The following is a 230,686-nucleotide window of genomic DNA, read 5'->3' as shown; positions in this document are numbered from 1 at the left end:
GATCGAGCAACGCCAGAAGCAGATGCTCCCCGTCGACCTCGTTCTGGCCGAGCCGCACCGCCACGCTCTGCGCTTCCTGCAGCGCTTCCTGGGACTTCTGCGTGAGGCGGTTCATGTCCATTGCGTTCGCTCCTCGGCGGCTCGTTGGCTGCGCCGCAGCGCCCTCTCCAGAAGATCGATACGGTCGAGCAGGTCCAGCACGACCCCGACGGCCGCGTAGTTGAGCGACAGACCGGCCCGCAGTCGCTGCACGCGGGCGATGGCCGTCGGAGCGGTGGTACGGAACCACAGTCGCCCGTGGGCGTCCCGCTCGGCGTCCAGCAGCCCGAGGGCCACGAAACGGCGGACCAGGTCGGGCGAGAGGCCGCTGCGTCGGGCGACACCGGACAGGGACAGCTCGTAGGGGGTGCTCCGGCAGATCCGGACCAGGGGATACTGGGCGAAGGCACGGCCGTGTGCGGCGTCTTCGCCGGGAGAACGCTGATCGTCACTCATGCCTGCTTCCTCGGGTCGAAGGTCGAGGCCCCGGCCAGTTCCCCGAACAACTCGCGTTCGCGCGGGCTCGGCGACGAGGGCACCATCACCTGGATCTCGGCGTAGAGGTCACCGGCGGATCCCTTGGGGTGGGGCATCCCCTCCCCTCGCAGCCGCAGCCGCCGGCCGGTGGAGGTCCCCGGGGGGACGTGGACCTTGGCGGTACCGCCGGGGCCGGTGACCGGCACGGTCGCCCCCAGGACGGCCTCCCAGGGTGTGACCGGCAGATCGACGTGGATGTCGCGGCCGGTGAGCCGGTACCGGGGGTGGGGGGCGATACGGACCAGGAGGTAGAGATCCCCCGCGGCGCCTTGGCCGCGGCCCCGGCCGCCCTCCCCCGCGAGCCGGATGCGCTGCCCGTCGACGACACCCGCGGGGATGTTCACGTCGTAGCTGCGCTCCCCGCCGGGGCCACCCAGGGTGATCTTCCGCCTGCCACCGCGGTAGGCCTCTTCCACGGTGAGGGTGAGCTCGGCCTCCTGGTCGGCGCCGGGTGCCGGCCCTGACCCGCGGCCCGCCCGGCCGCCGAACACACCCCCGAAGAGGTCCTCGAAGTCGAAGCCGGCGGTGTCGAAGTCCCCTTCCGTCCAGACCCGGGCGCCTCCGCGGCCCGCGCCCCGGCCCCCCTGGAAGGGGCCGCCGCGGTACGCTCCGGCCCCGCGGAAGCCCTGCGCCGCCGCGACCCTCTCGTCGTAGTCCTCCGGGATCTGCCGGAAGTCGGCGCCGAACCGGTCGTACCTGGCCCTGGTATCGGGGTCGGAGAGGACTCCGTACGCCTCGTTGATCTCCTTGAAGCGCTCCTCGGCGGCCGGATCCTTGTTGACATCCGGGTGGTGACGGCGGGCCAGGGTGCGGAATGCCTGCTGGATCTCGGCCGCGTCGGCCGTCCGGGGGACGCCCAGCACCTCGTAGTAGTCGCGTGCCATGGCGGCTTACTCCTGCTTCCGGCTGACCGCTACCGCCGCCGGTCGCAGTTGGCGGTCGGGGTCGCCGTAGCCGGGGCGCAGCACCTGGACGACGGTGCCCGGGGCGGCGTCCGGGTCCTCGACCACGGAAACCACCTCGTGCAGCACGGGATCGAAGGGGACACCGGTCTCGTCGTGGCGCGGATAGCCGAGGCTCCTCAGGACGTCCAGGGCCTGATCGCGCACCGCCTGCACACCGCGGACGATCGTCTCGGGGTCCGCGTCGGCGTGGGCGAGGGCCAGTTCGAGGTTGTCGACGACCGGCAGCCAGGCGGCCGTGGCCCTGGCTCGTTCCGCCTCCAACTCCCGGGGGCGGTCGCGGGCATACCGCTTGCGGAGGTTGTCCAGATCGGCGAGGGCTCGCCGCCACCGGTCCTCCAGCTCCTCGGCCTCGAGGGCGGACGGGCCCTGCGGTGCGGGTGCCTCTTCCTGCGGATGCTCCGTCCGAGCTGCGTCCCCGGCGGGAGGTGCCTGGTCATGTTCCGACATGACGTCACCTCAGCCCCGGTCGAACTCGGCGTCGATGACGTCGTCGTCACCGGACGGCCGGCCCGAGGCGGACGTTGCGCCCTGGTCCGCGGTCTGTGCCGCCGCGGCGGAGTGGGTGGCCAGTGCGGCGTAGATCTGCTGGAGTTCGGAGCCGACGGCGCGGGCGTGGTCCACGGGTGCCTCCTCCTTGACGGCGGTACGCGCCTCCTCGATGACCATTTCGGCGCGGGCGCGCTCGTGCTGTGGCGCGGCGTCACCGAGTTCTTCCAGCCGGCGCTCCACCTGGTACGCGGCGGCGTCGAGTTCGTTACGGGCGTCGATGGCCTGGCGCAGCGCCTGGTCGGCGGTGCGGTTGCGCTCGGCCTCCTCGATCATCCGATCGACCTCGGCCTGGTCGAGGTTGGATCCCTCGCTGATCGTGATCGACTGTTCGGCGCCGGTGTCCTTGTCCTTGGCGCTTACCTTGAGGATGCCGTTTGCGTCGATGTCGAAGGTGACTTCGATCCGGGTCTGCCCGCGGGGGGCGGGCCTGAGGTTCTCCAGCCTGAAGCGGCCCAGCACCCTGTTGTCGGCGGCCAGTTCGCGTTCCCCCTGCAGCACCACGATGTCGACGGCCGGCTGGTTGTCCTCGGCCGTGGAGAAGACCTCGGACCGCCGGGCGGGGATGGTGGTGTTCCGCTCGATGATCTTCGTCATGACACCGCCCGCGGTCTCCACGCCCAGTGAGAGCGGAGTGACGTCCAGCAGGAGGACGTCCTTGACCTCGCCCTTGAGCACCCCGGCCTGAACGGCGGCGCCCAGCGCCACCACCTCGTCCGGATTGACGCTCATGTTGGGGTCCTTGCCGCCGGTCAGGCGCCGTACCAGAGCCTGCACGGCCGGCATACGCGTCGACCCGCCGACCAGGATGACCTCGTCGATGTCGTTGTCACTGATCTTCGCGTCGCCCATCGCCTGCTTGACCGGGGCCAGGCAGCGCTCCACCAGATCCGCAGTGATCTGTTCGAAGGTGGAGCGGCGGAGGGTCTCGGTGAGGTGTTTGGGCCCGGAGGCATCCGCCGTGACGAACGGCAGACTGACCTGGGTCTGGGTGACCGAACTCAGTTCGGTCTTCGCCTTCTCGGCCGCCTCGAACAGGCGCTGCAGGGCCTGCGGGTCCTTGCGCAGATCGATGCCCTCGGTCTTCTGGAACGCATCCGCCAGATGGTCCACCAGCCGGCGGTCGAAGTCGTCGCCGCCCAGGTGGGAGTCGCCGGCCGTGGACCGGACCTCCACCACACCGTCGCCGACGTCGAGGATGCTGACATCGAAGGTGCCACCGCCGAGGTCGAAGACCAGGACTGTCTCATGGCCCTTCTTGTCCAGACCGTAGGCCAGGGCTGCGGCGGTCGGCTCGTTGATGATCCGCAGAACTTCCAGACCGGCGATCTTTCCCGCGTCCTTCGTGGCCTGTCGCTGAGCGTCGTTGAAGTAGGCGGGTACGGTGATGACAGCCTCCGTCACCCGCTCGCCGAGTGACCTCCCCGCGTCCTCGGCCAGCTTGCGCAGCACCTGCGCGCTGATCTCCTCCGGCGCGTACTGCTTGCCGTGCACCCCGAAGCGGGCCACCCCGCCCGGTCCCTCGACCACGTCGAAGGAGACCGCCTTGGCCTCCTCGGGGACCTCGTCGAAGCGACGTCCGATGAACCGCTTCGCGGAGGTGATGGTGCCCTTGGGGTTGAGGATCGACTGCCGGCGTGCCAGCTGTCCGACCAGGCGCTCGCCGGTGTCGGAGAAGGCGACCACCGAGGGGGTGGTCCTGGCTCCCTCGGCATTCGGAATCACGGTGGGCTCACCGCCCTCCCAGACCGCGATGACCGAGTTGGTGGTGCCGAGGTCGATGCCTACTGCCTTGGCCATGGGATTCTCCTCCGTCGCGGCACTGACCGAACGCCGCGGCTGCCGGGATCACGATCCCGCTCGCGGCCCCACATGGGGAAAGGGTGGCGCGGCGGCGCACCCGTTTCCCTGCCCCGGCAGGACCAATCCGGGCAGGCCCGCCCGCCCCGTGAGGTCAGGGCGTCCGCAGGGCCGGCTGAGGTGGCCCGACGCCGGACGGCGTAGCGTGAAAAGCGGAGAGCTGCTGTGTCGAGACACGAATGGATCTCCGATGGATGCTGTCCGCTCCGGATCATCGACGGTGTGTGGTGTGCGCCCGAACCCGCAGCGCTGGGCCGGCCGGCACACGTTCCTCCGTCTCACGACGGCGATGTTCGACGCGACCGACGGACGTGAGGTGGTGTGGGCGGCCATGGCGGCGATCGCCGTCACCGGGCCGTTCGCGGCAGAAGCGGCCTATGCAGCTCACCACGGCGTCGCGCAGCGGTGCCGCCGGTGTTCCACGGCCGGCTCCGGTCATTCCCCGCCGGGCATCGTGGCGGCGAACGCCACGGCGGCCGAGCCTGCCGTGACGGACGACGAACCGACGGCGGCCGACGGCGTCGACCGGTGGATCGCTGCGCTGGAGGGCGGCAGCGGGCGCTGGGACGACCAGGACGGCCACTGCCTGTGGGCATTGGCGCTGCGCCACCGCGGGCGTTGTCTTGGCTACCTCGTCGTTCGCATACTGGACACTCCCTCGGCCGAGGAGGCCGCCGACGCCGAGCTCCTCGCCCGGCAGGCCGCAGCCGCACTCGCGGGACTGGGCCGGCCATGGGAGAAGTCCACCCACGCCGAGAAGGAACAGTGGCCGACCGCGGAGGAGCCCGGACCGGGGGTCGATCTCAGCGCCACCGTGTCGGCCCTTTCGTACCAGAACGCCTTTCACCGAGCCCTCACCCGTGTCGGGGCGTCCGGCAAGGGTGAACAGGGGATGCTCCGGGCCCTGCACGATCACACGGGATTCTCCGCACTGACCGAGGATCCCTTCGGCAATCTGCGGGCATGGGCAGGTCCCGGCCGCGGCGGATCGCGCCCCGGGTCGGCGAACCGGTCCCGGGACGAGTTGCTGCGGCAGGTACGGCGCCGGCAGGGCGCCGTCCGCGACCGGGACCGACTGGTCGTCCCCATCGAGGCGTCGGGCGACCTGCTCGGACTGGTCGCCCTGGTGGATCCCGACCGACGGGCGGGGAAGCTGGACACCGCGGCGCTGGAGGAGACGGGCCTGGCCCTGGCCCCCGAGCTCGCCCACGAGCGCGCTCTCGCCGAGCTGGAGCCGAGGCTGCGCCACGACCTGGTCGAAAGGCTGATCTCCGGTGAGGCGACCGACGGCGTGTTCGTCCATGCGGCCGCCCTCGGTCACGACCTTCACGGGCCGCACCGCATCGCCGTGCTGCAGTGGGACGGAGCAGCGGCGGAGGTGACGCTGGACGATGCCGTCGCGCGGGCGGCCCAGCGCCTGGGACTGGATGTGCTCATCGGTGCCCGCGGGACCACCACCGTCGTCCTGGTGGCGGGTCCCGATCCCGGGGATTCCTTGTACCGAGCCGTGGCGCAGGACCTCGGCACGGCGACCGGGGCCGTCGGCATCGGCAGCCGCTGCGACCTCTTCACCGATCTGCCGCACTCCTACGACGGGGCCGTCCGTGCTCTCACCGTACGGCGCAGATCTCCGGAACCGCACGGCAGCACCAGCTTCGAGGACATCGGCATCTGCCGCATGATGGGCACCGGGGACGGCGAACGGGAGACCGACCGCTTCGTCAGGGAATGGCTCGGAGCTCTTCTGGAGTACGATGCACGGCACCACACCGACTTGGTCACCACGCTCTCGCGCTACCTGGAGAGCGGCGGCAGCTACGACACCACTGCCGACGTTCTCCAGATCCACCGAAGCACCGTGCGCTACCGCCTCCGGCGCATCCGCGAGATCACCGACCACGATCTCAGCGATGTCGAGACCCGGCTCAACCTGCACGTGGCCACTCGCATCCGCAACGTTCTCGGCAAACCAGGAACGGCACGAACATCGCCTCGGTCGACATCCCCTTGACTGCCCTCGGGTGCGAGGGGCACCAATCTGCCGTCGCTCGTCGGTGTGGTGCCATGTCGTATCCCCTCCGGAGCCCGCCCCCCGCGCTGTGCCGCACGACCGCCCACGGCCGTGCGGCGTCCAGCTGAAGTCCCTTACCCGGCAAGGCCGGTGTCGGCCAACATCGGTTCCCGAAATTCCGCAGCTCAACCCGCGGGCAGCTCCGAGGCAACGACGATCACGCCTCAGTATGATCGCCTGCTTATGGACATGAACGCAGGAATCGAGCTGATCGCCGTTCCGCCGGGGCGGGTGACGCTGTCGGACCGGCGCACGCAGCGGAGCTGGTCGACCGAGCTCGCTCCCTATCGGTTGGCGGCGTTCCCGATCACTCAGGCGCACTATGCGCAGGTCACCGGTCAGCGCCCGAGCAGCGCGCAAGGCGACCGGTTGCCCGTCGAAGGCGTGTCCTGGTGGGACGCGGTCCGATTCTGCAACACCCTTTCCCAGCAAGAGGGGTTGGCAGCCGCCTATCGCCTCCGCACTGACGCCGACGGCATCGAGTGGGACGCATCTGCTGACGGCTACCGGCTGCCTACCGAGGCCGAGTGGGAACACGCGTGTCGTGCCGGTACGGCCGAGGCGCGGTACGGGCACCTCGACGAGATCGCCTGGCACCGCGGCAACTCCCGCGAGCGGATTCACGACGTGGGTGGCAAGCAGCCCAACGCGTGGGGCGTGTACGACATGTTGGGCAACGTGTGGGAGTGGTGCTGGGACATCTACGACGCGGAGGTCTACGACAGCTACCGGGTCCTGCGTGGCGGTGGCTGGTTCGACGAGCACTGGAGCTGCCGGGCCTCGGTGCGGCGTCGCAGCCACCCGACCTTCCGGATCGACGACGTGGGATTCCGCATCGCGCGTTCCGTGCTGCGCTGACGTGCGTCAGGTGCGGCGAATGCTTCGCCCGCAGGACCGGCGCAGTGGTCCATCGGCGCCGGTCCATGCGGTGGGCCGCCTGCTGTGTCCGGCCGAGGAGGTGGGCGCGGCTGCGGCCGCCTGGACCGGGCCGCGCAGACCCGAGGACCGGCTCGACCGCACGGTCCTGACCTCCCCCGACATCTCCGCGGCGGTGAACCGGCTCGGGATGGCGACGCCGTCGCATGCGTCCCGTCAAGGGAGTACGTGCCACCCGGCGGAGGCTCAACTGCCCGAGTCGGCACCGACGGCGTTGCGCCAGACGGTCACGTCCAGAGTCATGTATGTGCTGGGCGAACCCTCGGCCGAGAAGCCCTGGACCGTCAACAGCCCCATGTGTCCCGTACCTGTGGTGACACAGACCTGCCGTCCCTTCGAGAGCTTGTTCAGATAGAGGTTCTTGGTGAACCGGGTGTCCGCGCGGCAGGCAGCAAGCGAACCCTCCTGCCCCGGATCGAGCAGCACCAGGTTCCCGTCCTGGGTCTCCGCGTCGAGGTATCCGCCGGTGTCGTAGGAGAGTTCGTACCCGCCGTCTTCGCCCTGCTGGGGCCGGACGTCGTCGTCCCCGAGCGTCAGGTGGTAGCCGGCTGTGAGGTTGATGCCCTTGTAGACGGCGGGCTTCGGTGCGGGCTTCGGTGCGGGCTTCGCATCCGGCTTCTGATCGGCCGTCCGGTCCCCGCTGTCCGTCTGCTCACCCTTCGACGGTCCGCTGCCCTGCGTCTGCTGTCCCTCTTCCTTGAGCAGGAAGTACGCAGTGCCGCCACCCCCGATGCCGAGGACCAGCGCGGCGGCGAGGGCGATGACCGCGCCCCGCTTGCCCGCCCGCTTCGGCTGCCGGGCCGCCGGATGCATGGAGGGTCCGGGGTACACCTGGGCGTGCGCCGGCACCTGGGTAGGGGCGTAGGCGTGGGCGTGGGCCTGCGCCCGGACAGGCGTGGGGTACTGCTGAGGGGCCGGCTGCGGGGCGGGCGGTCCGTAACCCGGGGGCGGGGTGGCCGGCGCCACCGGTGTGGTGGGCGAATAGGCGGCGGACGGCAGGGAGGCCGGCGGCGGCGGGGTCTGGACCGGGGCGGGGGCCGCCGTGCGCACGGTGATGTCGGCGGCGACCACGCCCGGCAGCCAGTCCTCGGGACGGCGCAGCACCGTCTCCGCGTTCGCGGACTGGCAGAGCCCGATGACCTCGGTGATCGACGGCCTGGCCTCGGGGTCCTTGGCGAGGCAGCGGGTGACCAGCTCGGTCAGTCGTTCCGGGACGGCGGTGAGGTCGGGCTCCTCGTGGACGATCCGGTAGAGCACACCGTGCGAGGTCCCCTCGCCGAAGGCGGGCGTTCCCGTCGCCGCATACGCCGCGACCTGGCCGAGCGCGAAGATGTCGGTGGCCGCGGTCACCCTGCGCCCCGCGGCCTGCTCGGGGGCCATGAACGACGGGGTGCCGATGGTCACGCCGCTGCCGGTGAGGGAGGTCGCGTCGGCGGCGTAGGCGATACCGAAGTCGATGACGCGCGGCCCGTCCGCGGCGAGCAACACATTGGACGGCTTGAGATCGCGGTGCACGATGCCCGCGCCGTGGATGACGTGCAGGGCCTCGGCCATGCCGGCGATCAGCAGCAGTACCGTCTCGACAGGCAGCGCCCCGTGCGCGACGACCGCATCGGCGAGCGACGGGCCCGGTACGTACGCGGTGGCCAGCCAGGGCTGCGCACCGTCGGTGTCGGCGTCGATGACGGGCGCGGTGAACAAGCCCTGCACCCGCTGCGCAGACTGGACCTCCTGGGCGAACCGTCGCCGGAACTCGGGGTCCTCCCCGAATTCGGGGCGGATCACCTTGATCGCCACCGGCCGCCCGCCGGGCGTGTACGACAGATACACCTTGCCCATGCCGCCCGCGCCGAGCTTGGCGGCCAGCCGGTATCCGGCGATGGTGGTCGGATCGTCTCCCCCGAGCGGCTGGAAAACCTGAGAGGAACTGCTCCGGTCCTGCTGCTGACCACTCATCAGCCTACGTCTCCCCCACGGATTGTCACTGTCGAGCGGCACCCTATCGAAGGACGAGCCGTCTCCGCCCGCCAGGATGAGGCCGGCCAGAATCCGGACCGCACGCCGACGGTGCAGGAGTCGCAGCGTGCCGGGCAACTTCGGCCCGCGCACGGTGGTGGCCGCCACGTACAGCACGGGCAGGTCCGCCCGGACGGGTCCCTGAGTCCACAGGACGATGAAAGCGGTAGAAAGCAGGCGTAGGCTGGCCGAAACGCCGATACACCGCAAGGGGCGACGGAGGCGGCGCATGACCGACCCTTTCGGCTTCCTCAAAGTTCCCCGCCGGCCCGCCCCGGCACGCCCCGTCGATGAACGGCTGAGCGACTGGGACGAGGTCTACGCGGGCCAGCCACGCCTTCCACTCGTGTCCGAGCAAGCAGGACGCTGCATGGACTGCGGCATACCGTTCTGCCACCACGGCTGCCCGCTGGGAAACCTCATCCCCGAGTGGAACGCTTACGCGGCACGGGCCGACTGGCGGGCCGCCGCCGAGCGCCTGCACGCAACGAACAACTTCCCGGAGTTCACCGGGCGGCTGTGCCCGGCGCCGTGCGAGGACGCGTGCGTGCTCACCATCAATGCCGATCCAGTGACGATCAAGAACGTCGAACAGGCGATCGCCGACCAGATCTGGGCGCGCGGGTACGCGACACCGCAACCGCCCGAGCGGCTCAGCGGGAAGACCGTCGCCGTCATCGGCTCCGGACCCGCCGGACTGGCGGCAGCGCAACAGCTCACCCGCACCGGTCACACCGTCGCCGTCTACGAGCGGGCGGACCGCATCGGCGGGCTGCTGCGCTACGGGATCCCCGCGTTCAAGATGGAGAAGCACCATCTGAACTGCCGCATCGAGCAGATGCGGGCCGAGGGAACCAAGTTCCGCACGGGTGTGGACGTCGGCAGCGATCTCGATGCCACCGAACTCAGAAGACGCCATGACGCGGTGGTCGTCGCCATAGGAGCCAGGGGACAACGTGAGCTGCCCGTCCCCGGTCGCGAGCTGGCCGGCATTCATCAGGCCATGGACTATCTGACCCTCGCGAACCGGGTGAGGGAGGGCGACTACGTCTCGCCTCCTGTCACCGCCGAGGGCAAGCACGTCGTGATCATCGGCGGCGGGGACACCGGGTCGGACTGTCTCGGCACCGCCCTGCGCCAGGGCGCGAGCTCCGTGGTGCAGCTGGATATCAATCCGGAGCCCGGCGAGACCCGGCGGGACACCGAGCCGTGGCCCACATATCCGAAGGTCTATCGGATCTCCCACGCCCATGAGGAGGCCCGGGGGCGGAAGGGCGCGGATCCGAGAGTCTTCGCCTCCGCCACCCTCCGTTTCGAAGGGGACGGGGCCGGCCACGTGCGCGGACTGCGCCTGGCGAAGGTGGAGCCCGTCGTCAGAAGGCCGCGACCGGGCACCGAGCATCTGATCCCGGCGGATCTGGTCCTGCTGGCCCTCGGCTTCTACGGTCCCGAACGGGGCACCGGCCTCATGAAGCAGCTCGGCCTCACCCTGGACGACCGGGGGAACTTCGCCCGGAATTCCGCCTTCACGGCCGAGACGGTCGAGCAGGCCGCGCGGACGGTCCCCACCAGGACGGACGGGGTCTTCATCGCCGGTGACGCAGGGCGTGGCCAGTCCCTGGTGGTGTGGGCCATCGCGGAGGGTCGGTCCGCCGCAGCCGCGACGGACCGGTACCTGAGTGGCTCCACCGTGCTGCCTGCCCCCATCGCGCCGGAGGACAGGCCTCTGGCGGCATGAGCGCCTCCGACGTGACCGTGCCGGTCGGGACGGAACGCGGCTCGGGGCCGGCCGGAACGCCTCGGTGTTCCGCCGATTCGGCACACGCATTCAGCCGGTCGTCGTCCGCCGTCCGACCGCTCCCGGCGCCGTTACGAGCCGCGGCGCACCCGTGCGGCTTTGCGGGCCTCGGCCATCTTGCGGGCCTCGCCTCCGCGGCGGGACCCGCCAGCGGCGCGCCCTGACTCACCCCGGGCCGTGCCCATGCCACGGAACGGGGCGTGGCCGCCGGCGGGACGCGCCGCGGCAGGACCACCGTCGAGAGGAAGGCCGGACGGAACTCGGGCACCGGTGATCCGGCTCAGTTCCGCCTCGCCCGAGCGCACCTTGGTGATCTTCGGCGTAATACCGGCGTCGGCCATCAGTCGGCTCATGTCGCGGCGCTGGTTCGAGAGGACCAGGGTGACGACGCTGCCGGATTCACCGGCACGGGCGGTGCGACCGGCCCGGTGCAGATAGTCCTTGTGGTCGCTGGGCGGATCGACGTTGACCACCAGGTCGAGGTCGTCCACATGCAGGCCCCGGGCGGCGACATTGGTGGCCACGAGCGCGGTGACCTGACCGTTCTTGAACTGTGCGAGGGTGCGCGTGCGCTGGGGCTGGGACTTGCCGCTGTGCAGCGCGGCAGCGCGCACACCGCTGGCCCGCAGGTGCTTGGTCAACTGGTCGACCGCGTGTTTGGTGTCCAGGAACAGGAGCACCCGTCCGTCCCGGGCCGCGATCTCGGTCGTGACGGCGTACCGGTCGGCGCCGTGGACGGTCAGTACATGGTGTTCCATCGTCGTGACCGCTCCTGCCGGCGGGTCGACCGAGTGGACCACCGGGTCGTGGAGGTAGCGGCGGACCAGGTGGTCGACGTCGCGGTCCAATGTGGCGGAGAACAGCATCCGCTGGCCGTCGGGGCGCACCTGGTCGAGAAGCTCGGTGACCTGGGGCAGGAAGCCCATGTCACACATCTGGTCGGCCTCGTCCAGGACGGTGATGCGCACCCGGTCGAGGCGACAGTCCTTGCGCTCGATGAGGTCGTGCAGGCGTCCGGGAGTCGCGACGACGACCTCGGCCCCGGCCCGCAGTTCGCCGGCCTGCCTGCCGATCGACATGCCGCCGACCACCGTGACCATCCGCAGCTTCAGCTCCCGGGCGTACGGGGTGAGCGCCTCGCCGACCTGCTGGGCCAGCTCCCGGGTCGGTACGAGGATCAGCCCGAGCGGCCGCTTCGGCTCCGCGCGCCGGCCCGCGATCCGCGTGAGCAGAGCCAGACCGAAAGCGAGGGTCTTGCCCGATCCGGTGCGGCCCCGGCCCAGGACGTCCCGGCCCGCGAGGGAATTGGGCAGCGTGACGGCCTGGATCGGGAACGGGTGGTGCACGCCGAGGCCGGTGAGCGTCTTCAGCAGGGCGGGCGGAAGATCCAGATCGGCGAACGACGCGACTGCCGGCAGGGCCGGGGAGATCGTCTCCGCCAGGGCGGACTCGTCCTGCGGGGTGTGCGTGCGAGCTGGGTGCTTCATGGCGAGCCTTCCTCGATGTGCGGCACGTATCGAGGAATTCCCGGCAGGCGCAGAAGCCGGCAAACCGCAAGAACGGGCAAATGGAGATGATGGGATCCGAGCAACGGTAGCAGCCCGGGCCCACCACGAGCGCGCCACCTCGATCAGCCGTCGGCGGACCGGCGCGGTGTGGGGAATGACGACGGATCCGGGCCGCTGCAAGGGCCGGGCGCACTCGCGCGCCCCGGCCGCCCGCTCGACGCCGCCGGGCCCACCCTTCGGGCGGACGGCCGGACTTCCGACACACGCCCTAGCGGGACACGCCGGTGCGCTGTTCCAGGGCGTGCAGGGCCTGCTCGGCCCATGTGACGTTCTCCTGCTCGAAGGCCCGGCCCCGCATGAGGGTGAGGTAGGGGCCGATGCGCTCGGCGTGGGCCAGGTGCTCCTGCTCCGTCCGCCCGTCGAGCAGGCGGTCGCGGAGCCGGTCGTAGCGGGCGAGCTTGGCCCTGGCCCACTCCAGCCGCTCGGTGATGGCCGCGCGCACGGCGTCGGGGTCGCCTTCGTCCATGGCATGCACCTTGACCATCAGTTCGTCGCGGATGGCCGTGGGCCTGGGCAGCTCGGCGGTGAAGTCGCGCAGGGCTTGGCGTCCGGCCTCCGTCAGGGAGAACAGCCGCTTGTTGGGACGCCGTACCTGCTGGACGAGCCGGGCCTCGATCAGGCCGTCGGACTCCATCCGGTCGAGCTCCCGGTACAGCTGCTGTGGGGTCGCCATCCAAAAATTGGCCACCGAGGCGTCGAATCCCTTGGCCAGGTCGTACCCGGAGGCCTCGCCGTCCAGAAGTGCCGCGAGTACCGCATTGCGCAATGCCATGACAGCAGCCTAACATCCGCACCTAATCAACTATTTGCCTATGAGAGGTGCGGGGATGCATCCCTTCCGCAAGGCGGTCGAGGCCGAGGACCACGCCGCGATAGAGGCTCTGCTGGCCGAGAATGTCGTGTTCACCAGCCCTGTGGCGTTCAAGCCGTACCCCGGGAAGGCGATCACCGCGTCGATCCTGCGTGGAGTCTCGCGAGTCTTCACCGACTTCCATTACGTACGGGAGATAGCGGGAGCCGACGGCCGCGACCACGCCCTCGTCTTCAAGGCGAAGGTTGGCGACCGGGAGATCAACGGCTGCGATTTCCTGCACTTCGACGAGGACGGCAAGATCGACGACTTCATGGTGATGGTTCGCCCCATGTCGGCCGCGCAGGCGCTGGCGGCGGCCATGGGCGCCGAGTTCGAGCGGATCACCCGGGAGGCGGCGGAGGCGATGGGCGCCTGAGGGGCGCACTCATGCGCTCGCCGTCGGACTCCCATCCACCAACTGCGCGCCCGTGTACGGGGCGTCGAAGTAGCCCGCCGGGGTGCTCACAGGAACACCACTTCGCGGGGGACACAGAGGGTGAACGAGCTCCTCGGGCGGCAGGGTGGCCGCCTCCGGGCGAAACAGCCACGGTGCGCTCACCGAAGGGTTCCGAGCATCCCGTGAGAATCATCCGTCAGCGCGAGTGGCGGAGCATTGGGTCGGACCTCACCCTCGCCTCTGCTCGGTCGGTGGCTCGGGAACGGGATCGCTGCCGTGCGGACCGACTGTGCGGAAAGTGCAGGGCGCATCCGGGGGATCCCCGGGCGCCTGCGCGGGCGCCCTCCCGCTGAGGATACAACACGCACCCGGCACCTATGAACTGGGCGCCGTCACCTGCCGATGAGGTCCTCCAAGGGTCCGGTTGACGGTGCCTCAGATCGATGTGAGAGATTGTCACTCCACTTATGAAGAACCGATTGACGGATCGGTGGCGAGAGAAGTGGCAGATGGCAGATGCGGGGTCGAAAGGTCATGTCAACCCGCTGCCGCGGCAGCTGTGTTGGGCGTATGCGGCGCCATGACAGGCGTCCGAGGAGGCGAAGATCCGGTGATAGCATCCCGGCATCTGTGATCTTGATCCATTTGACGCAGATGCTGATTTGTGATCGGCAGCATGCTCTCCGCGTAACAGCAGGTGAACCGTGCCGATCAGCTGTGTTGCGGGTCCTCGCGAGGTATATCCGCAGCCGTCCGCATGCCATGCGCCGGGAAAGGTTTCCATGAATCGAGACGCACTTGTGTGGTGCTTGGTTGCGGTGGCGGCGATAGCCGTGGTCGCGGTCGTGGCACTCGTCGCCCGCAACAGAGCACTGGGGGCGAAGAAGCAGCACACCGAGGCCGAACTGAGGCGCGAGCTCCTCGCGTCGGACAGCCACCTGCACTCAGCGCGCGCCGAGCTGCAGAGGTTCCGGAACGAGCAGGACGCCACGCTCCGCGAAGCCAAGGAGGCGGCGGAGGAGAACACCAAGGCCGTCCTCAAGGGTGCCGCCAGCTTCCTGCAGAGCCTCGCAGCCGAGCAGACGACACTTCTGGACGGCATCCAGCACAAGTACGGCGGACACGCCGTCCTCAGCGACCTGTTGGACGTCAACCACGCCAACGCCCAGATGGCGCGCAAGGCTCAGGGCATCGCCGTCATGTGCGGTGCGCCGCTCGGCCGTCGCAACAGGCCCGCCAGCGTCTACGACGTGGTGCGCAGTGCCCAGGGCCAGATCCGCAACTTCCACCGGGTCGCCATCATGCAGCAGGCCGGTCTCGCCCTGAAGGCGTCCGCGGTCGCGCCCGTCGCCCTCGCCGTGGCGGAGCTGCTTGACAACGCGGCCAGCTTCTCGCAGCACGACGCGCCGATCGAGGTGACGTTCCAGCGCGTCCAGAACAACCTGTGCATCGTCATCGACGACGCCGGTGTCAGCATGAACGACGAAGAGCGGCAGCGGGCGACCGCACTGCTCTCCGGAGAAGTCGCCCCCCGTCTGTCGCAGCTCGGGACTCAGCCGAAGTTCGGCTTCCCGGTCGTCGGCCTGATCGCGCGTCAGCACGGTTTCAAGGTGGACGTCACCGGAGTCTCCCGATACGGCGGCGTCAGGGCCGTCGTCCTCTTGCCCGAGGAGCTGTGGACCATGGAGGAGATGCCGCCCGCCCAGGAGGCTCCGGTCAGCAATATCCGGCGCGCCACCGAGAGCCGGCCCCAGAGCGCGACGTCGCGCACGCTGAACGGTCTGCCCAAGCGCGGCGCACGCCAGGCGGCCATCGCGAGCGTCCCCGATCCCGACACCACCTCGCCGGCGCCGCGGAACCCGGGGGAGACCGGCCGCGCTTCCGGGCGCAGCCTGGGGGCCTTCCAGCGCGGCACGCTCTCCGGCCGCAACCTTGACGCCACCTCGTTCGAAGGATCCGAAGACGCATGACCGCAGACCTGTCGTGGATGCTCGAGGACATCGTGCACAACGTGCCCCGTGCACGCCACGCCGTCCTGCTGTCCGCGGACGGCCTTCCACGCGGCGCGACCGAAGGCCTGGCCGAGAAGGATGTGCGCACCATCTCCGCCGCCATGGCCGGGATGCAGTCGCTCAGCCGGGCGGCGGCCCACTTCGCCGGACCGGAGGAGGACCGGCAGTGGAACCAGACAATCATCGAGTTCTCGCATGGCTGGAGCTTCCTGATCGGGGCAGGGCAGGGCGCCTACCTGGCCGCCGCAGCCGCGCCCGATGTGGACATGCAGCAGATTTCCTTCCGCATGCACCGCCTTGTCGCCCGGCTGGGCAACAACCTCACCTCGCCGCCGAGGGTGAGCGCCGGGGACGCAGGAGGTGCGCGGGAGAGCGCCCCCCGGCAGCAGAGCGCCGGTGACGCGGGATTCGTCCTGGTCGAGCTCGACCAGGTGATGTCCGAGGTCAAGGGTGCCCGCCACGCGGTGCTGCTGGGATCGGACGGCCTTCCCCGCGGGGCGACCAGCGGGATGAGCCGCGACCTCGCGGACACAATTTCCGCGGCCATGACGGGCATCCACGCCTACAGCCGGGTTACCTCCCAGTTTGCGGGGGTCCTTGAGGACGCGGAATGGCGTCAGACGGTCATCGAGTTCCAGCACGGCTGGATCTTCCTGATGGCGGCCGGCCCCGGTGCCTTCCTGGCCGCTGCCGCCGAACATGACGTCGACATAGAGGAGTTCACCACGCGTCTGCACGAGGTGGTTCCCAGACTGACCGCGGCGGCAACACCGGGGAAGGGGACAGACCATGCCTGATGGGCCCGAGCAGGATGAAGAGCTGGAACTGACGTCGCCGTTAGTCCCCCTCTTCGTGATCACGAACGGACGAGCGCTGCCCCCGGACCACGAGTACGAGCACACGACGCTCGTGACGGTGGCAGCAGAGGACGGAGCGGTCGCGGCGCGCACGCTGTCCCCGGAATCGGGGCAGGTCATGGACCTGGTCGCGAACGGCTTCCTGTCCGTGGCCGAGGTGGCAGGGCACACGCACCTGCCCTTGGGCATCGTCCGCATCCTGCTGGCGCAATTGGAAGAGGACAGTCTCATCCTCGTGAGGAGTCCGATTCCGCGCGCCGAACGTGTCGACAAGGAACTGGTCAGCGCCGTGCTTGAGGGCCTGAAGAATCGATTCGGAGCGTAACGCGTGTACCTGGGATCAGCTGTCTCCCACGCGGTGAAGATCCTCATAGTGGGGCACTTCGGGGTCGGCAAGACCACCTGCATCGGCAGTCTCTCCGAGATCGAGCCCCTACGGACCGAGGAAGAGATCACCGAGGCCAGCGTGGGCTTCGATGACCTGTCGGGCACACCCGACAAGAAGACCACCACCGTCGCCATGGACTTCGGCCGGCTCACCCTGAGCGACACCCTGGTGCTCTACCTCTTCGGGACGCCCGGCCAGGAGCGCTTCAAGGAGATGTGGGAGGAACTCTCCCGGGGCGCCCTGGGCGCGCTGGTCCTCGTCGACCCGGAGCGACTGCACGAGTCCTTCCCCGTCCTGGACCTCGTGGAGCGTTTCGGCCTGACGTACGCCATCGCCGTGAACCACTTCGACGGCACCACGAACTACCCGCTCGACGAGGTGCGCGAGGCCCTGAACCTCACCGCCGAGACCCCTGTCGTGGAGTGCGACGTACGGGACGAGAACTCCTCGGCACAGGCCCTCATCACCCTCGTGAAACACCTCATGTCCCAACTCGGCTAGGAGCGCAGGAATGCAACAGCCACTTGAGCCGCAGGAGATACCTCCCGGCTGCCCCGCGCACGGGAACGTCCAGATGTACGGCCCCGCGTTCGGAGCCGACCCCGACAGCCACTACGCACAGCTGCGTTCGTTCGGTCCCAGTGCGCCCGTGGACATCGCCCCCGAGGTCCAGGCCGAGCTCGTCACCAGCTACGACGCCGCTCTGTACGTCCTGCAGAACCCCGCCTCCTTCGTGCGCGACTCCCGCCGCTGGAACGCCCTCAACGAAGGGCGCGTCCCGGCCGACAGCCCGGCACTGCCCATGATGGGTTACCGCCCCAACGCGCTCTTCAGTGACGGTGCGGCACATGCCCGACTGCGTCAGGCCGTTACCGACAGTCTCGCCACGGTCAACGAGCACCAGCTCATCCGGCAGACACAGCAGTCCGCCGCCTACCTGATCAGCCAGTTCAGTACCGACATCCGCGGCCAGGCGGAGCTGATGGCCGAGTACGCCCAGCCGCTGCCTCTGCTGGTCTTCAGCAACCTGTTCGGCTGCCCGCCCGAGATCGGCGACCGCGTGATCGCCGGGATCAGTGGCATCTTCGAGGGCACACCCGGGGCCGACGAGGTGCTCGGCGGGGCGCTCACCGAGCTGATCGCCCTCAAGCGGCGGCGCCCGGCAGCCGACCTCACGACGCGTCTGATGGGGCACCCGGCCCAGCTGAGCGACGAAGAGGTGCTGCACCAGCTGGTCACCCTGCTCTCCGGTGGCACCGCGCCGCTGGCCGCGACCATCGGCACCAGTAGCGCCCTGTACCTCGGAGAGGAATGGCAGGCCGGCCTCCCGGTCGAGGACGCGGTCTCCCAGACCCTCTGGAACTACGCGCCGATCGCCAACTACGCGGCCCACTACCCGACTCAGGACGTCGAGCTCGGCGACAGGGTGATCCGGGCCAACGACCCGATCCTGATCTCGTTCGCCGCGGCCAACACCGACCCGAAGCTGACCGAACACCGCGAAAAGCTCAGCGCCAAGGCGCACTTGGCATTCGGAGCGGGCCCGCACGCCTGCCCCGCCAAGGACCCGGCTTTCATGATCGCCGTGACTGCCGTCGAAGCACTGCTCAACCGGCTTCCCGACGTCGAGATGCGTGTCCCGTTCAAGGCGCTCACCTGGACGCCGAGCCCGTGGAGCCGCTCGCTGGTCACCCTCCCGATCCGCTTCACCCCGAGGGCTGTTCCCCAGGCAGCCGAGTCGGCCGGATCGAACGCGGGCCAGATGCCCCAGCAGCAGGCAGCCGCCTCCTCGCCCTCCACCGCCGCACCCTCGCATACGAACGCCGGTGTCGCGTCGCAGCCCAAGGGCGGCCTGTTCAGCCGCTTCCTGGCGTGGACCAGGGGCGAGTGAAGCAGAGTGATTTTAGTAACCTTTTGAGTACTCAGGGGTAGTGGATGCTTTAACGATCTTGTGGGTATGCATGGCGGCGGTTCTCAGAAAGGAGCCGCCACCATGGGCGTTGCCACAACTCCGTCGTACGACCGCCGGGCGTCCGCCTCCCTCTTCTCCCGTCTGCGGACGGCCAGAGGGCAGGCCGACCCCTTCCCGATATACGCCGAGCTCCTCTCGCGGGGCGAGGTGGTGCCCGCCCCCTGGGGCGGCTCCGTCGTGACGGGCTTCGCCGCCTGCGACCAGGTTCTGCGCAGTCGGCAATGGCTGGAGCCCGACAAGAGATGGCGGGAGCGCCAGGGGCCCGGGACACGCTGGAACGCACCCTCCTCACGCGAGATGAGCAACACACTCGCCGCGCTCAACCCCCCGGACCACACCAAGGCGAGACGGGCGGCGGGCACCTTCGACCGAGCCACTGTGGAGCGCATCGGCCGCAATGTGAACCGGACCGCGGATCGGCTCCTCGACGCCTTCACGGAGCGAATACGCACCGGTGAGGCGGACTTCTCGGAGCTTGTCTGCGAGGAGCTGCCGGTGGCCACCATAGGCGACTGGCTCGGGCTGCCGCAGGCCGACTGGCCCAGACTCAGACAGTTGACACATGATCAGGTATTCACCCAGGAGCTGCTGCCGTCGGCCAGCCAACTGGCATTGTCCGACGCGGCCACGGCCGAACTCCGCACCTATTTCACGGACCTGGTGCGTGACCGGCGCGCCCACCCCGGTGATGACCCCGTCACCCGATGGATCCAGACGTGGGACGCGATCGAGCCCGACCAGGACAAGGCCGACGAGGCGGTCTACTTCCTGGTGCTGTTCGTCCTGCTTGCCGCCCTGGAGACCACCGCGACCCTCCTCTCGACGATGACACTCCGGCTCGTCGAAAGCCCGGAACGCTGGGACATGATCGCCGACAACCCGGGCCTCGTACCCGGGTTCGTGGAGGAGACGCTCCGCTACGACCCGCCCACCCACGTGATCAGCAGGGTCGCCTCGCAGGACTCCGTGCTGGGAGGCGTCGAAATCCGCCGCGGCGAGATGGTCCACCTCATGGTCGGAGCGGCGCACCGAGACCCGGCCAGACACAGCGACCCGGACCGGTTCGACCCCGAACGCACGCCCGGCCACCTCGCATTCAGTGGCGGCATCCACTACTGCCTCGGCGCGCCGCTGGCCCGCCTCGAAGCCCAGACCCTTCTCCGCCAACTGATCCGGCGCCTTCCCCGCCTCACCCTCGTACGCCCCCCGTCGATGGCGCCCCGTGTGGCGTTCCGACGCCTGCTGAACCTGGACGTAGCCCTCGCATGACCGAATCGATCCCCACTCCCGCACACGCCCGGACCGCTCCCAAGGCGATACGTGCTGAGCAGGACGGCCCCGTACTGCATGTCCGCCTCAACCCCTGGGGACAGGACGACACGTTGGACGCCGCAGTCCTCGACGACCTCGCCACCCTGCTCGACGACCTCCACGACAGACCCGACGTCCGGATCCTGACGCTGTCGTCACTGGGTACGGACTTCTGCCTGGGTGCCGACCGCAACGAGTACCAGGAGGCACTGGCCGCCGATCCGTCCGGAGCAAGTCTGCGGCGCATCGCCGACAAGGCGCACCGCCTGTGCCAGGCCCTGGAGAACACTCACGCGGTCACCATCGCCCGGTTGCACGGGCGGGTCATCGGCGCGGGTCTCGCCCTCGCCTCCTTCTGCGATCTGCGCGCCGGTGCCGACACCAGCCGCTTTCGCATGCCGGAGGTCGGCATAGGGCTACCGCCGGCGTGGGGCGGGGCGATGGGACGCCTGGTCTCCGAGGCCGGCACCTCCAGGATTCGCGAGCTCATGCTCACCTGCGACGTCTTCGACGCCGACACGGCCCACCGTATCGGTCTGCTCCATCGGACCGCCCCACTCGACCAGCTGGACAAGGTGATCGATTCCTGGACCAGGCCCCTCGTCCGGCGCTCGCCCGAAGCACTCGTCCTGACCAAACGGATGCTGGCCGGCTACGCACGGGCGGACAGGACGGCAGACGTCTCCCTGCTCGACTCCCATCTCCTGGCAGCCACTCTCCAACAGCACGCAAGGGGCTGATCCTCCCAGGCTGATGCGAGCGTCCGGCCCGCCACGGACCGCCGAGGCATGGGGACGGCCGGGTGCCTCGGCGCGGCGAGGTACCCGGCCACTCACGATCGGGGCGGGTACCTCGCGCTGCGCTCGCAGCCCCAGCGGCTGGTACTCCAGCTGGACTTCGGTGTATGTCGGCGAGCGTCCAGCGCTGCCGGGTGGGCTCGTCGCCGTCGAACTCCCGGACCGCCGGCAGGCGGGCGGCAGCCCCGTCGTAAAGCCGCGGTCCTTTGGCGTCGTCGCCGCAGGAGAGCCACTGCCGTGCCTCGTCGCCGGGGTTACGCGAACTCGACTCCGGGGACGCTTCCCTGGGGCGAGCACGCCGGCCGGGCGGGGGCCGTATGAAGCCGGCTGACCTTGATCCCGGCCTGCGGCCCGCGCTGCTCGGCTCTGGTCGAGCCGGAAGAGCGCGCGGACCCGATGTCGCCGCCCGCGTCAGCCGGTGGCGGGCGAGGTGCCCAGAAAGCCGGACAGGGCGTCCAGCAGCCTGTCGACGTCCTCGGCGCTGTTGTAGGGGGCCAGACCGATCCGCAGTCCGCCCTCGTCGCCCAGTCCGAGCCTGCGGGATGCTTCAAGCGCGTAGAACGAGCCGGCCGGAGCGTCGACACCTCGCCCCGCCAGATATCGCGAGGCGACCGCGGCGTTTCGGTCCGCCAGGGTGAGCAACAGGGTCGGCGTGCGGTGAGCGGCCCGGGAGTGCACGGTGACACTGCCGAGGGCGGCCAGTCCTTGCTCGATACGGGCCCGCAGGGCGTCCTCGTGGGTCTCGATCGCCTCGAAGGCGGCGAGCAGCCTTTCCCGTCGGGTGCCGTCGGTGCTGGGGGCCAGTTCGGCGAGGAAGTCCACCGCCGCGCGGGCACCGGCGAGCAACTCGTAGGGCAGCGTTCCCAGTTCGAAGCGCTCGGGAACCACGTCGGTGGAAGGCAGGAGCTTGTCCGGCCGCAGCGTCTCCAGCAGCTCGGGGCGGCTCGCCAGCACGCCGAGGTGCGGGCCGAGGAATTTGTACGGCGAGCAGACGAGGAAGTCCGCACCGAGGCCGGGCAGGTCGACGGCGGCGTGCGAGGCGTAGTGCACCGCGTCCACATGCAACAGCGCTCCGGCCCGGTGTACGAGGTCGGCGATGGCCGGGATGTCGGGGCGGGTACCGATCAGATTGGACGCTGCGGTGACGGCGACCAAGCGGGTGCGCGCGGAGAGCACCTGTGAGATGTCGTCCGTCGTCAGCTCACCGGTGGCCGGGTTGAAGTCCGCCCAGCGGACGGTGGCCCCCACCGTCTCGGCCGCCTGGATCCAGGGGCGGATATTGGAGTCGTGGTCGAGCCGGCTGACGACCACCTCGTCGCCGGGGCCCCAGTTCTTGGCGAGGGTGCGCGACAGGTCGTAGGCGAGCTGGGTGGAACTGCGGCCGAAGACGATGCCCCGCGGATCGGCGCCCAGCAGGTCGGCCAGCGCGCGGCGGGCGCCGGTCACGACAGCCTCCGCGTTGCGCTCGCCCTCGGTGGTGAGACCCCGGTTGGCCAGCGGGTTGGCCAGCGTGTCCGCGATGGCGTCGATCACCGGTTGAGGTGTCTGGGTGCCGCCGGGGGCGTCGAAACGGGCCGAACCCGACTTCAGGGCGGGGAACTGGGCGCGGACGGCGTCGACATCGAAGCTCATGCGTACTCCTGTAGGCGAGATGACGAGGTGAGCGCCACGGTACGGGGTGCGGGAGCACGGCTGCCGGTGCGGGGAGCCCTGCTTGCCCGGGACCGCTGCGGCGAGGGGTCGAGGAACGGGGCTCTCTCCCTTCCGCATGTCTGCCGCCGGTCCTTCGGGATCCCACAGCAACGCCCGGCAGGCCTCGCTCTTCGACGCGGAGCTGCTGACCGCCTCGGTGGCAACGGCGCAGACGGCGCGGGCGCGCTGAGCTGCCGGACCCCCGGGGCATGAGTGAGGCCCGGCACGCCTTGCGCTGCCGGGCCTCACTCATATGCACACGGATCAGAAGAAGACTCCGCAGCGCAGCAGGACGTTCGCGTAGGGCCGCGCCTCCCCGGTGCGTACGACCAACCGCGCCCCCGCCGACAGCGCCTTGAGCTCGTCGTGCGGCACCAGCTGCAGATCCGGCAGGCATCCGGCCAGCAGTCCGGCGGCCGCCGGATTCGCCTCGCGCACCTCGCACGCGGCTGTCGCGCCCTCGATCACCAGCTCGTCCAACAGCCCTTCGAGCACATCGGCGAACGAAGGTATTCCGGCGCGGAAGGCCAGATCGACGACCCGCGGACCGGCCGGGACGGGCATGCCCGCGTCGCAGACGAGGACCCCGTCGCCATGGCCCAGCTCGGCCAGTGCCCCCGCCAGATGACGGTTGAGAATTCCGGCCTTCTTCACAGCGCGGAAACCTCCTCGGCGGTCGGGAAGGACGCCTGCGCGCCTTCCCTGGTAACAGCTGCGGCGCCCACCCGCACGGCGAAGGCGGCAGCCGTCGCGATGTCCTCGCCCAGGCTGAGCCGCCAGGCAAGGGCGGCGGTGAAGGCGTCACCGGCACCGGTGGTGTCCACGGCGTCCACCCGGGGGCTCGGGATCCGTGCCACGGCGTCCGTACGGCCGTCGGCGACCAGCGCGCCGTCCGCGCCCAAGGTGATCACCACCGACTGCGGGCCGAGGGCGAGGAGTGCCCGGGCCCAGTCCTCGGGGCCGGGCCCGGCGGAAGCGCCGAGCACGAACCGGGCCTCGTGCTCGTTGACGACCAGCGGGTCGCAGGCGGCGAGTACATCGTCGGGCAGCGGCGCGGGTGGCGACGGGTTCAGAACGAACCGGGCGCCCGGCGGCCGGGTTCGTGCGACCTCGGCCACGGTCTCCAGGGGGATCTCCAGCTGTGCCGAGACGACCCGGGCGCCGGCGAGCAGGTCGGCGGCGGCGCGGATGTCGTCGGGAGTCAGCCGGGCGTTGGCCCCCGGCGAGACCACGATGCTGTTGTCACCCGACGGATCCACCGTGATCAGCGCAACCCCGGTGGGCGCCCCGCCGACGAGGACACCACCGGTGTCCACGCCGGCCTCGCGCTGCGATTCCAGCAGCAATCGACCATGGGCGTCGTCGCCCACCCGGGCCAGCAGAGCGGTCTTGGCTCCGAGTCGGGCCGCGGCGACGGCCTGGTTGCCTCCCTTGCCGCCCGGATGGACGGCAAGGTCGGAGCCGAGCACGGTCTCTCCCGGCGCGGGGCGCCGCTCGACGCCGATCACCAGGTCGGCGTTGGCCGACCCTACGACCAGCAGGTCGTAGTCGTGCATCGCTGTCCTTCTTTCACTGGGATCCAAAGGTGGGTGGTCAGGAGAAGTCGGCGACGTTCTTCTCCGTCACGACCTTCACGGGCACCTTGACCATGCTGTCGACCTTCTTGCCGCGCGCGGCCTCGACCGCGTTCTGCACGGCAATCTTCCCGAGCTCCTTCGGCTGCTGGGCCACCGAGGCGTACAGCGTGCCCGTCCCGACCGCCTTCAGTCCGTCGGGGGTGCCGTCGAATCCGACGACGTCGACGGATGTGCCGGCCTTGCTGCCGAGCGCCTTGACCGCGCCGAGCGCCATTTCGTCGTTCTCGGCGAAGACGCCGGTGACTCCCGGGTGGGACTGCAGCAGGTTGGTCATGACGTCCAGGCCCTTGGTGCGGTCGAAGTCCGCGGGCTGGGAGGCGACGACCTTGATGCCCGGGTACGCCTTGATTCCCTCGGTGAAGCCCTGCCCGCGCTCGCGGCTGGCGGAGGTACCCGCGGTGCCCTGCAGGACGACGATGTCGCCCTTGCCGCCGAGCTTCTCGGCCAGCGCCTTCGCGGCGAGCCTGCCGCCCGCGACGTTGTCGGAGGCGACGAGCGTCGCGGTGTCCGCCTTGTTGACGCCGCGGTCGGCGGCGATCACCGGGATGTCGGCCTTGTTGGCTGCCCGCACCGCGGGTCCCACCGCATCCGAGTCCACCGGATTGACAATGATCGACTTCACGCCCTCACCGGTGAAGTTCTGGAGCTGGTTGGCCTGCTGCGAGGCGTCGTTCTGCGCGTCCGTCACCGTGAGGTCGATGCCCGCGTGCTTGGCCTCCGCCTGCGCGCCCGCCTTCATCTGCACGAAGAAGGGGTTGTTGAGCGTGGAGAGCGACATCCCGACCTTGGTCGTCGTACCGGAGGAGCCGGGGTTGAGGAAGGACACGGCCGCGACCACAGCCGCCACGCACACCGCGGCGATCACGAGTTTCGCCGCTCCCTTGCCGCCCGAACCGGATGCACCGGGGGCTGCCGACGTCGGGGACCCGCCGCCGGCACGCCGACGCACCGTGTCCAGCAGGACGGCGAGCGCGATGACCACACCGATGACGACCTGCTGCCAGAAGGCCGAGACGGACAGCAGGTTGAGCCCGTTGCGGAGCACGGCGAGTATCAGCGCGCCGATCAGCGTTCCGGACGCCTTGCCGACGCCACCCGCGAGGCTGGCGCCGCCGATGACGACCGCGGCGATCGCGTCCAGCTCGTATCCCTGTGCGGCCTGCGGCTGCGCGGAGACCAGGCGGGAGGCGAGGACGATGCCCGCGACGGCGGCGAAAAGGCCGGACAGTGCGTAGATGACGAGCTTCTGCCGCTTGACGCGGAGCCCCGACAGCCTGGCCGCTTCCTCGTTGCCGCCGATCGCGTACATCGAGCGGCCGATGTAGGTGCGCCCGAGGACGAGTGCCGTGACCAGTCCCATCGCGACCATCACGAGGACCGGAACGGGCAGCCACCCGCCGAGCGTGTCGCCGAGCACCGAGACGGAGTCGGGGAAGGCGATCGGGCTGCCCTGAGAGATGACGAGGGACAGGCCACGGCCGATCGAGAGCATCGCCAGCGTGGCGATGAACGGCGGCAGTTTCCCGTACGAGACGAGGGCGCCGTTGACGAGGCCGCAGGCGATGCCGGTGGCCACGGCGAGAATCACCGCGATCCACACGGGGACGCCCTCGGACGTCGCCATCCAGGCGAGTACGGTCGCCGAGAGCGCGGCCACCGAGCCGACGGACAGGTCGATGCCCGCCGAGACGATGACGAAGGTGACACCGAACGCGAGGATCGCCGTCACGGAGGCCTGCACACCCACATTGAGCAGGTTCTGAGTGGTCAGGAAGTCGCCGGAGAGCAGCGACATCGCCACCACCAGGACCACCAGGGCGCTCAGTGCGCCATTGTCGAGCAGGATGCGGCGGAGCGCCGAGGCGCCACTCGCGCCCGTATTGCTCTTGAGCGTGTCAGTGGCCACGGGAGCCCTCCACTTCATCGTTCACATCTGGGGTGTTTGTCACGGACGGGGCGCTGACGGCGAGCGCCATCACCGCGTCCTGGGTTGCTTCGTGTGCGGGCAGCTCGCCGGCGATCCGGCCCTGCGCCATGACGAGCACCCGGTCGCTCATGCCGAGGACCTCGGGCAGATCGCTGGAGATCATCAGGACCGCGTGGCCGGAGGCCGTCAGTTCGTTGATGAGCTGGTAGATCTCGACCTTCGCGCCGACATCGATGCCGCGGGTCGGCTCGTCGAGGATCAGCACTCTGGTGTCGGCGAGCAGCCACTTCCCGATGACGACCTTCTGCTGGTTACCGCCGGAGAGAGTGCGGACGTGCTGACCGAGGCCCGCCATCCGTACGCCCAGCTGCTCGGCGATCCGGGCGGCGGCCGCGCGCTGCCCCTTGAGGTCCACGAGACCGCCGCGGCTGGCCGAACGCAGCGTGACCAGGCCGAGGTTCTCCTGCACCGAGGCGTCGAGCACCAGTCCCTGACCCTTGCGGTCCTCGGGTACGAGTCCGATCCCGGCGCCCATGGCGGCGTTCACGTCGCCCCTGCCCAGGCGCTCGCCCCGCACCTCGACGCTCCCGGCGTCGTAGGGGTCGGCGCCGAAGACCGCGCGGACGACTTCGGTGCGGCCGGCACCGACGAGTCCGGCGAGTCCGACGACCTCTCCTGCGTGGACGTCGAAGCTGACGTCGTGGAAGACGCCGCCGCGGGTCAGCCCCCGCACGGAGAGCAGCACATCGCCGGTCTCCGGGCGTTCACGCGGGTACTGCTGATCGATGCTGCGCCCGACCATGAGTCGTACGAGCTCGTCCTCGGGTGTCGAGGCGGGCACCTGGTCGATGCTGCGGCCGTCACGCAGAACGGTGACCCGGTCGCCGAGCGCCGCGATCTCCTCCAGGTGGTGGGTGATGAAGACGATCCCCACGCCGTCCTCGCGCAGCTGCCGGACGATGCGGAAGAGCTTGTCCACCTCCTCGCTGGTCAGTACGGCGGTCGGCTCGTCCATGATCAGGACGCGGGCGTCCAGGCTGAGCGCCTTGGCGATCTCCACCATCTGCAACCGGGCGATGCCGAGTTCGCGCACCTTGGCCTTCGGTGAGACGCGTACGCCGACCCGGCGCAGAAGCTCCTCGGCGTCCGCCTCCATCTTCTTGCGGTCGATCATCCCGAAGCGCCGCGGCTGGCGGCCGAGGAAGATGTTCTCGGCGACGGTCAGCTCGGGCACCAGGTTGAACTCCTGGTAGATGGTGGCGATCCCGAGCCGCTCGGCGTCCTGGGCGCCGTGGACACGCACCTCGTTGCCGTCGACCAGGATCCGTCCGCTGTCCGGGCGGTAGGCCCCGGAGAGCATCTTGATCAGCGTGCTCTTGCCTGCGCCGTTCTCACCGAGCAGGACATGCACCTCACCGCGGCGCAGGTCGAAGTCGACGGAGTCGAGCGCGACCACGCCGGGGAAGGTCTTGCGTATTCCCTCGATGCGCAGCAACTCGTCCTGGCTGCTCACAGGTTGCTCCTCTGGTACGAAGCGGGCTCGCCGCAGGACCTGCGTACGACGAGACGTGCGGGAAGGGTGACGGACTGCGGGGGCCGGCCCTCTATGACGTCGACCAGCGCCCGTACGGCGGCTCGGCCGAGGTCTCCGGTCGGCTGGGCGATCGCCGTGATCGGCGGATCGGTGTGGACGAACCACGGGATGTCGTCGAACGCCGCGAGCGCGATGTCCTGCGGAACCCGCAGACCGCGTGCGCGGATCGCGTCCAGTGCGCCGAGCGCCATCAGGTTGTCGGCGGCGAAAACCACGTCCGGCCGTTCGGGCAGGGCGAGGAAACGCTCGGTGGCGCGTCGTCCGCTGTCCGCCTGGAAGTCGCCCTGCCCGATGTAGGCGTCGGGCAGCCTGAGGCCGTGCTCGCCCAGGGCGTCCCGGAAGGCCTCGACTCGCTCGCTGCCGGTCGTGGTGGCGGCCGGGCCCGCGATGATGGCGAGCCTGCGGTGGCCGAGGCGGTAGAGGTGGGCGACGAGGTCTCGGACGGCGGGACAGCCGTCGGCACGTACGACGGGCACGTCCACACCGGGAATCCAGCGGTCCACGAAGACCATCGGGGTGCCACCGCGCGCGGCGTCGAGTATCTGCGGGGAGCCGCCGTCGGTGGGAGAGACGAGGAGTCCGTCGATCCGGCGGTCGAGGAGCGTGCGGATGTGGTGGTCCTGCAGCTCGGGCCGCTCGTCGGCGTTTCCGATGATGACGCTGTACCCGAGGGCGCGAGCCGCCTCCTCGACGGAGCGGGCCAGCGCGGTGAAGTACGGGTTGAGCACGTCGCTGATGATCAGGCCGAGCGTGCGTGTCTGGTCGGTGCGCAGCGACCGGGCGACGGCGTTGGGCCGGTAGCCGAGCGCGTCGACAGCGGCGAGGACGCGGGCCCGCGCATCGGGGCTGACGGACGGATGACTGTTGAGGACACGCGAGACCGTGGCAACGGACACGCCCGCCTCGGCTGCGACATCTTTGATGCTCGCCACTGCCGGACCACCTCCTTGTGGTTTCCGTGGGCCTCGAATCCAGGGACATCGCGGTCGGCGCCGAAGCCATGGAAACGATTACACGGACGATTGGAAACGATTACATGCCTCAAGAGCAACCCCCTACCCCTGCAGCGAGACCCAACCGTAACGAAAACTGCTCATATGAGCGCGCCTCGGGCGACGCCCCGGCGTGGTGGAACGGCCGCGCTCTGTAGCTGCACGTCTACGCCGCGTACGGGGGCGCGGCGCTCTTCGCCACCGAGCTGCGGGGCGGTTGCGCGACATCGGGCACGCGGACTCCCCTGTGGTCGCCCCGCAGGCGTGGATGTCCGCGCCGTTCGACTGTGGCGCCTCGATCGGCTGCGACCCGGAGCAGGTTCGCGCCGTCCGCATGCGGGCCGCCGCGCGACTCGCAAGGTGTTCCTCATCCGCCGCACAGGCCGGCAGCCGGACGACTGCTGTGGGCGGTCCGGTCGCCCCTTGCGGCGGGCACCGCCTCACCCCGCGCATCCGGGCGGGCGAAACGGTCACCCTCCGCACTCGTCGAGCGTCGCGACGCCGGGCGCGTTGCCGGCCGTGGTCGCCCGGAAGCTTCGGTGGCGCCTCCTCCGACGCCCAAGTCAGCAATTTCCGGCGACAGGTGAACCGGGGTCAGGAACCTCGGGGCATGGCGCCGCTTCGGGAGCTCCCTGCGGCAGCAGTTCCGCACAGCTGCACACGATGTCCTCGTCCGCCATGAATCCGACCCCGCCCACTGCACCCGATCGTCGCGGATCCGCACCACGACCGGCCTGCTCGCGTCCCCCATCCGGGCCCCGCCATGCGCGTCGTCCCCTCCCCCGTCTCCCCCTGCGGCATCGACATGCGCACGCAACTGGACCCAGCGGCTCCCTCAGGAGGAGGCTGTGCAACCTTGCCGCAACGTTGCGGGGAGTTGGCTGAGTTCACCGCACCGGCGCCGGACAGCGAAAGGTCGAACACGTGACCCCTTCGGACGCACCTCTCGTGGAGCTCACGCCCGCAGCCGCCAATCTGGTGCGACAACTGCGGGAGGCCCATGGACCGCTGATGTTCCATCAGTCCGGCGGCTGCTGCGACGGCAGTGCGCCCATGTGCTACCAGGACGGCGAATTCCGTACCGGAGACTCCGATGTGCTGCTGGCCTCGCTCGCCGTCGAAGGAGTGGCGGAGCGTGTTCCCTTCTGGATGTCGAGGAGTCAGTTCGAGGTATGGGCGCACACCCGGCTGATCGTCGATGTGGTGGCGGGGCGAGGCAGCGGGTTCTCGCTGGAGGCTCCGGAGGGCGTGCGGTTCCTGATCCGTTCGCGGCTCGTCGGTGGCTGATCCGCGGCGGGAGCGCGTCAGGGCTGGAGGCTGCTGACAACATTCGCCGTGGCCGTCAGTCCCTCCTGGATCGTCGGCCCCATGCTCGTACCCGCAAGGAAGAATCCGAGCATCGCGCAGACGATCGCATGCGAGGGTTTCAGTCCGCCGTTGCGGAGAAAAAGGACCGCAAGCATCAGCAGAAGCAGCACCAGTGAGATCGAAATGGCCATGGCCAACCTCCTCCGCCGCGCCGGAATGCGGCATTCGGCCGCCAGTGTGGCGCAGCGGAGGGGCCATCCGGCGGACTGGCGTGTCCGCCATCCGGGTGTTGACTGGCTGTCACCTTCTCCGGCCGTACGGCCCGTCAGATGCCGCCCCGGGCACCCTTCTCCTTCGTGCGGAGGAAGAGTTCCAGCCCCGTCAGATCGTCGGTGTTGAGGTGGTCGACCCCGGCGGCCAGCAACTCGTTCCAGACGGCGTCCCGCTGGGGGCCCGCCACGTCGGGCGTGGCCCAGAAGCGCACACGCCGGCCCTCGCGATGGGCGGTGGTGACGAGGGCGCGGAGCCTGTCCCGTTCGGCGAGGGGGAAGGGGCCCGCGCCCAGCCAGCTGAAGCTCTGGGTCCAGTTGCTGCTGATGAGCGGGATGAACGAGGCGGTTGCCGCAGTGCCGAGGTCGTCGAGCCGGCCGTCGTAGAAGGCGAGGCGGGTGCGCTGCGCCTCCATGGGGACGCGGGCGGCCCGGTCGCCCGATATGACAGGGGTGACCGCGCCTGCGCGGACCCGGCCGTCGTGGTACGAGGTCAGCATCCGGCGGTAGCGCTGAAGCTGCCGGTCGAGTTCGAGGTAGGCGGCGGCCCCGTCCGTCTTGATGTCGATGAGCAGCTGTACGGGCTCGCGGTGGCCCGGGTACACGGCGCCGTGGTTGGCCCTGACCCTGGCCAGCAGCGGGTCGAGGTAGAGCGACGCGAGAGTGCGGGCGGGGTCGAGATCGGAGGCCTCGTGGGCGACGAGGAGTTCCCCGTCCACGAGAAAAATGTCTGCTTCGACGCTGGTGAACCCGTGGGAGAGCGCATCGTGGAGGGGGTGCGTATGGAGGTAGTCGTTGTGCGCGTGGGCCTGCCGGAGGGGGCGCGGGTGGTGGCGGGCGACTGCAGCGGGCTGCGCAGCCGCGGCCGACTGAAGGGGTACGGCTGCGCCTGCGGCGACCGTGGCGAGAGCGGTGGTGACGACGCGGCGGCGGGTCGGGAACGCCATGGATTCTCCCGGGTTCAGGGTGCGGGCCGGACGGGCGGACCCGACCGAGTATGGGCCCGGGTGACCTCTGCCGGGCAGGTACCTGCCAAGAGTTGATCCGGACGTCGTCCGCCCGTCGGCTGGTGTTCCCCGGCCGGGCCGGGGTCGTCCAACCCGGGGTGGCGCCACCGCGGTTCTGGTTACCGCCGCTGCAGCTCCACAGGTTCAGCTGCGCCTCGGCGCTGCCATCGGGAATGGACGACCAGGAACCGCCCGCCCGGAACGACGAAGGGGCGGGGCTGCCACGCACCCCCGCCCCACGTCCCTTTGTTCGCAAGGCCGTTGCTCTACGGTGCGGGCAGCTCCATCAGCTCGGCGATGGCGTCGCGGTGACGCCCAGCCGTGCCGTACGCGATCGAGTCGGCCTTGGCCCGCTTCAGATACAGATGCGCGGGGTGCTCCCACGTCATGCCGATGCCTCCGTGCAACTGGATGCACTCCTCCGCCGCGCGGACCGCGACTCCGGAGCAGTACGCCTGCGCCACGGCCACCGCGAGCGGCGTGTCGGGGCTGCCGGACGCCAGAGCGTCGGCGGCGTTGCGCGCGGCGGCGCGGGCCGAGACGACCTGGAGCCAGAGCTGCGCCATCCGGTGCTTGAGCGCCTGGAACGAACCGACGGGCCGGTTGAACTGGTGCCGGTCGCGGGTGTACCGGACCGTCTCGGTCAGGCACCATTCGGCGAGACCGAGCTGCTCGGAGGCGAGCAGTCCGGCACCGGCGAGCAGCCCCCGGTGTACGGCGGGGCGCGCGGCCTCCGCGTCCGCGAGGCGGGTGCCGGTGGCCGCGGTGAGGGTGACGGTGGCCAGCGGGCGGGTCAGATCGAGCGCGACGAGCGGCTCGACGGTGACGCCCGTGGCACCGGCCTCGACCGCGTACAGGCCGTCGCTGGTCGGCACGAGCAGCAGATCGGCGGCGGCCGCGTCGGCGACCGCGGTGACGATCCCGTCAAGGGTGCCGGTCACCGTCACGGTCCCGACCGCTGCGGAGAACGGTACGGCGAGGACCGCGACCTTGCGGCCCGCCGCCAGCTCACCCAGGAGTTCGCCGACCGGTCCGTCCTCCGTCCCCAGTGCGAGGAGTGTCTCGGTGGCGACGACCGCGCTGGTCAGATAGGGGGCGGGGGCGACGCTGCGGCCCAGCTCCTCCAGGACCACCGCAGCCTCGCGATGGCTTGCACCCTGACCGCCCAGCTTCTCCGGCACGAGCAGCCCCGCGGCGCCGATGTCCGCGCCGAGTGCCTTCCAGAGCTGCGGGTCGTACGGCGTGTCGGACTCGATTCGGGCGATCACCGTCGGCGCGTCGGCCCGGTCGGCGAGCAACGACCGTACGGCGGCCCGCAGATCGTCCTCGGCCTCCGAGTACAGCAGATCGGGCGCCACGGTCTCTTCGGTCTGTGCTGTCATCGGGACAGGTCCTTCCAGGCGACGTCCTTGTCGTTGCGCGGCTCGGCTGGCAGCCCGAGGACGCGTTCGGCGACGATGTTCAGCAGTACCTCGCTCGTACCGCCCTCGATCGAGTTGCCCTTGGACCGCAGATAGCGGTAGCCCGCATCGCGTCCGGTGAAGTCGACCAGCTCCGGGCGACGCATGGTCCAGTCGTCGTACAACAGCCCCTCGTCGCCGCGGAGTTCTACCTCCAGGCCGCTGATCTCCTGGTTGAGACGGGCAAAGGCGAGCTTCATGCCGGAGCCCTCGGGGCCCGGCTGTCCGGCGACGAGTTGCTGGCGCAGCCGCTCACCGGCGAGCCGGGCGACCTCGGCCTCGACCCAGAGGGTGAGCAGGCGCTGGTGGAGATCGTGGGTGCGCAGTTCGGGATGTTCGCGCCAGGTCCTGGCAACGGGGCCGATCATGCCGCCCTCGCGCGGGATGCGGGATCCACCGATCGACACACGCTCGTTCATCAGGGTGGTCTGGGCGACCTTCCAGCCGTCGCCGACCGGTCCGAGCCGCCTGCTGTCGGGGATGCGTACGCCGGTGAGGAACACCTCGTTGAACTCGGCCTCGCCGGTGATCTGGCGCAGTGGCCGCACCTCGACGCCCGGGTCGGTCATGTCGCAGATGAAGTAGCTGATGCCACGGTGCTTGGGCAGGTCAGGGTCCGTGCGGGCGATGAGGATCGCCCAGCGGGCCACATGGGCGCTGGACGTCCAGACCTTCTGCCCGTCGACCACCCAGTCCTCGCCGTCCCGGACGGCGCGGGTGCCGAGCGCCGCCAGGTCGGATCCGGCGCCCGGCTCACTGAAGAGCTGGCACCACACCTCCTCGCCGACCCACAGGGGCCGCAGAAAACGCCGCTTCTGCTCGTCGGTGCCGAAACCCAGGATGGTGGGGGCCGCCATGCCCAGGCCGATGCCGATGCGGCGCGGGTCGTTGTCGGGGGCGCCCGCGGCAGCGAGTTCGGCATCGACGACGGGCTGCAGTGAGCGCGGCGCGTCGAGTCCACCGAGCCCGGCCGGGTAGTGGACCCAGGCGAGTCCGGCGTCGAAGCGGGCCTTCAGGAAGTCGGTCCGGTCGGTGGTGGCCGGGGGGTGGGCGGCGAGCAGTTCGCGGGTGAGGCGGCGGAGTTCGGCCGCGTCGACGGTCGTCATCGGGCACCTCCCGCAAGGACGACGATCCGGCCGGTGCTCGTGCCGTCGGCGACACGCTGAACGGCGGCCGCCGCCCCGTCGAGTGCGACACGCTCGCTGATCAGTGGCTTGACGACGCCCTGCGCCGCGAGCGCGGTGAGCTCCTCGTGGCAGGCGCGCACCGCGGCCGGGTCCTTGGTGTTGTACAGACCCCAGTGGAGTCCGACGATCGAGTAGTTCTTGACGAGAGCGTGGTTGAGCGCAGGGGTGGGAATGACGCCGCTCGCGAATCCGACGACGATCACCCGGCCCTCGAAGGCGACGCACTTGACGGACTTGACGTACGCGTCGCCGCCGACCGGGTCGTAGACGACATCCGCCCCGCGTCCGCCGGTGAACCCCTTGACCGCTGCGACGATGTCCTCGCTGCGTCGGTCCACGACCAGGTCGCAGCCGAGCTCATGGGCGGTCTTGGCCTTCTCGGGGCCGCCGACGACACCGATGACCTTGGCCCCGGCAGCCTTGCCGAGCTGGACGGCCGCGCTGCCGACTCCGCCCGCCGCGGCGTGCACGAGAAGAGTCTCGCCCGCCTGGAGGTGCGCCCTGCGGTGCAGTCCGAACCAGCCTGTCTGATAGCCGATGTGCAGGGCGGCCGCCTCGGCGTCGTCCAGGGCTTCCGGGGCCGGCAGGAGCGCCGCCTCGTCCGCGACGACGTACTCGGCGAATCCGCCGTTCGGCAGGGCGGGAGTGGCGAGGACCCGGCGCCCGTCCGGCGTCTCACCGCAGATCTCCACGCCCGGGGTGAACGGCAGCGGCGGCCGTACCTGGTACTGGCCGCGGCAGAGCAGCGCGTCGGGGAAATTGATGTTCGCCGCGAGCACCTTGAGGAGCACCTGCCCATCGCCTGGTGTGGGCCGGTCCGTCTCTTCGAGCCGCATCACCTCGTTCGGCTCACCGTTCCGGTGCACTCGCCATGCCTGCATGAGGGGCCTCCACAACACTGTCGGCATTTCCACTGCTCCGGGGCATACTAAGCGGTCGCTTGCCTCTCTGGGAACAACCTGCCCGGACCGTTTCGACCGGACCGGGACATGACTGCGCGCCCGGCATGCCCCGGGAGGTACGGGGATGCCGGGCGCGCGGTGGGCCGGAGCAGGACCGGCCGGCGTCATGGGCCTCCGGAACGGCCCCTCCTGGTTACGCGTTCAGCCGACCACCAGCTCGGCGATCTGCGGTGCAGCGGACCCGGCACGCCAGGCGAGACGTACCGCATCGGCCGTCCGCCCGGTCGCATTCACCCTGGTGTAGGGGCCGTCGAGCGCACCGACGGTCCTCCAGATCCCGTCGGTGCCCCGGAGCTGGATGTCGGCGAGGGCCTCCGACCCGGCCGACTGCAGAACGGTGACGGACCCGACGGAGCGCGCGGAGCCGAGCCCCAGCTCCAGCGCCTCACCGGCCTCGGGCGCGCGCGCCGCCCGGTAGACGGTGCCGAGGTCGCCGTCGGCCGCCGCACGCAGGGCGGATCCGGCGGCGGCGGGCGGTCCGCCGGCCACCGCACCGCCCTCCGTCTCGATGGCGAACTCGCGTACGACGAGCCAGTTCGTCTGGCCCGCGGTTGCCCGCGCCCGCACATAGCGGACCTTCGTCCCGGCGGGGGCGGTCGCGGTGACGTCCGGCTTTCCGGAGAAGGCGGTGAGCTGCTGCCAGGTCTGCCCGTCGGCGGAGTACTCCAGCACCCCGTCGTGGAGGTAGTCGCCAGTGCTTCCCGGCTTGGCCATGGCCAGGGTGATACCGCCGATCTCCCTTACGCGGCCCAGGTCGACGGTGACCTGATCGCCGGCGGCGGGCGCACCGTCGCTCCAGAAGTACGTGGAGTCGTCGCCGTCGAGCATCCGCGCGACGGTGTTGGTCTGATACGTGCCGAGGCTGGTCGATGCCGTGGGCCTGCCGCTCACACCGATGATCCGGTCGTGCTCGGCGGTGGCCTTGTCGAGGAATCCGTCCAGCACCCCGTTGCCGACGATGACCGGCACCTTGCGGCCGTCAAGTCCCGTGTAGGTGAAGGACTTCGCCTCGGCCACCAGCGCGGGCAGCTGCTGGCGGAGCTCCCACGCCTGCGCACCCTTTCCGGCGCGGGCCGCCTCGACCATGCGCAGTGCCGTCCGGGTGGCGGTCGCCCAGGACTCGGTGGCGTCCAGCCAGGGGCCCGAGTCGTCGATGAAGCCGCGGTCCGGGAGGCTGCTGCGCAGGCGGCCCGGCGCGTTGCCCAGGTCGCGGAGCACGGAGGTGAGCCGGTCCGCGTCGCCGGACTGCCAGTAGCGGGCGAACTCGCCCGCCAGGTCGGGTGCCTCCTGCTTGTTCAGCGCCGAGCTGTAGTTGATGTCGGCGAAGGCCCGCAGCGCCTTCTCGGTGCGGGCGTCGCCGCCCGCGTACTCCTTGAGCCCCCGCAGCCACGAGCCACGCTCGTCGTAGGCGGCGTCGTTCCAGGAGTAGTCCGCGACCGTGTAGAGCGAGAGCTTGGAGGCGTACGGCTGGATCATCGGGTTGGCGGTGATCCCGGCCAGCTCGCCCGGCAGCCCCTTCTCCCGGCCGTTGAACGGCCCGAGCAGCAGCCGGTTGGTCACGTAGTCGTTGACGGGATAGTTGTCCCAGGTCAGGATCGGGTGGTTGAAAACCGTGCGGGCGGCCTTGGCCTGGGCAACGGTCATCGTCGGTGCGATGACGCCGACGCCCGTCCACTCGACGAGGACATTCGGGTCGAGCTGCTCGGCGAGCGCCTTCTTGTAGGCCGTGGCCGAGACGTTGTAGTACTCGGTGGGCACCATCTGAAGCGGCTGGGCACCCGGGTGCGTGGCGATGAACTCCCTGTTCACCTTGTTCAGGAGATACGCCTGCGCGGCGCCCGCCGCACCGCCGCCGGTCCCCCATTTCGCCTTGTCCGCCGCACAGTTCCAGTCGGTGTAGCTGATGTCGTCGAGCGGGACCGCGAAGGTGCGAACGCCGATGTCCCAGATCGCCTGGAACTTGTCGACGAGCGCCTTGGCGTCGGTGTCGGAGCTGTAGCAGACGGAGAGTCCGGGCGAGAGGGCGTAGGTGAACTCGACGTGCCGTTGCACGGCCCGGTCGGTGAGTTCCTTGATCTGCGCCAACTGCTCCGCGGGGTACTGGTCGCGCCACTTCTCGCGGAGGTACGCGTCGTCCTTCGGCGAGTACACATAGATGTTCATCTTGTGCTCGCCGTAGTAGTCGAGCTGGTCGAGGCGGGCCTCGTGCGACCACGGGGTGCCGTAGAAGCCCTCGATGACGCCGCGCAGCGCGGTGCCCGGCCAGTCGCGTACCGCAAGCCCGTCGACCTCGGCGCCGGGGTGGCTCTGCCGGGGCAGGATCTGACGGAGGGTCTGGGCGGCGTAGTACGTTCCGGTGGTGTCCTTGCCAGCGAGGACGATGCGGTCGGCGCCGACGCCGAGGACATACCCGTCGGCGGGCAACGCGTCGGGGCCCTCGATGTGCTGGTCCGCGAGGGCGGCGGAGACACCGACGTGAACGGTGAGTCCGCTGCCGCCGGGTCTGTCGCTCCGTACGATCCGCTGCGCACCGGCGCGGCGCAGCGCGGCTTCGACAACCTTCACGGAGGGCTCGTCGGAGGTGTCGCCCGTCACCAGGGTGACGGTGGGGCTGATCGTGACCCGGTCGGACCGGGTCCTGACCGACTGCGGGGTCGGGGTGATGGCCGGAGTGCTCTGGCCGGTCACGGCGTTCCCCGGGGCATCCGGACGGCCGCCGTCGGCGGCCTGGGCGGCCGGCGTGGCGGTGAGCAGGCCGCCGACGAGCAGACTCGCGGCCGCGCCGAGCGCGGTGAGACGGGGTGGGCGAGGCGTCACATGTCCTCCATGGGTCACTCAAGTCACCAGAGTCGCGCAACACAACGAGACCGAATTCAACATCATGGCGCCAACATGTCAATGGTCTGGACAACATCAACGCCTGGACCTGGTGTTTTACCTCTCGACGGGGGGTATCGATACGGCACGACGGAGCACCGCTCCCCCGGACTGACCGCCCCGCCGCCGTCCGGCGCACCGCACTGCCGCCCGGCACGTACGACTCCACGGTGGTGCTGTGACCGGCGGGCTCGGGGGCCGGGAAGGCGACAGTGGCGGCGAGCCAGGACGTGGGGCCTTCTTGCCGATCGGCCTGGGCGGGCAGCGTTGCGTGTGAGGCGCCTGCGCTCGCGGACTCCTGCACTCACCACAGGCCGTTGGCTACTTTGTGCCCACCGTACGCAGTGCGGCCAGGACCAGCGTGCGGGTGACGGTGATGACCTCGGCGATGCGCACCTGCTCCTGCGGCCCGTGTGCCCACCGCACTTCGCCGGGCCCGTACTGGAGTGTGGGGATGCCCTGCGCTCCGTACAGCCGCAGGTCGCTGCCGTAGGGTGCGCCCTGCTCACGCGGTGGCCTGGCGCCGGTGATGTCGGCGTGAGCGCGACCGACCAGCGCCGCCAGCGGATGTCCGTCCGGCAGCCGGCCGCTGGCGAACTGGCCACCGGGCCAGGTCACCGTGGCCGGATGGGTGCGCAGCCAGGAATCGGCGGCGCAGACTTCGGCGATGCAGTTCTCCAGTTCCGTGCGGGCGTCGGCCGGATCCTCGTCCAGTCGGACGCCCAGTCGTCCCTCGGCTACGAGGAGGTCGGGGACACTGCTGGCCCAGTCACCGGCATGGACCGTACCGACGGACAGTGGATACGGGATGGCGTAGGCGGCCATCAGCGGGTGCGGGTCGGCGTTGCGGGCGGCCTCCAGACGGGCCAGTGCACGGTGGAGGGGGAGGTAGGCGTCGAGGGCGCTGACCCCTGCGTAGCGGGTGCTGCCGTGGGTTGCCTGGCCGGGGACCTCGATGCGGAAGGTCAGGGCTCCAGCGTTCGCTGTCATCAGCGTGCCGCTGGTCGGTTCGGTGATGATGCAGGCGTCTGCGGTGTGACCGCGCCGGAGCGTGCCGAAAGCGCCGAGCCCGCCGTCCTCCTCGCTGACCACGAAGTGGGCCGCGAGACGGCCTCGCAGTCTCACCCCGGCGGTGCGGATGGCTGTCAGGGCCGCGAGCACGGACGCCAGCCCGGCCTTCATGTCACAGGCACCGCGACCGTGAACGACGTCCCCGGCGACCCGGGGTACGAACGGGTCGCCCGCCCACCTGGCCCGGTCGCCGGGAGGTACGACGTCGACATGGCCCTGCAGGACGAGAGTCGGTCCGTCGCTGTCGTTGCGTGTGGTGCCCGCCAGTCCCCACGCCTCGTCCCTCGGGGCCTCGGCGCCCGGGTAGGCGGGGTCCGCGCGCAGTTCGGGCAGGTCCATGGACCACAGGTCGACGTCGAGGTCCAGCCGCTGAAGGTGCCGGGCCAGCAGGTGCTGCAGTTCGGATTCGGCGGCGCTGCCTGTCACGCTCGGCACGGCGAGCAGTTCCAGCAACGTCCGGGCGACTGCGGCTTCGTCCACTGCGGCAAGCGCGGCTGCTTCAGCATCGCTCAGGGGTGCGGTCATGGCAGTGCTGCTCCTCAGGGCTGTCCCGTAGCAGATCGACGTCAGGTCGATCCGGAGACTATGGCCGCACTTCCGGCGCAAACAATCCCCATCTACTGCTGTCCACCAGCGATTACTTGCAATATCAGAGGCATTCCGGTCAATCATTGCGCACTTATCGGTTTCGAATCCTCCGGAGGCGCCCGTGGACCCCATCGACGAAGCGATCATCCGCTGCGTGCAGCGGAACGCACGGTCCACGTACGCCGAGATCGGCAGAGCCGCCAACCTGTCGGCGCCGGCAGCCAAACGACGCCTGGACCGACTCGTCGCCACCGGCGCGATCCGCGGCTTCACGGCTGTTCTCGATCCGCAGGTGCTCGCGTGGCGGACCGAAGCCTTCATCGAGGTCTTCTGCCGGGGCAACCCCACGCCCGCGGAGCTGCGCCGAGCCTTGGAGGACGTCCCGGAGGTCGTCGAGGCATGCACCGTTTCGGGTGCCGCGGACGCCGTTCTCCACGTTCTCGCCGAGAGCAGCACGCACTTGGAACAGGCCATCCAGCGAGTGCGCGCGACCGAGCCGGTCGAGCGCACGGAGAGCGTCATCGTGCTGTCCCGGCTGATCAAACGGCCGCATCCGTGACGGCCGTCGACCGGAATCGCCCGGCCGGGTGGCCGTGCGGCTCAGGACGCGCGCCAGCCGCTCCAACGCAGGACTGAGATCTCGACCATCGGCCCGTCGGGAGGACGGTCGGCGTACTGCCAGTATTTCGCCGTGAGGAGGCCGACGCGCCGGGCGGCCTCGGGGAAATGGTCCGGTGGGGGGAGCACACGGGCCTCACCGTCGGCCCGCACCCACCACAGGCGCTCCCAGTCCTCCTCGTAGTGGTCGGCCAGCAGACAGACCATCGGATTGGCGGCGATGTTGGCCAGACGTTTCAGCTGCGTCGTCCGTTTCGGTTTGTGGTCCACGGCCAGCATCATCGTGTCGCCGTCCAGGGCGAACACCACCGGCACCAGGTGCGGGCGGCTGTCGGTGCCGGTGGTCGCGAGGTGGGCGATGCGCGCCGCGGCGAACCGCTCACGTGCCTCAGCGCTCGTCAGAGTGGGCATCGCACTCCTTGTTCCGGCATCTCAGCGGTACCGGGCAGCTACTTCGGCCAGCCGGTCGAGGTGCTCCAGCGTCTCCCGTTCGGGCATCGTCGGCACGTAGAACAGCAGCCGTTCGACGCCCAGACGGCCGTAGCCCTCGATCTGCTCGGGCTCGTCGGGAGCCGCGTACACCGTCACCGGCACCTCTCGTTCGGCACGGGCGTGCAGTCGCTCGATCTGTGGACCGAGCTCCTGCGGCGGCACGCTGTTGGCCAGCCACGCGTCCCCGAGCTGCGCCACCCTCGGGAACGCGCCCTCGCCGCCGCCGACGTAGATCGGCGGATGGGGACGCTGCACGGGTTTGGGCCACGCGAAGACCGGATCGAAGTTCACGAACTCGCCGTGGAACTCGGCCTTCTCCGTAGTCCACAGCTCTCGCATGGCGCGCAGCCGCTCGTCGGTGAGCCGACCACGGGTCGAGGGGTCCGTGCCGTGGTTCCTCATCTCCTCACGATTCCAGCCGACACCGATACCGAAGATCACCCGGCCACCGGAGATCAGATCGAGCGAAGCGACTTCCTTCGCGGTGATGATCGGGTCCCGCTGCGGAATCAGCGCGATGCCGGTGCCCAGCAGCAGCCGCTCGGTCACCACTCCGATCGCGGTCAGGGCCACGAAGGGGTCCAGGGTGCGGTAGTAGATCTCCGGCAGCTCACCACCGCCCGGGTAGGGCGTCCGGCGGTCGGCCGGGACATGGGAGTGCTCGGCGATGAACAACGAGTCGAAAGCACGTTCCTCAAGGGCGGTTCCGAGCGAGGTCGGGCTGATCCCCTGGTCGGTGATGAAGGTTGAGACTCCGAACTTCACGGCGGCTCCGTCGAGGCTTGAGTACGGGAACGAACGGGTGGCACAGATCTGTTGACTACCCGCCCCGGGCGATCCCGCTCCCATGACCACCCGGGAGAACCATCGCGGAGCACGATTCGGGCTTCGCGGTTCGCAAGAGAGCGTCGTGGGGCGTCCGGACGCGTCCGAGAGGCCCCGACCGCTCCGGAACCCCAGCGTGGCGTCGAGCGGATGCCACCCCTTCCCATGACTGACAGCCTGTCAGATCGTGGCGCGCGACCAAGCGTGCGGCCCTCCGCAGGGGACGGGAAGGGCCGCTCGCCCGTTGCGGAGCAAGCTCGAACACGTACGTGCGGCATGCCGGCGGCGACCGCACCGAACGCCCCGGGGGACGGCGCCCGCGAGGTGGCCGCGGCGATGTTCCGGCAGCGCCCGGTGCCGTGACGCACGCCCACCGCTCACGCTCACCCGGCGATGCCCTGCACCCCACCTCCGGGTCGAACGATGTCGGTACGCGCCTCACTGCGAGCGGCGAGCACCTCGGCGGCCTCGCGCCGCCGCCGGGCCGGGCAGGAAACAGCCGCCTGTCGTTCCCTCGGTCACACCGAGATCCAGAAATACCCCCTGGGGTATTTCTGCTAACCTCGGTGAGAGATACCCCCTGGGGTAAACCGTACGGAAGGAGTCATGCCGTGTTCTTCGTCGACCCCCTCGAGACCGCCGGCCTCGGCAACCGCAGCTATCTGGCGGGCGGCCGGCACTCCGCGCTCGTGGTGGACCCGCCGCGCGACATCGACCGGGTCATCGCCGCGGCAGCACGGCGCGGCGTGCGGATCGCCCTGGTCGTGGAGACACATCTGCACAACGACTACGTGACGGGCGGCCTGGACCTGGCGCGTGCCACCGGGGCCCAGTACCTGGTGCCCGCCGCCGCACCGGTCTCCTTCGACCGGGTGCCGGTCGCCGACGGGGACACCACCCCGGTGGACGAGGGACTGACGCTGCGCGCGATGGCCACCCCCGGGCACACCCCGCACCACACCTCGTACGTACTGGAGGAGGACGGTCGCGCAGTGGCCGCCTTCACCGGCGGTTCGCTGCTGATCGGCAGCGTGGGCCGGCCCGACCTGGTGGAACCCCGGCTGACCGCAGCGCTGGCCCGCGCCCAGCACGCCTCCGCGCACCGGCTCGCCGACGAGCTCGACGACGCCGTGCCCGTGCTGCCGACCCACGGCTTCGGCAGCTTCTGTTCATCCGCGCAGGCCGACGGGAACACCACGACGATCGGCGCCGAGCGGGCCCGTAACGACGCGCTCGTCAAGGACGTGGACACATTCGTCGCCGAGCTGCTCGCCGGGCTGGACGACGTCCCCGCCTACTACGCGCACATGGGCCCGGCCAACGCCGCGGGTCCGCGTCCGCTCGATCTGACCCCGCCTGCCCCGGCCGACGCCGAGCAGATCGCGCGGCGGCTGGCCGCAGGTGAGTGGGTGGTGGATCTGCGCAGCCGGGTGGCGTTCGCCGAGGGGCATGTAGCCGGTTCGTTCAACTTCGAGGGCGAGGGGCAGCTCGCCACCTATCTCGCCTGGCTGATTCCGTGGGGCAGGCCCGTCACGCTGCTGGCGAGCAGCGCCACCGACGTCGCGCACGCCCAGCGCGAGCTGGCCCGGGTGGGCATCGGCCGCCCGGTGGCCGCCGCGACCGGTGACCCGCGGTCCTGGGTCCGCACGGCGGAAGAGCTGCGCTCGTTCCGCAGGTCGGACTTCGCGGGCCTGGCCGCGGCACGCGAGCGCGACGACCGGCCGGTGGTTCTCGATGTCCGCAGGGACACCGAACGCCGCGCCGGCGCGATAGTCGGGTCGGTGCACATTCCGGTGCACGAGCTGCCCAAGCGGCTCGACGAGGTGCCGGACGGGGTCGTGTGGGTGCACTGCGCGGGCGGGATGCGGGCGGCCATTGCGGCGTCGCTGCTGGACGCCACCGGCCGGGAGGTCGTCGCGGTCGACGACGGGTTCGGCGCGGCGGAGGCCGCCGGCCTGACGCTCTCGGATCCGGCCGTCGATGCCCCCGACGGGGATACCGGCACCGCACCGGCCACCGCCTGACCATCGGACTCCCCGTCCCGCACTTCTGGAGCACTTCCCCATGTCTTCCCTGATGTCCTTCTTCAGGCGCGGCCCCGGCCGTGTCACCCCGGCCGAAGCCCTGCGCCGGACCGCCGATGGTGCGGCGGTCCTGCTCGACGTTCGCGAAACCTCCGAGTGGAATGCCGGACACGCCCCGGGCGCCGTCCATCTGCCGCTCTCCCGGCTGGCCGCCGGGCAGTCGCTGCCTGCTTCGGCGGCAGGCCGCCCGGTGGTGGTCATCTGCCGTTCCGGCAACCGGTCCCAGCAGGCCGCCCGCATTCTCGCCGGACGCGGCACCGAGGCCGTCGATGTCACCGGCGGCATGACCGCCTGGGCGGCCGAGGGACTGCCTGTCCGGAACCGTCACGGAGCGGCGGGCACCGTCGCATGAGCACCCTCATCCTGGCCCTGGCCGCCGGTGCCGTGGTCGGTCTGGCACTGGGCGGGCTGGGCGGCGGCGGCAGTGTCCTCGCCGTCCCCGCGCTGATCTATCTGCTCGGCTTCACCCCGGCCGCGGCCACCACCGCAGCTCTGCTGATCGTCATCGCGACCTCCCTGACCGGACTGGTCGCGCACGCCAGGGACGGTCACGTCCGCTGGCGGACCGGCGGTCTCTTCGCCGTCGCCGGCATCGTGCCGGCGGCGGTGGCCGGGGCCCTGTCGGTCCGGATTCCGGCAGGGGTACTGACGGCGGCGTTCGCGGTGCTCGCGGTGGTGGCGGCAGTGCGGATGATCCGACCGCGGGCGCCTGAGCGGTGCGAGGCGGCTTCGGCCGGGCCGAACACCGCGGACGCCGCCGACCGTACGGGCGCCGGGCGGGTCGCCCGCGCCGGAGCCGGTCTCGGCGCCGTGACCGGGTTCCTCGGGGTCGGCGGAGGATTTCTCGCCGTGCCCGCACTGGTCACCGTCCTCGCCGTGCCCATGACGGCGGCGGTCGGCACCAGCCTGCTCGTCATCACGGTGAACTCCACGGCCGCCCTGGCCACCCGCCTCACCACGCCCACCTCGCTGGACTGGGCGGTGATCGCCCCGTTCACGGCGGCGGCGGTCCTCGGTGCGTGGGACGGGAAGCGGCTGGCCACCAAGGTGTCCACGGCCGCGCTCCAGCGGATCTTCGGCGCTGCGCTGCTCGCCGTGGCCCTCTTCATGCTGGTCGATGCCGTGGCCTGAGCCACGGCATCGACCCCGGATCCGGGCTCAGGCCAACGAGAGGAAGAGCTTCTCCAGCCGGGCGCGCATCTGGTCCCGGTCGGCCGGCTCGGCGCCGTCGTCGGCCATGCAGTGCTGAAGGCCCGTCGCAATGATCGCGAAGCCGGCCCGGTCGAGCGCGCGCGAAACGGCTGCCATCTGTGTGATGACGTCCTCGCAGTCCCGGCCCTCCTCGATCATCCTGATGATCGCGGCAAGCTGGCCCTGAGCGCGACGAAGGCGGTTGAGTACCGACTTCAGTTCGTCCGCCGCCATGTCGATTTCCACACATCCTCCTCCGAATACCCCAAGGGGTATTCTACCCTGTCCGGGGTACGCCCCGGCGACGAAAGGAAACATCCCTCGTGACCAGCCCCGCCTCCCTCTCCCCCGCCCAGGCCGCAGCCCGGATCGCGGAGTTCACCGTCATCGACGTGCGGGCCCCGGGCGAGCACGCCTCCGGGCACGTGCCCGGCGCGCTGAACATCCCGCTGGACCGTCTCGAAGAGGCGCTGCCCGCCCTCAAGGCTGCGGCAGCCCGCGGATCCCTGCTCGTGGTGTGCGCCTCCGGCGTGCGTTCCACCCGCGCCTGCGACATCCTCGCCGCGGCGGACATCGACGCCGTCACACTGTCCGGCGGCACGTCCGCCTGGGAGGGCGAGGGCCACGACCTGGACCGTCCCGCCGGCGCCCGGGCCACCTGGCCGATGGAGCGTCAGGTCCGGTTCGCCGCCGGTTCGCTCGTGGTGGCCGGTCTGCTCATGGGCCGGCGTTTCCCGGCCGCGCGCTGGCTGTCGGCCGGCGTCGGCTCCGGTCTGGTCTTCTCCGCGGTGACCAACACCTGCGGAATGGCCGCCGTCCTTTCGAAGCTGCCGCACAATCGGCCCCCGCGCTCGGCTGCGGACTTCGACGCCACGCTGGACGCCCTGCAGGGCTGAAGCGGTCCGGACGCACCCGTACGGCTGGAGCCGGTCACGCCACACGCGTGACCGGCTCCAGCCGCGAACAAGCAGGTCAGAGCTCATCCCGGACAAGGGCGAGCAGTCGGTCGAGCACTCGCGGTCCCCCGGCGCGCAACCCGTCGTGCTCGAACTCGTTCGTCACCCACGTGCGCAGTCCGCGGATCGACGCGGCGGTGCGCAGCGCGTGCTCGGTGTCGACGTACATGTCGTCGTGATAGACGGCCGCGGCTACCGGTACGTCATTGGCGGCGAGGCGCTCGGTGTCGTACAGCTCGGGCCAGTCGGTACGGGAGGCGAGCAGTTCGGCGGTCTCGCGCATCGGGCGCAGGGCCGGGTCCACGTCGAAGTGCCAGGGGTGGATGCTCTCGCCGGTGAAGAGCACGGGCGCGTCGCCGGCCAGGGCGGTGGCGGCGTCGAACTGCGGGAACTCGGCGCGGACCCGCTCGGCGGCCCAGCCGGTGGGCTCCTTGCCCTGGCCGTAGATCGCCTCGTGCATCAGGGCGTACAGCGGGTGGCCCGCAAATGAGTTGGCGGTGCGCATGGCCTCCTGGAACGTGTCGGAGAGCTCGGTGCCCAGCGGCGTGCGGACGAAGGCGTTCTCCAGCAGGTAGTGCAGCTGGTGGCTGCCGTTGCCGCCGCCCAGCATGATGCCCAGGGACTGGAATCCCTCGGGCGTCAAGCGGTGTCCGGCACTCTCCGGGCGGTGCTCCAGAAGGTACGCGGCGACCTCACGGGCGCGCTCGACGTCCTGCGGGTAGCGGGCGTAGTGGGCAGCGACCTTGCGCGCGATCCGCGGGTACGCGGCCCGGTACACGTCGTCGGCGTGGGCGTCGAGCGAGGGCAGTCCACCGGTGATCAGGACGGCCTCGAGCCCCTCGGGGGCGGCCGAAAGATAGCGGACCGCGCAGAAGCCGCCGAACGACTGGCCGAGCACGGTCCACGGGGCGCCGCCGGTCAGCTGCGGCCGGATCAGCTCGCAGTCGCGCACGATGTTGTCGGACCGGAAGTGGGCGAGATAGTCGGCCTGCTCACGCGGGCCGCCGCGCAGCGGAAGAGTCTGTCGGTTGGCCGGCGTGGACAGCCCGGTGCCGCGCTGGTCGAGCAGCAGCACCCGGAACTCCTCCACCGCCCGCCCCAGCCAGGCCTCGGTACCGACGAAACGACGGGCACCGAAGCCGGGTCCGCCCTCCAGGTACACCAGCCACGGCAGCTCGTCGTCGACCCTGCCGCTCGCGACGGCCTCCCGGCCGAAGATCTCGATCTGCTCGCCGCCCGGATCGGCGTGATCGAGCGGGACGGTGAAACAGCGGTCGGTGAGAACCACGCCGGGCTGCCGGTAACTGGTCACAAAGTGCTCCTGAATCAGACGTATCACGGACAGTTCAGCACACGCCCGTGACTCCGACAGCCGCGGCCCGTGTGCGACGCGCCCGGGGGGCTCCTAGCGTGCAGTCATGATCCGGTTCGAGCAGGTCAGCAAGGTCTATCCGGACGGAACAACCGCGGTCGACGGGCTGTCCTTCGAGGTCGCCGAGGGGGAGCTCGTCACCCTTGTCGGGCCGTCGGGCTGCGGCAAGACCACCACGATGATGATGGTGAACCGGCTGATCGAGCCGACCTCGGGCCGGATCCTGGTGGACGGCGAGGACATCGCGGGGATCGACCCGGTGCGGCTGCGCCGCCGGATCGGCTATGTCATCCAGCAGGTCGGACTCTTCCCGCACCGGACGATCCTCGACAACACCGCGACCGTTCCCACCCTGATCGGCTGGAAGCGGGGCAGGGCCCGGGAGCGGGCGGCGGAACTGCTGGATCTGGTGGGACTCGACCCGAAGACATACGGCTCCCGCTACCCCGCCCAGCTCTCCGGCGGCCAGCGCCAACGGGTGGGTGTCGCACGGGCGCTGGCCGCCGATCCGCCGGTGCTGCTGATGGACGAACCGTTCGGCGCGGTCGACCCGGTGGTGCGGGAACGGTTGCAGAACGAGTTCCTGAGTCTGCAGGCAGCCGTCAGGAAAACGGTCCTGATGGTTACCCATGACATCGAGGAAGCGGTCCGGATGGGCGACCGGATCGCGGTGTACGGAGACGGGCGCATCGAGCAGTTCGACAAGCCGGCCACCGTGCTCGGCACACCGGCGACGCCGTACGTGGCCCAATTCGTCGGCGCTGACCGGGGACTGAAGCGACTGTCGGTCACCACGATCGAGCGGGACGACCTGGAGGAGCCGCCGATCGCCCTGCTCGACGAACCCGCACGCTCGGCGGCGGACCGGCTGAACGGCGCGGGGGCCCGCTGGGCGGTCGTGCTCGGCGGCGAGGGCGAACTGCACGGCTGGGTGCCGGCGGACGCACTGCGGATCGCCGGGGAACACGGCACGGTCGGTGAACTGGCGCGCCGGATGGATGCGTGGGTTCCGGTGGGGGCTCCGCTGAAGCAGGCGTTCAGCGAGATGCTGCAGCACGACGCCGGGTGGGTGGCGGTGCTGGACGGGTCGCGCTTCCTCGGCGTACTGACTCCGGCGAAACTCCACGAGGCGCTGCGCCGGTCGGTGGACGCGGACGCGCGTGGAGTGGGGCGCGACGAGGTGCAGTTCGACTCGGTGGCGGACGCCTGACGGACCGGTGGGCCGGTGCGACCGGGGGACGGCCGCTGCCGGACCACCTGGTACCGCGACCAGGCCTACTACTCCATTCCCTGGCGCGGCACATGGAGCAGCGGGAGGCAGCGGCCCCGCGATGGTGCACGGCATCCATCGCGAGCCGTCGGCGGTGACGGCATGACCGAGGCACTGGAACTCGTCCACCGCCACGGCGACCACATCGCGGTCGCGGTGGCCGGCCGTGGGGTGGAACTGATGCGGTACGCGTACCGGCCGGAGGCGCCGAAGCCGTACATCCATCCGCTGCGCACCCTGTCGGACCGGGTGGTGACCGACTACCGTCCCCGGAGCCACGCTGAGCCGCCGCTACCGGGTGCTGGTCGCGGACGGTGTCTGGGACCGCGAGCGGATCACCGCACGGATCGCGGAACTCCCCTGGTAGGTGCGCGCACGCCGCTCAGCTGCGCGGAATGAGCTTCTTGGACTCCAGGTAGTTCCGGGCGACGTCCTCGGGGAGCCGCCGCCAGCTGTCCACCTGCTCGTTCATCCGGGCGAGATCGGCGGTCGTCAGCACGGTGTTGAGCCGGTCCAGTGCGTCGCGTACGCCTGGGCTTCCCGCCCGGGACCGGTTGACGACGGGGACGAGGTAGTCGGCGTTCTGCAGATGTTTGTCGTCGGCGAGCAGGACCAGCCCGAAGTCGTCGAGGGTGGCGTCGGTGGTGGTGGTCAGGACCATCTGGTCCCGACCGCTCCGGACCGCCTGTTTCGCCTGTGTGGTGCCGACGCCCTTGGGATCGACGGCGGCGATGTCGATGCCGTACGTCTTCTTCAGTCCCGGAGCACAGTAGGGCCGCTGCACGCATTCGTCGCCCGCGGCCAGCCGTACGGGAAGCCCTGACCTGCCCAGGTCGCTGAGCGTCCTCAGCCGGTGCTTCGCCACGTACGGGGCGGTGACCGCGAACGCGTTCTGGTCGACGGCGCGGCCCGGGTCGAGGACGGTGAGACCACGGGGCGTGGCGAGGGCGCGCAGGGCCCGCATGGTGGTGCCGAGGTCGGGTGAGCCGACGGGGGTGGCATCCGCGCCGCTCTTCTTCGCGTTCAGCCAGTCGGCGAAGGTTGCGGCGTACTCCGGTACGACGTCGATCTGGCCGCTCTCCAGTGCCGGTTCGTAGATCTCCCGGTTGGTGACGGAGATGACCTTGGTGGAGTAGCCGGCCCGGTCGAGCAGCAGTGCGTACATCTGGGCGAGCAGGTCGCTCTCGGTGAAACCCGCGGATCCGATGGTGAGGTGTTTGCTGTCGCCCGGCGGACCAGTGACCTGGCCCTGGTCCTCCAGGGCGGGCCCGGTGGTGCACGCGACCGCGCTCAGCAGCAGCGCCAGGAGTACGGGTACGGTCCGGCCGTCCCTCATCGGGATTCCTCGCCGCGCACCCAGTCGGGGGCGAGCCGCTGCCCGAGCTCGAAGCTCCCTTCGACGATCAGGGCGACCACGGCGACGAGGATCGCCCCGGCCACCACCTGCGGGGTGGAGGCGAGGTTGAAGCCGGCGGTGATGATGCGGCCGAGTCCCCCACCGCCCGCCAACGCGGCCAGAGTGGCGGTGGCGACGAGCTGGACGGCCGCGATCCGTACACCGGTGAGGATCAACGGCAGGGCGAGCGGCACTTCGACCCGCAGCAGCAACTGCCGCCCCGTCATGCCCATGCCTCGGGCCGCCCGCACGACATCACGGTCGACCTCCCGCATCCCCACGTACGCGTTGGTGAGCAGCGGCGGGACCGCGAACAGCACCAGGGCGATGACGGTCGGCCCTTCGCCGTACCGGCCGATCGGGGTGAGGAGCAGCAGGACCAGGACGGCGAAGGTGGGGACGGCGCGGCCGATGTTGGAGATGTTGACGGCGAGTGCCCCGCCCTTGCCGAGATGACCGAGGACGAGAGCAGCGGGCAGCGCGGTGAGGCAGCTGATCAGCAGGCAGACGACGGTGAGGACGAGGTGCTGTTCGAACCGGTGCCAGATGCCGTTGTCGCCGGTCCAGTGGGCGGAGCTGGTGAGCCAGGACCAGGTGTCGGAGAGGGTGTTCACGACTGCCTACGGGTCCACGGGGTCAGCAGCCGCTGCGCGCCGAGCAGCAGCAGGTCGGCGGCGACGGCGATGACGACGCAGAGGACGGACGCGGTGAGCACCTGGGCCTTGAAGTAGGTGTTCATCCCGGAGTAGATGAGATTGCCGAGCCCGCCGTAGCCGACGATCGCACCGACGGTGACCAGGGAGACCGCGGAGACGGTGGCGATCCTCAGCCCGGCCATGGCGGCGGGCAGAGCGAGCGGCAGCTCCACGGCGACAAGGAGCCGGACCGGCCCGTAGCCCATGCCGCGCGCGGCATGCCGGGTTTCCTCGGGTACGGCGCGCAGTCCGGCGAGGATGTTCCGTACGAGAAGGGTGAGGGAGTAGAGGACGAGCCCCGCGACGACGAGCGAGGCGGAAAGTCCGTAGACCGGCAGCAGCAGCGAGAACATGGCGAGCGACGGCACGGTGTAGAGGATGGTCGTCACGCCGAGGACCGGTCCTGCCGCCCAGCGCAGGCGACGGGCGGCAAGCGCGAGCGGAAGGGCGATGAGCAGTCCGACGCACACGGAGACCGCGGTCAGCTGGAGGTGCTGGAGGACGGCGTCCCGGAGGATTTCGCGACGGCTGGTCAGATAGGCACCGCAGATCCAGTCATTGCGCGCGAGGCAGTCGTCGGGGGGCGCGGTCACGAGTCCATTGGAGCGCGGGAGCCGGGCACCCGCGCGTCTTGATCGACTGTCCGTGGAGCGGGCGTACGGGGCGGAGGGCGGCGCCCGGAGCGGCTGCCGTCGCCGCTTCCCTCGGGTGACCGGGCGGGTCCGTTGCCTTGTGCCATTCAGCCTGCCGCCCGCCTCCGCCAGACTTATGATCACCGTCCCGCGCCTTCGCGGGCCTGCGTTCACCTGCCGCACCCCGCAGCCGCAGCGCAAAGGACGCCCCCGCGTTCGGACAGCGGATCAAGGTGGCGGTGGAGGCGTCGAGCACCCGTTGAGAGCGCTCGATCCACGGGCGCGCGTGATGCGGGAGTCGAAGCGTCGTCGGACATCCGTACGACCCAATCGGAGCGACGGACACGGCACATGGGTTCTCGTACGCACCTCGCACGCGAGGCGATGGGGTGAGCCGCACTTGCTGCGTACGGGTGGCAACCGCGCGCCCGTCGTCGGGTGAGGCCGCGCGTGACGGTAAACCATGAGCAGGCCTCACCTTCTTCCGTACCCACAGAGGAGCCCCCGCATGGGGACACCCGGCCATGCCGACGACGCGTACGGCTTCGACCCTCTGGACGCGATGCACAGCGACTGCACGCTGCAGCGCGCGATCCGAGGAGAGTCCCTCACCGTGACCACAAGGGATTTCCCTGGGGATGTGACGAAGCTCCTGGTGGATGAGTTGCCGGGCAACATCATCCACCAGGAGCCTCGAGTGCCTGTCCACCCCTCTGCCATCGACCTGCCCAGCTCTGCCCCGGGGATTCCTGACGTCGGAGTTGACGGCGCATCGGCTGTCGGTCGGGACCCGGTGGCGGCGTCCTTGTCCGACGCGACGCCCCTTGCTGCCCCTGGCCGACCTCCCGGAATCCCCGGACCGATTCCGACGGGCCGCGGGTTCCAAGCGATGCGGGTGGCGCGGTTACCACCTGTAGTGGTCACCGATCACCCGGAAGCTGCCCACGACGCCATCGTTGGCGAACAGGCCCCCCTGGACCGTGGGGGTCACGACGCCGTGGGTGGCGCCGTGGGGACCGACGGTGGCAACCGGAGAGCCGTTGTCGCAGGTGGACCCGCGATAGACCTCAACAGTCTTCCAGCTGTCGTTGCTGATGCTGAAGCTGCTTGAGCCCAGTCCGCTGGCCGCGGTGATGCAGCCCTCGGAGGCGGCGGAGTACGTCCGATCGTTGAATTGGATTTGTCCGTCCCCTCCGCCGTCGTAGCCACGGTCCGAACCGCGGTCGTAGCCACCGTCGCGACCCCCATCACCACGACCCCCGTCATCACGGCCTCCATAGTCGCGGCCCCCGTCATCACGACCCCCGTCATCACGGCCTCCATAGTCGCGGCCTCCGTCATCACGGCCTCCATAGTCGCGACCCCCGTCATCACGACCCCCGTCATCACGGCCGCCGTTCCCGTTCCCGTAACCGCTGTCCCCATCAGGGAGCGTCTCAGTGGGGGCGGCCTCCGGGACGGACGGCACGGACTTCGGGACGGCCGGGGCGGCTTGAGGGACGGACGGGGCGGCTTGAGGGACGGACGGGGCGGCTTGAGGGACGGACGGGGCGGCCGGGGCAGCCTTCTGGACGGACGGGGCGGCCTGGGTGGACCCGTCGGCCGAGGCATACGTGATGCCGGTGACGGCAAGGACCGATGCGCCTACTGCGGCGGCGGTCACGGCGAATTTGCGCGTGGTCATGTCACTTCTTCCTGTCTCAGAGACGCCGGCCGTACAGCCGACCCGTAACGAAACGTACTAATCTCCCCCTTTGACTGTCATATCGGGCATATCGAAGGTGTGACACCAGGGGGCCGACCGGGCGTACGCACGAGAAGCGGCAGCCCGAGCTGGTCAGTCAGCCGGGGCGACGGACCCGCCGGCGGCGAGAGGACGCGGTGAGCCGCAGCGGTCGGAGAGCGGCTCGACGGGCGAAGCAGTGGTCATTCCGATCGCGCCCACAGACGGATTGGGCGGCCCGGCGACTCCCATGGATGACCTCCCCACAAGGAGAACCGGTCGTGAGGAGTGCACTGCCCTGCTCATCATGAAGCAGGCCCGCAGGACCTCCGTCGTCCTGAAGGAATCAACACAGACGAAAGTGCTCGGCCGGGTCGCCCCAGGGCAAGCACCTCAGCCGGTCGTTCATCCCCCCAGCCGACCCAGCACTCTGAGAAGATCGGGCCATTGCTCCTCCGGTTGGGAGCCGGTGAGCTGCATGTAGTGCGGCCCTGCCACCCACTCCAGGAAGAACGTGGTGAAGTCGTCGGCCGCCCTCTCGAAGACGGCAGACTTCCACCATTCGATCCCGGTGTCGGGGAAGTACCAGACCGCCCCCGTCGAACGGTTGACGAAGATCGGTTCATCGGAGACGACGCCGGGGCAGAACCATTCCTCGCGGCCGAGGCTGACTTCGGCCCCGTCGACCGGATCCGCGTAGAACTGCATGCTGCCTACCGTCGCGGCATCGAAAACGGTGACGTCTCCGCACGTGCCCCCGTCGCATATCGCGAGGAACTCCCGGTACCGGTCCGGCAGGTCGGCTCCGATCCTCTCGGGCCGGGCCCCGGCGGGCAGCGAATTCAGCATGCTCCACTCATTGCGCGTAGCGGTCGTTGCGCGCAATTCCTCCACCACCCGCCGGAGTTCGGCAGTCACCTCGTGTTCCCCTACCATTCGATCTCGATCTCAACCTTGATGGGAGTGAAGCCGTCCGGGCAATTGATCTGCGGCCCGATCTGCTGGGGCCGAATGCGCCGGTTGGGGCTGGCACATGGCATCGGAACTCGACTCGCGATGCCGACTGTGCCCGACCCCCCGCACTGCGGCGAACGCGGACATCGGGCGATCGAAGTATGCCGGTACAGAGGCGTGAACTACCAGGACATGCGCAGGTTCCGACTACTGATCCCTGGTCCGTCGCACAACAGCGCGAGGGCCGTCCAAGTCTCGGCTGCGGTCTATGTCTGCTCGGTGGACTGCTGGGCGGCCTCGCGTTCGCCGGCGCTGACCAGCCCTGTCTCGTAGGCGACGATGACGGCCTGGACACGATCACGGAGTCCGAGCTTGGCCAGGATGCGGGCGACGTGCGTCTTGACGGTCGCCTCGGCCAGGTGGAGACGGGTGGCGAGTTCGGCGTTGCTCAGCCCTCGGGCCAGCAGGCCGAGGACCTCCAGTTCGCGCGGGGTGAGTGAGGCGAGGTCACGGTGGAGGGCGGCGGTGTCGCTGCCACGCCGGGTGAACCGCTGCACGAGGCGGCGGGTGATGGCGGGCGCGAGGAGAGCGTCGCCGGTACGGACCATGCGGACGGCTGCGGTCAGATGCTCAGGGGTAACGTCCTTGAGGAGGAAACCGCTGGCCCCGGCGGACAGTGCCGCGTAGACGTATCGGTCGAGGTCGAAGGTGGTCAGGATGATGACGCGGGGTTTTTCGGGGGCGCCGGTGAGGATGCGGCGGGTGGCCTCCAGGCCGTCCATCTCGGGCATCCGGACGTCCATCAGGACCACGTCGGGACGTGTGCGGCGGACCGCTTCGACCGCTTCGGTTCCGTTGGTCGCCTCGGCGACGACGTCGATGCCGTCGGCGCCGAGGATCAGCCGGAATCCGGTACGGACCAGGGTCTGGTCGTCGGCGAGGAGCACACGCAGCGGCTCGGTCACGGTGTCTCCAAGGGGATCAGGGCCTCCACACGGTAGCCGCCGGTCAGGCGTCGGCCGGTGTTCAGGGTTCCGTCGTAGACGGCGAGGCGCTCGCGCAGGCCGATCAGGCCCCGGCCGCTTCCGGCGGCCGCGCCCGGGTGTCCACCGGTGTCGGTGACTTCCACCCGGAGCCGTTCCGGGCCGTATTCGACCGTCACGGTGGCGGTGGCGCCGGACGCGTGCTTCACGGTGTTGGTCAGCGCTTCCTGGACCACGCGGTAGGCGGCGAGTTCGAGGCCGGGCGGGAGGGGACGGGGCGGGCCGGTCACGGTCAGGTCGACGGGCAGTCCGGTGTCCCGGACCCGTCCGACCAGCGTTTCCAGCTGGTCCAGGCCGGGTTGCGGGGCCAGCTCAGCCGCCGTATCGGCCAGGTCCGCACCTCCGTCCGTCCCCTCGCCCTGGTCGGCCATGGTGAGCAGTCCCATGACGTGGCGCAGCTCGGTCATGGCCGCCCGCCCGCCCGCCTCGACGGCGAGCAGCGCCTCGCCGGCCTGCTCGGGGGAGGTTTTCATGATCTTGCGCGCGGCGCCCGCCTGGATGATCATCACGCTGACGTTGTGCGTGACGACGTCGTGCAGTTCACGGGCGATCCTGGCCCGCTCATGCTCGACGGCCCGGCGCAGCGCCTCGGCCTGTTCGCGTTCCAGGGCGGAGAGCCGGGTGCGGCCCTCGTCGGTTCGGAGTTTCCAGGTACGCAGGCCGACGGCGGCCACGGCCATCGGGACCAGGATCAGCAGGGCGATGTATTCGTTGGGGACGATCGGTGTCACCGAGTTCCCCGAGGTGCCGACCAGGACGACCGACACCGGCAGCGCCGCCAGGGTCACCACCCGGTACGGGCTGTAGACAGCAGCGCTGTAGACGGCGATGACGAACGCGTAGAAGGTCAGCCGCAGGACGCTCTGCGGTGTCGCCAGTGTCGCGGCCGTCACGATGCACAGCACGGCGAGCGGGTAGCGGCGGCGCAGCGCCAGGGCACCCGAGGCGATGACCGCGAGCGTCACCATGAAGGCCATGCCGCCGGGACCGGACGGGCGCGGCACGACGCGCTCCACGCCGGGTGCAATCTCACGCACCACGACGTTATTGGCGTTGTCGATGCCGTAGTAGACGGTGGCGATTCCGAGTGCCAGTGCCACCAGCGCGTCGAACTGCCAGGCGCGCCGGGTGGGCCGCAGCAATGGACCGCTCGGAAGCCTTGCGTCGCGGACCGTCCGGCGGGCGGCTTCCCGCAGCCGCTCCAGCGTCGTACGTACATCCATCACCGGTTCATTGTCGCCGCCGGGCGAACTCGCGGAGTCCGTCCCGGTGGCCATTCCCACCGCGCCGGATACACCACCCGCCTACATCGCAGGGATGACGTTTCCGGGGCTCATCCCAGTGCGGTACCGCAATGGGTTCGGGCGGGCGACGTGTGCGGGCCGGGCCCGCTCCTAGCGTTCACGCAGCCGACTGCCCGTACCCAAGGAGCCTCTCATGACCATGCCGGTGATCGAACTGCGCGAGGTGAGCCGCCGATACGACGACGGCCCGCCCGCTCTGCACGAGGCGTCGCTGACCGTGCAGCCCGGCGAGGCCGTCGCGGTCCTCGGCCCTTCCGGCAGCGGCAAGTCCACGCTGCTCAATCTGATCGCGGGCCTGGACCGGCCCGATGCGGGGACCGTCACCGTGGACGGGGTGCGGGTGGACCAGTTGAGCGAAGCCGGATCGGCGCTCTACCGGCGGTCGAAGATCGGTATGGTCTTCCAGTTCTTCAACCTGCTCGACGATCTGACCGTCACCGACAATGTCGTCCTGCCCGCGCGCCTCGCGGGTATGGCACGTGGCGAGGCGGACCAGCGGACGGCGGAACTCCTGGAACTGCTGGGCCTCGACCGGCACGCCCGCGCCTACCCGGGGCGGCTGTCCGGCGGCGAGCGGCAGCGCGTCGCGGTGGCCCGGGCGTTGATGAACCGGCCGGCGCTGCTCCTGGCCGACGAGCCGACCGGGGCCCTGGACACGGCCGCCGGACAGGACGTCAGCAGGCTGCTCACCGGCCTCAATGCCGAGGGCCAGACCATCGTCGTGGTCACCCACGACCTGGCCTTGGCCCGGTCCTGCACGAACCGTACGGTCCGGATCGCCGACGGCCGGATCACCGAAGACGTCCGGTCGCAGACCGTCGCCTCGGAGGCCGTCCGATGAGAGCGCTCGGCAAGGTGGTGCGCTCGGGGGTGGGGCGACGCCGGGTGCAGACGCTGGTGATCGGGCTCGCCACGATGATGGCGGTGGCCACCTCCGTCCTGGGCGGATCGCTGCTCGTGGTCTCCGGCGCGCCCTTCTACGACGCCTTCGCCAAGCAGCACGGAGCGCATCTGTCCGTGCAGTTCGACGCGGGCAAGGTGAGTGCCGGGCAGCTGTCCGAGTCCAAGGACGCCGAAGGGGTGAGCAGTGCGGCCGGGCCGTTCGGTACGGCGACGGTCACCCCGCGGTCGGACGGGGCGGGCCCCGGGTGGCCGATGACCGTGGTCGGCCGGGGCGATCCCGGCCGGGACGTGGACGAGGTGGCACTGCTCGAAGGGCGGTGGCCCACGCACTCCGGCGAGATCGTGCTGTCCGCCAACTCCTCGCTCTTCCCGACCATGGGCATGAAGATCACCTTCCCCGATCTGTCCGGCGGTCCGACACTGACGGTGGTCGGTGTGGCCCGCTCGGTCACGCAGACCGCTGACGCCTGGGTCGTTCCGTCCCAGATGCCGGCGCTCACCGCGCCCGGCAGCGGCGGCTACCAGATGCTCTACCGCTTCACCGACGCGGGCACCGCCGCGCAGATCACCGCGGGCGGCAAGGCCGTGACGGAATCCCTGCCGCCGGGAACGGCCGTCGGCGAACAGTCATGGCTCACCGTCAGGAAGACCGCCGAGCGCGACACCGCCCCGTACGTCCCCTTCCTCATCGCGTTCGGCGCCCTGGGCCTGGTCATGTCGGTACTCATCGTCGGCAACGTCGTCGCGTCGGCTGTCGGCACGGGAACGCGCCGCATCGGCATCCTCAAGGCCGTCGGCTTCACCCCGGCCCAGGTCGTGCGGGCCTACGTGGGCCAGGCGCTGATCCCGGCCGGTGTCGGCACGGCCCTCGGTGTCCTCGTCGGCCACCTGCTCGCCGTCCCCGTACTGGCCGAGACCGAGGAGGTCTACGGCACCTCGTCCCTGGCCATCGCCCCCTGGGTCGACCTGGCGGTGATCGCCGGGGTGCTCGGCCTGGTGGCGGCGACCGCGTGGGCGAGTGCCTGGCGGGCTGGGCGGCTGCGTACGGTCGATGCGCTCGCCGCCGGGCGTAGCGCTTCGGCGGGGCGCGGCCGGTGGGCGGCCCGCCTGACCGGACGGCTGTCGTTGCCGCAGCCGGTCGCCCTGGGCCTGGCCCGGCCCTTCGCGCGACCCGCCCGCGCGCTGGCCATGGGCACGGCGATCCTGTTCGGCGCCATCGCCGTCACGTTCACCGTGGGGATGGGCGCCTCGCTCGGCCAGGTGATGAAAGCCAGGGCCCACGACGCCGCCGATGTCACCGTGCCCGAGCCCTTGCCGGACTTCGGACCCCGAGGCCCTGGCCCCGAGAAGCAGCCCAAGGCCGATCCCGCTGCAGTCGCCGCGGCCATCGAGGCCGCCGCCGGAACCGGAAAGTACTACAGCGCCGCGACGGTGCGGGCGACCGTGTCCGGCCTGACCGGCACCATCGACGTGATCGCCTTCACCGGCGACGCCTCCTGGGGTGGCTACACGATGGTCTCGGGCCGCTGGATCGACAAGCCCGGCGAGGCCGTGGTCCCGACCCCCTTCCTGGCCGCCACCGGCACCCGCATCGGCGACACCGTCACCCTGAACGGCCTGGCCGAGCCGGTCACGGTCCGGATCGTCGGCGAGGTCCTCGACCCCCGCAACGACGGCATGCAGGTCTTCACCGACGCCTCGACCCTCACGGCCGCACATCCCGACCTGACGGAGACGAGCCATCACATCGCGGTCACATCAGGCACCGAGGTGACCGGCTACGTCGACGCGCTGAACAAGGACCTGGCACCGCTGGGGGTCACCGCTCGGGCCGGCGGGCTCGACGCCGGCGGTGACATGGTCGTCACGCTCAACGCGCTGTCCGTCATCCTCACGCTGATGCTCGTCGCCGCCGCCGCGCTCGGCGTACTCAACGGCGTGCTGCTCGATACCCGCGAGCGCGTCCGGGAGATCGGTGTCCACAAGGCGCTCGGCATGACCCCCCGCCAGACCGTCGCGATGGTCCTCACCTCGGTCGTCGGGACCGGACTGGTCGCGGGCGCTCTGGGCGTGCCGCTCGGCGTGGCCCTGCACGGCTGGGTCATCCCCGCGATGGGCGAAAGCGTGGGGCTCCGCCTCCCCGGTTCCGTCATCGCCGTCTACCACGGGGCCGAGCTGCTCCCGCTCGCACTCGGCGGCCTGCTCATCGCCACCCTGGGTGCGCTCCTGCCCGCCGGCTGGGCCGCCAGGGCCCGAACCGCCACGGCCCTGCGCACCGAATAGGAGGCGAGGTTCAGAGCTCGTGCCTCCGGACTGACCGGGACGGTGACGATCACCTACACCGACGGAACCACCGCCTCCTCTCCGGTCACCGTCCCCGACTGGGCGAGCAGCACCGTTCCGCAGAAGGCAGTGGTCGCGGCCCACGGCGACAGGGTCAACGGCAGCGGGCGTGCGCAGAGCACCCGTGTCGCAAACCTCTACTCCGTCGCTGTTGACGTCGATCCGCACAGGCAGCCGGCATCGGTCACGCTGCCCACCGGGCCCCGCTACATGGGTGCGAAGTCACCGGCCCTCCATGTCTTCGCCCTCGCCACGGACGGACCGGACTCGGCGTCATGACCAGGCCAGCAGTTCCTCCACCGGCCACGAGGTGACGACCCGTTCGGCGGGCACGCCGCACTCCTCTGCCCGGGCGCAGCCGAAGATCTGCCAGTCGAGCTGCCCCGGCGCGTGCGCGTCGGTGTCGATCGCGAACAGCACGCCTGCGTCGACGGCCCGCCGTAGCAGTCGTCGGGGCGGATCGAGCCGCTCCGGACGGCTGTTGATCTCCACCGCGGTGCCCGCCTCGGCACACGCGGCGAAGACCTCGTCCGCATCGAACTCCGACTCCGGGCGTCCCCGGCCGGTGATCAGGCGGCCCGTGCAGTGCCCCAGTACGTTCGCCTGCGGATGGCGCACGGCCGCGACCAGCCGGCGCGTCATGGCCCGAGCGTCCATCCGCAGCTTGGAGTGCACGGACACGACCACTACGTCGAGCTGCTCCAGCAGTCGGTCCTCCTGGTCGAGGGAGCCGTCCGAAAGGATGTCGCACTCGATGCCGGTGAGCAGCCGGAACGGTGCCCACTGCTCGTTGAGTGCGGCCACGACCTCCAATTGGCGGCGCAGCCGTTCGGGCGACAGTCCGTTCGCCACGGTCAGCCGGGGCGAGTGGTCGGTGAGGGCTGCCCACTCGTGCCCCAGCTCGATCGCCGTCCGTCCCATCTCCTCGATCGGACTTCCGCCGTCCGACCAGTCGGAGTGCAGATGGCAGTCGCCACGCAGCAGAGCGAGCAGCGTTTCACCCCCTTCCATGAGGGGATCCGCGGCGGCGGCCTCCAGCCGCTGGAGGTAGCCAGGGATTTCCCCGGCGAGCGCTTCACGCACCACCTGTGCCGTCTTCGGCCCGATGCCCCTGACCGACTCCAGCGACCCCGACGCCACTCGTTCCGTGATGTCGTGGCCCGTCATCGCCCCCACCGTGGCGGCGGCCTTACGGAACGCCTGGACGCGGTACGTGGCAGCCTGGTCGCGCTCCAGCAGGAAGGCAATCCGCCGCAGGGCATCGACCGGATCCATCGGCACCTCATTTCCGGCCCCGGCACGACGGGGCTGCGCCGCTGTTCCCTCCACGTTGGCACAGCCCGGCAGCGGGCGGCATCTTGTGCACGGACGGTGGCCCGAGTCCGGTGAGGTACGTGGCATGGGTGCGCATTCCGCCGAATTCGCCCCTTGGGCAAACCGATCACCAAGCGGGTCGGTGGGTCACAGGAAAAGCGCCGTGGTCATGGCGTCAGGCGATGATGTTCCCGCCGTGCCAGGCCACGACGAAGCCGGTATCGAGGCCAGGTAGAGTAGGAATCTTCGGCCGGCGGAAGCCCTCTGGAGTACCTGAAGGACGTACGCCCCCGATGAATCGTGACGAGGCTCCCGCCCGACTCCGTCTCAGCGCTGCACTGGACGGCCTCGCCGTCACCTTCCGTGGCATGACCGCCCGTTCCGACGAATACAACTGCCCGTGTCACTGGGGCAGCGCGGAGGAACTCGCGCAGTTGAAAGTGCCGGGCCTGGAGTTGGACCCCGATCTCCTGCTTCGCACCTGGGATGCCCCGGACTGGACCGACCACGCGGCCGTGCTGCGTCGCATCCTGCCTCAGTTCGCCGCGGCACTTGTCCGTGGCCTCGTCGAACCACTCGGTATGGAGGAGGCCGGACGGTCATTCGCCCGAGGCCACTGGCAGCGCTGGCCTGTCGGGCAAGCCGCAGCGGTGCGGGAGTTCCTGCACGCCTGGTGGGCGCTCAGTCTCATCGACCCGGATCCCACCGTGCCGGCGTACGAGGTCCTGGTCCTGTGCGCCGAGGCGTCCGGCGAGCTCAGTCCCTGGCTCACCGTCTGGGCGGAACTGCGTCATCCCGTGGCCGACCAGAACCTGGCCGAGGCGGTAAGGGAGTGGGAGTACGACCTGGTGGGGGATCAACTCCCTTGGCACAGCCGTGAGAACAGGGATGAGATGTGCGCCGAGCTCGCCGCCTGGCTCATCCGCCACGCCCCTGACCGGCTGCGCGCCCACGGCGAATCCGAGGAATTGCTCCACCTGATACGGCTGCTCGGCCTCCCGGGCCCCGCCCGCTGGGAGGACCCGCACGCGCCCGGCTGCTGAGGCCCGAACCTGCGGCGCCGGTGACACCGCGGCGCTGCGGACGACGTCCTCCCCTGACACACCGGGGCCCGCCCGCGGCAGAACCCGTCGGAGGGCCACCAGGTGGTGGACGAGGACGTCGTGCGCCGGGACTGTATTCCCTTCTTCCCGGTGGCGCCCCGCTGTCTACGCGTCGGGCTGTTCACCTTCGAAGGGCTGCGCAGCCTGGGTGCTCCCGGGAAGCATCAGTTCTGAGTCCGCGTGGAGCGTGATGCGTACCGGTGTGAAGTCGGTGGCGTCGACCGACGACTCGCCGGTGCCGGGATTGCGGGCGTAGCGGGGATGGGCACCTCCGCTGATCTGCCAGCGAATACGGTGACCGGCGGCGAATCGGTGGGCGGTCGAACTCATCGGTACGGTGACCGTCGACGGCGCCTCCTCCACCGTCCGCAGCTGAGCCAGTCCGTCACAGACATTGATGGAACGACCTTGTGCGTCCACGTCGCACAGTCGGGTGAAGACATCGGCGTATCCGGTGTCCGTGGAGATGCTCAGCCGCGCGAAGACCGGGCCGAGGACGTCCACGGGCTCGGCCAGCGGCGGACCGGTGAACGTCAGGACGTCCTCTCGGGCTTCCAGGATGCTGTTGTCGCGGGGTCCGGCGGTACGGGAGAGCAGAGGGCCGCCGATGGACGGGGTGGGGTCGGCCGGGTCGTAGCGGATGGACGTCAGCGGCGTGTTGTCCGTGGGGGCCTGCTGGGTGAGATACTCGTCCGGGGCGGGGAACCATGACGTCGCGGCCGGGGTCGGCGGCCAGTCGTCGAGGTCCCGCCACTCGCCGGCACCACCGACGTGCACGCGCACTCCGGTGGGGCGCAGGCCGGAGGGGTCGGCGCACAGGTGCGCGCGCAGCCAGGCGAGGCTGTCGGCGAACACCTCGGGCCAGCCCTGTTGAAGTGCGGAGGTGTGCGTCCAGGGGCCGACGAGCAGTGCGGTCTCGCACCCGGCCCGACGCAGCCGGTCGTACTGCTCGAAGGTCTGGTCGGCCAGCGCGTCGTGCCATCCGGTGATCAGGCCGGTGGGCACGCTCAGCCGCTCCGCCGCTTCTCCCGGGGACGCGCCCAGCCAGTACGGGTCGTTGGCTTCAGGGTGCGTCATCACGTCGTCCAGCCAGGGCACTTCACCCCCCAGGGCGGACACGTAGGCCCCGCGCAGTGGCTGCGCGGTGGTGATGGCGCGCAGTCGACGCTGCAGGCGCAGCGTCGCCCTCACGAAGGGGCCGATCCCCCGATGCTGGTACGTCATGCCGACACCGACAGCCAGGGCGTTCTCCAGGCGGAGTGCACCGTCGGTGTGAAACAGGGCGTAGGGATCGTGCAGACCCACCTGCACCACCATCGCCTTCAGCTCCGGTGGTGGGTCCAGGGCGAGCGCCCACTGCACATATCCCAGGTAACTGGGGCCGACTGTGCCCAGTAGTCCGTTGAACCAGGACTGCTTTCGAAGCCAGGCCACCGTGGCCCGGCCGTCGTCGGCCTCGTTGCGCCACAGATCGAACCGGCCGCCCGAGCCGCCGGTGCCGCGGCAGCTTTGCAGGACCACGTGGAAGCCCTGTTCGGCGAAGAGCATGCCGTACATGGGTGACCACGGCATGCCCCTGCCGTACGGCGAGCGCACGACAAGGGTGGGGAAGTCCCCCTCTGCGCGCGGAAAGTAGTGATCCGTACGCAACGGGCTGCCGTCGGCGGCCGGGACCACCAAACCCGGCTCCCACCCGGCTTCGTGGCGCTTGGCCGGGAGATTGCGCCAGGTCGCCCTCATCATCCGTGCGGACAGCGGCGGCTTCCCGGAAGGCGGCGTCCAGGCCTGCCTCGGCAGGGCGTCGTGCGTGCGTGATGTCATCGTTGCCCTCCACTATTCTCGTACTGCGTACGAGAATAGTGGATGCTTGGATGGCTTCCACACGAGAGGCAGCGGCAAGGAAAGGAAAACGGAGATCGGTACCCCTGACGGCGGGTCCGGCGCCACGAGCGTCGACCCCCAAGAACTCTGGCTCCGCCCCACTCGGCCCCGCAGGGGGCGCAGGCCCACCTTCAGCCGCGAGGCGATCACAGCGGCAGCCGTCGCGCTCGCAGACGCGGAAGGGCTCGACGCGGTCACCATGCGACGGGTCGCCTCACAGGTCGGAGCCGGCGCCATGTCGCTCTACAGCTACGCCCCCGACAAGGAGACGCTGCTGGAACTGATGGTCGACCACGTCAGCGGCGAACTGCCGACGGCGGACGACCGCACCGGCGACTGGCGCACCGACCTGAAGGCCATCGCCCACCTCCAGCGCGCTCACATGCTCCGGCACCCCTGGCTGCCCACTGCCCTGTCGGCCCGCCGGACACCCGGCCCCAACACCCTGGCCTTCCTGGAACGCGCCCTCGCCGCCCTGCGGCCCACCGGACTGGACGGCGCAGCGAAGCTGGAGGTCTTCGCCCAGCTCACCGGATTCGTAGCCGCGCACGTCGCCCACGAGATCGCGCAGGCCGCAGCCGCGGGATCACCCGACCGGGCCGCAGCCGAGGCCCGCTACCTGGCCGCTGTCGCCGCGGACGGCCACCATCCGGAGCTCGCCGAGGCCCTCGCCGCACCCGGACGCCCGCTCACCCCGGAAGCCACGTTCAACCGGTTCCTCAACCGCCTCGTCGACGGCCTCGACACCGACTGATCCGGAAGCCCTCCGAGAAGGACACGTCGGCCGCAGCGCCGGGCACATGCGTACGCCCTCTGCTTGACCTGCGCCTGCCCCGCGGAGCAGCGTCGTCGCGCCTTCGGGAGGGAGGGAGCCTCACGCCCTGGCCTTCCCGTTGAGGCTTCCCACCACGATGTGCGGCTCGGGCGACTGCAAACAGCGCCACTCGGTGGAGTGCAGAACCAACAGGCCGAAAACGCCATCGGGCAGTGGCCGCGAGGTATGACGAACCGGCCGTCCGCCATGAGGCCGCCGTGCCGGTCGCCGCCATCCAGCATGGCCGCGACCAGCACTTTCGCAACAGACCAAAGGCATTGATCACGAGCGTCGTTGACACGTCGAGTCAGAACGGACCGTGGAGCGCGCCGAGCCGCTCGGTGAGCCGCAGATTCTCGGAGTAATCGACGGGGCAGGCGATCACTGACACGCCGTCGTCGGCCAGCGCCCGCTGCAGCACCGGCAGTAGCTGACCGGCCGTCTCGATGCGGTAGCCGTGGGCGCCGAAACTCTCGGCATAGGCGACGAAATCCGGATTGGTGAAGCGGGTGTGGCTGTGGCGTTCGAGTTCGAGCTCCATCTTCCAGGTGATCAGGCCGTACTCCTCGTCGACCAGTACGAGGACCACCAGCGGGATGTGTTCGCGAACGGCAGTCTCCAGTTCCTGGGAGTTCATCAGGAAAGAGCCGTCGCCCATCATGGCCAGCACACGCTGCTCCGGACGGGCCAGTTTCGCGGCGATGGCGCCGGGCAGCGCGAAACCCATGGTGGACAGTCCGTTGGAGACCAGGCAGGTGTCCGGCTCGTACGCCGGATACAGGCGGGCCATCCACATCTTTCCGGCGCCGGTGTCGGTGAGCACGATGTCGTCGCGCCCCAGTGCGGCTCGCACGTCGGCGACCACGCGCTGCGGCACGAGCGGGCATGTGTCGCTCCGTCGCCCGTACTCCAGCTCCTCGTTGAGCAGGGCCCGGATGCACGCGCCGGTTCCTGCCTCGTAGTCGAGGCCGTCCGGCAGCGCGCCCGCCAGTGCGTCCAGCGCCTGCGAAAGATCGCCCTCGACGCCGACCGTGACCGGGTAGTGCGCATCCACCTCGGCGGGAAACCGGTGCAGGTGCACGATGCGCTTGTCGCCGTCCGGATTGATCTTCACCGGGTCGAACTCCTGGACTTCGTAGCCGACGCAGATGAGGACGTCTGCGGTGTCGAAGCCGAAGTTGGAGTAGTCGTGCCGCATGAAGCCGACCGCCCCGAGCGCGTTCGGGTGGTCGTCGGGGAAGACGCCCTTCCCGTGGAAGGTGGTCGCCACCGGCACGTTCAGCCGCTCGGAAAAACGCATGAGAGCATCCGCCGCCCTGCCCCTCGCGGCGCCGTGGCCGGCCAGCACGACCGGTCGACGCGCCGTCGCGAGAACCTCCGCCGCCCGGGCGATCTGGGAGGGCGACGGCGCGTCGGCATGGACCGTGTCGACCTGCAGGGGGTTGAGCGGCTTGGTGATTCGTGAGGCCTCGATGTCCTCGGGGACTGCTACGAAGACCGCTCCCGGACGCTCGCTCTGCGCGGTCTTGAACGCCTTCCGTACCATCTCGGGCACCGCGACAGGGCTGTCCACGCAAGCGGACCACTGGGTGACCGGCGCGAACATCGACACCAGATCGATGACCTGATGGGACTCCTTGTGCATCCGGTCCAGCGATCCCTGCGCGGCGAGAGCCACGAACGGTGTGCTGTTGGTCGTCGCGTCCGCGGCACCCAGCAGGAGATTGATCGCACCGGGCCCCAGCGTGGCCGAGCACACCCCGGCCCGCCCGGTCAGGCGTCCGTAGATCTCGGCCATGAACGAGGCGCCCTGCTCGTGGCGGACCAGGACGTATCGGATGCGCGAGCCGTCCAGGGCATCGACGAAACGGATATTCTCTTCGCCCGGGATCCCGAAGACGTACTCCACGCCCTCGGCCTCCAGACAGCGGACCATCAGGTTCGCGACGTCCTCGGTCCGCGTCCCGGAGATCGGCGCGGAGGTGGGGTGGGCGTCCATGGGTCGAACGTATGCGCATGCCGCAGGGCGAACCACGCACCAACCCCCGGTCGGGTGAAGGGCACGTCCCTCAAGGGCCGGCCTGCCGGGTGCTCGGCTGTCGGAGTGATCGGCGGTATGCGGCTGTGCCGTATCGGTCGTAGCCGGATCCCTGCCAGCACGATGGTCGGTGTTGCGCCGCCGTGACGGCATGGCGGCGGACGCCAGGAGGATCTGTGACCACCCAGTCGCCCGGTGCCGACTCGTCGCCCGCTCGCTACGACAACCTGCGTGCCGTCGTCATCAACTGCACGCTCAAACGCTCACCCGAGGTCAGCAACACACAGGGGCTGATCGACAGGAGCCGGGCCGTGATGGAGGCGCAGGGCGTAGGCGTCGACGTCGTACGGGCTGTCGACCACGACATCGCGACCGGCGTATGGCCGGACATGACGGAACACGGCTGGGCCAGTGACGAGTGGACCGCACTGTACGACCAGGTGATGGCGGCCGACATCCTCGTGCTGGCCGGCCCCATCTGGCTGGGAGACAACTCGTCCGTCATGAAGAAGGTGATCGAGCGGCTCTATGCCTGTTCCAGCCTGCTCAACGAGAAGGGTCAGTACGCCTACTACGGCAGGGCGGGCGGCTGCCTGATCACCGGCAATGAGGACGGCGTGAAGCACTGCGCGATGAATGTGCTCTACAGCCTCCAGCACCTCGGGTACACCATCCCGCCGCAGGCCGACGCGGGCTGGATCGGGGAGGCGGGCCCGGGACCGTCGTATCTCGATGCCGGATCCGGCGGACCCGACAACGAGTTCACCAACCGCAACACCACCTTCATGACGTGGAACCTGATGCACCTGGCGGCCATGCTCAAGCGGGCGGGCGGGATTCCGGCGCACGGCAACCAACGATCCGAATGGAACGCGGGCTGCCGCTTCGACTTCCCGAACCCGGAACACCGCTGAAGCCAGAAGCCGGAACGTCGATGAAGGCGGTTCTGCTCCCGGTCCGGCAATCGCATTACCGGTGCCCTGATCGGAGCCACCGCCGCGGCCCTCGTCCTGTGGCTGCTGCCCCCGGCGGCGCTTGCGGTCGCGGGAACCGCCGCCCTGCTCCTCGGCATTCCGTTCCCGCAGACCCAGCCGATCCTCTTCACGGCCTGCACCGTTCTCATGAGCGTCGGCTCAAACGCCGACAAACTGCTTCTCGACCCGGCACACGTGCTGATCAAGTACGTCCTGCTCATGCTGGCCGCGCTGGCCACCGGGCTGCTCTTCGGCTTCGCGGTCGTCCCGGGCGTTCCCCGACCCGGCCTGGCGGACCGCCTGGCCCGGGCCGTCGAGGCCACCGCCGAACTCCTCGCCGCCGCAGCGTGCGTCGTCCACGGCGAGAAAACCGCCCCGGAGCGTACCCCCCGCGAGCTCACCGCCGCGGCCAGATCTCGGCAGGGGCCGGCGGCCGCCCACACCTGAGCCTGCCCGTTGCCGGTCAGCGGGACAGATCGGCGTCGGCGGCCTTCTTCAGTGCCAGCCGCAGCCCCTCCAGCGGCGGTACCCCGGACAGGCCCTGCGGGCTCCGGTAGACCCGGCAGGCCAGCCCCGGCTCCCGCCCCTCTTCCGCGAACGGATCGCGCCCGTTGACCAGTACGGTCGGCGAACCGGTGAATCCGGCCCGCTCCGCCTCCGCCCGGGTCGTGACGGTCCGGGTGACGAACGTGGTGTCGCCCAGGCCGACGTCGTCAAGCGCGCGGCGCAGCTGCTCGGTGGCGGGTATCTCGTTCGGGCAGTCAGGTACGACCAGGATCTCGATCTCCATGTCTCCAGGATCGCGCGCCGCACCGACAACCCCTCACGCGGGGGCTCGAAAATGTCAGCGGCTGCACCGGCGCGCGCCGCCATGAGCAGGCCCGCAAGGGCGAGGACCATCCCGGCCGCAAGGTGGGCGAACGCCGCGGTCGGCGTGATGGCGGTCCACAGCACGTCGGCCACGGCGGAGGAGGTGAGGCTGCCAAGCGCGTGGACGGCGGCGAGCAGGCCGAACGCGGAGCCGTGCAGATCCTGGGGGCAAGGGCTGCACCGGCGGCGTGCTGGGCTGAATCCACCGGAGACGGGCCGCAGAGCTGTGGCGTTCGGCACGGCGCATCGATACCAGTACGTCGACCGGCCCACCATCTGCCGCCCCTTTGGAGTCGATCACCCAGCCGGCGTGCACCGGGCAGGGCACCGTGACGCCGCGGTCCGCTCCTGGGCACGGCGACGGGGACAGGATGCGTACGGAATCCCGACGCGCCTTCGGGGGTTGACCGTTGAACCTGGACATGGCTTTTGCCGCTGCGGCCACGGTAATTGATGGGATGTCAGATGCGGTCTCATGGGCGATCGGACTGCGCCGTCCGAGGCCGGAGGTGGCGGCACAGGCTGTTGTAGCGATGCGGTCGGCAGAACAGGTCGACTCGCTCGCCACCCGCATTCAGGTGTGACGCCGGGCCGCAGGTCCGGGCAGGACGGTGACCTCGACCGGGGTGAGCGCGCCATGCTCGCCGGAGCACTCGACCACGACGTGAACCGGCGCGCCGCATGCGCTGTGCCGGATGTCCAGCACCGGCCCCTCGGGGTCGGCGACGTACGTCTCGCCCCACTGCCTGAGCGCCACGAGAACGGGCCACAGATCCCGCCCCTTGCGGGTCAGGCGATATTCGTGCCTGGTGCGGCTGCCCTGTTCCTGGTACGGGACCGTATACAGGATCTCGGCCGCGACCAGCTTGCGGAGTCGGCCGGCCAGGACCGCCTCCGAGACCCCCACATGGTGGCGGAAGTCATCGAAGCGGCGCACCCCGTTGAAGGCGTCACGCAGGATCAGCAGCGTCCACTTCTCGCCGACCAGGTCGAGGGTGCGCTGGACCGTACAGTTCTCCGTGCTCATCTCGAGCCACTTCATCTCGTCATGGTAGCCGCCTGACTCTTTTATTGACAGTCAGCTGTAACCAGAGCTAGCTTCATCAGACAAAGTCAGGCGAGGAGGCGCAGCCGTATGGGACGGTCACGTACGTACGAGTGGGAAGATCCAGCGATCCCGGCGGCCGCCGTCGGGCAGAAAACAGGTCTGGAGTTCCTGCGTGACATCGCCGCCGGACGGCTGCCCGCCCCTCCCGTCGGCACCACCCTGGCCTTCTCCCTCGACGAGGCCGAGCCCGGGCGCGTGGTCTTCTCCCTGATCCCGGGCGAGGAGCACTACAACCCCATCGGCAGCATACACGGCGGGATCTACGCCACACTGCTGGACTCGGCCGCCGGTTGCGCGGTCCACTCCACCCTTCCGCAAGGCATGGGGTACACCTCGCTCGACCTGACCGTGAAGTTCCTGCGCCCGATCACCGTCGACACCGGCAAGATCCGCGCAGTCGGCACAGTGGTCAGCAGCGGCCGCCGCACCGCCCTCGCCGAGGCACGGCTCCTCGACGGTGCGGATCGCCTCCTGGCTCACGCCACCAGTTCATGCATGCTCATTCCGGTGCCGACTTCCTGAACCCGACGTCACCTCGGGACAGCCCGACCCCGCATCGGAGCACTCACCAAGAGCGGTCGGCAAACCTCGGGCGACGGCGAGATCCCGGGAAAGGGTGTACTCGGGATGCCGCGAGCGGCCGAGGTGTGCGCACGTCCGCGACCGAGCACGGGCCACGCCGTCGGCCGACATTCTCGGCAGGCGCAGATGTGGGCTCAGATCGCAGCGGACGCGGCGTTGCGCAGCGCCGTGATCCCCTCGTCGAGGGCCGCATGGAGATGGCTGGAGCGACCGGTCGACAGCAGGATCGACACCCCTCCCTGGATGCCCGCCAGCAGCGCCGCCGCGGTCCGGTCTGCGTCGAGCGAGACAGGCACGTGCCCTGCCGTTTGCATAGCCCGGATCCCCGTCGCCAGGTACTCCTGCCACTGGCGCAGCAACTCGATCACGATCGCCCGCGCCCCTGGGGTGTTGCGGCCGATCTGCAGGAAAAGCGAACCGAGCGGGCACTGGTCACCCTGTTCCTCGTAGCGCGCAATGACCGTGTCACGCCACCGGTACCAGGCATCCCACGAGTCCAGGCACCCGAGGTGGGGTTGCTGGTCGTCGAGTACCTGGTCGGCCTCGAACTGCGCGACTGCGAGCAGCAGTTCGTCCTTGCCGCCGGGAAAGTAGTGGAACAGCTGGCTCTTGCTCGTACGGCTGCGTGCAAGGACATCGTCCAGCGTCGCCACCGCGACACCTTTCTCCCGCAGCACCGCGACGGCCCCCTGGACAATCCGGCCACGCGTCGCTTGTCCCTTGGCGGTCAACGATCCGCGCATCCCCGCTCCTCCCGTTGGACCAGTCAATCCAACGTAGCAAAATTGGACTTGCAGGTCCATTTTTTGGCAGACACCATCGGCCCCACAAGCCCTGCAAGAATTGGAGCCGATCGCATCATGAGCAACCGCCTGCAGAACAAGACCGCCCTGGTAACCGGCGCCACCAGCAACATCGGGCGCGCGATCGCCCTGGCCTTCGCCGCTGAAGGAGCACACGTCGCGGTGTCCGGCCGCAGCCAGGAGCGCGGCGAAGAAGTCGTCGCCGCGATCCGCACCGCAGGCGGCAAAGCGGACTTCCTGGCCTCGGATCTCGACGGCAGCGCGCCCGCCTCCCGCGCCCTCGCCGACGAAGCCGCCCGTGCCCTGGGCGGTCGCATCGACATCCTGGTCAACAACGCCGGCATCTACCCGAGCCCTTCCACGCCCGACACCGACGAAGAGACGTTCGACCTGATCTATGCGGTCAATGTCAAAGCGCCGTTCTTCCTGACCGCCGCGGTGGCCCCCGCAATGATCGAGGCCGGCGGCGGCGCGGTGATCAACCTGGGCTCGTGGATCGCCCGGCTCGGTATCCCGATCGGCGCCGTCTACAGTTCCTCCAAGGGAGCAATGGAAGCCCTCACCCGTGCCTGGGCTGCCGAGTTCGGCCCCCGCGGTATCCGCGTCAACGCCATCTCCCCCGGCGTGGTCCACACGGCGGAGCCGGCCGGGACCGGGGTCCACCCCGGCGACATCATGATGAAGGGCACCCCGGCCGGCAGCTTCGGACTTCCGGACGCGATCGCCAACGCAGCGGTCTACCTCGCCTCCGACGAGGCAAACTTCGTGCACGGCACCGTCCTCGACGTGGACGGCGGCCGCACCGGCGTCGCCGTCATCGCCCAATAGCCCGAACTCGAAGAGGCTTCATGGGCCGCGGAATCAGCCGCGTGATGCGGCGGCCGCATCGAGCGCCTTGCCGCTTGAGCACGGCGTGGATGCTCGGGGATCCATGGGTTGCGCGCGATCCCGTAGGAACGTCGGCGATCTGTTCCGTCAACTCGGCATCGCGGACCGCTCGGGGACCGGACTTGCCGATGCGGGGGCGCGGAGAGCGGTCCGGGAGACCGTCAGCAGCTCACACGCCCGTCTGGACAGGGTGAACACGCTGCTTCTCGGTCTCGCTGAACGGGTGCACTGTCGACCCGACCGCTTCGGGCACAGGATGTCGGGTCCGGCAGGGTGGGCCTCTCTAACGTGAGTGGTCGAAAGGGAAGGAGACGGGGGTGCTGGAGCAGCTCAACCAGGCCATGGAGCACATCGAATCGCATCTCGACCAGCCGATCGACGTGGCCGATCTCGCGCACATCTCAGTGACGTCGGAGTACCACTTCCGCCGACTCTTCTCCGCGTTGGCAGGCATCCCGCTGTCGGAGTACATCCGCCGTAGGCGGCTGACCGTGGCGGGTGCCGAGGTGCTCGCCGATGAGCGGACACTGCTGGAGGTCGCTGTGCGCTACGGCTACAGCTCGGGAGAAGCCTTTGCGCGTGCGTTTCGAGCCGTACACGGTGTGGGTCCGGGCGAGGCCCGGCGCACTGGTGCGGCTCTGCGCTCCCAGCCACGGATGTCCTTCCGCCTCATCGTTGAAGGGAGCAGCAGCATGCGATACAGGATCGTGGAGAAGGAGGAGTTCCGTGTGGTCGGCAAGAAGGCCCGCGTCCCGCTCGTCCACGAGGGGATCAACTCGGCGATCGCCGACTTCATCCGGGGCATCGACCCCGAGACGCTACGGCGTATCACGGCGCTGTCCGACCAGGAGCCCGAGGGGATCGTCGGGGCGAGCGACCAGCTCGATCCGAGCCGGGCCGAGGGGAGTGAACTCGACTACTACCACGGCGTGGTGACGCACGCTGAAGCTCCCGAGGATATGGACGTGCTCGCTGTTCCGGCGGGGATGTGGGCCGTCTTCGAGAACTCCGGCCCGTTCCCGCGGGCGCTGCAGTACCTGTGGCGGGATGTGTTCACGCAGTGGTTCCCGTCGAATCCGTACCTGAGCAGGCAGGGGCCCGAGATCCTGCGCGTCCGCCCGACGCAGGACGGGGAGCGGGCGGACGCAGAGTTGTGGATTCCCGTGGAACGATCCGCCGCCTGAGCGAGCACCACTCGGCGGCCCGGGACCGGACCCGGGCCGTCTCGAGCGGGAAAAACAGCGCGTCGACCGGGGCCTTGACCGCCAGGAAGTCCTTCGCCGGGTCCACGACGAACGCCGGGGCGTTCGTGTACCCGCCAAGGAGCTGCCTCAGCGCCACACCGACGTATCCCTCGGCAGGTGCCGGTCGCCGTCCTGCACCGTGCCCACCGGCCTGCGCCGACGAGCGGGCGGTCCAGCCCGATGGCGCTCCCGGCATCTCCCCACGCGCCGCCCAGACATGGGCCGTAGCTGCTCACCCCGGCACCCACCCCTGCGGAGCGCGGTGCTGAGGCGGGCGCGCGGGCGACGCCTCAGGGGCGGTTCTCCCTTCGGTCGCCGATCACCGACATCAGTAGCCCGTGGGTTTCCGCGTCGGCCGCCACGACAAGTCCGCGGCCTCCCTGCCCGATCCGGGCGCCGTCGATCCCGGTGACGACGCAACCGGCGGCCCGGCACAGAGCGATGCCGGCGGCGAAATGCACACTCTCGGACAGGTCGCCGCCATCGGTGACGTACGCGGCACGCTTGCCGGCAGCGACCCAGGCCAGCGCCAGCGTCGTGGACACGACCCGCGGCCGGAACCGCTCGATGAACCCCGGGTGGGCCAACAGGTCCACGGCCCGGAAGCCAGGTGCGTTCGGGAACGGCGGATCCAGGTTGACGTCGACCAGTTGGGTGGCGGACGTGGGCACCAGCTGCGCATCGGCCCCGTTGTGCCGTACCCGGGCGGTCTCACCGTCGGTGAAGAAGACCTCGCCGCTGAACGGGTCGGCCACCGCCGCCGCCCCGTCGCGCAGCGCCACGTTGACGGCCACCAGCATGTTGCCGACGGCGTAGTTCAGCGTGCCGCACAAGGGGTCCACCAGCCACTGGCGCACAGCGTCGACGGTACCCTGCTGCCCGCCCTCCTCGCCGAGCACAGCGTCCTCGGGCCGAGCGGCACGAATGACGCCGAGGATCGTCCTCTCGGCCTCGAGATCGGCGGCGGTGGCAAAGTCCCCGGCTCCCTTGTCGATGCGGGTGAGCTGCCGGCCGTACATGGTTCGCACCACGTCGGCGCCGGCATGTGCCGCAGCTATCGCAACCCCAGCGTCGTCAAGGCTCGCGTATGAGTTGATCATGCCGTGCATAGTATCGGTGGCAATTCCACCGGCAGCAGAAACTCGCTGTCGGCGACATGCGTACCGGGTGCCGTAGCTGTCTTCATGCGCCCGCCAGGGATGACGGGACAGCCCTTAGGCCGCCGTCGCCGTCGCCCAGGCGTACAAGTCCGTAGGTGCAGCGTTCCCTGAGGGTGTTCCGTGCGGCCTGCAAGCAGGTCGACACGGCCGCGGAGAGGCCGACATCAGCCACCCGTTATATCCGCTTGATCCCTATAGTCGGCAAGGTACGCATCCCCTGGATGCTTTCTCCACGACAAGGAGGGCCACCCCATGTGCGGCATCTCCGGCTGGGTGTCCTACCGGCGCGACCTGCGGCAGGAACGGTCCACCGCCGAAGCCATGAACGTCACGATGGCCTGCCGCGGACCGGATGCACACGGCCTGTGGCTCGACAGACACGCGGCGCTGGGCCATCGCCGACTCGCCATCATCGACCTGCCCGGCGGTGTCCAGCCGATGACGGAGAGCACGCCGGACGGCGATGTCGTGCTGCTCTACTCGGGAGAGGCCTACAACTACAGGGAATTGCGCGACGAACTGCGTCGAAACGGCCGGCGTTTCCGCACCGACAGCGACACCGAGGTCGTACTGCGCGGCTACCTGGAATGGGGCGCCGACCTCCCCGAGCGGCTGAACGGCATGTTCGCCTTCGCGATCTGGGACGGCCGCACCGAGCGGCTGCACCTGATGCGCGACCGGATGGGCATCAAGCCGCTGTACTACTTCCCCACCGACGACGGCGTGCTCTTCGGCTCCGAGCCGAAGGCCATCCTGGCGAACCCGATGGTGCCCCGCGAGGTGGATCTGGAGGGTTTGCGCGAGCTGTTCTCCATGGCCAAGACCCCGGGTCACGCGATCTGGAGAGGGATGCGGGAGGTGGAGCCGGGCACGCTGGTGACCGTCGACCGCTCCGGCCTGCGCACCCACCCCTACTGGCAGCTGCGCTCCGTCGCACACACCGACAGCCGCGACGACACCGTCGCGCGGGTACGCGAGCTGCTCGACGACATCGTCCGCCGCCAGCTGGTCTCCGACGTGCCGCGTTGCATCCTGCTGTCGGGCGGGCTCGACTCCAGCGCGGTCACCGCGCTGGCAGCCGAACAGCTGCGCGGCAAGGAGACCGTGCGCAGCTTCGCCGTCGACTTCGTCGGCCAGAGCGAGAACTTCGTCCCCGACGATCTGCGGGCCACGCCGGACACTCCCTATGTGCACGACGTCGCCAGGCACGTCGGAACCGACCACCGGGACATCGTCCTCGCCCCCGAGGGACTGGCGGATCCGAGCGTGCGCGCCGCAGCCGTGCGGTCGCGGGACCTGCCCCTGGGGCTGGGTGACATGGACCAGTCGCTGCTCCTGCTGTTCCGGGCCATCCGCGAGCACTCCACGGTGGCACTGTCCGGTGAGTCCGCGGACGAGGTCTTCGGCGGCTACGCATGGTTCCACGATCCTGCCGCACGAGATGCCGGCACATTCCCCTGGCTGGCGGCCCTGGGGCGCGAGCACGGCCGCGGCGGCAGTTCGGTGCTCGAGCCCGGGCTGCGCGAACGTTTGAACCTGGAAGGCTACGTGGCCCAGCGCTACGAAGAGGCCATGGCGCAGGTGCCGCGCCTGGACGGGGAACGCGATCCGCTGGAGCGTCGGATGCGGGAGGTGTGCTATCTGCACCTCACCCGCTTTGTGCGGGTACTGCTGGACCGCAAGGACCGGCTGAGCATGGCCACCGGTCTGGAGGTGCGCGTGCCGTTCTGCGACCACCGTCTGGTCGAGTACGTCTTCAACACCCCTTGGTCGATGAAGACGTTCGACGGCCGGGAGAAGAGTCTGCTGCGGGCGGCCACCGCGGACCTGCTGCCGCGTTCGGTTCTGGAGCGGGTCAAGAGCCCGTACCCCTCGACCCAGGACCCGGCCTACGCTGTGGAGCTGCAGACCCAGGTCCGCGACGTGCTGTCGGCAGGCAACAGCCCCGCTCTCGACCTGCTGGACCGCGGCCGGCTGCAGGAGATCATTGCCACCGAGCCCGGCCAGGTCGGCACCGCGGACCGCACCGGTCTGGAGCGGACACTGGACCTGGCCGTCTGGTTCGAACTGGAACGGCCTACGCTCACGCTCGGCACCGGCGGCTGAGACAGCCCCCGCCGGGTGCGTGGCAGGGCGGGGCCCATGGCCGACGACGGCGAAGCGGCCCGCAGTGCCGGACGGACGTCGCCACGAGAGAGTGGTGTACGAGCCGGGGTTCGTGCATTGCCGCAGTGCCAGGGAGGGCCTGCCGCGGGACGGTGCTCCGGGTGCCGGCCGCGGCCCTCGTCACGGCCTCGGCCGCCTGACCCGAGACAGGACCTGACCCCGGCCCACGGGACCCTGCCTCGGATCGGGTACAGCCGCTCCGGGTCAACAAGGTGTCGTGTGCTGCCTCCTCACCACCAGGCCCTTCGGGGCCTCGATGTGTGCCGTGCCGTCGGCGTCGACGGAGATGTCCAGCCTCCCGTCCGCGACAGCGAGCCCCTCGACCTTCAGCGGCCGGTAGGCCTCCGCGAAGCCGGGCGCGACCGTGAGTATTCCGCCGGGGACATCGGCGGAGAGACCCAGCACCGACTGAAGGATCATGATGGACGAGGCCGCCGCCCAGGCCTGCGGGCGGCAGGACGCCGGATAGGGCGAGGGCCGGGTGTCGGTCGCCGCTCCATGACCGGCGAACAGTTCAGGAAGCCGCGCGTCGAAGGACGCCGATGCGGTCAGCAGTCCCTCGGACAGGGACGCGGCTGCGTCCGGGAAGCCGGCCCTGACCAGGCCGTGCACCGCGATCGCCGTGTCGTGCGGCCAGATGGAACCGATGTGATAGCCGTACGGGTTGTAGGCCACGGAGTTGCTGCTCAGGGTCCGCAGACCATGGCCGGAGTCGAGGTCGGGAGCGCTGAGCCTGGCGGCCAGCAGGGCGCTCTCCTCATGGTCGAGCAGGCCCGTGCCCAGCAGGTGGCCGAAGCCCGAGGTGACCGAGTCCACCGGCTTCTTCTCCCCGTCGAGCGCCACGGCCGGGTACGGTCCGCGCTCGTCCTCCACCCAGAAGTGCCTGCGGAAACGCTCACGCAGCCGCTCGGCCCACTCCTCCCACCGGTCTGCGCCGTGGCGGTCGAAGGCGCGCAGCAGTGCCGCGCCGCCGCGGGCCGCCTCGTAGGCGTACGCCTGGACCTCGCACAGCGCGATCGGGGAGGTGGCGAGGCGGCCGTCGCGGTACTGGATGGAGTCACCCGAGTCCTTCCAGCCCTGGTTGGCCAGCCCGCGACCGGTGTGGTCGATGTACTTCAGAAAGCCGTCCCCGTCCGCGTCGCCGTGGTCGCGCATCCAGGCGAGGGCGGACTCCGCGTGCGGCAGGAGCTGTTCGACCTGTTCGGGCGCGAGGCCCCAGCGCCAGGAGTCGTGCAGCAGGGTGATCCAGAGCGGGGTGGCGTCGACCGTACCGTAATAGCAGGGCGGCAGGGAGAAGTTGTCGTTGAAGTTCTGGGTGGCGCGGCGCACTTCGTGCAGGATCTTGCCGGGCTGCTCCTCGGTGTGCCGGTCGGACTTCGTGCCCTGCCGGCGGGCGAGTGTGCGCAGCGTACCGGCGGCGAGACCGGTGCCCAGCGGCAGCAGCATGCGGGCCGCCCACAGGGCGTCGCGGCCGAAGAGGGTGAGGAACCACGGGGCCCCGGCGGCCAGGAACTGGTCGGCGGGATCGACCGGGTCGGTCAGCCGCAGCCGGTCGAGGTCTGCGGCCGACTGACTCAGCCAGTGGTCGAAGCGCCGGTCGGCGCTGCGCAGGACCGGTGTCCGCCAGGGCAGGCTGTCGGCCGGGGGCGCGGGGAACTGGTCGCCGTCCTCATGAGCCGCGTCGCAGTGCAGTTCAGCGGTCCATGCCGAGCCGGGAGCGAGTTCGATGTCGTAGACCAGCGTTCCGGCGGCCGGGTCGACGGCGGCAGGCCGCGGGTAGCCGGTGAGTCGTACCGCGAAGGTGTCCCTGGACCAACCGAGCCCGCCCTCCGTGACGTTGGCGATGACCGGGCTCGCGGCGTGTCCGGACTTGACGCGCTCGATCGGGGCGAGGTCCGTCCCGGCGGCGACGATCAGCCGGACATGGACATGTTGCCGCCCGGCGTTGGCGACTTCGAGGGTCTCCTCCAGATGCCCGGGGGTGACGTGGCGGCGCCGGTGCAGGGTGACGGCCGGATCCGGTGTCTCCTCGCCCAGGCCGCGCAGCACACTGCGAAAGGTCGCCCGGTCCGCTCCCTCGAAGGCTCCTCGGACAGGGGCGATCGCGACTCCGTCGGCCGCGACGGTCAGCCGGGCAAGGGCTCTGCTGTCGCCGTGGTAGAAGCCGTCGGCGGCACCGTCGATCTGTCCGTCCGCGTGGGAGATCGCGAAGCTCGGGGCGTACAGCGTCACACAGGCGTCATGCAGGAACGGCTGGAGGCCTTCGACCGCCGGGCCGGCCCCCGTGTCGGAGTTCGTCATGTCGTGGGTCTTGACAGTGGTGTCCAACAGAGCAGAACCTCTCAGGCATTGGAGCGTTCCAAGAACCCTAACGACGACTTCAGTGCGTTGACAACGGTTTTGGAACGCTCCAATGAACTCACCCGCTCGTACGACCGGTTCCGGAGACACTGATGCCCCGCTCGCCCAACTCCCCCAGACCCAAGGCCGGTTCAGTCACCCTGGCCACGGTCGCACGGCGGGCCGGAGTCTCTCCGCAGACGGTGTCGAACGCGCTCAACTCGCCCGAGCTGCTGCGTCCGGAAACCCTGGAGCGGGTCCGCCGCACCATCGACGAGCTGGGCTATCGGCCGCACCGAGCGGCCCAGACCCTGCGTACCCGATCGAGCAAGCTCATCGGGTACGGAATCCGTCCCACCGCCCCTGGCACCTCGGCCCCGGTCATGGACCGGTTTCTGCACGCCCTGTCCCAGACCGCCGACGAGGCCGGTTATCGGATCCTGCTCTTCGCCGCACCCCCCGGCAGCGCCGGTCTCGACGGATACGAGGAGCTCCTCGACCTGCACAGCGTGGACGGTTTCGTGCTGAGCGGCACCGAGCGGGGCGACCAGCGCCAGGCCTGGCTGGAAAAGCGCGGTGTGCCGTTCGTGGGCTTCGGCCGGATGTGGTCCGGCCGGCAGATCGGCGACTGGGTGGATGTCGACGGCGCCTCCGGCACGGACGCCGCGGTCGAGCATCTGGTGGCTCTGGGGCATCGCAGGATCGCGTTCCTCGGCTGGCCGCGCGGCTCCGGAGTCGGTGACGACCGTGCCATGGGCTGGCAGCGCGCCATGCAACGGCACGGCCTTCCGGTGCGTGGCAAGCGGGCACGGAGCATCGATGACATCGCCTCGGCGCAGGCCGCTGTCGGACCACTGCTGGACGCGGGCGCGACGGCCGTGATCGCCGCCAGCGACATGCTCGCACTGGGCTGCTACCACGCCGTGCGCGAGCGACGGGCTGTGCCGGGCAAGGATGTCGCGGTCGTCGGCTTCGACGACTCCCCCACGGCGGCCCTCCTCTCCCCCGGACTGTCCACCGTCGCCCAGCCGCTGGAGGCCGTGGGCCGCGAATGCGTCCGGCTTCTGCTGGCCCGGATGTCGGAACTCGGCACTCCCCCCGAGCGAGTCCTGCTCGAACCGTCCCTCGTCGTGCGGGACAGCACATCCGCGTCGGACGGCTGAACCACCCCCGTGCCTGTTGACGGGCCCCATTCACAGCACGCCCTTTCCGGGCAGCTGAGCCGCAAGCCTCATCCCACCTGGAGGAATTCATGGCAACCCGTACGGCCGTCGCCGCCCTCGCCACCTGCGCGGCGCTCCTGGCCGCCACCGGCTGCTCATCCAGCTTCGGCAGCGACAAGGAGCCGGCGCAGGACAAGGCCGGCAAGCAGAAACTGACGGTACTGATCGCCACCTCGGGGGACGCCGAGACCCAGGCAGTCAAGACTGCCGCTGCCGCGTATGCGAAGAAGTCGGGCAACTCGGTCTCGGTCGAGGTCGCGAAGGACATGAACCAGCAGCTCGCTCAGTCCTTCGCCGGGCACAAGCCGCCGGACGTCTTCTACGTCAACTCCGACCAGTTCGCGAACTACGCGAAGGGCGGCTCGCTGTACCCGTACGGGGACCGGATATCCGACGCCGACGACTTCTCCGAGCAGCTGCGCGGCTCGTTCTCGTACGACGGGAAACTGGTCTGTCTGCCGAAGGACTCCTCCACCCTCGCTCTCGCCATCAACACCGACCTGTGGAAGAAGGCCGGGCTGACGGAAAAGGACTATCCGAAGAGCTGGGAGGAGCTGAGGACCGTCGCGGACAAGCTCACCGGCAACGGCGTGACCGGCCTGGTCACCAGCGACGAGTACCAGCGGCTCGGAGTCTTCATGAAGCAGGCGGGCGGCTGGCTCACCGACCCGAACCAGCAGAAGATGACCGCGAGCGCCCCGGAGAACGCCAAGGGGCTCGACTTCGTCCAGTCCCTGCTCAAGTCCGGCTCGATGAAGTTCGCCAAGCAGGTGGACACCAGCTGGGGCGGTGAGGCACTGGGCAAGGGCAAGGCCGCCATGACCATCGAGGGCAACTGGCTCGAGGGCGGCATGAAGCTCGACTACCCCGACGTGAAGTACACCGTCGCGCCGCTGCCCGAGGGACCCGCCGGGAAGGGCACCCTCGCCTTCAGCAACTGCTGGGGAGTCGCCGCCGACAGCGCGCACCGGGCGGCGGGGGTCGACCTCGTGAAGTACCTGACCTCCGCGCAGCAACAGCTCGACTTCGCCGACGCGTTCGGTGTCATGCCGTCGCGGACGAGCGCGCTCAAGACCTACGCCGAGAAGAAGCCGGCCGCCAAGGCCTGGGTGGAGGGCAACGCCTATGCGCAGGGCCCGGTGACGATCGCCGGCTTCGACAAGGTGCTGAGCCAGTTCAACACCGATCTGCAGTCGCTGCGCACTGCCGACCCGAAGAAGATCCTCGCCGACCTTCAGCGCAACGGCGAACAGGCGATCGCGAAGGGCAACTGAGCCCCATGCCCATCCGCACGATGCGCGCCGGCAGTATCACCCGCACAACCGGCTCGCCCGGCGCACCTGACAGCGCACCCGGCAGAGCCGGTACGACCGCGAAGGTTCGCGCCCGGCGCGCGGGCCTTCGCGGGGAGGGCACCTGGGGCTGGCTGTTCGTCAGCCCCATGGTGCTCGTCCTCGGCCTGTTCATGGTGCTTCCCATCCTGATGGCGCTGTGGGTGAGCCTGCTGCACTGGGACGGACAGTCCAACCCGTTCTCCGGCCAGGCCGACTTCGTCGGCCTGGACAACTACCGGGCGCTGCTCACGCAGGACGGACTCGACCGCACGCTCTTCGCGACCTCCCTGCGTAACAACGCCTATTACGTACTGCTGACCGTCCCCCTGCAGACCGTGCTGGCACTGGGGCTGGCCCTGGTCGTCAACCAGAAGCTGCTCCGGGGGCGTGGCGCCCTCCGCACGACGTTCTTCTTCCCGTCCGTCACCAGCTCCATCGCCGTCTCAACGGTCTTCCTCTTTCTCTTCCAGGGCAGCGGATCCGTGAACACCATGCTGTCCTGGATCGGGGTCAAGGGACCGAACTGGTTCGCCGACCCCCGCGGGGTGCTCTCCCTGATCCTGGGCAGCCTGGGAATCGTCGATCCCGAGCGACCCACCGGAATGCTCGCCGATCACTCCGCCCTGGGACTGTCGTGGTTCGAGTGGCTCTCGGGCCCCTCGGTCGCGATGTGCACACTCATCCTGCTCGCCGTGTGGACCACCTCCGGCACCTTCATGCTGATCTTCCTCGCGGCACTCCAGAACATTCCGCGGGAGCTGGAGGAGTCGGCCGCCATGGAAGGGGTCAACCGCCGCCAGATGCTCCGGCATGTGACGCTGCCGGCGTTGCGCCCCGTGCTGTTCCTGGTCCTGACCCTGGGGCTGATCTCCACCTGGCAGGTCTTCGACCAGGTGTATGTGATGGGTCAGGGCGCTCCGGGCAATACGACGCTCACACCCGCCTTCCTGTCGTACTCCGCGGGCTTCGACAACGCGGACTTCGGGCAGGGCTCCGCGATCGCGTTCATCCTGCTCGCCCTGATCCTCATCCTGACCGCATTCCAGCGCTGGGCGCTGCGGGAGCGCGGCGCAAGCACCGGGAGGAACCGATGACCGCCGCCGGAACGGCCATACGGGACCGGCCTCAGCGCTCCCCCCACCGTCGCGGCCCGCGCGACCGCGGACGCCCTGTTCTGAGCCGTTTCCCCTTGCGGTGGCGGCTGGCGGGATACGCCGCGGTGCTGGGACTGGGTCTGCTCTATCTGCTGCCGTTCGCCCTCCAGCTGGTGACCGGATTCAAGACGGACCCGGACGCTGCCGCGCATCCGCTGGCCCTGCTGCCCACCACTCCGACCACAGCCGCTTACCAGCGGCTGCTCGGGCTGAGCCAGGCCGCCGAGGGGGTGCCCTTCCTGCGCTGGCTCGGCAACTCGGCACTCGTGGCGGTGCTGGTGACCGCGGGCCGGGTGCTGTTCGACTCCATGGCGGGATACGCACTGGCGCGGCTGCGCTTCTGGGGCCGCTCGGCACTGTTCGCCTTTGTGCTCGCAGTGATGGCGGTGCCCGGAGTCGCCCTGCTCATCCCGAAGTTCCTGGTGCTCAACACCTTCGGACTCTTCGACACCTACTCGGGCATGGTCCTGCCGTTGCTGGTGGACGCGGCGGGCATCTTCATCATGAAGCAGTTCTTCGAATCGGTGCCGCGCGAGGTCGAGGAGGCCGCGCGGGTCGACGGGGCGGGTGTGTTCCGGATCTTCTGGTCCGTCGTCCTGCCGATGGCCAGACCGGCGCTGATCACCCTGACGATCCTGTCGTTCCAGGGGTCGTGGAACGAGTTCACGCACTTCCTGGTCAGCACGCAGTCCGGCCAGTACGAGACACTCACCACGGGCCTGGCCCGCTTCGTCTCGGGCGGACTCGGTGGCGGAACGCAGTATCCGCTGAAGCTGGCGGCGGCCCTGCTCTCCACCCTTCCGGTGGCCGCGCTGTTCTTCTGCTTCCAGCGCTACTTCGTCAGCGGCGCCAACTCGGGTGCGGTCAAGGAGTGAGCGCCGGCCGGCCCGGATCACGCCTAAGCCGCCCTCGGGGCTCTGGTGTGGACGGACCGTCCCGCCGCGGCACTACCCCTCCTGCTCGCCCACGCCGCGGACGACAGGGCGAGGGTCGCGCTCTACGCGGCCACCCGGGCGGCCAGGTTCGTCGCCCCGTCCCAACTCGAGGCGGTCCTGCGCGCCGCGCTGCTTCCTGCCGACGACGGCGCGCTCGCCCCGGCGGCCAAGGTCACCAGTCGCAAGGAACTCGTCCGCCTGGCCGCCTCCCGGCTGCCCGTCAACACCGCCGCCGCGATTCTCGCCGAGGCATTCGACCTACCCGGGCAGCACCCCGACGTTCAGGCGGCTTGTGTCCCCGTTGCCGCCGAGCTGCTGCGTTCGCCCGCGGCCTGGCACCTGCTGGAACGCGCCGCCGACAGCCTGCCGGTCACCCAGGCCGCAGTCCTGCGCACTCGTCCGCACGAGCTGCGGTCCGACGACCGGTCCCCCTACGCGCGGCTGGTGGGCCAGGTGTCGGGCAGCAGCGACGTGGAGACCGCCGCCGCCGCGATGGGCCTGCTCGCGCGCTGGTCGCCGTGGTACCCCGAGGCCGAGCAGCTGTTGCTGGAGGCCACCGTCGACCTGGACAACCGCTCGTCCTGGCGCGCGGCGGCGGACGGGCTGGTGGCGCTGACCTCTTCGGTCGACAGCGCGGGCCCGCTGCTGGAGGCGCTGGGGCAGCTCATCACGGCCGAGGCCAAGGCCCCCGCACGCCACCTGGACGCGGAGGGCGACCGGGACCGGCCCGCCCGGCAGCGGATCAGCCACCTGGTCGCACGACTCGCGACTGCGGTGGCGACGGGAGGGAAGGGACCTCGAGCAGCGGCCCTGCGCGCATCCGAACTCCTGGGCGGGGCAGCCGATTTCCTGCCGGAGGGCACCCATCTGTTCGCCAAGGCCCTCGACCTCGACGCGGAACCGGCGCAGCTGCTCGCTGCGCTGCAACGTCTGGAGGCCCTGCATACCGGCCGCCCCGTCCTGGCCGCCCGTACGGCGGAGACCCTCCGCAACCGGCTCAACACCGCCCGTCGCCCTGGAGACCCGCTCGTGCTGCTGTGCGCGGTCGAGCGGCTCACGGCGAACGCCGGCTGCGCAGGCGGCCTGTTTGCTGTTGCGCTCACCCAGGCGCTGGGCGCCCGCACCGGCTGGACGCAGGACTGGCGCACCCAGCTCCGCGCCCTCCGACGCCATCCTCACCCCGACGTAAGAGAGACAGCCCTGGCGCTGACCACGGCGGTCGAGTAGCACCGGGCGCCATCGGAGTGGGTTGCGGCGGCCGGGCGAGCTGGGTGAGGTGGTAGCGGCTGAGGTAGTTGACCGCGTAGAACGGGTGAAGCCCGTCGGCCGTGCGGCTCTCCTGGGATGTGAACACGCCGGTGGTGTGGACGAGGGCGTCGATGCTCTCGTGCTGGATCAGGATGCTGCGGGCGGCGTGCTGTCCTCAGGCGCCGATGAGATGTTCCGCCTGGTCGCGACTGGTGTGGAGGGCCCAGTAGTCGAGGGCGATCTCGTCGGGCGAGCGGTGCGGGACACCTTCGGGGGCCTGGCTGCCGATCATGAGGTTGATGGCCACGTTGGCGGCGTAGATGCCCTCAGCGGCAAGGGAGTTGTGGAGGTTGACCGCCCAGTTCCGCAGGCCCGCCTGGGCGATGTTGGTGGTGGCGAGCATCGGGTAGGGGTTGATCGCGCCGCCGCCGGTGGTGAACAGCAGAGTGCCGGCCCCGGCCTGGAGCATCCCTGGCAGCACCGTCCGGACGGCGGTGACCGCTCCGTAGAGCAGACCGTCGATCTGCGCCCGGAGGTTGTCGACGGTCACCTCCTTGGGCGCGGTCATGACCAGGCCCGCGTGCGGGGAGAACTCCAGGACGTCGATCCGCCCGAACCGCGCGACGGCGGCATCGAGCGCGCCGGCGAGCTGTGCGGCGTCGGCGACGTCGGCCGGGAAGCCTTCCGCGGTGATCCCGGCCTCGGTGAGTTCGGCGACCAGGGCGTCGAGCTTGTCCTTGGTACGGGAGATCAGGGCGACGTCGAAGCCGTGGCCGCCGAAGACCTTGGCGATGGACAGGCCCAGGCCCGGTCCGGCTCCGACGATGGCAATCGTGGGCATGCGTGCTCCTCGAGGGGTGATGCGATCCCGGCCGGTCGGCCGGGGCGAAGGAAGGGGGGCGCCGGGGTCAGTCCCGGTCGGCCGCAGCGGGGGTCGCCCCGTCCGGGGCCCAGTCCGTGGGACACGGGGCCTGGATGGCGCCGAGGATGCGCTGGGAGGCGGTGCCGAGCTGACGCTGCTGTGCTTTGGTCAGCGGGTCGAAGACCAGGCGGCGCACCGCGTCGACGTGGCCGGGGGCCGCGGCGGCGACCTTGTCCTGGCCCTCGTCGGTAAGGGTGGCCAGGGTGGAGCGCCCGTCGGAGGGGTCGGGGCGGCGGCGCACCCAGCCGCGCTTCTCCAGGCGGCCGACAACATTGGACAGCCGGGAGAGTGTGCTGCCCGCGTACTGGGCCACCTCGCTCATCCGCAGGGTGCGCTCCGGCGCCATCGAGAGCGCGGACATGACCACGTAGTCGAAGTGGCTGATGCCCGCGTCCCGCTGCATCCGGGCTTCCAGCGCGGCCGGCAGTTGGGTCAACACGTAGGCGAACGCGTACCAGTGCTGCTGTTCGTCGGCGTCGAGCCAGCGCGGCTCGGAGGCTTCCCGTGGATCTTCCATGCCTTCACCATACTTCAAGCATGAAGTGATCCGGAAGCATTTTTACTACAACCTTGAAGTTACTGGATGAAGTGGTGAGGGTCGACGAACATCTTTTTGTGGATCGTCACGGGTGTACCGACGGCCGTGTTCCTGCCGGCCGGGACGACGAATCCCAGCCGTACCCCGCAACAGCTCGCCGCCTACCGGCGTGGCTGAGCCGCGTCGCGGAAGCACACCATCGACCCGTCACACACGGCCCACGCCAGGCGCTGATTGTCAGAGGTGCACAGTACGGTCCTGCCATGGCACCCAGAATTGATCTGACGCTCGACTGTGCGGACGCGCAACTCCTCGCCGCGTTCTGGAAGACGGCGCTGGGCTACGTCGACGAGCCACCACCTGCTCCCTTCAAGACACGCGCAGAGTGGCTCGCGCAGTTCGACCTGCCGGAGGACGAATCCGAGGACGACGGCGCGTGGCTCTGCGATCCTGACGGGGTCGGCCCCCGCCTCTCCATCCTCAGAGTCCCCGAGCCCAAGACGGCAAAGAACCGGCTCCACATGGACGTCCGGGTGCCGGGACACGGCAGTCCCGACGAGCGATGGGCGCGGATCAAGGCAGAGGCCGAGCGTTTGGTGAAGGCGGGCGGGAGTGTCCTGGAGGAGTTCGACGGACACCACGTGATGATGGCCGACCCGGAGGGCAATGAGTTCTGTGTCGCCGCAGCCTCGGCGTGAAGCGGACTCCGCTTCGCCCCGGCGGCCAACTCTCGCGAGGGCAACGGGCCGTCGGGGCTCCGCGACGGGAAAGACGAGAGTCGATCCCGGAACGGGCCCCGCCCCGCGGATCTGCCCGGCCGGGCAGATCCCGGCTCCGGTCGTCAGCTGAGGTGCTTGACGACCGCGTCGGCGACGGCCTTCGCGCTGCCCGGGTTCTGCCCGGTGATCAGGCGACCGTCTTCCACGACGTAGGAGTCGAAGGGCTTGTCCGCGGTGCTGTAGTCAGCTCCCAGCTTCTTCAGCCCGTCCTGCAGGCTGTAGGGCACGGCCTTGTCCCGCTGGGCGAGCTCCTCCTCCGGCCAGGAGAAACCGGTGACCCTCTTGCCCTTCACCAGTGGTTCGCCGCTCTCGAGAGTGACATCGAGCAGGCCGCACGGCCCGTGGCAGACCGCCGAGACGATGCGGCCGGAGTCGTAGAAGCGGGCGATCAGGGATTCCAGCTCCTGGCTCTGATGGAAGTCGAACATCACGCCGTGACCACCGGTGAGGTAGATGGCGTCGTAGTCCTCGACGTCGGCCTCGGTCACGGACATGGTGTTCTCCAGCTTGTCCATGAACTCCCGGTCGGCATAACGCCGGCCCGTGCCGAGCTCGCCGAGCACGTCGTGAGCCAGACTCTCCGGGTCGAGCGGAACCAGTCCTCCGGCGATGCTGGCGATCGTGGACTCGAAGCCGGCCTGCTCGGCCACATCGTAGAAGTGGGTCAACTCGCCGAGCCACAGGCCGGTGCGGTATCCGGCCTTCTCGTACTCGCCGACGCTGGTGACGATGATCAGAATGCGGTTGGTGCGGTTGGTGTCGGCCATGACGGCCTCCCTGGTTGCTGGTCTCGGAGTGCTTCGGCGAACGTGGCACGGCCGCTTCGGTCGGCCTCGCCCCGGGCCTGGTGGACCGGACGGGACAGCAGCGACCGGAAGAGGTCCTGATCGCGGCGTTCGGAGCGGTCAGCCCGCTTCCTCGGTATCAACGATCTCGGCCTGTACCTGCCGGAAGATCCGCAGCAATCCACAGTGAACTGCGGCTACGCAATTGAGGGGATGGGTCGGCCCGGAGTCCCTTCGCCGGGCACGAATGGCCTCCCCTGCAGGTCGGGGGAGGCCATCGCTACCGCTGGACGCGAACGGTGCGTCACCGCGGCGGGAACTCGTCCTTCTGACTGCCGGCACGACGTCCCGGCCTGTTCTCGGCCGCGCGTCCGCCCTGCTGTATGGGCTCAAGTAGGCGTCGGACCTCGTCGTGCAGCCTACGGCGTTCCATGGGATCGCTCGTGTGCTCGGCACGCTCGTTCAGCTCACGGACCTTGTCCTGCGTCTGCTGCGCACGACTGGCGGACTCGCCTGCAACGCTCATGATCACTCCTGGGGACGGGAGGGGGTGGGGACATGTCGCAGCCAATCAGTGCCCTCTCCCCGCCGCACCCCGGAGGGTGACCGTGCGCAATCACTGCAGGTCGGTGTACCAACATGGCGAACCGGACAGTGCCTCCTGGTCGTGGTCAGTGGCTCTGGGCCGCCGGCTCTAGGACGAAGACGGGAATCTGCCGGTCGGTCTTCAGCTGGTAGTCGGCGTAGTCGGGGAACGCCTCGACCGCGCGCTCCCACCACACGGCCTTCTCTTCACCGGTGACCTCACGGGCGTTCATGTCCTGCCGGACCGGGCCGTCCTGAAGTTCCACCCGGGGGTCCGCCGTGATGTTGTGGTACCAGACGGGGTGCTGGGGAGCGCCGCCCTGCGAGGCGACCACGGCATACATTCCGTCGTGCTCGACCCGCATCAGCGGTGTCTTGCGGATCTTTCCACTCTTGGCTCCGCGCGTGGTCAGGATGATGACCGGCAGACCCCGCATCGTGGTCCCCTCCGTGCCGCCCGAGCTCTCGAACAGCTCGACCTGATCGCGGACCCACTGTGCGGGGCTCGGCTCGTACTCACCCTTGAGAGGCATGGAATCTGTCCCATCGTCGGCATACGGACATTCGGACACGCGGACATCGGCGTGTCCCACTGCACCGAGAACTCTTTCATCATTCCGCCGTCGCGAGGGCGCGGACCGTACGAGTGTCACAGCGGCAGCAAGACCGGGGTCAGGAGTCGGGCGGTCTCCGGCGCAGCTACAGCATGGCCTCGAATCCCGCCTTCGGGTCTCCGGCCTTCGGGTCTCCGGCCTTCGGGTCTCCGGCCTTCGGGTCGTGGAGACCGATGCCCGCCACCGGGGGACGACGGGGGCCGTCGGGAAGATCGTCTTCGGCGACGAAACGGTCTGTCAACTCCCGTGGCAGCAAGGACGCGTAGTCGTCCGGCAACCAAGCGGTGCAGCGCGGCGAACGGGCGGATCCGAGGACTCGCAGCGCAAGGTCCGTGTCGGCGCGGTCCGTCCTGACGGGGACCGGAACTGCGCAGACAATTCTGCGATGCGCCGCATCCGACGCCGTGCGCTGATCCACCGGGCACGACGGGACAGCCCCAGGCCGCCGGTATCGCAGTGACGTGCGCGCACTGTTCAACTGACGCCCAGGTCATACCTGTCGCACGTGCACACCCGCCGCAGTCAGTGCGTCGACCTCCGCCTCGGGCGCGGCCTCGTCGGTGACGACGGCGTGCAGTGCGGTGGCGGGCGCGACAAGAGCAAGGGCGGTACGCGAGAGCTTCGCGCCGTCCGTGACCGCGATGACACGGCGGGCCGACGCGATCGCGGCCCGCTTGACGGCGGCGTCGTCCAGGTCGTACGCGGTCAGGCCGTTCGCGGCGTTCAGTCCGCAGCAGCCGATGACCGCGGTGTCGAAACGAAGGGCGGCCAGCGATGCCTCGGCAAGCGGGCCGGTGAGTGCGAGCTCTCCCGGCCGGGGGCGGCCACCGGGCACCAGCAGCGTGAGGTCCTGCGCTCCGGTCAGTGCGTTCACCGCGTGCAGGGACAGGGGCATGACCGTCAGGCGGCGGTGCTCCAGCGCGCGGGCCACTTCCAGGCAGGTGGTGCCGCTGTCGAGGACGACGGACTCCCCGTCGGCGATCAGCCCGGCAACCTCGGAGGCGATGCGTCGCTTGGCCTCCAACCCCTCCGTCGCCCGCAACCCGAAGGGGGGTTCGTCGCCGCGCAGCAGCAGACTCCTCGCTCCTCCGCGGTATCGCTCCAGGACGCCCTGCTCAGCCAGGGTCTCCAGGTCGCGGCGGATGGTCATCTCCGACGCGCCGGTCAGGGCGGCCAGCTCCGCGACGCCGACACTGCCCGCGTCGCGTACCGCCTCGGTGATCCGTCTCAGTCGCTCTGCGCTCGCCACATCAGCAATAGAACATCATCGGTGTTCACAAAGCAACCTTTCGAACATCAAGCATGTTCGATATGTTCGTCGACATGGAGAGATCGCTGCGGACCGGCCGACTGGTCACGACCGCCTACTTCGCCCTGAACGGCTTCGTCCTGGGGATGTGGGTGGTCCACATCCCTGCTGTCGAGCGCCACGTGGGCATCAGTCATGCCGTGCTCGGCTGGCTGCTGCTCGTCCTCGGCGCGGGAGCCTTCGCGGGCATGCGGATCACGGGCCCGCTCACCGATCGGTGGGGCGCACGCATCGTCGTACCTCTGAGTGCGGCTCTGTGCAGCGCGGCCGTGGTCCTTCCAGGTCTGGCCACGGACACATGGACGCTGGGAGCCGCACTCGCACTGCTCGGACTCGGCAACGGCTGCCTCGACGTCAGCATGAACGCCCATGCCATCCAGGTCGAGCGCGGCTACCGACGCCCCGTCATGTCCGCCTTCCACGCCACGTTCTCCATCGGCGGCGTCCTTGCCGCGCTGGTGGGCGCGCGCACACTCAGCTGGGGCTGGAGCCCGGCGGCGACCCTCGGCTCGGTGGCAGTCCTCGGCCTCGCCGTCGCCGCACTCGCCGCCCGCGGGCTCCTGCCTTCCGAACACGTCCCCTCCCCTGTCGAGAAGGCTTCCGCCGGTGTGACGCAACCGGCGCACCGGACATCCCGCCGCATCTGGGCGCTGGCCGCGCTCGCGCTGATGCTCATGCTCTGCGAAGGGGTGGCCAACGACTGGAGCACTCTGCATCTGCGGGACGTCCTGAACGCCACCGCCGCCACCGCCGCCCTCGCCTACGGTGCGTTCGCGACCGCCATGACCATCGGCCGACTGCTGACCGACCGAGTGGCCATGCGCTTCGGGCCCGTCGCCATCCTCCGCTACGGGGCGGCCCTGGCCGCGGTCGGGCTGACGACAGCCACGTTCTCCACCTCGATCCCGCTGGCCCTGGTCGGCTGGGCCGTGTTCGGGGCCGGGCTGTCCGGCTGCATCCCCCAGCTCTTCAGCGCCGCCGGCCACGCCGACCCGGGCGCCGCCGGGACGAATGTCTCGCGTGTCGCCGGTCTGGGCTATCTCGGCATGCTGGCCGGTCCCGCCGTCATCGGACCGCTGACACACTTCCTCCCGCTCAACCTGACCTTCCTGCTGCCCCTTGGGTTCTGCGTCGTGGCATCGTGCGCAGCCGGCTTGCTCCGCTCGCCACGCAGCGCTCCCAGCCGGCTGGAGGCCGAGGCGGCATGACGGGCACGGACCACACGAGCCCAGGGTGCGGCACCCTGCGGCACTTCACGCTGAAGTGCGACGGCGAGACCCTGAGTTGCCTGGCAGCAGTCCCGCACATGTCGCATCCCACCCCGCTCGTTCGCCCCACAGCCGTACTCCTGCACGGCGCCGGTACCAGCGACACGTCACGCCTCACCGGTCTGCTGTCGGACTTCGCCGCTCGCGGACACCACGCTCTCGCCTTCGACTTCTCCGGGCACGGTGACAGCTCCGGTCGGCTGAGCGAACTGAGTCTGGAGCGCAGATTCGCCCAGGCCCGAGCCGTGATCGACAGCCGTGTTCCCGACGACGGCCCGCTGGTACTGATCGGATTCAGCATGAGCGGGCAGACCGTCGCCGACCTGGTGGCGCACTACGGATCCCGGGTCGTCTCCATCGGACTGTGCGCGCCGGCGGTCTACGCGCCCGAGGCATGGTCCGTTCCCTTCGGCGCGGGATTCACCGAGATCATCCGCACGCCGGACAGCTGGCGGCGGTCTCCGGCATTCGACGTCTTCCGCTCCCTGTCCACCCGCGCGGTCCTCGCCACACCACTCACGGACACGATCATTCCCCCGGCCGTGACGCACGCGGTGGCCGGTGCCCTGGCCACTTCGCGCTGCCGCTTCACCGGGCTCGTCCACCCCGAGGCCGATCACCGTCTGGGCCAGTGGTTCGCCGCCAACGCCGTGCCGCGCGGCCGCTTCGTCGACACCGTACTCAGCGACACACCCCCGACGTAGGGACCGTCCGCGAGACCAACGGCCCCCGACCGCACGGCGTCCCCATCAGCCTTGGCGGACGCGGGCGGCCGCAGCCCGAGGGGCGTCGCAGGGGCGGCCGACTCCCCTGCTCCGCCCGGCGAACTCGTCACGTCGCGGCACTAGGAAGTGACAGGTCCTCTCGCTACCCTCCGCGCATGATTTCCACCGTCGTCTGGGGCACGGGCAACGTCGGCCGCGCCGCGATCCGCGCTGTCGAGGCCCATCCGGCGCTCCAGCTCACCGCCGTGCTCGTCCACAATCCCGACAAGGTGGGACGTGACGCGGGCGAACTCGGCGGGCTCGATCATCCGCTGGGGATCGTGGCGGGCGACGACGTCGATGCTGTGTTGGCCACCGGTTCGCAGGCCGTCGTGTACGCCGCGTCCGGCGACATCCGCCCCGACGAGGCTCTCGCCGACATCACCAGGGCGATCCGGGCCGGGGCCGTGGTCGTCACCCCCGCGCTGTACGCCCTGTACGACCAGTTGGGCGCCCCGTCGGAGCTGCGGGATCCGGTGCTGGACGCCGTCGCGGCCGGTGGCGGCTCGCTGTTCGTCTCGGGTGTCGACCCCGGCTGGGGCAATGACGTACTCCCGCTGCTGATCAGCGGACTCGGCACCTGCGTGGACGTGATCCGCTGTCAGGAGATCTTCGACTACTCCACCTACGACCAGGAGGAATCGGTCCGGTACCTGGTCGGCATGGGCCAGCCGATGGAATACGAGCCTCTGATGCTCGCACCGACCGTCCCGACCATGGTGTGGGGTGGGCAGATACGGCTGATGGCCAGGGCTCTGGGGGCCGAACTCGACGACATCCGCGAGACGTTGGACCGGCGACCGCTCGACGCCACGGTGAGCACCAGGACGATGGGCACGTTCGAGGCCGGCACTCAGGGCGCCGTGCGGTTCGAAGTGCAGGGCATCGTCGGGGGCGAACCCCGCATCGTCATCGAGCACATCACGCGCATTCACCCCTCCTGCGCACCGGACTGGCCGACGCCGCCCGACGGTGACGGCGCACATCGAGTGATCATCGAGGGCCGTCCGCGCATCGAGGTCACGGTCGAGGCCACCGACGAGGGCCAGAACAGGTCCGCCGGCGGGAACGCCACCGCGGTCGGCCGGCTCGTGAGCGCCATCGACTGGCTCGTGGACGCGGAACCAGGAATCTACGACGCGCTCGACGTCCCGCTGCGCCCCGCAGTCGGCAGGCTCGGAAGGAGACATCCATGAACATCGACATCCCCGAGGGCAAGGACGCGATCGAGTACGTGTGGGGCGAGATGGTGCCCGGGATCGGGATCGCCGCATCGAACTTCTCGCTGTCGGTGTACGCCCACACGACCCTGGGACTGCGCGAGTTCGAAGCCGCACGGTTGCGGATCGCCCAGATCAACGGGTGCCTCTTCTGCCTCGACTGGCGGACCGAACGGGACGGTGTGAAGGTCGAGGAGGAATTCGCCGACGCGGTGACCCAGTGGCGCACCACCGACGTTTTCGACGACCGGACCCGGTTGGCCGCCGAATACGCCGAGCGGTACGCCTTGGATCACCACAACCTCGACGACGCGTTCTGGTCCCGGATGACCGCGCACTACAGTCAGCTCGAGATCGTGGAGCTGAGCATGAGCATCGGATCGTGGCTGGCCTTCGGCCGGCTCAACCATGTGCTGGGCCTCGACACCGTGTGCGCGCTGCCCGGCCGTTGATCGTCACAGGTCGGTGGCGATGATCTTCTCGATGTTCCGTTCGGCGAGCGCGGTGATGGTGACGAACGGGTTGACGCTGGTGTTGCCGGGGATCAGCGAGCCGTCGATGACGTACAGGCCCACGTAGCCGTGCAGGCGGCCGTAGTTGTCGGTGGCCCGGTTCAGCACCGCGCCGCCGAGCGGGTGGTACGTGAGGTGGTCGCCCCAGATCTTGTAGGTGCCGAAGAGATCGGTCCGGTAGATCGTCCCCTCCTTCTGGTTGATCCTGTCGAAGATCGTCTTGGCGGCGTCGATGGACGGCTGCTTCCAGGCGGTCTGCCAGTTCAGGTCGACCGTGCCCGTCGCGGCGTTCCAGGAGAACTCGGCCCGGTTCGGGTTCTTGGTGATGGAGAGGTAGAACGAGGCGTATGTCTCGATCCCGGTGGGCAGTGGCGCAACCTCGGCGAACGCGCCACCGGCGGCCCAGTTGTCGATGCCGCCCGTGGGAATGGACGCCTGAAGGCTGCCGGTCGGGTCCCACAGGTGATTGGCCCGGCCGCACATGACGTTGCCGTTGTCGCCCCACCCTTTGCCGATCTCGTTGTTCAGGCCGGGGAGCGCGCCGGTGGCCTTCAGCTTGACCAGCAGCTTGCTGGTGCCCACGCTGCCGGCCGCGAAGAACACCCGGTCGGCGGTCACCGTCTTGGTGGCCGTGGTGACACCGCCGGTGTCGATCTGGTCGATGACGACCGTGTAGCCGCCACCTGCCGCCGGGGCGACCGAAGTGACCTTGTGCAGCGGCGAGATGGCGACCCTGCCGGTGGCTCTGATCCGGTCGAGGTACGTCTTCTGCAGCGATTTCTTGCCGTAGTTGTTGCCGTAGAGGATCTCGCCGGCCAGCGCCGACCTGGGGACGGTTCCGGCCTCTTCCTGCCTCATGTAGTCCCAGTCGTACACGGTGGGCACGAAGACGAACGGGAAGCCGGCACGTTCGGCCTGCTTACGGCCGACCCGGGCGTACTGGTAGCACGCGGCGGTGTCGAACCAGGCCGGATCGATGGTGCCGGCCCCGAGCCCGGCATTGGCGCGCGGGTAGTAGATGCCGTACATCTCGTCGGCGTCCACCGACGGGAGGACGGCTCCGAAGTTCTCGCGCTTGGGGGTGACCGCCATCCCGCCGTTGACCAGCGAGCCGCCACCGACACCGCGGCCCTGGTAGACGGTGATCCCGCTGAACTCCTCGGCGTCGAGGATCCCCGTGTTGCGGGTGATGTTCTTGTCGATGGGGAAGCCGAGGAAGTTGCTGAGCGGCTGCTTGGTCCTGGTGCGGAGCCAGTACGACCGACTGTCCGGGGAGGTCGTGTTGGCGAAGATCTTGCCGTCCGGGCCGGGGGTGTCCCAGGCCATGCCCATTTCGATCATGTGCACGTCGACGCCTGCCTGGGCGAGACGCAGCGCGGCGACGGAGCCGCCGTATCCGGTGCCGATCACGAGGGCCGGGACATGGGCCCCGGAGTCGATCGGAGCGGCTGCGGAGCGGACCCCGGCCTGGGCCGGGATGGCGTGACCCGCGAGGGCCACGGCTCCTAAAATAGAACCAGTTCCTGTGATGAATCTTCGACGCGAAACGCCCTTGGGGCCTGCATCACGCATGGTAGAGTCACTCATGTGACACGCCTCACTCTCTTAAGAGTGAAACTGGTTCTACTGCTGTTTGCGTGTCAAGTCACTACATACCTGCGGGTAACCTGCACCCGATCGAGCGACCCGGACACGCAACGTCACGCGTCACCCTGGACCGCGCGGCAGGAGGACAGGACCGACGGGAACGGGTGGCGAAGCCCCATCGGACCCTCGCCACCCGTCATTCCCGAATCGACGCAATCGGGGGTCAGTAGGCCCCGAAGACGTTGTCGATCGAGCCGTACTTGGCGGCGGCGTAGTTGCACGCGGCCGTGATGTTGGCGACCGGGTCGTAGGGGTCCATCGACGTACCGGGCACGTGGTAGGCCCGGAAGGTGGGGTCGATGACCTGCAGGAGCCCCTTGGACGGCGTGCCCTTGGCTGCGTTCGAGTCCCAGTTGTTGATGGCCCGGGGGTTGCCCGAGGACTCGCGCATGATGTTGCGGTGGATGCCGTCGTAGCTGCCGGGGATGCCGTGCTTGGCCATGACGGCCAGCGACTCCTTGATCCAGCCGTCGAGGTCGTTCGTGTACGTCGTGGGCTTGGGGGTGACCGCAGCAGCGGTGCTCGCGGCCGTCGTGGACTCGACTGCCGCGGGCGCGGCCTTGGCGCCGATGGTGAGCTTCTGGCCCGGGTGGATCACGCCGGGGTCGGCTCCGATGACCGCTCGATTGTCCTTGTACAGCTGCTGCCAGCCGCCGCTCACGGACTGACTCAGGGCGATCTTGTAAAGGGTGTCACCGGCTATCACGGAATAGGTGGAGGGCGTAGCCGCCCGCACTGCAGTCGGCTTGGCGGGGGCGGCAGCGGGCGCCACCGTCTTGGCGACGGCTGTGACAGGCTGCGCCGGCGCTGCCGAGGCAACGGTGGCCCCGATCATCGGAAGAGCCAGAGCGGCTCCGCCCGTGCTCACGGCAATGATTCCGCGAGTCAGCGAACCGGACTTACGACGACGGTGGTTACCCATTGCGGGCATGGCGCATTCCTCTCCGTCGCCTACGAGGTGAGCTGTCGGGTTGAGGCTGGAGTTGCCTTGCCGTATGGGAATACGACTTCACCCCTAGCCGTTCCGGATACCGGATCGGCGGCTTGCCTGGGTCCCCCGCTCCTGCCGTACGTGAATGGTCGGGTTCCCGGACGGCGGCAGGATTCGGCGTTCCATCCGGATTGACGGTGACCGTAGGCGAGAAACTCCGACCTGAACAAGCCCCCATTTCTCGATCACAATTCATTTACAAGATCGAGTCGCGGAATTTCTCCCGATCCACCCCGACCCACGAAGCCAACTTTCTTGGCGCAGCAGGGAACCGAGCGGCACGCCGCTGCGTCCGCGCGCCCGAAAGGTGACTCTCACCACTCAGTCCGAAAAGGGCGATTTGCCCATCACGCAAGGCCTCGACTCGTGAGGGTTGCGCATGCATCCAGACAGCCGAGCGGCTTCCCCTAATCGCCAAAATTGCGACATTCAGCAGATATTGGCGTCGGCGGGCAGGCACTCGGGCCTCCGACTCGTCGGGAAGGGCGCCTCCGGGGAGGCGCCCGGGAGCAGTCGCGCGTCACGCGTCTGCGTCGACTGCGGCGCACGAGTGGCCGCCCGCCCCGGCCAGGTCGCGCAGGTTCACACGAACGACACCACGACGGCGGCACGAGGTGCCGTACGCCTTCGGCATGGCCATGATGGTGCGGAAGAACGCCCTGCCCGCCCACCGGGACCGTCCGGCAGCACGAAAGAAGTGATGGCGATGGAGCTGTTCCCGCCCATGCCGCTCGCCGAGTGGCGTGACACCAAAGAGACGCTCCACCGCTTCGCGCAGGTCGTCGGAAAGATCCGTCTCGCGGCCAGTGTCCGACGCAATCACTGGTGGAACGTTCCGTTTCACCTCACTGGCCGCGGTATCACCACCCGCCCCATGGGGCAGATCGACGGCAACCCGATTTTCACGGTGGACTTCGACTTCGTCGGCCATCGCCTCGTCATCACAAGACTGGACGGCGTGACGGTCTCGTTCCCGCTTTCGGGCCAGTCCGTGGCGTCCTTCCACAAGAAGGTCATGGCCGCCCTGGAAGCGCTGGGCATCAAGGTGGATATCAACGTGCCCAAGCCATTCGATCTGCCCGACGCCGACCGGCCGTTCGCCGAGGACACCCAGCACGCGGCATACGATCCCGAACACGCCAACCGGTATTGGCAGGTTCTCAGTCAAGTGGCACTGGTACTGGAGGAATTCGCGGCGCGGTTTTCGGGGAAAGTCAGTCCCGTGCACCATTTCTGGCACACCTTCGATATCGCCCACACCCGATTTTCGGAGCGTCAGATCGACCAGCCCCACCAGATCGACCCGGTGACGCGGGAGGCCTACTCCCAAGAAGTGATCAGCTTCGGTTTCTGGTTCGGTGACGACAAGTTCGCCGCGCCCGCGTTCTACTCGTACACCGCTCCCGAACCGGCGCAGTTGGCGGAGGAACCGCTCACTCCGGTGTCGGCGCAGTGGGTGGATCGTGGCGGCAGCCATCTGGCGGTGCTGCCGTACGACGCGGCCCGCACCGAGAGCGATCCCCGTGCGGCCGTACTCGCCTTCTACGAAAGCGCCTATCAGGCCGGAGCGGGGCGCGCCGGCTGGGACATCGGCCGTCTCGCCTGTCCCGGCGGGATGACCGATCCGTGTCTGAGGACCCGTATGTCTGCCGGTGGCTGAGGAGCGCCGCTTCAGTGCAGCTGCTGCTCCCAGTCCGCGGGGACCTTGTCCTGGGGACCCGGGGTCGGCTGGTCAACCGGGTGCGAGGTGGGCGGGAGCAGCTCCAATCCCTCGTAATATTCCTCGGTCTCGATGTTCCAGAGCCAGTTCTCCCCTGGCTCGAAGCTGGCGAGGAAGGGATGTCCTGCCTCGCGTGCGTGCTTCGTACCGTGCTGCGAGGGGGAGGAATCGCAGCAGCCGATGTGACCGCACGCGGCGCAGCGGCGCAGGTGCAGCCACCATCCCGGTCCGTCGCCCGCCAAGCAGTCCGCACATCCCGTCCCGCTGGGAGCCGCGGCGAGATCGATGCCTGGGATCTGGTCAGGTGCCATGTGACGTTCCTCCGTGATCAGGCGCGAGACTGCGGACCCTGCGGGTCTCGGCCCCGGCGCTCTGAGGCTTCCGGTTCCCCTCCTGCATCGTAAGGCCGGGCTGCGGGGTCCGCCTGCGTCGAACAGCCGTGCCGGACTCCGGCCGCCGCTCGATGGTGTGAAGTACCCACCCTGCAGGGGGCGTTCGCGTGTGTGGGCGGCAGCCGAGCCGGGGCGTTCGGGCGTCGCGGGGCGCGCGGTCTCCTGTCGCCTCGCCCTCACGCTCCCGGGACTGTCGGCTGCGTGGCCCGGGGGCTGCCGAGCCGCCGCCGCAGTGCGGCGAGCCGGGGATGGCGTTCGTGCAGTTCAGCAGAGTGGCGGTCGAGTTCCTCGCCGAGGCGTTCGGCGCGCTTGTCGATGTCCAGCTCATCCAGAATGCGGTCGACCTCGGCGAGCAGTGCACCGTGCAGTTGCCACTGTCGGGGATGCTCCTGGACGTCCTCGAGCAGGAGGTCGGCCACCACGTCCCGAGTGGCGCGGCTGGCGGCCAGTGCGGCGGCAAGTCGCGACTCCGCCTCCTCGGCATTGGCGGACACCGGGGTGGTGATCAGCGTGGAGAAGCTCTCGATGGCGTCGGCCATCTGCGCGAAGAGTTCCCGGAGCGAGGCAGCCACGTCCTCCGGGAACATGGTTTCCTCGGTCCGGGCTTTGGCCAGGTCCGTCAGCGTGCGGGCCAGCACGCGGAGCACCACGGCACAGATCTCCAGTGTGTCGAGTCCGGTACGCAGGACGATGCGGTACAGAAGACCCTGCCGGATCCGGGGGTTGAGCAGGAGGCTCTCCTCGGCCTGCCGCAGCGAGGCGTCGACGGCCACGATGTCGTGGTCGAGTCTGCGGGCGTCGTGCAGTCTCGCCGCCGCCTGCGCGACAGAGATGTGGCCGCCGACCTCCTCACCCATGGCCCGGAACATCCGTCCCATCTCCCGTGCCAGTTCGTCGATGGACACGCCCGCGTTCTGCACCCATACGGGCGGTGCGAGCAGGTTGAACAACAGGCCGACGCCCGCACCGATCAGGGTCTCCAGAACGCGGTCCCACGCGGTGGCGGCGACCTGGGAGACGCCGAGGACGAGCATCGCGCTGATGGCGACTTCCGGCACGAACTCGTCCACCCGCACCATCCGGCCGATGATCAGCGAGCTGAAGATCGTCAGACCCAGGCTCCACCAGCTCAGACCCACCAGGGCGCTGAAGCCGATGGCGATGAGCACCCCGACGACGACGGAGTTGACGCGCCGGATGCCCGTGGTCAGTGTCGCGTACAGGGTGACCTGGACGACGAGGAGCGCGGTCAGCGGAGCCGTCAGCGGTGCGGGCTGCGGAAGGGTCCACACCGCGACGACATACGCGATGACCGCGGCCGCCGTCGAGCGCAGGGTCTGCGCCGCGACAGGCTCGGTGGTCTGCCGTACGAGTTTGATCACAGGTGCGGAGATTTCAGGCATTTCACTCTCCTTCCCTCGTACGACTGCTTGCAGCACCACGAATCCACCGGACGGGTTGCACGTGGGCCCCGTCCATGGGTAGGTGCGCCTCCTGGGGTCGGCGGGCGGACAGCAAGGCGCGGCGGAGTGCCGGAAGTCGGCGCAATGCAGTCCTGCGGGTGTGGGGCGCCGATCCCTAGGGTCGTGCCATGCGCGTACTTTTCTCCTCGACCAGCGGATCGGGCCACTTCAACCCCCTTGTCCCGTTCATCGACGCCTGCGCGGCGCGTGGGGACGATGTCCTCGTCGTCGCACCGCCCAAGCTCGAACCGTTACTGGCGGCCCGGGAACAGCCCTACCGCATCGGCGGGGAGCCGCCGGAGGCCGAGCTCGTCCCGCTGATGATGCGGGTGTTGGGGCTGCCTGCGGACGAGGGCGTGTCCCTGATGACCAGGGAGGTGTTCGGCAGGGTGTGCACCACCGCCATGCTGCCGACGCTGGAGGAGCTCTGCCGGGAGTGGCGGCCGGATCTCGTCCTGCACGAGATGTACGAGCTCGCGTCGGTGGTGGCAGCCGAGCGCCACGGTGTCCCGCATGCCCAGGTCGCCGTTTCTGCCGCGCAGTTCGCGGAGTCCACCGACGAACTGCTCCGCCCGGTACTCGATTCTTACGGTGCGGGCATCGCGGAACGACTCCGGGCCTCCCCTTATCTGACCCGGCTCCCCACGTCCCTGGACCCCTCGCCGTACGCGGTGACCCGGCGCTACCACGAGCCACCCGCCCCGGACGCTCTGCCGGACTGGTGGCACAGCAGCGAAGACCCGCTCGTCTACGTCACGCTCGGCACCGAGGTGGGCGGCATGCCGAACGCCTCCGCCCTGTACCGGACGGTGCTGGCGTCCGTGAGCGGGCTGCCGGCGCGCGTCCTGCTGACCACGGGTCCCCTCACCGAGGTGTCGGACTTCGGGGCGATCCCCCGCAATGTCCATGTGGAGAAGTGGGTCCCCCAGGCCGACGTACTGGGCAGCGCCTCCCTCGTGATCTGCCACGGCGGTTCGGGCACGGTCTACGGCGCCCTCGCCGCCGGTGTCCCGCTGGTCTGCGTGCCCCTCTTCGCCGACCAGCCGACGAATGCGGGGCTGGTCACCGGAGCGGGCGCAGGTCTGACCGTCACGGCGGACGCACCGGGGCAGGAGACGGCCGGGTTCGGTCCGGACGGTGCCGCCCGCCTGCGGTCGGCCGTCGAACGGGTACTCAAGGAACCGTCGTACCGGGCGAGTGCCGCGCGCCTGGCAGCCGAGATGTCTGCCACGCCGACAGCCGGCGAACTGCTCGGCACTCTCGGGGCCGTGCCGGCGCCCGGTCTTCGCTGAGACCGGGGCAGGGGACGAGCTGCGGTCAGTGCCGGAACCAGGAACACCGGTGGCCGCGACGCGACCGGTCCGGCGTCGGCGACGTACGAGGGAGCACCACGACGATTCGGGGCACGCCCTCTACTGCGCGGCGCCGGGCGGTTCCTCGTCGGATTCGAGGATCGAGTCCTCCAGCCTGCGCAGCAGCCGCGCGAGCTGGCGGCGTTCGGACGGCGACAGCCCTCCGAGCATCCGGCGTTCGTTGTCGAGGTGCTCCGCGAACACGGTGTCCACTGTCGTGAGGCCCTTGTCCGTGAGACGCGAGTAGACGACCCTGCGATCGTCGGCATCCCGTTCACGGACGATCAGGCCGTCCTTCTCCAGACGGTCGATCCGCAGGGTGACCCCTGCCGACGACACCAGTCCGGAGTCGGCGAGCTGGCCCGCCGTCAACCGGAACGGCTTCCCCGACCGCCGCAGGGCGGTCAGCACGTCGAAGCCCGCCACGGACAGACCGTGCCGCTCGATCGACGTGGTGAGCCTGGTGCTGTAGCGCAGGAACGAGCGGTGGAGCCGCGCGAGGACCTCCAGCGGGCTGGTGTCCAGCTCCGGCCGTTCGCGCGCCCAGTCCTCGATCACCTTCGCCACGGCGTCCCGGTCCCCCGGCCTCGATCCAGCCATCCTCAACCCCTCGCACGGCTCCCGCAGACTTCTCACGGCCCTGAGAATCTTACCGCTGAGGGGAAGAGCCGGGACCGGGGGTGCCCGCGCCGAAGGGCTTCACCTGCGGGAACGCCGCCTGAGCACCTGAAGCACCACCACCGCGCACAGCACGGCCGCCGTGGGCGCCGCAGCCTTCCTGAGCAGCACGGGCAGCGCCGCGGCACCGAGGTCGATGGCCTCCGGCTCGGGCGCGACCCGGCCCTGGAGCGTTTTCGTCGTGCCCGTCGTGGACTCCGCAGACGCAGTCGGCCCGGCATCCCGCAGCAGCTCTTCGAGGCGGGTGGCGAACTGCTGAACGATACGGTCGCCGACCTCGGTCATGATGCCCCGGCCGAACTGCGCCGGACGGCCGGTGATGTCGAGGTCCGTGCGTACGCGCACCCGGGTGCCGGCCGGGTCGGCGGTCAGCGTCGCGGTGACCGTGGCCGACGCGGTGCCTGCGCCGCGGATCTCGCTCCCGCTGAGGTCGAGGAGCATCGAGCGGGCGGCATCGTCGCGGGTGACGGTGCCCTCTCCGCGGTAACTCATCTGCACCGCACCGACCTTGACCTTGACGCGGCCGGTGAAGGAGTCGGCGTCGAGGGTGTCCAGCACGGCGCCGGGCATGCAGGGCGCGACCCGGTCGAGGTCGTGGAAGAGCTTCCAGGCGTCGTCGGGGTCCGCCGGAACGGTAAAGGTGTGGTCGAGCTGCATGGTTGTCCAATCGGGGAGTCCGGCCCGGGGCCGGACGTGGATGCGGAGTCGGTTTCAGGTGGGGCCGGACTCAGGTGCGGGCCGCCGTACGGATGAGCGCGCGCACCCGGCTCGGCGAGAGGGGGCCGCGGCGTACGACCACGTCGAAGGGGCGCAGCGCGTCCTCGACGGCGCCGGCGAGTACCGCCTGGGGGGCGATCGCACCGCCTTCCCCGAGGCCCTTGACGCCGAGGTCGTTCATGGGGCTCGGGGTGAAGATCTCGTCCATGTCGAGGTCGGGGATCTCCGAGGACGTGGGCACCAGATAGTCCATGTAGGTGCCGGTGCGGGGCTGGCCGTCGGGGCCGTAGACCATCTCCTCGTACAGTGCTCCGCCGATTCCCTGCGCGATGCCGCCGGTGACCTGGCCTTCCGCGATCATCGGGTTGACGATGTTGCCCGCGTCGTGGACGACGACGTAGTGCAGGATCGCGATCTCGCCGGTGTTTTCGTCGACCTCGACGACGGCCGCGTGCGCTCCGCTCGCGACCGCGAAACCCGGTGGGCGAAAGTGCACGGTCTCGCTGATCTCGGTGCCGTGCCGGCCGTCGGTGGGTTCGGGGGTGCCGGGCAGCGGTGCCTTCCCGGCCAGTTCCGCCAGGCTGATGGACGGCCCGCCCGGCTCCTTCGCCCGCACGACGCCGTCGCTCAGGTCGAGGCCGTCCGCCGCGACACCGAGGCGTCGGGCCGCCGCTTCGACGATCTTCTCGCGGACGAGGCGGCCGGCCCGGTGGGTGGCGTTGCCCGCATTGACCAGGGCGCGGCTGGCGATGGTGCCCACGCCGAACGGAGTGGCCTCGGTGTCGCCGCCGACCACGTCGATGGCATCGAGCGGCACCCCGATGGCGTCGGCGGCGATCTGCGCCATGGACGTGCGGTGTCCCTGCCCCTGGGAGGGGGCGCCGATGGCGAGCCGCACCCGGCCGCTGGGGGCGATGTCGATCCGCGCGGTTTCGAACGGTCCGAGGCCGGTGGCCTCTATGTACATGGCGAACCCGATGCCGACTCGCTTGCCGTCGCGGGCACCTTCGCGTTGCCGGGCGCGTACCCGCTCGACGCCCGCCTTCGCGACGGCGCGGCGCAGAAGTTCGGGGAAGTCCCCGGAGTCGTAGGACTGCGGTCTGCCCGAGCGGTCCACCAGGCCGGTCGCGTACGGCATCTCGTCGGGCCGCACGAGATTACGGACCCTCAGCTCCTCGGGCTCGATGCCCAGTTCAGCGGCCAGCCGGTCCATCGCCCGCTCCATGGCGAACACCGTCTCCGGGCGGCCGGCTCCCCGGTAGGGCGTGGCGAAGGTGGTGTTGGTGAGGACACCGACGACATCGATGTGCACGTTCGGGACGCGGTAGGGACCCAGGAGATGGCACAGCGAGTTGTACGGCACGACCAGGCCGGTCATGTTGTACGCGCCGAAGTTGACGGTGATCCGGTCGCGTACGGCGAGGATGCGGCCTTCGGCGTCCGCGGCGAGCTCGATGCGGTGGATCTGTTCGCGGGCGTGCGAGGAGGCGGTGAGGTTCTCGTTGCGGTCCTCGCGCCACAGCACGGGGCGGCCGAGGCGACGGGCGGCGTGCGGGACGAGGAGTTCCTCGACGTAGAGGATGCCTTTCTGGCCGAAGCCGCCGCCGACATCCGCCGCGATGACGTGGACCGTGGCGGATTCGAGGCCGAGAGTGTGGGCGATGGCGTCCCGCAACCGGTGCGGGGTCTGGGTGCCCGACCAGACGGTCAGCCGGCCGCTGTACGGATCGACCTGGGCCGAGATCGCACGGGTCTCGATCGGCGAGGCGACATAGCGGTGGGCATCGAACTGCTCGCTCACCACCGTGTGCGCGCCGGCGATCGCCGCTTCCGGGTCGCCGACGCGAGTGGCGACGGCGACTGCGGTGTTGTCCGCCAGATCCTCGTGCAGCAGGGGTGCGTCCGGGGTCAGGGCGTGGTCGGGGTCGACGAGCACGGGCAGCGGGGCATACCGCACCTCGACGAGTTCCAGGGCGTCCTCGGCGAGGTAGCGGTTCTCGGCCAGGACGACGGCGACGGGCTGGCCGACGTAGAGGACCTTCTCGCGGGCGAGCAGCGGCATGGGCGTCATCCGGACCACCGGGTCCAGGAGCTCGGCGAGGCCGGGCGGGGTGCGCAGTTCCTCCTTGTTCAGCATCGCGGGCAGGTCCGCCACGTCGTCGCCGGTCCATACAGCGACGACGCCGGGGGCGGCGAGGGCCGCGGTCACGTCGACCGACTCGATACGGGCGTGGGCGTGCGGGCTGCGCAGGAAGGCGGCCTCGACGGCGCCGGGGAGGGCGATGTCGTCGACGTAGCGACCGTTGCCACGAAGCAGCCGGTCGTCCTCGACGCGTGGGACGGAACGGCCGATCCAGCCGCCGTTGCCGGGCCGGTCCCGGTCGAAGTCATGGGACATGGGGGTCACTCCCCGAATCGCTCGTCGAGTGCCTGGCACACGGCACGGCGGATGTTGCGGTAGCCGGTGCACCGGCACAGATGCCCGCTGAGCGCGTCGGCGACCTGTTCCTCGTCCGGGCGCTCGGACTGCTCGGTCAGGGCGGCCGCCGTCATGACGAATCCGGGCGTGCAGAATCCGCACTGCATGCCGTGGCACTCGTGGAAGGCCCGCTGCACGGGGGTGAGGGGGGCATCGGCGGGGGCCAGGCTCTCGACGGTGCGGATCTCGGCACCGTCGCATTGCACGGCCAGGGTCAGGCAGGTACGCACCGGCTCGCCGTCGACGAGGACGGTGCAGGCCCCGCAGACCCCGTGCTCGCAGCCGACATGGGTGCCGGTGAGGCCGAGCCGGTCGCGCAGGAAGTCGCTGAGCAGCAGGCGGGACTCGACCTGGGCGGTGACCGGTCGGCCGTTGACGGTGAGGCCGATCTCGTGCCAGGCGGAGGGCTCGGCGAGCGGCGGTGTGCGCGCGGCGAGCGGGGTGGGGACGGAGGGGGTCATCAGCAGCGCTCCCAGGCGGTGGTGCAGGCGTGGACGAGGAGATGGGCGGCGCCCTCGCGCCGGTACTCGGCAGTGGCGTGGACGTCGTCGGAAGGGGTGAGGCCGGCCAGCACGGCGCGGGCCGCCGCGGCGCGGGCCTGCTCGCCGGCGTCACTGTCCACGAGCGCGTCCTCGGCGGCGGGCAGACGTACCGGGACGGGGCCCGCGCCGCAGAAGACCACGCGGGCCGTGCGGACGGTGCCCGCAGCGGTGTCCCTCTCCAGGACGGCTGCCACACCGACGGTGGCGAAGTCGCCGTGCCTGCGGGCCAGTTCCTCGAAGGCCCAGCCGTGGTGTGCCGGGGGCGGCGGGAACACGACCTCGGTGAGGAGCTCGTCGGGGTCGATGGCGGTCGAGAAGGTGGCGACGAAGAAGTCCTCGGCGGTGACCGTACGGGTGCCGCGCGGCCCGGTGATCACGAAGCGGGCGTCCAGGGCCAGTGCCGCGGTGGGCAGTTCGGCGGCCGGGTCATGGTGGGCGAGGCTGCCGCAGACGGTTCCGCGGTTGCGGATCTGCGGGTGTCCGATGTGGTCGATCGCTGCGGCCAGGAGCGGCCATCCGTCCCGTACCGCGTTGTCGGCGGCGGCGTGGGCCTGCCGTACTGCGGCTCCGATGCGGAGGTTGCCCGACTCGTCCACATGGACGCGGCCGAGTTCGGGAATTCGGGTGATGTCCACGAGCAGCTCGGGCCTGGCGAGGCGCATGTTCAGCATGGGGATCAGGGACTGGCCGCCCGCCACGACCTTGGCCTCCCGCTCCTCGTCGGCGAGGAGGGAGACCGCCTCCGCGACAGTGCTGGGGGCGGTGTAGTCGAAGGATGTGGGTTTCAACCTGCTGTCACCGGACCTCTCGGGTCGTCGTCGCGTCGTGGCATTCGACACGGACAGATCTATCTAGCACCTGAAATGATTTACACTAAAGTTTCTTCTTGGCAAGAGGTTGCCCGAGATTTCACGGCCCGAGGAGAGCGATATGCGACACGTCATCGACCAGGCAGCGGCCTGGCAGCGCTCCGGAACCCGCTTCGCCATGGCGACCGTCGTGCGGACCTGGGGCTCCTCCCCGCACGGTCCGGGCGCGACGATGCTCGTGTCCGAGGACGGTCGCATTGTCGGCAGCGTCTCCGGCGGCTGCGTCGAAGCCGCCGTCTGCGCGATCGCGGAGGAGGTACTCGCGGGCGCCGCCCCGACGGTCGAGCGCTGGGGAGTCGGCGACGAGGACGCCTTCGCTGTGGGCCTGACCTGCGGGGGAACGATCGAGGTACTGGTCCGCGAGGTAGGTCCGGAGGTACCGCTCGGCCGGCTTGCCGCCGACATCGCGGTCGGCGCGCCGGTGGCTCTGGTCACCCCTCTCGACAGCGCCGGCGGCCTGGTCGTCGGCGGCGGGGCGGCGACGGGTTCACTGGGCGACCCACGCGCGGACCGGGCCGCGACCCTGGCTGCCGAGGGAATGCTCGGCCGCGGCGCCAGCGGACTCGTGACCAGCGGAAACGGCTCGACCGACGACACCGGCTGCGCAGCACAGCAGGAGTTGCTGGTGCAGTCCTTCGCACCCCGGCCACGGTTGCTGATCTTCGGCGCGGCCGAGTTCGCCCGGCCTCTGGCAGACATCGGCGCTGCGCTCGGCCACCGGGTGACCGTCTGCGACGCCAGGCCCGCATTCGCGGTGGCCGAACGCTTCCCGAGGGCCGACGATGTCGTCACCGACCGGCCCGACCGCTGGTTCCACGCCCATGAGGACCTGGTCGACGCCGCGACGGCGGTGTGCGTGCTGACCCACGACACCCGGTTCGACGTGCCGGTTCTCGCCCTCGCCCTGCGCAGCCGGGCCGGTTACGTCGGAGCCATGGGCAGCCGCCGGACGCACGAGGACCGTCTCGCACGACTACGCGCGGCGGGCACGACCGAAGCGGAAATCGCACGGCTGCGCTCGCCGATCGGACTTGATCTCGGCGGCCGGGGACCCGAGGAGACCGCCGTGTCGATCATGGCCGAGATCGTCGCGGTGCGGCGCGGCGGCAGCGTACTCCCGCTCACTCTGCGAACCGGTCCCGTCCACAGGATGTGATCCTTTTTGAACGACTGTTTTTATGAACACTCGTTTAATGTGAACCATGTGGATCCAGAGAACAAGAGCCGTCGACGACCGGGTGGAAGCCCCGCGTCAGGAACCGGGCAGGGTGAGGGGCAGCCGTCGCAGCGCCGCCCCGGCTCCCATGATCCGGAGGGCAACCGCCACGCGGTCCTCGACGCGGCCCGGCGACTGTTCGGCGCGCACGGCTACAAGGGCGTAGGGGTCCGCGCCATCGCGGCCGAGGCCGGGGTGACGCCCGGCCTGGTGATGGCGTACTTCGGCACCAAGGACGGTCTGTTCCGTGAGGCGGTGGGCAGCGGGTCGGGCGTCACCAACGATGTGCTCGCGGCCGCGGCCGACAACTCGGGCGAACTGCCCGCGGCTCTCGCCCGCGCCTACCTCGACCGGTGGGACCGCCTGCCGGCCGACGATCCCTGGCCCGCGCTGATCCGCTCGGCCGTCAGCCACCCGCCGAGCGCCGAACTCCTGCGCACGATCCTGGAGAAGCAGGTCGGCGAGCCTCTCACGCGGCTGCTCGGCGACTCGGCCGACGCCGAGGTGCGCGCCGCCATGGTTCGGAGCGTCCTCTTCGGCGTGATCATGGAGCGCTATGTCTTCGCTCATGAACCGGCGGCCTCCGTCCCGACCGAGGAGCTCGCTCCGGCGCTGACGGACGTGCTCACCACCGCTTTCGGCGAAGCCCTCGCCGACACCCCATCGGCACCGGGCGCCGCAGGCGAGGGCGTGCCCGTGCGCCCGGCCGGGGTCGGCGCGGCCCTGCGGCCCCCCTCGGTGACCGGCTCGGAGCCCGTACCCCCTGAGCCTCTTCGCACGGACCCCGTGGCCCCCGGTGCGGACGACTCGCCCTCGGCCCTGTTCGCGCAACTGAGCGAGTGCGCCGTTCGCCATCAGGCGCTGATCGGCAGGACCGTCCGCGAGTACGGCATCAGCCTGCCCGCTTACGACGTGCTCGCCACCCTCCGCGACGCGGGCGAGCCCTACCGCCGCACGATGGGCGAGGTGGCGGCGGCCGGCACGGTCCGCGCGGGCGGTCTCACCCAGCACGCGGACCGTCTGGAAGCGGCGGGTCTGATCCGGCGGGAGCGCGACGCGGACGACCGCCGGATCGTCCGGCTGCGTCTCACCACGGAGGGTCTCGAACTCGCCGACCGGGTCTTCGCCGTACGGTCGGCCCAGGAGCGGGAGTTGCTCGCCGGGCTGGGCTCGGTAGACCGGCGCCGGCTCTCCGGGCTGCTCGGAACCCTGGGGCAAACGCTGGGGGCCGGTGTCCCGGAGCAGTGATCGCTGCTCCGGGACACCGGCCCGCACCGTGACTGCCGATCGCGTTTCAGGCGTTGAGCTCCTCCAGCGTCCTGCCCTTGGTCTCGACGGCGAACCACGCGATCACGGCGCCCACCGCGGCCACCACGGCGAGCTGCGCGAAGACGACGGCCAGACTGCCGCCCGCGCCGATGATCGCGCCGACGGTCACCGGACCGAGGATGACACCGAACCGGTTCCACAGACCGCCGAACGCGGCACCCTTGGCCCGGTTGAACGTGGGGTACAGCTCGGGCGAGTACAGGTAGAGCCCCGCGTTGATCGCGTACAGGAAGAAGGTCGTGCACGAGGCGAAGACGGCGACCTGACCGCCCGAGGTCGCACCGGCCAGTGCGAGGACGCCCAGCGAGAGCACGGTGCCGACGAGCGCGCCGACCAGCGCGGGCCTGCGGCCGATGCGGTCGATCAGCAGGGCCACGACGAGCGTGCCGAGCAGGCCGGTGACGTTGCTGAGCAGGGTATAGACGAGCGCGGTGGTCAGATCCAGCCCGAACTGCTTCGTGTACAGCGACGGCAGCCAGGTGGAGATGCCGTGGTTGACGTAGTACGCGACGAACCACAGACCCGACAGTACGGCCGTCCGCCGAAGATAGCGCCCCCGGAACAGGTCGCTCAGCCGGCCCTGGGAGGTCTCCTCGGGCAGCGTCGCGGCGGGTGCGGGCAGCGGCTCGGCAGTGGCCTGGGCGACCTCCGCCTCGATACGGGCGAGAGCCTCCTCCGCTTCCTCCGTGCGGCCACGGGACAGCAGCCAGCGCGGGGACTCGGTGACATGGCGGGGCAACAGGGCGGCGATCAGCACCGGGACGGTGCCGACGACGAACATCGCGCGCCAGCCGAAGTTGGGGACCACCCATACGGCGACCAGGGTGGCCACCGCGAGTCCCGCCGGGAAGATCATCTCGTACAGCAGGACGAATCGGCCCCGCTTGTCGGAGCGGGCGATCTCATTGATGTAGGTGGCCGCGACGGGCACGACACCGCCGATGCCGAGACCCTGGACGAACCGGAAGAGCGAGAAGGTCTCGATGTTGCCGGAGAAGGCGACGGCGAGGCTGGCGAGACCGGTGACGGCGACGCCGAGGGCGACAGTGCGCACGCGGCCGATCTGGTCACCCATCCAGCCGGCGGCCAGTGCCCCGAGCAGCATGCCGATGGAGGCGGAGGTCACGGCGAAGGTGGCCTGCCCGGTGGTCAGGTGCCATTCCTTCATCAGGACGGGCAGTGCGGAGGCGGCCAACAGCTGGTCGAACGCCTCGAAGAAGGTGACGGCGCCGATCAGGAATCGGACCTTGACGTGCCAGCGCGAGTGCGGCAGTCGTTCAAGTCTCGCGGCTATGGAGCCAAGGGCTGGCTTGCCGGCCACAGTCGTCATGGAGGGGGTCCTTCCGCGGACAGAGGAGTTGCGGAGACAGTAGGGTCCCGTATCTAAGCGGTCAATGGTTAAGAGCTTAGAAATCTGACAGCCATCCACTCGTCGATCATCCTCGCCGCCACAGATCCCATGCTCAAGGTCCCCTCGATACCGATTTCAACTCGGGCCTTGCGCAGAGAAAGTTAAGCCCTTAGATTTCTAGCACTTCGACAGTGCAGGCAGCCCAGTCACTCCGGTCTCGCGCCGAGCGCATCCGCACCCGAAGTCCCCTCATTCCGCCGCCTCGCCCGGAGGTTCTCCCGTGCCGCACTTCCCCACCGACATCCTGATCGCGGGCCAGTGGCGACGCGGCGCGGGCGAGCCCGTCGACACCGTCGACCCGGCGACCGGCCGCATTGTCGCCACCGTCCACTCCGCATCGGCGGACGAGGTCGCCGAAGCGGCCGAGGCCGCGGCGAAGGCAGCTGCGGACCCCGCCTGGCGGGACCTGCTCCCCCACGAGCGCGCCCGGCTGCTGCACCGGATCGCCGAGCTGACCGAAGAGGCTGCCGACGAGCTCTCGGCCCTGCAGACCGCCGACACCGGCAAGACCCTGACCGAGACCCGGGCCCTCGCGCTCAGCGCGGCAGGCACCTTCCGCTACATGGCGGCCGCCCTGGAGACGGCGGAGGACTCCGTCACCCCGTCCCGCGGCCCGTACGTCACGATGAGCGTGTACGAACCGATCGGTGTCGTCGGCGCGATCAACCCCTGGAACTCCCCCGTCGCCAGCGACGCGCAGAAGATCGCCCCCGCGCTCGCGGCCGGGAACGCGGTCCTTCTCAAGCCCGCGGCCTGGACCCCCCTGGTCTCCCTCGCCCTCGGCCGTCTGATCACCCGGGCGCTCGACGAGTTCGGGATGCCCACAGCCCTGCTGTCGGTGCTGCCGGGCAGCGGCCGGGTGGTCGGGGACGCCCTCGTACGCCATCCTCTCGTCGCCCGCATCGGATTCACCGGCGGTACGGAGACCGGGCGGTCCATCGCCGCGGTCGCGGCGGAGAAGCTCGTCCCCGCCTCGCTGGAGCTGGGCGGCAAGTCGCCGACGATCGTGCGCGCCGACGCGGACGTCGAACAGGCCCTGGCAGGCGTGCTGTTCGGGATCTTCTCGTCCAGCGGCCAGTCCTGCATCGCCGGTTCCCGGCTCTTCGTGGCCCGTGAGATCTACGACTCCTTCGTCGGTGAACTCGTCGAGCGTGTCCGCAAGTTGCGCGTCGGCCCCGGCACCGAACCGAGCACCCAGGTCGGCCCGCTCGTGCACCACCGCCACCGCGACTCCGTCGCCGCCTATGTGGACCTCGCCCGCTCCGAAGGCGCGCGGGTGCTGTGCGGCGGGTCCGCCCCCGAGGGCGAGCGGTACCAGGACGGCGCGTACTACCTGCCGACCGTCCTCGACGGGCTGCCGAACACCTCCCGCACCTGCCGGGAGGAGATCTTCGGACCCGTGCTGGTCGCCCTGCCCTACGACGACGAGGACGATCTGGTCCGTCAGGCCAACGACTCGGTCTACGGGCTGGCCTGCGGCATCTGGACCCGCGACCTGCGGGCCGCATGGCGGATCGCCCGCCGTATCGAGGCCGGCACCGTCTGGATCAACACGTACAAGCAGTTCAGCGCCTCCACCCCGTTCAGCGGGTGGAAGGACAGTGGCCTCGGTACGGAGAAGGGTCGCGACGCGATCCGCGCCTACCAGCGCCAGAAGTCCCTGTACTGGGGCACCTCCGACCTCCCCCTCCTCTGGGCCAACTGACCCGGCACGCCTGCCCGTCTTGGAGAGACTCATGCACCAACCACCGCCCGGTCCGATCGCCCGGCTCCGATCGCTGCGCTACGTCGAGCTGCACACGCCGGCCTTCACCGAGGCCGCCGACTTCTACGAGGAGGTCTGGGGCCTTCGGACCGTCGAGTCCGACACCGGCACCCGCTGGCTGCGCGGCACGGGCGACGAGCACCACGTGCTCCACCTGACCGAGCGGGAGCGGGTCGGCCTCGGCCGGATCGCGTTCGCCGTCGCGACCCCCGCCGAGGTCGACGAGGCCGCCCGGCGCCTCGAAGCACGCTCCATCGTTCCCGTCCTCGGACCCGGCCCGCTGGAACAGGCCGGCGGGGGCTACGGGTTGCGGTTCACCGACCCCGAGGGGCGCCTCATCGAGATCAGCGCCCAGGTCGAGGCGGTCGTCCCGCGCGGCCGGGACGGCGCCGTGCCCGTCGGGGTCACGCACGCCGTGCTCAACACCACCGACATCGACGCCGCCGTCGCCTTCTACTGCGATGTGCTCGGTCTGCGTGTCTCCGACTGGTCCGAGCACCAGATGGCGTTCCTGCGCTGCAACGCCGACCACCACTGCATCGCCTTCAACCAGGCCGAGTGGACCTCGCTCAACCATGTGGCGTACGAGATGACCTCGGTCGACCACTTCATGCGGGGCCTCGGCCGGCTGCGCCACCACGGCATCACCCCCCAGTGGGGACCCGGCCGGCACGGTCCCGGGAACAACACCTTCTCCTACTTCACCGACCCGTCGGGGCTGGTCTGCGAGTACACCTCCGAGGTCGCCCAGATCGTCGAGGACGCCTGGATCGCCCGGGTGTGGCGGCGGGTGCCCGACCTGTCCGACCTGTGGGGCACGGCCGGTCCGCCGTCGAAGGAGATCCGCTGTCACATGGCGGGCTCGCCGGACCCCGGCCCGCTCGCTCCCGTCGACGCCCAGGAGGCAACCGCATGAGCACCGTACGCAAGGTCGGCGTGGTCGGCTGGGGTGCGATCGGCCGGGTCGTCGGCACCGCACTCGCCGAGGGGCAGGTGGGCGGCGCCGAGCTGGTGTGCGTCGTCGACAACCGTCCCCTCGGTGAAGCCGCGCCCGCGCGTCAGGTCACCTTCGAGGAGGCCCTGGAACTCTGCGACCTGATCGTCGAGGCCGCGGGCCAGGGCGTCGTGCGGGAGTGGGGAGAGCGGGTGCTGGCCTCCGGCACCGATCTGCTGATCGCCTCCAGCGGGGCGCTGACCGACGACGAGCTGGCGAAGCGGCTGCTCGCGGCGGGGCCGGGCCGGGTGTACTTCACGGGCGGCGCCGTCGGCGGTCTCGACCTGCTCCAGGCGGCACGCTCGCTCGGCCCGCTGGACGAGGTGCGCCTGACCACCACCAAGCTGCCGTCGACCCTCGAACAGCCTTGGATGGATGAGGAGTTGCTGACCCGGATGCGGACGGCAACCGGGCCGGTCGAGGTCATGTCCGGCACCGCCCGCGAGGTTCCGGTGAAGTTCCCCAAGTCGACGAACGTGGCCGCGTCGGTCGCGCTGGCCGTCGGCGACCTGGACGCTGTGCGGGTCCGGGTCGTCGCCGACCCGGCGGCGCACCACACCCGGCATGTGATCGAGGCGTCCGGCCCGCACGGTGCGTACCGCTTCGAGGTGGCGCATCTGCCCGACCCGGGCAATCCGGCAACCAGCCAGGTCGTGCCCTACGCGGTGCTGCGCAGCCTCGCGGCGCTCGCCGGACGGACGGGGCAGATCCTTTGAGCGGCCGCGTCGACGTCCATGTGGAGGAGGCCGGTGACCGAGGTCCACTCCTGCTGTGCCTGCACGGCATCGGCTCGTCGTCGGCCGCGTTCGCCCCGCAGGTCGCCGAACTCTCCTCGTACGTAAGGGTCGTGGCCTGGGACGCCCCGGGCTACGCCAAGTCCCCCGACCCCGAGGAGCCGCTCACCCTCGACGACTTCGCGGACACGGCGGCCGCCCTCATCCGCGAGCGTGCCTCGAACGCACATGTGCTCGGCGTCTCCTGGGGCGGTGTGATCGCGCTTCGGCTCGCCGCCCGCCACCCGGAGCTCGTCGCCTCGCTGATCGTCGCCGACTCCAGTCCCGGCTCGGGCACGGACGAAGCGAAGGCCAAGGGCATGCGGGCGAGGGCGGGCGAGCTGGCCGAGCTCGGCGCGCGCGCCTTCGCCGAGGCGCGCGGACCGCGGCTGCTGTCGCCGGGCGCTCCGGACCATCTGGTGCGCCGGGTCGTGCGGACCATGGCGGAATCGGTACGGCTGCCGGGTTACGCGTACGCCGCCGAGTCCATGGCCGCGGCCGATCTGCGCGCCGAACTCCCCTCGATCACCGCGCCCACGCTCGTGCTCTGCGGCGACCAGGACGTGGTCACCGGGATCGAGGCGAGCCAGGCCATCGCCGGGGCCATCCACAGAACCGCCTACGTGATCGTCAAGGACGCCGGTCACCTGGCCAACCAGGAGCAGCCCGGGCACTTCAACGCCTGGGTGCTCTCCCACCTCCGCATCACCGCATCCATTCCCGAATAGGAGCTGTTCCCCATGCCTCTGACCACCACCGAGTACGACAACGGCGGCGACCTGTCCGCGTACACCGACTCCCTCATCGCCACCAAGAGCTCCCGCGTGGCGGACTTCGACACCCTCTCCTTCCAGGAGAAGGCCGGCCCGCAGTACCGCCGCGGCCAGATCCGGTATGTCGGTTCCGGCGCCACCGGCAACCACGAGAGCGACAGCCGCATCATCCCGTCCGGCGGCTTCACCTTCTCCAACATGCTGCTGCCGCCCGGCGCCGAGGGCCCGGCCCACACCCACCACGACGTCGAGGAGGCGTTCTTCGTCCTGGAGGGTGAGGTCAAGGTCGGCATCCACCGCGGCCCGGACGAGGCCGAGTACCGTACCCTCGGCTACCGCGACATGATCGTCGTCCCGGCCGGCGTGACCCGGTCGCTGAAGAACGAGGGCGACACCGACGCCCTGTTCTGCGTCGTCATCGGCACGCAGAAGCCGCAGGTGCCGACCTACCCCGAGTACTCGCCGATGCACGGCGTCACCCGTGGCTGACCAGCCTCCGGCCGACGCACGCACCGTCGTCGTCACCGGCGCGGGCCGTGGCCTGGGACTGGCCATGGCCCGCCGGGCGGGCGCCGACGGCTTCCGGGTCGTCGTCGCCGAACTGGAACGGGAGCGGGGCGAGCACGCTGTCGCGGAGCTGCGCGCGGAGGGCGTCGACGCACACTTCGTACGCTGCGACGTCGCCGACCCCGCCTCGGTGGACGCGCTGGCCGACGCCGTGCGCGAGCTGGGCACGCTGTACGGCCTGGTCAACAACGCGGCGCTCGCCAACGGCGTGGGCGGCAAGGAGTTCCAGGACATCGACGTCGAGGTGTGGGACCGGCTGATGACGGTCAACGCCCGCAGCCCGTGGCTGGTGTCGAAGACGCTGTATCCGCTCTTCGCAGGTCCCGGCCGCATCGTCAACATCGCCTCGGACGCCGCACTGTACGGATCCCCGCGCCTGGCCCACTACATCGCCTCCAAGGGCGCGGTCATCGCACTGACCCGGGCCATGGCCCGCGAGCTCGGCGACCGGGGGATCACCGTGAACGCGGTCGCCCCCGGACTCACCGAATGCGAGGCGACCGAGACCGTGCCCGCCGAGCGGCACGACCTCTACCGCATGAACCGGGCCATCCCCCGGCCGCAGCAGCCCGACGACCTCACGGGGATCGTCTCCTTCCTGCTCGGCGAGGAGTCCCGCTATCTGACCGGCCAGGTGATCGCCGTCAACGGCGGCTTCACCATGAACTGAACTGCAGGAGAAACGAGTTATGGATCTGGGCCTCGCCGACCGCACCATCGTGGTCACCGGCGGCAGCTCGGGCGTCGGCCTGGCCACGGTCCGCGCCCTCCTCGACGAAGGCGCCCGTGTCGCCACCTGCGGCCGCGACGCCGACCGGCTGGCCAAGGTGGCCGCTCGGCTCGGCGCCGGACGTGACCGCCTGCTGACCGGCGTGTGCGACGTACGGGACGCCGATGCGGTGCACGGCTTCGTCCGACGCACCGCCGAGGAGTTCGGAGGCATCGACGGACTCGTCAACAACGCCGGACAGTCCCGGATGAAGGGTCTCGACGATTCCACCGCCGAGGACTGGCGCGACGAGCTGGAGCTGAAGTTCGCCGGGGTGCTGAACCCACTGCAGGCGGTTCGCCCGTATCTCGCCGCCTCCGGCGCGGCGAGCATCGTCAACATCAACGCGGTGCTCGCCAAGCAGCCGGAGACCCGGCTGATCACGACGAGCGCCGCCCGCGCCGGCATCCTCAATCTCTCCAAGTCCCTGTCGGCCGAACTCGCCGGCGACGGCATCCGGGTCAATTCGGTCTGCCTGGGACTCATCGACACCGGCCAGTGGACCCGACGCCACGCGGCCGCGGACTCCGGCATGACCTACGAGGACTGGCAGGCGGAGCTGGCCGCCGACCGGGGAATCGCGCTGGGCCGCCTCGGCCGGGCCGAGGAAGTCGCGTACGCGGTCGTCGCCCTGCTCTCACCCCTCGCCTCGTACATCACCGGCACCAGCATCGACGTCTGCGGCGGAGTCGGCCGCTCCATCCTCTGAGGAGACACCATGCGTTACGACAACGGAGGCGATCTCCTCGTCGCCGTCCTCCGCGAACTCGGCATCGACACGGTCTTCGGCATCGTCAGCGTGCACAACCTGCCGCTCGTCGAGGCCGTCGACCGCGAACTGCGGTTCGTCCCCGTCCGGCACGAGGCATCCGCCGTGAACGCCGCCGACGCCTACGGGCGGGCCCGCGGCACCCTCGGCTGCGCACTGACCTCGACCGGCACGGGGGCGGGCAACGCAGCCGGATCACTGATCGAGTCCCTGAGCGCGGGCAGCTCCGTGCTGCACATCACCGGCCAGGTGGAGAGCGAATTCCTGGGCAGCGGCCGGGGCTTCATCCACGAGACCAAGGATCAGCTCGGCATGCTGACCGCCGTATCGGCGTACGCGGCGAGTGTGCCGGACGCGGAGCAGGCGGGCCGGATCCTGCGCGAGGCGGCCCACGCCACGCTGACCGCGCCGTGCGGTCCGGCAAGCGTGGAGTGGCCGATCGACCTCCAGTACGCGACGCAGACCGACGAACCCACCGAGCTCCCCGCACCCGCCGTCCCCGCTCCCGCGGCGAATGAGCTGGCTGCCGCCGGAGCCCTCCTGGCCTCGGCGCGCCGTCCGCTGATCTGGGCCGGTGGCGGCGCCGTCACCGCCCGCGGCGAACTGGCCCGGCTGCTGGAGGCGACCGGGGCAGGACTGCTCACCTCGAACTCCGGGCGCGGAGCAGTGCCCGAGGACCACGAGCAGGTCATCGGTAACTTCGCCACCACCCCCGCGGGACGTGCACTGCTCGCCGACGCGGACGTACTGCTCACGATCGGCACGCACTTCCGTTCGAACGAGACCGCCGACTACACGCTGAAGCTCCCCGGCGCGCACATTCAGGTGGACATCGACGAGGCCGCGCTCGGCCGCGTGTACCCGGCCACCCACGCCCTGCACGGCGATGCGGCCGCCGCCCTGACCGGTCTTCTGCCGCACGCCCGGCCCGCCGAGTCCGGCTGGGCGGAGCGCGTCGCCGCCGTACGCACCGAGGTGCGGGCGGCCCTGCACGACAGCATCGGCCCGCAGGCCGCGATCTGCGACGCGATCCGCGCCGCGCTTCCCCGCGAGGCGGTCGTGGCGCGCGACGTCACCATCCCGTCCAGTAGCTGGGGCAACCGACTGCTGGAGATGTACGACCCGTGCGACAACGTCTTCCCGCGCGGCGGAGGCATCGGGCAGGGGCTCGGCATGGGCATCGGCGCCGCGCTCGCCCGGCCCGACACGCCCACCGTCGTGATCGCCGGCGACGGCGGACTCGCCGTCCACCTCGGCGAACTCCTCACCCTCGCCCAGGAGCGGCCCCGCCTGACCCTGATCGTCTTCAACGACGGCGGCTACGGCGTACTGCGCAACATGCAGGACCGTTACGGCGAGCGCCGGTCCGGGGTGGACCTGGTCACCCCCGACTTCGAACTGCTGGCACGCGCCTGTGGGCTGCCGTATCTGCGGATCGCCGCCGAGGAGCACGCCGGACCGGTGCTCGACGAGGCCGTCGCCTCGGGCGGACCGACCCTCGTCGAGGTCGATCTGACGGCACTGGGCCCGATGAAGAACCCGTTCACCCCACCCGTGAGGATCCCGGGCCAGTAGCCCGGCCCCCGTACTGCCGGTAAGGAGGCAACAGGCCATGAGCGAGAACTCGCTGCAGCTGATCGTCCGTCGTATGACGTGGGAGGCCGAAGGCGTACTGTCCGTCGAACTGACCCACCCCGACGGCAAACCCCTGCCCGCCTGGAAGCCCGGCGCGCACCTCGATGTCCATGTCGGCGGCCAGGTCCGCCAGTACAGCCTGTGCGGCGACCCGCACACACCGGACGTCTACCGCATCGGCGTGCTCAACGAACCCGCCTCGCACGGCGGTTCGCGATACGTGCACACACAGCTGCGTCCCGGGCAGCCGGTCACGGTCTCCGAACCGCGCAACCACTTCGCGCTGGAGGACGCCGACGCCTATGTGTTCGTCGCCGGTGGCATCGGGATCACCCCGCTGCTGGCGATGGCCCGGGAGGCCGCCCGCCGGGGAACCTCGTGGCGGATGGTCTACGGCGGCAGGGGCCGGGCCTCGATGGCGTTCACTTCGGAACTCGCGGCGCTCGGCGGTGACATCGCACTCGTCCCGCAGGACGAGCTGGGCCACATCGACCTCGACGCCGCGCTCGCGGAGCTGCCCGACGGCACGCTGGTGTACTCCTGCGGACCCGAACCGCTGCTCACGGCCGTCGAGGAGCGCTGCCCCCAGGACCGGCTGCGCCTGGAGCGGTTCGCCGCACCGGTCGTGGATCGCACCGGTGACGACGAGGCGTTCGAGGTCGAGTGCCGCACCTCCGGGGTGACGGTCACGGTCGGCGCGGACACCTCGATCCTCGACGCCGTGGAGAGCGCCGGGCTGAGCGTGCAGAGCTCGTGCCGCGACGGAATCTGCGGGTCCTGCGAGACCCGGGTGCTCGACGGCACCCCCGACCACCGCGACTTCCTGCTCAGCGAGGCCGAACACGCCGCCGGCGCCACGATGATGATCTGCGTCTCGCGGTGTGCCTCCGGCCGACTCGTCCTCGACCTGTGACCCCTTCCCCCGCACTTTCAGGAGACACCGTGACCGACACCTGGCCGTACCTGGACGTCCACCAGTCCCGCACGCACGAGCCGACCCCGTACGAGTACAAGCTCGCCGCGACCCTCGAGGACGTCTTCACCAAGGAGGGCCACGAGCTGACCGACGTGGTCCGCGGGCTCAACGCCCGTCAGGTCCACGCCGCCGACGGCACGCCGTGGACCGAGGAATCCTTCCGCGCCGAGATGAACCGACTGGGAGCCTGACCATGACGCTGTCGTCCTCCGCCACCGCGGACCACATCTACGCCACCGGTCTGCGCAACCAGTGGCACGCCGTCGTCCCCTCGCACTTCGTCGCCCCGGGCGCGATGCGCAAGGTGACCGCGCTCGGGGAGCAGTGGCTGCTGTTCCGCCGCTCCGACGGCACTCTGTCGATGCTCGCGGACCGCTGCCCGCACCGCGGCGCGCCGCTCTCGCTCGGCAAGCACCTCGGTGACCGGGTCGCCTGCTGGTACCACGGCGTGGAGGTCCGGACCGACGGCACGGTCTCTTCCGTCCCCGGACTGCCCGGCTGCAGCCTGGAGGGCAAGAAGCTGGTCGCCTCGCTGCCGGTGCGCGAGGTCGCGGGCGCGATCCTCGCCTACTTCGGTGACGAGGAGCACCCGGAGCCGGCGGCGCTGACGCTGCCCGAGCCGCTGACGGACCCCGGGGTGGACGCGTTCCTGTGCTACGCCGAATGGAACGTGCCGTGGCGGTACGCCGTGGAGAACCTGCTCGACCCGATGCACGGTGCGTTTCTGCACCACGAGTCGCACACGATGTTCGACGGAGACACGACAGCCAAGTTCCGCATCCGGGAGACCGGTCGCGGCTACTTCTTCGAGAAGACCGACCAGCGAGGCGTCAACTTCGACTGGGTGGAACTGTGCCGCACCGGCGTGGACTGGGTCGACCTGTCCATCCCGTACCCGCCGTCGGCCGGCCCCGGCGGACCGTTCGGCATCGTGGGCATGGTCTGCCCGGTGGACGAACAGCGCACGGGCGTCTTCTTCTGGCGTTACCGCCGCGTCGAGGACTGGCAGCGCGCGTCCTGGCGTTTCCTGTACAAGACCCTGATCGAGAAGCGCCATTGGGAAGTCCTGGAGCAGGACCGCGTGATGCTGGAGGCCATGCCGACCGACGCCGACCAGCGGGAGAACCTGTACCAGCACGACCTGGGCGTGGTCCGGCTGCGCCGGCTGTACCGCGCGGCGGCGGAGGCCCAGTCGTCGGCGGGCGCCTGAAAAGGGACGGTACCGGCAACGGCGCGGTGGGTGGCCTCGCTGCCGCCGCACATGACGTGCGGTGGCAGGACTGCCGCTGCTGCCGGGGACCTGAGCCGTTTCACCCGACGATCCACCGCGCAACGCGGTCGCCGACCCGGGTGAAGCGCCGTATCGCGTCCGTCGGAACCACTCCCTCGTGGCCCTGGCGGAACGGCCGGGGCCACGAGCCGGAAATGAGGACGGGCAGGTGGTTGATCGCCATGTCGTCGACCGGGATGACGGTGCCGGCCGCCCGGCAGTCCGGCGTTGGATGTTGACGGGGCAACACACGGGATTCTCCCGTTCCACCTGGAACACATTGACGGTGTCGCCGTCAACGATGAGCCGACGACCTGCCCGGGTCTCGTCCGCAGGTGCCCGCGGATCGGTTGCGGTGAACGTACGCGCGCGCACGCGCAGGTGGACCGGCGCCTGCTGCCGGATGGCGAGCGTGCGCAGACGGACTCGGGAGAAGTCCGTTCGCTCGTCTGCTTCGCGACCCGGGCCAGGACCAGGGGATCAATCGCCCTTCTTCCTTGTCGTCGCTCCTGTTCCTCACCACGGCAGTCCGGATCACATAAGCTCGAAGAATGGCGAAGTACTTCGACGTGCACCCCGAAAATCCTCAGCGGCGCACCATCAGCACGGTGGCTGACACCATCCGCTCCGGTGCGCTCGTCGCGTACCCGACGGACTCCTGCTACGCACTGGGATGCCAGCTGGGCAACCGAGACGGCATCGGCCGGATCCGTTCGATCCGGAACCTCGACGATCGTCACCACTTCACCCTCGTGTGCCAGGACTTCGCACAGCTGGGTCAGTTCGTGCACGTCGACAACGACGTGTTCCGCGCGATCAAGGCAGCCACGCCCGGGAGCTACACCTTCATCCTCCCGGCGACGAAGGAGGTGCCGCGTCAGCTGCTGCATCCGAAGAAGAAGACGGTCGGAGTCCGTATTCCCGACCATGTGGTCACCCAGGCCCTGCTCTCCGAGCTGGGTGAGCCGCTGCTCTCCAGCACCCTGCTCCTGCCCGACGAGGACGAGCCGATGACACAGGGCTGGGAGATCAAGGAGCGGCTCGACCACGAGGTGGACGCGGTGGTCGACTCGGGTGACTGCGGCACCGAACCGACGACGGTCATCGACTTCTCCGAAGGCGAGGCCACGATCGTGCGCCGAGGAGCAGGCGACACCGCCCGGTTCGAATAGGCACCAACGGACCGACCGCCTGCGGGGGATGGGCCCGCGTGCCCCGGCTCGGACGCCGACCCCGGGGGCGGTCGGGCCGGGACGTGTCCGGCCGCCCATGCTGTTCGCCGGAGTGCGCGGGGGGTCGAAGATCCACGTGCGGAAGGGGCTCCCTCGACCGTCGGCTCATGCCCGCATCTCCGTGCCGGGCGCGGAGCGGGAGCGCCGCATCATGACCGCGTAGACCGCCGACGCCACGGCGATACCGACAGGCAGAGCGAGGTCAACTCCGTCCAGGGCGCGGGCGAGCGGGCCGGCGTAGACGGTGTTCACGCAGAGGGCCGCCGCTGCGGTGCCTGCCGTGAGCGCGAGGGCGCCCGACCAGTTGACGCCGGCGGTGAACCAGAACGGGCTGTCGGAGGTCTCGTCGGTCAGCCCGGGGCCGTCATAGCGGTTGCGGCGCAGCAGGATGTCAGTGGCGTAGATGGCCATGCTCGGGCCGAGCAGGACCACGGTCAGCTGAAGGACGTTGCTGACCGTGTCGAGGAAGTTGGACACGAGCAGCGCGTACAGGGTCAGGGCGACACCGACGACTCCGTCGACGATGACACTGAGGGAGCGGCGGATGCGGACACCGACGGCCTGGAGGGCGAGTCCGGAGCTGTAGGCGGTCATGGCGTTGATGGCGATCGTCCCCAGCACCAGGGCGAGCAGGAAGACGGGGGTGAACCAGGCGGGCAGGATCGTCTCCAGCGCGGTCTGCGGATCGGTCATGTCGACCGCGGTCGCGGCGAACGCGCCCAGTGCGGTGACGACGACACTGGGCAGGAAGCCGCCGAGCGCGGTCCAGCCCACGATCGCCTTGGGGGATGTCGCCCGGGGAAGGTAGCGGGAGAAGTCGGCACTGTTGGTGTACGAGAGCGGGCCCGAGGCGATGAGCGTGACGCCGCCCGCGAGGGCCGCCCACAGGCTGCCGCCGGTCAGCGGCTCGGCGGGCTCGTAGCCGAAGTCCGCGTGCCCGAGCACGCTGAAGGCCACGACAGCGAACGCCGCGGTGAGGACCACGGTGATCGGGAGGTAGAGCTTCATGATCGTGGCGTGGCCGTAGACGCTGATGGCCAGCGTGAGCGTGGCAATACCCACCACGACTACGGTCTTGACGCCCGTGTTCGGCGTGATGCCGGCCTTCTCCACGAGGGAGAAGGCGGCGAGCGCGGCCGCCGCCAGGTTGAGGGCGATGTAGCAGATACAGATCACCCAGCCGGTGACCGCGATGTTCACCCGGTTGCCGCGGACGCCGAACATCGCACGCATGATCACTTCGCTCGGTGTCCCCGAGGCCGGGCCCGAGACGGCCAGCAGGCCGACCGGCACCCAGAACAGGTTGCCCACCACGATCACGGCGAGGGCCTGCCACAGGCTCAGGCCCATGAGTATCAGCGCGCCGCCGACCACCAGGCTCAGGTAGTTGACGTTCGCCGCCGCCCAGACGGCGAACAGCTCCCGCGCACGGCCGTGGCGTTCCCGCTCGGGAATGTGGTCGATTCCGTGGACCTCGATGCGGCTCGACCGGTCCGAGGACGTCAGCCCGTCGTCAGCGCCTGTGTTCGGGTCGGAAATCGTGGAAGCCATTGAGCCCTCCGAGTGCTGGGCGTACCCACCTGCTTGCTTATTGGTCGCACACTCAATAACATCGCGGGTATGCCGTCAAGCGTCCAGCGCAAACGAATTCGAAAATCACCGGCGGACCGACGTGCGGAAATCGTCGACGCGGCCGCCACCGTCGCCCTGACAGAAGGGCTGGAGTGCATCACTCTGCGGCGGATCGGCGAAGAGCTCGACGTCCGTCCGGGGCTGATCAGCCACTACTTTCCAGCGGTGGAAGACCTCGTCGGCGAGGCATTCGGCAGCGCCGCGAGCGCCGAAATCGACCGCCTCGTCCCGGCGGACAGGCCCGACGGGACCCCCGTCCAGCACCTCGCACGCTTCTTCGCTCACGCAACAGGAGAGGCCTACGACGACATCAGCCGCCTCTGGATCAACGCCCGGCACCTGAGCCGCTACCGGCCCGTCCTGCGGGACCGGGTCGGCACGCAGGAGGAGGCCTGGCGCGGACGGCTCGAAGGCCTCATCCGCGAGGGCGTCGCGCGGGGCGAGTTCCGCACGGACGACCCCTATGTGACGACCATTCAGATCCTGGTGGTGATCGACGGCCTCGGTGCCCACGCGAACACCGACACCAGCAACCGTCCGCCCGCGGTGATGCGCATGGCCGTCGCCATCGCGGAACGCGAACTCGGCCTGCCGAGCGGCATGCTCACCCGCCTCGCCGACGAACTCGGTACGGGCCCGGTCGGCGCGCCCGCGGCGACCGGCGACGACCTTCCAGCTGCCGGGCAGCCGGCCAACCCGACCTGACCAGCCCTTCAAGGAGCCACAGTGCGCACCCGTCTCGTCCTGCTCTCAGCCCGGCTGCTCGACCCGGTCACCGGCGAACTGCTGCCGGACACCGCCCTGGCCGTGTCCGGAGGGCGTATCGCCGCCCTCGGTGACGACCGGCGGATACGTTCGCTGGCAGACTCCTCGACCACGGTGATCGACCTGAAAGGGGCCGTGGTGACTCCCGGCCTGGTCGACGGGCATCTTCACCCGGTCTCCGGGGCCGAACTGACCCAGGGACTGGACCTGTCGGGCTGCACCGGCCTGGAGGAGGTGCGCGAAGCCCTGGCCCGTGAGGTCCGGACCCTCGCGCCCGGAGCCTGGCTGCACGGGTGGGGTCTGGACCCGAACGTCTTCGGGGACCGGCCCATCGAGGCTGCCGCCCTCGCCCCCGTACTGGACGACGTTCCGGCCCTCCTCCAGCTCTTCGATGCCCATTCCATGCTGGCCAGCCCCCGCGCGCTCGAACTCGCCGGCGTCGACGGGCCGCGCAGGTTCGACCAGGCCGCCGAGGTCGTCTGCGACGAGGCGGGCCGGCCGACGGGCCTGCTGCTTGAGGACGCCGCCTGCGAACTCGTGGAGCGCGCGGCCCCCCAGCCCACGCACGCGGAGCGCCGGGCCCGCCTCGCCGCCGCGCTGCGGAGCATGGCCGCCGCCGGTCTCACCGGCGGTCACGCCATGGACGCCAACGGCGACAGCCTCGCGCTCTACACCGACCTCGACGCGGCCGGCGAGCTGCCGCTGCGGCTGCGGGTCGCGCCCTGGTGCCAGCCCGGTACCGACGCCGACGCGTTGCGCGCCCTCATCGAGGATCAGGGCACCGGGGGCGGGCTCTGGCGCACCGAGGGCGTCAAGCTCTTCATGGACGGCACCATCGACAACGGCACTGCCTGGCTGGAACGCCCCGACTGCCACGGCGAGTCCACGCACGCCTTCTGGCCCGACCCCGATGCCTACACCCGCATCGTCGGCGAGCTCCACCGGGCCGGGGTCCCCACCGCCACCCACGCCATCGGTGACGCGGCCGTCCGGCACGTCCTCGACTCCGTCGACAAGGCCCTGGCCGCGGGCGACCGCGTGGTCAGGCACCGGATCGAGCACATCGAGACCGTGCCCGACGACACCCTGCGCCGCTTCGCCGAGCTCGGCGTCGTGGCCTCCATGCAGCCCACCCACTGCTGCGACTTCACCCGGGCCGACCACACCGACAACTGGTCCCGCCGCCTCGGCGAGGAGCGCGCCTCCCACGCCTGGCGCTGTCGCGATCTCTGGGACTCCGGCGCCACCGTCGTCCTCGGCTCCGACTGGCCGATCGCTCCCTATCCCCCGCTGGCCGTCATGGCGGGAGCCCGCCACCGCCGCCCCAGCCGCGATCTCACCCAGCCTCCGCACGGCCCCGACCAGGCACTGACCGCCCTGGAAGCCCTCCAGTCCATGACCATCAACCCGGCCTACGCGGCGGGCGAGGAACACGAGGCCGGCCGGCTCGCCGTCGGCCACCGCGCCGACCTCACGGTCTTCGCGGACAACCCCCTCACCACTCCCGCCACCGATCTGCCCGAACTCCCTGTGGTGCTCACCGTCCTCGACGGCCGCCCCACCCATCGCAGTCCGAGCCTCTGACCCTTCATGTCAGTCGACCGAAACGCATCTGACGGTTCGGGAAGGCCGGACGACGCGGCACGGTCGGTGCCCGCCCCCGCCGTCCCCATTGCCCCGGCCGTGACGGCCTGCCCGGCCGGCAGCAGTGCGAGCGACAGTCCGGCTGCCGGCAGCCGGGACCTTCGCCTCGCTGATGCTCCGCTCGTGGATGTCTCTCCTCCGCGCACCCGGTGAATGGGTGGTTCCGGGTGCTGTGAAGATTTTCCGTGGCAGCAACTCGCCTGCCTCCGTTCGACGTTGCGGTTACCTGCCGTGGCGGAGACTCGTCAGCGACGGACGCGGAGCACGGACTCGCCTTACGGCCTCCCCCACTCCCTGTCGTGGGGGAGGCCGTTACGCCCAGCCGTGGTGGCGGGCGTACCAGCCGAGCTGGATGCGGGTGGTCGCCCCGGCCTGGACCATCAGCCCCTGGATGCGCCGCTGCACGGTGCGCGCCGACATGTCCACCTGCGCGGCCACCGCATGGTCGGTGAGACCGGCGAGCAGAAGGCGCAGTATGCGGGTGTCCATGGCATCGATCCCGTGGTGCGGTTCGCCGTAGGGGCGGGCCCGTTCCCACACGGCGTCGAAGAGTGCCTGGGCAACGTTGGCGAGTCCGCCGCGCAGGACGAGGCTGGGGTCGACCTCGCTGCCGGAGCCGCGCAGCGGGAGCATCGCCGTCTCGCCGTCGCAGACGATGAGCTTGAGCGGCACCCCGTCGACCGTCCGGATCCGCATGCCCCGGGCGAGCGACTCGTCCACATTGTCGGCCGCGCTCGGTTCGCCCAGGAACGACTGATCGATGACGGCGCGCACGTGCAGGCCGCGCGACAGCACGGTCGGCTCCTCGGTGTTCTCCGGGCCGACCACCTGGACGTCGCCGGTGACGAACGTGTCGATGGCGTGCCGGGAGGAGAGCTGGAGCTGGAGGTACCGCTGACGCACGGCATCGCGCCCCTCGACGACCTCCACGAGATCGCGCTGCGCGCGTCCCATGGACCCGGTCCGGTAGGTCTCGACCAGCTCGGCGAGCGCGAGTTCCGCACGATGGAGGCGGATGCGGCGATCGGTCAGTTCCGTGCCGAGCGCGACCGACGGCGGCGCGGCGACATAATGGCCGCTTCCGGGACGCCTGTTGACCAGAGCGCGAGCGGCGAGCGAGTTCAATGCGTCCACGACTTCCGCGTCGGGGACGGCCGCCGCCGCGGCCACCTCGGCGACCGAGGCCGAGGGCCGCTCGATCAGTACCCTGTATACGGACTCCTCGCAGGCGCCGAGCCCGAGATCCTCCAGTGCCAAAGCCACCCTCCGGTCCGTGTGTTCCGCCGGATTCTTGCAGCTCGGCCGGGCGCACCCGACCGCAGGGCCCGGACGGTGCAACCGGAACCGTCGAAACCGCGGCGGCCGGTGGACCTGCCCCGCCGGGCAGGTCCACCGGCTTTTCGCCGAGCCGGTGTGACGTGAGCCGGCCCTGTGGTCAGCGGACCAGGGTGACCTCCGGGGAGGTCCAGATCTGGGTGCCCGGTGACTTCTGCGGGTCGCCGAGCGCCTTGTCGAAGACGAGGCGCAGCCGATATGTACCGGCGGGCGCCGGGGTGCCGTCAGTACGCGTGGCGTCCCAGCTGTAGAACGCCATCCCGGTACCCGCGCCGGAATTGCGGGTCACCCACGACGCGTCATACGGGGTGTCGATCACCTCGTCACGGGCGTCGAGGACCTGGAGCCGCATCCGCTCCAGCAGCGGGAAGCCGTGGGACAGCATGACCCAGGCCTTGTCGTTGGCCGTGGACGCGTCGGTGAGGTCGACGGTGGTGGGCACATTCTTGCCGAAGGTGAAGTAGCCGGGACGAAGTGCCGGATTGTCCAGCGTCTTGTTGACCGAGGTGAAGGTGGGGTTGATCGCCGACACCGCGTCGAAGTCGCCCGCCATGCCCAGATACGGCACCCGGATCTCCGGAGCCGCCGAGCCGGACCGGGTGAACTCCACCCAGCCACCGAACAGGGTTCCTTCGGTGACGCCGTGCGGCTGCCTGATGTGCACGGTGACGGTACGGCTGCCGTGCGCGGCCACGGTGATGCTGTCCTGGCCGTCGACCCGGGCGTCGCCCGTGGCGTCGGTGGGCTGCCACTCGCTGGTGTACGGCGGGGCTGCGGAGACGGCGGCGCTCTGCCCGATTCGGTAGGTCACCGGGCGGGCGGTCGGATTGTGGACCGTGATCCGGCGGGTCCGCTCCCGGCCTTCGAGGTCGCCCAGGGCGAGCTCGGACGGCGTTGCCGTCACGGTGTCGCCGGAGACCGACGCCAGTGCGGCGACCGCGTCGACCCGGCCGGCGCCCTGCTGGGCGACAGGCTGTCGGCCGCGCTCGTGATCACCGGTCATGGCGAGCGGAGTGGCGGTGTTCTGCAGCGCGGTCTGCACCTGGGCCGGGGTGAGGTCCGGGCGGGCCTGGAGGAGCAGGGCGGCCACTCCTGCGACGTGCGGGGACGCCATCGAGGTGCCGGACATGACGCCGTACCAGTCCTGGGCCGGGGGAAGCGCGGAAAGGATGTACCCGCCGGGAGCGGCCACGTCCGGCTTGAACTCCAGTTCGTTGCCCGGGCCCCAGGAGGAGCCGGCGTCCATCAGCCCGGCGGCGTCGGCGGTCATCGGCGCGCCGGCGTAGGCACCCCAGGTCAGCTCGGTCCCGGCCGGAGCGGCCTTGATGCGCTCGGCGTCCCGTGCGCGGATCCCCACCACGGGGATGCCGATGGTGCCGCAGCAGGGCGAGAACGGCAGCGCATCCGGGGTGCCCGACGGGTCGTAGTGGACCGCGGCGACCGCACCCGCGGCCTCGGCGGTGCGGGCCAGGTCCATCACCCGGCAGTTGAAGACGTCGGTGCCGGTGTACGGGGCGAACAGCGCGATCTTGCCGTCGAGGCTGCCTGCGGGCAGCGGGGTGCAACTGGACGCCATGACGGCCACCGGGTGCGCGCCGGTCACGGGAGCCGCCGGTGCCCGCCCGGAGTCCAGGTACGGGACGGGGGCCGTCGAACCGTCATCGAGTGTGAAAGCGAGGAACGGGTAGCGGCTGCTGTATGTGCTGCCGACCGCGATGGCCCTGTCCGCCACTGCGGGTGCCGCGGCGTTGAACGGACCGGCGTAGCCGTTCCCGTTGGCGACGACGGCGGGAACGCCGGAGTCCACCAGATGGTTCACGGCGAGCGACAGCACGCTGCTGCTGCGGTTCCCGGTCGAGCCGAGGCTCATGTTGACGACGTCCACCCCGTCGGCGGCGGCCCGGTCGAGTGCGGCCAGGATGATGGCGTCGGTCGGGGTGTTCTTCGTACCGAACACCCGGTAGGAGCGCAGCGTGGCGTCCGGGGCGACACCCTCGATGTGCGCGTCGTCCCCGGCGACGATGCCTGCGACGTGGGTGCCGTGCCCGGCTGCCGGGCCGAACCTGTCGTCGTACGGGTCGGCGTCCTCGTCCGCGAAGTCGTAGCCGCCGACCACCTTCGCGTTGGGAAAGCCTCCGCCGCCGAGCGCCGGATGGTCGTACGCGATGCCGCTGTCGATGATGCCGACGGTGACTCCCTTGCCCGTGTAACCCAAACGATGGGCCTGCGGGACACCGGTGAGGTCCGTGGCCGTGACGATTTCACGGCCCGAGGGGGCCGCATCGCCGGACCGTGCGTCATGGCCCGCCTGGGCAACCGCCTTTGCGAGGACGTCCTTGGGCACCGGGGTGGGCCGCTCGGGCATCTCGTACGTCACCGGCTCGGCGACCTTGGCCACTCCGGGGAGTTCGGCCAGTCGGCCGGTCTGACCGGCGGGCACCTGGACGAGGAGACCGTTGACGACATTGCGGTAACGGCGTTGCACGGACAGCGCGATGCCCGCGTCGTGCGCGGCGTCGACCACAGTCCGCTGCGCATCGGAGACCGTACGGCGTGCCGCTGCCCGGTCCTTCGGGGCGGCCTGCTGCGCGGCCGGGGCGTTGTCGAGGGTGACGATGCGCGTCACCGACGGGCCGGACAGGTCGTCCGAGTCCGCGTGCGCCAGGTCACCGGGCAGGATGAGCGAGACGAGAAGCAGCGCGGACGCTGCGGATATCGAGTGTCTGTACACGACGGTCGATCAAATGCGACCGGCCCCCCAAGGGCAACAGTCACCGTGTGTCGTGTTTTCGCCATGGCGGAGAGTCGACGCCGATCATGTGGCTCACGAGCCTTCCTCGATCTCCGAGCGGCGATGCACCGGATCCGGACCGGTCCGTCGCCGTGCCCCGGCCGCTGAGGCTGCTCCGGAAGCCCGCTGAACCACCCGGTCGGGCCGCGTCCGCTGCCCCGCAATCGCACCCGGCCCGTGCCTGCGCAATCACGTCCTTGCCGCCGGCTGCGACAAGGTGGTGACGGTCACCCGGTGCGAGGCTCGGTCGAGTCGGCGCGGAAGGAGTAGACGTCCCTGTTCGCGCACAGCACGAGGCGGCCGTCGGGGGTGAATTCCAGGGCGTTGATCCTGGCCGGATCGGGCACGGTGAAGGTATCGACGGGGATGTCGGCGAGGCGGGGCGGCCATGGGTCGCCGTCGGTTTCCCAGACGGCCACCCGGCCCCCGTCGTCCCCCGTGGCCACGAGCAGACGGCCGTCGAGGAATGCGGCGGCAAGGGCCGTGACCCCGGCGGGGTGGTGCGCGACGACCGTGTCGCGCGTGCCGTCCCAGGCACGCACCGAGCCGTCGCCGAAGGCGGTGAGCGCGAGGGGGCGCCCACCGGAGCTGACGCAGGCCAGCGCTGTGGCGGGTGGCGTGCCGTGCAGGACCTGGACATCGAAGCTGTTCTCGCCGAAGGGCCGCCACAGCCGTACCGATCCGTCCGCCTGGGCGGAGACGACGGTCAGCGGACCGTCCGGCGGCGCGCAGGCCAGAGCCGTGACCGGGCCTGTGTGTCCTGGCAGGTCATACAGGCCGGTGCCGGAGACCATGTCCCACACCTGGATGCGGTGGGTGTGGTCGGCTGTGACAGCGACCGGCCGACCCTCGTGGTGGCCCACCGCGGCTGCCGTGGCCCAGCGCGGCCGGTGCCGGTCCATGGGGGTGCCGCTCGCCAGGTCCCATACCTCGGCGGGTCGGTTGACGGCGTGGGTCAGGACGAGGGTGCGGTCGTCGGCAGTGGCGGACGTGACACCCGTGAACGTGCTGACGGCATCGGTGACTTGGGGCGCGGCAGGGGCGCCGGTGTCCATGTCCCAGAGCCGTAGGGTCGTGTCGTTGCCCGCCGTCACCACCACGAGTCCGCCGCGGTGGCGTACGCAGGTGACGGCAGCGATGGCATCGGTGTGGCCGCCGCTGGGACCGCCGGGCGGCGAAGCCAGGTCCCACAGGTGCACGGACCCGTCGGCCGCGCCGGTGACGGCGGTGGCGGCGCCGCCGGAGGCGAAGGTGTGGAGCGCGGTGACGTGTCCCGTGTTCGCGGGTCTTCTCAGGGAGGTGGCGCCGATCGGTTGCCGGGGTGTGGACGAGGCGATCAGGCGACGGGTCATCAGGTCGAGCAGGTGCAGCGAGCCGTTGGCGCAGCCTAAGACAGCGGTGGGCCGCCCGCGGAGCTCGATGCAGGAGATGGTCGTGGCGGGTGACGGCGGGACGAACGCGTGCACTTCGCGTGGGCGCAGGCTGCGCAGGGACCACATGCGTACGGCGTCCCGGTCGGCGGTGACAGCGACCGGCAGCCCGTGCACGACGGCGCAGCCGACCGCGTACAACGGCGGACGGCGCGGCTGGGGGGCGGAGCTGACGGTTTCTCCGTCGGCCGGGTCCCAGAGATGCAGGCTGCCCTTGTGGTCCCCGGCGACGACCACGGCCCGCTCCAGCACCGTGGCCCGGGGCGTCGCTGTGGGGTTCGCGCCCACGATGGCGGTCGCCAGGCCGCCGGGACAGCCTTCCTGAAGGAGGAGGCGGTGCGGCAGCGGGGTCGCGTCGGCGAGGTCCCAGGCTCGAAGGACGCCGTCCTCGGCGGCGCTCACTACGACCCGGCGGCGGCGCAGGTCGAGTGGGACGAGGCCGGTCACGGGCGCCGGACGCTCGTACGCCGAGGCGGTACTGCTGGTGAGGCCGGTGGTGAGGTCATGGACACGAACGGCACCTGACGCGGTGCCGGAGACGAGGAGGTCGTGGCCGTGGAGCGTGGTGGAGGTCAGGGCCGTGACGCGTTCCGGCGCGGCGTGGATGGGCAGATCGAGCGGTCGGCCTGTCGAGATGTCCCAGGCGCGTATCTCCGGGCCGTCGGCCCCGACGACTGTGCCTCGTCCTCCGGTAGCGGCGGAGCCGACGGCGACGACGGGGCTGCCGGGGCCATCCGCGACCGGCTGAACGGACAGGGTGGCCGGGGAATGGCCGGCCGCGGCCCAGACCGGTTTCCAGCGACCGGCCCGGCCGCCGGCGTTGAGTGCGCCGAGCAGGGCGGTGTGCCGGTGGCGAGCGGCGTCGCAGCCGAGAATGTGGCGACGGTCCTCGGGACGCAGGTGCCGGTGCCGGTCCAGATGGTCACGGTAGACGGTCGCGGCCAGTCGCGCGTCCTCGGAGCGCAGCCCGCGCAGGACCGGGGCCAGCCCCTGGGGGTGTGCGTGGACCAGGAACTCGGCGTCGGTCACCAGTTCGTCGAGGGTGCCGGCCGCGGCTGCGGTCGCCGGCAGGTGGCGCAGCACGTACGGGTCGGCCTGGCGCCACAGCCGGGTGCCGTCGGCGGTGCGCGGGACGGTGCCCAGGAGCCTTCGGTACCAGTGGTCCTCCACGCCGTGGGGCGCGTCGTGGCGGAGGTCGTCGGCGAGGGCCTGGTGGTAGAGCCGGTAGACGGAACGGCCGTCCTCGTCGACGGTCTCGACGACGTACGGGCCGACGGCATCGCTGTGCAGCAGGCCGAGCAGCCGTTCGGCGGTCGGTCCCGTCCGGTGCGGAAGGGGTGCCGCGAGCGCTGCCCAGATGTGCGGCAGAGGCATGCCCTGGCCCTCGGCGTAGGCCAGGGGCAGCAGCAGATCCCGGACACGGGCGGCCTCTTGGGCGTTGAGCTGCTGGGCAAGAGCCCAGCGGAAGGCCCGGCCGATCGTGGCCGCGGGGCTGCCTGAGGGGTCGGGCGTGGGAAGGGCGTCGGAGGGGATGGCCTCGTGCGCGGCGCAGGAGGCAGTCGCGCGGGCGACGAGTCGTGCCACGAGGTAGAGGGGGTGGCTGGCGCGGGCGATGTCCGCGGCGGTGCGGGTGATATAGGCGTCGGGGAGGTCGGTGCCGCTGCCGGGACCGTGCGGGGCGCGCAGCAGCCGCTCGGAGTAGACGGCGAGGTCGCCGAGGTCCGTCCACGCGGGGGCGGAGAGGTCCATGACCTGTGCGCTGTGCGCCGTGCCGGTGACGGCGCCGACGATGTGCGGCCGGGTGCCGATCAGGAGGCGCAGCCGGGGCGATTCGTCGGCCAGACGAGCGAGGAAGCGGGCGATGCGGCGCTCCTCGTCGTAGGCGGATCCGGACTCGTCGAGCGCGTCGACGACCACGGTGGCGACGGCGTCGAGGGAGGCGAGGCGTTCGCGCAGTCCGGCCTCGGTCGGCTCCTCTGCCTCGACGGCGGTGGCGAGAGCAGCGGTGACCTGGGCGAGGGTCAGGGCGCGTGCATGCACGGCGACGGTGATGATCCCGGGCGGCAGTTCCGTGCCCGGGGAGACGGTGTCGGCCGGGATGCTGTCGCGCACGCTCGGGTCGGACCGGGCGACGAGGCGGCCGAGGACGGCGGATTTGCCGACTCCGGGCGGCCCGGTGACGACGAAGACGCGGGTCTCCTGGTCGTTCTCCCCGCGCAGCCAGCCGGCGAGCCGTCGCAGGGCGCGGGTCCGGCCGGTGAAGTAGTGGCCGACCTCCTTGACCGTCTCCCGTCCGGTGCCACGCGGGGAGAAATGCTCGACGAGGTCGGCACGGCGGCGGTGCTGTTCGGCGATTTCGCATGCGGTTCTGAGGCCGAGGCGGCGGACGAAGTGGCGCTGTTCGGCCACGTCGAAGTCGCGTCCCTCGGTGCGCAGTTGCGGTATGTAGGCAGGGTTGAGGAAGAAGCCGGTGGTGAGATCGCCATCGACGGTGTCGTCGCACAACTGGGCCCAGTCGGCGCGCTGGTCGACGCCGCGTCGCCGGAATTCCGCGTTCAGGGCGCGGACGAGTTCGGGCAGGCTGATGTGGCTGGCGCGGCGGCCGAGGCGGGCCTCGTCGGTCAGGACGTGGGCGAGTGCGGCGCTGAAGGCGCCGTCGTGGGCCTGCTCGGTGATCCGGGCGGCGCTGAGGACACCGAAGGACTGCAGGAAGCGGTGGTCGGCGCCGGGTGCGTGGGCGAGGGCGAGCTTGGACCGTACGGCGTGTGCCAGGGCGTCGACCGCGCCCTGGCCCGCATAGCAGGCGTCGAGGACGAGCAGCAGACGGCGGACGCCCTTGAGCACGGGAAGTTCCACAAGATGGTGGGCGGCCAGGGCACTGAGCCGTACTTCGGCAGGGCCCGGATCCGAGTCGGAGCACATCAAATAGTGCGCTCCGCCCTCCTCCTGGCCGTGGCCGCTGTAGTAGAGGAGAAGGGTGTCGCCGTCGCCGATGCCGTCGGTGAGCCAGCGCAGCAGGGGCCGGACGACGTCCTCGGGGGTGCGCGGGTCGAGCCTGCCGCGGGGGAAGACGGGTGCCGGTTCGTAGCCGAGGGGCGCGAGGGCGCCGAGGACGGTGGGCAGGTCCTTGGCGACGCCCGGTAGCCCGGGGAGTTCGTCGTGGGTGTAGTGCGCGGTGCCGAAGGCCAGGGCATAGCGTCGTGGTGTGGCGTCGTTCATCAGGTCTCCGCGAGGCCCGAGCCGATCGCCGCGCCCGTCTCGCGGGCAGTGAGGTGACGCAGCAGGTCGTGCACTTTCCAACCGTTGTCGACGGGGATGTCGTGGAGTGCGGGACCGTTCGGGGCGACGGCCGGCTGCGGGGCGGCAGACGCACGGCCGGTGGGGACGGGGCCGGGGCGGCGGGGGCCGAACAGCGGGGCCAGGTCCTTGACGGAGGCGACGACGTCGTGCCGGTCGGTGAGGTTGGTCCACCGCTCCAGGCCACCGGGCCACTGTCCGCGGCCCGCGGCGGGAGCGGGGCGCAGGCGGTCGAATACGAGGGAGGGCATGCCGAGCGGGGAGCCGAGGGTCACCAGGGTGCGCACGGGCCATTCGGGATGGGCGGTCAAGGCCTCGTACGCGACGACGGAACCCAGCGAGTGGCCGACGAGCACCCTGGTGTCGGGGCCGATACGGGCGCTGACAGCATCGGCTGCTCGGGCGCGCACGGCGTCGTCGGTGAAGTAGCGGCGCACTTGGCGCAGGACTCCCAGGAGGAATCGTTCGGCCACCGGACCGGGCAGGAAGGGCGAGCGCAGCAGGGTGTTCATGGCGCGCTGAAGGGTGCGCGGGGTGGGTGCCTTGGTACCGGCGGGAGACGGGCCTGTCAGCTGCGACGCGGCGGCCGCCCAGGCCTCGAGGAGGGCTTGTTCGTACGGGTCGGTCAGGTCGGCGGCGGAGCGCGGTGCGGGTGGCTCGCCCTTGGTACCGGGGGCGCGGAAGACGTCTCCGTAGAAGGCGACGTCGATGTCGTGGGGGGCCGGGGTGCGGCCGGTGATGTCGCCGGCGGCGACGGCCAGCTCGACTCCGTCGGCGAGCGCGGCGGCGACGGGTTCGCGCAGGGTCCGTCGTCCGAGGTACTGCTGCCCCACTCCGTGAACCACTACTACCTGCGCCACGCGCCCCCCTCGTTCCCCTCAAGTTGTGGCCCATGATTCCGCAGGAAGGCCGTACGGCGCACCGGTTGAGGCGTTTCGGTGTCGCGATGGCCGAGGCGCGCGTCCGCCACGCGCACCCCGCGTCGCCGCTGTTCGCGCCGCAGGGCGATGAGCCGTGCACCGAGGGCGGCCTTGGGAGCGCCGTATTCGGCCATGTCGCCCTGCGGGGCGGCGGCCACGGCACCGGTGGAACCCGACGAGGACTCCGCCGCGTGCTGGAGTGGCTGGGCAGCCCGCAGCTGCGTCTGTCCACCATTCGGAGTGCGCCCGGGTCAGCGTAAGCCCGTGCCTCCCGCGAGGTCGGCAAGGACCTGTCGGGCGGCCCGTGCGCCGGACACGAGCGCGCCCTGTACGGAACCGGTCGCCCTGTGGTCGCCGCACACGTACCGGCCCCGCGCGAGGCGCGTCGTGCGGCTGAGCGGCCACGGTGGCGGCATGGCCGGCAACGCGCCGTCGACGGTGTACGTGTCGCGCGTGCCCGTCGGGTCCGCGGGAGCCCACCCGGTGGCGCACGATGGAAGCAGAGCCCGAGCCAGATCTCGTCACCGCCGACCGGAGTGTCTCCACATGTCCCGTACATCGCATGGCATCCACTGTGCGAAGCCGAGGCTGTGTTGCATCGATCGACGGAAAGTAGACGATAGGTTACCCAATGGGCATACATAGCTAGAAAGTGTTAGGAATGTCGACATGGTCGACCATTCCGACCGATCCCGGAGCGGATCGGCTCGGTCACTGAGTGGCAAAGGACCGCGAAGCGTAGCCGGGCAGGTGTTCATCCTGCAGGCGGTGGTCATTGTCCTGCTTGTGGCGGGCGCGGTAGTGGCACTGGTTCTCCAGTCGTTCCATGATGCCGAGACGGAGGCGGAGCGCCGCTCGGTGGCTGCGGCAGAGACTTTCGCGCACTCGCCGGGGATTGTGCAGGCGATCCAGTCTCCCGATCCCTCCAAAGTGCTGCAGCCGCTCACCGAGGTGGCGCGGAAACTGGCCGGCGTCGACTTCATCGTGGTGACGGACGCACATGGGACTCGTTACACACACCCTCGTCCGGAGCTCATCGGAAAGCAGTTCGTCGGCACCATCAAGCCTGCGCTGGCGGGCCACGTCCACGTGGAGAACGTCCAGGGGCCCCTTGGCCATGAAGTCCAGGCGATTGTCCCCGTCAACGCCCCCGACAAGACCGTCGTGGGCCTGGTGGCGGCCGGTCTCAAGGTCGAGAACATCTCCAACGCGGTCGACAAGCAGCTGATGTTCATCTTCGTCAGCGGGGCCGCCGCGCTCGGCCTGGCCACGGGCGGGGCGGCCCTGGTGGCCAAGCGGCTGCGAAGGCAGACCCACGGGCTCGATCCCGCCCAGATGACCCGCATGTACGAGCACCATGACGCGGTGCTCCACGCCGTCCGGGAAGGGGTGCTCATCGTCGGACACGACGGTCGGCTGCTGCTGGCGAACGACGAGGCCGAACGGCTTCTCGATCTGCCGCCCGACGCCCTGGGTCGCCCCGTCAAGGAACTGAAGAGCCTCGACCCGGCCACGGCGGAGCTGCTTGTCTCCGGTCGCGTGGCCACGGACGAGATGTACTTGGCCGGGGATCGCATGCTGGTGGTGAACCAGCGGCGCACCGCCCGTAACGGAAGCCCCCTGGGAACGGTGGCGACCCTCCGCGACTCCACCCAGCTCCTGGCACTGACGGGCAAGGTGGAAACGACGAACGAACGCCTCAGGCTGCTGTACGACGCGGGGGTGGGCATCGGCACCACCCTGGACGTGACGCGCACGGCCGAGGAACTGGCCGAGACGGCCGTACCCCGGTTCGCGGACTTCGTCACGGTCGACCTCGCCGCCCCCGTCCTGCACGGGGAGGAGCCGACCGGCACGGCTGTCGGCCTGCGCCGCACCGCCGTCAGCGGCATCCGGGACGACCACCCCCTCTACCCGTGCGGCGCGCTCATCACCTTTCTTCCCTCCACGCCTCAGGCACGCGGATTCGCCACCGGCCGGTCGGTGGTGGTGCGCGATCTGTCCTCCGCACCCGAATGGCGTGCTCAGGACCCGGAGCGGACAGGCAACGTCGTCGACTACGGAATCCACTCACTCCTCACGACGCCGCTGCAGGCGCGGGGCGTGGTTCTGGGCCTGGCCAACTTCTGGCGCTCACGGGAGGCCGGAGCGTTCGACGAGGAGGACCGGTCGCTCGCCGAGGAACTGGTCGCCCGTGCCGCGGTCAGCATCGACAACGCACGCCGGTACACCCGCGAACACGCCCTCGCGGTGATGTTGCAACGCAGCCTGCTGCCGCGCGCTCTGCCTGAACAGAACGCCCTGGATGTCGCCCACCGCTATCTGCCCGCACAGTCCGGGGTCAGCGGTGACTGGTTCGATGTGATTCCGCTGTCGGGCAACCGTGTCGCGTTGGTCGTCGGCGACGTCGTCGGCCACGGGCTGCACGCCGCCGCCACCATGGGACGGCTACGTACCGCGGTGCACAACTTCTCCACGCTCGATCTGCCGCCCGATGAACTCCTCGGCCACCTCGACGACCTCGTGGACCGCATCGACAAGGAAGAGGGGAGCGCGGACGTCGGTGCAGGCATCGTGGGAGCCACGTGCCTGTACGCGATCTACGATCCGGTCGCCCGGCACTGCACCATGGCCCGCGCCGGACATCATCTCCCGGCGCTGGTCCACCCCGACGGCAGCGTGGAGTTCCCCGAGCTTCCTGCCGGGCCGCCGCTGGGGCTCGGCGGCATGCCGTTCAAGACCGCCGAACTGGATCTGGCCGTCGGTGCCCAGCTGGTCCTCTACACCGACGGGCTGATCGAGGACCGCACCCGGGACATCGATGTGGGGATGGAGCTGCTCCGCCGGGCCCTCGCCCATCCCGGCCGCTCGCCGGAACAGCACTGCCGGGCGGTGCTCGACGCGCTCCTTCCCACCCAGGCCAAGGACGACGTAGCACTGCTCATCGCCCGCACCCGCGCGCTTTCCGCCGACCAGATTGCCGAATGGGACGTTCCGCTCGACCCCGCCGCCGTAGCCCGGATACGCGCCGCCGTCGCGGAGAAGCTCGACGACTGGGGCCTGGCGGAACTGGCGTTCACCACCGAGTTGATTCTCAGCGAGCTGATCACCAACGCCATCCGCCACGCGTCGGCGCCGGTCCGGGTGCGGCTCCTGCGTGACCGCAACCTGATCTGCGAGGTATCCGACGGCAGCAGCACCTCACCCCATCTGAGGTACGCGGCCACCACGGACGAGGGAGGCCGCGGACTGTTCCTCGTCTCGCAGATCGCCGCGCACTGGGGCACGCGGTACACCCACGAAGGCAAGGTCATCTGGGCGCAGCAGCCGCTGCCTCGATCCGCCCGGGGCGCGAACGGCACGAACCCGTCGCCGGCTTCGTCGTCCTGATCACCGCACGCGGCGGACCCGGCCACCGGCCTGCCGTCGACCGGCGTGCACCGCCCCAGGGCCTCTCGGGTGAAAGTGCCTGACCCCAACGCTCCCGCGCCCCCGCGCGATCGAACACTTGTGCCGGTCCGTCGACGGGGTCGTCAGCGTCGACCCGTCCCTCGGCCACACCCACGGCGACCTGGTGCTTCGACCGGAAGGGTTCACTTTCCCGGCAAACCTTTCCGATCGCAGCACTGTCGGCGGATCCTGACATCCCAGCGATCGTGGCCACCGGTGAGCCGCCGCTCCACGCGAGGGCGGAAAGAGCCCATCCGCTTCTCGCGGATCCCGATTGTGCGGTGCACGGCCGCCAGCCGCTTCTCCGCATCCTGGTGCGGACTCTTTCCGTCAATTTCATGAAAGCACCCCGGGGGGCAGGCCACCACCGCCCGGCCGGCCTCGTCCGGGTGTGCCGGAGCGTCGACGGAGTGGTGAACGTGGCCAATCGGCTCACGTACGAGCAGGACGACATGTCGGTCGACGCCCAGGAAGCCGCAGAGCGATAGGAGTGGACGGGTGAGACATCGAGACATTGGCGAGCTGATGACCCGCGAGGTCGTGACGGTCCCGGGGAATGCGGCGTTCAAGGACATCGTGCGCACGCTCACTGAGCACCAGGTGTCGGCCGTCGCGGTCGTCGACGCCGTGGGGCACCCGCTCGGAGTGGTTTCGGAAGGCGACCTTCTTCCGAAGTCCGCCGATCAGGGGGACTTCCTGCGGTCCCTTCCGGCTCCCGAGCCGCGTGAGCGGGAGAAGGCGGAGGGCACACGGGCCGAGGAACTGATGTCGGCGCCCGCCGTGTGCGCCAGGGCGGACTGGACCGTGGCCGAGGCGGCCCGGCTCATGGAGGCACAGAGCGTCAGACGATTGCTGGTCGTGGACGAGGCGGACACATTGGTGGGCATCGTCAGTCGGCGCGATCTGCTGAAGATCTTCCTCCGCGACGACGAGACCATCCGCCACGAGATCACCGGCGACGTACTCGACCTGACCTTGCACCAGGACCCCGGCGCCATCACCGTCGAAGTGACCGACGGCCGTGTCGAACTGAACGGCTCGGTGCGGTTCAAAAGCCTGATCCCGGTGATCGAACGGTTGTGCCGCACGGTCGACGGAGTGGTTCACGTGGCGCAGCACCTCGGATACGCCGTCGACGACGCATCCCTCCCCTGACGCACGGCGTTCTCGCGGCACCGGCGGTCCGCGGCCGCTGCCCCGGATCGCGCTGGTCCCGGAATACACGCGCGAATCAACCAGAGCGCACGAGAGCCCTTCCGATGCCTCGACCTGGGCACCGGCCGCCCCCGGTGTCCTCGGTCTGCCCGCCGCCGCGGCGCTCGGGCCCGCCACGCACTACGCCGATCCGGCCGGTCCGCGCGTGCTCCCCTGCGGCGTGCTTCGCGGCGCAGGGCACGCCTGCCTCCCACCGTCCGTCCACCTCCTCGACTCGACGGTGGTTCATGGACGGTGGGGTACCACTGCGACAGGACAGCTGGAGTGATGGAGCGCCGTGTGGGCCGTCCGGCCGACTTGCAGACCCATGTGCCCCTTGCGCCGCGATGCACCCACGACAAGGAGGTCGGCGGCGGCGGAGCGCCGGACGAGAACTTGGTGGGCCGGCCCCTCGACAGTGGAGCGGGATACGACAACGGCCGGGTTCTCCTCGATCGAGGCCTCAAGCGCTTGGTCAAGCTCTGTCGCCGCCCGCATCTCCCAGGTGAGGGCAGGCGGAGAGTCCTTGGCGCGCGGCAGGCCGACCGCTTCGGACGCGGGGCAACGCCAGGCGCGCACTGCGTCGATCTCACAGTGCCGGGTGGCAGCCTCACGGAAGGCGAACCTCACGGCAGCCAACCCGTGGGCCACGTCCGCGACGCCGAGCAGGATGCGGCCGTGTGCTCCGGCTGTTCCTGCCGCGTCGCCGCGTACCACGATGACAGGACACTGGGCCCGGGACGCCAGGGCCAGACTCACCGAACCCAACAGGAGCTCCTTGAGCTGGCCCCGGCCCCTGGAGCCGACGACCAGCATCGCAGCCTCGCGCGCCTCGTCGAGCAGCGCGTTGACCGTGTCCTCCGCCAGAACCTCGGTGGTGATCTTCAGATCCGGATTACGCATGCCTGCGCGCGTGACCGCGCCGGCCACGATGGTGTCGGCCAGAATCTGCTCGGAGGGGCGCTCGACCCCCCGATGCAGACCTGCCCCTTCGTAGCGCTCCCATCGGGAGGCGTAGACCACTCTCAGAGGAAGACCGTGACGGGCTGCCTCCTCCACGGCCCAGTCGACCGCCCGCAAGCTCGAATCCGATCCGTCCACGCCCACGACCAGGGGCTGCTCCATGGTCCCCATCGCCTCTCGTCCCGTTTTGTCGTCAGATGCCCACGTCGCCACCGTGCCATCCCCCTGAACTTCCCAGGAGGGATGATCAGGACCCGATCCTGAACATTCGACCTAATATTCGTAATAAACGGTGCGATCGATATATACCCCTCAGGAGGACCTGACGTATGTGTTCGGTGTGGATCCATCCCGCTGCCCCGGCTCCTGTACGTTGCTGACTCTCCCCCGCCGCCTCGGGTCCCGCCGTGCAGCGCGGCGGGACGACGACCCGAATGCCCTGCCCGCTCCCTCAGCAGGGCGCAGACTCCTCATGCGGGCAGTCGGCGGCCCGCGCCGGCGACCACCGGAGCCCGGCTCGCATGTAGGGCCGATTGGTCCCCAGGTCTCCCCCGTAGAGCCCCTGGGGACCACAGATCTTTCGGCGCAGGCTGTTCTCAGTTCCGCCGGAGGAAGCAATATGACGGCAACCGGGTCTCGACGGCCGCCTCGGCGCGCGGATGGCACGACCCTGTGGATCCCCACTGGTGGGACCCACACGCAGTACAAGGACGCACAGTGCCAAGAGGAGCACGGCTCCGGCTCAGGCACTGCCGACAACGATCTCAAGATCCGTGCCGCCCTGTGGAGGAGACCAGATCATGACCACTCCAACCGTCCGGTCGCTGGGCACCAAGCATCGAGACCGACTCATGCAGTTCGCCCGGGAAGTGTCATTCCCGGAGGGGACACGCATCTTTGAGGAGGGGCAGAGGGCCGACCACTTCTGGATTGTGCGGACCGGCACCGTCAGCCTCGACTTTCGCATGCCGAAAGGACCGCCGGCGGTCATCGAGTCACTCGGGCACGGAGAGCTGATCGGCTGGTCATGGTTGTTCAGCCCTTATGTGTGGCAGCTGGGAGCCGAGGCGATGACGCATGTGCGCGCCTACGAACTCGATGCCGCGCAGGTGCGCCACGCCTGCGACTTGGATCCGGAACTGGCCGCCGCCGTGGCCCTGTGGGTCGGCCGGGTGATAGCCCACCGACTTCAGTCCGCCAGGGCCCGTCTGCTGGACCTGTACGCACCGCACGGAAGTGGGCTGCCCCATGTCACCTGATCCCCCGTCCCGGCCGGACGGGCCCGGTGAGGAGATCACCATGCCTCATTCACCGCACACGGTCAGCGATGTCATGACCCACACCGCCATCGCGGTGGGAGGACAGGCCAGTTACAAGCAGATCGTCGAGCTGATGAAAGAGTGGAAGGTGAGCGCCCTTCCCGTACTCGAGGGCGAGGGACGAGTGATCGGCGTGGTCTCGGAGGCCGATCTGCTCCCCAAGGAGGAGTCCCGGACCGACGACCCGACCCGGCCGGAGCTTCCTCTGACCGACCGGGTGAAGGCGGGCGCCGTGAGCGCAAAGGAGCTGATGTCGAGCCCGGCAGTGACCGTCCATCCTGACGCCCCCATAGCAGAGGCGGCACGGATCATGGCCCAGCGCCACCTGAAGCGGCTGCCGGTGGTCGACGCGGCCGGACTGCTGGAGGGAATCGTCAGCCGCAGTGATCTGTTGAAGGTCTTTCTCCGTTCGGACGAAGACCTTGCCGACGAGATCCGCCGCACCGTCACAGACTTGTCCCACCCCGGAGGAGCGGTGACCGTATCCGTCGTGGACGGAGTGGTCACGCTCGGAGGCTCGGTACACGACCGGACGCTCATCCCGTTGCTGGCCCGAGCCATCCGAGCGGTCGAGGGCGTTGTGGACATCCACCTGGACCTGAACCGGACCACGGGTTAGAGGCTGTTTTTCGCCGGCGCCGGTGGGCTCGCGCGTTGCGACAACCAGTCGCGTGGAGCCCGTCGCCGAGAGGCGACCGCCCTTCGCGAGCCACCCCGTGCAGTCATGGCTGCGCCCCGCAGGGTCAAGGCCTGCGGGGCGCAGCGGATCAGGGCAGCCCTCAGTGGGCCGAGAATGTGTGGACCGTGCTCGTGCGGTACGTCCGGCCCGGGCGCAGCACCGTCGAGGGCCAGGACGGCTGGTTCGGGGAGTCCGGGAAGTGCTGGGTCTCCAGGCACATGCCGTCGCCCTGCCGGTAGATCTTCCCCGAGGTGCCGACCGATGTGCCGTCCAGGAAGTTGCCGGAGTAGAACTGCAACCCCGGCTCGGTCGTGGACAGCCTCACCGTCCGGCCCGATGACGGGTCGCTCAGCGTCGCGATGTGCTCGGGCTCCGCGGTGACCCCCTTGTCCAGAACCCAGTTGTGGTCGATGCCCTGGCCGTACAGCAGTTGCTGGTTGCCGACCCGGATGTCCTCGCCCACCGTCTTGGCCCGGCGGAAGTCGAAGGGCGTCCCGGCGACCTTCGCCAGTTCGCCGGTCGGGATGAGTCCGGAGTCGACGGGCGTGTAGCGGGAGGCTGCGACGGCGAGTTCGTGGTCGTACATGGTGCCGCTGCCCTCGCCGGCGAGGTTCCAGTAGATGTGGTTGGTGAGGTTGACGACCGTCGGCTTGTCGGTCGTCGCCTCGTAGTCGATGTGCCAGTCGCCGCGCGCGGTGAGGGCGTACGTCACCTTCGTCCTGAGCGTGCCGGGGTAGCCCATCTCGCCGTCGATGCTGGTGTAGTGCAGGTGGAGGCCGACGCCCGTGGAGTCCCGGAACGGCTCGACGTCCCAGACCCGCGTGTTGAAGCCCTTGGCGCCACCGTGCAGGCTGTTTTCGCCGTTGTTGACCGAGAGCTGGTAAGTGGTTCCGTCCAGGGTGAAGCGGCCCTTGGCGATACGGTTTCCGTAGCGGCCGATCAGTGCGCCGAAGAAGGTGGTGCCGGCGACGTACGACTCGATGTTGTCGTAGCCGAGGGAGACGTTGGCACGCCGACCGTGACGGTCGGGGATCTCCAGGGACTGGATGATCCCGCCGTAGGACAGGACCTTCATCCGGGTCCCGCCGTTCTCCAGCGTCCATCGGTACACCTTCGTACCGTCGGCGAGTCTGCCGAAGAGCTCCTTCACCGGCACTCCGTGCTCGCCTGCCGCGTGGGCCGTTCCGACCGACGTGCTCGCTGCCAGCCCGGCGGCCGCGGCCGCCGCCATCACCGTGCGTCTGCTCGTGTCCATGCCGTGCGGCTCCTTCTGAGAAGTTACGAACCGACCTTGCGCTTGTTCCACACGTCGAAGCCGACCGCCGCCAGCAGCACCAGGCCCTTGATGACCTGCTGCCAGTCCGAGCCGACCCCGACGAGGTTCATGCCGTTGTTGAGCACGCCCAGCACCAGCCCGCCGATGATCGCGCCCAGCACGGTGCCGACGCCGCCGCTCATGGACGCACCGCCGATGAACGAGGCCGCGATCGCCTCCAGTTCGAAGTTGATGCCGGCCTTGGGGGAGGCGGCGTTGAAGCGGGCTGCGAAGACCAGGCCGGCCAGGGCGGCCATCATTCCCATGTTCAGGAAGACCAGGAAGACGACCTTCCTGTCCTTGACACCGGACAGCTTGGCCGCCGGGAGGTTGCCACCGATCGCGTACACATGACGGCCGATGATCGCGTTGCGCATCACATAGCCGAAGCCGACGACCAGGACACCGAGGATCAACAGCACCACCGGTGCGCCGTTGTAGCTGGCCAGCAGCATGGTGACGGTGAGGACCGCGGCGATCAGCGCGGTCAGCTTGAGGGCGAACAGCTTGGCGGGCAGGACATCCAGCGCGAACTCCTGCTGCCGCTTGCGGTCGCGTACCTCCTGGTAGACCACGAAGGCGATCAGCGCGAGCCCCAGCAGCAGGGTGAGGTTGTGGTAGTTGGTGTCCGGTCCGACCGCGGGAAGGAAGCCGTTGGCGACCGTCTGCAGGCCGTCCGGGAACGGGCCGACCGTCTGGCCCTTCAGGAAGATCTCCGTCAGACCTCGGAAGAGGAGCATTCCGGCGAGGGTGACGATGAACGACGGTATGCCCAGATACGCGATCAAGTAGCCCTGCATCGCTCCTGCGACGGCACCGAGCAGCAGCACCAGGACCACGGCCAGCGGCCAGGCCATCTTGTGGTCGACCATCAACACCGCGGCCGCCGCTCCGACGAAAGCCGTGAGCGAGCCGACCGAGAGGTCGATGTGGCCGGCGATGATGACGAGCATCATGCCGATCGCGAGGATCAGGATGTAGCTGTTCTGCAGCACCAGGTTGGAGACGTTGCGCGGCAGCAGCAGGTCGCCGCTGGTCCAGACGGCGAACAGGACGACGATCAGGCCCAGGGCGATGAGCATGCCGTACTGGCGCATATTGCGGCGCAGCCCGTCCAGCATCAGCTGCAGGAGACTGTCCCCGGCCTTGTCCTTGCCGCCGGACGGGGCCGCCGTCGGGGTCTTGGCGGTCAGATTCGCGCTCATCGCTCTTCCCTCTTGTCCTTGGTCATCTGGCGCATCAGCACTTCCTGAGTGGCCTCGGCCCGAGCGACTTCTCCGGTGAGCCGGCCGGCGGCCATCGTGTAGATGCGGTCGCACATACCGAGCAGTTCGGGGAGCTCGGAGGAGATGAAGACGACCGCCTTGCCCTCGGCGGCCAGCCTGTCGATCACGGTGTAGATCTCGTATTTGGCGCCCACGTCGATACCCCGGGTCGGCTCGTCCAGGATCAGCACATCGGGCCCCGCGAAGATCCACTTACTGAGGACGACCTTCTGCTGATTGCCGCCGGACAGCCTGCCGACCCGTTCGAAGACGTTCGGCGCCTTGATGTTCATGCTCGTGCGGAAGCCCTCGGCGACCTTGCGCTCCCCGTGCTCGTCGACGATCCCGCGGCCGGCAACCTTGGGCAGGGCGCTCAGAGTGATGTTGCGGGTGATGGTGTCGATGAGGTTGAGCCCGTAGTGCTTGCGGTCCTCGGTGACGTACGCGATGCCGTGCGCGACCGCCTCGGGGACGGTTTTCGTACGGATCTCCTTGCCGTCCTTGAGGACGGTGCCGCCCGCGTAACGCCCGTACGTACGGCCGAACACGCTCATCGCGAGCTCGGTGCGGCCCGCGCCCATCAGGCCCGCGATGCCGACGATCTCGCCCCGCCGCACCTGGATCGACACCGAGTCGACGACCTTGCGCTGCTGGTCGATCGGGTGGCGTACGGTCCAGTCGCGGATCTCCAGCGCCGGGGCACTGCCCGCCTCCGCCTCGTGCGGGGTGCGCTCGGGGAAGCGGTGTTCTAGGTCGCGACCGACCATGCCGTTGATGATCCGCTCCTCGGTGGTCTGAGCGGCCTTCACGTCCAGGGTCTCGATGGAGCGGCCGTCGCGGAGGATGGTCACCGAGTCGGCGACGCGCTCGATCTCGTTGAGCTTGTGCGAGATGATGATCGAGGTGATGCCCTGGGTCTTCAACTCCAGGATGAGATCGAGGAGTTTGCCGCTGTCCTCGTCGTTGAGCGCGGCCGTCGGCTCGTCGAGGATCAGCAGCTTTACCTCCTTGGAGAGCGCCTTGGCGATCTCCACGAGCTGCTGCTTGCCGACACCGATGTCCGCGACCCGGGTCTCCGGGTGATCGCCCAGACCGACCCGCCTCAGCAGCTCGGTGGCGTGCCGCAGGGTGTCGCGCCAGCTGATCACGCCGTGCTTGGCATGCTCGTTGCCGAGGAAGATGTTCTCCGCGAGGGAGAGGTAGGGCACGAGGGCGAGCTCCTGGTGGATGATCACGATGCCGCGCTGTTCGCTCGCCCTGATGTCCTTGAAGTGGCAGGGCTCGCCCTGGAAGAGGATCTCCCCTTCGTAACTCCCGTGCGGGTGCACGCCGGAGAGGACCTTCATGAGGGTCGACTTGCCGGCGCCGTTCTCCCCGCAGATGGCGTGGACCTCGCCCTGGCGAACGGTCAGGGAGACGTCGGAGAGCGCCTTGACGCCGGGAAAGGTCTTGACGATCGAGCGCATGTCCAGGACGGGTCCCGCCATGGTCGTGCCTTTCTGATCTGCGTTGCCGCTACTGATGGGACTGAGAGACCTGGTGGGTCACTTGAGGTCGTCGGCCGTGTAGTAGCCGGTGTCGATGAGCTCCTTGGTGTAGTTGCCCTTGTCGACACTCACCGGCTGCAGCAGGAACGAAGGCACGGTCTTCTTCCCGTTGTTGTACGAGGTGGTGTCGTTGATCTCGGGCTTCTTGCCGCTCAGCGCCGCGTCCACCATGTTGGTGGCGACCTCGGCAAGCTTGCGGATGTCCTTGTAGACCGTCTGGTTCTGCTCGCCCTTGATGATCGACTTCACCGAGGCGACCTCGGCGTCCTGACCGGTGACGATCGGCCACGGCTTGCTCGCCGTGCCGTAGTGGTCGGAGCGCAGCGAGGAAAGAATGCCGATCGAAATGCCGTCGTACGGCGAGAGCACCGCGTCCACCCGGCCCGAGGTGTACGAGGACGTCAGCAGGTCGTCCATGCGCTTCTGCGCGGTGCCGCCGTCCCAGCGCAGGGTGGTGACCTGATTGAGCTTGGTCTGCCCGGACTTGACGACCAGCTGCTTCTTGTCGATGTACGGCTGCAGGACCTTCATCGCGCCGTTGAAGAAGTACTGGGTGTTGTTGTCGTCGTTGGAGCCGGCGAACAGCTCGATGTTGAAGGGCCCCTTCTTGCTGCCGTCTGCGAGCCCCAGCTTCTGCACGATGTAGGTGCCCTGGAGTGTGCCGACCTTCTCGTTGTCGAACGAGGCGTAGTAGTCGACGTGGTCGGTGCCGAGGATGAGCCGGTCGTAGGAGATCACCGGGATATGGGCGTCCGCGGCCTGCTGCAGCACGTTGTTCAGCGACTTGTTGTCGATGGCCGCGATGACCAGGGCTTTGACGCCCTGGGTAATCATGTTCTCGATCTGCGAGACCTGGGTGTCGGGGTCGTCCTCGCCGAACTGCAGCTTGGTCCTGTAGCCGGCCGCCTGCAGGTCCTTGACCACGTTCCTGCCGTCGGCGATCCACCGCTCGGAGGACTGGGTGGGCATGGCGATGCCGACGGTGCCGCCCTTGGCGCTCTCCGCGCCGGTGTCCTTGCTGCCGCCCGAACTGCTCTGACCACAGGCGGTGAGGGAGAGGCACAGGGTGAGGGAGGCGACAGCAGCCGTCGTCATGGTACGGATTCTCATGGTCATCAGTCCTTGTCGGTCTCGTCGTCGAGAACGGGGAAGCGGCGAAGGGTGCCCGGCAGCCGGGAACCGAGCGGGGACATTCCGACCTCGGCCCCGTGCCGGGCCAGCAGGTCGAGCGCAAGACGGCCGCGGCGGACGCGTTCGCGCGCGGTGTTGAGGGTGTGGTCGCGCAACTGCGCGCCGTAGGGGTAGATACCGGGGGACCTGGAGAGCCCGAACTTGAGATAGATCGGGGCGCCGCGCCTGATCAGCTCGGCCACCTCGTACATCCGGACGTAACCGCCGAGGTCGTCCGGGGCCTCGATGTAGAGGTCCATGGGGGTCGCGGAGGCACGCCGGATCTCGGTGAAATGAGCGAGCGTCAGGTCGGAGGGGATATTGATCGAGTCCGCGCCGAGCTGCTCGTACACCGCGTAGGAGGCCGGGTTGACCGGCCCGATCAGCGCGGAGACCTTGAAGGTGGTGTCGGCGGGCAGCACGCCGCGTGCCCGCAGCCGGTGGAGCGTCCAGAGCACGCCCTCGTCGGCGACGAGCAGGCAGGTGACGCCCAGCTCCGTTGCGCGCAGGGCGTCTTCGACACATCCGGCGAGCGCGTCGTGGCCGCGGGCGCGCAGGCCGGCGCCGCCCGAGTCCGTACGCGTGGAGCCGCCGATGTCCCAGGTGCCGCGCGGTCCGGTGAACAAGCAGAGCTCGATGTCGCGCTCGGCGCAGGCCTCCACCATCTCGGTGATCTCGGCGTCGGTGAGCATCCAGACACCGCTGCCCTGACTGATGCGATGGACGGGGACATCGAGGCGCGAGGACTCCTTCAGCACGACGGCGAGCGCCTCGGGGCCCTCCACCGAGGGGATCTCGGTGCGCCAGGTGCCGCCGTCGGGGAAGGCGTGCGGGGAGGAGTCGGCAGGATTGTCGGCGGGCGCGGCGAGGCCGAGCGTGGCGAGGGCGGATTCGCCGGGACGGCGGGCTCCTGAGGCAGTGGTCACGTGACCCCCCATGATTGTTCGATATTTCGTACACGGTTCGGCAACAACGGCACGGATCTGCCACGACGAGCACAGCGGGACCGCGCCGACCTCGGGGTCACCCCTGCCCACGACACCCTCGTCTGTGTGGAGTGGGACCCGCGCGCGGACGCCACCGGACTTTCCGGCGACGTGGGTGGTGATTCCCGTCAGGCGCAAGGCAGTTACCCCCGAAGCTGTTCGGTATTTCGTCACACGTTCGAAATGCTGGCGTGAACGTAGTCGCGGACAGCGTGCATCGTCAATGACCCTGCACCGGTCGATTTCATCGATGGGGCGCGGTGTTGACGAGAGGCGTACGGGACGACAAGCTCCCGCCAGTCGACATACCGATAAGCACCGGAAATCTCGAACCCGCATATCGAGCCTGCGAAGCACCGCGTGTGACCGATCACCGCATGAGCCGCCGCACCCTGGTTGCCGCCGCGACGGCCGTAGGCGGGGTGGGCGGTGGCGTGAACACCGGCATGACCTGCACAACCCCCGGCGCCGTCACGCCCATCGCGGACTGTGCCCTGCAGACAGCTGCAGTCCGCTGTCCGGACGACAGAAGCAATCAACGCCCCCACGGCAGCGACGCGCACAGTGAGCGGCAGCAGCCGTCCGCGTGGTCTCAGGGATTCGGTGAGTGGTCGTCGAGATGCCTGCGTGCCTCGACGTAGGTCGGGGTGTCGATCTCGCCGGCGGCATAGCGGCGGTCGAGGATCTCGCGTGGCGTCTCACGGCGCTGCCCACCGTCGCCGTTGCCGTAGTGTCCTGGGGAATGGTGGGTGAGGCGGATCGCCGCCCAGACAACGAGGCCGACCAGAGCTATCCAGAGCAACGGCATGAACGCCATCCAGGCCCAGCCGCCACCGTTCCAGTAGATCACCGTCCCCACCTCCCCGGGGAGGTCGTCCGCCCCCTACCTTCAAGCCTGATCCGGCTGAAGGGGCGGAGCCAGGGCCGTTCAGTCCCGTGTCCTGGTCCGGTCGGCACCGTTTCGACGTTTCAGGTAGCCGGTCCGGTCCACCCTTCGTACACGGGCCGTGAACGTGCCCCGCTCGCAGCCCGATTGGGGCGCCCCCTCGCTGACGTGGCCTGTCCCGATGAAGGCCCGGTTCCAGGCAGGGAACCGGCCCCGATCCGGTCGTCGAGAGACGTGGAGTCAGCGCGTCCCGCTGTCTTCCTCACTGTTCATTGCGGCTCACTCGTCGCCCGCTTGCCGTGCCGCGGGATCAGTTCGACGGGGCAGTTCGCATGGTGCAGCAGGCTGTGGGTGACCCGGCCGAGCGTCGGGCCGAAGTTTCCGGGCGAGCGCCGCCCGCCCATGATCAGCAGATCCGCGTGCCGAGTCGCCTCAACCAGGACACCGGCGGCGGACATGCTCTTCTCCGCATCCGCCTCCACGGTGAGTCCCGGGAAGTCGGCACGGATACGGTCCGTCACTCCCATCAACGTGCGAACGTGGTTGCGAGCCATCTCGTCCACGGCGTCGAGCATCGTCACGACATTCCCGACCGACTCCAGCACGTTCCATACGTGCACAAGCCGCAACGACGCCTTGCGCAGCTCCGCCTCACTCGCAGCGTGGCGTGCGCAGTCCACGTCGTGCTCGTCGTGGATGGCTGCCACCACAACGTCTGCCGCAGGAGCACCTTCGGTGCCGCGCACCACGACCACCGGCGTCCTGGCACCCGCAGCAACCTTCAGGCTGACCGAGCCGAGCAACAGTGAGTTGAAACCTCCGAGACCACGGTTGCCCACCACGATCGTGCCGTGGTTTCCCGCCGCGGTGTGCAGGCTCGCCACCGGGTCGCGGCGGCTCAGCTCCTTCGTCACGTTCAGGCCGGGGTATCGCTCGGACACCATGGCTGCGGTCTCCTCGAGAAGATCTCGACCCGCGTTCCGGACCTGCTCGATGGTTTCCATGGACGCGTAGATCATCCGGCTGTCCGTGTCGGCCGCGTAAACGAGGTGCAGAGGACGATCACGCCGTCGGGCTTCCTTGGAGGCCCACAGCACGGCCCGCATGGCGCTCTCGGAGCCGTCCACCCCGGCCACGAGTGCTCCGAGGACCGGGCCACCCCTGTCACTGGAATTCATGGTTCCTCCTCACCGAAGCTCCCGGTGCAACTCTCACCCTGGCACCGCGGCCCCACACTGTGAGAGGGCCGCTCAGGACCCCGCGGGGGCCGAAGGTCCCTGTCGACTCCTCCACCCCGTGTGCTTCTCCCGCACCATGGCGTGCCCGAACGACCCCGGGTGAGGCCCGTTCGGCCCTGCTTTCGGTGTCGCGATCCAGCAGATCCTGAGTTCTGGGACGAGAACGGGCGCCACGCCCCGGTGAATCTCTGGGAATGGGCAGGGGGTTGCCTCCATGAAGCACATCACCGTGGGAGACCTGATGACCGACGAGGTCGTTTCGGTCGTCTCCGCCAACTCCTTCAAGGATGTCGCGAAGTTGCTCGCACAGCACAACATCAGCGGACTCCCCGTGCTCGACAGCGAAGACCGGGTGGTCGGTGTCATCTCCGAGAGCGACCTACTGGTCAGACAGACGGGCACCGAGCCCGCCACCCGCACCTCTCCCGAGGGCGCGGGCCGGCCGGCGGCCACCACCGCGGGAGAGGTGATGTCGTCGCCGGCGGTGACCGTCCTCGCCGACGAGACCGTGAGCGGTGCCGCCCGTCTGATGAAGCGCCGCGGTCTGGAGCGCCTCCCCGTCGTGGACGAGGAGGGCCGGCTCATCGGCATCGTCACCCGCCGCGATCTGCTGGGACTGTTTCTGCGACCGGACGCGGAAATACGACGCCGTGTCGTCGAGGACGTGCTCGTCGCCACGATGGGGCTGAGAGCCGATGTGGTCGCCGTCCACGTGGTTGACGGCGTCGTCACCCTCGAAGGCGAGCTTGAGAGGCAGAGCGACATACCCGTCCTGATACGTCTCACCGAGCAGCTCGACGGGGTGGTCGCGGTGATGTCCCATCTCACCACTCACGTCGACAACGGCCGGCTCCGTCCTCCGGAGCGGACTGCCCACCCCATGTGGTGACCCGCGAATCGCCCCCCGCTCGACCGGTGGGGGTGGCGGGGCAAGATCAGCGGATTGCGCGCCGCGGGGCCGGGGCCGGAGCGCTGCGACGGTGCCGGGCGGGCCGCACCGCCCCCACCGGATGCCCGCGGGCCCCGCGCCCGGACCCGAGCCACACGCCAGTTCGACACCCGCCCTTCGTTCAGGACGCGGAAGGGGCCCTCCCCCGCTGCTCGTGATGTCCCGCGCATGTGCCCGAGGGCCGAACAGCCCTCGGCGAACCCCGGAAGGCCCTACCCCCTGCGCATGCCGGTGCCCACGCTCGGGGTACGGACACCCCTCCCCGGGAGGAATCATGCAGCACCTGCGCACCGTCAACGACGTGATGATCCACGCTGTGGTCCCGGTCGACCGCGGAGCGGCGTTCCCGAACATCGTGGAGTCCATCGAGCAGTGGCGTATCGGCGCACTGCCGGTCGTAGCGGATGGCGGGTGGGGCGCCGGTGTGATCTGGGCGGCGGATCTGCCGCCCGGAGCGCAGGGGGTGGACGTGCCGCGCTCCGATACGGCCGGACAGCTCATGACCGCGCCGGCGGCAACGGTGACGCACGACGGGACCCTGGCCGGCGCCGCCCCCGGAGTCGTGGACGTCACGGTTCAGCTGAACGCCGACAATCCCCGCGAAGGTGATCGCCGATGAGGAATCGCAGTGTCGCGGATCTGATGACGCCCACGGCCGTCAGCGTCCAGCGCGGCACGGGTTTCAAGGAGATCACCAGACTTCTGGACGAGTTCGATATCACGGCCGTGCCCGTACTGGATGACGACAGGCATCCCGTGGGCGTCGTCTCCGAGGCCGATCTGCTCCGTCGCCGCAACGCCGGAAGTGGTACGCCCACCGCGGTCGATCTCATGTCCAGCCCTGCCATCACCGCCCGCCCCGACTGGAGTGCGGTCCGTGCTGCTCGTGTGATGGAGGAGCACAGAGTGAAGAGGCTCCCGGTCGTCGACGCCGAGGACAGGCTGATCGGGATAGTGGCCCGCAGCGACCTCCTCCAGTTGTTCCTGCGAAGGGATCGCGCGATCCAGGAGGAGATTCTCGAGGATGTGCTGACCTGCGCACTCGGGCTCAGCCCGTCTTCTCTGACCGTAGAGGTGGCCGACGGTCTGGTCACCCTCAGCGGCACCGTGCCCCGGAGCAGCCTCGTTCCCGTCATCCTGCGGATGTGCCAGAGCGTCGACGGCGTCGTGGATGTGACCGATCGGCTCGACTACGAGCAGGACGACCTGCCGGACGCCGGATGAGAACACAGGACGCAGGAGAACTCAGTGAGACATCGGAACCTACGTGAGCTGATGGCCTGTGCGTTCGGAGCGGTTCCCGGGAGCGCACCGTGCGAGGACCGCCTGAGCCACCTCACGGCCACCAGGTGTCGTCGGCCGGGCGGGCCACTCGCCCGAAACGGCCCCGGCAGGCTTTCCCCTGCCACCGTCGACGGTGCAGGAGGCTGCCCCTGTCGTGAGCTCTCGTACATCAGGCGATCCACCCGGCACGCGCGGCGACGAGCCCCGTATCCGCGTGTCCGCGTGTCCGCATCCGTAGGAGGCGAGTCGCCATGAACCACAGCATCGTCGTCGGTCTGGACGGGTCGACGGAAAGTACCGCAGCGGTTCACTGGGCCGCACGCGAGGCGCTTCTGCGGGACGCACCGCTGCATCTTGTCCATGCCGCGGATTGGTCGTCCCCCCTCGGTGTACCGGCCACCGGCACTGCCGCCGGCCGTGAGTGGGCCGAGGCGCTCCTGCGTGACGCAGTGGACGAACTTCGCCGCCTTCATGATCGACTGGAGGTCCGGGCCCGGTCGGTCGACGGCCGGCCGGCGGTCTCGCTCGCGACCGCAGCGGCCTCGGCGGACATGCTCGTTCTCGGCTCCCGGGGGCTCGGCACACTGACCGGGTTCGTCCTCGGTTCGGTCGGGCTGCGCGTCATCCCCGCGACCGAGCGACCGGTGATTCTGGTACGTGCGCACGAGGACGCCCTGCCACACACCGAAGGCCTTCACACGGACCGGGACATCGTGGTCGGCATCGATATCGGACGACCGTGCGACGCACTCCTGGACTTCGCCTTCGAGGAGGCATCACGTCGGCGATGCACTCTGCATGCGCTGTTGACCTGGACGTTTCCGCCGCTCGCCGGGTACGGCGCGGCGTACGATGTGAGCCTCCAGGAGCAGATGGCCGACAGCATGACCGTCGGCCTGGACGACAGACTGCAGCCTTGGCGCGACGCGTTCCCCTCCGTCGACGTGGTCGCGCGGGCGACGGTCGGCCACGCGGCGGAGCAGCTCGTGGAGACCGGAGCCGAGGCGGGTCTCGTCGTCGTAGGGCGTCGCATCCGTCAGTCCTCCGTGGGCGCGCACATCGGGCCCGTCGCCCACGCCGTCCTTCATCATTCCCGTGCGCCCGTCGCCGTCATCGCCCACCGGTGAGGAGCGGCATGTCTGGTCCTGACCCCGGTGGAGCCGTCAGTCGTCATCGGCCCCCGAGTCCCGGCGCAGCCGGCCGGACCAGCGGGGCTCCACGCGCTCCCACTCCTCGTCCCAGTGGGCAAGGCTGCGCGTCTCGACGCGGCGGAGCCTGAGGCGGACAACCAATCCGGCGGACAGGGCGACCACGCCCATGGCGCAGGCCCCGGCTGCGGCGGCCTGCAGGGCACGATCTCCACGGGAGTGGGGGGCAGTCGACATCGTGCCCGAGTCATCCACCCACAGCGTGACCGTCCGGCCCACTGGCGTGTTCGGGGTGACCGCGATGGTGTCCGTGTGCGGTACGGAGGCGGGATACTCCCAGAAGGCCCGAGCCGTTGCTTCCGAAGCCCCCGCAAACCGGGCAGGGAGTCGGCCTTCGGCCTTGCTGACCGTTGTCGCCGTCACCTGGTGGCGGTGTCGGGCCTCGTGCTGAGCGGTCACGCTGTCGGCGTCCCAGACTTTGATTCCGACAGCGACGCCGCAGAACACTGCCACGAGCGCAAACACCACGGAAGCGGCGAGCCAGCGGCTGCGGACACGGTCGGCAGTCCGCTGCAGTGGATTCCGGCGGCGCTCGAAGGGTCGTCGTATGCGGCTTCGGTGCCGCTTCCCGGGCCACATGGGCTCGGATCCGGGCGAGTCGGCCTGGAACATGTCACGCCTCCGCCCTGTGCCGTCGCCGTCCCCGCACGCAGCGGTGGGTTCGGCACCCGGGAGATGAGCTCTGGTCTGGACCCCCGGAAGAGTGCGGAAGTCTTCACCCCGGCCCGCGCCCGTGCGGGGTGGACCCCACCCCGGCGGGTCGCAGGGGCGCCCGCACGGTGAGGCTGCCCTCCTCCTGCGCCTCCTCGACGTGACATCGCGTGCTCCACTTCCGGCGCCTCCGGGGCGCCACCGCCACCATCGATGTCCGTCTTCAATTTCGCCCTGCAGGGCACACCTCCGCTTGGGGCCAACGGGCCTCTGCGGGGGCCGTCCGGCCCCCCTTCCTTCCCGGTGAACCTCGGCGGATGCCCACCGTCGTCGTCCCGGCTTTCGCGATCGATCGCACCGAAATCGGCACGCCGGAGGCCACCTCATGCCGTCGTCGCCTGTCCACGGTGCCGCGGCGGGACGGATGCGGACATGGGCCGTCGGGTCCCGTCGGAGACCGGACGGCCCTTGTTCGAACCTTTGGTCGGATGAACCCGTGAGCTGTCGAATCAGCGTCCCGGCCCAGGAGACGTCATGCCATGCAACCCGCACATCGTCGGGGCTGTCATGACACACGACGTGATCGCCGTCCGTGATGTCACCGACCGGCACCGGCCCGGAGGCGCCGCCGATGGTGGGGGCTCAGTCCTGATGACCCTTCCTGTGACGACGGGCGGGACGTCGGCCCGACGGCAGATCGAGCCATCGCACCGTGCCTGGGACGATCATGTGGGTGTGGCCGCCCAGGACCAGCCGGACGGCTGGGTGGTGCGAGTCCGATATCGCGATCCGGAGCCGCTGCGCCCGTATACCCAGGTCCACCTCGTGCCCGCGGAATCCGATGCGTACCCCGAATTTCGAGAGCTGGGGAAGCGGGGCCGGGGAGAGCCGGAGTGCGTCGTCACGCGTCTCCAGCCCGGTCATTCCGCGCTGCACGAAATCGAGGGTGCCGGCCATCGCCCCCAGATGGATGCCTTCCGCCGTGGTGCCGCCCTGGATGTCGATCACGTCACCGGTCAGTGCCTCCTCGCAGTACGCCCACGCCTCCTCGTGGTGCGCCCGCGCCAGCACCCAGGCATGAACCAGGGAGCTGAGGGTGGAACCGTGGCTCGTACGCGCGAGGTAGTAGTCGACGGTGGCGCGCCAGGTGTCGTCGTCCAGCGCATGTCCGAGGCGCTGGAACAGGCCACCGAGTTCTCCCGGTGAGAACAGGTAGCCGAGCATCAGCACATCGGCCTGCTTGGATGCCTGGTAACGGTTGACCGTGTCGCCCTCCGCCTCAAGGATGCGGTCGAGCCGCCGGATGTCGCCGTAGCGCTTCCGGTAAGCGGCCCAGTCGAGTTCGTCCAGTTCTCCGTATCCGGCGAACTGGCTGATGACACCACGGTGATACGGCACATGCAGCCGACGGGAGACGTCCTCCCAACGCTCCAGCTCCGCGGGGTCGAGGCGGATGCGCTCCAGCAGGAGCTTCCTCCGATGTTCGGGCAGGTCGCGGTACAGCTCCGTGGCCCGTGCCAGCACCCAGGCCGCCGTCACGTTCGTGTACGTGTTGTCGTCTATGCCTGCAGTCCCGGCTCCCGGATAGGCGTCGTGGTACTCGTCGGGGCCGACCACACCGCGGATGCGGTACCGGGCCGACGACGCGTCCCATGCGGCGCTGTCCGCCCAGAACCGGGCGATCTGCAGCAGTATTTCCGCGCCCTTGGAATGCAGGTAATCCGTGTCCGCGGTGGCCTGGCAGTACTGCCACACGTTGTAGGCGACAGCCGAACCGACGTGGTGCTGCAGACGTGAATGGTCGGGCAGCCAGCGCCCCGAACGGGGATTGAGATGGATTTCCTGGGTCTCCTCCCGGCCGTCGTCGGCACTCTGCCACGGGTACATCGCCCCGGCCCGTCCCACCTGTTGTGCCGCGCGGCAGGCCGCGGTCAGCCTCCGGTGGCGGTAGTCCAGAAGTCCCCGGGAAACCTCAGGGAAATGCAGACTCAAGAACCTCAGCACGAAGAGCTCGTCCCAAAAAACATGACCCCGGTATGCCTCTCCGTGCAGTCCTCTCGCCGGTACGCCCACATCGAGCTCTGCCGTGTGCGGGGACAGCGTCTGCAGGACGTGGAAGAGGTGAAGTCGCAGAATCCTGCCCGCTTCGCCCGGAACCTCGATCCGGGTCCGCTGCCACAGGCCGGCCCACGCCCGATGGTGCGAGGCCAGCAGCTCTGTGAACTCCGGGGCCGTTCGCACCGCGGCCACAGCAGCCCGCAGCGGGCTGCCGATCGCCGGGTCACGCGACGTGTGGAGCGCCACCGTCTTGTCCACGACGGCGTCGCATTCCGGATCCAGCGGCAGCACCAGTGTCTGGAAGACCTTCCGTGGGGTCTGCCGAGGACGGGGACGCCGCCCGGACTCATCGGGCTGCTGCCGCACAGGACCGCCGGACGTGGCCACGATGCGGGAGGCCAGCGCGAAGCCGATGTCCGACTCCTCTGTGCGACATCCGAGCCACACCACGTCGTCCTGTTCCGTTCCGGTCGACCAGCCGGTCAGATGACAGTCAGACAGATCCCGGTACCGCGCGACACCGGCGTTCCGGACGTCGCCGTCGATCGCCGCCTCCACCTCGACCGCCCCCACCCACCCGGCCGCGGTGAAAGCCGTGTGCAGGGCGGCGAGATGCGGGTTGCCCATGTGCACCAGACGGCACTGCTCGACATACAGGCGCCGGCCTGCCTCGTCCTGGTAGACGGACCGGCGGGTCAGCGTGCCGCGGCGCAGATCGAGCGTCTGCCGGTGTTCCGCGAGGTGTTCGTGGTCCGGTGACAGCCACGGTCCGGGGGCTGTGCCGGCGGGGCGGATGCGGTAGCGCAGCGGCAGCCAGTTCGGCAGGTTGACCAGGTCGGCATTCTCCACCTGTCGGCCCCGGACCGACGAGGTCAGCCGGTCGTAGCAACCCGCGACGTAGGTGCCCGGGTAGTGGGACCTGCCGGTGACGGTCTCGGATGCGGCTCCACGGGTGGCGAAGTACCCGTTGCCGAGTGTGCACAGCGCCTCGCGCAGCCGCTCCGCCTCCGGCTCGTACCCCTCGTACGACCACTCCCAGGCCCCCGCCATCAGTCGTTGCCGATCAGTAGTTCGCCGGGATCGGACACCACGATGTCGGCACCACGGCGTCGCAGGTCCGCGGCCTTGCCGGGACCGCCTGTCCGGTCCACGCCGACCACAAGTCCGAATCCGCCGCGGCGGCCGGCCTCGACACCGGCCAGGGAGTCCTCCACCACAGCGGTGTCCGAGACGGGAACCCCGAGGCGCCGCGCCGCCTCGACGAAGAGCGCGGGATCCGGTTTCCCCGCGAGCCCCAGCCGCCGTGCCTCATTTCCGTCGACCACGGCACCGAACTCCCCGATGAGGCCGGCCCGCGACAGGAGTTCCGTCGCGTGGCGGGAGGCGGACACGGCAGCACAGGGCATCCGCTCACCGCGCAGTGCGTGAAGGAGACGAACCGTGCCGGGCCAGACATCGACCCGGTGGGTGCGCAGCGTTTCCGTGAACAGCTCGTCCTTGCGTGCGGCCACCGCCCATACCGTCGCCGTGCCGGGCGGGTCGTCCGGGCTGCCGTCGGGAAGGTCCAGCCCTCGCGACGCGAGGAAGGCCGCCGCACCGTCCCGCCGTGAACGGCCGTCGACGTGGCGGAGGTAGTCGTCGACCTGATCGAAGGGCCGCTGTCCTTCCCACTCCGACAGACAGGCGTCAAATGCCTTCTTCCAGGCCGCGGCGTGGCTCCGCGCGGAGTCGGTGATCACTCCGTCGGTGTCGAAGACCACGGCCCGCACGGAGTGCAGGCACGGGGCAGGAGACGGTACGGCTGCCATGAACGGGGCGGTCCCTTCGCCAGGGCTTCGTTTCATGGCATCACGATTCCGGGACACGGGCGCGTCGTGGATCTCAGTACGGCAGAGGCCGCCCGGACGGAGTTCGCAGGTCGAGGGGCGGAGGCCCCGAGGGAGGCGGTGGGCGACGGACGATTCTGATGCGGCTCACTGCCACCACCTCCTGGCGCTCACCGGGTATGTGCCCAGGCGCGCCCTCCACAATCCTGCGGCGGGAGATCAGAGCCCATGGGCCGATCGGTCCCGGACCGCCCCCCGTACGGCCCAAGCGGGCGGGTCGGTGACCGGATCACCGTGAAAATCACCTGGAATGCCGGTCAACGGGCTGATGCCGTTCAGCGGGTTCGGGTGCGGCAGACCCCGGGGGTGCCCGATGACCGAGCCTCCCCCCGGAGCCCCGCCTATCGTTCACACCGGACGGTGGGGCACACGGCCGGGCTGTCACGCGCAAAGCCGCCATCGCCCGCCAGGGACGGAGGACCCCATGTCGACGCACAGTCTGCTCGACGCGCTCCCGCCCGAGAGCCGGCAGCGGCTTCTCGACACGGCGGCACACGAGGTGCCGCTGGTCCTCGACTCACGCGTCTTCGAGGAGGGCAGGCGAGCCGATCGCTTCTGGATCATCCGCTCCGGCCGGGTCGAGGTCGACCTCCATGTGCCCGGCCGCCGCCCGGCGGTCGTCGAGACCCTGGGCCAGGACGACCTGCTGGGCTGGTCCTGGCTCTGCTCCCCGCATGTGTGGCACATGGGCGCGCACGTGGTCCACGCGGGTCAGGCCCTGGAGTTCGACGCCGCGACCGTCCGCGAGCTGTGCGCGGCCGATGCGGTGCTGGGCCGGGCGGTGTACAAGTACGTGGCCGAGACTGTGGCGGAGCGGTTGTACGGAACGCGGAAGAGGTTGCTCCAGCTGTACGGTCCCCAGCCCGACATCGCCGAGGACTGAATGGCCCGGGTGGTGCAGGGGCCGATCGGCTCTGGTGCACCGTCGGTGTGCGGGCCACGATGAACATGGGGCCGGTGGAGAGCCCTGCAGAAGCGAGGTGGGCGCCATGAGCGGCGAAGCCGCGTTCTCCGCGCAGAATCCGATCCGGGTGTTCCTGCTCGACGACCACGAGGTGGTCAGGCGCGGGGTGCAGGATCTTCTCGACGCGGAACCCGACATCGAAGTCGTCGGCGATGCCGGTACGGCCGATCATGCGCTGGCCCGTGGCCCGGCGCTGCGCCCGGATGTCGCGATCCTCGATGTGCGGCTCCCCGACGGCGACGGGATCAGCGTCTGTCGCGAACTGCGTTCGCGGATGCCGGAACTGGCCTGCCTGATGCTCACCTCGTTCGATGACGACGAAGCGCTGCTCGACGCCATCATGGCGGGCGCAGCAGGCTACGTGCTCAAGGAGATCAAGGGGTCCGACCTCGTCACAGCCGTCCGCACGCTGGCTTCCGGGCGCTCCACCCTCGATCCGGCGACCACCGCGCGGTTGATGAACAGCCTGCGCGGAGAGGGTTCCGGCGCCGAGACCGAGGATGCGCTCTCCGCACTGTCTCCACGGGAGAAGGACGTACTTGCTCTCATCGGTGAGGGACTGACCAACAGCCAGATCGGCAAACGCCTCTATCTGTCCGAGAAAACGGTCAAGAACCACATTTCCCGCCTCCTGGCGAAGCTCGGCGTGGAGCGCCGTATTCAGGCAGCCGTGATCGCCGCGCACCGACCGGCACCCTCCTCGCCGCCCTCGGCGAGCGGTCGCGAGTACTGACGCCGAAGCTGCGGCCTGCCGCGCGGTCCCGGATCATGTCAGTCGCAGAGGCACGCGCCACCTCACCCGGGTGCCGCCCTCCGCCGATGGCTCGACCGTCATGTCACCGCCGAGGTTCTTGGCGCGCTGCGCCAGGTTGTCCAGCCCACTGTGCGCGCCGTCGTGTTCCGGCATGCCCACTCCGTTGTCGGACACGACCAACGTCAGCGCTCCCTCACCGACCACCATCGATACGTCCGCCGAGGTCGCCCGGGCATGGCGTGCGACATTGCTGAGCGCTTCGCCGAGCACCGCGATCACCTGGTCCGCGGTCTCAGCCGGCACATCTGTGTCGATGAGCCCTCCCATGCGGAGGGACGGCTGGAAGCCCAGGGCACGTGCGGCCTGCTCCACCGCGGTCAGGGTGCGGACGCGCAGACCTTGTTCGGCACGGCCCGATTCGCGTGCGCGGAGGCCGAAGATGGTGGACCGGATGATCTTGATGGTCTCGTCGAGATCGTCCACGGCCCGCAGAAGCCGTTCGCTGGCCCGGGGATGGTCCACGAACCGCACCACGCTCTGGAGGGTCATACCGGTGGCGAACAGCCTCTGAATGGCGAGGTCGTGCAGGTCCCGGGCAATCCGGTCCCGGTCCTCCAGCAGGGCGATCTGCTCGACGGACTCGCGCCGTTCCGTGAGTTCCATCGCCAGCGCCGCCTGCCCGGCGAACGTCAGCAGGGGCGCGGTCTCCCACTCGGTGAATGCGGGACGCTCCCGTACACGGGCCAGCAGCAGCACCCCCAGGACCCGTTCCCCCGTCTTCATCGGCACCGCGACGGCCGGACCGAGCCCCGCCCATCGCGGGGGCCCCGCGGTGATCCTCGGATCACACTCGACATCGAGGCTGATGATCGGCTCGCCGGCGTGGAGAGCTGAGCCGACGAACGAACCTTCGCGCGGCAGGACCAGTCCGCGGTGTGTGTCGGCGTCCACGCCGGAGGCTATCGCCACCCGCAGGGCACCCTCCCCCTCGGGGAGCGCCAGAACACCCAGGTCGGCGGAGAGGATACGCGAGGCATGGTCGACGATCATCTGCAGGACGTACGCCTCGTCCACCCCGCTCAGCAGTCCCTCGACGATCTCGCTGTTGGCCTCCTGCCAACGCTGCCGGTCACGCGTCTGCGAATACAGGCGTGCGTTCTCGATGGCGACCCCGGCTGCCACGGCGAGGGTGGAGAGCACCGTCTCGTCCTCGGCGTCGAAGGCACGGCCACCCCGTTTCTCGGTCAGGTACAGGTTGCCGAACACCTCGTCGCGGACCCGGATGGGCACCCCCAGAAACGAGTGCATGGGGGGATGGTTCGGCGGGAACCCGTGGGACGACCGGTGGTCGGCGAGTTCAGTGAGCCTCAGGGGCACGGGGTGGCGGATCAGCTCGCCGAGGATGCCGTGCCCCTCGGGCAGCGAGCCGATGGCTTCTCTCTGTTCGTCCGTGATGCCCACGGGCAGGAACTGCGCAAGGCGGGTTCCCTCGCCGAGCACCCCGAGGGCTCCGTACTCGGCATCGACCACGACGACCGCGGCTTCGACGATCCGGCGCAGCACCTGCGGCAGATCGAGCCCCCTTCCCACCGACATGACGGCGTCCAGCAGCAGCGCCGCCTCGGCGGGTCCGCGCTTCGACAGATCGAGGCGTTCCTGGAGGTCCTCGGGGAGTGTGCCCAGCCGACGGCGTTCCTCGCCGCTGCGGTCAGTGCCCTTGTCGCCCACGGTGCCTCCGCCGTGGCCCGCGCGTCACGGGCGGGCCATATGTCCACGGTAACGGCCGAACACCACGCGGCATCCGGTGGAGCGCACCCGGGGGAACACGTCCCGGTACGGAAACCTTCCGGCCGACGCGTCCTGAACGGCCCCGCCGAGGAGTCCGTCCGGCCCGACCGAGGGACGAATGGCCCATACCCCCGGGAGGATGCCCACTCCATCCTGAAGACGCTCCGACCGATATCCGCTTCCGGGAGGCCCCCGATGCTCGCGCAGACGCCCGACGACACGACGGTGGCCGGCCTCGTCTCCGATGCCATCACAGCTCCGTCCATGCACAATGCCCAGCCCTGGCAGTTCCATTACGGACGTTCCCGTCGCACTCTTACTCTTCGGGCGGATTTCGGCCGTGCCATGCCGGAGGCCGACCCCGCCACCCGCGCACTGCATGTGGGATGCGGCGCGGCCCTCCTGAACCTGCGGGTGTCCGCAGCTCACCGGGGCCTCTCCCTGGAAACCACGCTGCTGCCCGTACCCTCGGACCCGGCGCTGCTGGCGAGCGTCCAGCTGAAGGACGCCCCTCGGAATCCCGAGGAGGCTGCGCTCGTCGGTCTCCACCGCGCGATGCGGGACCGGCACACCAGCCGGTACCCGTTCGACGACCGGGCGGTACCCGAGGACGTGCGCGTGCTCTTCACCGACGCGGCTCGTGCCGAAGGGGCGGACTTCTCGTTCCTGACCCCGACGCATCTGGAGACCGTGCTGGGACTGATCCGGGATGCCGAGGGGTACGACCGGAGGGACCCCGGACGGGAGGCGGAGCAGCGCTACTGGACGCGGGACACGAAGGCGGAGGCGTCCGTCGACGGGATCCCGGACTACGCCTTCGGCCCCTCCGACGCGTCCGGAAGGGCGACGGTCCGCGACTTCGCGGGCACCGCCGTCCTGGCGGGGCGCGCGCGCGTCCTGTTCGAGAAGCAACCGCAGCTGGCCGTTCTGAGCACCGCGGGAGACCGCCCCGTGGACTGGTTGCGCGCCGGTCAGGCCCTGGAACGTGTTCTGCTCACGGCCACGCTGAACGAGGTGTCCACCTCGTTCGCGACGCAGCCCCTCGAATGGCCGGACCTGCGGTGGATCCTCCGTGACCCCGTCTTCGGCACGGGACACCCACAGATGATCATCCGCATGGGTTACGGGCCGACGGGGCCCCGCACACCACGCCGCCCCGTGGAAGAGGTTCTGACGATCGAACCGTAGAACCCTCCCGGACCGGGCGCCGCCGGGTGCGCAGAGCACGACAAGAAGGGTGTGGGAGCAGTGCGGCTCTGACAGCCGTCGCAGACAGCTGTTGCACGGCCGTGAGGTCGTCGAGGCCCGGGGAGACTCGGCTCACGGTCGGGGACGAACTTCTCACTTCTGCACCACGCGACGCCCGGTGATACGGGTGGGGGTGACCACCATCCAGTGGGTGCGGGGGCCGCCCGCCCAGGGAAGGGAGCGGGCCACATGGTCCAGTCGCTGGATCGCCTGGGCAGCCGTGACACCTGATACGTCGCCCACCACCAGCACACTCCAGCCCTGGCTCATCACGTCGTCGATGTGATCGGCCTCGAAGGCCACCTCGGTTCCCGCGGACGCGGCCAGAAGTCCATCGCCGGTGGTCCGGAACGCGATCTCGTTGCCCTCCAGCACGTAGTTGACCGGGAAGATGGCCGGCCCGTCCGCCGTGACGATCGCGATCCTGCCCACACCGTGGGTCGACAGCAGTCGAAGGCACTCGGTGTCACTGAGCGCGATGAGTTCGGCGCCCGGCAGTGCCGCTGCCCTGCCCGTCGGCCGTTCCACCGTCGTACCGGTCAGTTCGGCCACGGTCGTCTCCAACGCATCCGCGAGGCGTACCAGAACGCCGACGGACGGTACGGCGGCCCGATCCTCCACATAGGCGACGTACGAGGGAGCGGCGCCGCAGCGTTCGGCCACCTCCTCACGGGTGAGACCCAGTTCCTGACGGCGCGCTGCCACCCGTCGGCCGAGGTCGCTGCGGCCGGTCGGAGACTCGGTGGAAGCGGATGCAGGCGTGCCCTCGCTCATGGTCCTCACGTCCTTCGGGTCACGGCAGGTCGGGGACGGAGACGGCGTTGTGCTGCGGGCCGCCCAGCGTCACCTTGAGGGCTCCGGTTTCGGCGGCGCGGGAGAAGATGTCGTACGCCTCCTCCATCTGGCCCAGCTCGAAACGGTGGGTGACCAGCGAAGCCGACGGTAGGCGCCCTGCGGCCATCATGCCCAGTAGCATCGGCGTCGAGTGGGTGTCCACCAGCCCGGTGGTGATCGTGACGTCCTTGATCCAGAGGTCCTCGAGGTGCAGGACCGCGGGCTTGCCGTGGACCCCGATGTTCGCGACCCGGCCACCGGGACGGACCATCCGGGTGCACATCTCGAATGTCTCCGGTATGCCGACGGCCTCCATGGCGACATCGGCACCGAGGCCATCGGTGAGGTCCTCGACGAGGCGCTCGGGTTCCTCGCTCGCGCTCACGGTCGCGTCCGCACCCAGTGCGCGCGCGGTGGTCAGCCGGGACTCCGCGAGGTCCACTGCGATGATGCGGTCGGGGCTGTACAGACGCGCGGTGATGACGGCGGCCAGACCGATCGGCCCCGCACCGACCACGACGACCGTGTCGCCGGGCCGCACGTTGCCGTTCAGCACTCCGACCTCGTACGAGGTCGGGAAGATGTCGGCCAACAGGACCGCGTCGTCGCTGTCGACGGCGCCCGGCAGCGGATGTACGGACAGGTCGGCGAACGGCACCCGCACGTATTCGGCCTGGGTGCCGTCGATCGTGTGGCCCAGCACCCAACCACCGCCCCCACGGCACTGGCCGTACTGCGCGCTGCGGCAGAACCGGCACCGCCCGCAGGCGGAGATGCACGAGATCAGCACGCGGTCACCGGGGCTCACCGTGCTGACGTCGCCGCCGATCTCGACCACGGTGCCCACCGCTTCGTGCCCGAGCACCCGGCCCGGAACCACCTCGGGCACATCTCCCTTGACGATGTGCAGATCGGTGCCGCAGATGGTGACCGTGTCGACGCGGACGATCGCGTCCGCGGCGTCCTTGATGCCAGGATCCGGTACATCCCGCCACGAGGTCCGACTGGGGCCCTGGAAGACGAGTGCCTTCATGACATCGCCCTTCTTCCTCTCAGGTCCGGTACGGGGCACTGTCAGGCTGACTCGGCAGGAGCTCGGCGCGCATGGGCCGGATGGTCCCCGGACGAGGACCTGGCGGGCCATCCACTCCCGTCGACGCAGCAGCCGCCGCCCCGATCTGCGGTTCCCGAAGCACATGCGGAAACCGGCCGGTTTGCCGGACCCACCCCGTGGCCGCAGGCTGGAGGCATGGGGTTCCCCCACTCACAGATGCTCAGCGGCTGGGCCGTCGGGACACCGGGACCGATCGGTACCGGTCCGCTGGTACGGAGACACCGCCAAGTGAGCGCGCCCGCCCCGGATGAACTCCTGCTGCGGGTGGAAGCCTGCGGTGTCTGCCGCACGGACCTGCATCTCGCCGAGGGGGACCTCACCCCCCACCGTCCGTCGACGATTCCCGGGCACGAGATCGTCGGCCGCGTGGCAGCGGCCGGCGAGGCGACCGACGTGTTCCGTGTGGGAGACCGGGTCGGCGGTGCGTGGTTGCGCCGTACCTGCGGGTCCTGCCGCTACTGCCGCTCCGGACGGGAGAACCTGTGCCCCCGGTCCACGTACACGGGGTGGGATGCGGACGGCGGCTTCGCCGACCTGGTCCTTGTTCCCGAGGCGTTCGCCTACCGGCTCCCCGAATCCCAGGACGCGGCCCTGCTCGCCCCTCTCCTGTGCGCGGGAATCATCGGCTACCGGTCGCTGCGCCGCAGTGCGTTGCCGAAGGGTGGCAGGCTCGGAATCTACGGTTTCGGCGCGTCGGCCCATCTGGCCGCTCAGGTGGCTCTGGCCGACGGCGCGACCGTCCATGTGATGACACGTTCCGCGCAGGCGCGTGAACTCGCTCTGTCCCTGGGTGTTTCCTCGGTCGGCGGCGCCTACGACAGCCCACCGGAGCCCCTCGACTCGGCGATCCTGTTCGCTCCCGTGGGTGATCTGGTGCCGGTGGCCCTGGAGGGACTCGACCGGTCGGGCACCCTCGCGATCGCCGGTATCCATCTCTCCGACATTCCCGCGCTGAACTACCAGCGGCATCTCTTCCAGGAGCGGAATCTGCGGAGCGTCACCTCCAACACCCGCGAGGACGGCCGCGACTTTCTCGAACTCGCCGAACGCATCGGTATCCAGGTCACCGTCAGCCGCTATCCCCTGGACCGGGCTGATCAAGCGCTGGCCGACCTGGCCGCGGACCGCGTGAACGGCGCAGCGGTGCTCACCCCCGACCGGCAGGAAGCCGGTCCGCAGCCACTCCGTCACTCCCGGGCCGGCGATGCCTGACCGGTCGGGCCGTCCGAGCACACTGCGTGCAGCATCGTCCACCCTGAGAAATGACGGCAACCCGGCCATGCGCGTGATGCAGGACTCCATGCGCGACCCGCACCGGTGGAGAACCGACACCGTGAGGGCGTCGACGGGCCCCGATCACCCGCAGATCCACGTCTCCGGAGGCCTCGGCCGGCCCTGTCACCGACTGCATCCGGCGGATCACCGCGTCAGTCCTGCTCGCGCCCGGGCTGTTCGCACCGCGGCGGACAGCGCGTCGATGTCGTAGGCGCCGCGGTGCAGCAGGCCGTTGATGAAGAAGGTGGGGGTTCCTGTCACCCCGCTCAGATCGGCCGATTCCCTGTCCTCGGCGACCCGGTCGGCCCCCGCGTGAGTGCGCAGACTGCGATGGAAGCGCTCGGCGTCCAAGCCCAGTTCGTCCGCGTAGCGCATCAGGTCGGGCGCCCGGAGCGCGCCCTGGTGCTCCATGAGAAGGTCGTGCATCTGCCAGAAGGCCCCTTGATCCGCCGCCGCCTCGGCCGCCTCGGCGGCGAGTTGCGCGCCGGGATGGACATCGGTGAGCGGCAGGTGCCGCCACACGTAGCGCAGATCGCCGAAGTCGGCGAGCAGGTCACGGACCACGGGTTCGGCCTGGCCGCAGTAGGGGCATTCGAAATCGGCGTACTCGACCAGTGTCACCGGAGCGGTCGTCGGGCCCCGGACGTGGTCACGATCGGGGTCGACCGGGATCACGAGATCGATCACCCTATCGGCTGTGCCGAGCAGTGCTCGTGCACGCCGCTGCGGCGGCAGGAGCCTGATCGCCATCGCCACGGCGCAGGTTGCGAGGAAGGAACAGGCCACCGCGCCGAGGATGCCCACCTTCGCCTCTTCGAGCCGGTCTCCGTCGAAGGCCAGCGTGGAGATCAGCAGGGCAACGGTGAACCCGACCCCGGCGATCGTGCCGCCCGCAACAAGGGCGCCCCAACCGACCGGAGGCCTCAGCCGATTGCGGCTCAGCCGGGCAAGCAGCCAGGAGGCACCGGTGATGCCCACCGGCTTGCCGACGAGATAGCCGAACAGGATGCCCAGAGTGACCGGGGACGTTGCCGCCCGCGACAGCAGTGCCGCGTCGATGGTGATGCCGGCATTGGCGAGGGCGAACAGCGGCACGATCACATAACTCGTCCACGGGTGGTACATCCGTTGCAGCCGCTCGTTGAGTGACAGCGCCGACGCCAGTCCTTGGCGTGCCGAGCGCTCCAGCTCAGGTGTGGGCTGCTCGCGGAATGAGACGAACAGATCGCTCGCGCGTTCCAGGTCGCTGCGCGCCGCCGGATAGGCATAGGTCAGCAGTCCCATGGCCAGACCCACGACCACCGGATCGACACCGGACTTGAGCAGCGCGACCCAGGTCGCGGCCCCCATCAGCAGGTACGTCAGTCCGTGGCGCACGCCCGCCGCCCTGACCAGCAGGATCAGGCCGAACAGGATCATGGCGGAAAGCAGGGCGGGCACGGTGATGTGGTCGCTGTAGACGAGGGCGATGACCACCAGAGCCAGCAGGTCGTCGACGACGGTCACCGTGAGGATGAACGTGCGCAGCGCGTCGGGGAACCGTCGCCCCAGAATCGCCAGCATGCCCAGGGCGAACGCGGTGTCCGTGGACATGGCCGCCCCCCAGCCGTGGGCCGATGCATCGCCCGAGTTGAACGCGAGGTAGACCCCGACGGGGACGAGCATGCCGGCGAGCCCCGCGGCCAGGGGCAGCATGACCCGCTGCCGCTCCCGGAGCTCGCCCATGTCGAACTCCCGGCGCGCCTCCAGCCCGATGACGAAGAAGAAGAACGTCATCAGGCCGCTGTTCACCCACTCGCGCAGGTCCAGCGACACCCCTGCCGATCCCACGGTCACCGACAGGTGCACCTCCCAGAAGGATGCGTACGCCCCCGGAGCCGCGTTCGCCCACACCAGTGCCGCCACGGTGGCGGCCAGGAGCACCGCCGCGCTGCCGGACTCGGTCCTGAGGAACGCACGCAGCGGGGTCCGGGTCTCCGGGGCACGTGTGCTCTGCTCCCGGAAGGGAGGAGGGGAGGAGGAATCATGTGTCACGGGGCCATCACCGTGTGCCGCGGCCTTGCCGTCGGTGCAATGGCCCACCAGCGGCCGCACGGCGCTCAGCCGCCTCATGATGCATCCGGGGGCCTCCCGGGACAGGCTGAGGGTGTGATCGAGCACGGCGTTGAGCGCCTTGGTGAGGGGAGCGGGCGGGCACCGTGACCGAGCCGGTGACGGCCTTACCCGGAAGGCCGCCTGCAAGGCACTCCGCGGAGTCTTCCGTCCCGAGCCGGCCCGTCGGCACACCGGCTGAGGCCGCTCCGCTCACGGCCTGTCGGGCGAGACGGTCCCCGCCGCAGCGACTGGTGGAGGCCCGCACGATGTCTGCTGTCACCTTCACCAGTGAAGATCCCCTCGGAGCCCTTACCGTCGACAACCCCACCGAACCTCGTGTCCCATGAGACCATGGGCGCGCCAAAGAACCCGATCATTGCCGCCGCGACGCGAGGGCAGTTCAGTGGCGACTGATCTCCATGAGCGCCTGGGTGTTCTGCCCGCGGGCATCGCCACCCACAGGCAGGCGCTCAGCGCCTGACGGCTGCATTCTTCGTCCTCGTTCGGCTCACACACCGGCCCGTCGGCAACGCGGACGGGCGCGTTCAGGGCAGCGTGGACGATGTAGCCCGCCCGGGAGTCCTTCGCACGTCGACCGGGCGGGCCGCTCCCCCGCCGACGGGCAGCGAAGGCAACTGATCGTCAGCCCGACGCATCCGGGACCGAGCGCGTCGAGGTTGACCACTGCGTGGGCGCCCCGGCTCTGCAGAGGTCCCAAGACGGTCGATGCCGATGACGTCGGCATCACGGCCGCCAAGGATCACGCCGGGGCCGAGTCGGGACACATCCTGGCAAATCGATCGCCCTTACTTCGCACAGCGGCCCATTCCCTCCCCTGACGTGGCCATCGGGCCCGCTCACGGCATCCGGCTCAGGTGACACCGGGTGAATGATCGAAGTGGCGGGCGGTTAGCATATGAGCACCGCCTAGCTCGAAAGATAAATCTGTGACTGTCAACGAGGACTCGTTCACCAACTGGAAGAACCGCGAGGAGATCACGGAGTCGATGATCCCGATCATCGGGAAGCTGCATCGGGAGCGGGACGTCACGGTCCTGCTTCACAGCCGCTCCTTGGTGAACAAGTCGGTGGTCAGCATCCTCAAGACCCACCGATTCGCCCGGCAGATCGCCGGTGAGGAACTGTCGGTCACCGAGACGCTTCCGTTCCTGCAGGCTCTCACCACGCTCGATCTCGGCCCTTCCCAGATCGACATCGGCATGCTTGCCGCGACGTACAAGGCCGACGACCGCGGCCTCTCGGTGGAGGAGTTCACCGCCGGGGCCGTCGCCGGGGCCACGGGAGCCAACAAGATCGAGCGCCGCGAGCCGCGCGACGTCGTCCTCTACGGCTTCGGCCGCATCGGCCGCCTCGTCGCCCGCCTGCTCATCGAGAAGGCCGGCTCCGGCAACGGCCTGCGGCTGCGCGCCATCGTCGTCCGCCAAGGCGGCGACCAGGACATCGTCAAGCGCGCCTCGCTGCTGCGCCGCGACTCCATCCACGGCCAGTTCCAGGGCACGATCACCGTCGATGAGGCGAAGAGCACGATCGTCGCCAACGGCAACGAGATCAAGGTGATCTACGCCAACGACCCGTCGGAGGTCGACTACACGGCGTACGGCATCAAGGACGCCATCCTCGTCGACAACACCGGCAAGTGGCGCGACCGCGAGGGGCTGTCGAAGCACCTCCGCCCCGGCGTCGCGAAGGTCGTCCTGACCGCGCCGGGCAAGGGCGACGTCCCCAACATCGTCCATGGTGTCAATCAAGACATGATCAAGCCGGACGAGCAGATCCTGTCCTGCGCGTCCTGCACCACCAACGCGATCGTCCCGCCGCTGAAGGCGATGGAGGACGAGTACGGCGTCCTGCGCGGACACGTGGAGACCGTCCACTCGTTCACCAACGACCAGAACCTGCTGGACAATTACCACAGCTCCGACCGCCGCGGTCGCTCGGCGCCGCTCAACATGGTCATCACCGAGACCGGAGCCGCGTCCGCCGTCGCCAAGGCGCTGCCCGACCTCCAGGCGAAGATCACCGGCAGCTCGATCCGCGTCCCGGTGCCGGATGTCTCGATCGCGATCCTCAACCTGCAGCTCGCGCGCGAGACCACCCGCGAGGAAGTCCTCGACTACCTCCGCAACGTGTCGCTGACCTCGCCGCTCAGGCGCCAGATCGACTTCATCAGCGCCCCCGATGCGGTCTCGAGCGACTTCATCGGTTCGCGCCACGCCTCGATCGTCGACGCCGGTGCCACCAAGGTCGAGGGCGACAACGCGATCCTCTACCTGTGGTACGACAACGAGTTCGGCTACTCCTGCCAGGTCATCCGCGTCGTCCAGCACGTCTCCGGAGTCGAGTACCCGACCTTCCCGGCACCGGCAGCCTGATCTCGGCGGACTGTCCGGTCCGGTGCCTCGGCAGGCGGGGCGGCGGTGGGGCGGCAACCGGATACCGATCGGCATCCAGTTGCTCTCCCACCGCCGGTCGCCACCGGCAACGGAGTGCCGTACGCCGGGTTGCCCCCGGTCGACCTGCCGGTCACGACGTACGGCCCGCCGCGCAGCCCGCTGACTGTCGGCAGACTCCCTCGCCCGGACCGGCTCCCCGCGCGCCTCGGGTCGGGGAGGTGCGGATCCGGGCTGGAGTGCTGGTCCGGGCAGGGGCAGGCCGATTCCCCTCCGATGTCGGCACGGGCGGCACAATCACGCCTGGGTGACGAGGCGTTGGTCGAGGTCATGAACTCGACGGATGATCTGCGTGATCCGAGGCCGGCGAGTGCGCCTGGCTCGGCGGCGACTGCGGCCCCCGCTCGGCGTCCGGTGCGTGCCATCGCGGGGCACGGAGCGCCCTTGAGGTCGTGCGTGGGTGATCCCGACAACGCGGACAGCGTGCGTGCCGGACGCCGCGGCGCGCGGGTCAGCCGGGCTGGCTGTTCTCCTTGAGCGTGCCCCAGCCGTGCCAGCGGTCGATCTCGATCCAGGCGCTGACCCGGCCGCGATCCCGGCGAGGGTACGGCGTGCCGAGGTACTGCTGGGCCAGGCGGTCGATGTCGGTGAGGTCCTTGTCCTCACGGAGGTCGGCGACGTGTCCGACGATGCTGAGGTGGGTGTACCAGTTCCCCTCGTCGAGCACGGTGAGCGTGACCCTGGGATCGTTTCGGATGTATTCGAGCCGCTTGCGGCCCTCATCCATGTTGACCAGGATCCGGCCGTCGCACCAGAGGTACCAGGTGGCTGTGGACACTGGCTGGCCGTCGGACCGAAGCGTCGCGATGACGGCCTGGTTGGGCTTCTTCAGCATGGCGATCGCGTTCTCGGGAAGCGGTGGATTCGACACGGAATCTCCTCCTCGGTGATCCATTCTCGGTGATCCATCGGGCTGCATGTTCACCGTGCCACATCCCGGCGTCCCGATTCGTCCGGTGGTGCAGGTGGTCCTGGACACGGCAGGAGTACGACCCATGATCGGAGGACACGGGAAAAGGTGGTAGCAAGGGACGTCCGTACCCCGGGGGATCCGCTGCCTCCCCCGGCGCCGCCAGGCCGCGCCGTGCCTGACCACGTCCCCCGGAGACCAGCGTGCCCAGCAAGACCACACCCATCGCCTCAGGACGCGTCCCCCGCCAGGACGCACCCTCCGGGCGGGCGGCCCACTACCGGGCCGCCCTGCGCCGCACCCCCGTCTCCCTGTGGAACGACGACCTCTCCGACTGGGCCGCCGCCCTGACGTACTACGCCATCCTCGCCCTGCTCCCGGCGCTCCTGGTCACCGTCGCCCTCATCGGCCTGGCCAACCCCCGAGCAACCGACGTGCTGATCGCCGACATCACGGCCTTCGCCCCCGCGGAGTCCGGCGCCGCGCTGCGCGAACCCCTGGAGGCCGCGACCCAGGAGCGCGGCGCCGTATGGCTGCTGGTCGCGACGGGAACCGTCAGCGCCGTGTGGTCCGCCTCCAGCTATCTGGCCGTCTTCCGCCGTGCTCTGCACGCCCTGTACGGCGTCCGCGACACACGGCCCGCGCTACGCAAGGCACACATCATCGTGACCAGCGCCGTCGGACTGCTCCTGCTGCTGATGACCAGCGCGTTCGCGCTGGTGCTGACCGGGCCGTTGGCCCACTGGCTGGGACACCGGATCGGCCTCGCACACGCCAGTGACACGGTGTGGACGGTGCTGAAGTGGCCCATCCTGTTGTTCCTCATTGCCTGTCTGATCACGGTGCTGTTCCGTACCGGCCCGGCGGCGGCCAGGGGGGTGCGGCGAGGGTTGCCCGGCGGAGTGCTCGCCGCGTCCCTGTGGCTCGTGGCATCGGCCGGGTTCACCTTGTACGCCACCCACATCGGTTCGTACAGCCGGCTGTACGGGTCGCTCGCCGGGCTCGTCGTCTTCTTGATCTGGGTCTGGTTCACCAATCTCGCTCTGCTGGCCGGGGCCCAGTTCAATGTCGAGCTGGCACGGCCGGTGCAGGAAGTTCCGTAACAGCGTCACCGCACCGGGGCGGCCCGCGTCCCGCAACTCAACAGGCCCCACATACCGATAATTCCGCCCCCTCGCATGCACGCAAACCAACCTGGACCACGTCCACAACACGCCCTCGCGCCAATTCTCGGGATCCACATCCCCGGGTGGCCAGTGGACGAAGGCGGCCGTCGGGAACTGGGGCGCGCTCCTACTCCGGTTCGGCGTCCAAGAATGCTTCGCCGTGCGGTGTGAGCTCCCAGCGACCAAGAAAATCGTCGCAGACCCGGACTCCGAGCAAGGGTGCGCCAACTGCCGGTGGACGTCCGGAATTTGGGCTCGTCCCGGCTCGTGCAGGGCCGAGATGGAAGGCCACGACGGGCGCGTTCCGGTCGCTGCCGGCGTAGCTGAGGGTCTTGGGACGGCGCGGGTCCGGGTCGCCGAAAGTGACCGACGCCGGGCCGAATTCGGCGACAACATCGTGAACGGTGCGATCGGTCCTCGACCAGGTGACGGCTACGTCGACGAGCACAGCGTGCTCCGCGGGAGTCAGGACGCGATCCAGGCACAGCCAGCCCCGACGGTAGGCGTCCTCGCCGTACTGGGAGGCGGCCACATGAATGTCCGGGTCGGCGAAGAACTCTCGCAGCATTGTTGAAGGGCTCAGCCGTGCGTTCGTATCCGGGATCCACACCGTGTCCACGGGCTGCTGTTCGGCTCTCGCGATCTGGTCGAGCAGCAGCGCGAGTCCCGCCAGTCCCCCGAACGACTCGGGACGGCGCACCGCCCGATTGAACCTCTCGAGCAGGCGCTCGCGGTCCCCTCCGGCCCGCTGGGGCACAGCCGTGACCGCCGTAGTTGACGCCACGTCCTGTGCGCCGGCGTGTGACGATGCATCAAGGACCATGCAGCCATTCTGACGGCAGATGCAGAACATCAGCAATGGTCATCGCCCGGCCGGTCTGCCGGGCACATCCCGAGGTCTGCCCGCGGCCCAGGAGACAAGGAAGCGCAGAACCCTCGTACGTGGCCGTGCCGGGCTCGGCAGTCCAGATGACAAGCTGCTGATCCGGGTCGGTGCTGCAGGTGAGGGTGTCATGTCGGCCGTTCGGTACGCCCGCCTCCCGCAGCAGCTCCGGGCGGTGGGGGTGGGTGCCCAGAGAGCCCATCGCGCTCATCTACCGGCCGGTAGATGAACGCCGGGCGCGGGAGCGGGGGCGGGGCCGGATCCCGTGCCGTCGGATCGACACCGGCGAAACCGCGCCGGTGGCTGCTGACCGCGCTCCCGCGAAAGGCACATACTTTCCTGCGGTAACCATGCATTCTTGCTGAGTTACTCCATGGAATACCAACGGTTCGAACATCAACCTTTTCTTGAAAAAAAGCATGTCCGCACCGGAGGGGCCCTGGTGCACAGCAAAGGCGGTCACGAGCAAATTCGACCCAGGCAGACCGCGAATAGCGCGGCTATGTCATGTCAGTGCGCATTGCTAACCCGAGCGGCTGAGCAAGACTCGGAACAGCCCAGTGCTCAGAGGCCGTCTTTCTACCGAAGAGGCAGCAGCATGGCCGTTGGAGAAAAGAGCGCCGGTGGTCAACGCCGGCAGCCGTCCCGGAGCAAGGCCACGGACTCGCGCAGCGACAGCGCTCGCAGCACGAAGCCGCGGGTGCGACGTGATGCGTCGAGGTCTGGCCGCGTGTCCGCGCCGCAGGCGATGCGGTACGCGGCCGAGCAGCTTGAGGAACTGCTGGGGAGGTCGCCCGAGTCCGTCTCTGCGGTGCAGCCCACCGAGGGCGGCTGGGAGGCGCAGGTGGAGGTCATGGAGCTGGAACGCATCCCCGACACCACCAGTGTGATGGCGAGTTACCGGGTGAAGCTGGACCAGGACGGCGAACTGATGGCGTACGAGCAGACCCGCCGCTATGCACGCGGGCAGATCGACCGTCGCGCATGACCCTTTTACGACCGCTGTCCCCGACTGTCAGGTCGCAGGGCGAGAGTAAGGGCCGCCGAGCCGCTGATGCGGCCGATGGCGAAGGGAGGGCACCATGACCGTGGTGCCGCAAGGCAGAGGCAGTATCTCTCAAGGACCGAGCTCCGGCACTCTGTACGACGTTCTGGAACTCATTCTGGACCGCGGCTTGGTCATCGACGTATTCGCCCGCGTATCGCTGGTTGGCATCGAGATCCTCAAGGTCGATGCCCGCATCGTCGTGGCGAGTGTGGACACCTACCTGCGCTTCGCCGAGGCCTGCAACCGCCTCGACCTGGAGTCCGGACGCAAGGCACCCAGCAAGCTGACCGACCTCGTGGGCGAAGTGACCGAAGGCGGAGCCAGAGGCAAGAGCAAGGGGGCATTGACCGGCGCGATGGATGCCATCACCGACGTCTTGCAGCAGGGCCACGAGGACGAGGAAGCCGAAGAGAGGCGGGAGCGGCCCCGCCCCCGGACGGCGCGCCGTGCTTCCCGGCACCGGGAGGACTGAGCCATGGCCGTGTATGTGTACGCCATAACGGCGGCCACGCATCCGCTGCGCCTGGACGATCTGAACGGCGTGGGCGACCCTCCCGCACAACTGCGTACGGTGCAGGGCGGAATCCTCAGCGCAGTCGTCAGTGACGCTCCGGAGGGGCTGCGCGCCAAACGCCGGGACGTCGGTGCACATCAGGCGGTCCAGGAGCGGCTGATGGCCGACGGCACCGTACTGCCTCTGCGATTCGGCCTGCTGGCCCCTGATGACGACGCGGTACGGGCCGTGCTCGAGGAGAACGCCGAGCGGTACACGGAACGGCTGGCCGCGCTGGACGGGTGCGCCGAGTACCACCTGAAGGCGGCACAGGACGAAGACGCGCTGCTGCGCCAAATCCTCCAGGAGTCGCCGGAGGCCCGCAGACTCAACGACGACATCCGGGCCGGACACAACAACCCCGACCTGCCGCTCGCGTTGGGCGAGCTCGTGGCGAACGAGGTTCAGGCCCGCCAGGAGGCACTGGCAGCCGCTGTCGTCGAGGCGTTGCGCCCGCTCGCCCGCGATGAGCGGGCCTCACAGACGGCCGGCAACGACTTCCTGAACGTCTCCTTCCTGGTGGATCGACGCCGGGAGGATCGGTTCACTGCCACGGAGAAGAACCTCGCTGCCGAACTGGGCGAGGACTTCGACTGGCGGCTGCGTGGCCCGCTGCCGCCGTACAGCTTCGTGTAGGGAGCACTCATGGGCCTGTTCTCCCAGATCCTCACTCTCCCGCTGGCACCCGTGCGCGGCGTGGGCTGGGTCGTGGAGCGCGTCGTGGAGGCTGCGGAGCGGGACTACTACGACCCCGGTCCGGTCGAGCGGGAGCTCGCGGAGCTGGAGAAGGCGCTCCTGTCAGGAGCGATCGACGAGGAGACGTTCGACCAGCGCGAGGACGAGCTGCTCGACCGGCTCGACGAGATCAAAGCGCACCAGGAGATCCGCAGGACATGACCGAGATTTCGGCAGTGATGGATGCGAAGACAGGCGCCCTACCGGGAGGCCACGGGGCACCAGGCCGGACGGGATCGCCCGGCCCATCGCCCTGTGTCTCGTCGGCAGGAAGCCTGCAGCGGCTCACCGACACGGGCTGGGCTCGTCCGCGCTCATGTCGACGAGCAGCCGCTCAAGAAGTTGTTCCACGCGGGCAGCAACGCGGTCGCGCCCGGCCTTCAGCCCGGGGTGGACCTGATGCCCGCGCCGTAGTTCTGCTTCCGGGCGCCGGAATCCAGGAAACCGAGGTCGACAGGCCGTGACAGAACCCGTTGCCAGCAGGTTTGGCTCCCTCCCATACAGGTCGTCCCCGCAGTACGCCCAGGGGTCCTCTGCCAACCTCGCCGATATTCTGGAGCGGGTACTCGACAAAGGCATCGTCATCGCGGGCGACATACAGATCAACCTTCTCGACATCGAACTGCTCACCATCAAGCTCCGTCTGCTGGTCGCGTCCGTGGACAAGGCCAAGGAGATGGGAATCGACTGGTGGGAGCACGATCCCTCACTGTCCTCCCGCGCGAACGGCAGTCGCGAGCTGGCAGAGGAGAACAAGCGCCTGCGCGCGGAGATCGAAGCTCTGCGCGAGGACGCGGAGCTTCCGTCGGCCGAAGAGCGCCGTTCCGTGACCGAGAAACCGCCGCATGCGACGACGCAGCGCCGGCAGTCGGCCAAGGTTCGCCCCAAGAAGCGGGATGAGTGATGACCGAGCCGATCAGTTACACGTATGCCGTGGTGCGGGACGCCGATGGACTGCCGGATGTCCTCGCCGGCCTTCAAGGCGTGGCGCGAGCCCCGGTGCACCTGGTCCACGGTCGGCACGGCGGTGATGTCGCGGCGGTGGTGAGCCCTGTACCGCCCGAGGACTTTCAGGAGGACGCCCTCAAGCGGCATCTCGAGGACCTGGACTGGCTTGAGGCGGTGGCCAGGGCCCACCACAGCGTGGTTGAGGCGTTGTCCGCCCATACCACTGTGCTTCCGCTGCGGCTCGCGACCGTGTATCTCGACGACGAGCGGGTCGCCGTGACGCTCGACGCCTGCCAGGACACGTTCAGCGACCGGCTGTCCCGCTTGGCGGCGCACGTCGAGTGGGGCGTCAAAATCTACGTCGAACCCATATCGGTCACCGCCGCCCGACCGGATGCAGCTCCGGCGCCCGGCCTCAGCCCCGGGCGCGCCTACCTGCGCAGTCGCAGAGCACAACGGCATACGCAGGAAGACGCCTACCGGGCAGCCGAACAGGCGGCTGAGAACGTCGAAGCCGCGGCCGGCATCCATGCGGTGGACCGCGCCCGGCACAGGCTCCAGCAGGGTGAACTCGCGGTCGGGTCCGGGGAGAACGTCGTCAACGACGCGTACCTCGTACCGGCGGAGCATGCTGACGCGTTCTTTTCCGACGTCATGCGAGCGGCCGAAGGCCTGGACTCGGTGCGCGTCGAGGTCACCGGCCCCTGGGCGCCCTACTCCTTCGTCTCGCCGCCCCATGCGGAACCCGCGGAGGGGACGGCGTCACCGTGACCGGGGCTGCCCGGCTACCCGTGGAAGCCGCGAGGGAACCGCTGCCCGGCCGGCAGATAGCCCTCATCGACCTGCTGGACCGCCTCCTCAGCGGTGGCGTGGTCCTCACCGGTGACATCACTCTGTCGATCGCAGGCATCGACCTTGTACGTGTCTCCCTGCGAGCGCTCATCGTCTCCATCACCGCGCAGAACCCGTCGCCCTGGGCGGAGGGCACACCACAGCCGCGAGACGACCATGACGCATGAAGACCGCGGGCCCGGACGCCGCTTCGACGAGGTCGCCGACGCAGCCACGCGGGCTTTCCGTCTGCTGCCCGCCACGTCCCAGGACGAGAAACCCCCGGCGCACAGGACGACACGCCGGATCGTCGCGGAACCCGACACCGTGGAGCGTGACCTGGTCAAACTCGTCCTCACCCTCGTCGAACTCCTGCGACAGCTCATGGAACGCCAGGCTCTGCACCGCGTCGACGAGGGAGACCTCACCGAGGAAGAGGAGGAACGCCTCGGGGCCACTCTCCTGATCCTCCACGACCGTATGAACGAGCTGTGCGCCCGGTACGACCTGACCATGGAGGAGCTCAACCTCGACCTCGGCCCCTTGGGGACCCTACTGCCGCCCTCCGCATAGCCACTCGCACGTCGGACTGCGCGGCGGCCCTGCGCCCGTGCGCCGCTTCCTGCCGGCGCTCAGGCACGGGACGCTCCCAGCCCGGCAGTCAGAGCGACGCGCTCTCCGCAGTCAGAGCGACGCGCTCTCCGGCGGCGCTGGACCGGTAGGTGGCTTCGACGACCTCGATGACCTGCCGCCCGTACTCGGCGGTGACGGCTGAAGGCTGCTGTCCGCGCACCACGGCAGCGAACGCGGCCAGTTGGTCGCCAAAGGCCCGGGGGATGTCGTCGTCGGACTCCGCGGCCAGGACGGTGGAGCCGCCCGCGCCGGGGCCGTAGTCCGGGTGCAGGGTCGCGCCGGAGCCGCGGGCGACCCGGATGGCGCCGCGTTCGCCGATCACTATGAGTTCGTCCCGGGCGGGCAGCCCGGTGCTGGTGATGCCGATGTGCCCGACGAGACCGTCCTCAAGCTCCAGGCGGGCGAGGACGTCGGTCTCGATGCCCGCCGGCGTGTTCGCCCGGTGGGCGGCGGTGGCGCTGACCGCGAGGACCCGCCGTCCGGCCAGCCACAGCAATCGGTCCACACAGTGGGTGCCGATGTTGATGAAGACGCCACCGCCGGACACGGCCGGATCGAAGAACCAGGCAGGGCGGCTCCCGGGCCGGTAGTCGGTGCTGCGCCAGTCGCTGACGGCCAGCAGGGAACCGATGGCGCCCGCGTCGAGCGCGGCCTTGGCGGCCACCATGGGCGGCAGGAAGTGCTGGATGTGCCCCACGAAGAGCGCGACGCCGGCGTCCTGACAGGCGCGGTCCATGACCTCGCAGTCCGCGGAGGTGGTGGCCATGGGCTTCTCGACCAGGACGTGCAGTCCGGCCGCCGCGCAGTCGGTGACGATCGCGGTGTGCAGGGCGTGCGGCGTGTTGACCACGACGGCGTCGACCGTCCCTGAGGCGATCAGCTCACGGTGGTCGGTGAACTCGGCTGCTCCCAGAGGCCCGGCGACTCTCCGTGCCGTGGCCGCTACGAGGTCGCAGACGGCGGTGACCCGCACGCCGGGGATGCCTTGGGCGGCCTGCGCGTGCAGGGCGGCGACCGCGCCTGCTCCGATCAGGCCGAGCCGTATGTCCGTCACGAGGTGATCTCCTGTTGCTTCGGTGTGGTGCCGGTGTCGGTCGTCCCCGCCCCGCAGGACTGGCGGACGGTGATGCTGGGGCGCAGCATGATGCGATGGCGGGCCAGTCCGGGTTCGCCCAGCCGCCGCAGCAGCGTCTCGGCGGCCGTCCTGCCCAGCAGGTGTTTGGGGGGCGCCACCGCGGTGAGCGGAATGTCGGCGAGGTCGGCGATCTCGTCGTCGTACGCGACCAGGGCGAGGTCGTCGGGGACGGTGAGCCCGGCCCGGCGGGCAGCGCCTTCCAGGAGCGCGGCCTGCCGGTCGCCGAAGCACACGGCTGCGGTGACGCCCGCCTCCCGCAGCACGGCCAGGCAGCGGTCGGCCGCCGCCGGACTCCATTCCTGCCGGGTGGCACGGAACTCGGCCGCGGAACAGCCCAGTTCGTGCACCGCTTGCCGATAGCCCTCGATCACCGGAGGTGCAGTGGGGCTCGGCGCGCGCAGCACGAGGCCGATGGACCGGTGCCCCAGTCCGGCGAGATGCCGGACGGCGTCGTAGGCGCCGGCCTCGTGGTGGGTGCAGACGTACTCGTTGGTGTCGCTCAGGGAGGTGCTCCGGCGCTCGACCAGAACGGCCGGCACGGGAAGTGCGGCGAGGCGCGCGAGGTACCGGTCCGCCGGTTCGGGCCCGGTGAGCGTGGGCACGAGCAGCAGCCCGTCGGTGCCGGCGTCGAGCATGTCCTGCACGTCGCGGGCCTCGCGCTCCTGGTCGTAACCGGAGCAGGTGAGGAGCAGCCGCGCACCGGCGGTGGACAGTCCTTCCTCGATGCCTTGGAGGATCTGGGGGTAGTAGAAGGTGGTGTCGGGGACGAGGACGCCGATCAGGGCGCGGCCGGTGCCGGGGGCGTCGGGCGGCAGGACGAAGGTGCCCGATCCCTGGCGTCGGACGACGAGTCCTTCGGCGATGAGTTCGTCGACGGCGCGCCGTACGGTGCTGACGGATGTGCCGCTGTTGAGGGCGAGTTGCTTCTCCGTGGGCAGTCGACCACCGACGGGCCAGACGGCGTCCCGGACCTGTTGGCGTAGTTCGTGGGCGAGTTGGCGGAACTTCAGGTCCTTCGTGCCTTCGGCGATCTGCGCCGTCGACGGATGCGGCCGGTCGGCCATGACGTCTCCTCTGCCTGTCATTTGACGGAGCCGACGGTCATGCCTTCGATGATCCGGCGGCCGAGCCATACGTAGCAGGCGAGCACCGGCAGGACGACCACGGCCACGCCGGCGAACAGGCCGCCCCAGTCGGCGCCGTTGTACTGCATCTGTTGGAGGAAGCCGAGAAGGGCGAGGGAAAGGGTCTGGTGATCGGTGTTCTGGATGAAGACCAGCGCGAAGACGGTCTCGCCCCAGTGCTGGATGATGTTGAGGATCAGGACGGTGACCAGTCCGCCTCGGGCCAGCGGCAGCATCACCTGCCAGAAGGTGCGGAACGCGGAAGCCCCGTCCAGCGCGGCCGCTTCTTCCAGTTCCACCGGGAGGGTCGAGAAGAACCCGGTGAGGAAGAACACGGCGAAGGGCAGTGAGGTCGCCACGTAGACCACGACGAGTCCGAAGAGGCTGTCGACCAGGAGCAGCTTGTTCATGACCACGAACAGCGGCAGCATCACCACCTGGGCGGGAATGCCGAGGCCCAGGGCGAAGAAGAGGATGAAGCCGCCGTTGAAGCGGGTGGTGACGCGGCTGAGGACGTACGCGGCGGGCGCGGCGAGGACGAGGGTGCCCACCGCGGTGCCGGCCACGACGACCAGGGTGTTGAGGGCGGCTTGTCCGAAGAGGCCCCCGGTCCAGGCCCGTGCGTAGTTGTCCCAGTGCAGGGCCTGCGGCAGCTCCCACGGGGAGCTGAAGATCTCGCTCGCGCTCTTCAGTGACGACAGGAGCAGCCACAGTCCGGTGAGGATGTTGAAGCCTGCGAAGGCCCAGACCAGGGGCACTCCGAGGACACGGGTGGTGGTGAGCCGGCCGCGCAGGCGAGCGAGGCGGCCGGACGGGCGACCGGAGGTGATGACGGCCATGGCGGCGGGGCCTCCTGGGTTCTCGGGAAACGACGGGCTGCGCAAGGGGGCGCCCCCGAACGGTCAGAACTGCACGGTGTCGCGCCGCATGACGCGCCGGATGAGCACCACGAGGGCGCCGACCAGGGTGACCATGACCACGGCACTCGCCGCGGCGGAGCCGTAGCGCGGTATGCCGCCGGAGGCGAAGGCCTCGCCGTAGGTGTAGAGGGCGGTGTTCCACACACCGGTGTCGGGCATCTGGCCCGCCGCACCGGCGAAGGCGTAGATGAACTCGAAGACCTTGACGGCGCTGATGGTCCACAGGACCGCGCAGACGCCGACCACGTCCCACATCAGCGGCAGGGTCACATGGCGGAACTTCTGGAAGGCGTTGGCTCCGGCGAGGTCGCAGTCCTCGTAGAGCTCGGGCGGTATCTGGTCGACGGCGGCCATCAGGATGGTGGTGTAGAAGCCAGTCGAGGTCCACACCAGGCCGATCATGATGACCCGGAAGATGGTGCTCTGCCCCAGCCAGTTCGGCGGGTGCTCCATCCCCAGCGCCCCGACGAGGGCGTCGGCGAGTCCGTCGTGCTGGAAGAGGAATCCCCACAGGATCGACAGGGCGATGCTGGGAACGATGTTGGGGAAGAAGAGAATGGACCGGGCGGCCTTGCGGCCCTTCATGTCGCGCAGCACCATGGTCAGCGCGAACGAGACCAGGAAGGTCAGTCCGCCGACGCCGAGGATGATCCACAGGGTGTTGGTGAAGGACTGCTGGAAGGCCGGATCCTCCAGCAGGCGCCGGTAGTTGTCGATCCCGACGAAGCTCATGGGACCGGCGCCGCCCCATTCGTTGAAGCTGAGCCACACCGTGTACAGGGAGGGGCCGGCGAAGAAGACGAGGTAGACCGCGACCGCGGGCACGAGGAGCGGCCAGAACAGCCGGCGGCGCCGGGCGGCGAGCGGGCTGGGACGTGCGTCCGTCCGCGAGACGGACGCACCTCGGCGGGTACGGAGTTCTCCGGTGGCGGCGTCGGCCGTCACGAGGCGGTCTTCCAGTGGGCGGCGGACGCGGACTTGAGCTTGCCGGCGAAGACCTCGGCGGTGAGGTGACCGGTGATGAAGCTCGTGTTCAGCGGCTGGAAGACCTTGGTGTACCACTCGGCGGCGGTTTCCTTGACGCCGTCCAGGGTCTTCACGATGGTGCCTGAGGCGAGGGCCTTCTGGGCGTCGGCCAGCTCGGCAGGGGCAGCGATGTCGGAGCGCGGGGTGATGTTCTTGGCCTGGCCGGAAATGCCCGACAGTTGGCGCTTGGCGAGGAAGTAGGCGATGAACTTCTGCGCGGCGGCGCTGTTCCTGGCCTTCTTGGGGATGGAGAAGCCGATGAGCGAGATGTCCTGGGCCGCCTCGCCGCCGCCGGTGAACGCCGGGAAGGGGAAGGACCGGTAGCGGAAGCCGGAGGAGGCGAACTCGGCTGTCTCGCTGGGCGCGAAGGTGCCCAGCAGCAGGAAGTCGGACTTCCCCTTGGCCCACTTCTGCTGCACGGCGGGCCACTTGGATCCGTCGTACCCCGACGTGAAGTCGCCGGCGCCGATCAGATTCTCAATGTGCCGGAGCGCGTCGACGAAGCCCTCGGCCTCGAATGCGGCTCCGGTCCTGTCCACGGCCGCCTTGCCGAAGGCCCCGGGGCCCAGTCCGCGCAGGACGGCGTAATAGGTCCAGTAGGCGGCGTAGTCGGGGATGTCCCCGTCGAGTGCCAGCGGACCGTCACCGAGGGCCTTCTTCCGCCCGGCCAGCAGTTCGGTGAACTCCTGCCAGGTGGCGGGCGGGTTGGCGGCCACGTCGGGGAGGGCCTTCCCGTCGTACCAGATCTGGGTGGTGAGCACCTCGTACGGAATCTGCCAGAGGGTGCCGTCGGTGGTGTTCAGGTCGCGGTAGCGGGCCGGGACGACGCTGCCGACGGTGTTGCCGCTCTCCCCCGGTATCGCCTCGCTCAGCAGGGGGGTGAGGTCGAGCGCCTGGCCGGTGGCCTGGAGCTGCGCGTAGGCGAAGCGGTCCGCGGAGTCGACGAGGTCGGCCGGGACGTTGGCGGTGTTCAGAGTGGGCGCCAGCTGCTGGATGACCTGTCGGCCCTTCCACTGGATGCTGACCTTGATGCCGGTGTCCTGGGTGAACCGGGTGATCGCCGCCTGCAGCACCTTGGCCTGCGGCTCGTTCTGCTTCCACATGGACCAGTACGTGAACGAGTCACCGCCGCCCCCGGTGGATGACGCGCCGGGCGCACAGGCGGCTGCCGTGAGACCGACGGAGACGGCCAGGGCGGCGGTGAGAACGGCTCGGCGCGAGATGCGGGCAGAGCTGACGGGCTGTCTGTCGTTGGGCATAGCTCTCCTCGGAGACTGCGGTCTGAGGCGGGGCCGGAGGGATTGGGCCTATGATTTCCAGCCATTCATAGAGCAGTCAATTGCCGTTTGAGCATATGAATTACCAATGAATGAGCGACTGAACGGGCCTTCCCCGGGCAACGGAATCGAAGCAGGTACCCGTGCCACTATCGATCACCAGGCACCTGAATCATTCATAGGTGATTCATTACGTCATGAGCAGTTGACTCGATGGGCAGCCCACCCACAGGCTCGGGACATGCACGAGACGCTCGCTCTCGCGCAGCGCAGACAGCTCCTACGGGCCGGCGGCAGACCACGTCCCCGGCCCCGCCCTCCACGGCGGAGCCCGTACCCACGCCGCGGCGGACGCCCTCCGCACGCGTCCTGCCCGTCCCGGCCTCACCGGCCACCGCTCGAGGAGGAACCCTTGGCCAGCCGCGACCCGGACCGTCCCAACGTCCTGCTCATCCTCTCCGACGACCAAGGGCCGTGGGCGATGGGGTGTGCGGGCAACGACGAGATCCACACCCCGCACCTGGACGCCCTGGCGGCCCGGGGGATCCGCTTCAGCCGCTTCTTCTGCACCTCACCGGTCTGCTCGCCGGCCCGCGCCTCCCTGTTCACCGGGGAACTGCCCTCCCAGCACGGGGTCCACGACTGGCTCTCGTACCATCACGCCGGGCGGACGGGCATCGACTTCCTCTCCGGACGGACGCTCTTCACCGATCTGCTCGCGGACGCCGGATACCGGCTCGGTCTCAGCGGCAAGTGGCATCTGGGCGCCAACGACCGTCCCCGCAAGGGCTTCGTCCACTGGTACGCCCATGAAAGCGGCGGCGGCCCGTACTACGGGGCGCCGATGTACCGCGACGGAACGCGGGCCGAGGAGCAGGGCTATCTCACCGACGCGCTCGCCGCCGACGCCGATCAGTTCCTCACATCCGAGTCCGAGCGCCCCGAGCCCTTCCATCTCTCCTTGCACTTCACCGCGCCCCACAAGCCGTGGCGCGGACAACACCCGAGCCAGTACACCGAGTTGTACGAGAACTGCACCTTCGACAGCTGTCCGCAAGGGCCTGCGCACCCGTGGCAGCCGCTGGCCGAGGACGGCTCACCGGTCGGCGGCGAGAGCGACACCCGGCAGGCCCTGATCGGTTACTTCGCCGCCACGACCGCCATGGACGCGGCCATCGGCCGGGTCCTGGACCGGCTCGACGCACTCGGCCTCACCGGATCCACCCTCGTGATCTTCACCAGCGACAACGGCTTCAACGCCGGACACCACGGCATCTGGGGCAAGGGCAACGGCACGTTCCCGCAGAACATGTACGACAGTTCGGTCCTCGTGCCCTGTCTGATCTCCCAGCCCGGCCGCATCCCTTCCGGGCGCCACTGCGACGCCCTGCTGTCGCAGTACGACGTCCTGCCGACGCTCGTCGACCACCTCGGGCTCGACCACCACCCCGACCCTCGGCTGCCGGGCCGGTCCTTCGCGGACATCCTGACCGGTACGGACGACGGCGACGGCGCCGAACGGGAGCGGATCGTCGTCTACGACGAGTACGGGCCGGTACGCATGATCCGCACCCGGGACTGGAAATACGTCCACCGCTACCCGCACGGCCCGCACGAGCTGTACGACTTGGCCCACGATCCGGGCGAGGAGCACAACCTCGCCGACGCACCGCTCCACACGGCTGTCCGCACCGAACTCGCCACCCGGCTCGACGCCTGGTTCGCCGAATACGTGGACCCGGCCCTCGACGGCGCCCGCCTCCCGGTCACCGGATCGGGCCAACGGACCCCGGTCACTCCCGACACACTCCCGACCGCCTTCGAGCCGCCCCCTGCCGGCAGCGCTGCACCGACACCGTCGGGCACCTCCTGACCTGCAGGATTTTGGAGCCCACCGCGACGACCCGGTTCAGGTCCTCGTCCGTCTCGGCCCGAGCCACCGGCGCGGCGAACGTACGCAGCCAGGAACGGTCGGCGGCCCACATCCGCGGCCGGTCGCAGTCATTCCTCCGGTTGCCGTACTTCTTCCCTCGGGCTCACCAGGCGACCAGTTCGGCCGCGTCCGCGGTGAAGACGGCCTGCCCGGCGGCGATCCGTCGGTCCCGGTCGGGACCGGGGCGCAACAGCCGGTCCAGTGAGCGGAGCAGCCCGATCGTGTCGGCAGCGTGTTCGGTGAGGCCTGCGGCGGCCATCTCACCGACGCCCTCGGCGCCGTGGCCGGGGATCGGCCGGTATCCGACGACCGGTACGCCGGCGGCGAGGGCCTGCACGGCCGTCTGCCCCGCGGCGTTGTCCACCAGGGCGCTCGATGCCGCCATGAGCTCAGGCAGGTCCTCGACCCAGCCCAGCGCCAGGACGCCGGGAAGCATCGCGGCGCGGGTCCGCAGTCGTTCGTCCTTGCCGCACAGCAGCACCGGAAGGTGGCCTGCTTCGGCGAGCAGGAGCGCGGTGGCGGTCAGCCCCTGTCCCACGCCCCAGGCCCCGGCCGAAAGCAGCACCGCAGGCCGGCCGGGGCCGCGCCGCGCGAACTCCCGCGCCCAGCGCGACGGCCGCCCGCCCGCATTCTCGTGGGCGGCCGCGGCGAAGGCCCCGGGCACGACCGGGCCGCACACCTCCGCCGGGCGTCCGGTCCTGGCACGGACGCGTGCCGCGGCGGCCTCGGTCAGGCACAGGTGCAGGTCGTTGCCGGGATGGAGCCACTGCCGGTGCACGGCGAAGTCGGTGACCACGACCGTGCTGGGCGGGCAGTCACCGCCCTGGGCGCGCAGCCGCCCCGTGACCTGAGCAGCCTGGTGGAAGGTGGAGACGAGCGCATCCGGGCGCCAGCGCTCGACGACGTCGCGCAGGCGTGGCTCCAGGGCTGCGGCCAGCGGCCCGGTGCTCGGCGCCCAGCCGTTCCGGTCGCGCTCGTCTCCGCGGTCGCGGAAGAATGCCGAGTAGACCGCCGCGTAGGCCCCTGGGCAGTGGCGGAGCGCCGTGCGGTATGCGGCGCGCAGCCCGCGCCCGGCACCTGGGGGCAGAATGTCGAGGAGGTCCACACGTGCGGTCAGGTGGCCGTCGGCCCGCAGCCGCCCGGCCAGTTCGGCGGCCACGGCGTCGTGTCCGGCGCCCATGCTCGCGCTGACGATCAGAATCCGGCGTCCCATTCTTGGATATTCCTCGCATCACGGCCGGTGCGCCAGCCCCGGACGGGCGGGCCGTTAGCCCAGGTGCGGTCGAGCGCGTTTGCCGGTGCGCTGGTTGCATGAAGGATGACTCGGTACGGGCCGCTGCAGGCTGGTGCTCCATCAGGATGTCGGCGGCCCCGGAGGACGGAAGCCCATGCGCAAGACCCACCCAGCCCGCGGCACCCCCGCGACCGGGACCGACGCGACGCAGTCGGTTGCGGCCGGTCCGCCCGCCCCCGGCCCTCGGCCGGTCGCGTTGATCACCGGGGCCTCGTCCGGTATCGGCGCCGAAATCGCGTCACGGCTCGCGGCCGGCGGGCGATGGGAGCTGCTGCTCAACGGGCGGGACGAGGGCCGGCTCGGCAGTGTCGCCGCCCGCACCGCCGGTGCCGCGCTGCCGATGGACCTGGCCTCCGAGGAGGGCTGCCGCAAGCTGGCCGAGGCGGCACTGGCGCACAGCGGGAGAGTCGACGTGCTCGTCGCCGGAGCGGGGCTCGGCTGGGCGGGCTCGTACACCGACATGCCGCCCGGCACGGTGGACCGTCTGGTGAGTGTCAACGTCTGCGCCGTACTCCACCTCGTCCGCCTGGTGCTACCGCAGATGGTGTCCCGCGGGTCGGGCCGGCTGGTGCTGATCGGCTCTGTCGCCGGCCGGTTCGGTGTACGGGACGAGGCGGTCTACGCGGCGACGAAGGGCGCGCTGATCGCGTTCACGGAGAGCCTGCGCCATGAGCTCCAGGGCACAGGCGTCCACGTCTGCCTGGTGCTGCCAGGTCCCGTGGACACGCCGTTCTTCACCCGCCGCGGCACCCCGTACACGCGCTCCTGGCCACGGCCGGTACCCGCCGGGCGGGTCGCGGCAGCGGTCGAGAAAGCGCTCGTCGGCCGCCGGGACGAGATCACCGTGCCGTGCTGGCTGGGCGTGCCGGGCAGGCTCCAAGGCATGGCTCCGCAACTCTTCCGCAAGCTGGCCATGCGGTTCGGCTGAGCGGGCCCCGGCAATGGACACGCGGGCAGGGTGGGTGACACGTGATCATCGTCTCCGTGGTGCTGGCGCTGCTCGCCGCGCTCGGGAACGCGGCGGCCTCCGTGCTGCAGCGCCGCGCTGCGGCGGCGGACCTGCCCGGCCGCACGGGCGGCCATCGCCTCGGGAGCCTGAGCTTCGTCCGCCGGCCGGCCTGGCGCTGGGGGGCGGGACTGCTGCTCGTCTCGGGGCTGGCGCAGGCCCTGGCCCTGGCGACCGGGCCACTGGCCGTGGTGCAGCCGGTGATGACGACGGAGCTGTTGTTCACGTCGGTGCTGGCTGCGGCCGTCTTCCGGCGGCCGCCCGGGGCGCGGACCTGGGGGGCGTTCCTCGGTATGGCGCTGGGCCTGGCGGCCTTCCTCCTGCTGGCCAGTCCGACCGGCGGCATGGAGACCGTGCCGCCGAAGAGGTGGCTGCTCAGCGCTGTGCCCACCGCCGCCGTGTCGATCGTGCTGATCACAGTGGGAATGGGGTTGCGGGGCTCCGCCCGTGCGGCGGTACTGGGGTCGGCGACCGCCATCGGCTTCTCCTTCACCGCGGCGCTGATCAAGGACACGCTCGGTCTGCTGTCCGGCGGAGTCGGGGCGGTGTTCACCACGTGGCAGATCTACGCGGCCGCGGCCGTAGGCCTCGGCTCGTTCCTGCTGCTGCAAGCCACATTGCGGGCGGGCTCGCTCGCCGCGTCGCAGCCCGCGCTCACTCTCGGCGACTCATTGCTGAGCGTCGTTCTGGGCGTCCTGCTGTTCGAGGAGCGGATCGAACTGGGCTGGCGGGTGCTGCCGGAGGCTGCGGCGCTCGGGCTCATCGCGTTCGCCAGCGTGCATCTGAGCAGTTCCCCGGTGGTCTCCGGAAAGGATGAACAGCGATGGTAGGACTCTCCGCCGCAGGGCGGACGGCGGTGTCGTCCGGCGCGGTGGTCGGCGCTCTGGGTGTGGCTGCCGCGTGGCACATGGGGCCCGCCGCCACCTGGCTGCCGCCCGTACGGAGGATTTTCAGCCCCGCCCTGGACGGCCGCGGCCATCCCTCTCACGTGGCACTGACCTTCGACGACGGGCCGGACCCGGCCAGCACGCCGCACTTCCTGCGCGTCCTGGACGAATACCGGGTGCGGGCCACCTTCTTCGTCGTCGGCGACTCGCTGGAACGTCATCCCGCCCTTGGCCGGGCACTTGCGGCGGGTGGTCACGAGGTCGCGGTGCACGGCTGGCATCACGGGCGCCCCTGGTTCCCCACACCGCTGCGCGACGTACGGGAGGTGACGCGAACGGCAGACGCGGTACAGAGGATCTGCGGGACCGCCCCGCAGTGGTACCGACCGCCTTACGGCATCCTCACCGGCGGCCGCCTGGCTGCTGCCCGCCGCGCCGGCCTGCGACCGGTGCTGTGGTCGGCATGGGGGCGGGACTGGACGGCGGACGCCGATGCCCGCTCCGTCAGGGCAGCGGTCCTCGCAGGTCTGACCGGCGGTGGCACCGTGCTGCTGCACGACGCGGACGGATGGAGCGCGCCGGGCGCGTGGCGAGCCACGCTGAGTGCGTTGCCCGGCCTGCTCGCCGAATGCCGTCGACTCGGTCTGAGTATCGGCCCGCTGGCCGAGCACGGCATCGGCCACGTCGAAACCGGCACACGCCTTCACCGGCTCCAACACCACGGATAATTATGCATCATACATACGCTGTGCATCAAGCACTTTACATGCATGGTGCACGCCTGTGAGAGAATGGAGTGCGGGCCGCCCGGACGAGAGCGAGAGCGGCCCGGCGACAGGCAGGAGGCGACAGGCGCATGGCCCGGGCAACACACGAGGTCGAGTACGAGCAGATGCTGCTCAGTCGCCACTCGTTCGTGAACCAGCGAGGCAGAAACCGCAAGGACGGGGCCCTGGAGCGCAGCGCCTACATCCTGCTCAGCCGCATTCGCATGCAGGGACCCATGTCGATCGGCGAACTCAGCGACGCCTTCGGACTGGACGCCTCCACCCTCAACCGGCAGACGGCTGCGATCAGGCGCACCGGACTCGTGGAGCGCATCCCGGACCCCGACGGCGGTATGGCCCGCAAGTTCCGCATCACCGACGAGGGCACACGCGTACTCGACAAGGAAAGGGAGGACATAGTCCGCTCCCTGGACCGGGTCATGGCCGATTGGCCGGAAGAAGACATCACCGCCTTCGCGTCCTATCTGCGGCGCTTCAACACCGACATCGAGCGCCTCGGTGCCCGGCCGTGGCCGCGCCCGAAGGCGCGCCTTTGAGACAGATGTGGGAGGCGAGGGTCACAGGGCGATCCGGCCGGCCTGCCGATCGGGCCCAGCACGCACGTTCCCCCCTCGCTCCCCCGGACGGTCGACGCCGAGGCCGTCCGTCCGTCCGCGCGCGCTCCGACCAGCCCCGGGCCATCCGGCGCGCACCCGCACGCAGTCGTCCCGCAAAGGGGCAGCCATGCCTCATTCCCCTCACGGCCGCCCTCTGCCGGAGACGGAGCGGACGCGCCACCGACACCTCCGCGAACAGGGCGGCCTCGACCGCGCCGACCTCATCGCCGGGCCTCGGACCGTGTCGGGGCGACGGATTCCGGCGTGTCGAGTCGGGTGTCGCGGTCGCAGTGGGGGCGCGTCAGCAGTGGCTGAATCACCCACGCAGGCAGTCGGGGATGGGCATACTTGCGGGCATGGATCGCATGATGGGCTTAGCCGGAATGCCTGCCGGACGTGGTGACGGATACGTACCGCGGGTGACCCGTCGGAATGACCAACACCCTTTCGATGGAGGCTCAGTTGACCGCCAAGGCCGCCGGTAGCTACGAGATCACGAGCTGGGACGAAAAGCCCTACGCCGAAGGACCCGATACCCCGAAGCTCACCAAAGCCCATTTCACCAACGCCTTCAGCGGGGACATCGAGGGAGAGGGAGCCGCTGAAACGCTCATGGTGTATCCCACCGACTCCACGGCGAACTTCGTCGGGCTCCAGACCGTGACCGGGACCGTGGGCGGGCGGAAGGGGAGCTTTGTTCTCCAGGCCACCGGTAACTGGCTGGACGGCGTGGCCCGTGCGGAGTGGTTCGTGGTGCCGGGTTCGGCGACCGGGGGGCTGGTGGGGCTCACCGGCAAGGGTGGGTACACCTCGCGGCCCGACGGGAGCTGTGCTGTGACGCTGGACTACGACTTCGAGGAGTGAGGGCGTAGGGCTCCGACGTCAGGAGGCCCACACCCCGTGGGGTGTGGGCCTCCTGACGTCGCCCGGGGGGAGCCGGACGATCAACCGCGCAGTCGCGTCCAGAGATCGCGCTCCTCGTCGGACGGCGGGCTGCCGGGGACGACCCGCTCGGGGTGGCCGGGTGGCGGGCCGCTCATCGAGCCGGGGGGCGCGTCGGCACCCGCCGGGGACTCCGGCGGCCGCAGCGCGCTTCGGGTGTCTTCCGGGGCGGGCAGGGCTTCCGGGGCGGGATCCTGGGCGTACGGGCGCATCAGCAGCTGGTATTCGGCGGTGTAGTGCCCGAAGATGCCCGCGGTGGCGATGAACCCGCGTGCCAGGTCGTGCCAGAGCAGACGCATCGCCCACCATGTCCTGCCGCCGCGAGGAGGGCGCCGCCGGCCCCTCCCCCATGGCGGCCCGGCCATCAGCCGACGGTCTTGCCGGACCGCGCGCGACGCCTGTCGCTCAGATGGTTGACCACGTACTGGGCGTCGTCCTTGACCCACCAGATGAGCCCGGAGCCGTACGAGAACTGGCACTGGAGGCCCAGGAAGTACATGCCGGGTTCACCGGTGACACCGCGGTCCTGGAGCGGCACGCCGTGCTCGTCCAGTGCCGGGAAGCCTATCCAGCTGAAGTCGTAGCGGAAGCCGGTCGCCCAGACCACCGCATCGACCTCGGTCTCGGTGCCTTCCTCGAAGCGGATCGTACGGCCTTCGGCCCCGACGGTGCGTCCGGCGAGCGTGAACCGGTGCCGCTTGGACAGCGTCTTGAGGCTGGGGCCGACCAGTAGCGTCTTCTTGTGCAGTCGGTCCCTCTCGCCGATCAGCGGCTTTCTGATGATGCCGAGTTTGTCGCCCCACCAGTGAATGCCGATGCCGAGGAAACGGCGCCCGAAGTGCGGGAGCGGGGAGCCCTGCGACAGGGTGACCCGGTGGGTCTTCGCGAGTTCCGTGGCGATCTGGGCACCCGAGTTGGCGGCGCCGACCACCACGACACGACTGCCGGGAATCTGCTTCGGATTGCGGTAGTCGCCGGTGTGCACCTGGAAGACCTCCGCGCCGACCTTCTTCGATACCGGCGGGACATTGCCCAGTCGCTGCGCGCCGGTGGCGATGACCACGTGTTCGGCCTCGAATGAGCCCTGGTTCGTCTCGATGAGGAATCCGCCGCCGGGACGTTTGTCGAGGGCGGTGACCTCGGTGCGGAGGCGAACCTCGATCCTGTTGGTTCGAGCGAACTCTTCGAGATAGTCGGCCATTTCGTTCTTGTCGGGGAACCGGCCGCGCCGCCCCGGGAAACGCAGACCCGGAAGTTCGCAGTACTGGGCGATCGTGAACAGCTCCAGCGAATCCCAGCGATTTCGCCATGCGTCGCCCACCCGTGATTCCCCGTCCAGAACCAGATAGGGAATGCCGGCCTTGGCCAAGTAGTACGCGGTGACGAGACCCGTCTGGCCTCCACCGATGACGATCACCTCTGCGCGTTCCGCCATGATCCGGATTCCTCCTAGGGGAGCGGCCGTTGGAGGGTGAGCGTAATGATGCCTGTGGTGAATTCCTGCTCAAGACTGCGCATCGGCGGCGGGCATGCGTACGGGCGGGCACCCGGCCCGCCCGTACGCCTTGCGTCGATGCCGTGTCAGGCCTCCCCCGCCTCCGTTCGCCGCACGGTTCCCGGGGCCCCGGCGGACCCTTCGGTGGCCTGTGGCGCCGGTGCCGCCTCGGCGCCGGCGGCCCCCGGCTGCGGCTTCTTCTTCCGGCGCATCATGCTCGGCATGGCACGCACCGGGACCTCCTTGAGAAACAGTGTTGCCACGAACCCGATCAGCACGATGAACGTCGCCGTCAGGAACACCGTGTGCAACGCGTCGGCGAGCTGTGCGGGCGGCACCGAGTCGGCGGCGGTGGCGTCCCTGCCCAGCTGCAGGGAGAGGATCGAGCCCATCAGCGCGAGGGACACCGGGCCGGCGATCATCCGCCAGAACTGCATCTGGCTGGTGCCGACTCCGATCATCTCCTTCGCGACGGCGCTCTGCACCACGATCGTCGCCATCGGGAACGAGATGCCGATGCCGATGCCCAGAAGGATCATCGCGACCACCGTGGATCCGCGTCCGCTGCCCGTGTCGACGGTCGAGAGCAGGAACAGACCGCCCGCGACAAGAGCCATCGCGAGGGCGCCGAGGATCCGGTAGCGGGGGACGGCCGTGATCGCCTTGCTCGCAATCGGCGGGACGATCATCAGGGCGAACATCATCGGGCTCAGCAGGCTGCCCGCGAACGTGGCACTGGATCCGAGTACGCCCTGCATCAGCAGCGGTACGTAGAAGATCGCTCCCATCATCGCGAACGCGGTGAAGAACGACATGACAGCCAGCACCGAGAACTGGTTGCCGCGGAAGAGCGACAGCGGCACGATCGCGTGCTCCGCACGGTTTTCGGCCAGGAAGAACCCCACCAGCACGACGGCTCCGCCGATGAGCAGGATCAGCACCTCGGCCGACGTCCACGCATGACCATCACCTGCCAGGCTCAGACCGATCAGGATCGGCACCAGGCCGGCGATCAGCAGCGCCACTCCGAGGAAGTCGATGTCGCGCCAGCTGAACCGGGACTTCACGTACGGCACACCGGCCATGATCGCGAGCACGGAGAGCAGCAGGATCGGAACATTGATGTAGAACACCCAGCGCCAGTCCAGGTTGTCGGTGATCACACCGCCGATGGGCGGTCCGATCACCATGCTCAGCCCGGCCACGCTGAAGAAGATCCCCTGCGTCTGCGCCCGCCGCTCCGGCGTGTAGATGTCGGCAACCACGGTGTAGATGTTGGCCATCAGGATGCCCGCGAACAGGCCCTGCGCACCCCGGTAGATCACCAGTTGGGTCATGGACTGCGCGGCGCCGCACAGAAAGGACGTGACCAGGAACCCGACCAGGCCGGTGAGCAGGAAGGGTTTGCGACCGAAGAGGTCACCGAGCTTACCGGCGATGGGCAGGATCACCGCCGCCGCCACCGAATAGCCGACTCCCACCCAGGAGTAGAGACGGAGCCCACCCAAGTCTTCGGTGATCTTGGGCATGGCCGCGCCGACCACGGACAGGTCAATTGATGTCAGTGCCAGCGCAAGCAATACGCCGACGGTCGCGATCACTCTATTTCGCGGTAATACTGCCTCGGGTCCTTCAGGCTGAGGGACAACCACCGTCCGTACCTCCTCGATTATGTCACTCTGATTCGCGTTGGTGAGGATGTCGGTCCAACTGAAGTGTGTCAATGCCGAGTTGAGTGCTGCTACCACTCAAGAGTGAGCAGCATGCACACAAACAGGCGCCCTACGTTCACTTCATGACCGAAATCTCCGCAGTGCCGCCGACGGTCCCGCAGCTCATCCTTGAGCGCGCAAAGGAGAAACCGGACCATATCGCCCTGGTCGTCGACGGAACCGACTCCCTGGCATACGGGGAATGGATACGCGCCTCAGGTGCACTTGCCCATCGACTGAAAACCGTCGGAGTACGGCCGGGTGACCGGATCGGGCTGTACTACGCGGAAAACGACTGGATCGGGTACGCCGTCGGCCATGTCGCCGTGTATCTTGCGGGCGGCACGGCGATCGCGCTGACCGGGCAGCTCGGTGCCGCGGAGATCCGGCGCCGGCTCACGTACTGCGGCGCCTCCGGAGTACTGCACGGGGCCGGGAGTGAGCCACCGGACGGTGCGTGGTGGGCCGAGCCGGGGTACGAACGCGGTGCGCCGGCCGCTGCTGAGTTGTCGGAGCCGTCAAAACGCCCGACGTCGTCGCAGTTCTCGGACCGGGCAGAGCTCTCGGGCCCGGCCGAGATCCTGCCGCCCGCGGTGACGAGCGACGAGCTGTCGGACATCCTCTACACCTCGGGCACGACGGGGGACGCCAAGCCGGTCGCCGTCAGCCACGCGAACCTGACGTACCCGACGTTCGCCTGGGGACATCTCTTCCAGGACGTCGGCAGCATTCTGTGCGCCGTTCCGCTGGGCACCAACGCGGGCCACAATGCGCTCGTTCTGGCCCTGACCACGGACTCGACCATCCATGTGCTGGGGCGGTCGGATCCGGAGAGCATCGCCGCCGCCATCGCCGGACCGAGGCTGGAACTGGCGGTCCTGCCGCCCTCCGTCGCCATCCAACTGCTGGCCGACGGTGTGCTCGACACCCATGATCTGACCTGTCTGACGATGCTGATGTTCGGCTCGGCCAGCGTGCCGCTCGGCATGGTGAACAAGCTGTCGCAGGCGCTCCCCGACACCCGGATGATCATCGGTTACGGATCCACCGAAGTCTCCCCCGCGCTCACCTCCCTGATCACGGACCCCTGGAACGAGCACAAGGACCCGGAGTACTTCCGCCGGCCGGAACTGGCCACGGTCGGCGAGCCCCGGCGGGAGACCGGGGTGAAGATCGTGGATGCGGAGGGCTCCCCCGTGCCGCCCGGGCAGGTCGGCGAGATCTGTCTGTCGTCCCCCGCGCCGCCCCGGTCCTACTACCGCGACCCCGAAGCTTCCGCCCGGGTGTTCCGGGACGGGTGGACGCACATGGGCGATGTCGGCTCACTCGACGCGGACGGGATACTGACCCTGCACGACCGGGCCGCCGACGTCGTCACCCGCGAGGGACGCACCGTCTCCTCGCTGCGTGCCGAGAACGAGTTGTACTGGCATCCCGATGTGGTGGAGGCCGCCGTGTTCGGCGCGCCGGGTCCGGACGGGCGGACGCTGATGGTGGCCGCCGTGCGGCTGCGGTCCGGCGGCCCCGACGGGTCCGCCGACGGTCTGCGGGACTTCCTCGCACAGCGGCTGCCGGCGGGCGAGCTGCCCGACCGGATCGTCGCCGTGGACGAGCTGCCGCACGGGCCGATCGGCAAGGTGCTCAAGCGGGAGCTGCGCCGAACACGACGCTGGTACTGATCCCGCCGAAGCCGAAACTGTTGGACAGGGCGTGCCGCAACGGCACGCCCTTCGCCGTGGGGCCGACGAAGCGGTGCGAGGCGTCCACCGGACTCGTCAGGCCCACCGTGGGGTGGACGAAGGAGTCCCGCAGCTGGATCACGGTGGCCACGGCCTCCACCACACCGGCCGCAGACAGGCAGTGTCCGGTCAACGCCTTCGTCGCGTTCACCCAGGGGCCCCGAGACCCGAACACCGCGCGCAGCGCCTGGAGTTCGGCCGCGTCCCCGAGCGGCGCTCCGGTCCCGTGCGCGTTCACGTAGTCGATGTCCGCGGGCGACAGACCGGCCCGTTCGATGGCCGCCTCCATCGCGTCCGCCTCACCGTCCGCCGAGGGGTCCGCCAGCCTGTTGGCATCGAGACGCTGGGCGTATCCGCTCAGCTCGGCGAACGGTGGCGCACCCCGTCGACGCGCCGATGCCTCCGATTCCAGCACCAGTACCGCGCACCCCTCGCCCGGTACGAACCCTCGGTGCCCGGTGTCGAACGGTGCCCCGAATCCCGTCGTGGCCGCGTCCCCGGCCGCCGCGGCACGCAGATTGCAGTAGCTGCGCAGCTCCATGGGCGACAGTTCGGTCAGAGCCCCGACGACGAGACAGACGTCCAACGCCCCGCACTCGATCAGCCGCGCGCCCTGAATGATCGCCACATTGCCGCTGGCCGACGCCCCGCCGACGGTGAACCCCTCACCACGGATGCCCAGGAGCTGGCTCAGCGTCCCGACGTGGTCGGTGTCCTGGTAGTGCAGGGCGAAGGTCGGTGGCAGATACGCCGGGTCGCGTTCGAAGCGCTGCCGCTGGCGCCATGCGTAGCCGCCGTTGAGATTGGATCCGGCCACCACGACTCCGGTACGCGCCGGGGGTGCGGGCGACTCGTCGAGGGCCGCGGAGAGCCAGCCCTGCAACGCCGCGACCGTGGCGACCTGAATGTTGTACGGGGAGCGTGCCACGCTGCGCCGAGCGGAGTCGAGCAGCGTGGCGGGCAGTCCCTCGCAGCCGGCCAGTGCGTCCGCCAGCGCGAATCCGTCGATCACGGCGCTCCGGTCGGGCCACCCGGCTTCGTCCGAGGCACCGGTTTCACGGCGGGTGATGCCGGAGTGGCCGGCGCGCAGGGCACCGGTGAACCCGGCCGGGTCCCGGCCCGCGGCGCAGAGCACGCCGAGGCCGGTCACCCAGGTCCGTAACGAGGCGGGGCTCACCGGTGTTTCCGCATCAGTGCGGCGACCTGGCCGAGCGTCAGGGACCGTTCGAACTCGTCGAGCGGCACGACGACGCCGAGGTCCTCCATGACCAGGGCGAGTATCTCCGCTCTGTCGATGCTGTTGCAGCCCGCCGCGGCGAGGCTGCTGTCGGCGGCCAGCGGTGCGCCGTCGGCGGTGGTCGGCACCACCTCTGCGGCGCGCCGCCGGATGACGGCGAGGATGTGCTCGTCGTCGGTCTGGTACAGGTCGGTCATGGTCTGCTCCCGTCGGTCGGTTCTCCGGTCGGTTCTCCGATGTGCTGGACGACTCGGTGGGTGGCGAAGAATTCGGTGAGGATCTCGTTGACCCGGCCGGGGCTGGTGAGTCCGGGGAAGTGCCCGGCGTCGGGTATCTCCACGAGTTCGCTGTCCCTGATCAGCCGGTGCAGGAGCTGAACGGTGTCGACCGGGACGACCGTGTCGTAGCGACCGTGGATGAGCAGCGTGGGCGTACTGATGTCCGCCAGCCTGTCCTGCGTACCGGCGTGTTCGGCGAAGGCGTCGAGATAGCGCATGCCGGTGTGCGGGTCCATGCTCTCGCTGCGCAGCAGCGTGGCCAGCAGGTCGTCGCGGGCGTCCGCCAGTCGGTGTGAGCCGCTGCCCGCGATTGCGGCGTCCAGGTCCTCCGCCGCGACCCTTGCCAGCTTCGCAACGCCGCCGGGGCGGTTGGCGAACCGGTGGGAGCTGGAGATCAGAGTGAGGCCGGCCGCGCGCTCGGGATGGGCGAGTACGAAGCTCTGCGCCTGGAGGCCGCCGAACGAAGCGCCGACGACGTGCACCGGGCCGGTGATGCCCAGCTCGTCCAGGACGTGCCGGTGCAGGGCCGACACCTCTTCCAGGCCGAGGCCGCCGGTCACCCGGGTGCGGCCCACTCCGGGACGGTGCACCGCCACCACCCGGTGGCGGTCGCTCAGCCCGCGGAACTGCTCCACGAACAGGCCCGCGCCGATATTGAACGGTGGCATCAGAAGAACGGCGGGACCTCGGCCCCTCACGAACACCTCGGCCTCGCCGCCCGGCACGGGGACCATGCGTACCTCCACGTCGGGCGCCGCCTCGCGCAGCACCTGGAGGTTGGGGTTGTTCACGGTCCCGGCAGTCGGCGCCGGGCGGGAGCGTGGGTGGGCCTGGGGGACGGGGCGGGCTTCCGCGGAATCCCGGGTGCCGAGGCGGTAGCGGGCCTGGGGGGCGCGTATCTGATCGGCGGTGCCGTCGGCCGCGGCCAGGACAATCGGCTCGGCGGGGCCGGTCAGGAACGTGGCGACCCGGTCCGCGACGGTGTCCGTCTCGGTTTCGGTGAGACCCACCGGAACGGCGAGCCGCACCAGCTGGGCCTCGGGGCCGCCGCCCAGATGCGGGCCGCCGCGCACACCCGTCTCGCGGTAGAGCGTGGCCAGGAACGACGGTACGGGCTCGGGGAGTTCCGCGTACGACGCGAGTCGGCTGACGTCGAGGACGACGCAGTGTCCGGCCGCGGGGCCGCTCAGCGGGGCATCGGCGTCGTGGAGGTGTTCCCACAACGTGGCGGTGTGCCGCATCCGCTCAAGGACCCGATCGGCCGCCCAGTCGAGATCGTTCGCGGCGACCGCCAGGGCACGGCGGCCCCATGCGTGCAGTTGCGGTCCGTGGTCGGCCCGCTCGCCGTCCAGCCGGTCGGTGAGTTCGGACAGGTTCGTGGCGAGGAGCCCGCCGGAGTCGATGCCGAAGTCCTTCGGCATGCTGAGGGTGACCACGTCCGCGGTGGCCAGCAAGTCGCGTACCGCGTCCCACACATCACCGTCCGGACCGTCCGCTTCGTCGGAGCGGACCCGGAAGGCGTTCTCCACGATCCGCGTCGCGTCGATGACGAGGGGGATGTTGCCACCGAGGGTCCGGCGGACCTCGGTGAGATTGCCCCAGGAGATCGGGTGGCCGCCGCCCGCGTTGTTGCCCGCCTCCAGGCAGACGAAGGACACGGGCGTCGGGGACGTGGCGAGCGCCGTGCGCAGCGCGGTGAGATCCACATCGGAGCGGAAGGGCTGCCGCGGTGTGTCCGGCCGGGCCAGTTCCACCGGCCGGAATCCGTTCCCGGCCAGGCTGTACAGCCAGGTCGGGAAGACCCCGTCATGCAGGACGGTCCCGCGCTCGCCGGGCCACAGCCTGCAGAGCAGGGCTTCGGCCGCCCGCCCGGAGGGTGCGGCGACGATCCGTTTGAAGGGCAGCCACGGTGCGCCGCATTCCTCGATGTCCTGGCGCCCGCTGAACGACCGGGCGGTGATGTCGGCCATCCGGCGGGTGACCGAGGGGTGGTCGCGCTCCGCCCACGAATCGGTGATCAGATCGAAGGGGACCTGGGCGGCCGGCAGCAGCACGGGGTTGTATCCGCAGGCCACCAGCTGCTGTGTGCGGCCCGCGACGGTGTCGACGGCAAGGGGCACGGATTCCGTTTCCGTCCGGGGTGTCCGGACGGTCACCGGGGCCGGGCTCGACGGGGTGCTCGGTACCTCGACCGGGGTCTTGTCCTGGTCCTCGACGGGAGACTTGCTCCGGTCCTCGACCGGGGTCTCGCTCCGGGCCGTGATCCGCTTCCTGCTCGGGGCCCGTTTCGGATCCTTGGTCCCGGCCGGGGCGTGTGGCGGTGTGTGCGCCGGGGTGAGGACCACTCGGCCCCCTACCCGTCGCGGCTCCGTCCTCGCGGCCGCCGCGGTCACCGGGGGCGGTGTATGCGAAACGGCGGGTTCGGGCACGGTGAACCAGTGTGCGGTCCGGGTGAACGGGACTCCGGGCAGCGGTGTACGGCCCGGAACCGCGGTCCACAGCTCCTCCCAGGAAATCTGCGCCCCGGCCGTCCAGGCTGCCGCCAGGGCATGCGGATCACCGGCCCCCGGTACGGCTTCCGGCACCGGGGGGTCGGACGGTTCGGGCACCGGGCCGGTGGCCAGCTCCGCAAGGGCGCGTAGGAGCTCGCCCCGATCGGCGGCGACCACTGCGTGGCGGACGCGGAACACCGTACGGCCCGTCTGAAGGGTGTACGCCACCCGGGAGAGCGGCGCGGACGGTTCACGCCCGATGCTGTCCGCCAGCCGCGCTGCGTAGGCACGCAGCGTTTCGCCGTCCGGTGCGGACAGCGGGAACACCCGGGGGCGCCGGTCCTGTTCGGCAGGGCGCGCGTCGTCGTACCCCTGCACGACGACATGCGCGTTGCTGCCGCCGAAGCCGAAGGAACTCACCCCCGCCCTGCGCAGCACACGGTCTCCGTCCGGCACGCCTTCCCAGCGCTCGGCCCGCTCCAGCAGCCGCAGCGGCGAGCCGTCAAGCCGCAGGTAGGGGTTGACGGTGTCCAGGTGCAGATTGCCCGGCAGCCATCCGTGCCGCAGGCACAGCAGCACCTTCAGGAGCCCTGCCATGCCCGAAGCGGCCTCCAGATGGCCGATGTTGGTCTTGACCGCGCCCACTGCCACATGGGGGGTGGCGGGCACGGGCAGTGCGTGTTCCTCGTACAGCTCGGTGAACGCCTTCTTCATCCCCTCGATCTCGATCGGGTCGCCCAGCCGGGTACCGGTGCCATGACTCTCCAGATAGGTGACGGTGCGCGGGTCGACGCCCGCACGGCGGTACGCGCTCACCAGGACCCGGGCCTGTGCCTCCGGGTCGGGGGCGGTGAGCGAGGCGGTACGACCGCAGTGGTTGACGGCGCTTCCCTTGATCACCGCGTGAATGTGGTCGCCGTCCTCCACCGCCTGCCGCAGCGGCTTCAGCAGCACGGCACCCACGCCCTCGCCCCGCACATATCCGTCGGCGGCGGCGTCGAAGGTCTTGCAGCGGCCGTCGGGGCTGAGCATCTCCGCCCGGACGAATGCCTTGAACAGCGAGGGGCTGAGCACGGCGTTGACCCCGCCGGCGACGGCCGTGGTGCATTCGCCGTCCGCGAGAGCGCGGACGGCGCGGTGCAGCGCCACCAGGGAACTGGAACAGGCCGTGTCCACGGCCTCACTGGGGCCACGCAGATCGAACCGGTGGGACACCCGGTTGGCGAGCACCGAGTGCGCGATGCCGGTCGCCATATGTGCCTGAACGGGAATGTCATGACTGGTCATCAGGTCGTCGTAGTCCGAGGTGGCGACCCCCACGAAGAGTCCGGTGTCGGTACCCGCCAGCTGGTCGGGGCGGTAGCCGGCGTCCTCGAATACGCTCCAGACGGTCTCCAGGAACAGTCTCTGCTGCGGGTCCATCAGCGCCGCCTCGCGCGGCGAAATTCGGAATCGGGCGGCGTCGAACCGATCGATGCCGGCGAGGAACCCTCCACGCTGAGCGGCGATTTCGGGGTCGCCCCGCAGATCGGAGCGGTCCTCGGGGACGGGGCCCGTGAGATCGTCACCGGCGATCAGGCGCCGGAAGAAGGCGTCGGGATCGTCGGCTCCGGGCATCCGGCCCGCCATGCCGATGACGGCGATGTCCGTATCGGTGACGTCCGTGTCGGTGAGGTCCGTGTCCGCTGCGTCCGTCCCTGTGGCCTCCGTATCGGCGAGGCCCGCGCCTGCGATGCCCTCGCTTGCGATCTCGGGGCGGGTGTCTTCCCGTGCCGTGTCGGAGCCGGTGAGGGGAGTGGTGTCCGGGCCGGCCCCGTGTTCCTCCACCAGGTACCGGGCGAACAGCCCCAGCGTGGGATTCTCGAACAGCACGGTCGGCAGCAGATCGAGCCCGTACGCCTCGTTGACCTGGATGACCAGCTCCGTCAGGGACAGGGAGTCGAAGCCCAGCTCCATCAGGTCGGCGTCGGTGTCCACCTCGCGCTCCTCCACCAGCAGGAACGCGGCGGCCAGTGTCCGTACCGTCCGTTCCACATCCGGCAGCGCTCCGGTCACCGTGGCGGTGTCCCGCTGCGGAGCCGAGTCCGCCACCGGTGCCGCACGCTCGACGACCATGACCCGGCTGTCGGGCAGGGTCAGCGCGCGATTGAACGCGCGCAGTCCTGCCTCCGGAGGCATCGGGACCATCCCCCACAGACGCTCGAAGAGGCGTCGGGTCGCTGCGTCCACGCTCATGCCGCCGCCGTCCCAGAGCGGCCAGCCGATCGCCAGGGTCCGGCCCGGCCGCTCACCTGCCCTGCGGCGCCCCTCGCGTTCCTCCGCGAAGGCGTCGAGATAGGCGTTGGCGAACGCGTAGTCCGCCTGCCCCAGATTGCCGGACACACCGGCCACCGAGGAGAACAGGACGAAATGGTCGAGGGGTTCGTCCCGGGTGGCCTCGTCGAGATGCACGGCTCCGTACACCTTGGGCGCGACAACCTCCGCGATCTCCGCCCGCGACTTCTCTGCGGCCCTGCGGTCCCTGGTGATCCCGGCGGCGTGCAGGACGCCGCGCAGGGGACCGTACAGCCTCGTGACCGTGCCGATCAGCTCGTCGACCTCATGGCGGGATGTCACGTCCGCGCGGTGATAGTGGATCCGCGCTCCCGGCCCCGCGAGTGCGGCGAGCCGGGCGGTCCGTTCCGGGTCGAGCGCGCTTCGGCCGGCCAGCACGACGGTGACCGGCCACTGTGCCAGGTATGCGGCGAAGCGCAGACCGAGTTCGCCCGCGCCGCCGGTGATCAGATACGTTCCGGCCGGGTGCAGGTCCGGGCCGTCGGCGGGGACCCGCTCCGCCATGTGCAGCCGACGCCGCTCGCCGTGCTCGTAGGTGACCGTGTCGGCGGACCCGGCGGGTTCCCGGAGGAGTTCCGCGACGATCCGGTCGGCCGCCGTGGCGGGCTCGTCGCCCGCGTACAGCCGGGTCGCCCGCAGCCCGCCGTGTTCCAGGGTCAGTGCGGCCAGTGCGCCGGACACCGCCGCGTAGGCGGGCGTGGGCTGCGTGTGGCCGAACACGACCCGCAGCCGCCGGCCCGAACCGGCGGCCAGTACCGCAGCGGTCAGGGACAGGACGGTGTGCAGTCCGGCGTCGAGTTGCTCGGGCAGAGTTCCGGGGCCGGCGACATACACCAGGCCGTCCGGCAGCTGCTCCTCGGCGGCGAGGGCCCGCGCCCAGGCGCTCCGTTCCCCGGTGCTCTCCCCCGGGCCGGTGATCGGGCACGTGCCACCGGCGTCGCGGATCGCTGCCTCCACCGCTGCCACGGTCTCCGACGCTCCGGAGCCGGCGCCGAGCACCAGTACCCGGCCGGGCGCGCGGGGGGTGCCGGTCAGGTGCTCCGGGCGCCACTCGGGCACCAGGTACTGCGTCGTACCCGACGGGGTTCCCGCGGAGGGCAACTCGACCTGTTCGGTCGTGGCCGCGTCGGACGGCGTGGGAGCCGGAGCGGGAGTGAGGGTCGGGGAGGTCGTCCGGGTGTCCGTCCAGTGCCGGGTGCGTTCGAACGGGTAGGTCGGGTACGGGATCCGGCCCGGCGGTTCGGGCCACAGTTCGCGCCAGTCCGGTCGACCGCCGGACGCCCAGTGTCCGGCCAGCACGGTGAGATCGCGGGTGCCGGCCGGCGGCGCGGCCGACGGGCCCGCGGACGCGCGGACCAGACCCGGAGCGTCCTCACCGTGGGCGAACGCGGCCAGCCGTGCGGCGAGTTCCGGCACGTCCGCCGCCAGTACGGCGACGCGTTCGGCCATGTCCCGGCGTCCGGTCTGGCTGGTCCAGCACAGGGCGTCGAGTCGCACGCCCGTGCCTGGCCCGGTGAGGAAATCCGCGATCCGGGCCGCGTGGGTGGCCAGCTGCCCCGGGGTACGGGCCGACAGCAGGAAGAGCTGTTCGCCGACGGGGACGGTCGGGGCCGGGAGGGAAGCGGGTGCCGGAGGTTCCTCGAGCACCAGGTGCACATTGGCGCCCCCCGCGCCGAACGAGCTGATCCCGGCGCGAAGAGGAGTCCCCGGTTCCGTCGGCTCCCAGTCGGTCAGCGCGCGGGGCAGGAAGAACGGGGTGCCCGCCAAGCCGATCTTCGGATTGACGATGTCCAGGGACGCGCACGGTGCGAGCTTGCGGTGCCGCATTTGCAGCAGCGTCTTCGTCAGGCCCGCGATGCCCGCGGCCCCCTCCAGATGGCCGATGTTGGCCTTGACCGAGCTGACGCCGCAGCGTCCGGGCACGGCACCCGACTCCGCGAAAGCGCGGGCGAGGGCGGCGAATTCGATCGGGTCCCCCAGTTCGGTGCCGGTGCCGTGCGCCTCGATGTACGAGACGGTGCCCGGCTCGACGTCGGCCCGGCGCAGCGCGTCGGTGATCAGCGCCGCCTGGGCGTTCGGGTTCGGGACGGTGTAACCGCCTGTCTTTCCACCCGCGTTGACGGACCCTCCCTTGATCACCGCCCAGATGTCGTCACCGTCCGCCATGGCTCGGTGCAGGGGCTTGAGCAGGACGGCACCGACGCCCTCGCCCGGTACGAATCCGTCCGCCCGTTCGTCGAAGACCTTCGTGGCGCCGTCGGCGGACAGCATGTTCAGCCCCGACAGCGACACATGGTGGGACGGGTGCAGGATCAGGTTGACCCCACCGGCGATCGCGGTCTCGCATTCGCCGCGCCGCAGGCTTTCGCATGCCAGGTGGACGGCGGTGAGGGAGGAGGAGCAGGCGGAATCGACCGCCATGCTCGGTCCGGTGAAGTCGAAGAAGTACGAGACCCGGTTGGCCACCGACCAGTAGGAGGAGTGCGCGCCGCTGAGTCGGCCCTCGTTCCAGAGGGTGGCGCCGAGCTGCCCGTAGGTGCCGTACATCAGCCCGGCGAACACCCCGGTGCGGGGTACCCGGGTGTGGGTGCCCAGGTGGCCGGTCTCTTCCAGCAGATTCCAGACAGTCTCCAGGAAGAGCCGCTCCTGCGGGTCGATCGCCGCGGCGTCCCGGGCAAGAATGCCGAAGAAGGCGGGGTCGAAGCGGTCGACGTCCTCCAGGAAGCCGCCCCAGCGGCCGTAGGTGTGCTGCGGGGTGCCGCGCCGCGCGTCGAAGTGGGTGCGCCAGTCCCAGCGGTCCGCCGGCACATCGGTGACGCTGGTGGTTCCCGAGGCCAGGTTCCGCCAGAAGCTCGGCAGGTCGGGGGCACCGGGGTAGCGTCCGCAGACGCCGATCACGGCGATGTCGCCGTCGCGGGCGGCGGTGCCTCCGGGCGGGGGTGCGGGCAGTGGCGCCGGTGCCGGCCGCTGCGGTGCCGCGGCCCGGAGAACCACTCCGAGACGGTCCGCGTGTTCGCGTTCCAGGTGGGTGGCGAGCTGCTCGATGGTGAGGTTCTCGAACAGCAGGGTCGCGGGGAGTTCGCCGAGGTCCTGCGCGAACCGGTCGACGATCCGCAGGCTGACCAGCGAGTCGATCCCGAAGGTCTCGAACGTGGCCCGGTCATCGAGGTCCTCCGGCCGGGAGCCGAGCACCTCGGCGAAGACCTTTCGTACGTAGTCGGGCGTGGTCGCGGTGGTGACCGCTCGGTCCGCGGGCCCGGGGGCCGGCGTCTCGGGCGCCAGGACCTCGGGTGCAGAGGCCTCGGGCGCCAGGATCTCGGGCGTCGCGGGAGCGGGGGTCGTGAGCGGCCGTTCGGCGACGATCAGGCACTGCTCCAGGTCAGCGGCCGGGACGCCGGGGGCGCCTTCGGCCCGCACCTGGCGCAGACCGGCCTCCGTCAGGGCGTCGCGCCACTGGCCGGGGCTGAGCAGCGGTGCACCGGGCAGTCGGCGCTGCTCGTCCTCGGCCGCCCACCAGTCCGGGGTGAGACCGAAGGTGACGGTCAGGTAGTCGGAGGCGCGGGTCACCTCGTTGATCAGCAGCAGTCCGCCGGGGCGCAGCAGGGACGCGGCGTGCCGCAGGGTGGTGGCGATGTCGGCGGTGGCGTGCAGGACGTTGGTGGCGAGGACGACGTCCTGGCCACCCGGTTCGAATCCCTGTTCCGCCGGGTCCCGGCCGATGTCGAGCGGCCGGAAGGAGACATGGTCGTCCCGGGTGCCGAATTCCGCCTCGCCGTGGCGCAGGAAGGCCGGGGAGATGTCGGTGTAGCAGTACGCGTAGTCCTCACCGGTCGCCGCGCACGCGGCCAGCACCGCCGCACTGCTGCCGCCGGTACCCGCACCGATCTCCAGGACCCGCACCGGGCGGCCCGCTCCGGTGAGCACGGCGTCCGCGACCCGGGCGGCGAGCAGCCCGTTGACATGGTCCGCGATCGGCTGGCCCCGGTAGACGTCCTCGACCAGGGAGAGGCTGCCGTGCGGGAAGAGCACCTCGATGTGCGCGCGGCTGCCGGTGAGTACGTCGGTCAGGGCGTCGACGCAGGTCCGCAGCAGCTTGACGTGCGGGGCCATCTCCGGGTGTGCGGCCAGCAGACCGGTCACATCGGGGACAACTGGTTCCTCGCTGCGCAGCGGCACGACATCGTCGTTGTCGATGAGCAGGGCGCCTGAACGGGCCAGCATCTCCAGGACGGCACGCAGCAGCCGCCGGTGGTGCGGTGTGCCGGTGGTGAGGGCGATCAGCTCGGCCAGGGGTATCCGCCGGCCCGCCCGGTCCAGGCCGCCGAAGCCCGCCATGGCATGACGGACCAGATCGCGGGCCAGGGCGTCCAGAGCGGTGAAGGCGGCCCGTGCGCTGTCCAGTCGTGGGTCGGTGCCGCCGGGTCCGGCCGGGGGGCGTGTGGTCGTGGCGGGGCGGGCGGCGGGCACGGGGGTGCCGATGCCGAACTGGGCGAGCCCCTGTGGTTCCGCCCGCAGGACCAGGGCCTGGGGCAGTCCGGACGACAGAATCCGGGACACGGCGGCGAGCCCTTCGGAGGGCTCGATGGATCCGATGCCGAGCGTGGCGAGACGGCGGGCGTAGCGTTCGTCGGCGACCACTCCGACGCCGCCCCAGTACCCCCAGTTGATGACGGAGACGGGGTGTCCGAGGCGGCGCAGCCGGGTGGCGTAGGCGTCCTCGAACATGCTCGCCGCCGCGTAGTTGGCCTGGCCCGCGCTGTCGGTGAAGGAGACGGCGGAGGAGAAGTAGAGGAGGAAGTCGAGGGGCTGGTCGCTCAGCGCCTCGTACAGATTGCGGGCACCGTCGGTCTTGGGGCGACGGACCTCGTCGAGGGTGGGCCGGTCCAGGTTGGCCACCGTACGGTCGCGGAGGACCAGCGCGCTGTGGAAGGCGCCGTGGACCGGGCCCCATTCCGCAATCACCGCCGCCACGGCGGACCTCAGTGCCGCCGCGTCGGCCAGGTCGGCACTGAAGTAGCGCGCCCGGCCGCCGAGTGCGGTCACCTCGTCCAGGAGTGAGCGGACCGCCGGGTCATCGGCCGGGCGTCTGCCGACCACCGCCAGGCGGGCCCGGCGGGTCGCCGCGAGATGGCGGCACAGTTGGCGGCCGATGCCACCGGTGCCTCCCGCGACCACGTACACCCCGCCGTCCCGGTAGGGGTCGGTGGTCTCGGCCGTCAGGTCGGCCGGGACGAGTCGCTGCACATAGCGCTCGGTGCCGCGCAGGGCGACGAGCCGGTCCTCGCCCGGTTCGGCGAGGATCCGCCGGGCCAGTTCGGACGGGTCGCCCGCGCAGGTGCCGATGTCCAGGCACCGCACCGACCAGTGCGGGTACTCGGCGGCCACCGCCCGGCAGAGGCCCTGGGCCTCGGCGGCGTGCGGGAGCCGGGCGGCCGGGTCCGTGTCGTCCTCCCCCGCCACCACCAGCGTGAGCCGGAGGGGGCGGTGTGCCTGCCGGGAGGCGGTGAGGGCGGTGAGGGCGTTCAGTACGGTCGGAGCCAAGCCCTCGTCGGGTTCCTGACAGGCCACCACATACAGGGCGTCGCACTCCTCCGGGCCGGGGAGGGAGGGGACACCGTCCGCGTCGGCCCTCAGCAGCACGGTGTCCCGGCCGGGGCAGCGCGCCACCAGCGCGCGGGAGAGTGCGTCCGGTCCGCCCAGGTGGAGCACAGCGGTGCGGTCCGCACAGGTCGGCGTCGCGCCGTCCGGGAGCGGTTCGGGCTGCCATCGCGGGATGTGGATCATGCCCTCCAGCGGGTCGGCGGCCGGCGCCGCGATGGGCCGGAGGGAGAAGCCCGTCACCTTCAGGTGTACGGTTCCCCGGGCATCCGCCAGCCGTACGGTGAACCCGTGCCGCTCCCGCAGGGCATGCACCGTCAGCGGCCCGGCGGGAAGGGGGCCGTTGACCCACACCTCCTGCGCGGAGAAGGGCACCGCGGGCCGGTCTCCCGGCAGCAGCACGGCGGCCGTCTGCAGGGCGGCGTCCAGCACGGCGGGGTGCAGCGGATAGGGGCCCGCCGGGCCGGCGGGTGCCGGATCGAGGGTGGCGACGGCCTCGTCCGTCCCGAAACGGACGCCGTCGAGCAGGCGGTAACACGGGCCGTAGCCGACGCCGGCTGCGGCGAAGTCCGCGTACAGCCGGGCGGCGTCCACCGAACGGTCGCAGCGGCGCGCCGCCGCGTCGATGTCGAGGTGTTCTGCAGGTGTACCGGCGGGCAGGGGCGCGGCCAGGCAGGTGGCGTACTCCGTACCCGATCCGTCGTGGAGGGTGAACCGGCGCGCCGGCGGACCCGCCGGGGCGAGGGAGACGTGGAGTGCGTGCGGGGCGGAAATCCGGCAGGGCCGCAGCCATCGTACGGAGCTCAGCCGCAGCGGTCCGGGGTCCGCTGCCTCGACGGCCATGGCGATGGCCGCCGCCCCCGGCAGGACGGGGTGTCCGGACACCCGGTGGCCGTCGACCAGGGGGTCGTCGGGGCCGATGCGCCAGGAGGGCGTGCGGGTGTCCCGCGGGTCGACGTGCGGACGGTCCGGCCAGTGGCGTTCACGGGCGAACGGGTAGGTCGGCAGAGCGATCCTGCGGGTTCCGGGCCGGGCGTGCAGTGCCTCCCAGTCGATCCGTTCGCCCCGCAGGTACGAGGCGGCGATCCGGTCGGGCGATGCGTCGCCGGGCAGCGTGCCGGACGGCTCTGCGGGGTCGGCAGGAGCCATGCCGCGCAGATGGTCGGGACCGGCTGCGCCCGAGGCCGCGAGGCGCAGCGCGTGACGCAGCCGGTCCACGCTGTCGACGGTGAACACCGCACGTGCCCGCAGATGTCTGCGTCCGGTGGACAGGGTGCGGGCGAGGTCGGGCAGCCCGACCTCGGGGGCGGTGTCGAGGTGCGTGGCCAGGCGGGACAGGCTCGCGTCCAGAGCGGCGTCGGTGCGGGCCGAGACGGGGATGACGACGCGTTCCGCGGTGTCCGGCCGCGGTACGGGCGGCCGGGCCGGGGCTTCGGCGACCAGGAGGTGGCTGTTGGTGCCGCTGAAGCCGAAACTGCTGACCGCGGCGATCCGTTCGCCGCGGGCGGAAGGCTGCCAGTCGGTCGGCTCGGTGACCGGGAAGAACGGACTGCCCGCGAAGTCGATCTTGTCGTTGGGGCGGCCGAAGCCGGGCATGGGGGCGAGCCGACGGTGCCGCAGGGACAGCAGCACCTTCAGCAGCGAGGCAATGCCGGCCGCCGTCGTGGTGTGTCCGATGTTCGCCTTCACCGAGCCCAGACCGCAGAATCCGGTCCGGTCGGTGTCCGCCCGGAACGCCTCCGTCAGGGCTTTGACCTCGATCGGGTCGCCGAGCGGTGTACCCGTGCCGTGCGCCTCGACATAACCGATGTCCTCCGCGCCGAGTCCGGCCCGACGCAGCACCGAGCGAATCAGTGCTGCCTGCGAAGCGGCGCTGGGGGCGGTGATGCCGTTGGTCTTGCCGTCCCCGTTGATGCCGCCGGCACGGATCACGGCATGCACCTGGTCGCCGTCGGCGAGCGCCGCATCGAGGCGTTTCAGTACGACCACCCCGACCCCTTCGCCGAGGACGATGCCGTCGGCGCCGGCATCGAACGGCGCGGAGCGACCGGTCGGCGAGAGCATGCCGGTCTGGCTGGTGCGGATCAGCAGTTCGGGGGTGACCATGACGGCGACCCCGCCGGCCAGTGCCGCCGTGCACTCGCCGCGCCGGATGCTCTCGCAGGCGAGGTGGACCGCCACCAGGGAGGACGAGCAGGCGGTGTCGACGGCCAGGGTGGGGCCGGTGAGGTTCAGGAAGTACGCGATCCTGGCGGCGAGGATGGACGGGGCATTGCCCAGGAACGCCTGTCCCGAGTCCCTGGACCCGCTGTCGGTGAGCAGTTGGGTGTAGTCGTTCGTCGCGCACCCGGCGAACACGCCGAAGGCCCGTTCGCCGCCGTCGCCCGCATACCCGGCGTCTTCGAGGGCGCGGTAGGACTCCTGGAGGAAGAGCCGCTGCTGCGGGTCCATGGCGCGAGCCTCGAGCGGTGACAGGTGGAAGAACGCCGGGTCGAACTCGTCGACCCGGGCGAGCATGGCGGCCCACCGACTGTAGGTCTTGCCCTCGACGCCCCGGCGGGCGTCGAAGTCCGGTTCGCAGTCGAATCGTTCGGCGGGAATCTCACCGATGTCACTGCGGCCGCCGGCGAGGTTGTGCCAGAAGGCGTCGAGGTCGTCGGCGCCGGGGAAGCGCCCGGACATGCCGATGACGGCGATGTCGGAGGACCCGGTCGGCTCCGTGGCCTCCGGGGATCCGGCCGGCTCCGGGCGGTCGGCGGGGGTGGGCCCGCCGGGGGTGCCGCCTGCGACGGTGCGGCCGTCGGACGTGCGGTCGGTGACCGTGCGGCCGTCGGAAGCGGGGCCGTGCGGGCTACGGCCGCCAGGGGCTGCGGCGGGCGCGGGGCGCGCGCGAGCTACGGGGCCGGCCGGGGCTGCGGCGGGCGCGGGCGGGTCGCCTTCGGGTTCCCGGATGCCGCGTCCGAGCGGTGCCAGGGTGACGAGTGGGCCGGACGGGCCCGCTGCCGGAGCCGGCGCGGGCAGGTCTGCCTCCGGCGGCACCCGGCGCGGCGCCGGGGGCCGGGTGTCCGGCCGCGGGTCGGGGAGTTCGCGTGGCGGCAACGGGGCGGCGGCCGGTGCCGCCGACGGGGCCGTTGCGGGGTGCTGAGGGGCCGTGGGAGCGGTCGCCGCGGCATGCAGGGAACGCTGCTCGTCGAGCGCCGTGACCACCAGACCGGTGAGGTCGGGCACGGTGGGGTGGTCGTAGACGGCGACGGAATCCAGGTCGAGCCCGTAGCGCTGGTTGAGGTCTCTGACCACTTCCACCGCGCCGACCGAGTCCAGCCCCATCTCGTTGAACGTCAGGGCGCTGTCGAGCTCCTTCGGCTCGAGGTACAGCAGCGCGCCGAGCGCCTCGCGCACCGCCTGTTCCACCTCGGCGGAGTCGACCGGTTCCGGGGCCTGCGGAAGGCGGCCGGCGGCCGGCGGGTCGACGCGCCGCGGTTCGGGGGCCACGGGTGCTGCGCCGGATTCCTCACGGGTGTGGTGCCGGGCGTGGATTCGGTCCAGGGACTCCTCGCCGAGTACGTCCTGGTGCATGCGTACCTCACGGTCGATGATCCCGGGCAGCTCCGCCCGTACGCGACCGGCGAACTCCGCCTTGAGCGCACCGGACGCGACCGCCGGATGCCCGGCGATGGAGCGGGCCAGGTCGAGCGCGGCGGGCAGCACCTGCGCGGAGGGCAGCACGGTGACTCCCGCACCGCGTCTGCTCAGTTCGGCGCCGGGGTAGGAGCGCCCGGTCAGCAGCATTTCGTGGGCGAGCGTCCGGCCGAGCCGGTGTTCCAGGATGTAGGTGGCGCCCATGCCGGGCGTGAAACCGTACTTCAGGAAGTTGGCGCTGTAGGAGCTGTCCGCGCTCAGCAGGACGACGTCGCCGTACATGCCGAAGGTGAAGCCGCCACCCGACGCGTGTCCTTGGAGTGCGGCGACGACCGGCTTGCGACAGCCCGTGAGAGCCCCGTAGACCACGGGCTCGTCGGTGAAGCTGCCCTCGCCCCGGGCCAGTTCCTCCAAAGCCTCGGGGGTGGCGCCCATGCTGAAGATGGTGTTGCTGCCGGTGATCACGACAGCGCGGATGTCGTCGCGGGTGTCGATCTCCGCGAAGGCGTCAGCCAGTTCACGCAGTAACCGGTCGGTGAACATCGGCGCGCCGAGCACGACCAGGCCGACGCCGTGGTCGAGCACCCGCAGTTCCACACCGCCGTCCCCGGCCGGCCGGTCGGGGGCCGTGCGGGGCGCGGCCGCCGCGGGCGGTGCGATGGCCGCCGCGGCGTCCTGCCGGGACGGGTCGTGCGCGCGTTCCCAGGCGCCGAGCCAGCAGCGTTCCTCCTGGAACGGATAGCCGGGCAGCGGGATCCTCCGTGCGTCGCCGCGTTCCCCCGGCGTTCCTGGGGCCTCTGCGGTCTCCCGGTCCTCCCCGTCCAGGATCCTGGCCAGGGCGCGGCGGAGTTCCGCGAGGCTGTCCACCACGACCGACGCTCGGCACACCATCGATGCCCTGCCGACGCGAAGGGTGTGGGCGAGATCGGCGAGATAGCGGCCTTGATCGGTGCCGGCGAGGTCGAGGGAGGCGAGATGGTTGTCGAGCGCCCGCACCTGGTCGAGCAGCGCCTCCTCGGTGCGGGCCGACAGTGTCACCCGCTGCGGGCCGGCCGGGACGGCGGCGCGGGGGGTGGGCAGATATTCCTCGACAACGGCATGGGCGTTGGCTCCACCGGCCCCGAAGGCGCTGATCACGGCCCGGCGGGGGGTTCCGTCGGGCACCGGCCAGTCGGTGGTGGTGCGCTGGACGCGGAAGGGTGAACGGTCGAAGTCGATCTGCGGGTTGAGCGTTCCGGCGTGCAGCGAGGGCACCAGAGTGCGGTGTTTGAGCTGGAGGAGGACCTTGGTGAGTGCGGCGATTCCCGCCGCGCTCTCCAGATGCCCGATGTTCGACTTCACCGAACCGATCGGGCAGTGCGCGGGCGCCCGGTCGCCGAATCCCCGGCCCAGTCCCTCGATCTCGATCGGGTCCCCGAGCGAGGTCCCGGTGCCGTGTGCCTCCACATAGCCGACCGTGGCCGGGTCGATGCCGCTGGACGCGAGGGAGTGACGGATCAGCTCCGCCTGGCCCGCCGGGCTGGGCACGGTGAAGCCACTTGTACGGCCGCTGTGGTTGACACCGGTTCCCTTGATGACGGCGTGGATGTGGTCGCCGTCGGCACGGGCGCGGGACAGCGGTTTCAGCAGCACCGCGCCGACGCCTTCGCCCGGCACGTACCCGGTGCCGCCCTCACCGAAGCTGCGGCAGCGGCCGTCCTCGGAGAGCCAGCGTCCCTGGGCGAGTTGGAGGTATTTCTGCGGATGGACCATGACGTTGACGCCGCCGGCGAGGGCCAGGGTCGACTCGCCACGCCGGATGCTCTCGACCGCGAGGTGCAGGGCGGTCAGCGAGGACGAACACGCGGTGTCGAGCGCGATGCTCGGCCCGCTCAGGTCGAGGGCGAAGGAGACCCGATTGGCGGCGGAGGAGTGCAGCGCGGTCGGTGCGACACCGCCGGCGCCGCCGGCGACCAGTTGGTAGTGGTTCCACATGATGCCGAGGAAGACACCGACGGTCTCCTCGCGCAGGGCGTCGGGCGGGTATCCGGCGTCCTCCAGCGTGTGCCACGCGGTGGTGAGGAACAGCCGTTCCTGCGGATCCATCCATTCGGCTTCCTTGCGCGAGATGCCGAAGAACGCCGGATCGAAACGGTCGACGCTGCTGAGGAAGCCGCCCCAGCGTCCGTAGGTGCGCCCGGGGCGTCCCTTCTCCGGGTCGTAGAGGGCCTCGTTGTCCCAGCGGTCGACGGGGATCTCGGTGACGGAGTCACGTCCGGAGCGGAGGTTGTCCCAGAAGGCGTCGAGGCTGTCGGCCTGCGGGTAGCGCCCGGCGACGCCGATGACGGCGATATCGTCCGTCGCCGCGTCCGCGCCCTCGACGGGCCGGCCGGTGTCCCCGGGCTCCGCCCGGTCACGGGTGGTCGGACGGGCCTCCGGCCGTGCGCGGTCGCCGGGCTCCGTGTGCTCCACGAGGTGCAGCGCCGTGTCGATGCGTTCCGCTTCGCCGTGGCCGACCACGATCCGGCGTTCGCCGGTGGCGAGCGCGGACCACAGTGTCCGCAGTCCGTCGGCCGCCGGCATCGGCGACAGACCGAACTCCCCGCGGGCGCTCTCGATGGCCTCCGGGGGCACGCTCATCCCGCCGTCGGCCCAGTGCGGCCAGGCCACGGACAGGGTCCGGCCGGTGCGTCGGTTCGCGAAGTGGTCCATGAAGGAGTTGGCGTACGCATAGGTGCTCTGCCCCGGACTCGGCACCACGGATGCGAGGGAGGAGAACGTGACGAACCAGTCCAGTTCGAGGTCCTCGGTGGCCGCGTCCAGGGCCAGCAGCCCGGCGGTCTTGGGGGTGAGCACCCGGTCGGTGCGTCCCGCTTCCTCACGGAAGAACACCCCGTCGTCGGCAGCTCCGGCACAGTGCAGGACCCGGTCGATACGGCCGAACCGGGCGATGCCCTCGGCGACCGCGGCACGCACCTCTTCCTCCCGTGCCAGATCGGCCCGGACGTGGTGGACGCGGGCGCCCAGTCGCTCCCAGCCGTCGATCCGGTGGCGCAGAGCGGGGTCCGCGGGGCGGCGGCCGAGGAGGAGCAGCCCGACGCCGGGTTCGCGGGCCAGCCGCTCGGCCAGGAGCGTGGCAATCCCCCCGCCCGCGCCGGTGATCAGATAGACGGATGACGACGGGCCCGGCGGATCCGCGTGCGTGGGGAGCGCGACGCGGGTGTGACGCAGCACGTACGGGCTGCCCGCCGCGTAACGCAGGTGCGGCTCGTGCGGTCCTGAGATGCCGCCCGCCGCGACCGTGAGCAGGTCCTCCGCCCCTGCGGGCAGGTCCAGTTCGACGGCGCGGCAGCGTACTCGGGGGACCTCGGCGGTGAGCGTGCGGCACAGAGCGGCCAGGGCCGCGTATTGCGGCGGCGGGGTGCCGTGTCCCGAACGGTAGATCTGGTGCACTCCGACCGGGGCGGGCAGCGGCCGCGAGGCGAGGGCGGCGGCGAGCGCGCGCACGGTGTCGAACGCGTCGCGGTCCCCGCGCGCCGGGTCGTCCGGCAGCATCTGAATGAACGCAGCGGTGTCCGTGCCTTCGTCGGCCAGCCGGTCCAGGAGGGTGGTCCACTGGTCGCGGCTGCGCGGGTCGAGGCGGTAGGAGTCCGGGCCGTCCGCCGCGAAGGCGGGGCCTGTCCCGGCGACGATCAGCCGCCGCCCGGCGGGCATCCGGGCCCGCAGTCCGGCGGCGAGTTCGGGGGCGGCCCCCAGCAGCAGTACGTCCCCGGCCGGTTCCTGGTCCGGACCCGGGCCGGGATCCATCGGGTGCCAGACGGGGCGACAGGCCACAACTGCGGGCCGCGGCGTGCCGGGAGCGGTCCCGGCCGGTTCGGCGGTCACTGTGGCGGTGGGCGTTGCGGGCGACGCGGCGGCAGGGGCGGGTGCCGGGCCTGTGGGTCCTGTGGCGGCCGGGAGCTGCGGGTGGGTCTGCGCCAGATGACGGGCGAGTTCGTCGACCGTCCCGTACTCGAACAGCAGGGTGGGGTAGAGCCGTTCCCCGATGAGCTGTTCCAGATCCTGGCCGAGCTTCAGCAGCGCGACCGAGTCGAGGCCCAGCGTGTAGAAGCCGGTGCGTGTGTCGACCTTGTCGGCCGTCACGCCGAGCGCACCGGCCACCAGACCCCGCAGCAGCACGACATGGCCGTCCTCGGCAGGGGCAGCCGGCGGTTCGGCCCCCGTCGGGTCGTTCTGCTCCGTGGCGGGGGCGTCGACCGGATGCCCCGCAGCCGCGGGCACGGAACCGGGAGCAGGAGCGGCGACGAGCGCCGTCACCTGTTCCGGAAACCTGATCCGCTTGCAGGTGAGTCCGGTGAACTCGGCCACCGGGTAACCCTGTTCGTCAAAAATCAGACAGTCGCTGCTGACCAGCTGGCCGGATGCGGCAGCCGTTTCGGGGGCGGGCAGATACGCGTAACACCGACCGCGCAGCCGACGGTTCGCCCGGAACCGCTCGATGAACATCGGGATGAACGGATCACCCGTGGAACCGGTCATCCCGAACGCGACGAGTGTGGCGGCGTCCAGCTTGGCCGGATGGAGGTGGAAACCGTCCTCCAGCTCCTGCGAGCGCGGCGACAGGTTGAGCTCCGCCAGCAGATAGCCGGGCCCTTCCCACATGGCGCCCGAGCAGGTCATCGCCGGACCGTGCTGGATCTGCTCGGCCCGTGCCTGGGCGTACAGTTCGGCAAGATCACGCTGTTTCACGGCCCCCGCCCGCAGGGCGTCGAGGTCCACTGCGGGAGCCGGTCCCGCGGTGGTCCAGGTGAGGCGGCCGGAGAAGTTGTCCCGCCAGGGCGGCGGGTCGTCCGGCACGGCCGCCCGGCTGCGGGCGGTGACGTCCCAGTCGCCGTCGGTCCGCTCGGTCAGGGTCACCCGGATGTCCCGGCCGGTCCCCGGGTCCGTGGCCACGGCCTCGGCGAAGACGATGTCGCGCAGTTCGCAGCCGGCGCCGTCGAAGCCCTGGGCCTCGATGATCCGGTGGACGATGTCGAGGAATGCCGCACCCGGCAGTACGGACACCCCGTGCACCCGGTGGTCGCGCATGATGAAGTCGTCCGGCGCGAGGTGAAGGTCGCAGTTGATCGTCCGCTGAGCCATGTCCGCCAGTCCTTCCCTAGGTGGTTCACTCACCGGCCGGGCGGTCCAGCCGCTGTGCCGCTGCGGCCCGCAGGCTTCCGCGGTCGATCTTTCCGTGCCTGTTCAGGGGGGCCTTCGGCAACGGCCAGAGGTGGCCGGGCACCATGTAGCCGGGCAGATCGCCGGCCAGTCGTTTCGCCAGCGCCGGAAGGTCGACGGGCGTGTCACCGAACACGAACACCGCTATTTCCGCGGCGGGTTCACCGAGAAGGAGCGCCGCGGCGTCCTGCCCGGTGATCCTTCGTACGGCGCTCTCGATCTCGCCGAGCTCGACCCGGTAGCCACGGATCTTGACCTGCTGGTCGGTGCGGCCCAGATGGACGAGCCCGACGTCGCGCTCGTACCTGACCCGGTCGCCGGTGCGGTACCAGCGGCGCCCGTCGTGCTCCAGGAACCGGCCCGTATCGGCGGCCGGGTCGAGATAGCCCGCGAACATCTGGTCGCCGGTCACGCACAGCTCCCCCACGTCCTGACGGATCTCCCCGTCCTCGCCGAGCAGCAGCACGTCCAGGCCCTCGTGCGGCACGCCGATCGGCACCGTGCCGGTGTCGGTGGGGTCACGTTCGGGATCCCAGGTGTGGGCGGTGCAGGCGATGGTCAGCTCCGTCGGCCCGTAGATGTTGTGGATCGTCGAGGCGGGAGCCGCGCGGTGCCAGGCGCGTGCGGTTGCGGCGGGCAGCGCCTCGCCGCAGAAGACGCTGTGCCGCAGCCCGTCGAGGCCACCCGCGGGCAGACCGTTCCTGGCCTGGACGGCGCCCACCAGGCTGGGGGTGGTGTGCCAGACGGTCAGCCCGTTCCGACGGGCCGCGCGGACCGGGTCGAGGGCGTGCAGCCGGGTCATCGAACAGACGCAGGCGCCGACCGACCACGCCATGAAGAGGTCGAACACGGCGAGGTCGAAGGTGAGTTCGTAAATCTGGCTGAACCGGTCCCGTTCGTCGAAGTCGTAGCGCCGCCCGGCGGCCCGCAGAAAGGCGCCGACATTGGCGTGCGAGACGGGTACGCCCTTCGGTGTACCGGTGGATCCCGAGGTGAACAGGACGTACGCCAGCCCGTCGCCGTCCTCCGCGTGGATTCCCGTGCCCGCCTCTCCCCCGTCGTCACCGGTCCGCTCGCGTGCCTCGCGTACGACCTCCTGCAGGCACGCGGCCTGCTCGGCGCCCGACGCGTCGGTGATCAGGGCGTCGACCCCCGCGGACCGCGCGACGGCGACATTGCGGGCGAGCGGCACCTCGGGGCCCAGCGGGACGTAGGCGGCGCCCGCGTAGAGCGCGCCCAGCAGACCGGCGTACGCCTCGATGCTCTTGGCCGCGAGTATCCCGACCCGGCGCGGGGGCCGTCCGGCGTCCGCGATGAGCCGGTCGGCGTACCGCCCGGCCAGCGCGTGCAGTTCGGTGTAGGTCCACTCGCGGCCGTGGATGGCCAGGGCGGGCCCGTTCGGGTTGCGCGCCAGGCCGTCGAGAAACCAGGTGTGCAGACCCCCGGGGCTCATCCGGCAGCCTCCGTCGGTTCGCCGCGGGCTGCCGAGAGCACCGTCCAGATCGTTCTCGGCGTGCGGAAGTTCATCGGGTTCACCGCCTCGTCGGGGATGACCACGGTGTACGCCTCCTCCAGTGCGGCGATCAGCCCGACCGTCGCGAGGGAGTCGAGTCCGAATCGCGTCAGCAGCGCGTCCGCCTCCAGGTCCACCTGATCGGGCAGTCCGCGCAGCGAGGCCCTGAGCACCTTCTCGAATGTCACGTCCCACACGTCGCTCTCCCGTGGTCGCCCTGCGAGTGGGGCGATGCTAAGCGGACTGCCGGTACGTACGGTGCTCAAATGTGTGCGGTGCGCTGCGGAGACCGCCGCGCACGATGGGCGTCCCACCCGCCCGGACGACAAGTGAGACGCCTATGCGCGGACCTGTTCTCATCGCCGGCCGCCCGCGGTCGCTGGCCACTGCTCTCGCCGCCCGCTATCTCTCGGCGACCACGGCGAAGGTGATTCTGCTCGGCGCCGAATGCCATCTGGTCGACCGGGTGCTCGCCCGGCTTCCGCCGCGCGAACGGAGGGACGCAAGGACCCGGTTGATCCATGTGCCGCTGGTCAAGGACCCGGACGGGATGCTCGTGCCCGAGCCGCACGACGGCGGCACGGATGTGTCCGCGGACGAGGTCTGGTGTCTGGCGACCGGCTGCGACCCCGACCGTGAGCGAGGGGACGCGCAGGACGCCGCGCTCACCCGCACGCTGCTGTCGCTCCTGCCGGACCTCGATGTCCGCAGCTTCGGGCATGTCGGTCCGGCCCGGCCGGTACAGGCGCGGAACCATCCGCAGCCGCTGCCCGAGGGGCCTTGGCCGGGACAACCGAGGGAGGACGAAGTTGCCGCCCGGTGCGCCGAGTTGGGGATAGTCGCCCACATCGTGCGTACCGACCCGGCGGCCGACCGGCCCGGCGCCCCGCCCGACGACCGCGACGGCGGTCTGCTGCACCTGCTGACGACCCTGGAAGCGGTGCGCGAGGAACTCGACGAGCGCGCTCCCGGATATCTGCGCGACCGGCCGCTGCGCCTGCACGCGCACCCCGGGGCGGCGCTCGGCGCGCTGCCCGTGGACCGTGTCGCCGACGCCCTGGTGTCCCTGCCGGAACGGACCGGGCCGGACTGCCGGTACGTCAATCTGGTGGCCGCCGAACCCGTGCCGGTGCCCGAGCTTTGCCGACGGCTGAGCACGGGGTACGGCATCACCGTCACCGCGGTCGACGACCCCGCCCAGCTGAATCCGGTGGACCGGCAGCTCGCCGACCGGCTCGGCGCGACCATGGACCAGCTCGGCGGGCCCGCCGTCGAACGGCGCCGGGATCACCCGGTCGCGTCGGCGGTGGACGGCGCGCCCCTGGACGGAACCGCGCTCACGGGCCTCATCGGCTCCGTGCGGGCGGGACAGCGGATGCGGGGGGACACCGTGCGGGCCCGCGGCAAGGAGCTGCGCGACCGGGCCCCCACCGTGATCACCGCACGGGACGGCGCACCGCTGAGCTATCTGACCGCGGGAACTGTCGGCCCACCGCTGCTGCTGCTCAACGCCCTGGGTTACCGCACCCGTTGGTGGCACCGTCTGATCGGCCACCTCGCGCCCCGACGGGTGATCACCTGGGATCCGCGGGGCGTCCACGACACCGGTCCGGTGCCGTCCGCCGTGTCGGGCCAGGCCGACGACGCCGAAGCGATCATGGATCACGAGGGGATCGAGTCGTGTCATGTCGCCGCCTGGTGCACGGGTCCACGGGTCGCCCTGGAGCTGTACCGGCGCAGGCCGGGCGCGATCGGGGCGATGGTCTTCCTCAATGGTTCGTTCAAACAGCTGGGCCGCAATGACGGCCTGGACACGCCCTACGAACGCGATCTCGAATTCCTGTGCACGACGCTGGCCGCCCAGCCCTATCTGGTGGGGAGGCTGATGAGTCTGTTCGGGGCGGCACCGGCGGACGAGGACGGAATCGATCCGGGCACCGTGCTGCGCCAGGTGGATCCGGCTCTGCGCGGGGAGGTGCGCGCGCCGTTCGCGACCGGTCCCACTCTGCTGCGGTACGCCGCTCAGCTCCTCGATCTGTGGTCGCACGATCCACTGGCCGGCGCCGCCGAACTGCGGGTGCCGGTGCTGTCGCTGGGGGGCGAGTACGACGACATCGCCTCCCCGGAGCGGTTGCGGGATGCCGTACGGACCTTCCCCGACGCCCGGCATGTGCGGCTGCCGGGCGCCACCCACTATCTGCTGCACGAGCGGGCCCAGGAGGTCAGCGAGCTGATCGGGGACTTCCTGCTGGACGCCACGACGCGCGTTCCAGCACGCCGGCGGCCCCGGTCATGAGCTCTTCGGCGACGCCGTCCACGTGGCGGCGTCGCCAGTCCGCCAGCGCACTCCCCGCCACGGACCGGTTGAACGCGCCCATGGCGGGCCCGCAGTGGACCTGGAAGTTCGCCCGCTCCGACGGGTCACCGGCCATCGCCGCCCGGGTGGAGTACCCGAAGTACCAGCGGAACACGGCACTCATGCGCCGTTTGGCATCGCGCTCGACGGCGGCGGCCAGGTCGGTGCGGCCGGTCGTCACGTAGCGCTGTCTGACGAGGTTCCACACCTCTTCCAGCGGGCGCCGGAAGCAGGTCTCCTCCAGGGAGCGGCGCGTGCCCGCGTCCAGCGCTTCGAGACCGTCGAGCTGACGGTAGAGCTGATAGAGCTTGTTGCCGCGGGCCGCGAACAGCGTGCCCTTGCGCACCACCTGTACCCGGGAGCCGTACTCGAACATGTCGCCGGCCGGTGCGTACGCGGTGTCCTGCACATCGAGTCCGGCGAGCATGTCCTTCACCGTGTCGGACGTTCCGGCCTCCACCGTGCACTGGTTGACCGAACCGGTGACCACGAAGTCGGCGCCGAGCACGAACGCGGCGGCGAGCGCCTCGGGGGTGCCGAGGCCGCCGGACGCGCCGATGCGGATGCGCCGGGGATAGCGGTGCTGCCGCATGACGTCGTCCCGGAGCCGGGTCATGGCAGGCATCAGGGTCATGGCGGCGGCCCCGTCGGTGTGACCGGCCGAGTCCGCCTCGGCACAGATGTCACCGGCGACCGGAAGCAGCGCGGCGACCTCGGCCTCCTCACGGGTCAGCCGGCCGTCCGCGACCAGTCCGGCCACCAGAGCGGCGGGGGCGGGGCGGGCGAACGCTTCGGCAACCTCGGGACGTGACACCTTCGCCACGATGTGCCGTACCGCCACCGGCGTGCCGTCGGGGTCCCGGTGCGCGCCGCTGAAGCGGAAGTGCACCAGGGGCTCGGTGACGCGCAGATAGGCGGCTGCCTCGACGCTGCGGATGTCGTGCCGGAGACAGAGATCCACGGTCGCGGCCTCGTGTGCGGGGTCCTCCGGGTCGTGCAGCAGATTCACCCCGAACCGGGCGTCGGGCCCGGCGTCGGCGCGGATCGTCCTGATCGCGTCGGCGAGTTCGGGCAGAGTGACACCTCCGGCGCCGTAGAAGCCGAGCAGCCCGGCTCTCGCCATCCGCGCGACCAGGGCGGTGGAGGCGATGGCACGGAACATCGATCCGGACGCGTAGGCCCAGCGGACCCCGTGGTCCTCCCGGAACTCTGCCGAACCGAGGTCCTGCGGGGCGAGATCGAGGGCGAGTGCCGGACCGGCCGCAGGGGAAGCGGCGGGAGCGGTGGAGGCCGAAGCCGCCGGTGGGGGCGGTACGGGTACGCGTGGCGGGGCCGGCTCCGGCGGGCTCTGCGGCTTCACCTGGATCGGTTCGGCGAGCGCGGACTCCCAGAATCCGGTCAGCACCCTCCCGGGCCCGATCTCGGTGATCTCCCGGACGCCCTCGGCGGCCAGATGGAGCATCGACTCGCGCCACCGCACCGGTCGGCGTATCTGTCTGCTGAGCTGTGCGGCGACCGTGCCGGGCCGATGCGGACGCGCGGTGACGTTGGACAGCACCGGAATCCGTGGATCGTCCAAGGGGACTCCGGTGAGGTACTCGCGGAACTCCTCCTCCGCGGCCGCCATGTCGCGGGAGTGGAACGACGCGCTCACATTCAGCGGGACCGCGCGGCCACCCGCTTCGGCGACCCGGTCCACCAGCCCGGCGACGGCCGCGCGCGGACAGGACAGGACGGTCTGGTCCAGCGAGTTGTAGTTGGACACCTCCACGGCGTCGCCCGGGTCGGCCCGGGTCAGCGCCTCGATCTGCTCCGGTGCCAGACCCACCACCGCCACCATGGAGCCGCCCGAGGCCCGCGCCATCAGTTCGCCCCGGCGGCGCACCAGCCGTACACCGGTCTCGAAGTCGAAGCAGCCCGCGGTGAACAGGGCGTTGAGCTCGCCAAGGCTGTGCCCGGCCAGGAAGTCCGGCGCGGGCTCCCGCTCCAGCCGGACCAGCCCGGCGACAGCGTTCAGGACGAACATGACCGGCTGGAGATGGCGGGTGTCGCGCAGCCGCCCGGCGGAGTCGGCCGCGCAGGCCTCCCGCACCGAGAATCCCAGCAGCCGGTCGGCCAGTTCCCAGTGGCCGGGCAGCAGGTCGGCGTAGTGGGCGCCCATGCCCTTGCGCTGGGAACCCTGACCGGTGAACAGCCAGGCGCGCCGGCCGTTGCCGCTCATATGAAGTCCAGTTGGAGCAGCGACGGTACGAGCGGTGCGTCGGTGTCCGGCGCCGTCGGCGTCAGCGATCCGGAGACAGGCGTGGGGCCCGCCTCCTCGGCCACCGGGTGCCGGTCCAGCCACAGGCGCTTCGGCCGCAGCGGCGGGGGTGGGAGTGGCGTCCGTACGGCGGCGGGCGAGGTGCCGTGCCGGTCCGGGTCCAGAGCGGCGACGATCAGATGTACGTTGGTGCCGCCGAGCCCGAAGGAGCTCACTCCCGCGACCGGTGGACGTCCGGCCGGCCAGTCCCGTGCCGATGTGTTCGGAAAGAACGGCGAACGGGCGAAATCGAAGCGCGGGTTGGGGTTCTCGCAGAACAGCGTGGGTGGCAGGACCCCGTGTTCGACGGAGAGCACCGCCTTCAGCAGCCCGGCCAGACCCGCGGCGGCCAGCAGATGCCCCAGGTTGGACTTGACGCTGCCGATCGCGCAGAACCCGGTCGCGTCGGTGCTCTCCCTGAACACATCGGTGAGTGCGCGCAGTTCCAGCGGGTCACCGATGAGGGTGCCGGTGCCGTGCGCCTCGATCAGGCCGATCTCCCCGGCCGTCCTCCCTGCCCTGGCCAGTGCGCGCCGGACCACGGCTGCCTGAGCTGCGGGGTTGGGCGTAGTCCTGCCCATGGTCTGACCGTCGTTGTTGACCGCGGTGGACTCGATGACCGCATGGATGCGGTCGCCGTCGGCCAGGGCGGCGCTCAGCGGTTTGAGTACCACGACCCCACAGCCCTCGCCGGGGACGAAGCCGTCCGCGCTCTCGTCGAAGGCGTGACATCTGCCGGTCGGGGAGACCGCGCGGGCCGCGCTGAACTCAAGGTAGGGGCGTTCGTCGAGCAGCAGCTCGACCCCGCCGACCACCGCGGTCGTGCAGTCGCCGGCCAACAGTGACTGCATCGCCAGGCGCACAGCGACCAGTGAGGACGAACAGGCGCTGTCCACCACGAGGTTGGGGCCGTGCCAGTCGAAATGGTGGGCGACATGGGCGGCGATGAAGTGCTGGTCGGACTGGAGGATCTGCTGGTGCAGACCGGCACGTGTCGCATAGTCGGAGGTACGGCCGCCGACGAACACCCCTATGTCGTCGCCCCGCAGTTCGTGCGGTTCGTACCCGGCGTCGCTCAGACCGGTGGCGACCGCCTCCAGGAAGAGCCGGATGGCGGGATCGAGCGCGGCGCCCTCGGCGTCGCTCATGCCGAAGTAACCGGCGTCGAAATTCTCCACGCCGTCGAGGAATCCGCCCCACCGGCTCAGACTCCTGCCCGGTTGCGGCGTCGCCCGGTAATAGCGGTCCGGGTCCCAGCGGGACCGGGGCACTTCGGTGATGGAGTCGCGTCCTGCGGTGAGGTTCTCCCAGAACGCCCCCACGTCCGGTGCCCCGGGGAAGCGGCATGCCATGCCGATGACGGCGACCCGCTCATCGGGCCCGGGAGACCCGGCGCCGCCGGAGCGGACCGGTGAATCCTGCGGTACGGGGCGCTGCGCCGCGGTCGGCACCCGTTCCGGTGACGGCAGGGGCTCCGACACCGGTGCCGGTGGGGTGACCTGTTCCGGCGCCGGTTCCTGCTCCGTGGCTGTTGGTCCGGTGATGCCGAGTTCCGCGAGCCGGCGGGAGAGGCGTTCCAGGGTGGGGTGGTCGAGCAGCATGGCCGGTTCCAGCTGACGGCCGACCCGGTCCTCGATGCCTTCGAGGAGCTCCCCCAGCATCACCGACTCCACGCCCAGGTCGCCGAACTCCGTCGTCGGGTCCAGGTCGTCGAGGGCGACACCGAGGGTGGCCGAGAACAGTCCGGACAGCCAGCGCGGCACCCCCGCGGCAGGCACGGGTCCCGGCACGGGCGTGGACGCGGGCGCCGGTCCGGCGGCCGGTTTCAGTTCGGTGTCGACGCGCAACAGGGCGTCCCTGTCGACGGTGTCGTGCAGCGGCGGGCAGGGGACGGCGACCGTTCCGCCGGGAAGCGCGAGGACCTGATCGAGCACGTGCAGAGCCGATTCGTCGTCGAGCGCGGCGAGTCCGACGGATGCGCACACGTTCGGTCCGCCGCGTCCGGAACCGCTGTCCTGCCACATGGTCCAGCCGACCGAGCGCAGGGGCGTCGGTCCCAGCCTCCGGCGGTAGCCGGCGTAATAGTCCATGAAGCCGTTGGCGGCCGCGTAGTCGAGCATCCCGGAGGCGAGCCTGGGCACGGAGGCGCAGATCGAGGAGAAGGTGACGAAGAAGTCCAGCGGCTCGTCGCGGCACAGCTCTTCGAGCGTCTGCAGGCCGTCGGTCTTCGGTTCGAGCACGGCCGAGATCTCGTCCTGGGTCCTGTGGACGAACGCGGGCCTGCCCCTGCCGACCGTTCCGGCACAGTGCACGACGCCGCCCAAGGGTCCGCCTGCGGCGCGCGCCCGGTCGAGGAACGCGCGCAGTGCGGCCCGGTCCGTGAGCGCTCCGGTGTGCAGCGACACCCGCGCCCCGGCACGTTCGAGTTCGCGCACGGTGGCGTCCGCCTCCGCGTGCCGCCGGGTGCCGAGCAGCGCGATGTGGGTGGCCCCGCGGTCCACGAGGTGCCGGGCGACGCGCGCCCCGATCCCCCGGGTGCCGCCGGTGACGAGATAGGTCCTGGTGGGGTCGGGCCGCAGCGGGATGCCCGGGACGGTGACCGGACGCAGTTTCGGCTCATAGCGCACGGACTTGCGGTAACTGACTTCGCCGATGCCCTTGGGCCTGCGCCATTCGTCGGCCACATACCGGGCGATGTCTTCGGGGGCCGCGTCTCCGACGTCCACCGTGGTGGCGATGACCGGGCGGTATTCCGCCCCGAGCGCGCGTACGAAGGCAGCTGTACGGGCTCCGGCGAGGCTCGGGGTGCCGCCGGGAAGGTCGACCAGTCCCCGGGTCAGATGCACGATCCGCAGCGGCCGGCCCGCCCGTCCGGCGAGGAGCTGTTGCAGCAGGGCGAGGCGGGTGTGCCAGTCCCCTTCGGCTTCGGCTTCGGCTTCGGCTTCGGCTTCGGCTTCGAGATCGCACAGGTCGATCCAGCCGGTCACCCGCTCCGCTGCCGGGAGGGTGCCGGTCTCGTCCGGGTGCATGATCCGGATGTCGCCGCCCAGCGTCGCGGCGAGCGCCTCGGCCGTCCGTCCCGACCGCCGGTCGGTGAGGCAGACGACGATTCCGCCGGACGTGGGAACCGGCGGCACTGCGGCCGTGGCGGGGCCGCCGGTGACGGCAGGTTCCCAGACCTTGGTGCAGAGGGGGACCGTCCGAACGGGCTCCTGCGGGGTTGTGTCCTTCGCGGTGATCGACGCACTGCCGGTCGCCGCGACGTACCCGGGAACACCCGGCGGTTCGGCGACCCAGCAGCGGGTCCGGGCGAACGGATAGGTCGGCAGGGTGACGGTGCGCGGGGCGGCGCCCGCCGCCCGGTCGGCCACATACAGGGCGGCCCAGTCCACCGTGCCGCCCTGTGCCCAGTGCTGTGCCAGGTGGTGCGGATCGGGCGCGGTGTCGCCCGGATCCGGCAGAACGGGGCCGGTCGTTCGGGCCCCGGCCGGGGCCCGGCCACGAAGGGTGTCGCCCGGCTCACCGGCGAGGAACCTGCGGAGCTGTGCGGCCAGATCGGCCGTGTCGAGGGCGACCACGGCAAGTCGTTCGCGAAGATGCTCGCGGCCGGTCTGGGTGGTGTGCGCCACGTCCATCAGCTCCGGGCCCTCGGCGGCCACGAAGTCGGCGAGGCGTCCGGCGACTTCGCGCAGCCGGTCCTCGTCGTAGCCGGAGAGCACCACCAGACGCGGGCCCGGGCGGTGCGGACGCCGGACGGGCGCGGGGGCCTCCTCCAGGACCGCGTGGGCGATGGTGCCGCCCGCGCCGAACGAACTGAGCCCGGCACGCCGCGGCCCGCCGTCCGCCGGCGCCGGCCAGTCGGCCCGTTCCCGCTGTACGGCGAAGGGGACCTCGTCCCAGGCGACGTTCGGGTTGAGCCGCTCGGCGTGCAACGACGGCACCAGCGTGCGGTGTTCGAGCTGCAGAACCACCTTGGTCAGCCCGGCGATGCCCGCCGCCGCCTCCACATGCCCGATGTTGGACTTGACCGCCCCGATGCGGACACTGCCGGGTTCCGGCCCGGCCTCGGCGAAGCCGCGTACCAGCCCGTCGATTTCCACCGGATCGCCCAGCGCGGTGCCCGCGCCGTGCGCCTCGACGTAGCCGATGGTCGTCGGGTCCACGCCGGCGTCGTCGAGCGCCCGCCGTACGAGATCACCCTGCGCGACCGGGCTCGGCACGATGTAGCCGTTGGTGCGGCCCGCGTGCACCACTGCGGAGCCGCGGATGACCGCGCGTACCCGGTCACCGTCGGCGAGTGCGGCTCGCAGGGGTTTGAGGACGACGACGCCGACGCCCTCGGAGGGTACGAAGCCGTCGCCGCCCTCGCCGAAGCTGCGGGAGCGCAGGCCGGAGGCGGTGAGCTTCATCCGGCGCTGCTGGATGAACTTGTTCGGGTGGAGCGACAGATTGACGCCTCCGGCCACGGCCATCTCGCAGTCGCCCTGGCGCAGATCGCGGATCGCGAGGTTGATCGCGGTGAGCGAGGAGGAGCACATCGTGTCGACGGTCATGCTGGGCCCGTGCAGGTCGTAGAAGTACGAGACCCGGTTGGCGATGCCTCCGATCGCCGAACCCGTGTCGGTCGGATCCCCTGCGGCGGAGCGCTCGACCCCGAAGAAGGGGTACTCGTTGTACATCGAGCCCGCGTAGACGGCGACGCGTGAGCCGTGCCGGGTGCGCAGCCGTTCCCGGCTGTAGCCGGCGTCCTCGAACGCCTCCCAGGTGGTCTGCAGGAACTGGCGTTCCTGGGGGTCCATCAGGGCCGCGTCCCGGGGCGTGATGCCGAACAGCAGTGGGTCGAAGGTGTCGACGCCGTCCAGGAAGCCGCCCCACATGATGTCGACCGGCCAGCCGGGGCGGCGGCGCGGCTCGGGGATCGGACCCACGCAGTCGCGTCCGGCCGCCAGATTGGCCCAGAACTCCCCGAGTCCCGCCGCCTGCGGGTAGCGGCCTGCCAGGCCGACGATGGCGATGGCACGCTCGTCCACGTCCTCGGGGCCGACAACGTAGGCAGTGTCGTCCACGCCGTCCTGCGGGCCGACTGCGGACAGCGGGCGTGCGGTGTCGCGCGGCGTGCCGGTGTGCTCGGTGAGCGCCGCCGCGACGCCCGCCAGGTCGGTATGGGTGAAGAACAGCGTGCGGGAGGTGTATCCGAGGTCCGCCTCGATGCGGGCGTTGAGCCGGTTGACGATCAGGGAGCTGAGCCCGTAGCTCTCCAGCGGGACCCGGGGGTGCAGTTCCGTTCGCGGGATCCCGGAGACCTCGGCGTAGAGCTTGATGAGGTACGCCTCCATGGGATCGTCGGCGGCGGGCGGCGGCGCCGGTGTGTCCGGCAGGCGGGTCGCGAACGGATAGGCGGGCAGCCGTACCCGGGTGCCCGGCCGGTCCCAGTACGGGGCCCAGTCGACTTCCGCCCCGGCGAGCCACGCGGTCTGCGCCTCGTCGAACGTGCGGGGTGCCGGTACGGCCTCGGTGCGGGCGGCGGTCTGCGGCCCGACGACCGCGTGCCGCAGGCGCGCCCCCGGGTGCCCGTCGATGAACGAGGTGAGGGCGTCGACGAGTCCGTCGGGTGTGGGCGCGTCGATCAGCGCCCGGTGAGCCATCGCCGTCCGGCC

Annotated in this window: 185 protein-coding genes, 4 pseudogenes and 1 riboswitch (2 of these 190 running past the window's edge); of the genes and pseudogenes, 92 read left to right on the top strand and 97 right to left on the bottom strand. The window is 70.2% G+C overall.

Features of this window, described 5'->3' with window-relative positions:
• The 5 genes in view from clpB to dnaK are tightly spaced (at most 9 nt apart) and all read right to left on the bottom strand, a layout consistent with a single transcriptional unit that may run on beyond the window.
• Positions 1-121, bottom strand: partial view of an ATP-dependent chaperone ClpB gene (clpB, locus tag ACFU8W_RS03090; RefSeq protein ID WP_384031719.1) — the start only. The gene continues 2,507 nt to the left of window position 1, outside the view; 121 of the gene's 2,628 nt are visible here — the first part of the coding sequence; its start codon is at positions 119-121; its stop codon lies beyond the left edge, outside the window.
• A complete protein-coding gene (locus ACFU8W_RS03085; RefSeq protein ID WP_384031717.1) occupies positions 112-495 on the bottom strand; it encodes a chaperone modulator CbpM in 384 nt (127 codons plus the stop codon). The genes clpB and ACFU8W_RS03085 overlap by 10 nt, the downstream gene beginning before the upstream one ends.
• On the bottom strand, positions 492-1,460 hold the full coding sequence (locus ACFU8W_RS03080; protein ID WP_384031715.1) for a DnaJ C-terminal domain-containing protein: 969 nt from the start codon (positions 1,458-1,460) through the stop codon (positions 492-494). Before ACFU8W_RS03080 ends, ACFU8W_RS03085 begins: the two co-directional genes overlap by 4 nt.
• A gap of 6 nt (positions 1,461-1,466) precedes the next feature.
• The gene (locus ACFU8W_RS03075; protein ID WP_384031713.1) at positions 1,467-1,988 is read right to left on the bottom strand and encodes a nucleotide exchange factor GrpE; all 522 of its coding nucleotides are present in this window, start codon (positions 1,986-1,988) and stop codon (positions 1,467-1,469) included.
• A gap of 9 nt (positions 1,989-1,997) precedes the next feature.
• Positions 1,998-3,887 carry a molecular chaperone DnaK gene (gene dnaK / locus ACFU8W_RS03070; RefSeq protein WP_384031711.1) on the bottom strand — a complete coding sequence of 630 codons (1,890 nt, stop codon included), beginning with the start codon at positions 3,885-3,887 and terminating at the stop codon, positions 1,998-2,000.
• A 289-nt stretch (positions 3,888-4,176) separates the two neighbouring features.
• Here dnaK and ACFU8W_RS03065 point away from each other — a divergent pair, with 289 nt between their 5' ends.
• Entirely contained in the window at positions 4,177-5,958 is a 1,782-nt protein-coding gene (locus tag ACFU8W_RS03065; RefSeq protein ID WP_384031709.1) for a PucR family transcriptional regulator, read from the top strand.
• Between the two features lie 243 nt (positions 5,959-6,201).
• Positions 6,202-6,876, top strand: a complete 675-nt coding sequence (locus tag ACFU8W_RS03060; protein WP_384031707.1) for a formylglycine-generating enzyme family protein — start codon at positions 6,202-6,204, stop codon at positions 6,874-6,876.
• A 264-nt stretch (positions 6,877-7,140) separates the two neighbouring features.
• On the opposite strand, the gene ACFU8W_RS03055 is transcribed toward ACFU8W_RS03060, so the two are convergent.
• Positions 7,141-8,910, bottom strand: a complete 1,770-nt coding sequence (locus ACFU8W_RS03055) for a serine/threonine-protein kinase (RefSeq protein ID WP_384031705.1) — start codon at positions 8,908-8,910, stop codon at positions 7,141-7,143.
• A gap of 289 nt (positions 8,911-9,199) precedes the next feature.
• Here ACFU8W_RS03055 and ACFU8W_RS03050 point away from each other — a divergent pair, with 289 nt between their 5' ends.
• A complete protein-coding gene (locus ACFU8W_RS03050) occupies positions 9,200-10,708 on the top strand; it encodes a glutamate synthase subunit beta (RefSeq protein ID WP_384031703.1) in 1,509 nt (502 codons plus the stop codon).
• 131 nt (positions 10,709-10,839) lie between these two features.
• Here the strand turns inward: ACFU8W_RS03050 and ACFU8W_RS03045 are convergent, their stop codons facing one another.
• Both ACFU8W_RS03045 and ACFU8W_RS03040 read right to left on the bottom strand, forming a co-directional pair.
• Positions 10,840-12,255, bottom strand: coding sequence for a DEAD/DEAH box helicase (locus ACFU8W_RS03045; protein ID WP_384031701.1), 1,416 nt, complete (start codon positions 12,253-12,255; stop codon positions 10,840-10,842).
• A gap of 289 nt (positions 12,256-12,544) precedes the next feature.
• Entirely contained in the window at positions 12,545-13,108 is a 564-nt protein-coding gene (locus tag ACFU8W_RS03040) for a PadR family transcriptional regulator (protein ID WP_384031699.1), read from the bottom strand.
• Positions 13,109-13,163: 55 nt separating this feature from the next.
• On the opposite strand from ACFU8W_RS03040, the gene ACFU8W_RS03035 reads away from it, so the two are divergent.
• From ACFU8W_RS03035 to ACFU8W_RS02995, 9 genes and pseudogenes are all read left to right on the top strand, one after another.
• Positions 13,164-13,565 (top strand): nuclear transport factor 2 family protein, encoded by a 402-nt coding sequence (locus ACFU8W_RS03035; RefSeq protein ID WP_384031697.1) that lies wholly within the window; start codon positions 13,164-13,166, stop codon positions 13,563-13,565.
• A gap of 803 nt (positions 13,566-14,368) precedes the next feature.
• A complete protein-coding gene (locus ACFU8W_RS03030; RefSeq protein ID WP_384031695.1) occupies positions 14,369-15,556 on the top strand; it encodes an ATP-binding protein in 1,188 nt (395 codons plus the stop codon).
• Positions 15,553-16,395: a roadblock/LC7 domain-containing protein gene (locus ACFU8W_RS03025; protein WP_384031693.1), complete on the top strand. Its 843-nt coding sequence runs from the start codon at positions 15,553-15,555 to the stop codon at positions 16,393-16,395. The genes ACFU8W_RS03030 and ACFU8W_RS03025 overlap by 4 nt, the downstream gene beginning before the upstream one ends.
• On the top strand, positions 16,388-16,780 hold the full coding sequence (locus tag ACFU8W_RS03020) for a DUF742 domain-containing protein (RefSeq protein WP_384031691.1): 393 nt from the start codon (positions 16,388-16,390) through the stop codon (positions 16,778-16,780). Before ACFU8W_RS03025 ends, ACFU8W_RS03020 begins: the two co-directional genes overlap by 8 nt.
• A gap of 3 nt (positions 16,781-16,783) precedes the next feature.
• Positions 16,784-17,344 (top strand): ATP/GTP-binding protein, encoded by a 561-nt coding sequence (locus tag ACFU8W_RS03015; protein ID WP_384031689.1) that lies wholly within the window; start codon positions 16,784-16,786, stop codon positions 17,342-17,344.
• 10 nt (positions 17,345-17,354) lie between these two features.
• On the top strand, positions 17,355-18,734 hold the full coding sequence (locus ACFU8W_RS03010; protein ID WP_384031687.1) for a cytochrome P450: 1,380 nt from the start codon (positions 17,355-17,357) through the stop codon (positions 18,732-18,734).
• 102 nt (positions 18,735-18,836) lie between these two features.
• Complete coding sequence (locus tag ACFU8W_RS03005; protein WP_384031685.1) at positions 18,837-20,084, top strand: cytochrome P450; 1,248 nt, start codon at positions 18,837-18,839, stop codon at positions 20,082-20,084.
• On the top strand, positions 20,081-20,866 hold the full coding sequence (locus tag ACFU8W_RS03000) for an enoyl-CoA hydratase/isomerase family protein (RefSeq protein ID WP_384031683.1): 786 nt from the start codon (positions 20,081-20,083) through the stop codon (positions 20,864-20,866). The genes ACFU8W_RS03005 and ACFU8W_RS03000 overlap by 4 nt, the downstream gene beginning before the upstream one ends.
• Before the next feature lie 308 nt (positions 20,867-21,174).
• A pseudogene (locus ACFU8W_RS02995) lies at positions 21,175-21,328 on the top strand (ISAzo13 family transposase); the annotation flags it as partial.
• 6 nt (positions 21,329-21,334) lie between these two features.
• Here ACFU8W_RS02995 and ACFU8W_RS02990 read toward each other — a convergent pair.
• The 6 genes from ACFU8W_RS02990 to ACFU8W_RS02965 all read right to left on the bottom strand — a co-directional run bounded on the left by ACFU8W_RS02990 (position 21,335) and on the right by ACFU8W_RS02965 (position 28,705).
• Positions 21,335-22,555 (bottom strand): cysteine desulfurase-like protein, encoded by a 1,221-nt coding sequence (locus ACFU8W_RS02990; protein ID WP_384031681.1) that lies wholly within the window; start codon positions 22,553-22,555, stop codon positions 21,335-21,337.
• A gap of 324 nt (positions 22,556-22,879) precedes the next feature.
• Positions 22,880-23,269: a D-ribose pyranase gene (gene rbsD, locus ACFU8W_RS02985; protein ID WP_376335336.1), complete on the bottom strand. Its 390-nt coding sequence runs from the start codon at positions 23,267-23,269 to the stop codon at positions 22,880-22,882.
• Positions 23,266-24,171, bottom strand: coding sequence for a ribokinase (locus ACFU8W_RS02980; RefSeq protein ID WP_384031678.1), 906 nt, complete (start codon positions 24,169-24,171; stop codon positions 23,266-23,268). The genes rbsD and ACFU8W_RS02980 overlap by 4 nt, the downstream gene beginning before the upstream one ends.
• A 37-nt stretch (positions 24,172-24,208) precedes the next feature.
• Positions 24,209-26,158: a substrate-binding domain-containing protein gene (locus ACFU8W_RS02975; protein ID WP_384031676.1), complete on the bottom strand. Its 1,950-nt coding sequence runs from the start codon at positions 26,156-26,158 to the stop codon at positions 24,209-24,211.
• Positions 26,148-27,692, bottom strand: coding sequence for a sugar ABC transporter ATP-binding protein (locus tag ACFU8W_RS02970; RefSeq protein WP_384031674.1), 1,545 nt, complete (start codon positions 27,690-27,692; stop codon positions 26,148-26,150). The genes ACFU8W_RS02975 and ACFU8W_RS02970 overlap by 11 nt, the downstream gene beginning before the upstream one ends.
• Positions 27,689-28,705: a LacI family DNA-binding transcriptional regulator gene (locus ACFU8W_RS02965; protein ID WP_384031672.1), complete on the bottom strand. Its 1,017-nt coding sequence runs from the start codon at positions 28,703-28,705 to the stop codon at positions 27,689-27,691. The genes ACFU8W_RS02970 and ACFU8W_RS02965 overlap by 4 nt, the downstream gene beginning before the upstream one ends.
• 984 nt (positions 28,706-29,689) lie before the next feature.
• On the opposite strand from ACFU8W_RS02965, the gene ACFU8W_RS02960 reads away from it, so the two are divergent.
• On the top strand, positions 29,690-30,052 hold the full coding sequence (locus ACFU8W_RS02960) for a DUF779 domain-containing protein (protein ID WP_384031670.1): 363 nt from the start codon (positions 29,690-29,692) through the stop codon (positions 30,050-30,052).
• 17 nt (positions 30,053-30,069) lie between these two features.
• Here ACFU8W_RS02960 and ACFU8W_RS02955 read toward each other — a convergent pair whose 3' ends face one another.
• The 7 genes from ACFU8W_RS02955 to ACFU8W_RS02925 form a co-directional block, all read right to left on the bottom strand.
• Complete coding sequence (locus ACFU8W_RS02955) at positions 30,070-30,264, bottom strand: hypothetical protein (RefSeq protein WP_266978044.1); 195 nt, start codon at positions 30,262-30,264, stop codon at positions 30,070-30,072.
• Positions 30,265-30,398: 134 nt separating this feature from the next.
• Entirely contained in the window at positions 30,399-31,289 is an 891-nt protein-coding gene (locus ACFU8W_RS02950) for a phosphatidylinositol-specific phospholipase C/glycerophosphodiester phosphodiesterase family protein (protein WP_384031668.1), read from the bottom strand.
• A gap of 326 nt (positions 31,290-31,615) precedes the next feature.
• Positions 31,616-32,731 carry an acyl-CoA dehydrogenase family protein gene (locus ACFU8W_RS02945; RefSeq protein ID WP_384031666.1) on the bottom strand — a complete coding sequence of 372 codons (1,116 nt, stop codon included), beginning with the start codon at positions 32,729-32,731 and terminating at the stop codon, positions 31,616-31,618.
• A complete protein-coding gene (locus ACFU8W_RS02940) occupies positions 32,728-33,915 on the bottom strand; it encodes an acyl-CoA dehydrogenase family protein (RefSeq protein ID WP_384031664.1) in 1,188 nt (395 codons plus the stop codon). The genes ACFU8W_RS02945 and ACFU8W_RS02940 overlap by 4 nt, the downstream gene beginning before the upstream one ends.
• The gene (locus tag ACFU8W_RS02935) at positions 33,912-34,877 is read right to left on the bottom strand and encodes an NADPH:quinone oxidoreductase family protein (protein ID WP_384031662.1); all 966 of its coding nucleotides are present in this window, start codon (positions 34,875-34,877) and stop codon (positions 33,912-33,914) included. The genes ACFU8W_RS02940 and ACFU8W_RS02935 overlap by 4 nt, the downstream gene beginning before the upstream one ends.
• Positions 34,878-35,099: 222 nt before the next feature.
• Complete coding sequence (locus ACFU8W_RS02930) at positions 35,100-37,775, bottom strand: beta-N-acetylglucosaminidase domain-containing protein (RefSeq protein ID WP_384031660.1); 2,676 nt, start codon at positions 37,773-37,775, stop codon at positions 35,100-35,102.
• 381 nt (positions 37,776-38,156) lie between these two features.
• Positions 38,157-39,431, bottom strand: coding sequence for an ArgE/DapE family deacylase (locus ACFU8W_RS02925; RefSeq protein ID WP_384031658.1), 1,275 nt, complete (start codon positions 39,429-39,431; stop codon positions 38,157-38,159).
• Between the two features lie 184 nt (positions 39,432-39,615).
• Here ACFU8W_RS02925 and ACFU8W_RS02920 point away from each other — a divergent pair, with 184 nt between their 5' ends.
• The gene (locus tag ACFU8W_RS02920) at positions 39,616-40,053 is read left to right on the top strand and encodes an Lrp/AsnC family transcriptional regulator (RefSeq protein WP_384031656.1); all 438 of its coding nucleotides are present in this window, start codon (positions 39,616-39,618) and stop codon (positions 40,051-40,053) included.
• A 41-nt stretch (positions 40,054-40,094) separates the two neighbouring features.
• On the opposite strand, the gene ACFU8W_RS02915 is transcribed toward ACFU8W_RS02920, so the two are convergent.
• A complete protein-coding gene (locus tag ACFU8W_RS02915) occupies positions 40,095-40,523 on the bottom strand; it encodes a TIGR03668 family PPOX class F420-dependent oxidoreductase (protein WP_384031654.1) in 429 nt (142 codons plus the stop codon).
• Between the two features lie 21 nt (positions 40,524-40,544).
• Positions 40,545-41,369 (bottom strand): LLM class F420-dependent oxidoreductase, encoded by an 825-nt coding sequence (locus ACFU8W_RS02910; RefSeq protein ID WP_384031652.1) that lies wholly within the window; start codon positions 41,367-41,369, stop codon positions 40,545-40,547.
• A gap of 671 nt (positions 41,370-42,040) precedes the next feature.
• On the opposite strand from ACFU8W_RS02910, the gene ACFU8W_RS02905 reads away from it, so the two are divergent.
• Genes ACFU8W_RS02905 through ACFU8W_RS02895 form a run of 3 tightly spaced genes read left to right on the top strand, consistent with a single transcriptional unit; the run spans position 42,041 to position 44,644 of the window.
• On the top strand, positions 42,041-43,453 hold the full coding sequence (locus ACFU8W_RS02905; RefSeq protein ID WP_384031650.1) for a rhodanese-like domain-containing protein: 1,413 nt from the start codon (positions 42,041-42,043) through the stop codon (positions 43,451-43,453).
• A 52-nt stretch (positions 43,454-43,505) separates the two neighbouring features.
• On the top strand, positions 43,506-43,865 hold the full coding sequence (locus ACFU8W_RS02900) for a rhodanese-like domain-containing protein (protein WP_384032050.1): 360 nt from the start codon (positions 43,506-43,508) through the stop codon (positions 43,863-43,865).
• Positions 43,862-44,644: a sulfite exporter TauE/SafE family protein gene (locus ACFU8W_RS02895; protein ID WP_345519127.1), complete on the top strand. Its 783-nt coding sequence runs from the start codon at positions 43,862-43,864 to the stop codon at positions 44,642-44,644. Before ACFU8W_RS02900 ends, ACFU8W_RS02895 begins: the two co-directional genes overlap by 4 nt.
• A gap of 27 nt (positions 44,645-44,671) precedes the next feature.
• Here the strand turns inward: ACFU8W_RS02895 and ACFU8W_RS02890 are convergent, their stop codons facing one another.
• Complete coding sequence (locus tag ACFU8W_RS02890; protein WP_266978054.1) at positions 44,672-44,950, bottom strand: metal-sensitive transcriptional regulator; 279 nt, start codon at positions 44,948-44,950, stop codon at positions 44,672-44,674.
• 77 nt (positions 44,951-45,027) lie between these two features.
• Here ACFU8W_RS02890 and ACFU8W_RS02885 point away from each other — a divergent pair, with 77 nt between their 5' ends.
• Positions 45,028-45,600 (top strand): rhodanese-like domain-containing protein, encoded by a 573-nt coding sequence (locus ACFU8W_RS02885; protein ID WP_384031648.1) that lies wholly within the window; start codon positions 45,028-45,030, stop codon positions 45,598-45,600.
• Positions 45,601-45,676: 76 nt separating this feature from the next.
• Here the strand turns inward: ACFU8W_RS02885 and ACFU8W_RS02880 are convergent, their stop codons facing one another.
• Positions 45,677-46,972, bottom strand: coding sequence for an alpha/beta fold hydrolase (locus ACFU8W_RS02880; protein WP_384031646.1), 1,296 nt, complete (start codon positions 46,970-46,972; stop codon positions 45,677-45,679).
• 106 nt (positions 46,973-47,078) lie between these two features.
• On the opposite strand from ACFU8W_RS02880, the gene ACFU8W_RS02875 reads away from it, so the two are divergent.
• Both ACFU8W_RS02875 and ACFU8W_RS02870 read left to right on the top strand, forming a co-directional pair.
• On the top strand, positions 47,079-48,242 hold the full coding sequence (locus tag ACFU8W_RS02875) for an ABC transporter ATP-binding protein (protein ID WP_384031644.1): 1,164 nt from the start codon (positions 47,079-47,081) through the stop codon (positions 48,240-48,242).
• A gap of 162 nt (positions 48,243-48,404) precedes the next feature.
• Positions 48,405-48,581, top strand: a pseudogene (locus ACFU8W_RS02870) (DUF6807 family protein); the annotation flags it as partial.
• 103 nt (positions 48,582-48,684) lie between these two features.
• Here ACFU8W_RS02870 and ACFU8W_RS02865 read toward each other — a convergent pair.
• The 3 genes from ACFU8W_RS02865 to ACFU8W_RS02855 are packed head-to-tail and all read right to left on the bottom strand — an operon-like array spanning position 48,685 to position 50,986.
• Positions 48,685-49,638 (bottom strand): ABC transporter substrate-binding protein, encoded by a 954-nt coding sequence (locus ACFU8W_RS02865; protein ID WP_384031642.1) that lies wholly within the window; start codon positions 49,636-49,638, stop codon positions 48,685-48,687.
• On the bottom strand, positions 49,635-50,312 hold the full coding sequence (locus ACFU8W_RS02860; RefSeq protein ID WP_384031640.1) for an ABC transporter permease: 678 nt from the start codon (positions 50,310-50,312) through the stop codon (positions 49,635-49,637). The genes ACFU8W_RS02865 and ACFU8W_RS02860 overlap by 4 nt, the downstream gene beginning before the upstream one ends.
• Positions 50,309-50,986 carry an ABC transporter permease gene (locus ACFU8W_RS02855; protein WP_384031638.1) on the bottom strand — a complete coding sequence of 226 codons (678 nt, stop codon included), beginning with the start codon at positions 50,984-50,986 and terminating at the stop codon, positions 50,309-50,311. The genes ACFU8W_RS02860 and ACFU8W_RS02855 overlap by 4 nt, the downstream gene beginning before the upstream one ends.
• A gap of 547 nt (positions 50,987-51,533) precedes the next feature.
• Here ACFU8W_RS02855 and ACFU8W_RS02850 point away from each other — a divergent pair.
• Positions 51,534-52,136, top strand: a complete 603-nt coding sequence (locus ACFU8W_RS02850) for a hypothetical protein (RefSeq protein ID WP_384031636.1) — start codon at positions 51,534-51,536, stop codon at positions 52,134-52,136.
• A 1,017-nt stretch (positions 52,137-53,153) separates the two neighbouring features.
• On the opposite strand, the gene ACFU8W_RS02845 is transcribed toward ACFU8W_RS02850, so the two are convergent.
• The 3 genes from ACFU8W_RS02845 to ACFU8W_RS02835 form a co-directional block, all read right to left on the bottom strand.
• Positions 53,154-53,597, bottom strand: a complete 444-nt coding sequence (locus tag ACFU8W_RS02845; RefSeq protein ID WP_384031634.1) for a hypothetical protein — start codon at positions 53,595-53,597, stop codon at positions 53,154-53,156.
• A gap of 371 nt (positions 53,598-53,968) precedes the next feature.
• Entirely contained in the window at positions 53,969-54,667 is a 699-nt protein-coding gene (locus ACFU8W_RS02840; RefSeq protein WP_384031632.1) for a response regulator, read from the bottom strand.
• Positions 54,664-55,968 carry a sensor histidine kinase gene (locus ACFU8W_RS02835; protein WP_384031630.1) on the bottom strand — a complete coding sequence of 435 codons (1,305 nt, stop codon included), beginning with the start codon at positions 55,966-55,968 and terminating at the stop codon, positions 54,664-54,666. Before ACFU8W_RS02835 ends, ACFU8W_RS02840 begins: the two co-directional genes overlap by 4 nt.
• Positions 55,969-56,182: 214 nt before the next feature.
• Here ACFU8W_RS02835 and ACFU8W_RS02830 point away from each other — a divergent pair, with 214 nt between their 5' ends.
• From ACFU8W_RS02830 to ACFU8W_RS02820, 3 genes are read left to right on the top strand one after another with little or no spacing between them, the layout of a single operon-like run.
• On the top strand, positions 56,183-56,890 hold the full coding sequence (locus ACFU8W_RS02830) for an ABC transporter ATP-binding protein (RefSeq protein WP_384031628.1): 708 nt from the start codon (positions 56,183-56,185) through the stop codon (positions 56,888-56,890).
• Complete coding sequence (locus tag ACFU8W_RS02825; protein ID WP_384031626.1) at positions 56,887-59,235, top strand: ABC transporter permease; 2,349 nt, start codon at positions 56,887-56,889, stop codon at positions 59,233-59,235. Before ACFU8W_RS02830 ends, ACFU8W_RS02825 begins: the two co-directional genes overlap by 4 nt.
• Positions 59,236-59,277: 42 nt before the next feature.
• Positions 59,278-59,574: a hypothetical protein gene (locus ACFU8W_RS02820; RefSeq protein ID WP_384031624.1), complete on the top strand. Its 297-nt coding sequence runs from the start codon at positions 59,278-59,280 to the stop codon at positions 59,572-59,574.
• Here the strand turns inward: ACFU8W_RS02820 and ACFU8W_RS02815 are convergent.
• On the bottom strand, positions 59,569-60,570 hold the full coding sequence (locus ACFU8W_RS02815; protein ID WP_384031622.1) for a PHP domain-containing protein: 1,002 nt from the start codon (positions 60,568-60,570) through the stop codon (positions 59,569-59,571). The genes ACFU8W_RS02820 and ACFU8W_RS02815 overlap by 6 nt on opposite strands.
• Before the next feature lie 332 nt (positions 60,571-60,902).
• Here ACFU8W_RS02815 and ACFU8W_RS02810 point away from each other — a divergent pair, with 332 nt between their 5' ends.
• Positions 60,903-61,652 carry a hypothetical protein gene (locus tag ACFU8W_RS02810; RefSeq protein ID WP_384031620.1) on the top strand — a complete coding sequence of 250 codons (750 nt, stop codon included), beginning with the start codon at positions 60,903-60,905 and terminating at the stop codon, positions 61,650-61,652.
• Positions 61,653-61,817: 165 nt separating this feature from the next.
• Here the strand turns inward: ACFU8W_RS02810 and ACFU8W_RS02805 are convergent, their stop codons facing one another.
• On the bottom strand, positions 61,818-63,533 hold the full coding sequence (locus tag ACFU8W_RS02805) for a CocE/NonD family hydrolase (RefSeq protein WP_384031618.1): 1,716 nt from the start codon (positions 63,531-63,533) through the stop codon (positions 61,818-61,820).
• A gap of 94 nt (positions 63,534-63,627) precedes the next feature.
• Here ACFU8W_RS02805 and ACFU8W_RS02800 point away from each other — a divergent pair, with 94 nt between their 5' ends.
• Positions 63,628-64,347: a TetR/AcrR family transcriptional regulator C-terminal domain-containing protein gene (locus tag ACFU8W_RS02800; protein WP_384032048.1), complete on the top strand. Its 720-nt coding sequence runs from the start codon at positions 63,628-63,630 to the stop codon at positions 64,345-64,347.
• Positions 64,348-64,714: 367 nt separating this feature from the next.
• On the opposite strand, the gene ACFU8W_RS02795 is transcribed toward ACFU8W_RS02800, so the two are convergent.
• Entirely contained in the window at positions 64,715-66,406 is a 1,692-nt protein-coding gene (locus ACFU8W_RS02795; protein ID WP_384031616.1) for an acetolactate synthase large subunit, read from the bottom strand.
• A gap of 215 nt (positions 66,407-66,621) precedes the next feature.
• On the opposite strand from ACFU8W_RS02795, the gene ACFU8W_RS02790 reads away from it, so the two are divergent.
• Together ACFU8W_RS02790 and ACFU8W_RS02785 are read left to right on the top strand one after the other, a co-directional pair.
• Positions 66,622-67,359 (top strand): flavodoxin family protein, encoded by a 738-nt coding sequence (locus ACFU8W_RS02790; protein ID WP_384031614.1) that lies wholly within the window; start codon positions 66,622-66,624, stop codon positions 67,357-67,359.
• Positions 67,360-67,566: 207 nt separating this feature from the next.
• Complete coding sequence (locus ACFU8W_RS02785) at positions 67,567-67,866, top strand: hypothetical protein (protein WP_384031612.1); 300 nt, start codon at positions 67,567-67,569, stop codon at positions 67,864-67,866.
• A 16-nt stretch (positions 67,867-67,882) separates the two neighbouring features.
• Here ACFU8W_RS02785 and ACFU8W_RS02780 read toward each other — a convergent pair whose 3' ends face one another.
• Together ACFU8W_RS02780 and ACFU8W_RS02775 are read right to left on the bottom strand one after the other, a co-directional pair.
• A complete protein-coding gene (locus ACFU8W_RS02780) occupies positions 67,883-68,209 on the bottom strand; it encodes a hypothetical protein (RefSeq protein WP_345519092.1) in 327 nt (108 codons plus the stop codon).
• Positions 68,210-68,863: 654 nt separating this feature from the next.
• Complete coding sequence (locus ACFU8W_RS02775; RefSeq protein ID WP_345519090.1) at positions 68,864-69,331, bottom strand: helix-turn-helix domain-containing protein; 468 nt, start codon at positions 69,329-69,331, stop codon at positions 68,864-68,866.
• Between the two features lie 93 nt (positions 69,332-69,424).
• Between ACFU8W_RS02775 and ACFU8W_RS02770 the strand changes: the two genes are divergently transcribed.
• Positions 69,425-69,919: a PaaI family thioesterase gene (locus ACFU8W_RS02770; RefSeq protein ID WP_384031610.1), complete on the top strand. Its 495-nt coding sequence runs from the start codon at positions 69,425-69,427 to the stop codon at positions 69,917-69,919.
• A 194-nt stretch (positions 69,920-70,113) separates the two neighbouring features.
• On the opposite strand, the gene ACFU8W_RS02765 is transcribed toward ACFU8W_RS02770, so the two are convergent.
• Positions 70,114-70,722: a TetR/AcrR family transcriptional regulator gene (locus tag ACFU8W_RS02765; RefSeq protein WP_384031608.1), complete on the bottom strand. Its 609-nt coding sequence runs from the start codon at positions 70,720-70,722 to the stop codon at positions 70,114-70,116.
• A gap of 117 nt (positions 70,723-70,839) precedes the next feature.
• On the opposite strand from ACFU8W_RS02765, the gene ACFU8W_RS02760 reads away from it, so the two are divergent.
• Both ACFU8W_RS02760 and ACFU8W_RS02755 read left to right on the top strand, forming a co-directional pair.
• Entirely contained in the window at positions 70,840-71,610 is a 771-nt protein-coding gene (locus ACFU8W_RS02760; RefSeq protein WP_384031606.1) for an SDR family NAD(P)-dependent oxidoreductase, read from the top strand.
• 377 nt (positions 71,611-71,987) lie between these two features.
• On the top strand, positions 71,988-72,854 hold the full coding sequence (locus tag ACFU8W_RS02755; protein WP_384031604.1) for a GyrI-like domain-containing protein: 867 nt from the start codon (positions 71,988-71,990) through the stop codon (positions 72,852-72,854).
• 350 nt (positions 72,855-73,204) lie between these two features.
• Here the strand turns inward: ACFU8W_RS02755 and ACFU8W_RS02750 are convergent, their stop codons facing one another.
• Positions 73,205-74,014: an inositol monophosphatase family protein gene (locus ACFU8W_RS02750; protein ID WP_384031602.1), complete on the bottom strand. Its 810-nt coding sequence runs from the start codon at positions 74,012-74,014 to the stop codon at positions 73,205-73,207.
• Positions 74,015-74,326: 312 nt separating this feature from the next.
• Here ACFU8W_RS02750 and asnB point away from each other — a divergent pair, with 312 nt between their 5' ends.
• Entirely contained in the window at positions 74,327-76,180 is a 1,854-nt protein-coding gene (gene asnB, locus ACFU8W_RS02745) for an asparagine synthase (glutamine-hydrolyzing) (RefSeq protein ID WP_384031600.1), read from the top strand.
• 264 nt (positions 76,181-76,444) lie between these two features.
• Here asnB and ACFU8W_RS02740 read toward each other — a convergent pair whose 3' ends face one another.
• Positions 76,445-78,568, bottom strand: a complete 2,124-nt coding sequence (locus tag ACFU8W_RS02740) for a glycogen debranching N-terminal domain-containing protein (RefSeq protein WP_384031598.1) — start codon at positions 78,566-78,568, stop codon at positions 76,445-76,447.
• 125 nt (positions 78,569-78,693) lie between these two features.
• Here ACFU8W_RS02740 and ACFU8W_RS02735 point away from each other — a divergent pair, with 125 nt between their 5' ends.
• From ACFU8W_RS02735 to ACFU8W_RS02715, 5 genes are all read left to right on the top strand, one after another.
• On the top strand, positions 78,694-79,743 hold the full coding sequence (locus ACFU8W_RS02735; RefSeq protein WP_384031596.1) for a LacI family DNA-binding transcriptional regulator: 1,050 nt from the start codon (positions 78,694-78,696) through the stop codon (positions 79,741-79,743).
• An 89-nt stretch (positions 79,744-79,832) separates the two neighbouring features.
• Positions 79,833-81,077: an extracellular solute-binding protein gene (locus ACFU8W_RS02730; protein WP_384031594.1), complete on the top strand. Its 1,245-nt coding sequence runs from the start codon at positions 79,833-79,835 to the stop codon at positions 81,075-81,077.
• Positions 81,078-81,082: 5 nt separating this feature from the next.
• Complete coding sequence (locus ACFU8W_RS02725) at positions 81,083-82,231, top strand: carbohydrate ABC transporter permease (RefSeq protein WP_384031592.1); 1,149 nt, start codon at positions 81,083-81,085, stop codon at positions 82,229-82,231.
• Positions 82,228-83,166, top strand: a complete 939-nt coding sequence (locus tag ACFU8W_RS02720; protein WP_345519045.1) for a carbohydrate ABC transporter permease — start codon at positions 82,228-82,230, stop codon at positions 83,164-83,166. The genes ACFU8W_RS02725 and ACFU8W_RS02720 overlap by 4 nt, the downstream gene beginning before the upstream one ends.
• Positions 83,167-83,211: 45 nt before the next feature.
• Complete coding sequence (locus ACFU8W_RS02715; protein ID WP_384031590.1) at positions 83,212-84,453, top strand: hypothetical protein; 1,242 nt, start codon at positions 83,212-83,214, stop codon at positions 84,451-84,453.
• 196 nt (positions 84,454-84,649) lie between these two features.
• On the opposite strand, the gene ACFU8W_RS02710 is transcribed toward ACFU8W_RS02715, so the two are convergent.
• Positions 84,650-85,315 carry an SDR family NAD(P)-dependent oxidoreductase gene (locus ACFU8W_RS02710; RefSeq protein ID WP_384031588.1) on the bottom strand — a complete coding sequence of 222 codons (666 nt, stop codon included), beginning with the start codon at positions 85,313-85,315 and terminating at the stop codon, positions 84,650-84,652.
• 67 nt (positions 85,316-85,382) lie between these two features.
• Positions 85,383-85,913, bottom strand: a complete 531-nt coding sequence (locus ACFU8W_RS02705; protein ID WP_384031586.1) for a MarR family winged helix-turn-helix transcriptional regulator — start codon at positions 85,911-85,913, stop codon at positions 85,383-85,385.
• A gap of 284 nt (positions 85,914-86,197) precedes the next feature.
• On the opposite strand from ACFU8W_RS02705, the gene ACFU8W_RS02700 reads away from it, so the two are divergent.
• Entirely contained in the window at positions 86,198-86,632 is a 435-nt protein-coding gene (locus ACFU8W_RS02700) for a VOC family protein (protein WP_384031584.1), read from the top strand.
• A gap of 143 nt (positions 86,633-86,775) precedes the next feature.
• On the opposite strand, the gene ACFU8W_RS02695 is transcribed toward ACFU8W_RS02700, so the two are convergent.
• From ACFU8W_RS02695 to ACFU8W_RS02675, 5 genes are all read right to left on the bottom strand, one after another.
• Positions 86,776-87,480 (bottom strand): type 1 glutamine amidotransferase domain-containing protein, encoded by a 705-nt coding sequence (locus ACFU8W_RS02695; RefSeq protein ID WP_384031582.1) that lies wholly within the window; start codon positions 87,478-87,480, stop codon positions 86,776-86,778.
• A 322-nt stretch (positions 87,481-87,802) separates the two neighbouring features.
• Positions 87,803-88,024, bottom strand: coding sequence for a DUF6381 family protein (locus ACFU8W_RS02690; protein WP_327242607.1), 222 nt, complete (start codon positions 88,022-88,024; stop codon positions 87,803-87,805).
• Positions 88,025-88,169: 145 nt separating this feature from the next.
• Complete coding sequence (locus ACFU8W_RS02685) at positions 88,170-88,616, bottom strand: nitroreductase family deazaflavin-dependent oxidoreductase (RefSeq protein WP_384031579.1); 447 nt, start codon at positions 88,614-88,616, stop codon at positions 88,170-88,172.
• A gap of 166 nt (positions 88,617-88,782) precedes the next feature.
• A complete protein-coding gene (locus ACFU8W_RS02680) occupies positions 88,783-88,938 on the bottom strand; it encodes a hypothetical protein (protein ID WP_384031577.1) in 156 nt (51 codons plus the stop codon).
• 249 nt (positions 88,939-89,187) lie between these two features.
• Positions 89,188-89,946, bottom strand: a complete 759-nt coding sequence (locus ACFU8W_RS02675; RefSeq protein WP_384031575.1) for a DeoR/GlpR family DNA-binding transcription regulator — start codon at positions 89,944-89,946, stop codon at positions 89,188-89,190.
• A gap of 74 nt (positions 89,947-90,020) precedes the next feature.
• Here ACFU8W_RS02675 and ACFU8W_RS02670 point away from each other — a divergent pair, with 74 nt between their 5' ends.
• From ACFU8W_RS02670 to ACFU8W_RS02655, 4 genes are all read left to right on the top strand, one after another.
• On the top strand, positions 90,021-91,214 hold the full coding sequence (locus ACFU8W_RS02670; RefSeq protein ID WP_384031573.1) for an MFS transporter: 1,194 nt from the start codon (positions 90,021-90,023) through the stop codon (positions 91,212-91,214).
• Positions 91,211-91,978, top strand: coding sequence for an alpha/beta hydrolase (locus tag ACFU8W_RS02665; RefSeq protein ID WP_384031571.1), 768 nt, complete (start codon positions 91,211-91,213; stop codon positions 91,976-91,978). Before ACFU8W_RS02670 ends, ACFU8W_RS02665 begins: the two co-directional genes overlap by 4 nt.
• 176 nt (positions 91,979-92,154) lie before the next feature.
• Positions 92,155-93,234, top strand: coding sequence for a dihydrodipicolinate reductase (locus tag ACFU8W_RS02660; RefSeq protein ID WP_384031569.1), 1,080 nt, complete (start codon positions 92,155-92,157; stop codon positions 93,232-93,234).
• Positions 93,231-93,710 (top strand): carboxymuconolactone decarboxylase family protein, encoded by a 480-nt coding sequence (locus ACFU8W_RS02655; RefSeq protein WP_384031567.1) that lies wholly within the window; start codon positions 93,231-93,233, stop codon positions 93,708-93,710. The genes ACFU8W_RS02660 and ACFU8W_RS02655 overlap by 4 nt, the downstream gene beginning before the upstream one ends.
• 3 nt (positions 93,711-93,713) lie before the next feature.
• Here the strand turns inward: ACFU8W_RS02655 and ACFU8W_RS02650 are convergent, their stop codons facing one another.
• Together ACFU8W_RS02650 and ACFU8W_RS02645 are read right to left on the bottom strand one after the other, a co-directional pair.
• The gene (locus ACFU8W_RS02650; protein ID WP_384032046.1) at positions 93,714-95,342 is read right to left on the bottom strand and encodes a GMC oxidoreductase; all 1,629 of its coding nucleotides are present in this window, start codon (positions 95,340-95,342) and stop codon (positions 93,714-93,716) included.
• A gap of 238 nt (positions 95,343-95,580) precedes the next feature.
• Positions 95,581-96,348 carry a transglycosylase SLT domain-containing protein gene (locus ACFU8W_RS02645; RefSeq protein ID WP_384031565.1) on the bottom strand — a complete coding sequence of 256 codons (768 nt, stop codon included), beginning with the start codon at positions 96,346-96,348 and terminating at the stop codon, positions 95,581-95,583.
• A gap of 4 nt (positions 96,349-96,352) precedes the next feature.
• Positions 96,353-96,538, bottom strand: a riboswitch (cyclic di-AMP (ydaO/yuaA leader).
• A 576-nt stretch (positions 96,539-97,114) separates the two neighbouring features.
• On the opposite strand from ACFU8W_RS02645, the gene ACFU8W_RS02640 reads away from it, so the two are divergent.
• A complete protein-coding gene (locus ACFU8W_RS02640) occupies positions 97,115-98,068 on the top strand; it encodes a DUF5996 family protein (RefSeq protein WP_384031563.1) in 954 nt (317 codons plus the stop codon).
• A gap of 11 nt (positions 98,069-98,079) precedes the next feature.
• On the opposite strand, the gene ACFU8W_RS02635 is transcribed toward ACFU8W_RS02640, so the two are convergent.
• Together ACFU8W_RS02635 and ACFU8W_RS02630 are read right to left on the bottom strand one after the other, a co-directional pair.
• Positions 98,080-98,439: a UBP-type zinc finger domain-containing protein gene (locus ACFU8W_RS02635; RefSeq protein ID WP_345509802.1), complete on the bottom strand. Its 360-nt coding sequence runs from the start codon at positions 98,437-98,439 to the stop codon at positions 98,080-98,082.
• 257 nt (positions 98,440-98,696) lie between these two features.
• Positions 98,697-99,923, bottom strand: a complete 1,227-nt coding sequence (locus ACFU8W_RS02630) for an aromatic acid exporter family protein (RefSeq protein WP_345509801.1) — start codon at positions 99,921-99,923, stop codon at positions 98,697-98,699.
• Between the two features lie 188 nt (positions 99,924-100,111).
• On the opposite strand from ACFU8W_RS02630, the gene ACFU8W_RS02625 reads away from it, so the two are divergent.
• On the top strand, positions 100,112-101,275 hold the full coding sequence (locus ACFU8W_RS02625) for a glycosyltransferase (RefSeq protein ID WP_384031561.1): 1,164 nt from the start codon (positions 100,112-100,114) through the stop codon (positions 101,273-101,275).
• Positions 101,276-101,395: 120 nt separating this feature from the next.
• Here ACFU8W_RS02625 and ACFU8W_RS02620 read toward each other — a convergent pair whose 3' ends face one another.
• The 5 genes from ACFU8W_RS02620 to ACFU8W_RS02600 all read right to left on the bottom strand — a co-directional run bounded on the left by ACFU8W_RS02620 (position 101,396) and on the right by ACFU8W_RS02600 (position 106,539).
• Positions 101,396-101,935: a MarR family winged helix-turn-helix transcriptional regulator gene (locus ACFU8W_RS02620; protein WP_266978099.1), complete on the bottom strand. Its 540-nt coding sequence runs from the start codon at positions 101,933-101,935 to the stop codon at positions 101,396-101,398.
• 99 nt (positions 101,936-102,034) lie between these two features.
• Complete coding sequence (locus ACFU8W_RS02615; protein WP_384031558.1) at positions 102,035-102,670, bottom strand: SRPBCC family protein; 636 nt, start codon at positions 102,668-102,670, stop codon at positions 102,035-102,037.
• 70 nt (positions 102,671-102,740) lie between these two features.
• Entirely contained in the window at positions 102,741-105,128 is a 2,388-nt protein-coding gene (locus ACFU8W_RS02610; RefSeq protein ID WP_384031556.1) for a xanthine dehydrogenase family protein molybdopterin-binding subunit, read from the bottom strand.
• 5 nt (positions 105,129-105,133) lie between these two features.
• Entirely contained in the window at positions 105,134-105,670 is a 537-nt protein-coding gene (locus ACFU8W_RS02605; protein WP_384031555.1) for a (2Fe-2S)-binding protein, read from the bottom strand.
• Complete coding sequence (locus ACFU8W_RS02600; RefSeq protein WP_384031553.1) at positions 105,670-106,539, bottom strand: FAD binding domain-containing protein; 870 nt, start codon at positions 106,537-106,539, stop codon at positions 105,670-105,672. Before ACFU8W_RS02600 ends, ACFU8W_RS02605 begins: the two co-directional genes overlap by 1 nt.
• A 142-nt stretch (positions 106,540-106,681) precedes the next feature.
• Between ACFU8W_RS02600 and ACFU8W_RS02595 the strand changes: the two genes are divergently transcribed.
• Together ACFU8W_RS02595 and ACFU8W_RS02590 are read left to right on the top strand one after the other, a co-directional pair.
• Entirely contained in the window at positions 106,682-107,776 is a 1,095-nt protein-coding gene (locus ACFU8W_RS02595) for an XdhC family protein (protein ID WP_384031551.1), read from the top strand.
• Positions 107,777-107,824: 48 nt separating this feature from the next.
• Positions 107,825-109,084 (top strand): TetR family transcriptional regulator, encoded by a 1,260-nt coding sequence (locus ACFU8W_RS02590; protein WP_384031549.1) that lies wholly within the window; start codon positions 107,825-107,827, stop codon positions 109,082-109,084.
• A gap of 46 nt (positions 109,085-109,130) precedes the next feature.
• On the opposite strand, the gene ACFU8W_RS02585 is transcribed toward ACFU8W_RS02590, so the two are convergent.
• Positions 109,131-110,495 carry an MFS transporter gene (locus ACFU8W_RS02585; protein ID WP_384031547.1) on the bottom strand — a complete coding sequence of 455 codons (1,365 nt, stop codon included), beginning with the start codon at positions 110,493-110,495 and terminating at the stop codon, positions 109,131-109,133.
• 301 nt (positions 110,496-110,796) lie between these two features.
• Between ACFU8W_RS02585 and ACFU8W_RS02580 the strand changes: the two genes are divergently transcribed.
• The 11 genes from ACFU8W_RS02580 to ACFU8W_RS02530 are packed head-to-tail and all read left to right on the top strand — an operon-like array spanning position 110,797 to position 120,807.
• Positions 110,797-112,281 (top strand): aldehyde dehydrogenase, encoded by a 1,485-nt coding sequence (locus ACFU8W_RS02580; protein WP_384031545.1) that lies wholly within the window; start codon positions 110,797-110,799, stop codon positions 112,279-112,281.
• 31 nt (positions 112,282-112,312) lie between these two features.
• Positions 112,313-113,257, top strand: coding sequence for a VOC family protein (locus ACFU8W_RS02575; protein ID WP_384031543.1), 945 nt, complete (start codon positions 112,313-112,315; stop codon positions 113,255-113,257).
• The gene (locus tag ACFU8W_RS02570) at positions 113,254-114,051 is read left to right on the top strand and encodes an aspartate dehydrogenase domain-containing protein (RefSeq protein WP_345509788.1); all 798 of its coding nucleotides are present in this window, start codon (positions 113,254-113,256) and stop codon (positions 114,049-114,051) included. The genes ACFU8W_RS02575 and ACFU8W_RS02570 overlap by 4 nt, the downstream gene beginning before the upstream one ends.
• Positions 114,048-114,836, top strand: coding sequence for an alpha/beta fold hydrolase (locus ACFU8W_RS02565; RefSeq protein WP_384031540.1), 789 nt, complete (start codon positions 114,048-114,050; stop codon positions 114,834-114,836). Before ACFU8W_RS02570 ends, ACFU8W_RS02565 begins: the two co-directional genes overlap by 4 nt.
• A 12-nt stretch (positions 114,837-114,848) precedes the next feature.
• A complete protein-coding gene (locus tag ACFU8W_RS02560; RefSeq protein ID WP_376665990.1) occupies positions 114,849-115,370 on the top strand; it encodes a cupin domain-containing protein in 522 nt (173 codons plus the stop codon).
• Entirely contained in the window at positions 115,363-116,118 is a 756-nt protein-coding gene (locus ACFU8W_RS02555; protein ID WP_384031538.1) for an SDR family oxidoreductase, read from the top strand. The genes ACFU8W_RS02560 and ACFU8W_RS02555 overlap by 8 nt, the downstream gene beginning before the upstream one ends.
• A gap of 19 nt (positions 116,119-116,137) precedes the next feature.
• The gene (locus tag ACFU8W_RS02550; RefSeq protein ID WP_384031536.1) at positions 116,138-116,926 is read left to right on the top strand and encodes an SDR family oxidoreductase; all 789 of its coding nucleotides are present in this window, start codon (positions 116,138-116,140) and stop codon (positions 116,924-116,926) included.
• A gap of 9 nt (positions 116,927-116,935) precedes the next feature.
• Complete coding sequence (locus tag ACFU8W_RS02545) at positions 116,936-118,561, top strand: thiamine pyrophosphate-binding protein (RefSeq protein ID WP_384031534.1); 1,626 nt, start codon at positions 116,936-116,938, stop codon at positions 118,559-118,561.
• A 37-nt stretch (positions 118,562-118,598) separates the two neighbouring features.
• Positions 118,599-119,534, top strand: a complete 936-nt coding sequence (locus ACFU8W_RS02540) for a PDR/VanB family oxidoreductase (RefSeq protein ID WP_384031532.1) — start codon at positions 118,599-118,601, stop codon at positions 119,532-119,534.
• 29 nt (positions 119,535-119,563) lie between these two features.
• Positions 119,564-119,788, top strand: a complete 225-nt coding sequence (locus tag ACFU8W_RS02535) for a recombinase-like helix-turn-helix domain-containing protein (protein ID WP_327242639.1) — start codon at positions 119,564-119,566, stop codon at positions 119,786-119,788.
• A 2-nt stretch (positions 119,789-119,790) separates the two neighbouring features.
• Positions 119,791-120,807, top strand: a complete 1,017-nt coding sequence (locus ACFU8W_RS02530; protein ID WP_266978117.1) for an aromatic ring-hydroxylating dioxygenase subunit alpha — start codon at positions 119,791-119,793, stop codon at positions 120,805-120,807.
• Positions 120,808-120,907: 100 nt separating this feature from the next.
• Here the strand turns inward: ACFU8W_RS02530 and ACFU8W_RS02525 are convergent, their stop codons facing one another.
• On the bottom strand, positions 120,908-121,117 hold the full coding sequence (locus ACFU8W_RS02525; protein ID WP_384031529.1) for a hypothetical protein: 210 nt from the start codon (positions 121,115-121,117) through the stop codon (positions 120,908-120,910).
• A gap of 301 nt (positions 121,118-121,418) precedes the next feature.
• Here ACFU8W_RS02525 and ACFU8W_RS02520 point away from each other — a divergent pair, with 301 nt between their 5' ends.
• Positions 121,419-122,039 carry an L-threonylcarbamoyladenylate synthase gene (locus tag ACFU8W_RS02520; protein WP_384031527.1) on the top strand — a complete coding sequence of 207 codons (621 nt, stop codon included), beginning with the start codon at positions 121,419-121,421 and terminating at the stop codon, positions 122,037-122,039.
• A 165-nt stretch (positions 122,040-122,204) separates the two neighbouring features.
• Here ACFU8W_RS02520 and ACFU8W_RS02515 read toward each other — a convergent pair whose 3' ends face one another.
• Positions 122,205-123,650: a purine-cytosine permease family protein gene (locus ACFU8W_RS02515; protein WP_384031525.1), complete on the bottom strand. Its 1,446-nt coding sequence runs from the start codon at positions 123,648-123,650 to the stop codon at positions 122,205-122,207.
• A 69-nt stretch (positions 123,651-123,719) separates the two neighbouring features.
• On the opposite strand from ACFU8W_RS02515, the gene ACFU8W_RS02510 reads away from it, so the two are divergent.
• Together ACFU8W_RS02510 and ACFU8W_RS02505 are read left to right on the top strand one after the other, a co-directional pair.
• Complete coding sequence (locus ACFU8W_RS02510) at positions 123,720-124,436, top strand: TetR/AcrR family transcriptional regulator (protein WP_384031523.1); 717 nt, start codon at positions 123,720-123,722, stop codon at positions 124,434-124,436.
• Positions 124,437-124,457: 21 nt separating this feature from the next.
• On the top strand, positions 124,458-126,080 hold the full coding sequence (locus ACFU8W_RS02505; protein WP_384031521.1) for an amidohydrolase: 1,623 nt from the start codon (positions 124,458-124,460) through the stop codon (positions 126,078-126,080).
• A 372-nt stretch (positions 126,081-126,452) separates the two neighbouring features.
• Here ACFU8W_RS02505 and ACFU8W_RS02500 read toward each other — a convergent pair whose 3' ends face one another.
• From ACFU8W_RS02500 to ACFU8W_RS02485, 4 genes are all read right to left on the bottom strand, one after another.
• Positions 126,453-127,403 (bottom strand): helix-turn-helix domain-containing protein, encoded by a 951-nt coding sequence (locus ACFU8W_RS02500; RefSeq protein ID WP_384031519.1) that lies wholly within the window; start codon positions 127,401-127,403, stop codon positions 126,453-126,455.
• Positions 127,404-127,575: 172 nt separating this feature from the next.
• On the bottom strand, positions 127,576-130,206 hold the full coding sequence (locus tag ACFU8W_RS02495) for a S8 family serine peptidase (RefSeq protein WP_384031517.1): 2,631 nt from the start codon (positions 130,204-130,206) through the stop codon (positions 127,576-127,578).
• Between the two features lie 287 nt (positions 130,207-130,493).
• Positions 130,494-134,915: an AAA family ATPase gene (locus ACFU8W_RS02490; protein ID WP_384031515.1), complete on the bottom strand. Its 4,422-nt coding sequence runs from the start codon at positions 134,913-134,915 to the stop codon at positions 130,494-130,496.
• Positions 134,915-135,853: a hypothetical protein gene (locus ACFU8W_RS02485; protein ID WP_384031513.1), complete on the bottom strand. Its 939-nt coding sequence runs from the start codon at positions 135,851-135,853 to the stop codon at positions 134,915-134,917. Before ACFU8W_RS02485 ends, ACFU8W_RS02490 begins: the two co-directional genes overlap by 1 nt.
• Before the next feature lie 32 nt (positions 135,854-135,885).
• Between ACFU8W_RS02485 and ACFU8W_RS02480 the strand changes: the two genes are divergently transcribed.
• The gene (locus ACFU8W_RS02480; protein WP_384031511.1) at positions 135,886-136,173 is read left to right on the top strand and encodes a hypothetical protein; all 288 of its coding nucleotides are present in this window, start codon (positions 135,886-135,888) and stop codon (positions 136,171-136,173) included.
• Here ACFU8W_RS02480 and ACFU8W_RS02475 read toward each other — a convergent pair.
• A pseudogene (locus ACFU8W_RS02475) lies at positions 136,165-136,353 on the bottom strand (FAD-dependent oxidoreductase); the annotation flags it as partial. The gene ACFU8W_RS02480 and the pseudogene ACFU8W_RS02475 overlap by 9 nt on opposite strands.
• A gap of 229 nt (positions 136,354-136,582) precedes the next feature.
• Between ACFU8W_RS02475 and ACFU8W_RS02470 the strand changes: the two are divergent.
• From ACFU8W_RS02470 to ACFU8W_RS02460, 3 genes are all read left to right on the top strand, one after another.
• Positions 136,583-139,303, top strand: a complete 2,721-nt coding sequence (locus ACFU8W_RS02470; RefSeq protein ID WP_384031509.1) for a SpoIIE family protein phosphatase — start codon at positions 136,583-136,585, stop codon at positions 139,301-139,303.
• A gap of 398 nt (positions 139,304-139,701) precedes the next feature.
• Positions 139,702-139,851: a hypothetical protein gene (locus ACFU8W_RS02465; protein ID WP_384031507.1), complete on the top strand. Its 150-nt coding sequence runs from the start codon at positions 139,702-139,704 to the stop codon at positions 139,849-139,851.
• A gap of 10 nt (positions 139,852-139,861) precedes the next feature.
• Positions 139,862-140,518 (top strand): CBS domain-containing protein, encoded by a 657-nt coding sequence (locus ACFU8W_RS02460; protein ID WP_345509765.1) that lies wholly within the window; start codon positions 139,862-139,864, stop codon positions 140,516-140,518.
• A gap of 285 nt (positions 140,519-140,803) precedes the next feature.
• Here the strand turns inward: ACFU8W_RS02460 and ACFU8W_RS02455 are convergent, their stop codons facing one another.
• Positions 140,804-141,682 carry a universal stress protein gene (locus ACFU8W_RS02455; RefSeq protein WP_384031505.1) on the bottom strand — a complete coding sequence of 293 codons (879 nt, stop codon included), beginning with the start codon at positions 141,680-141,682 and terminating at the stop codon, positions 140,804-140,806.
• Between the two features lie 638 nt (positions 141,683-142,320).
• On the opposite strand from ACFU8W_RS02455, the gene ACFU8W_RS02450 reads away from it, so the two are divergent.
• Positions 142,321-142,779, top strand: coding sequence for a cyclic nucleotide-binding domain-containing protein (locus tag ACFU8W_RS02450; RefSeq protein WP_345509763.1), 459 nt, complete (start codon positions 142,321-142,323; stop codon positions 142,777-142,779).
• A 40-nt stretch (positions 142,780-142,819) separates the two neighbouring features.
• Positions 142,820-143,458 carry a CBS domain-containing protein gene (locus tag ACFU8W_RS02445; protein WP_384031502.1) on the top strand — a complete coding sequence of 213 codons (639 nt, stop codon included), beginning with the start codon at positions 142,820-142,822 and terminating at the stop codon, positions 143,456-143,458.
• A 160-nt stretch (positions 143,459-143,618) separates the two neighbouring features.
• Here the strand turns inward: ACFU8W_RS02445 and ACFU8W_RS02440 are convergent, their stop codons facing one another.
• The 7 genes from ACFU8W_RS02440 to ACFU8W_RS02410 all read right to left on the bottom strand — a co-directional run bounded on the left by ACFU8W_RS02440 (position 143,619) and on the right by ACFU8W_RS02410 (position 151,865).
• Positions 143,619-144,773: an aldose epimerase family protein gene (locus ACFU8W_RS02440; protein ID WP_384031500.1), complete on the bottom strand. Its 1,155-nt coding sequence runs from the start codon at positions 144,771-144,773 to the stop codon at positions 143,619-143,621.
• A gap of 23 nt (positions 144,774-144,796) precedes the next feature.
• Complete coding sequence (gene mmsB, locus ACFU8W_RS02435; protein ID WP_345509760.1) at positions 144,797-146,038, bottom strand: multiple monosaccharide ABC transporter permease; 1,242 nt, start codon at positions 146,036-146,038, stop codon at positions 144,797-144,799.
• Positions 146,035-147,585, bottom strand: coding sequence for a multiple monosaccharide ABC transporter ATP-binding protein (mmsA, locus tag ACFU8W_RS02430; RefSeq protein ID WP_384031498.1), 1,551 nt, complete (start codon positions 147,583-147,585; stop codon positions 146,035-146,037). Before mmsA ends, mmsB begins: the two co-directional genes overlap by 4 nt.
• A gap of 57 nt (positions 147,586-147,642) precedes the next feature.
• Positions 147,643-148,761, bottom strand: a complete 1,119-nt coding sequence (gene chvE, locus ACFU8W_RS02425; protein ID WP_384031496.1) for a multiple monosaccharide ABC transporter substrate-binding protein — start codon at positions 148,759-148,761, stop codon at positions 147,643-147,645.
• Entirely contained in the window at positions 148,761-149,753 is a 993-nt protein-coding gene (locus ACFU8W_RS02420; RefSeq protein WP_384031494.1) for a hypothetical protein, read from the bottom strand. Before ACFU8W_RS02420 ends, chvE begins: the two co-directional genes overlap by 1 nt.
• 640 nt (positions 149,754-150,393) lie before the next feature.
• On the bottom strand, positions 150,394-150,651 hold the full coding sequence (locus ACFU8W_RS02415) for an SHOCT domain-containing protein (protein WP_384031492.1): 258 nt from the start codon (positions 150,649-150,651) through the stop codon (positions 150,394-150,396).
• 305 nt (positions 150,652-150,956) lie between these two features.
• Positions 150,957-151,865: a universal stress protein gene (locus ACFU8W_RS02410; RefSeq protein WP_384031490.1), complete on the bottom strand. Its 909-nt coding sequence runs from the start codon at positions 151,863-151,865 to the stop codon at positions 150,957-150,959.
• Between the two features lie 274 nt (positions 151,866-152,139).
• Between ACFU8W_RS02410 and ACFU8W_RS02405 the strand changes: the two genes are divergently transcribed.
• From ACFU8W_RS02405 to ACFU8W_RS02390, 4 genes are all read left to right on the top strand, one after another.
• The gene (locus ACFU8W_RS02405) at positions 152,140-152,814 is read left to right on the top strand and encodes a CBS domain-containing protein (protein WP_384031488.1); all 675 of its coding nucleotides are present in this window, start codon (positions 152,140-152,142) and stop codon (positions 152,812-152,814) included.
• 334 nt (positions 152,815-153,148) lie between these two features.
• Positions 153,149-153,493 (top strand): hypothetical protein, encoded by a 345-nt coding sequence (locus ACFU8W_RS02400; protein WP_384031486.1) that lies wholly within the window; start codon positions 153,149-153,151, stop codon positions 153,491-153,493.
• Positions 153,490-154,098: a CBS domain-containing protein gene (locus ACFU8W_RS02395; RefSeq protein WP_384031484.1), complete on the top strand. Its 609-nt coding sequence runs from the start codon at positions 153,490-153,492 to the stop codon at positions 154,096-154,098. Before ACFU8W_RS02400 ends, ACFU8W_RS02395 begins: the two co-directional genes overlap by 4 nt.
• A gap of 311 nt (positions 154,099-154,409) precedes the next feature.
• Positions 154,410-155,285: a universal stress protein gene (locus ACFU8W_RS02390; RefSeq protein ID WP_384031482.1), complete on the top strand. Its 876-nt coding sequence runs from the start codon at positions 154,410-154,412 to the stop codon at positions 155,283-155,285.
• 36 nt (positions 155,286-155,321) lie between these two features.
• Here the strand turns inward: ACFU8W_RS02390 and ACFU8W_RS02385 are convergent, their stop codons facing one another.
• The 3 genes from ACFU8W_RS02385 to ACFU8W_RS02375 all read right to left on the bottom strand — a co-directional run bounded on the left by ACFU8W_RS02385 (position 155,322) and on the right by ACFU8W_RS02375 (position 159,883).
• Positions 155,322-155,819, bottom strand: a complete 498-nt coding sequence (locus tag ACFU8W_RS02385) for a hypothetical protein (protein ID WP_384031480.1) — start codon at positions 155,817-155,819, stop codon at positions 155,322-155,324.
• A gap of 840 nt (positions 155,820-156,659) precedes the next feature.
• Positions 156,660-159,125 (bottom strand): glycoside hydrolase family 65 protein, encoded by a 2,466-nt coding sequence (locus tag ACFU8W_RS02380; protein ID WP_384031478.1) that lies wholly within the window; start codon positions 159,123-159,125, stop codon positions 156,660-156,662.
• Positions 159,125-159,883 (bottom strand): HAD family hydrolase, encoded by a 759-nt coding sequence (locus ACFU8W_RS02375; RefSeq protein WP_384032044.1) that lies wholly within the window; start codon positions 159,881-159,883, stop codon positions 159,125-159,127. The genes ACFU8W_RS02380 and ACFU8W_RS02375 overlap by 1 nt, the downstream gene beginning before the upstream one ends.
• A gap of 502 nt (positions 159,884-160,385) precedes the next feature.
• Between ACFU8W_RS02375 and ACFU8W_RS02370 the strand changes: the two genes are divergently transcribed.
• Together ACFU8W_RS02370 and ACFU8W_RS02365 are read left to right on the top strand one after the other, a co-directional pair.
• Positions 160,386-160,844, top strand: a complete 459-nt coding sequence (locus tag ACFU8W_RS02370) for a cyclic nucleotide-binding domain-containing protein (RefSeq protein ID WP_384031476.1) — start codon at positions 160,386-160,388, stop codon at positions 160,842-160,844.
• A 106-nt stretch (positions 160,845-160,950) separates the two neighbouring features.
• Positions 160,951-161,658, top strand: coding sequence for a response regulator (locus ACFU8W_RS02365; RefSeq protein WP_384031474.1), 708 nt, complete (start codon positions 160,951-160,953; stop codon positions 161,656-161,658).
• A gap of 33 nt (positions 161,659-161,691) precedes the next feature.
• Here ACFU8W_RS02365 and ACFU8W_RS02360 read toward each other — a convergent pair whose 3' ends face one another.
• Positions 161,692-163,407, bottom strand: coding sequence for a GAF domain-containing protein (locus ACFU8W_RS02360; protein ID WP_384031472.1), 1,716 nt, complete (start codon positions 163,405-163,407; stop codon positions 161,692-161,694).
• Positions 163,408-163,662: 255 nt separating this feature from the next.
• Here ACFU8W_RS02360 and ACFU8W_RS02355 point away from each other — a divergent pair, with 255 nt between their 5' ends.
• Positions 163,663-164,655 (top strand): Acg family FMN-binding oxidoreductase, encoded by a 993-nt coding sequence (locus tag ACFU8W_RS02355; protein WP_384031470.1) that lies wholly within the window; start codon positions 163,663-163,665, stop codon positions 164,653-164,655.
• 153 nt (positions 164,656-164,808) lie between these two features.
• Here the strand turns inward: ACFU8W_RS02355 and ACFU8W_RS02350 are convergent, their stop codons facing one another.
• Positions 164,809-165,489, bottom strand: coding sequence for a helix-turn-helix domain-containing protein (locus ACFU8W_RS02350; RefSeq protein WP_384031468.1), 681 nt, complete (start codon positions 165,487-165,489; stop codon positions 164,809-164,811).
• A 19-nt stretch (positions 165,490-165,508) separates the two neighbouring features.
• A complete protein-coding gene (locus ACFU8W_RS02345; RefSeq protein WP_384031466.1) occupies positions 165,509-166,582 on the bottom strand; it encodes a zinc-dependent alcohol dehydrogenase family protein in 1,074 nt (357 codons plus the stop codon).
• A gap of 216 nt (positions 166,583-166,798) precedes the next feature.
• Between ACFU8W_RS02345 and ACFU8W_RS02340 the strand changes: the two genes are divergently transcribed.
• A complete protein-coding gene (locus ACFU8W_RS02340) occupies positions 166,799-167,875 on the top strand; it encodes a zinc-binding alcohol dehydrogenase family protein (protein ID WP_384031464.1) in 1,077 nt (358 codons plus the stop codon).
• A 207-nt stretch (positions 167,876-168,082) separates the two neighbouring features.
• Here the strand turns inward: ACFU8W_RS02340 and nhaA are convergent, their stop codons facing one another.
• Positions 168,083-169,972 (bottom strand): Na+/H+ antiporter NhaA, encoded by a 1,890-nt coding sequence (gene nhaA, locus ACFU8W_RS02335; protein WP_384031462.1) that lies wholly within the window; start codon positions 169,970-169,972, stop codon positions 168,083-168,085.
• A 1,007-nt stretch (positions 169,973-170,979) separates the two neighbouring features.
• Between nhaA and ACFU8W_RS02330 the strand changes: the two genes are divergently transcribed.
• A complete protein-coding gene (locus tag ACFU8W_RS02330) occupies positions 170,980-172,425 on the top strand; it encodes a glyceraldehyde-3-phosphate dehydrogenase (RefSeq protein WP_384031460.1) in 1,446 nt (481 codons plus the stop codon).
• A gap of 529 nt (positions 172,426-172,954) precedes the next feature.
• Here the strand turns inward: ACFU8W_RS02330 and ACFU8W_RS02325 are convergent.
• The gene (locus ACFU8W_RS02325) at positions 172,955-173,374 is read right to left on the bottom strand and encodes a PPOX class F420-dependent oxidoreductase (protein ID WP_384031458.1); all 420 of its coding nucleotides are present in this window, start codon (positions 173,372-173,374) and stop codon (positions 172,955-172,957) included.
• Positions 173,375-173,637: 263 nt separating this feature from the next.
• Between ACFU8W_RS02325 and ACFU8W_RS02320 the strand changes: the two genes are divergently transcribed.
• Positions 173,638-174,516, top strand: a complete 879-nt coding sequence (locus ACFU8W_RS02320) for a YihY/virulence factor BrkB family protein (protein ID WP_384032042.1) — start codon at positions 173,638-173,640, stop codon at positions 174,514-174,516.
• A 190-nt stretch (positions 174,517-174,706) separates the two neighbouring features.
• Here ACFU8W_RS02320 and ACFU8W_RS02315 read toward each other — a convergent pair whose 3' ends face one another.
• Together ACFU8W_RS02315 and ACFU8W_RS02310 are read right to left on the bottom strand one after the other, a co-directional pair.
• Positions 174,707-175,279 (bottom strand): hypothetical protein, encoded by a 573-nt coding sequence (locus ACFU8W_RS02315; protein ID WP_384031456.1) that lies wholly within the window; start codon positions 175,277-175,279, stop codon positions 174,707-174,709.
• A 162-nt stretch (positions 175,280-175,441) separates the two neighbouring features.
• Positions 175,442-175,592: pseudogene (locus ACFU8W_RS02310) on the bottom strand (transcriptional regulator); the annotation flags it as partial.
• A 468-nt stretch (positions 175,593-176,060) separates the two neighbouring features.
• Here ACFU8W_RS02310 and ACFU8W_RS02305 point away from each other — a divergent pair.
• From ACFU8W_RS02305 to ACFU8W_RS02270, 8 genes are all read left to right on the top strand, one after another.
• A complete protein-coding gene (locus tag ACFU8W_RS02305) occupies positions 176,061-176,450 on the top strand; it encodes a gas vesicle protein (RefSeq protein ID WP_384031454.1) in 390 nt (129 codons plus the stop codon).
• A 94-nt stretch (positions 176,451-176,544) separates the two neighbouring features.
• Entirely contained in the window at positions 176,545-176,982 is a 438-nt protein-coding gene (locus tag ACFU8W_RS02300; protein ID WP_384031452.1) for a gas vesicle structural protein GvpA, read from the top strand.
• 3 nt (positions 176,983-176,985) lie between these two features.
• Positions 176,986-177,699, top strand: a complete 714-nt coding sequence (locus tag ACFU8W_RS02295) for a GvpL/GvpF family gas vesicle protein (protein WP_384031450.1) — start codon at positions 176,986-176,988, stop codon at positions 177,697-177,699.
• Between the two features lie 9 nt (positions 177,700-177,708).
• A complete protein-coding gene (locus tag ACFU8W_RS02290; protein WP_345516845.1) occupies positions 177,709-177,960 on the top strand; it encodes a gas vesicle protein GvpG in 252 nt (83 codons plus the stop codon).
• Positions 177,961-178,258: 298 nt separating this feature from the next.
• Positions 178,259-178,702, top strand: coding sequence for a gas vesicle protein (locus tag ACFU8W_RS02285; RefSeq protein WP_345516843.1), 444 nt, complete (start codon positions 178,259-178,261; stop codon positions 178,700-178,702).
• On the top strand, positions 178,702-179,517 hold the full coding sequence (locus ACFU8W_RS02280; protein WP_384031448.1) for a GvpL/GvpF family gas vesicle protein: 816 nt from the start codon (positions 178,702-178,704) through the stop codon (positions 179,515-179,517). The genes ACFU8W_RS02285 and ACFU8W_RS02280 overlap by 1 nt, the downstream gene beginning before the upstream one ends.
• Positions 179,514-179,765, top strand: a complete 252-nt coding sequence (locus tag ACFU8W_RS02275; RefSeq protein ID WP_345516841.1) for a gas vesicle protein — start codon at positions 179,514-179,516, stop codon at positions 179,763-179,765. Before ACFU8W_RS02280 ends, ACFU8W_RS02275 begins: the two co-directional genes overlap by 4 nt.
• The gene (locus ACFU8W_RS02270; RefSeq protein WP_384031446.1) at positions 179,755-180,150 is read left to right on the top strand and encodes a gas vesicle protein K; all 396 of its coding nucleotides are present in this window, start codon (positions 179,755-179,757) and stop codon (positions 180,148-180,150) included. The genes ACFU8W_RS02275 and ACFU8W_RS02270 overlap by 11 nt, the downstream gene beginning before the upstream one ends.
• Before the next feature lie 88 nt (positions 180,151-180,238).
• On the opposite strand, the gene ACFU8W_RS02265 is transcribed toward ACFU8W_RS02270, so the two are convergent.
• The 5 genes from ACFU8W_RS02265 to ACFU8W_RS02245 all read right to left on the bottom strand — a co-directional run bounded on the left by ACFU8W_RS02265 (position 180,239) and on the right by ACFU8W_RS02245 (position 185,674).
• On the bottom strand, positions 180,239-181,264 hold the full coding sequence (locus tag ACFU8W_RS02265; protein WP_384031444.1) for a Gfo/Idh/MocA family protein: 1,026 nt from the start codon (positions 181,262-181,264) through the stop codon (positions 180,239-180,241).
• Positions 181,261-182,409 carry a LacI family DNA-binding transcriptional regulator gene (locus tag ACFU8W_RS02260; protein ID WP_384031442.1) on the bottom strand — a complete coding sequence of 383 codons (1,149 nt, stop codon included), beginning with the start codon at positions 182,407-182,409 and terminating at the stop codon, positions 181,261-181,263. Before ACFU8W_RS02260 ends, ACFU8W_RS02265 begins: the two co-directional genes overlap by 4 nt.
• 17 nt (positions 182,410-182,426) lie before the next feature.
• A complete protein-coding gene (locus tag ACFU8W_RS02255) occupies positions 182,427-183,308 on the bottom strand; it encodes a carbohydrate ABC transporter permease (protein ID WP_384031440.1) in 882 nt (293 codons plus the stop codon).
• A gap of 63 nt (positions 183,309-183,371) precedes the next feature.
• Positions 183,372-184,334, bottom strand: coding sequence for a carbohydrate ABC transporter permease (locus ACFU8W_RS02250; protein ID WP_384031437.1), 963 nt, complete (start codon positions 184,332-184,334; stop codon positions 183,372-183,374).
• Positions 184,331-185,674, bottom strand: a complete 1,344-nt coding sequence (locus tag ACFU8W_RS02245; RefSeq protein WP_384031435.1) for an ABC transporter substrate-binding protein — start codon at positions 185,672-185,674, stop codon at positions 184,331-184,333. The genes ACFU8W_RS02250 and ACFU8W_RS02245 overlap by 4 nt, the downstream gene beginning before the upstream one ends.
• A gap of 430 nt (positions 185,675-186,104) precedes the next feature.
• Between ACFU8W_RS02245 and ACFU8W_RS02240 the strand changes: the two genes are divergently transcribed.
• Entirely contained in the window at positions 186,105-187,565 is a 1,461-nt protein-coding gene (locus ACFU8W_RS02240) for a sulfatase-like hydrolase/transferase (RefSeq protein ID WP_384031433.1), read from the top strand.
• Between the two features lie 163 nt (positions 187,566-187,728).
• Here the strand turns inward: ACFU8W_RS02240 and ACFU8W_RS02235 are convergent, their stop codons facing one another.
• Positions 187,729-188,838: a galactosyldiacylglycerol synthase gene (locus tag ACFU8W_RS02235; RefSeq protein WP_345516833.1), complete on the bottom strand. Its 1,110-nt coding sequence runs from the start codon at positions 188,836-188,838 to the stop codon at positions 187,729-187,731.
• 175 nt (positions 188,839-189,013) lie between these two features.
• Between ACFU8W_RS02235 and ACFU8W_RS02230 the strand changes: the two genes are divergently transcribed.
• The 5 genes from ACFU8W_RS02230 (at position 189,014) to ACFU8W_RS02210 (ending at position 193,060) form a co-directional block, all read left to right on the top strand.
• On the top strand, positions 189,014-189,847 hold the full coding sequence (locus ACFU8W_RS02230; RefSeq protein WP_384031431.1) for an SDR family NAD(P)-dependent oxidoreductase: 834 nt from the start codon (positions 189,014-189,016) through the stop codon (positions 189,845-189,847).
• A 41-nt stretch (positions 189,848-189,888) separates the two neighbouring features.
• Complete coding sequence (locus ACFU8W_RS02225; RefSeq protein WP_384031429.1) at positions 189,889-190,755, top strand: DMT family transporter; 867 nt, start codon at positions 189,889-189,891, stop codon at positions 190,753-190,755.
• A complete protein-coding gene (locus ACFU8W_RS02220; RefSeq protein WP_384031427.1) occupies positions 190,749-191,540 on the top strand; it encodes a polysaccharide deacetylase family protein in 792 nt (263 codons plus the stop codon). Before ACFU8W_RS02225 ends, ACFU8W_RS02220 begins: the two co-directional genes overlap by 7 nt.
• 128 nt (positions 191,541-191,668) lie before the next feature.
• Complete coding sequence (locus ACFU8W_RS02215; RefSeq protein ID WP_384031425.1) at positions 191,669-192,136, top strand: MarR family winged helix-turn-helix transcriptional regulator; 468 nt, start codon at positions 191,669-191,671, stop codon at positions 192,134-192,136.
• A 492-nt stretch (positions 192,137-192,628) separates the two neighbouring features.
• On the top strand, positions 192,629-193,060 hold the full coding sequence (locus ACFU8W_RS02210) for a DUF3224 domain-containing protein (protein ID WP_384031423.1): 432 nt from the start codon (positions 192,629-192,631) through the stop codon (positions 193,058-193,060).
• An 80-nt stretch (positions 193,061-193,140) separates the two neighbouring features.
• Here the strand turns inward: ACFU8W_RS02210 and ACFU8W_RS02205 are convergent, their stop codons facing one another.
• The 3 genes from ACFU8W_RS02205 to ACFU8W_RS02195 form a co-directional block, all read right to left on the bottom strand.
• Positions 193,141-193,437: a DUF6059 family protein gene (locus ACFU8W_RS02205; protein ID WP_345516827.1), complete on the bottom strand. Its 297-nt coding sequence runs from the start codon at positions 193,435-193,437 to the stop codon at positions 193,141-193,143.
• A 65-nt stretch (positions 193,438-193,502) separates the two neighbouring features.
• Positions 193,503-194,573 carry a flavin-containing monooxygenase gene (locus tag ACFU8W_RS02200; protein WP_384031421.1) on the bottom strand — a complete coding sequence of 357 codons (1,071 nt, stop codon included), beginning with the start codon at positions 194,571-194,573 and terminating at the stop codon, positions 193,503-193,505.
• Between the two features lie 146 nt (positions 194,574-194,719).
• Positions 194,720-196,285 carry an MFS transporter gene (locus ACFU8W_RS02195; protein ID WP_345518900.1) on the bottom strand — a complete coding sequence of 522 codons (1,566 nt, stop codon included), beginning with the start codon at positions 196,283-196,285 and terminating at the stop codon, positions 194,720-194,722.
• 143 nt (positions 196,286-196,428) lie between these two features.
• Here ACFU8W_RS02195 and ACFU8W_RS02190 point away from each other — a divergent pair, with 143 nt between their 5' ends.
• Positions 196,429-198,024 carry a class I adenylate-forming enzyme family protein gene (locus ACFU8W_RS02190; RefSeq protein WP_384031418.1) on the top strand — a complete coding sequence of 532 codons (1,596 nt, stop codon included), beginning with the start codon at positions 196,429-196,431 and terminating at the stop codon, positions 198,022-198,024.
• On the opposite strand, the gene ACFU8W_RS02185 is transcribed toward ACFU8W_RS02190, so the two are convergent.
• Genes ACFU8W_RS02185 through ACFU8W_RS02165 form a run of 5 tightly spaced genes read right to left on the bottom strand, consistent with a single transcriptional unit; the run spans position 197,987 to position 220,571 of the window.
• A complete protein-coding gene (locus ACFU8W_RS02185; RefSeq protein WP_384031416.1) occupies positions 197,987-199,261 on the bottom strand; it encodes a beta-ketoacyl synthase N-terminal-like domain-containing protein in 1,275 nt (424 codons plus the stop codon). The two genes, ACFU8W_RS02190 and ACFU8W_RS02185, sit on opposite strands and share 38 nt — an antisense overlap.
• Positions 199,258-199,518 carry a phosphopantetheine-binding protein gene (locus ACFU8W_RS02180; protein WP_384031414.1) on the bottom strand — a complete coding sequence of 87 codons (261 nt, stop codon included), beginning with the start codon at positions 199,516-199,518 and terminating at the stop codon, positions 199,258-199,260. Before ACFU8W_RS02180 ends, ACFU8W_RS02185 begins: the two co-directional genes overlap by 4 nt.
• Positions 199,515-218,783, bottom strand: coding sequence for an SDR family NAD(P)-dependent oxidoreductase (locus tag ACFU8W_RS02175; RefSeq protein ID WP_384031412.1), 19,269 nt, complete (start codon positions 218,781-218,783; stop codon positions 199,515-199,517). The genes ACFU8W_RS02180 and ACFU8W_RS02175 overlap by 4 nt, the downstream gene beginning before the upstream one ends.
• Before the next feature lie 25 nt (positions 218,784-218,808).
• Entirely contained in the window at positions 218,809-220,314 is a 1,506-nt protein-coding gene (locus tag ACFU8W_RS02170; protein WP_384031410.1) for an amino acid adenylation domain-containing protein, read from the bottom strand.
• A complete protein-coding gene (locus tag ACFU8W_RS02165) occupies positions 220,311-220,571 on the bottom strand; it encodes an acyl carrier protein (protein WP_345518882.1) in 261 nt (86 codons plus the stop codon). The genes ACFU8W_RS02170 and ACFU8W_RS02165 overlap by 4 nt, the downstream gene beginning before the upstream one ends.
• 143 nt (positions 220,572-220,714) lie before the next feature.
• On the opposite strand from ACFU8W_RS02165, the gene ACFU8W_RS02160 reads away from it, so the two are divergent.
• The gene (locus ACFU8W_RS02160) at positions 220,715-222,670 is read left to right on the top strand and encodes an alpha/beta fold hydrolase (RefSeq protein WP_384031407.1); all 1,956 of its coding nucleotides are present in this window, start codon (positions 220,715-220,717) and stop codon (positions 222,668-222,670) included.
• Here the strand turns inward: ACFU8W_RS02160 and ACFU8W_RS02155 are convergent.
• Entirely contained in the window at positions 222,597-224,951 is a 2,355-nt protein-coding gene (locus ACFU8W_RS02155) for a PfaD family polyunsaturated fatty acid/polyketide biosynthesis protein (RefSeq protein WP_384031405.1), read from the bottom strand. The two genes, ACFU8W_RS02160 and ACFU8W_RS02155, sit on opposite strands and share 74 nt — an antisense overlap.
• A protein-coding gene (gene fabD, locus ACFU8W_RS02150; RefSeq protein ID WP_384031403.1) for an ACP S-malonyltransferase crosses the window boundary here: on the bottom strand, positions 224,948-230,686 show its 3' portion. 1,059 nt of this gene lie beyond the right edge of the window; 5,739 of the gene's 6,798 nt are visible here — the last part of the coding sequence; its start codon lies beyond the right edge, outside the window; its stop codon occupies positions 224,948-224,950. Before fabD ends, ACFU8W_RS02155 begins: the two co-directional genes overlap by 4 nt.

The sequence above is a fragment of the Streptomyces sp. NPDC057565 genome, from assembly GCF_042801455.1.
In the GTDB taxonomy this organism is placed as follows: domain Bacteria; phylum Actinomycetota; class Actinomycetes; order Streptomycetales; family Streptomycetaceae; genus Streptomyces; species Streptomyces yanii.
The sequence above is the reverse complement of the archived record's forward strand: the minus strand, read 5'-3'. Positions and strand labels throughout refer to the sequence as shown.

Coding starts and splice junctions, on each gene's coding strand:
- ACFU8W_RS02775 (WP_345519090.1), bottom strand. CDS start 69,331: ATGAAGTGGCTCGAGATGAGCACGGAGAACTGTACGGTCCAGCGCACC.
- ACFU8W_RS02990 (WP_384031681.1), bottom strand. CDS start 22,555: ATGAGCTTCGATGTCGACGCCGTCCGCGCCCAGTTCCCCGCCCTGAAG.
- ACFU8W_RS02815 (WP_384031622.1), bottom strand. CDS start 60,570: ATGGATCCGGTCGATGCCCTGCGGCGGATTGCCTTCCTGCTGGAGCGC.
- ACFU8W_RS02875 (WP_384031644.1), top strand. CDS start 47,079: ATGATCCGGTTCGAGCAGGTCAGCAAGGTCTATCCGGACGGAACAACC.
- ACFU8W_RS03080 (WP_384031715.1), bottom strand. CDS start 1,460: ATGGCACGCGACTACTACGAGGTGCTGGGCGTCCCCCGGACGGCCGAC.
- ACFU8W_RS02400 (WP_384031486.1), top strand. CDS start 153,149: ATGCAGCACCTGCGCACCGTCAACGACGTGATGATCCACGCTGTGGTC.
- ACFU8W_RS02780 (WP_345519092.1), bottom strand. CDS start 68,209: ATGGAGATCGAGATCCTGGTCGTACCTGACTGCCCGAACGAGATACCC.
- ACFU8W_RS02615 (WP_384031558.1), bottom strand. CDS start 102,670: ATGCAGCTCGACCACACCTTTACCGTTCCGGCGGACCCCGACGACGCC.
- ACFU8W_RS02180 (WP_384031414.1), bottom strand. CDS start 199,518: ATGACCGACCTGTACCAGACCGACGACGAGCACATCCTCGCCGTCATC.
- asnB (WP_384031600.1), top strand. CDS start 74,327: ATGTGCGGCATCTCCGGCTGGGTGTCCTACCGGCGCGACCTGCGGCAG.
- ACFU8W_RS03030 (WP_384031695.1), top strand. CDS start 14,369: ATGAATCGAGACGCACTTGTGTGGTGCTTGGTTGCGGTGGCGGCGATA.
- ACFU8W_RS03020 (WP_384031691.1), top strand. CDS start 16,388: ATGCCTGATGGGCCCGAGCAGGATGAAGAGCTGGAACTGACGTCGCCG.
- ACFU8W_RS02700 (WP_384031584.1), top strand. CDS start 86,198: ATGGCACCCAGAATTGATCTGACGCTCGACTGTGCGGACGCGCAACTC.
- ACFU8W_RS02530 (WP_266978117.1), top strand. CDS start 119,791: ATGACGCTGTCGTCCTCCGCCACCGCGGACCACATCTACGCCACCGGT.
- ACFU8W_RS02370 (WP_384031476.1), top strand. CDS start 160,386: ATGTCGACGCACAGTCTGCTCGACGCGCTCCCGCCCGAGAGCCGGCAG.
- ACFU8W_RS02170 (WP_384031410.1), bottom strand. CDS start 220,314: ATGAGCCCCGGGGGTCTGCACACCTGGTTTCTCGACGGCCTGGCGCGC.
- ACFU8W_RS02730 (WP_384031594.1), top strand. CDS start 79,833: ATGGCAACCCGTACGGCCGTCGCCGCCCTCGCCACCTGCGCGGCGCTC.
- ACFU8W_RS02665 (WP_384031571.1), top strand. CDS start 91,211: ATGACGGGCACGGACCACACGAGCCCAGGGTGCGGCACCCTGCGGCAC.
- ACFU8W_RS02305 (WP_384031454.1), top strand. CDS start 176,061: ATGGCCGTTGGAGAAAAGAGCGCCGGTGGTCAACGCCGGCAGCCGTCC.
- ACFU8W_RS02280 (WP_384031448.1), top strand. CDS start 178,702: ATGACCGAGCCGATCAGTTACACGTATGCCGTGGTGCGGGACGCCGAT.
- ACFU8W_RS02440 (WP_384031500.1), bottom strand. CDS start 144,773: ATGGACACGAGCAGACGCACGGTGATGGCGGCGGCCGCGGCCGCCGGG.
- ACFU8W_RS02365 (WP_384031474.1), top strand. CDS start 160,951: ATGAGCGGCGAAGCCGCGTTCTCCGCGCAGAATCCGATCCGGGTGTTC.
- ACFU8W_RS02560 (WP_376665990.1), top strand. CDS start 114,849: ATGCCTCTGACCACCACCGAGTACGACAACGGCGGCGACCTGTCCGCG.
- ACFU8W_RS02455 (WP_384031505.1), bottom strand. CDS start 141,682: ATGGAGCAGCCCCTGGTCGTGGGCGTGGACGGATCGGATTCGAGCTTG.
- ACFU8W_RS02765 (WP_384031608.1), bottom strand. CDS start 70,722: ATGCGCGGATCGTTGACCGCCAAGGGACAAGCGACGCGTGGCCGGATT.
- ACFU8W_RS02865 (WP_384031642.1), bottom strand. CDS start 49,638: ATGAGGGACGGCCGGACCGTACCCGTACTCCTGGCGCTGCTGCTGAGC.
- ACFU8W_RS03050 (WP_384031703.1), top strand. CDS start 9,200: ATGACCGACCCTTTCGGCTTCCTCAAAGTTCCCCGCCGGCCCGCCCCG.
- ACFU8W_RS02230 (WP_384031431.1), top strand. CDS start 189,014: ATGCGCAAGACCCACCCAGCCCGCGGCACCCCCGCGACCGGGACCGAC.
- ACFU8W_RS02355 (WP_384031470.1), top strand. CDS start 163,663: ATGCTCGCGCAGACGCCCGACGACACGACGGTGGCCGGCCTCGTCTCC.
- ACFU8W_RS02445 (WP_384031502.1), top strand. CDS start 142,820: ATGCCTCATTCACCGCACACGGTCAGCGATGTCATGACCCACACCGCC.
- ACFU8W_RS02520 (WP_384031527.1), top strand. CDS start 121,419: ATGGCGAAGTACTTCGACGTGCACCCCGAAAATCCTCAGCGGCGCACC.
- ACFU8W_RS02295 (WP_384031450.1), top strand. CDS start 176,986: ATGGCCGTGTATGTGTACGCCATAACGGCGGCCACGCATCCGCTGCGC.
- ACFU8W_RS02300 (WP_384031452.1), top strand. CDS start 176,545: ATGACCGTGGTGCCGCAAGGCAGAGGCAGTATCTCTCAAGGACCGAGC.
- ACFU8W_RS02725 (WP_384031592.1), top strand. CDS start 81,083: ATGCCCATCCGCACGATGCGCGCCGGCAGTATCACCCGCACAACCGGC.
- ACFU8W_RS02410 (WP_384031490.1), bottom strand. CDS start 151,865: ATGAATTCCAGTGACAGGGGTGGCCCGGTCCTCGGAGCACTCGTGGCC.
- ACFU8W_RS02750 (WP_384031602.1), bottom strand. CDS start 74,014: ATGATCAACTCATACGCGAGCCTTGACGACGCTGGGGTTGCGATAGCT.
- ACFU8W_RS02450 (WP_345509763.1), top strand. CDS start 142,321: ATGACCACTCCAACCGTCCGGTCGCTGGGCACCAAGCATCGAGACCGA.
- ACFU8W_RS02420 (WP_384031494.1), bottom strand. CDS start 149,753: ATGGGGGGTCACGTGACCACTGCCTCAGGAGCCCGCCGTCCCGGCGAA.
- mmsB (WP_345509760.1), bottom strand. CDS start 146,038: ATGAGCGCGAATCTGACCGCCAAGACCCCGACGGCGGCCCCGTCCGGC.
- ACFU8W_RS02810 (WP_384031620.1), top strand. CDS start 60,903: ATGAATCGTGACGAGGCTCCCGCCCGACTCCGTCTCAGCGCTGCACTG.
- ACFU8W_RS02655 (WP_384031567.1), top strand. CDS start 93,231: ATGAACATCGACATCCCCGAGGGCAAGGACGCGATCGAGTACGTGTGG.
- ACFU8W_RS03005 (WP_384031685.1), top strand. CDS start 18,837: ATGGGCGTTGCCACAACTCCGTCGTACGACCGCCGGGCGTCCGCCTCC.
- ACFU8W_RS02260 (WP_384031442.1), bottom strand. CDS start 182,409: ATGGCCGACCGGCCGCATCCGTCGACGGCGCAGATCGCCGAAGGCACG.
- ACFU8W_RS02235 (WP_345516833.1), bottom strand. CDS start 188,838: ATGGGACGCCGGATTCTGATCGTCAGCGCGAGCATGGGCGCCGGACAC.
- ACFU8W_RS02470 (WP_384031509.1), top strand. CDS start 136,583: ATGGTCGACCATTCCGACCGATCCCGGAGCGGATCGGCTCGGTCACTG.
- ACFU8W_RS02395 (WP_384031484.1), top strand. CDS start 153,490: ATGAGGAATCGCAGTGTCGCGGATCTGATGACGCCCACGGCCGTCAGC.
- ACFU8W_RS02210 (WP_384031423.1), top strand. CDS start 192,629: ATGACCAACACCCTTTCGATGGAGGCTCAGTTGACCGCCAAGGCCGCC.
- ACFU8W_RS02760 (WP_384031606.1), top strand. CDS start 70,840: ATGAGCAACCGCCTGCAGAACAAGACCGCCCTGGTAACCGGCGCCACC.
- ACFU8W_RS02630 (WP_345509801.1), bottom strand. CDS start 99,923: ATGCCTGAAATCTCCGCACCTGTGATCAAACTCGTACGGCAGACCACC.
- ACFU8W_RS02915 (WP_384031654.1), bottom strand. CDS start 40,523: ATGCCCACTCTGACGAGCGCTGAGGCACGTGAGCGGTTCGCCGCGGCG.
- ACFU8W_RS02190 (WP_384031418.1), top strand. CDS start 196,429: ATGACCGAAATCTCCGCAGTGCCGCCGACGGTCCCGCAGCTCATCCTT.
- ACFU8W_RS02705 (WP_384031586.1), bottom strand. CDS start 85,913: ATGGAAGATCCACGGGAAGCCTCCGAGCCGCGCTGGCTCGACGCCGAC.
- ACFU8W_RS02550 (WP_384031536.1), top strand. CDS start 116,138: ATGGATCTGGGCCTCGCCGACCGCACCATCGTGGTCACCGGCGGCAGC.
- ACFU8W_RS02570 (WP_345509788.1), top strand. CDS start 113,254: ATGAGCACCGTACGCAAGGTCGGCGTGGTCGGCTGGGGTGCGATCGGC.
- ACFU8W_RS03055 (WP_384031705.1), bottom strand. CDS start 8,910: ATGAGTGGTCAGCAGCAGGACCGGAGCAGTTCCTCTCAGGTTTTCCAG.
- ACFU8W_RS02925 (WP_384031658.1), bottom strand. CDS start 39,431: ATGACCGCACCCCTGAGCGATGCTGAAGCAGCCGCGCTTGCCGCAGTG.
- ACFU8W_RS02770 (WP_384031610.1), top strand. CDS start 69,425: ATGGGACGGTCACGTACGTACGAGTGGGAAGATCCAGCGATCCCGGCG.
- ACFU8W_RS02405 (WP_384031488.1), top strand. CDS start 152,140: ATGAAGCACATCACCGTGGGAGACCTGATGACCGACGAGGTCGTTTCG.
- ACFU8W_RS03010 (WP_384031687.1), top strand. CDS start 17,355: ATGCAACAGCCACTTGAGCCGCAGGAGATACCTCCCGGCTGCCCCGCG.
- ACFU8W_RS02340 (WP_384031464.1), top strand. CDS start 166,799: ATGGGGTTCCCCCACTCACAGATGCTCAGCGGCTGGGCCGTCGGGACA.
- ACFU8W_RS02610 (WP_384031556.1), bottom strand. CDS start 105,128: ATGTCCCATGACTTCGACCGGGACCGGCCCGGCAACGGCGGCTGGATC.
- ACFU8W_RS03075 (WP_384031713.1), bottom strand. CDS start 1,988: ATGTCGGAACATGACCAGGCACCTCCCGCCGGGGACGCAGCTCGGACG.
- ACFU8W_RS02155 (WP_384031405.1), bottom strand. CDS start 224,951: ATGAGCGGCAACGGCCGGCGCGCCTGGCTGTTCACCGGTCAGGGTTCC.
- ACFU8W_RS02690 (WP_327242607.1), bottom strand. CDS start 88,024: ATGAGCGTTGCAGGCGAGTCCGCCAGTCGTGCGCAGCAGACGCAGGAC.
- ACFU8W_RS02625 (WP_384031561.1), top strand. CDS start 100,112: ATGCGCGTACTTTTCTCCTCGACCAGCGGATCGGGCCACTTCAACCCC.
- ACFU8W_RS02465 (WP_384031507.1), top strand. CDS start 139,702: ATGAAAGCACCCCGGGGGGCAGGCCACCACCGCCCGGCCGGCCTCGTC.
- ACFU8W_RS02940 (WP_384031664.1), bottom strand. CDS start 33,915: ATGACGACCGTCGACGCGGCCGAACTCCGCCGCCTCACCCGCGAACTG.
- ACFU8W_RS02825 (WP_384031626.1), top strand. CDS start 56,887: ATGAGAGCGCTCGGCAAGGTGGTGCGCTCGGGGGTGGGGCGACGCCGG.
- ACFU8W_RS02345 (WP_384031466.1), bottom strand. CDS start 166,582: ATGAAGGCACTCGTCTTCCAGGGCCCCAGTCGGACCTCGTGGCGGGAT.
- ACFU8W_RS02375 (WP_384032044.1), bottom strand. CDS start 159,883: ATGGCAGCCGTACCGTCTCCTGCCCCGTGCCTGCACTCCGTGCGGGCC.
- ACFU8W_RS02160 (WP_384031407.1), top strand. CDS start 220,715: ATGCGCGGACCTGTTCTCATCGCCGGCCGCCCGCGGTCGCTGGCCACT.
- ACFU8W_RS02805 (WP_384031618.1), bottom strand. CDS start 63,533: ATGACATCACGCACGCACGACGCCCTGCCGAGGCAGGCCTGGACGCCG.
- ACFU8W_RS02540 (WP_384031532.1), top strand. CDS start 118,599: ATGAGCGAGAACTCGCTGCAGCTGATCGTCCGTCGTATGACGTGGGAG.
- ACFU8W_RS02220 (WP_384031427.1), top strand. CDS start 190,749: ATGGTAGGACTCTCCGCCGCAGGGCGGACGGCGGTGTCGTCCGGCGCG.
- ACFU8W_RS02950 (WP_384031668.1), bottom strand. CDS start 31,289: ATGGCGTTCCCGACCCGCCGCCGCGTCGTCACCACCGCTCTCGCCACG.
- ACFU8W_RS02980 (WP_384031678.1), bottom strand. CDS start 24,171: ATGCACGACTACGACCTGCTGGTCGTAGGGTCGGCCAACGCCGACCTG.
- ACFU8W_RS02835 (WP_384031630.1), bottom strand. CDS start 55,968: ATGGATGTACGTACGACGCTGGAGCGGCTGCGGGAAGCCGCCCGCCGG.
- ACFU8W_RS02895 (WP_345519127.1), top strand. CDS start 43,862: ATGAGCACCCTCATCCTGGCCCTGGCCGCCGGTGCCGTGGTCGGTCTG.
- ACFU8W_RS02845 (WP_384031634.1), bottom strand. CDS start 53,597: ATGCTGAATTCGCTGCCCGCCGGGGCCCGGCCCGAGAGGATCGGAGCC.
- ACFU8W_RS02490 (WP_384031515.1), bottom strand. CDS start 134,915: ATGAACGACGCCACACCACGACGCTATGCCCTGGCCTTCGGCACCGCG.
- ACFU8W_RS02350 (WP_384031468.1), bottom strand. CDS start 165,489: ATGAGCGAGGGCACGCCTGCATCCGCTTCCACCGAGTCTCCGACCGGC.
- ACFU8W_RS02710 (WP_384031588.1), bottom strand. CDS start 85,315: ATGCCCACGATTGCCATCGTCGGAGCCGGACCGGGCCTGGGCCTGTCC.
- ACFU8W_RS02175 (WP_384031412.1), bottom strand. CDS start 218,783: ATGGCTCAGCGGACGATCAACTGCGACCTTCACCTCGCGCCGGACGAC.
- ACFU8W_RS02900 (WP_384032050.1), top strand. CDS start 43,506: ATGTCCTTCTTCAGGCGCGGCCCCGGCCGTGTCACCCCGGCCGAAGCC.
- ACFU8W_RS02245 (WP_384031435.1), bottom strand. CDS start 185,674: ATGCCCAACGACAGACAGCCCGTCAGCTCTGCCCGCATCTCGCGCCGA.
- ACFU8W_RS03040 (WP_384031699.1), bottom strand. CDS start 13,108: ATGGCATTGCGCAATGCGGTACTCGCGGCACTTCTGGACGGCGAGGCC.
- ACFU8W_RS03085 (WP_384031717.1), bottom strand. CDS start 495: ATGAGTGACGATCAGCGTTCTCCCGGCGAAGACGCCGCACACGGCCGT.
- ACFU8W_RS02670 (WP_384031573.1), top strand. CDS start 90,021: ATGGAGAGATCGCTGCGGACCGGCCGACTGGTCACGACCGCCTACTTC.
- ACFU8W_RS02575 (WP_384031543.1), top strand. CDS start 112,313: ATGCACCAACCACCGCCCGGTCCGATCGCCCGGCTCCGATCGCTGCGC.
- ACFU8W_RS02830 (WP_384031628.1), top strand. CDS start 56,183: ATGACCATGCCGGTGATCGAACTGCGCGAGGTGAGCCGCCGATACGAC.
- ACFU8W_RS02380 (WP_384031478.1), bottom strand. CDS start 159,125: ATGGCGGGGGCCTGGGAGTGGTCGTACGAGGGGTACGAGCCGGAGGCG.
- ACFU8W_RS02660 (WP_384031569.1), top strand. CDS start 92,155: ATGATTTCCACCGTCGTCTGGGGCACGGGCAACGTCGGCCGCGCCGCG.
- ACFU8W_RS02945 (WP_384031666.1), bottom strand. CDS start 32,731: ATGACAGCACAGACCGAAGAGACCGTGGCGCCCGATCTGCTGTACTCG.
- ACFU8W_RS02515 (WP_384031525.1), bottom strand. CDS start 123,650: ATGGCTTCCACGATTTCCGACCCGAACACAGGCGCTGACGACGGGCTG.
- ACFU8W_RS02695 (WP_384031582.1), bottom strand. CDS start 87,480: ATGGCCGACACCAACCGCACCAACCGCATTCTGATCATCGTCACCAGC.
- ACFU8W_RS02605 (WP_384031555.1), bottom strand. CDS start 105,670: ATGACCCCCTCCGTCCCCACCCCGCTCGCCGCGCGCACACCGCCGCTC.
- ACFU8W_RS02390 (WP_384031482.1), top strand. CDS start 154,410: ATGAACCACAGCATCGTCGTCGGTCTGGACGGGTCGACGGAAAGTACC.
- chvE (WP_384031496.1), bottom strand. CDS start 148,761: ATGACCATGAGAATCCGTACCATGACGACGGCTGCTGTCGCCTCCCTC.
- ACFU8W_RS02850 (WP_384031636.1), top strand. CDS start 51,534: ATGGGGACACCCGGCCATGCCGACGACGCGTACGGCTTCGACCCTCTG.
- dnaK (WP_384031711.1), bottom strand. CDS start 3,887: ATGGCCAAGGCAGTAGGCATCGACCTCGGCACCACCAACTCGGTCATC.
- ACFU8W_RS02720 (WP_345519045.1), top strand. CDS start 82,228: ATGACCGCCGCCGGAACGGCCATACGGGACCGGCCTCAGCGCTCCCCC.
- ACFU8W_RS02785 (WP_384031612.1), top strand. CDS start 67,567: ATGAGCGTCGGCTCAAACGCCGACAAACTGCTTCTCGACCCGGCACAC.
- ACFU8W_RS02955 (WP_266978044.1), bottom strand. CDS start 30,264: ATGGCCATTTCGATCTCACTGGTGCTGCTTCTGCTGATGCTTGCGGTC.
- ACFU8W_RS02205 (WP_345516827.1), bottom strand. CDS start 193,437: ATGCGTCTGCTCTGGCACGACCTGGCACGCGGGTTCATCGCCACCGCG.
- ACFU8W_RS02645 (WP_384031565.1), bottom strand. CDS start 96,348: ATGCCCGCAATGGGTAACCACCGTCGTCGTAAGTCCGGTTCGCTGACT.
- ACFU8W_RS03025 (WP_384031693.1), top strand. CDS start 15,553: ATGACCGCAGACCTGTCGTGGATGCTCGAGGACATCGTGCACAACGTG.
- ACFU8W_RS02480 (WP_384031511.1), top strand. CDS start 135,886: ATGATTCCGCAGGAAGGCCGTACGGCGCACCGGTTGAGGCGTTTCGGT.
- ACFU8W_RS03035 (WP_384031697.1), top strand. CDS start 13,164: ATGCATCCCTTCCGCAAGGCGGTCGAGGCCGAGGACCACGCCGCGATA.
- ACFU8W_RS02935 (WP_384031662.1), bottom strand. CDS start 34,877: ATGCAGGCATGGCGAGTGCACCGGAACGGTGAGCCGAACGAGGTGATG.
- ACFU8W_RS02255 (WP_384031440.1), bottom strand. CDS start 183,308: ATGGCCGTCATCACCTCCGGTCGCCCGTCCGGCCGCCTCGCTCGCCTG.
- ACFU8W_RS03045 (WP_384031701.1), bottom strand. CDS start 12,255: ATGAAGCACCCAGCTCGCACGCACACCCCGCAGGACGAGTCCGCCCTG.
- ACFU8W_RS02685 (WP_384031579.1), bottom strand. CDS start 88,616: ATGCCTCTCAAGGGTGAGTACGAGCCGAGCCCCGCACAGTGGGTCCGC.
- ACFU8W_RS02595 (WP_384031551.1), top strand. CDS start 106,682: ATGCGACACGTCATCGACCAGGCAGCGGCCTGGCAGCGCTCCGGAACC.
- ACFU8W_RS02635 (WP_345509802.1), bottom strand. CDS start 98,439: ATGGCACCTGACCAGATCCCAGGCATCGATCTCGCCGCGGCTCCCAGC.
- ACFU8W_RS02290 (WP_345516845.1), top strand. CDS start 177,709: ATGGGCCTGTTCTCCCAGATCCTCACTCTCCCGCTGGCACCCGTGCGC.
- mmsA (WP_384031498.1), bottom strand. CDS start 147,585: ATGGCGGGACCCGTCCTGGACATGCGCTCGATCGTCAAGACCTTTCCC.
- ACFU8W_RS02795 (WP_384031616.1), bottom strand. CDS start 66,406: ATGGACGCCCACCCCACCTCCGCGCCGATCTCCGGGACGCGGACCGAG.
- ACFU8W_RS02545 (WP_384031534.1), top strand. CDS start 116,936: ATGCGTTACGACAACGGAGGCGATCTCCTCGTCGCCGTCCTCCGCGAA.
- ACFU8W_RS02735 (WP_384031596.1), top strand. CDS start 78,694: ATGCCCCGCTCGCCCAACTCCCCCAGACCCAAGGCCGGTTCAGTCACC.
- ACFU8W_RS02215 (WP_384031425.1), top strand. CDS start 191,669: ATGGCCCGGGCAACACACGAGGTCGAGTACGAGCAGATGCTGCTCAGT.
- ACFU8W_RS02510 (WP_384031523.1), top strand. CDS start 123,720: ATGCCGTCAAGCGTCCAGCGCAAACGAATTCGAAAATCACCGGCGGAC.
- ACFU8W_RS02270 (WP_384031446.1), top strand. CDS start 179,755: ATGACGCATGAAGACCGCGGGCCCGGACGCCGCTTCGACGAGGTCGCC.
- ACFU8W_RS03000 (WP_384031683.1), top strand. CDS start 20,081: ATGACCGAATCGATCCCCACTCCCGCACACGCCCGGACCGCTCCCAAG.
- ACFU8W_RS02585 (WP_384031547.1), bottom strand. CDS start 110,495: ATGACGACTGTGGCCGGCAAGCCAGCCCTTGGCTCCATAGCCGCGAGA.
- ACFU8W_RS02620 (WP_266978099.1), bottom strand. CDS start 101,935: ATGGCTGGATCGAGGCCGGGGGACCGGGACGCCGTGGCGAAGGTGATC.
- ACFU8W_RS02200 (WP_384031421.1), bottom strand. CDS start 194,573: ATGGCGGAACGCGCAGAGGTGATCGTCATCGGTGGAGGCCAGACGGGT.
- ACFU8W_RS03060 (WP_384031707.1), top strand. CDS start 6,202: ATGGACATGAACGCAGGAATCGAGCTGATCGCCGTTCCGCCGGGGCGG.
- ACFU8W_RS02640 (WP_384031563.1), top strand. CDS start 97,115: ATGGAGCTGTTCCCGCCCATGCCGCTCGCCGAGTGGCGTGACACCAAA.
- ACFU8W_RS02650 (WP_384032046.1), bottom strand. CDS start 95,342: ATGCGTGATGCAGGCCCCAAGGGCGTTTCGCGTCGAAGATTCATCACA.